Origin of the sequence: Candidatus Mycobacterium wuenschmannii, from assembly GCF_030252325.1 — a bacterium.
GTDB classification, from domain to species: Bacteria; Actinomycetota; Actinomycetes; order Mycobacteriales; family Mycobacteriaceae; genus Mycobacterium; species Mycobacterium wuenschmannii.
Genome location: NZ_CP126981.1, coordinates 2,224,922 through 2,455,607, shown reverse-complemented (window position 1 = coordinate 2,455,607; position 230,686 = coordinate 2,224,922). Strand labels below are relative to the sequence as shown.

The window sequence follows — 230,686 nt, the reverse complement described above, 5'->3', positions numbered from 1 at the left end:
CCGTCCGAGACAGCCACTCCAGATCTCCGCGAGATCGATCGCACGTCGCGCCGGCTCAGTCCCTTCCGTTGTGTCTCTGCGTATTTCGGGCACCATCCGTAAGACAGTGCTGTCGACCTTGCCGTTGGGTTGACGCGGAATGCTGGGGACGTCGATGACCAACGAGGACGGCACGCGCAGGTTGGCGAGGATCAGGCTGATGCGTGCCGCGACGGTGGCGTCCTCGGCGCCCCGACGGGTGTGGTGGGTTTCGAACCAGACCGCCAGCCTGCCGTCGTGCACCTCGACAGCGACGTCGGTGACGTCAGGATCCGCGGAGATATTCCTGATCACCTCGGCGGTGTCGATGCGCTTGCCGGAGACCTTCACCACGGCGTCTTTTCGACCGGCGAACACGAAAAACCCGCGTTCGTCGAGGATTACGCGGTCGGCGGTGGCGAACGCGCGGCTCCGTGAGCCGTCAGGGGTGGCCACCGCGCCGAAGCCGGCGTTGTCGCTGCCGAGGTAGCCGTGGGAGACCAGGTCGCCGACGACGACGACCTCACCGAATGCGATGAACACGGTGCCGGCCACCAGGGGCCGGCCCAGCCTGAGTCTGGCTGCAGCTTCGACCGTCGTCTGCGAGTCGACCAGCGGCAAGTAGGTGACAACCACCGTGGTCTCGGTGGGCCCATAGGTGGAGATGAGCGAGACCTGCTGGGTGCCAATGGCATCGACCCATTTGTCGACGGCGGTAGGACGGACAGGTTCACCACCGATGACGATGTGGCGAAGCCGGGAGCGCCGCACAGCCTCCAGGGCGCTTGCGTCGTCACACAGCAGGTGCCAGATCGCGGTCGGGAGATCGAGGATCGTCGATCCACTGACGGTGAGGTCCCGAACGAGCGCCACCAGGTCACCGGTTCTGGTCGCGGTCGACCGGACGAGACCCGAACCGCACATGGCGGCAACGAAGATCTCCTCGACAGAGATGTCGGACGTCAGCGGCGCGCATTGAAGCACGATGTCATCCGCCGTCCACCCGTACCCTTCCCGCGTCGCCTCGCAGAACAGCGCCAACGATCCGTGCGAGACACGGACCAACTTGGGTTGGCCGGTCGATCCCGAGGTGGGCATCAGATAGGCCGTCATCTCGGCGAGGGTCGGATCGTGCGCGACGCCGTCGATGCGCCGATCGATCGCACGACATGCGTCGTAATCCGGTTCGGCGAGTTCGGTATTCGCGACGTCGACCAGGTACGTCCCGGGGAGGTCGCGGTGGTCGGCAATTGTCTGCGCGCGCGACGACATGCCGGCCGGATCATCGCAGACGCTGTAGCCGCATCCTGCTAGGTGACAGGCGATGAGCAGATCCGTGGTCTTGTCGGTGTTGTCGTCGGCGCACACCACAACCGTGCCCGGTGCGATGCTGCCGCGAACGAGCCAGGCGAGCCACCGGTCCACAAATCGGTGGGTCAGCCGAATCTCGGGTATTCCGCCCGTCGATGCCAGAAACCACGCGGCCGAAGGGGCGGGACAGCGGGTCCCGTCCGTGCCGAGCTCGAACCACTCGTCGACGGTCGCCGCAATTGGCTGATCCCAGCCCGCTGCCATCGACTCTAGAGCCGCGGCGATCCGCTGTGCGATCCCCGCGCCCTGCCGGCTGGCCGGTAGGTCATCGCGATCCCAAATCGACAGCGTCAGTGAACTTTCCCGCTCGTTCAGGACGCTGGCCACCGTCATTCCCTCAATGGGCCCGACATTTGTGGCTACCGGGGTGCCGAGCAGGAAGGGGCGGAGTTCGGGTGCGCATGGTTCGCGAATGAAGTTGAGGGTCAACGTATCGATCTGTGACGTGTGGTTCGTCGCCATGTACATGCGACGGTAGTGCTCTTCGCGGATCCACCGGCGTCGTACGGCTCTGACGTAGCTTCGGTCGAGTGTCCGTAGCAGGTCGTGCACCGACGTGAACGGCGGGAATTGGACTGCGTGTGCGACCGAATTGACCAGGCAGGTAGCCACATTGAGGTCGGGGTCGCCGAAGCGGTTGTCCACCGCATGTACCAGAAGGCATTGGGTGCTCTGTCGCAAACTTGCGTTCACCGCCAGTGCCGCGGCGGCGACCAGGATATTGAAGGGTATGTGATGCGCCTCCGACAGGGCGACCAACGCCTCATAGGACTCACCCTGCAGCGTCACCGATTCCTGCAGGACACCCGTTGCCGCAGCCGCGGGGGAGTTCGAGCCATCGATGTGATGAGACCGGTGCGCGTCGTCGACGAGTTCCCGGCGCACGGTGTCGGCGAGACGCCGTCGCGCATCTTCGACGCGTTCTGCCTCGCGGTGGTGGGCGTTCGCGAGTTTGACGAGACCCGCACGGATACCGGGGGTTTCGTGATCAGCGTCGGATGTGAGAAAGCGGGCGAGGTCGGTTTCGATGATGCCGGTCGCGCCGCCGTCGAGAAGAATGTGATGCGTGTGCACCTCGAGTCCTGATACCGCACCGGCTTGATCGGTTCGGACCGTATAGCGCACAAGGGGCTTGGCCAGGATGCCGGATCGCCACGTGCTCTCGAGACCGTGTTCGACATGGTCGTCGCATTCCGCGACCACCCGTACCACGTCGTCGAACTCCAGCCGGGCAACGAGATTCGGGTACCCACCCGGGTCCGCGCTCGCCTCCAGGACACAGAGTTGAATCGGGCTGGCGAGCGTAGCCGCCTGCAGAGCCGCGAGAAACCTGGGGAGCGCTACCGGGCGAAATTGGTAACTCTTGCCGATCAGGTACCTGGAGGGGTCACCGTCCTGCAGCACTCCGCCGTAGAGATTTTGCTGAGACCTGCTCAGCGGCAGAACTTCTGGACCATCTTCAAGCGTGCGCACGTCGACCTGCCAATTCGGCCATCCAGTCCGCAATCGACAGATTGTCCGCCAACCGGCGCTGCAGCTCGGATCCCTTCTCCACGCCGAGTCGATTCATCAGCAGGACAAACCGAACCGAGTCCAGCCCGAGGTCCCGCAGGTCTGTCGCATCGCCGTCGACGAACTCCGCCTCGTCCACGTAGAGAACTTCGCAAACGGCGTCGACAATCCTCTCGCGGATATCGTCAGGCACGCACGGCTGCTTCGAGCCTGTCGCCGCCCGCAGCGGCCGCGGCCAGCGAAGCGCGCATCACCTTGCCGGACTGGGTCCGCGGGATGTCGGCGACGATGACGATCGTCGCCGGCCGCGCCATCGACTCCGACTCGCGTCGATAGTGCGCGGCGACAGCCTGTTTGAGGCTACGGGCCGAGACCTCGTCGAGGGGCGCCGAGGGAACGACTGCGAGGCCGACGAGCGCTCCGAACTCGGCGTCGGGAATTTCGTAGCAGGCGGCCTCGGCGACCCCGGGCACAATTTCGGCGATCCGGTCGACCTCGTCCGGTGCGATGTTGACCCCACCGGAGATGATCATCTCCGACGACCTGCCCTTGATGTAGAAGAACCCGTCGTCGTGGCACTCCAAAAGATCGCCGGTATTCACCCAGCCATCAACGAGTATTTCCTGAGTGCGCTGAGGACTGTTCCAATAGCCCAACATGTTGGCCGGTGACTTGATCCACAGCGTGCCGAAGGTTGCAGATGGGGGCGCGCCGGGCAGGGTGGGTGCGCCACCGTCGGGGCCGGCCAGGTAGACACCGACGCCGGGATAGGGTCGCCCCACCGCTCCGGCTTCGATTTTCGTGATCGATTCATCATCGGTCGGCAGACACAAAGCCGTGCAACCGGTTTCGCTCAGTCCATACACCTGCGCCGTACGGATTCCCGCAGACTCGATGTAACGCACGTCGGACGCGATGGCCCGCGATCCGCCGTAACCGAGGAGCCGCAAGGACGGGACCGATGCATCACCGGACTTCAGCTCCGCGATCAGCTTGGAAATGAGCATGGGGACAAGGCATGTCGAGGCAACGGCGTTCGTAGTGAGAATTTCCAGCAGCGATGACGTGTGCTCACCTCCGGTGATACACATTCCGCCGTGCATCAAGCAGGTGAGAATCCACCACAGGCCGCCGATGTGGGTCGCAGGCAGTGGCGAATAGGTGGTCTCGCCCTCCACCCAGGTGATCCAGTCCAGACCCGTCTGCTCAAGCGTGTCCGGGATCGCGAAGAACGTGCGGTTGGCCAGCAGCACCGCCTTCGGTTCCCCGGTGGTACCGCTGGTGAAGATCATCGCGAGAGGGTCGTCGGCGCCATGCGCAGGTCTCTCGGCCAGCTGATCGGTGTCTGCCGGTCGACCGTCGACGGTCACAACGATCGTCGGTATCGATTGCAGGGCGTCAGGCAACGACGACGTCTGGACCTTACTGCCTGGTGTGACGAGAACCGCTGTTGGATCAGTGATCTCACCGAAGCGGCCGATCGCCGCCGGCGGCATGTTGCCATCCGCCATGACGGCGATCGCGCCCAGTGCTGCGCAGGCCAGCACCGACAGGTAGGTCTCGGGGCCGTTGTCCGAGATGACGAGCACCCGGGACCCCTCGACCACAGAGTGGCCCGCCAGGTCGGCGGCCAGCCGGTTTGTCTGGACGATGAGGTCGCGATACCGCAGAGCGCTTCGGCCGTCGCAGCGCCGTAAGGCAATTGCCTCGGGTCGCCGCGCGGCCTGCCGCAGAACACGCTCCAGCACGGAAGAAGGCGAGTTGGACATGTGAAGGTCTTTCTTTGAGCGGTCTACGGGATATTGAGCGCCGCGAGTTCGACTTCGCCGTAGGCGGCCCCGCCGATCCCGTCCCAGAACTCGATCGAGCACGGAATCGACAGATAACGTATCGACCGATCGATGACCTGAAAGTCTTTGCACAGCAGTCGCGCTGAAAAACTCTCTGCATTGATCGGTCGTCGGAATCGCTGAGATGCGTTCTTGATCAGCATGCTCGGCAACTGATAGTTGAAGTAGTCCTCGATCGACCAGCCGCGAAGCACGGGAATCTCTTCGTTGAGGATGGCGGGCGCGAAGGCGCAGTACGCGAGTTGGTTGAAGCACAGGATGAGCTCCGCGGCATTGAAATGACCGGTGCTCCGGATGTACGCGGACTCGGTGATGCGAAAATTCGCATACCCGAGCACGGAGGTCTCGGTGGCTTTGTACTCCGCGTCGATCAGGTAACGGCAACCTTTGTAGGAGTACGGCTCAAGGACTTTGACGAGTAGATCTTCGGCGATCGGAGTCGTGTCCGTGGCCCCCGAGTCCGTGTTCGCAGCCAAGTCGATGGTGCTCATGCCGCGTATCCCGGTGTCGCGAGGCCGTCGAGCATGGTCAGCCGATGAGTGGTCAGAGTGCCCGAGGCGGTGCCGTGCTTCGCCCGATGCATCAACACCCGGTTGTCCCACAACACGATGTCGCCTACCTCGTAGTGCTGGGTGTGGATGAACGGAGAGGTGTAACCGGTGTCGAGCTGCCCCGTCGCTGCCATCAGGTCCTGCAGAACGGCCGGATCGACGAGCTCGCCGTCGCTGTCTTCCATCTTGTTGGTGCCCGACGCGCAGATGTAGAGAATCTCCTGCCCGGTCTTGGGGTGCCGAATGACGGTGGGCCACTTGATCGGCGGAGTGGTTTGGGTGATCTCGTCCCAGATCTCGCCAATCGGCTTGTAGACGTCCGCGGGGCGGATCTTGATGTGCCGACGTGGATCGTGGGTGCTCAGAGTGCCGCGGGCCAGATCCTGTTTGGCGGCCGGCAGCGACTCCCAGACCCTGTTCAGGTCGATGAAATACGTTCCGCGATCTGATCCAGGCACGGCGAGAGGCACGACCATGGAGAACGCGAACGGCTCGGGCATGAACATGTAGTCGATGTGCCAGAATGCGCCCGTCTTGGGCACGCCCTGACCTTCTTCGGTCGACGACACGAAGATCTCCGAATGATCCTCGTGGTGGTACATCGGTTCGTAGTAAGGCACGATCTGCCCGAGAATTCGCCCGAGCTGGATGAATTGCGCTGGAGTCGGGTGAACGTCTTTGAGGACTACAAGCTTGTTCTCGTAGACCAGGTTTCGTATCTCGTCGGTGGTGATGTCTTCCAGGTTTGCGGGGTCGATCCCGGTGATCTGCGCACCGAGACCCTCACCCTTGACGTTGAGCGTCATCAGCTGTCTCTTTCATTCGAATCGTTTGTTCTGGCTCGCCAATTCGTGACACGGCTTTTATCTGGACCCCCCGTTCGCCCAGGTGTTCGGAAGGAGCGGCATCCGGGTGCCCGCGTCCTCAGCGAGTCGGGAAAATCCCGACGCTCGGACCCGATGCGCATCGGTGGTGCCGGTGAAGCCGAGCGAACCTGAGCCCTGCTCGCTTGCCTGAGTCGAGCGAGCTTCGGAATCGCCGGTGGGAGTGTCGGATTGGTCGATGGTCGCGTTGGCGTCCAGGAATTCGTCGCGGTGACCATGCTGGCCCGCTGTCATTTTCTTGCGCCTTCTCCGGTGGATCAAACTGACAGCCGGGACTGACGCCGCCGCGGCCCGGCGCGGGCTGTCGGCTACTCCGACGCTGGATGTCGCGCCCGTCCGCGGACTGACGCCCCCGTCCGGTGGTGTCAAGCCGGGTACGGCATAGAGGACCGCCGCTGACGGCGCAGCGCCGGCGGGTGTGGAGGTCGCCGCGCCGGCCGGCGCATTGGTGGCTTGTGCGGTACCGCTCGAAGCGCTGGATGCCGCCGGGGCGGCTGCGCCGGCGATATCCGATGTGGATTGCTGCTCATGGCTTGTCGCAGCCGGCGCCGGGTCCAGGTCGAAGAATCCATCCTCGAGCCAGGGATAGAGCAGGACGAGTGCGCTCAAAGCGCTCAGCGCCGGGGCGAAGAACGGCAGCAACAGAAGTGCGTAGGAGGCGTAGTACGGGTAGAACAGCACGTCGTACAGGAACAACGCGATGACCGCCAACACGGCGGTCTCGACGGGGCCGAGCCCGAGCCGCTGCAAGAATTCGTAGATGTAGGTGTAGGGATCGTCGATGAAGTCGAGGATGTCTTGAGATGGGTCATCCGAACTCGAAGCGGCCGGCTGGGCGTTCTGTTGAGAGTCGGCCTTGAGGATCGGGGGAGCCGGTTGAGTCGCCGGCGTCGCCGCAGTGGCCGCGGCAGAGACGGCCTGATAGGTCGTCATCGTGTTGGCGGCCTGCACCCACATCCGCACGTAGTCGGCTTCGTTGAGGGCGATGGGGATAGTGTTGACGCCAAAGAAGTTGGTGGCCAGCAGAACTCCGTGAGTGACGTGGTTCGCCGAGAGTTCGATGAGCGTCGGCATGGCAGCCAGGGCGCTGGTGTAGGCGGCGGCCGCCGTCTCGTGCTGCGCGGCGGTGACCGAGCTGTCTGCTGCCGCCTGCTCGAGCCAAGCGAGATACGGGCCGTGAGCGGCAACATATTCCGTCGCGGTGGGCCCTTGCCAGCTTCCTGATTCGACCTCGGCCAGCAGCCGGCTCAGGTCATCGGCGGCGATGCCGTACTGGCCACTCAGTTCGCGCCACTGCGCTGCGGCGGCGATCAGGGAGCCGGGTCCCTGGCCGGCACTCAAGAGTGCGGAGTGCACCTCGGGAGGCGCAGCCATCCATACCGGAGCCGTCACACAGCCACACCCCCTTCCCGGGCTGAGCGCGTCGCCCGATGGCACGGGGGCGCTAGCGGAGTAGTCGGGCGAAGCCGGCAAAAAGTTCCACCGCAGATGCGGGCAATTTCTAAGATGTTGGACTTCACACCCGTAAAACTGGACTGACCTGCGGAAAGCCGCCGTGAAGTGATGCACGGCATCGGCGCGCGGTTGGCGCCGCCGCGCCGTGCGACGGCAGCGTGAGTCATCTTGCGAATACTGCGATCTCGTGTATCCCGGCGCGTGCTAGTACAGTCGGCGCCATGTCGGCTGTCGACGCCCGCCATCTCGACGGCGTATCCGAAACCGCGCTCCTCACGCTGCACCAGCGAGCCACCGAGGCCGCCAGGCCCGATGGGATTCTCGACGATCCGATGGCGGTCGTTCTCCGTGACAGCGTCGATTACGACTACCACCACTTCGGTCGCACGCACCAGGCAACGGCGTGGCGGGCCGTCGGATTTGATATCGCGTCACGCGAGTACCTCGACGCGCACCCGCGTACCACAGTCGTCGCGCTCGCCGAAGGTCTGCAGACCAGCTTCTGGCGCCTCGATAACGGCGAACTCAACTGGCTGTCAATCGATTTGGCGCCGGTCATTCGTCTGCGCGAGCGTCTTCTCCCCACCTCGAGCCGGCTTCGTGCCAGCGCTCAGTCCGCGCTGGACCCGTCTTGGATGGACGTCGTCGACGATGCCGACGGCGTGTTGATCACGGCCGAGGGTTTGTTCCAGTATCTGGATCGTGACGAGGTGTTCGGCCTCATCGCCTTGTGCGCCAAGCGCTTTCCTGGCGGCCGCCTGGTGTTCGACAGCGTGCCAAGATATTTGAGTCGGTATTCACAGCGCCGCGGTGTGAAGCTGAGCAAGCACTACACGGCACCGCCGATGCCGTTCTGGTTCACCGCCAAGCAGTACGACGAATTGCGCCAACTCGATGGCGTCCAATCGGTTCAGGAGTTGCCGGCGCCTCCTGCACGGGGCAGACTGCTCCGGCTCGCCACCCGGGTGATGTACGGGTTGCCGCAATTCAGCGGGCTTCGTGCGCCGACGACAGTCGTCGACTTCCGCTGATCGCTCGACGCAGGCGTGCCGGTAAGGCCTTTCGCGCAGCGGTTAGGCCAGATGTCCGAAACTGATCCGGCGCAGTAGGGTCCGCACGGCGGCAGGAGCGCCCGCGAGCGGGCCGTGCTGATCCGGGACGTCGAGGATCGTTCCGCTGGAAGCGGATTCCGCTCGGACCTCGGCGGCATACCCGGCTTGCTCGACGACCTCGCGCAGTGCCGACGCCGAGATGTCACCGTCGACGTCGATGGACGCGACCTTCGTCGAGAACTTGACCGAGGCGCGCACGCCGGGCATCTTGTTCAGCGCATTCTCGACCCGCCTCGCGCACGCCCCGCACGACATTCCCTCGATATCGAGTTCGATTCGCCGAACCTTCGCCGCACCGTTCTCCGGCGTCGCCACATCCGTCACACAACATCCTTGCTGGTCGGGGCAGCCCAGCGCGCCCACGTAATCAAATAGTCGTTCACGAACGGCCGCGAGTTCCAGCACCGGCCCGGATTGTTCGCCGGTGTGACGCACACGGGGGAACATTTCGCCGCCGGTAGGCGACTATAGGAGTATGGACTGCGATGTCGCCCGCGAAGCTCTGTCTGCGCGGCTCGACGGCGAGCGAGAGCCGGTGCCAACCGCACGAGTCGACGAACATCTCGACGGATGTGTTGATTGCCGAGCCTGGTTCTCCCAGGTATCAGAGCAGGCGACGGCATTGCGCAAGCTGGTGCAGTCGAGGGCGGTGATCGCTTCGCTGGGGCCGATCGGCACAGCCCAGTCGCAACCGCGTTTGTCGATGAGCTGGCAGCGGTGGGTCTTGCTGTTGGCCGGGGGTGCGCAGGTCGTGCTCGCGATCGTGCAGGGTCTGGGTGTCGACGTCGGGCTTTCGCACAGTCATCCGCTGAATGGTCATCACCATCTGCTCAACGAATCGACATCGTGGTCCCTGGCGATAGGCGTGGTGATGGTCGGCGCCGCGTTACGCCCACGCGCCGCCGCGGGTCTCGCGGGAGTTCTTGTTGTGTTCGCGGGCGCGCTCACGGCTTACATCACCGTGGACGCGCTGTCGGGAGCGGTCACGGTCGTCCGGATGATCACGCACCTGCCGGTAGTAGTAGGGGCGATCTTCGCGCTGATGGTCTGGCGGGGCGAGTCGGACTCCGGGCCGACTCCCGAGTCTGTAGCGGCTGAACCGGATATTGTTCTGCCCGAGAACGCATCTCGAGGTCGGCGCCGTGGACACTTGCGGCCCACCGACGGGTCTGCCGCGTGAGCGCGGACCGTGCAATCGAGCGAGGGCGGCGTGCGATCGAGCCCATCTACGACGAGTCGTCGTAGACTCGGCGGGTCCCATCGCCTCTGCGAAAGGTCGCGGCACAATGCCGTCGAGCCAGTCATCTACGCCTGAGCCTCCGGCTCGACGCGGGTCGCCGGCCTGGCTGGCCACCGGCTACGCGCTGGCGGCCGCAGGCCTGATCGGTTACGCGGTCTGCGCGAGTGCTCGCACATATTTGGCTGTCGGCGATTCGTACCCCGGGATCGTGACCGCGGTGGCCGAGCGGCTCGGGCTTTTCTCGGCGGCATTGGCGGGCGGGGTGACCGTTGGCGGACTGCTCTACGGCATCGTCGTGGCGTCCCCGGACGGGCGCGGCGTCATCGATGCGCGCGCATACCGGGCCCATGTCGCGGTCGAGCGGTCGTCTGTTGTGTGGGTTCTCATCTCGGCGGCGATGGTCATCGTGCAGGCCGCCGACAACGCCGGCGCGGCGGTGACTCGCCTGCTTGGCAGCCCAGTACTGGCTGACGCCATCCGCGTCTCTGAACTATCCCGCGCGTGGATCGTGGTGACGGTGGCCGCCGCGGTGGTAGCGGCCATCGTTCGCCTCTCGTTGCAGTGGGTGACGCAATGTGCGTTGCTGCTCCCCGGATTCATCGGCGTTGTTGCGGTCCCGGTGAGCGGCAATGCGGGCCAGGGGCCGGATCACGATTACTCGACAAGCGCGATGATCGTCTTTGCCGCCGCGCTCGCGGCGCTGACGGGTCTGAAGATCATGGCAGCGACGAACCCGACCGTCCACGGCTTCGCGCCTCACCTCGCTCGTATCGAAATGGTCTGCGAGACAGCGGCTCTGATCTATGGCGGCCTGCTGATGTCGACGCTGACGACCGCGCGGGACCTGGTGGATACCGGCTACGGGCGGGCGGCCGTCGCGGTCGTGACGGTCTTGACGGCGATCTGGGTCAACGATGTTGCGGCGCTGGTGTCCGCGCGACGTCGGGCGCCGGTCGGGTTCGGCAACTCGGCGCAGGCCGTGGCGATGATCGCGGTTGTGGCTCTGACGACGTCGATGGCGACGCAGACCGCTCCACACCTGCTCTCTCACCGATTCACAACCTGGGACGTCTTCCTCGGCTACGCGTTGCCGCGGCCGCCCACTGTCTCGACGTTGCTGTGCACCTGGCGATTCGACACCCTGATCGGCGCCGGCGCGCTCCTGCTCGCGGTCGTCTACATCGCCGGTGTCATCCGGCTGCGTAGGCGCGGCGACCGTTGGTCGAACGGGGCGCTCGTTGCATGGCTGGCCGGCTGCTTGTGCCTGCTGGTGGCCAGCAGTTCGGGCGTAAAGGCTTACGGGTCAGCGATGTTCAGCGTTCACATGGCCGAGCACATGGTGCTGAACATGTTCATCCCCGTGCTGCTCGTGCTCGGTGGTCCGGTTAGCCTTGCTCTGCGTTCGCTCAGACCGGCCGGCACGGGTGCGCCTCCCGGCCCGCGGGAGTGGCTGCTCTGGATGCTGCATTCCGACCTGAACCGGTTCTTGTCCCACCCCGTCAGCGCTTTCGTCCTCTTCGTCGGCTCGCTCTACGCGGTGTACTTCACTCCGCTGTTCGACACGCTGGTCCGGTATCACTGGGGCCACGAGTTGATGAGCTTCCACTTCCTACTCGTCGGACACTTGTTCTTCTGGGGCATCATCGGTATCGACCCCGGGCCGAGGAGACTGCCCTTCCTGGCCCGCCTTGGATTGCTGTTCGCCGTCATGCCGTTTCACGCTTTTTTCGGCATCGCGGTCATGACGATGACGTCGACAATCGGAGATCGGTTCTACCGCAACGTCGATCTGCCATGGTTGTCCAGCCTGTCGGCGGACCAGCACCTCGGTGGAGCAATCGCCTGGGGGTCGAGCGAATTGCCGGTGATCCTGGTGGTGATAGCACTCGTTGCGCAGTGGGCGCGTGCCGACCGCAGAGCCGCGACACGATCGGATCGGCACGCCGACTCCGACTATGCGGATGACGAACTCGACGCCTACAACGCGATGCTGCGGGAGCTGTCACGCAATCGACGTTGATCGATTCCGTCAATGCCGGCCCCGCGCGAGACCTCTGCGCCTCGGCCGCCAAAGTTCCTGAGTCGCAGGCTGTTTGACACCACGAAGAACGACGAGAACGCCATCGCCGCTCCGGCCACCAGCGGGTTGAGCAGCCCGGCGGCCGCAATAGGTATGGCGGCGATGTTGTAGCCGAACGCCCAGGCCATGTTCACTTTGATGGTCCGCATCGTGGCGGCGGCAAGGTCGAGCGCCAACGGCACGACAGTGAGGTTGTCGCGCACCAGAATGACGTCCGCGGCGCCGATGGCGACGTCGGTACCGCGCCCGATCGCCATTCCGAGATCGGCGCATGCCAGCGCGGGTCCGTCATTGATGCCGTCGCCCACCATCGCCACGGTTCGGCCACGATCGCGCAGTTGCTCGATGACATCGACCTTGCCTTCGGGCAGGACGTCGGCAATCACCTCGTCGATCCCAACTTGGGCGCCCACGGCGGCCGCCGACGCCGGATTGTCGCCGGTCAGTAGAACGGTTCGAAAACCCCTGTCGTGCAGTGTCGCAACGGCCTCGGCGGCGGAGGCTTTGATGGCGTCGGCGACCGCGATCACTCCGCAGAGTTCGCCGTCGACCTCGACAAGGACCGCGGTCTCGCCGCGCGACTCGGCGTCGTACCGTGCCCTCAGCAGGTCCGCCGAGCCCGAGGCGCCGTCGATCCACGACGAATTCCCGACTCGTACTGCCCGATCTCCGACCACACCACTCACTCCTCGGCCGGGCACCGCGCGGAAGTCGACGACATGCTGGGGGGCGGGCACGGCGGCCGAAATCGCCAGCCCGATCGCATGTTCGGACGCTGCCTCCACCGCGGCCGCGAGTTGCAGGACCTCCTGCGTCTGCCAGTCGTCGGCCGCCGTCACCGCGCTCACCGAGAGTTGCCCCTCGGTGAGGGTGCCCGTTTTGTCGAACACCACGGTGTCGACGGCCCGGGTTGCTTCCAACGCGCTATGGCCCTTGACGAAAATGCCCAGCTGGGCACCGCGTCCGGCGGCCACCAGCATCGCGGTCGGCGTCGCCAGCCCCAGCGCACATGGGCACGCTATGACGAGGACGGCAAGGGCGGCCGAGAATGCTTTGGCGAGGTCGCCGCCGACCACCAGCCACCCGATCCCTGTCATCGCCGCTACCGCGAAAACACTGGGAACGAAGACCGACGAGATGCGGTCGGCGATTCGCTGAGCGTCCGCCTTCTCACTCTGCGCTTGCTCGACGAGCCGGACCATGCCGGCGAACTGGGTGTCGGCACCGACCGATGCGGCTTCCACGATCAGACGGCCGTCTAACACCACCGTGCCGCCGATCACCTTCGCGCCGGGCTCGACGTGCGTCGGCGTGGCCTCACCGGTCATGGCGCTCATGTCCACCGCGGCCGACCCGTCGACGACCAGACCATCAGCCGCGATGGTCTGTCCCGGGCGGACCACGAAGGTCTGCTGCTCACTGAGCTCGTCGGCCGCAATGATCAATTCCGACCCGTCTGGCTGCAGGACCGCGACGTCTTTGGCGCTCAGCGCGGCCAGCGCCCGTAATGCCCCGCCGGCCTTGGACTTGGCCCGGGCCTCGAAATAGCGACCTGCCAAAACGAACACCGTGACGCCCGCAGCGACCTCGAAGTAGATGGCATCGCTGCCCATCAGGGCCTGCCAGACACCCCGGTGCTCGACCGACCCGTGATCGCCGAACATCGTGTACAGCGACCAGGTCGTCGCGGCCGCAATTCCGACCGAGATCAAGGTCTCCATCGAGGCGACGCGGTGACGCGCGTTGCGCAGCGCAACCCGATGGAAGGGCCACGCCGCCCACATGACGATGGGAAGGGCCAGTGCGGACAGCACCCATGCCCATCCGGGAAAGCGCGTGCTGGGCACGATCGCGAACATCCCCGAGAGGTCCGCGACCGGAACAAACAGCACCGCCGCTACCGCGAGTCGGATCAGCAGATAACGAGCATGGTCTGCGTCCGGGTCCTTGACGTCCCCGGCGCGGACGGTGCGTGGTTCCGCGGCGTAGCCCGCCCGTTGGACCGCGTTGCAAAGCTCCGACGGTGTGACGTCCGCGTCGGCCTCGATGGTTGCCACCCGGGTGGCGAAATTGACCGAGGCGCGCACGCCCGCCAACTTGTTCAGTTCGGATTCGACCCGGGCAGAGCATGCGGCACAAGACATTCCAGACACCGTGAGCTCGACGCGCTGGACGTCCACAAGGTCCTGGCCGGGTGGCGCGGACGCGATCGACATTGCTGCGTTGCCTCTTTCTGAATCTGTACCTGTCGCACGGAAAGTCGTTTCAACCTATCCGGAAGTTCCCCGGAGCCATGGCTTAGTCTGATGCCCGTGGTGAGCGACGACGACGATCTCGATGACCAAATTACTCGTCTCGCCAAACTTGCCGGGAAAGGCGACCGCGCAGCGCTGTCCCAGTTCATCGAAGCCACCCAGCGCGATGTCTGGCGCCTGGTGGCGCACCTGGTCGATCCGGGCAGCGCGGACGACCTGACGCAGGAGACGTTCCTCCGTGCCATCGGTGCCCTGCCACGGTTTACCGGACGATCGAGCGCGCGGACCTGGCTGCTGTCGATCGCCCGCCGGGTTGTCGTCGATCAGATCCGCTACAAGTCCAGCCGACCGCGGACCACCCAGTTGGCCGACTTGACCGAAACCCATCACAGCCGCCGGGGCAGCCGAATCGAGAACATCGTCGAGATACGCATGCTGCTCGACGCGCTGGAGCCCGAGCGTCGTGAGGCGCTGATCCTCACCCAAGTCATGGGAATGTCGTACGCCGAAGCGGCCGCCGTCTGCGGCTGCCCGATCGGGACGATTCGCTCCCGCGTCGCCCGCGCCCGCGACGATCTGTTGCGCGAGGCAAACGAAGGCGGCTCCGCGGAATCACAGGCCTGACGCAGGTCCTGGTCGGGCGCTCTCGCTCGTCGATGCTCCGTATCCGGAACGCCGGAACTTTAATCTAATGACGGGAACTTCTCAGGGTTCGCGTGCGACTACTGCATCGAGACTGTCACGTAGCCCAGAAGGAGACCGCCTTGCACGCAGGCGTCCGCACCCCTGTCACTATCGGAACCGCACTGCTCGGGGCGGGCATCATCGCTGCCGTGCCGATGGCGGCGCAGCCGCCCACCAGCGTGCACGTGCCGTCCATCAAGCTGGTCGATTCCATCGATCCAAGCGGAGCCTGGCTCGACGCCTTCGACAGCGCGTCGACCAATGCCACCCAGGTGTTCGACTCCCTGTCCGATTCAACCAGCGCCCTCTACCAGAGCCTCGGCGCCACATTCGGCCAGCTCGGCGATATTTCCTCGATAGGTGCGAGCCTCGAAAACGCCTTCAACGCGGCCACATTCGCCGACGTAGATGTCGCGACCCCTGCCGGTAGCGACCTCGCCGCCCAAACGCTCGATTTCAACCACTTGTGGGCCCTGCAATACATCTCGGGTATGGACATGGGCGACTACATGGGCGCTCCGGTGCAGATTCCTGAAATTCAGCCGGCCGCCGACATCCTGACAATGTTGTCGTCGCCGATGAGCGGTGTGATGATCGGGATCATCGGACCGATCGTCAGCCCCGGAGTGGCGTTGCTCAACAGCCTCGAAGCCATTGGGACCGACCTGGGGACCAGCGACCTCACCGGCGCAACGCAGGGCATGTTGGATCTGCCTGCCAATGTGTTCGACGCCTTCTTCAACGGCGCAACCCTCAATCTCGACTCGCTTGCACCGGCGTTGACCGAACTCTTGCAGGTGCCGGCCGGCAACGAGGTCACCGGTATCGAGTTCGCCTTCGGCGGCTTGTTCACTCCCGGGGTCACCGAGGCCGGCAATGTCGGTGGCTCGCTGTTCAATTCGCTCGGTCTCGACCTCATCATGCAGGGAATGGGCATGCCGTACGACGCTCCGGGTGAAGCGATCGGCCCGATCGGTGCCCTGGCGGACCTCGCTCAGATGATCGCCGATGCGCTCGGAGCCTCGGGTGCGGCAGCAGGTTCTTCGTTGGCCGACGCGGCCTTGGCGGCTTTCTGAGCGTTGAGGTGTCGTCCAGCTTGTTGACAGTGACTGCCAACCGGTCATACCGTGCCAACGGTGACCAATCCGGCGAAGTTGCGTGTCATCCAGTGGGCCACCGGAGGCGTCGGTAAGGCCGCCGTCGAATGCGTGCTGAACCATCCGCAACTGGAGTTGGTGGGTTGCTGGGTGCACAGCGCGGACAAGAACGGCCGCGACGTCGGTGACATCCTGAGCATCGGATCCGTCGGCGTCACCGCGACGTCCAGCAAGGACGAAGCGTTGGCCGTCGATGCCGACTGCGTGATGTACAGCCCGCTGATTCCCAGCGACGACGAGGTGATCGCAATCCTGCGGTCCGGCAAGAACATCGTCACGCCGGTCGGGTGGGTGTATCCCGATCCGGCCAACAAGCGGCACCAGGCCGTCGCCGACGCCGCGGTCGAGGCCGGCGTCACGTTACACGGGTCCGGTATCCACCCCGGCGGCATCACCGAACGCTTCCCGCTGATGATCTCGTCGCTGTCCTCGGCCGTCACTCATGTTCGCGCCGAAGAGTTCTCGGACATCCGCACCTACAATGCACCCGACGTGGTGCGCCACATCATGGGCTTCGGTGGCACACCCGAAGAAGCGATGCAGGGGCCGATGGCCGGCCTGCTCGAGGCCGGTTTCAAGCAGTCGGTGCGAATGATCGCCGACCACATGGGTTTTCGCATCGATCCCAATATCCGCACCATCCAGGACGTCGCGGTCGCTACCGCCGAGATCGACTACGCGCCGTTCCCGATCACCAAGGGCAGCGTCGCCGCGCGCCGGTTCCGCTGGCTGGCGACGGTCGACGGCGAACCGGTGATCACCGCCGCGGTCAACTGGCTGATGGGTGAGGAAAACCTGGAGCCCGCCTGGGATTTCGGTGGCATCGGCGAGCGCTTCGAAGTGGAGGTCACCGGTGATCCGCCGGTGAAGCTCACCTTCAAGGGGCTCCAGCCGGAGACCATCGCCGAGGGACTGGTGAAGAATCCTGGTGTGGTGGTGACCGCCAACCACTGTGTCAACGCCATCCCCGACGTCTGCGCCGCGGGACCGGGCATCAAGACCTACCTGGACCTGCCGCTGTTCGCCGGACGACCGGCCTCGCACCTCGCCTCATGAGCTATACCCATCCGGACTCGATGCGCGGCCACGTCGCGATCGTCACGGGCGGAGCGCAAGGCGTCGGAAAGGGCATTGCGACAGCGCTTCTCCAGCGCGGCGCCTCGGTGATGATCGCCGACATCCAAGCCGACAAGCTGGCCGCCACTGCCGGGGAGCTGCGGGCCCTCGGGCGCGTCGAGCAGATCAACGTCGACCTGCGCGACACCGAAGCGGGACAACGCATTGCCGCTGCGGCCGTCGAGGTGTTCGGGACCGTGCACGGGCTGGTCAACAATGCCATCGCCACCAACGAGCCCAAAGCCTTCGTCGACATCACCCTCGAGGACTTCGCCCTCGGTCACGAGGTCGGACCACGGGCCAGCTTCCTGCTGATGCAGGCCGTGCACCCGGTGATGGTGGCGGCCGGCGGCGGCTCGATCGTCAACCTCGGCTCGGGTACCGGCACCGGCGGCGAACCGAAGTGGGGCGGTTACGCCACCGCCAAGGAAGGTATCCGTGGGCTGTCGAAAGTCGCTGCGCTGGAATGGGGCCGGGACAACATCCGGGTGAACGTGGTCTGCCCGTTCGTCGAATCCGACGGCATCAAGTTCTGGCGCGAGTTCGCGCCCGACGACTACGTCAAGGCCGTCAAACGCGTCCCGATGAAACGCATCGGCGACGTGAAAGACGACGCGGGTGCGTTGGTGTCGTTCCTACTCAGTAGCGACGCGGCATTCATCACCGGGCAAACCATTCACGTCGACGGCGGGATCGGCTCGTTCCGATGACGGAGTCCCTGCGCGACCGGCAGCGCGCGCAGATCCGCGCCGACATTCGCCGGGCCGCGTTCCGGCTTTTCGTCGAGCGCGGCTACGACGCCGTGACGACCGAGGAAATCGCCTCGGCCGCAGGGGTTTCGCCGCGCACCTTCTTCCGCTATGTGCCGACCAAAGAGGAACTGCTGCTGGCACCGGTCCGGCATGGCGGTACCGCGATCGTCGCCCTGCTCGAAGACCGGCCCGCCGCAGAATCGCCCGACGTCGCGCTGGTCAACGCGATCATCACCCGGACCCGGTCGTTCGGGGTGGCCGACACCGAGGAGTGGCGGGCCGCCCTGCTGGTCGCGCCGGACCTGCTCGACAAGCTGACCGTGCACCTGCCCGCCGATCGCGAACGGGTGGTCAAGCTGGTCGCCGCGCGGATGGGCGCCAGATCCGACACGGACATCCGGCCCGCGCTGCTTGTCCAACTAGCCTTCGCCGCAGCCGATTTCGCGTTTCAGCGCTGGGTGCGCCAGTCGGCGAGGAAGCCGCGCGCGCTCGACCACTACGTCACCGAGGCACTCGAGGCCGTCAAGAGCCCACACTGGGAGGGACACATTCGATGACTGGGATGAGAAGCAAGGCGCAGTCACTGGTACTGGTCACGCTGGCGTACGTCGTCGCGATCGCGGTCGGCGCGGCCTGGCTGGTGTGGGGCGCGCACACCGCGAATTTGTTGCTGGACACGCTGATCGCCGATCTGTTGGGGACGCTGGTGATCTTCGGATTCAGCCGGGCGTACGGTAACTCGAGCTTCTACGACGCCTATTGGAGCGTCATTCCGCCGGTGCTGCTGTTCTATTGGTGGAGCCAGTCCGGGATCCACCAACTGCGCTGCTGGCTCATCGCGGTCGTGATGATGCTCTGGGCGATCCGCCTGACCGCCAACTGGCTGTACTCCTTTCCCGGTCTGCACCATGAGGATTGGCGCTACCCGATGTTCCGGGAGAAGGCCGGCTCGTGGGAGTTCGTGGTCGACCTGGTCACGATCCACCTCATCCCGACGCTGCTGGTGTTCGCCGGCATGCTGCCGGTGTACGCGACGGTGACCTGGCCGCGCGGCGACATCGCGTGGCTCACCGACGTGGCGTTCGCGGTCGGCCTCGCCGCGGTGGCGCTCGAGCTGGCCGCCGACGTGCAGATGCACCGCTTCGTTCGCACCAAGGCCGAGGGGCAGGCGATGGACCAAGGATTGTGGGCATGGTCGCGACACCCGAACTACTTCGGGGAGTTCAGCTTCTGGGTCTCGCTGGCGCTGTTCGGGGTGGCCGTCTCACCGCACGATGCGTGGTGGCTGTGCCTCGGCGCGCTGGGAATGCTGGGCATGTTCCTCGGCGGCAGCATCCCGATGATGGAGACCCGCAGCCTCGAACGCCGGCCGGAATACCAGGACGTGATCGACCGGGTCTCGAAGTTCGTGCCGCGACCGCCGCGTCGCGCTTAACAGGCGGCGGGGTAGGCCTCGCAGTGCGGCGTGGTCCCCGGGAATTTGTAGCGGTGGTCGACCACCCACTGGTAGACGACATTCTCGAGGGAACGAATACCGGGAATTCGGTAAAATGCCAACGGAATTCGGGTGCCGAGCGCCGTCGACAATGCGGCGTTGACGGCCTCGGCGCCGGAATACACCGTGCCGGCGGAATCGATCCACCGGACCGCATCCAGCAGGTGTTCGGGCGCGACGCCGAGACGCTGCGCGACTCCGGCGCCCTGCAACGGCTCGGTCTGGATCTTGCCGGTGCGGTCGAATCGCATCAGGAAATCCTTGGAGCGCGTGCACATTCCGCATGCTCCGTCGAAAAACAGCGTGCCAGTTGGAGTGCTCATCGCGGCGCCTTCCGCTGCAGTGGTACTACCGAGGCTACGCCGGACGGGCGGCGTGCCCGTAGGCCCGCAACCGCGAACACCAGGCCGGTGCCGATCTCAGCGACCGCGCTGACCCAGGAGAACCAGGTCACGTTGATGCGCGGCCCGGACACGAAGCTGTCTTGGTAGGCCGGAAAATAGCTGGGTAGCAGGTGTGCGTAGGTAAACAGCAGCGCGCTGCCGAAGCCGACGCCCATCGCCCATTCCGGCGCCCGGTCGCGCGCGGTGAGGGCCAACCAGATCGCCACCACGACGAACACGCCCTGAATCATTCCGCCGACCATGATCGCGTGCGGCGACGCCGCCATGCCCCGGCGCAGATGGTCGACGACGTGGACCCCCCAACCGACGCCGAAAAGTATTGCCGCCCAACGAAGATTGCGTTCGGCAGCGGTGGCGGAGTGCGGTAGCTGAGTTGTCATCTCGGATCACCGTCCTGAAGTGCTTGCCCTCCGTTCTACTACTACGCATGGTAGTAATCAAGGGGTTCGGGCGAACCCAATCCGCCGGGCTAGAACACGTTCTAGTCTGGCCGTCATGGGATTCCTCAAACAGGACACTCCGCAGATCGATTTCGAGGAGTGGAGCAAGGGCACCCGGGCGGAGAAGATCATCCCGATGGCCCGGCACTGGGCCGAGGTAGGCTTCGGCACCCCGGCGCTGCTGCACCTCTTCTACGTAGTCAAAATCCTGCTCTACATTCTGGCGGCGTGGCTGTTGGCGCTGACCACGACCGGTATAGACGGCTTCACGAACGTCGCGCATTGGTACGCCGAACCGATCGTGTTCGAGAAGGCCGTGCTCTACACGATGCTCTTCGAAGTGGTCGGCCTCGGCTGCGGATTCGGGCCGCTGAACAACCGCTTCTTTCCCCCGATGGGATCGATCCTGTACTGGCTGCGACCCGGCACCATCAGGCTGCCACCGTGGCCGGGCCGGGTGCCTCTGACGAAGGGGGATAGTCGTACCCCGCTCGACGCGTTGCTCTACGGTGCGTTGCTGGTGCTGCTGACCATCGCGGTCTTCTCCGACGGCACCGGACCGGTGCCCGCCCTCGGGACGACGGTCGGGGTGCTGCCGGCCTGGCAGATCTGGGCCGTGTTGGGTGTGCTGGCCGTGCTCGGACTGCGCGACAAGGTGATCTTCCTGGCGGCCCGCGGCGAGGTGTACGCGTCGTTCACGGTCGCGTTCCTGTTCGCCGGGTACGGCGTCGACATGATCCTGGGCGCCAAGCTGGTGTGCCTGGTGATCTGGCTGGGCGCGGCGACGTCGAAACTGAACAAGCACTTCCCGTTTGTCATCTCGACGATGATGAGCAACAACCCCTTGTTCCGGACGAAGTTGCTCAAACGTCAGTTCTTCGAACACTTTCCGGATGACCTGCGACCAGGTTGGCGGTCACGCTGGCTCGCGCATTTCAGCACGGCAATCGAGGGATTAGTGCCGTTGGTGTTGTTCTTCAGCCACGGCGGCTGGGCAGGTGCGATCGCCGCCTTCGTGATGCTGTGCTTCCACTTCGGCATCCTGTCGTCGATTCCGATGGGCGTTCCGTTGGAGTGGAACGTCTTCATGATGTTCAGCGTGCTCGCGCTGTTCGTCGGCCATGCCTCGGTCGGACTGCAGGACCTGACCACGCCGCTGCCCCTGCTGTTGTTCGCCGCCGTGGCGGGCACGGTCGTGACCGGAAACCTGTTGCCGCGCAAGGTGTCCTTTCTGCCCGGCATGCGGTACTACGCCGGCAACTGGGACACCACGCTGTGGTGCATCAAGCCGTCGGCGGAGGCGAAGATCGCCGCGGGCGTCGTCGCGATCTCGAGCATGCCCGCCGCCCAGTTGGAGAAGTTCTACGGCAGCAAGGAAGCCGCGCAGATTCCGATGTACATGGGATATGCCTTCCGCGCGTTCAACACTCACGGCAGGGCACTCTTCACGTTGGCCCACCGGGTGATGGTGGGTCACAACGAAGACGACTACGTGCTGACCGACGGCGAACGCGTAACCAGCACCGCCATCGGCTGGAATTTCGGCGACGGTCACTTCAGCAACGAGCAGTTGGTTGCCGCGCTACAGCGGCGCTGTCACTTCGAACCGGGCGAGGTCCGGGTGGTGATGCTCGACGCCCAGCCGATCCATCGGCAGACCCAGCAATATCGTCTCGTCGACGCCGCGACCGGAGAGTTCGAGCGCGGTTACGTCCGGGTCGCGGACATGGTGACCCGCCAACCGTGGGCCGACGACGTGCCGGTGCACGTCCATGAAAGTTGACACTTACCGGCGATTGCTGCGTTCGTGGCGCGGCGGCGTTCCCGGCCGTGTGACGGCGGCCTGCGACGATCTCGCCGGCAATCGCGAAACCTGACCAACGTGCCTCTTCAGCGGCGCGTTCTCCCCGCGCCAGACTCATAGTCAGCTAATTAGGAATTCGATTGAAAACTGACAACACAGTGAGTCAACGACTGTTTGCTCAGCGCCTCGAACCTGGCTGACTCTCAGTTGAACCAGCGAACAAGCTGTTCAGACACTCAAATATTTATTGGATGTGTGTCTTGTTTCTTACCTTACTCAAAGGTAATGTTCCGCCACGCCATGTGGTCTACGCCACAGTCAATTGTTAGCAAAGGAGATGCCGTGCAGCTGGTACGTACTACCGGTAACCACGGGGGGAACATCGAATTGCGCTCATCGGGTGCAGCCACCCGGATGCGCGCGTGCCTGGCCGGTGCCGTCGCCGTCGTCGGAGCCGGACTCATCGCCACCAACCCGGCCGCGACGAACGTCGGGCCCGCGGTGGTACATCGCGACGTGCAACTGGTCAACGTCGACGCGATCGCCGACCTGGCGGCCGCGACCGACCCGCTGAGCGAATGGTCCAGCGTCTTCACCGAGGCAGCCGCGAACCTTCAGGCAATCGGCACCGAGATCCAAGCCGATCCGCTGCCGGTGCTGTCCGAAGTGATTGCCAACCAGCTGGCGTTCGGCCAGACGATCGGTTCGAACCTGTCGGATCTGGCCAGCGGCCTGAACACCTTGTTCACCGAGCAGTTGCCCGCGCAATTCCAAGATCTCATCACCGGCATCGGCGCCGGGGACATCAGCGTGTCGGTGAACAATTTCACCGAAGGCCTGCTGATCGACCTGCTTCCCGGTGCGTCGTCGCTGGTGAACATCTCCGAGATTCCCGGCGAGATCGCGCAGAACCTGGCCAACGTGTTGACCAACGATCTGTCCAACGTGGTGCTGACGGGATTGCTGTCTCCGACGGCGGCGCTGCTGGGTACGACGCAGGCTTTCGCCGACAGTGCGCAGTCGATCGTCGACGCATTCGACGCGGGGCAGACCGACGCGGCATTCACCGATCTGCTGAACATCCCGGCGGTTCTCACCGGCGCGTTCCTCAACGGCTACGACGCCACGGACACGCTGGGAATTTCCTACGCCGGGATCCTCTCGACGTTCGAAACCGGCATCAGCCCAGGGCTTCTCGACGAGTTGCTGGTTCAACTCCCGCAGGAGATCGCCCAGACGCTGGCCGGCGACGGGACGCCCGCCACGCTGGCCGCCGACTGGAGTGCGTTGCTGGCCGAGTTCGCACCCAACCTGGCCGCGGACGCGCTGTCGGGCTTCTGACGAAGAAGGCCGGGCGCCGAACGTGAAACTGCTGCGAGGATCGGGCGATTGCCTCGCAGCAGTTTCACTCTCGACGCTGATGTCAGGCGCTGGCGCGGACTTGCTTCGTCGCCTCGACCAGGTTGGCCAGCGACGCGTTCACCTCGTCGGGGTTGCGGGTCTTCAGGCCGCAGTCCGGATTGACCCACAGCCGTTCAGCCGGAACGGCTTTCAGGGCCTCCTGCAGCGACGTGGCGATCTCGTCGGTGCTCGGCACCCGCGGCGAGTGGATGTCGTAGACACCCGGCCCGACGCTGTTGGAGAAGCCGATCGAGTTCAGGTCGTCGAGCACCTCCATGTGCGAGCGGGCCGCCTCGATCGAGGTCACGTCGGCGTCCAGGTCGGCGATCGCCCCGATCACCTCGCCGAACTCCGAGTAGCACAGATGGGTGTGAATCTGCGTCGAGTCCGCCACGCCCGAGGTCGCCAGCCGGAACGCGCCGACGGCCCAGTCCAGGTAGGCCTGCTTGTCAGAGTCGCGCAGCGGCAACAACTCTCGTAGCGCCGGCTCGTCGACCTGGATCACCGCGATACCGGCTTCCTGCAGATCCACCGTCTCGTCGCGGATTGCCAGGGCCACCTGGTTGGCGGTGTCGGCCAGCGGCTGATCGTCGCGAACGAACGACCAGGCCAGGATCGTCACCGGTCCGGTGAGCATGCCCTTCACCGGCTTGTCGGTCAGCGACTGCGCGTACTTGGCCCACTCCACCGTCATCGGGTGCTGACGGGTCACGTCGCCGAAGAGCACCGGCGGACGCACGCAGCGGCTGCCGTAGGACTGCACCCAGCCGAGCTTGGTGGCGAAGAAGCCGTCCAGTTGCTCGGCGAAGTACTGCACCATGTCGTTGCGTTCGGGCTCGCCGTGCACCAGCACGTCCAGGCCGAGCGACTCCTGCAGCCGGATCACGTCGGCGATTTCGGACTTCATCCGCTCGGTGTATTCGGCATCATCGATCTCGCCCGCGACCAAAGCCGCACGCGCCTTACGAATCTCGACGGTCTGCGGGAACGACCCGATGGTCGTCGTCGGCAACGGGGGCAGGTGCAACCGCTCGACCTGTGCCTCCCGGCGCTCGTCCGCTGGACCCCGTTCGGTGCCACCGGATTTCGCGATCGAGTCGAGACGCTCACGCACTTTGCTGTTGTTCAGCCGCGGGTCCTTCTGCCGCGACGCGACCGCGGCGTTCGACTCGGCGATCTCGTCGGCCACCGCCTCGCGGCCGTCCCTGAGTGCCCTCGCCAACGTGGCGACCTCGTGCACCTTTTCGGCGCCGAACGCCAGCCAGCTGCGCAGTGCATCGTCGAGATCGGTCTCCGGCTCGAGCGAGTAAGGCACGTGCAGCGTCGAGCACGACGTAGAAACAGCAACCGCCCCAACCGATCCCAGCAGGCTGGCCAGCTTGCTCAGCGCGGCTTCCAGGTCGGTGCGCCAGATGTTGCGACCGTCGACGATGCCGGCCACCAGCGTCTTGTCGCGCAGCCCCAGAGCCGACGCGATCGGAGCATCGGCGCCGTAGACCAGGTCGACGCCGATCGCTTCGACGGGCGTGCGGGCCAGCGCTGCGAGGGTGTCCCCGGGGTTGCCGAAGTAGGTCGCGACGTGGATCGCCGGCCGCCGGTCCAGCGCGCCCAGGGTGCCGTAGGCCCGCTCGGCGAACGCCGCGGTGTCGGCGGAGATGTCGGTGACCAGGGCCGGTTCGTCGAACTGCACCCAGTCCACGCCCTTGTCGGCGAGCTGACCAAGCAGGTCGCCGTACAGCGGCACCAGCTCGTCAAGCCGGTCGATCGGGGTGCCCGCGCCGTCGACCGCCTTGCTCAACAACAGAAAGGTGATCGGGCCGATGACGACCGGACGGGCCGGAATGCCTTGATCCTGAGCCTCTTTGAGCTCGGCCAGCACCTTCTCGGGGTGCAGCGAGAACTCGGTGTTGGGCCCGATCTCCGGGACGATGTAGTGGTAGTTGGTGTCGAACCACTTGGTCATCTCCAGCGGTGCGATCTCCGCCGTGCCACGGGCCGCAGCGAAGTAGCGGTCCAGATCGTCAGCCACGTCCTCGACGCGAGATGGCAACGCGCCCACCAACACTGCGGTGTCCAGCATCTGGTCGTAATACGAGAAGGTGTTCACCGGCACCGAGTCGAGTCCGGCGGCGGTCAGCTGGGACCAGGTGTCACGTCGCAGCGTGGCGGCGACCTTCTCCAGGTCGGCGCGGCTGGTTTTGCCCTTCCAGTAACTCTCGGTGGCGCGTTTGAGTTCGCGCTTCGGGCCGATGCGCGGCGAGCCGGTCACGGTGGCGGTGAAAGGTGTTGCGGTCACGGGTTTCGTCCTTCAATCGACGGGGTGGTCACCGCCAACGGACGCAAACCGATCCGGCGCAGCGCACACAGCTACTGCAACCGGTACGGCCAGTCGCCCATTCCACGAGGCGGTGAGCCGCCAGGCGCGGCGCGCCCGGCACAATCGGCAGGTCTTCGGACTCACAGGCATGCACCGGGTGGTGCTCCTACTGGCCGTCGCTTCCCGGTCAGGTGACCAGTGCTATTGACGACGTTCGTTCCTGCATACCGCTGCGGGACAGTCCCGGACTCACACCGGGTTCCCTCTATGAAGCACATCTAACATGCTTCATTCGATGCCGGCTCCGTCGCGAACGATGGAACCGGCAGACCGACTGCGAGGTGGATATTACCTGCTCGCGAGTGCTTCGAGTATCGGCACGTCGCCGTTGTTGAAGTCGATGGTCTGCCGGACCGTCGACGGGTCGTGCAGCACGGCGGCCGCCACCAGCGCGACGTCTTCGCGCGAGACCTCACCCTTGCCTTCGCCGATCTCAATCCGGCCGGTCGACGGCTCCAGCGTCAGCCGGCCGGGGCCGAGCACCGTCCAGTCCAGATCGGTGGCCCGCAGATGGGCGTCGGCTGCCGCCTTGGCCTCGGCGTAGGGGAAGAACGAATTATCCTCGGCCACACCGTGATCGGGCCCGGCGCCGAAGTACGAGACCATCACGAACCGCTTGACACCGGCCTGCCCGGCCGCGTCGATCACCCGGATCGCGGCGTCGCGGTCGACGGCGTAGGTGCGGGCCGGGTCGCCGCCACCGGCACCGGCGGAGAACACCACGGCGTCGTAGCCCTTGACGACGTCGGCAAGCGCGGCGGTGTCCAGGTGCTCGACATCCGCGACGACGGGGTGCGCGCCGGTGGCGGTGATGTCGTCGCCGTGATCGGGATTGCGGATGATCGACGCCACCTCATCTCCGCGGTCGGCGAGCATGCGGGCCAGATGCAGGGCGACCTTTCCGTGGCCGCCGACGATGACTATGCGCAACATCCCTCCGACGTTACCCACTGGTAGGGCACCCCGGCCGTGACCCAACTAAGCGGTTGGTCAACAATCGACGGAAGACCTCATGTCAAAGGAGATAGAGCCATGGCTGAAGCCGTCATCGTCGAGGCAGTTCGTTCACCGGTCGGGAAGCGCAACGGGGGCCTGTCCGGTGTCCATGCCGCCGATCTATCCGCGCAGGTTCTCAACGGCCTGGTTCAGAAGGCCGGCGTCGACCCGGCGCTCGTCGACGACGTGATTTGGGGCTGCGTCATGCAGGCCGGCGAGCAGTCGATGGACATCGGTCGCACCGCGTTGCTCGCGGCCGGTTGGCCTGAGACCGTGCCGGGCGTGACCGTCGACCGTCAGTGTGGTTCCAGCCAGCAGTCGATCCACTTCGCCGCCGCCGGTGTGGTCGCCGGGCACTACGACGTCGTCGTCGCCGGCGGTGTCGAGTCGATGTCGCGCACCCCGATGGGCGCCTCGTTGGCCAACGGTGGCAACCCGTTCTCGCCGGGCTTCAAGGCCCGCTACGACCGGACGCCAAACCAGGGCATCGGCGCCGAGATGATCGCCGAGCAGTGGGGCTTCGACCGCACCACGGTCGACCAGTTCTCCCTCGGCTCGCATGACAAGGCCGCTGCCGCACAGGATTCCGGTGCGTTTGACGACCAGATCGTCGGCATCAAGGATCAGGACAACAACGTCGTGCTCAAGGACGAGGGCATCCGCCGCGGCACGCCGATCGAGAAGATGGCTCAGCTGAAGCCCGCCTTCAAGGAAGACGGCGTGATCCACGCCGGTAACTCCAGCCAGATCTCGGACGGCTCGGCGGCACTGCTGATCATGACCGCGGAGAAGGCAAGGGAGTTGGGGCTCAACCCGATTGCCAAGGTGCACACCGCCGTGCTGGCCGGTGCCGACCCGGTGATCATGCTGACCGCACCGATCCCCGCCACCCAGAAGGCGCTGAAGAAGTCCGGTCTGTCGCTGGACGACATCGGCGTGTTCGAGGTCAACGAGGCCTTCGCGCCGGTGCCGCTGGCCTGGCTGAAGGACATCGGCGCCGACGAGAAGAAGCTGAACCCCAACGGCGGTGCGATCGCGCTCGGCCACCCGCTCGGTGGATCCGGCGCCCGGATCATGACCACGATGCTGTACCACATGCGGGACAAGGGAATTCGTTACGGCCTGCAGACCATGTGTGAAGGCGGTGGCCAGGCCAACGCCACCATCGTGGAACTGTTGTGACCGACGCTCCCGCGGTTCTCACCGAGCGCCGCGACGACGTCCTCGTCATCACCATCAACCGGCCGGAGGCGCGGAACTGCGTCAACGGCGCGGTCAGCATCGGTGTGGGTGACGCGCTCGAGCAGGCACAGCAGGACCCCGACATCCGCGCGGTGGTGATCACCGGTGCCGGTGACAAATCCTTCTGTGCCGGAGCCGATCTCAAGGCCGTCGCGCGCCGGGAGAACCTGTATCACCCGGACCACGGCGAGTGGGGTTTCGCGGGCTACGTCCACCACTTCATCGACAAGCCGACGATCGCCGCGGTCAACGGCACCGCGTTGGGTGGTGGCACGGAACTGGCGTTGGCCAGCGATCTGGTGGTGGCCGAGGAGCGGGCACAGTTCGGTCTGCCCGAGGTCAAGGTCGGCCTGATCGCCGGAGCCGGTGGGGTGTTCCGCATCGCGGAGCAGTTGCCGCGCAAGGTGGGCATGCAGATGCTGCTGACCGGTGAGCCGATCAGCGCCGCGGAGGCCGCCGATTGGGGACTGATCAACCAGGTCGTCCCCGACGGCACCGTGCTGGAAGCGGCTCTGGCACTTGCCAAGCGGATCACGGTCAACGCGCCGTTGTCGGTGCAGGCCAGTAAGCGGCTCGCGTGCGGCGCCGAGGACGGTGTGATTCCCCACGAGGAGCCGAGCTGGGCGCGCACGGTCGTCGAGTTCGGTGCTCTGCTGCGCAGCGAGGACGCCAAGGAAGGGCCGACGGCGTTCGCCGAGAAGCGCCCACCGGTCTGGAAGGCACGCTGAGGGCCACGGCGGGTCGCCGTCAGAGGCGACGGCCTACCAGCCGAGCAGTACAAGTTCCGAGCAGAATGCCGGCCCCATCGCGATCATCAGGCCGAACGATCCCGGTCCGGGTGGATCGGCGAGGTTCCTGCTGAGCACGTCCAGCACCGACACCGATGACAGGTTGGCGTTCTCGCGCAACGAGTTTCGGGTGTGGTCCATCGCGTTCGGCGGCAGGTCGAGCGTGTTCTCGATGGCCTCGATGACCTTTGGTCCACCGGGATGGCACACCCAGGTCGCGATGTCGTCGGGCGTCAGTCCGTGCTCTGCGAGGAAGTTGCGCACGTCGTCACCGACGTACTTCTCGGCGACGGTCGCCACCTCGGTGGAAAGTTTGATCTTGAAGCCATTACTGCCGATGTCCCAGCCCATCACGTCTTCGGTGTCGGGGTAGAGCCGGCTGCGGGTGGCCAGCACCCGGGGCCCGGCCGCTGCCCGGGCCGAGCCCATACCGACGACGGCGGCGGCGCCGTCGCCGAACAGGCTGGCGGCCACCAGGTTTGCCACCGAGAGGTCGTCCCGCTGCAGCGTCAAAGAGCACAGTTCGACGGCCAGCAGCACCGCGACCTGGTCCGGGAATGCCAGCAGATAGTCGTGCATGCGGGCGACGCCCGCCGCGCCGGCCACACAGCCGAGGCCGAAGAGCGGCACCCGCTTGACGTCGGGACGCAGGCCGAGGCGCGTCGCCAACCGGGCCTCCAGGGTGGGCACCGCGAGCCCGGTCACCGTCGTCGAGAACACCACGTCGACGTCCTCAGGCCGCACGCCGGCGGCGTCCAGAGCGGCCCGGATCGCCCGCTCGCCGAGGGTCAACGCGACCTCGATGAAAACGTTGTTGGCCTCGGTGAAACTGCCTAGCGTGGCGTAGTCGGCCAACGGCATGGCAATTCGGCGCTTCTCCACGCCCGCGCTCGCGCCGAAGCGCTGGAATTCAGCGCCGCCGAAGCCGGCCAACCCGGACAGCGCCTCGGCCTGATCGACCTGATACGGCGGGAACTCCACCGCGACAGCGGCGACGGACGGAGCCGGTGACATGTTCGCTCTCACCCCTGGCAATTCGGTCACCCCTTGCGATTCGGCGAATACGAGGCATCGTTGCTCCATCGTGGTCACGATCTGACGCCTGCGTTAGTTCAATCCGGATAGTTGGACCCTAACCACAATCACCTGGAATCGCAGCATGTGACGAACCCGCCGGTTTGCCGGAGAGGGGACTCGGCAACAACTGAACTCAACTCCCTCGTCCATCACGATCGATAGGTTGAAAACTGTGCGAATTCTGGTGACCGGCGCGACCGGATATGTGGGATCGCGTTTGGTCACGGCTCTGCTCGAGGCGGGTCACGAGGTCGTGGCCGCCACCAGGGACCCGGCCCGTCTGGTCGACTTCGGCTGGGTCGACGACGTGACGGTGGCGCAGCTGGACGCCTCGGACGCCGATTCGGCGGACGCGGCGCTGGCTGCCGCCGGCCCCATCGATGTCATCTACTACCTCGTGCACGCGATCGGCCAACCCGGCTTTCGTGAGGCCGACCGCGCCGCGGCCCACAACGTGGCGGTCGCCGCGAGGAGTGCCGGCGTGCGTCGCATCGTCTACCTCGGCGGTTTCGTCCCGTCGGACGAAGGGTTGTCGGAGCACTTGACCAGCCGCGCCGAGGTGGCCGAGGCGCTGACCGTCGACGGCGGCGCCGAAGTGGTGTGGCTGGGCGCCGCGGTGATCTTCGGTGCGGGTTCGACGTCGTTCGAGATGCTCCGCTACGTCGCCGACCGGTTCCCGGTGATCCCGATCCCGTCGTGGATGGACAACCCGATCGACCCGATCTCGATCCGCGACGTGCTGCACTATCTCGTCGCGGCCGCGGACCCCGAGCAGGTGCCGGCGGGTTCGTACGACATCGCCGGGCCGGACACCACGTCCTACCGGGAGTTGCTGAAGACCTACGCGCGCATCGCCGGGACGTGGCACACCGGCCTGCCGGTGTGGGGGATCGACACCACGCTGGCGTCGTGGGTGACCGCGCTGGCGCTGCCGGTGCCCGACGGTTTGGCGGCCGACTTGGTCGAGTCGCTGGACTATCCGATGCGGGCCAGCGGTACCGGCCTACGGGATCTGGTCGCCGAACCGCAGGGCGGGCTGCTCTCGATCGAGGATGCGATCGGCCGCTCGCTGTCGCATCACCGGCCGCGCCCGGTGAACGCGCTGGCCGACCCGCACCACCTCGCGGATAGCGATCCGGCCTGGGCCGGTGGCGATGCGCTGCGGTTGCGGCGGCTGGCGTGCATAGTGACTCCAGCGATCGCGCGACCCGGTCTGGGGTTGGTCAACGTCGTGCCCGGTCCGATCGCCGGGGCACTGCGGACCGGGCTCGACATCTTGATCACGCTCACGCCGAAAGTGAGATTGAATGAGTCCCGCTAGCGACGGTGCAGAGCGCTTTGATGAGGAGGAGCAGCGGAGTGAGTGACGTGAGTTCTCAGCCCAGCGCGCTGGAAGAAATCCGTCGCGGCATCGTCAATGTCGCTGTGCCGCACAACGAACCGCCGTCGACCGTGCGCCGCAGGCGGGTGGTGGTGGCGGTGGTGCTGGTGCTCGGCGTCGCATCGCTGGCGTTCGCACTGCGCGAGCGTCCCGGCCAACCCGCGTTCTACTGGTGGTCGCTGGCGCTGTCGGGGGTGTGGGCGCTGGGCGCTTTCGCGTCCGGTCCGCTGCACCTGGGTGGCGCCCGCTGGCGCGGCCGCAATCAGCGCCCGGTGGTCAGCGGCACCACCATCGGGCTGATCGTCGGCGGCGTCTTCATCGTCGGCGGGTTGATCGTCCGGGAGGTCCCCGCGATCGCCGAATACGTCACGAAACTGCTGCACTACACCGATCAGGGATCGTGGCGGCTGACAATGGCTATCGCGCTGTTGGCGGCGATCGCGGAGGAGTTGTTCTACCGCGGCGCGCTCTATACCGCGCTCGGCAACCATCACCCGCTCTTGATCTCGACCGTCATCTACGTGATAGCCACGCTGGCCAGCAGTCAGAACCCGATGCTGGCCTTCGCGGCGATCATCCTCGGCACGGTCTGCGCGCTCGAGCGCCGGGCCACCGGCGGAGTGCTCGCGCCGATCCTGACCCACTTCGTCTGGACCTTGGTCGTACTGCTCGGACTGCCGCCGCTGTTCGGCCTGTAAACCTCAGCTGTCCGTGAACTCCGGATTGCGGCGCTGCTGGAAAGCCCGTGCGCCCTCGCGGAAGTCGTGCGAGTTCAACAGGATTGACTGACCCTCGAGTTCGCGCTGCAGGGTCGGCTCCAGCTCGGTGAGCGTGGCCGCGTTGATCGCCTGCTTGGTCTTGGCGAAGGCCACCGCCGGCCCGGTCAGGAGTTTGGCCACCACCGTGTCCACCTCGGAGCCGAAGTCGTCGGCCGGGTAGACCGCGCTGACCAGTCCGGCGGCCAAGGCGTCCGCCGCGGAGAGTCGCTCGGCGAGCAGGGCCATCCGCATCGCTCCGATCCGGCCGATCGCGGCGGCGATCAGCGCCGAGGCGCCACCGTCCGGCATCAGGCCGATCTTGGTGAACGCGAGCATGAAAAACGCTGTGTCCGAAGCCAATACGAGGTCGCACGCCAATGCGATCGACACCCCGACACCGGCGGCGGCACCGTGCACCACCGCAACGACCGGACGCGGCAGCGCGGTGATCGCGCGGACCACCCGATTGGCCGCCAGGATCAGCTCGTCGCCGGGACCGGCGCCCGCCACGTCGTCGGCGCTCATGCCGGCGCCGGAGCAGAAGCCCCGGCCCGCGCCGCCGAGCCGCACCACCTTCACCCGCGGGTCGTGGGCCGCGTGTTCCATCACGTCGGCGAGCCCCTCGAATACCGGCAGCGTCAACGAGTTCAGGCTGTCCGGGCGGTCGATCGTCACCGACAGCACGCCGTCGGCGAGGCTGACGGCGAGCCCGTCGACGGGTGCGAGGGCGTCGATTCCGGAATCGATAGCGGTCATGGGATCGACTGTAGTTCGGTGGCGACGCGCTGCGCGTGGCTGCGCCGCGCTTGCGATCGCCACCGACCGTAGTTGGGTGGCGACCCGCTGCGCGTGGCTGCGCCGCGCTTGCGATCGCCACGTAAGCCACCGGGGTGCGGGCACGACGAGGCCGACTGTCAAGATGCATTGACAGGTGTCGACCCGCTGCGCCCGGCTTCGCCGCGCTTGCGATCGCCACGAACTGGTATCGACAGAGAGGTCGTGTGCAATGGCGGGTCCGCTGACAGGTTTGCGAGTGATCGAGCTCGCCGGAATCGGGCCGGGCCCGCACGCTGCGATGATCCTCGGTGACTTGGGCGCCGACGTGGTGCGCATCGACCGGCCGGGTGCCAGCGGCAGCGACCCGATGCTGCGCAACCGGCGCTTCGTCATCGCCGACCTCAAATCCGACGAGGGCCGCGAACTGGTGCTCAAACTCGTCGCCAAGGCCGACGTGCTGATCGAGGGCTACCGGCCGGGTGTCACCGAGCGGATGGGCCTGGGCCCGGAGGACTGCGCCAAGGTCAACGAGAAGCTGGTCTACGGCCGGATGACCGGCTGGGGGCAGACCGGCCCGCGCAGCAGACAGGCCGGCCACGACATCAACTACATCTCGCTGAACGGCGTGCTGCACGCCATCGGCCGGGCGGGCGAGAAGCCGGTGCCGCCGCTCAACCTGGTCGGCGACTTCGGCGGCGGGTCGATGTTCCTGTTGCTCGGCATCCTGTCGGCGCTGTTCGAGCGGCAGACCTCCGGCAAGGGCCAGGTCGTCGACGCCGCAATGGTCGACGGTTCCTCGGTGCTGGTGCAGATGATGTGGGGCATGCGGGCGCTGGGCCTGTGGACCGACGAGCGCGGCACCAACATGCTCGACACCGGTGCGCCCTACTACGACACCTACGAATGCGCCGACGGCCGCTACGTCTCGGTGGGCGCCATCGAGCCGCAGTTCTACGCGGCGATGCTGGACGGGATGGGCCTCGACCCCAAGGACTTGCCTGGGCAGAACGACCGCAGCCGCTGGCCCGAGCTGCGCGACACGTTCACCAAGACCTTCGCCGCCAAGGACCGCGACCACTGGGCCAAGGTGTTCGCCGACTCCGATGCGTGCGTGACCCCGGTGCTGGCCTTCGGTGAAGTCGAGACCGAGCCGCACATCACCGAGCGGAACACCTTCTACGAAGCGGGCAAGGGGTTGCAGCCACTGCCCGCGCCGCGGTTCTCCCGGTCGCAGCCGAACCAGCCGACCCCGCCCGGCCAGCCCGGAGCCGACACCGAGGCCGTCCTCGCCGACTGGGTATAGTCCCGGCCAACCAGTAGGTCGGCTCGCCTGGCCGCTTCGAAAGGATGTCTTCGTGCAGATCAACGATGCCGTCGCACTCGTCACCGGCGGGGCGTCCGGGTTGGGCCTGGCCACCACGCGGCGGCTGCTCGACGCCGGCGCCCAGGTGGTCGTGCTCGACCTCAAAGGCGAGGACGTCGTCCGCGAGCTGGGTGACCGGGCGCGCTTCGCGCCGGCCGACGTTACCGACGAGAAGGCGGTGACCGCGGCGTTCGACATCGCCGAGTCGCTGGGGCCGCTGCGCATCGTGATCAACTGCGCCGGTACCGGCAACGCCGTCAAGACCCTGGGCAAGGACGGGCCCTTCCCGCTGGAGGCGTTCCGCAAGGTCGTCGAGATCAACCTGATCGGCACGTTCAACGTGCTGAGGCTGGGCGCCGAGCGGATCGCCCAGCACGACCTGGTCGGCGAGGAGCGCGGCGTCATCGTCAACACCGCTTCGGTCGCCGCTTTCGACGGCCAGATCGGGCAGGCCGCCTACTCGGCATCCAAGGGCGGAGTCGTCGGCATGACGTTGCCGATTGCCCGCGACCTGGCCAGCAAGGGCATTCGGGTCGTCACCATCGCGCCGGGTCTGTTCGACACCCCGCTGCTGGCGGGCCTGCCCGAGCCGGCGCGCGAGTCGCTCGGCAAGCAGGTGCCGCACCCCAGCCGGCTCGGCAACCCGGACGAGTACGGCGCGTTGGCCGTGCACATCATCGAGAACCCGATGCTCAATGGCGAGGTGATCCGCCTCGACGGCGCGATCCGGATGGCCCCGCGGTAGCCGCTGTCACCCCGAACGTCGAGTTGTCGGGCCGTTTCGGCCGTCCGAGCCTCGACAAGTCGACGTTCGCGCAGCTGAGGCCCACAAAAAATGCCCCCGCCGCAGCGGGGGCATTTTTGCTCAATAGGACATTGCCGAAGGTCTAGCTGAGGCTCACGATCGCCTCGACACGGCCACGCTCCTTTCCGGAGCGCGCGTCGCGCGGACTAACTCGCGTCGGCCAGCGGGTGCCAATCCTCGAGTTGCTCCGAGCACTCACCCTCCACCAGGAAGTCCCCGTGGTAGAGGGCCTCGAAATCAACCTTGATTACGTCGGCATTGGAGTCATCGATCCACATGCACGTGAGCGTATGGGCAACGTTTAAGGAATCTTTGAGTCACGATTCGGAAAATCGTGGCAATTGTTACTTTCCGGTAGGTCTGGCGGTAAGGGCTTACTCACCGGACGCCGCGTCCGGATGCTCGGAAGTGACCTATTGGGCAGGCGTTCAACCGCATATGCTCCGCAAATGTCCTGCGTATCGGGCGCCGCATCGAACCATCGCGGGTTTCTGTCCCGTTCCCTCTAAAGAGGTTGCGTCGGTAACTTATCGCTGATAAGTTACCGACGATAACGAATCAGAGGACACCCATGTTGCAGCGAATCGCCCGTCTGGCCATTGCAGGGCCCCGGCGCATCCTTGCTGCTGCGGTCGTGGTCCTCGTCGCGGCTGCCGTGTTCGGCCTGCCGGTCGCCAAGAGTCTGTCCGCCGGCGGCTTTCAGGACCCGGCCTCGGAGTCGGCGCAGGCGACCAAGTTGCTGGGCGAGAAGTTCGGCCAAAGCGATCAGCAACTCGTCCTCGTGGTGACCGCGCCGAGCGGCGCGCAAAGCGAGCTGGCCCGCCGGGTCGGCAGCGAGATCGTCGCGCAGGTCCAAGGGTCGGACGGGGTGTACAACGTCGTCTCGGCCTGGAACGGGCCGGCCAACCTGGTGAGTAAGGACGGCAAGTCCGGACTGATCGTCGCCAACCTCAAGGGCGGCGAGAACAACGCGCAGAAGTACGCCAAGAAGATCGCGGCGAAAGTGGTCCACGACCGCGACGGCGTCACGGTCCGCGCCGGTGGCGCGGCGATGATCTACGACCAGATCAACCACCAGAACGAGCGCGATCTGCTGCTGATGGAGTCGCTCGCGATTCCACTCAGCTTCCTGGTGTTGGTCTGGGTGTTCGGCGGCCTGCTGACCGCGGCCCTGCCGGTGTGCTTGGGCGGGTTGGCCATCGTCGGGTCGATGTCGGTGCTGCGGCTGATCAGTTTCGGCACGGACGTGTCGACCTATGCGCTGAACCTCAGTAGCGCGCTGGGCCTGGCTCTGGCGATCGACTACACGCTGCTGATCATCAGCCGCTACCGCGACGAGTTGGCCGACGGCGCCGAACCGGACGCCGCGTTGATCCGCACGATGGCGACCGCGGGCCGCACGGTGCTGTTCTCGGCGACCACCGTCGCGTTGTCGATGGTCGTGATGGTGCTGTTCCCGATGTACTTCCTGAAGTCCTTCGCCTACGCCGGCGTGGCCACCGTTGCATTCGTCGCGACGGCAGCGATCGTCGTGACGCCCGCGGCGATCGTGTTGCTCGGGCCGCGGTTGGACGCGCTGGACGTACGCAAGCTCGGACGCCGGCTATTCGGCCGGCCAGATCCGGTGCGCAAACCCGTCGAGCAGTTGTTCTGGTACCGCTCAACAACTTTCGTGATGCGACGTGCCATTCCGATCGGATTGGCCGTCGTCGCGCTGCTGCTGATGCTGGGGCTGCCCTTCCTCGGGGTGAAGTGGGGCATGCCCGACGACCGGGTGCTGCCGGCCTCGGCCTCCGCCCACGCAGTCGGTGACCAGTTGCGTCACGATTTCGCCGATGATTCGGCGACCGCGGTGTCTGTTGTCGTCCCGGACGTTCGAGGGGTGCGTCCGGGCGACCTCAGCCGCTACGCCGCCGACTTGTCGCGGGTGGCCGACGTGTCGGCCGTCTCGGCGCCGACCGGCACATTCGTGCACGGCACCCTGGTCGGCCCACCGTCGGCGGCCACCGGAATGTCTTCCGGCAGCGCCTTTTTGACGATCGCCAGCACCGCGCCGCTGTTCTCCAAAGCGTCCGATGCCCAGCTCGACCGGCTGCACGCCGTGCCCGGACCGGCCGGCCAGCCGACCCAGCTGACCGGTCAGGCGCAGATCAATCGCGACAGCGTGGACGCGATCACCGACCGGCTGCCGCTGGTGCTGGGCCTGATCGGTGTCATCACGTTCGTCCTGCTTTTCCTGCTCACCGGTAGCGTGCTGCTGCCGTTGAAAGCGTTGGTGTGCAATGTTTTATCGCTGACCGCGGCGTTCGGCGCACTCGTCTGGATCTTCCAGGACGGGCACCTCGGCGCAATGGGCACCACGTCGAGCGGCACGGTCGTCGCCAATATCCCGGTGCTGTTGTTCTGCGTCGCCTTCGGCCTGTCGATGGATTACGAGGTGTTCCTGGTCTCCCGGATCCGCGAATACTGGTTGAGCGCGCTCGCGTCGCATCCGGTCCCTCCGGACAACCGAACCAAGCGCGCTGACAACGACAGGAGCGTCGCGCTCGGGCTGGCCCGCACCGGCCGGGTCGTGACCGCGGCCGCGCTGGTGATGTCGATTTCGTTCGCCGCGTTGATCGCCGCCCAGGTCTCGTTCATGCGGATGTTCGGTACCGGGCTGACGTTGGCCGTGCTGGCCGATGCGACGCTGGTGCGGATGGTGCTGGTGCCGGCGTTCATGCATGTGCTGGGCCACTGGAGTTGGTGGGCGCCCAAGCCGCTGGTGTGGCTGCATGAGCGGTTCGGCATCAGCGAGTCGGGCTCGGAGCCCGAGCCGTTGCTGGTCGATGCGGCCGTATCCGCCGTTCCCGCTGCCGCTGCCGCACGTACTGCAACGACGGTGGTAGATGGTCGCTGATCCGTCCACCGAAACTCTTCGCCGGCGGCGCGCGCCGCGCGGGTCTGGTGACCTGCTGCGCGACGAAATCCTCGATGCCGCAACCGAACTCCTGCTCGACATTGGGCATGCCAAGGCGGTCTCGATCCGTTCGGTCGCAGAACGCGTCGGCGTCACGCCGCCGTCGATCTATCTGCACTTCCAGGACAAGGACGCCTTGCTGGATGCGGTGTGCGCGCGCTACTTCGAGAAGCTCGACGACGAGATGCAGCGGGTCGCCTCGGTGCAGCCGAGCACCGTGGAGGTGCTGCGCGCGCAGGGCTTGGCCTACGTCCGGTTCGCGGTCGAAAACCCCGAGCTGTATCGGATCGCGACGATGGGCGAATGGAAATCGAACAGCAATGTCGATGCCGCCCTTGCCAGTTCGGCCTTCGAGCACATGTGCGCCTCCGTCAAGACATTGATGGCCGAGGGCGTGTTCCCTGCCGGAGACGCCACCGCGGTCGCCCTGGAACTGTGGAGCGCCGCGCACGGCGTGGCCGCGTTGCTGATCGCCAAGCCGCATCTGCCGTTCGGCGATGCCGATGCGTTCACCGACCGGGTGCTGCGCGCCGTCTTCTCCGGGAATATGGTGACCGGATTGGTCGGCGCCGACGCGACACCGCAGCAGGTGGTGGAGAAGCTCACGGCGCTGGGGTCGAAAGGCTGACAGGCATGGCGTCACCGACGGCGGAGACCGTCCACCATCCGTTCTTCGCACGCGTCTGGACCAGGATCGCTGCGCACGAGACCGAGCAGATGCGCGAAACTCGCCGAGAGAATCTCGCCGGCTTGTCGGGGCGCGTCCTCGAGGTGGGCGCCGGGACCGGCAGCAACTTTGCGTTCTACCCCGACACCGTTGAGCAGGTCGTCGCGATCGAACCCGAGCAGCAGTTGGTCGGCCTGGCCCGGGAGGCCGCCGCCACCGCGCCCGTCCCGGTCGAGGTGACCAACCGGACCGTGGAGAGCTTCTCCGCCGAAGCGCCGTTCGACGCGGTGGTGTTCTCGCTGGTGCTGTGCTCGGTCGGTGAACCGGATTCGGTTCTGCGACAAGCGCTTTCGCTGATGAAGCCGGGCGGCGAGCTGCGTTATCTGGAGCACGTGGCCAGCAAGGGATTGCGGGGCGGGTTCCAGAAGTTCGTCGACGCGACGACGCTGTGGCCCCGGCTGGCCGGCAACTGTCACGCGCATCGCCATACCGAGCAGTCGATTCGCTCAGCGGGCTTCGAGGTCGAGCGCTCCCGGACTGAGTTCCTGTTCCCGGCGTGGGTGCCGGTCCCGACGTCGGAATTCGTCATCGGCCGGGCGCACCGTCCCGCCTAGTTCAGCAGGGCTACTTCAGCAGGGCCGGCAGCCGCTGTAGCAGTGTCGGGAGCGCGGTGCTGGCCGATTCGCGCACGGTGATCGTGGCGCTGTCGGACAGCGGTGTGGGTTCCGGATTGACTTCGACGACGACGATTCCGCGGGCCAGCGCCGCCTCGGGCAGGCTGGCGGCGGGGTAGACGATGCTCGACGTTCCGACCACGACCAGCACGTCGGCGTTCGTCGTCGCCTCGACCGCGTGCTGCCAAGGCTCCTGGGGGAGCGGCTCGCCGAACCAGACGATGTCCGGCCGGATCAGGCCACCGCAGTGGCACGTCGGTGGTTCGACCTCCAGTGCGGGCTTGGTCATCTCAGGTAGGTCGCCGGTGTAGGGCGAATCGCATGTCGCGCAACGAAACTCGAAGAGGCTGCCGTGCAGATGGTGCACCGGCGAGCTGCCCGCGCGCTCGTGCAGATCGTCGACGTTCTGGGTGACGACGCTGACCTCGGCGTGGTCCTGCCACGCGGCGACGGCGCGGTGCCCGGGGTTCGGCTCGACGGTGCCGCACAAGTAGTGCCGCCACAGATACCAGCCCCATACCCGTTCCGGGTTGCGTTCCCAGCCTTGGACGCTGGACAACTCGTAGGGGTCGAACTTGGCCCACAGGCCGTTCTTGTCGTCGCGGAACGTCGGCACGCCGCTCTCCGCGGAGATCCCCGCGCCGGACAGCACCGTGATTCGCACCTCACCAAGATAGCCCGGCGACGATGCAGAGCGCGTAGCGCGATGAGGAGGAGCTGGGCAGTGGATTTAGCCCGGCGATGAGGAGGAGCTGGGCAGTGAAACCAGCGGTGCTGCGGGATACTGGGCGGGTGGAGTGGGGCGAATGGCTGCGGTTGGACGGGCAGGCGGATCGACCGCTGTTCGATCAGCTGCGCAACCAGATCATCGATGCGATCCGGGCCGGCACCCTAGCGCCCGGCACGCGGTTGCCGACGGTCCGCGAGCTGGCCGGCGAACTGAACCTGGCCGTCAATACCGTCGCTCGGGCTTACCGCGAACTCGAAACTGCCGGCATCGTCGAAACCCGCGGTCGCTTCGGCACTTTCGTCGCCCGGGCGGACCCCGCGGACACCGCGATGGCCGCGGCGGCCGGCGCGTTCCTCGACGTGGCGCGCGGGCTGGGCCTCGGCAAGGCCGACGCGCTGCGCTACCTGCAGGACTACGTCGACGACTGAGCGGCCACGACTTTGGCCAGCGTGCGCAGATTGCGGGTGGTGGTCGACGACTTGTATTTCTTCTTGCCCATCGTCTTGCCGATGGTGCTGTCCAGTGTCTTGCCCTTGGCGACCTGCCAATAGATTACACCGGCGGATTTGGAACCACGCTTGATCTTTTCGTCGGCGCCGGCATCCTTGGTCAGCCCCGTGAGCTCGTCGAGCACGTCGGCGTCGCTGACAAAGGTGACATAGGACTGGTATCCGTCGACCTCGGCGTCGAATGGATAGCCGTCGACGATCGACGCCAGCTTGGTGCGTGGATAGACCAGCACCCAGGCGTCGTAGCCGAACGCCTTGCGCAGCGCCTGCTCGGCGGCCTCCCGCACGGCGTCGGCGCCCTTGGGCGACGTCAGTGTCACGTTGCCGGTCGCCAGGATGGTGCGGACGTCGGCGAGTCCGGCATCGGTCAACGCCGTTGCGACATCGGCCATTTTCAGGTTGACGCCACCGACATTGACGCCCCGCAGGAATGCCGCGTACTCGGTCATGAGCGTGATGGTAGCCAGCCGATCAGGTCGGCCCGTAGGCTTTCGACATGGGGCGCGATGTTTTCGACGACAAGCTGTTGGCCGTGATCGCGGACAATTCTCTCGGGGTGCTGGCCACGCTCAAACGGGACGGCCGACCTCAGTTGTCCAACGTCTCCTATTACTTCGACGTCCGCAGTCTTGCCATCCAGGTGTCGGTCACCGAGCCGCGCGCCAAAACCCGCAACCTGCGTCGCGACCCGCGGGCGTCGCTGCTCGTCAGTTCGGACGACGGCTGGTCGTATGCCGTCGCCGAGGGCACCGCGACGCTGACGCCGCCGGCGGCCGCTCCCGGGGACGACACGGTCGAGGCGCTGATTGCGTTGTACCGCAACATCGCTGGCGAACACTCAGACTGGGACGAATACCGCGAGGCGATGGTCACCGATCGCCGCGTGGTGCTGACGCTGCCGGTCGCACATCTCTACGGCATGCCGCCCGGCCTGCGTTAGGCTGCGGCTATGGCTGGATCGAAGTCCGGGGACACACCGCCCGAGGACGACAACAAGCGCAAATTCCGTGAGGCGCTGGAGCGCAAGAACGCGAAGTCCTCCGGCGGGGCCGATCACAAGGACGGCGGCGCCAAGGGGACTCGGGCGCACGGCGCGGCCGGAAACCATCGAGAGTTCCGCCGCAAGAGCGGCTAGCGCGCCAGCTCCTTCTCGTCGGCCGTCGCTATCCCCAGCTCGGTCATTCCGAAAAATGCTGCGGGAACGACGAATTCGACCGCTGTCAACACCTCCTGGAACCAGTGCGGCCGGCCGTTGGCGACCAGCGAGATCACCCGTCCCACCGCGCTGACCAGCATCAGCCCAGCCAGTAGGCGAATCTCGGTGGCGCGGATCGGGGACCGGCGGGCGGCGCCCAGCCACGCGACGCCGTAGCCGGCGAAATAGGCGGAGTAGAAGCGCTCGCGCGAGTCGACCGTCGCGTTGGCGCCCGTCGCGCCCGGCACCGACGAGACGCCCAACAGGAAGTGGTAGATCCCGATCGCGATGCAGGACAGGCCGGTGAAACCGGCCAGGTTCTTCAGGTGACGTGCGGTGGGCTGAGCCATCTCGCCACGGTAACCGTCAGCCCCGCCACTCATTGCCGCAACCACCCGGCGGCGCGTCCTGCAGGATCAACCCCGAGTGCAGCTTGCAGCGGGTGGTCTCCTCGAAGTGCTCGGCGCCGGTGAAGCCGGCCGCGTGCCAGAAACTGCCATCGGGATAGTCGACCCCGTCGCAGTAACCGCGCGCTCCCGCGGCGCCGGTTCCGCCGCCGGGACACCAATTCTCGTCGTAGTTGGGGTGGTACCGATCGTGCGGCGAGTCGGCGTGGGCAGGCACGGCGACGAGCATCGCCGCCGATACCGCAACGGCGAACGACCACCTTGCGCGAAGCGAAAAGTGAGCGGGCCGGCTCATCGCTTCATTGAAACTCGTGACGGGCGAGATTTCTGCGAAACAGCGGGGTTAGGATCGCGATCATGGGTGTCGACCGTTGACGATCAAGCTGTGCCTGGCCCAGGATCCCGAGGCCGACCAACTGCTGGCTGACGATCCGCTGGCGTTGGTGATCGGGATGGTTCTCGATCAACAGGTCACCTTCGAGACGGCATTCGCCGGGCCGAAGAAGATCGCCGACCGGATGGGCAGTTTCGACGTCGCCGAGATCGCGGACTGCAACCCGGACAAGTTCGCCGCGTTGTGTTCGGAAAAGCCTGCAATTCATCGCTTTCCGGGTTCGATGGCCAAGCGGATCCAGACGTTGGCGCAGATCATCGTCGACCGCTACGACGGCGACACCGCCGGCTTGTGGACCGCCGGCGACCCCGACGGAGCCGAGTTGCTGAAACGGCTCAAGGGCCTGCCGGGGTTCGGGGAGCAGAAGGCGCAGATCTTTCTGGCGCTCCTCGGCAAGCAGTACGCGGTGACGCCTAAGGGCTGGCGCGCCGCGGCAGGCGACTTCGGCAAGGCCGGCAGCCACGTATCGGTCGCCGACATCGCCGACGCGAAGTCGATGGAAAAGGTCCGTTCGTACAAGAAACAGATGAAGGCAGCCAAGAAGGCAGCAACCGGAAAGGCGACACCATGAAGACGCATCTGAACTGTCCGTGTGGCGAGGCGATCACCGGCAAGGACGAAGACGAGCTGGTCGACCTGACGCAGGAGCATTTGGCCAGCGCGCACCCCGGCCTGGAATACGACCGGGACGCGATTCTCTTCATGGCCTATTAGGGCCATGAACGACTAGCACGGCATGGCCTATTAGGGCCATGACCGACTGACGCAAAATCCGCCGGAGCCTATGTGCCCCGGCGGATTTCGTCGTCTCTAGATCAAGGCACCACCGTCGAGCCGATGGTGGGCATGAACTGGCACTGCTTGTCTTTGGTGCTGACCTGTCCGAAGACGGTCGACATGATGCTGCCCGAACCGGTGTCGACGACGGCGGTCAGCGTGGTCGGTCCCTGCGGGTTGATGTCGGCGTTCGGCTTGAGTGTCGCGCTGCCCGACTTGCCGCTGGTCAGGTTCACCCAGGTGACGTTCAGCGGGAGCTTCTGCACGTCGGCGGGGCCCGAGGTGCCCACCGCGGTGAACACGTAGGCGGTCTGGCCCGCGGCGGGGCCGGGCGTCGGGATCTTCGCCGGTCCGGCGACCGACAGCACCGGCGCCATCACCGTGCCGCCGTCGCCGCCACAGTTGTTGCTGATCGACGGGTACATGAAGTCCTGGGTGGGCGGTGCGTCCGGGCTGAAGGTCGGCGTCGCTGCCTCGGGCGCGGGTGCCGGGGCGGCAGCCTGAGGCGCGGGGGCGGCGGCCGGAGCCGGCGGGGTCGCTGCCACCGGAACGGCATTGGCCGCGGCGGGTGCGGCGGCCGGTGCGGCTGCTGCTGCTGCGGGGCCGGCGGCATGCTCCGGGTCGATGCCGGTGGGCAGGTGGGCCTGCGCGCCGGGTTCCACGCCAGGCGGGACGACGTGCGCGGTTGATGCGGCTTCGGGTGCCTGGGCGAATTGATTCACCGATGCCGCAACGTTTTTCGCTTCTTCCGGCGCCGACGGGTTCTTGCTGAACGCCTGCGCGGCGGCCATCAACAGCTGGGTGGCCTGCTCGGGGTTGCCGGCGGCCTGCTGGATGATCGGGCTCAGCTCGGTCAGCGCGGGCAGGCCGGGCATGCCGGGGATGGCCGGCGCCTGCTGGGCGGGGATCGGCGCGGGCGGCGCCGGGTCGGCGGCAGCGGTGGGGGACAGTGCCACGGCGCTGGCGGCAATGGCCGCGGTGGCGAAGGTGCTGATCAGGTTTCGGGTGATGTACATGGTGTCCTCCCAGTCGTCGAAGTTGTTGGTGGCCGGCTAGCGCGCGTTGGCGCTAGCCGGCCAAGGGCTCGGTCAGGGCAGGGCGGAGACCGGGAACAGCGCTGCACCGGCGGTCGACGGCAGCACCGGAGCGGTCGCCAACGGCGCCGCCGTCAGCGGCAACGTCGCCGCCGGGGCGGCGGTCAGCGGCAGGGTCGCCGCGGGAGCCGCAGCGGACGGGATGCCGGCCGCCGACGCGAGGCCACTGGTCAGCGGCGAGCCGCCGATCAGCGAGGTCAGGTCACCGGGCAGCGACACCTGCTGCGGCAGCGGGAAGGGCATCCCGGGGATCTGCGGCAGGTTGAGCTGAGCCTGCGGCAGCATGCTCGTCGGGCTGGCCGCCGCCGGCGCGGCCGCAGCCGGAACGGAGGGAGTCAGGCCCGGGAGGCTGAGCCCCGGCGTCGACGTGGCGGCCGGAGTCGGCGCGCTGAGGCCCGGAATGCCCAGGCCCGGAGTTGAACTCGCGGCGGGGGCCGGCGACGCCAGACCCGGAAGCAGCGACGAGCCCGTGGTCGGGGCCGCCTGCTGCGGCATCTTGATCGCCGCGCTGGCCAGCGGCGGCGGCGTGGCGGGCTGGCCGCCCAGTGCGCCGGCGACGTTCTGCAGCAGCTGCGGCGCCTGAGCCGCGGTGCCGACGAGTTGCTGGCTGATGTCGGGCGTGGGCACCGGTGCGATCGGGTCGGCGTGGGCTGTGCCCATCAGGCCGCCCAAGAGCAACGCTGCCGACGAGCCCGCCACGATGGCCGTGGCGCGAACGAAGGTTCCGATAGTTGACATGACTCCCCTTGAATCTCGATGACAGGTCCTCGCCGGAGACGATCCGTCAGGAGGCGGGAGTGACTCAAGTGACACGTGTGGCATTTATCCGACCGTTACTGAACCGAGTGACGGCGGTGACCGAGCGGCGCGCCGATAGAGTCGTGCAGATCGACACCTCCTCGGCCGCTCCGGCGGCAATCGCCAACCGCCGCCCCGCGATCTCGGTGGACACCATCGGGCCGGTGGTCCTGCTGGTCAGCGTGCTGGCGCGGCTGGCCTGGACCTACCTGGCGCCCAACGGCGCGAACTTCGTCGACCTGCACGTCTACGTCGGCGGGTCGGCGATGATCGACCACCCGGGCAGCCTCTACCACTACGTCTACGCAGATCAGACACCGGATTTCCCGCTGCCCTTCACCTATCCGCCGTTCGCGGCGGTGGTGTTCTACCCGTTGCACTTCCTGCCGTTCGGCCTGGTCGCGTTCTGCTGGACGGTCGGGACGATGGCCGCGCTCTACGGCGTGATCCGGCTCAGTCAGCGACTGCTGGGTGTCGCCGCGGGCGAGGGCCACCGGTGGGCGATGTTGTGGACGGGCATCGCGATCTGGCTCGAACCGCTGCGCAGCACCTTCGACTACGGGCAGATCAACGTGGTGCTGGCGTTGGCGACGCTGGGCGCGGTGTACAGCGCGCGCTGGTGGCTGTCCGGCCTGTTGCTGGGCACGGCCGCCGGGGTGAAGTTGACGCCCGCGATCGGCGGCTTGTACTTCGCCGGCACGCGACGGTGGGCGACGGCGGTGTTCTCCGGCGTCGTGTTCGCGGCCACCATCGGGTTGTCGGCACTGGTCGTCGGGGACCAAACCCGTTACTACTTCACCGATCTGATCTTCAAGACTGACCGCGTCGGCCCGATCTGCACCATCTTCAACCAGTCGTGGCGCGGCGCGGTCTGCCGGATCTACGGCTACGACGCCGGCTACAGCCCGGCCGTGCTGATCGGAATCGCCGTCACCGCACTACTTTCCGTATTCGCTTGGCGGGCAATGAGTGATCGGCTGGGCCGACTGCTGGTGGTCGAGATGTTCGGGCTGTTGCTGTCCCCGATTTCCTGGACGCACCACTGGGTCTGGTTGGTGCCGTTGCTGATCTGGTTGTTCCACGGTCCGCTGGCCGAGCGCTCGGGCGCGCGAATCCTTGGCTGGACGTGGTTGGCACTGCTCGTCGTCGGCGTGCCGTGGCTGCTGAGTTTCGCGCAGCCGAGCATCTGGCAGAACGGGCGGCCCTGGTACCAGGCGTGGGGCGGCCTGGTCTACATCGTGGCGACGCTGGCCACGCTGGCCTGGGTTGCCGCTAGTTCCCGACGATCCGATTGATGTCGCGGGCCATCGCCACGTCCTTGTCGGTGATGCCGCCCTCGGAGTGCGTCACCAACGCGAAAGTCACCGTCCGCCAACGAATATCGATGTCGGGGTGATGATCCTCGGCTTCGGCGTGTTCGCCGACCCGTCGCACCGCGTCGATGCCGGCGAGAAACTCCGGAAACTTGACCTCGCGCCGTAGGGCGCCGTCCTCGCGTTCCCACCCGTCCAACTCAGGCAGTGCGGCGTCCACTTGTTCATCCGTTAACACAGCCATATTTCGACGGTATACCGTCAGCCGCGATGGTCAACCAGATCGTGGTCGCCGGAGCGATCGTCGTGGGGTCGAGGGTGCTGATCGCGCAGCGTGTCCGGCCGCCGGAACTGGCCGGCCGCTGGGAGTTGCCGGGCGGCAAGGTCGCCGCGGGGGAGACGGAGCCCGAGGCGCTGGCCCGCGAACTAGCCGAGGAACTCGGCGTCGAGGTCGCCGTGGGTGACCACCTCGCCGACGTCGCGCTCAGCGACACGATGACGCTGCGGGCCTACGCCGCGTCGCTGCTCAGCGGCGAACCCCAGGCGCATGACCATGCCGCGCTGCGCTGGGTGTCCGCCGCGGAGTTGGACGCGGTCGACTGGGTGCCGGCCGACCGCGCCTTCCTGCCCGCGCTCCGCCGCCTGCTTTAGAAGAGCGCGACCAGGGAAGCCCAGTCGGCTTCCAGCGCTGAGGTGAAGGCTCCGGGTTCCAGCGCCGTGGCCAGGTCGACCGCGGCCGCTGACGTCGGGGAGACCGGGACCTCGAACGCGGCGGCATCGAACGTCGTCGGGATGTCGAAGGCGCCAAACGGGGTGATCAGCTCATCGGTGATCTTGTTGGCGCCGTCCGTGCCCTGACCGACGAGGTCGACGTAGATGTTTTCAAAGCCTTCGCCGAATTTCCACAGATCGACGACCGAGTTGGTCGGAACATTGACGAGGCCGTCACCACTCATGCCCCCGGTCGTCACCACGAGGTCGTCGTTGGTCGAACCCATCATCTCGGTGACTTGGAGAAGGCCAGTGATGCCTGGTCCCTCCCCGCCACCGTCGGGGTATTCGGGAAAGTAGATGGGGGCGAAACCGCCCTGCTCCAGGACGGTTTGAGAAAACGGCGGAAATCCGCTCTCCGAAAGAATTGTGGCTGGTTCCGTCGGCTGGATGGCCCACAAGTACTCATCGGCGCCGGCGGCGGCCATCGACAGCGACGCCGCGGCGAGCACACCTCCGGTGGCAGCGGTCAGGGCAAGCGAGAAACGGCGGACGTGCGGCGGCATGAAGATCCTTCGGCTCGGGACACAGCTGAAAATCATCTGAGTTCTGAATGAAAATCATCTGTGAGCGAGCGGCGTTTGATCAATAAGGGGTTTTACTACACTTTGAGTTCGTGCCCCGGCGCTCTCAATGTTGCTGCAGGTCCTGGGCACACGCTCGAACATCCTCGTCACGGCATTCTCTGAGCCCGATCCGGACTGGTCGAAAGTTTGCCCACCACGGCGCGCCTACCGCTACCCTGTCCGGCCATGGGAATCCTCAGGTTCATCTGGCGCGGAGTCCTCGCGTTCGACCGGATCGGGTCCCGCATTCCGCAGATCGTCCAGATGTGGCTCATCGAACTGTTCTTCATGATGCCGGTGACGTTCTTCATCAGCTCGATCATCGACGCGCACGGCGCGTGCGGCGTGCCGGGCACCGGCGAGCACCTCGACGGCGGCGACTGGACCGCCCTGGCCGTCGGCCTGTTGGCCGGCTTCTTCTTCGTCAAGAGCCTGGTCAAGCCGCGGGTGAAGACGGACACCTGGACGCCCACCGTGCACGCCGACATCGGCGACTCCACGGTGTACGGAGGCAACCGATCATGGGCGGTGGAGTACACCTACCTGACCAGCCACCCGTCCTACATCCTGCTCGGCCTGCTGACCGCTCCGATTCCCGTTGTCATGTTGTGGGCCAACGAGAATCACGGCGGCAATTCGTTCTACTTCCGGGTCGCGGGCACGGTGGGCCTGTGTGTGTTGGCGTTCATCGCGCTGGCCAGGTTGCTGTCCTGGTACGTGTTCCGTTTGGGCAGAAGAGAGTTGGCGGTGCAGGCCGGCGATCTGGAGATGTCCGAGCGCCGGCTCGGTTGGGAGGTTGCCTGGAAGCCGGTGCTGATGCTGCTGATCATGATCTATGCGATCGGCGGAATCCCGATCGGCTACATGTGGTGGGACGAGTTACGCAAGATCGACCGGCTACCCGTGTTGACCGCCGCGGACGCCGTCGATCACGACGGTCAGTACTTCCGCATTCGCGGCACGCTGAGCGGCAAGCCGGTGTGGTGGCCGCACGGTGGCGGCGGACGTGGGGGCGACAACTACTCCGGTGCCGGCGTGCTGGTCAACCTCGAAACCGGCGGTGAGGCAGTGCTTCTGGCGGAATCACTCTCGGTGCCGGACCTCATCGGCGTACTGAAGAAGGTCCACGACGGCCACATCGACGCCCACGGTCGTGTGGTCGACGAGATCACCGCCAACCAGCGGCGCTACTACGGGTTCAGGCTCAAGGACTTTCCCGACGCGAGTCCCGACGGGCGGGTCCTGGTGTTGCTCGAGTATCCATGATCCGGTTCATCTGGCAGGGCGTACTGGCGTTTGATCGCCTCGGATCCCGTATCCCACAACTGATTCAGATCTGGCTGATCGAGTTCTTCTTCGTCATGTCGCTGGCGTTCTTCATCGGCAAGATCGTGGACATCCGTGGCGCATTCGGCGTGCCCGGCGTGGGCGGCAGCATCCCGATGGTGTTCTGGGGCGCTCTCGTGCTGGCCGTGATCACGGGATTCTTCGTGCTGCGCACTATGATTCGACCCCGGTTGGTCGAGGGAGAATGGGTGCCCGCGGTGGGTGTTCCAATCGGTGACGGCATCGACGCCGTCGTACCGAACCGACGGGCTACGGTGCGCTACGAGTACCTGACGAGCCATCCTTCGTATGCGCTGCTGCTGTTGCTGACGCTGCCCCTGCCATTGTCGATGTGGTACTTCAGCCTCGACGAGGGCGACGACGTCTTCTTCTCGCGCGTCACCGGCATAGTCGGCATGATGATCCTCGGCGCCCTGGCCGTCATGCGCGTATTGGCTTGGTATGCCTTGCGTTTCAAGCGAGGCGCACTGTCACCATCGACCGCGCGGATCGGTTGGGAGATCGCCTGGAAGCCCGTGCTGATGCTGGTCGTGGTCTGCTACGCGGTGGTCTGCATCCCGCTGGCGGTGATGTTCGCCCAGGACGCGCACCGGGTCGCGGGCTGGCCCGAGGTGACGGCCGGCGCCACCCCAGGCCAACTCGTCCGGGTCCGCGGCTCGATCGCCCAACGTCCGGTGTACTGGGCGCCGCACGGGACCGGTCGTGGCGGCAACAACTATGCCGGGGCCGGCGTCGTTCTCGACCTGCCGACCGGTGGCCAGGCACTGCTGCTCGCGGAGTCGATGACGGTGTCGGATTTCGTCGCCGCGCTGCGTGGGGCGCACGGCGGCCCGGTCGCGACGCAGGGTCAGGTCATCGGTGAGATAACCGCGGACCAGCGCAGGTACTACGGCTTCGATGCCGCGGACTTCGGCGATCCACCGCCCGGCCCACGCGTGCTGGTGCTGCTGAAGACGCCGTGACATGCGGCACACCCGTTCGACGGAGCTGGTGCGACGCCTGAACCCGGTGAGAGCGGATCCGAGGATCGACGCACCCGACAACACCGCCACGGCCGATGTCGTGGCCGGCTGATCCCGCCGGCGGTCCGACGTCGCAGCTCACCGCGCCTTTCGGGCGCGCTTGAACACCTTGTCCAACTCCTTGCCATGGATCCCGCTCGCCTCGGCCTTACTGACCTTGTGCAGCACCAATGGACAGCGCTTACAGCGTGGTGTGGAGCGGCAGCACTTCTTCTTCGCCTTGGCCATCGCGTACTTCTGTACACGTCGCGTTTTCGCGATTGGTCACCTCCGCTGCGACAATTCTCGACGTGGATTTTCGTAACGTAGCCATCGTCGCGCACGTCGACCATGGGAAGACGACCCTGGTCGACGCGATGCTGCGGCAGTCGGGGGCGTTGACCCACCGCGGCGACGACGCGATCGAACGCCTGATGGACTCCGGTGACCTGGAGAAGGAAAAGGGCATCACGATCCTGGCGAAGAACACGGCCGTGCACCGGCAGCACGCGGACGGCTCGATGACCGTCATCAACGTGATCGACACCCCGGGCCACGCCGACTTCGGCGGCGAGGTGGAGCGCGGGCTGTCGATGGTCGACGGCGTGCTGCTGCTCGTCGACGCGTCCGAGGGCCCGCTGCCGCAGACCCGCTTCGTGCTGCGCAAGGCGCTGGCCGCGCACCTGCCGGTGATCCTCGTCGTCAACAAGACCGACCGGCCGGACGCCCGCATTGCCGAGGTCGTCGAGGAGAGCCATGACCTGCTCCTCGACGTCGCCTCCGATCTCGACGAGGAAGCTCAGGCCGCCGCGGAGAAGGCGCTCGACCTGCCCACGCTGTATGCCTCGGGCCGCGCCGGAATCGCCAGCACCACCGAGCCGGTCAACGGCGAGAACCCCGACGGCGAGAACCTCGACCCGCTGTTCGACGTCCTGCTCAAGCACATACCGCCGCCGCAGGGTGATCCCGAGGCGCCGCTGCAGGCCCTGGTGACCAACCTCGACGCGTCGGCCTTCCTCGGCCGGCTCGCGCTGATCCGCATCTACAAGGGCCGCATCAAGAAGGGCCAGCAGGTGGCCTGGATGCGTGAGGTCGAGGGCCACCCCGTCATCACCAACGCCAAGATCACCGAGCTGCTGGTCACTGAGGGCGTCGAGCGCACACCGACCGAGGAGGCCATCGCCGGCGACATCGTCGCGGTCGCGGGCATCCCGGAGATCATGATCGGCGACACCCTCGCCGACATCGAGCACGCGCACGCGCTGCCCCGCATCACCGTCGACGAGCCCGCCATCTCGGTGACCATCGGCACCAACACGTCGCCGCTGGCCGGCAAGGTCTCCGGTCACAAGCTCACCGCGCGAATGGTCAAGTCGCGCTTGGACTCCGAGCTCGTCGGAAACGTGTCGATCAAGGTCGTCGAGATCGACCGGCCGGACGCCTGGGAGGTCCAGGGCCGTGGCGAGCTGGCGCTGGCAGTGCTCGTCGAGCAGATGCGCCGGGAAGGCTTCGAGCTGACCGTCGGCAAGCCGCAGGTGGTCACCCAGATGGTCGACGGCAAGCTGCACGAGCCGTTCGAGGCGATGACCATCGACTGTCCCGAGGAGTTCGTCGGCGCGATCACCCAGTTGATGGCCGCCCGCAAGGGCCGCATGGAGGAGATGACGAACCACGCCGCGGGCTGGGTGCGGATGGACTTCATCGTGCCGAGCCGCGGCCTGATCGGCTTCCGCACCGACTTCCTGACGCTGACCCGCGGCACCGGGATCGCCAACGCGGTCTTCGACGGCTACCGGCCCTGGGCGGGCGAGATCAAGGCGCGGCACACCGGCTCGCTGGTCTCCGACCGCAGTGGCTCGATCACCCCGTTCGCGATGATCCAGCTGGCCGACCGCGGGCAGTTCTTTGTCGAGCCCGGCGAGGACACCTACGAGGGCCAGGTCGTGGGCATCAACCCGCGCGCCGAGGACCTCGACGTCAACGTGACGCGGGAGAAGAAGCTGACCAACATGCGGTCGTCGACGGCCGACGTGATGGAGACGCTGGCCCGTCCGCTGGAGCTGGGGTTGGAGCAGGCGATGGAGTTCTGCGCCGAGGACGAGTGCGTCGAGGTGACGCCCGAGGTGGTGCGGGTGCGCAAGGTCGAGCTCACCGCGACGCTGCGGGCGCGGGCGAAGGCTCGGGCCAAGGCCCGCGGCTGACGAATAGCGACCCCGATACATTGTCAGGCGTGCCGACACGAGCCCGCCGCGTCTCCCTGACCGCAGGCATGCTGGTTTCGCTGTTGGCCTTCGGCGGCTGCGCCGTCAGCCCGCCGCCGGCACCGCAGAGCACCGAGACGTCGCGCAGCGCGGCCCCGCCGCCGCAGCGCAAGACGCAGATCATCATGGGCATCGACTCGATCGGCGCCGGCTTCAATCCCCATCTGCTGTCCGATCTTTCGGCGGTCAACGCCGCGGTGAGCGCGCTGGTGTTGCCGAGCGCGTTCCGTCCGGTGGCTGACCCGAACACCCCGACGGGATCGCGCTGGGAGATGGACCCGACGCTGCTCAAGTCCGCGGAGGTGACCAACGAGAACCCGTTCACGGTCACCTACAAGATCCGGCCGGAGGCGCAGTGGACCGACAACGCGCCGATCGCCGCCGACGACTTCTGGTACCTGTGGCGCCAGATGGTGGGCCAGCCCGGGGTGGTCGACCCCGCCGGGTATGACCTGATCACCGGGGTGCAGTCGATCGACGGCGGCAAGCAGGCCGTCGTCACCTTCGCCCGGCCCTACCCTGCGTGGCGCGAGTTGTTCAGCAACATCCTGCCCGCCCACATCGTCAAGGACGTGCCGGGCGGCTTCCCGGCCGGTCTGGCTCGCGCGCTGCCGGTCACCGGTGGGCAGTTCCGGGTCGAGTCGATCGACCCGCAGCGCGACGAACTCCTGCTGGCCCGCAACGACCGCTACTGGGGCCCGCCGGCCAAGCCCGATCTGGTGCTGTTCCGCCGTGCCGGGGCACCCGCCGCGCTGGCCGACTCCGTCCGCAACGGCGACACCCAGGTGGCCCAAGTACACGGTGGCTCAGCGGCTTTCGCGCAGTTGTCGGCGATTCCCGACGTGCGTACCGCCCGGATCATGACGCCTCGGGTGATGCAGCTGACCCTGCGGGCCAACGTGGCCAAGCTGGCCGACGGGCAGGTGCGCAAGGCGATCCTAGGGTTGCTCGACGTCGACCTGCTCGCCGCCGTCGGCGCGGGCAGCGACAACACCGTCAGCCTGGACCAGGCGCAGATCCGTTCGCCCAGCGACCCCGGCTACGTACCTACCGCCCCGCCGGCGATGAACCGGACCGCGGCGCTCGGGCTGCTGGAAGCGGCGGGCTACCAGATTGACAACGACAACTCGTCGCCGGACAGCACCCACGGCCACGTCACCAAGGACGGCAAGGAGCTGTCGCTGGTCCTCGGGGTCGCGGCCAACGACCCGACCTCGCAGGCCGTCGCGAACACCGCCGCCGACCAGTTGCGCAACGTCGGCATCGACGCGACCGTGTTGGCGCTCGACCCGGTCGCGCTGTACCGCGAGGCGCTGGTGAACAACCGCGTCGACGCGCTGGTCGGATGGAGCGAGGCCGGCGGAAACCTGGCCACGCTGTTGGCATCTCGCTTCAGCTGCCCGGCGCTGGAAGCCACCGCGGTGTCGACGGCCGCGGCGCCGGCCTCGTCGGGCTCGACCGCCAAGCCGGCCCCCGCCACCACGCCGACCGCAGCCACCTCCGCGCCGCCGTCGCACGCGCAGGAGCCCGGCGCGTTGGTGCAGGCGCCGTCGAACCTGACCGGCATCTGCGACCACAGCATCCAGGGCGACATCGACGCCGCCCTCGGCGGCACCAAGGACATCAACGACGTCATCAACGCCGTCGAACCGCGGCTGTGGGAGATGGCGACCGTGCTGCCGATCCTGCAGGACACCACGATTGTGGGGGCAGGTCCGAGCGTTCAGAACGTGAGTCTGACCGGAGCGGTACCGGTCGGCATCGTCGGTGACGCCGGACAATGGGTGAAGACGGCCCGCTGAAATATCTCGTGACCTGCGGTCTGTAACGATTCGGTCTCTGTTGGACAGAAGTTAGTGATTCGCCGTCACTAAGGTTGCCCTCAGGTAGCGTTCGACCTACCGGTTCAGCCAATAGCCGGGGGCATGCACTAGAACTACGAGGCCGCGCGGCATTTCCGCAGCAGGTTGTTCCGACCACCGTCTCGCTTCGTGCACACCCCATACGCCAAAGGCGGACCGACCAGGGGGCGGCCCGCCTTTGGCCCATTGTGCGGCAACGTTTTTCAGTGACGGTTCGGCAGCACCGTGTCGACGATCTGGGCCAGCTGACGCTTGCTCGGCGGGGCGCCGGTCAGCAGCATCTGCTGGTTCACCAACGCGGTGCCGACGCGGGCCGTGTAGGGCGTCATGGTGTCGGCGTCGATCTCGCCGTGGTCGGCGCCGGCCTGCAGGATCGTCTCGGTGATCCGCAGCCGGGGCCCAACCACGGCGTCGGCGAAGATCGCTCGCAGTTCCGGCTCGTGCAGCAGTTGCTGCATGCTGTCCAACCCGGGAAATGCCGTCTTGCCCGAGACGACGTCGCAGTGCGCGCTGAGGACCGCCAACAAGTTCTCCCGCGCCGACCGGTCCGCGCGTGGCTCCGGCAGCGGGGGCAGCGCGTAGAGCAACGCGGCCTGCACCAGGTCATGCTTGCTGGACCAACGCCGGTACAGCGCGGCCTTCCCGGTGCGGGCCCGGGCGGCAATGCCCTCCATGGTCAGTCCGCCGTAGCCGACCGCGGCCAATTCGGCCAGCGTCGCGTCATACAGGGCGTCTTCGAGTTGCTTGCCCCGCCGCCGGGTGCGGACCGCCGCCGTCTGCTGTCCCATCCGACGATAGTAGCCAGCTTCGTGCCTTTCGTCGGGACCGGGCTTTGCCAATCCGTCGACTGTCTTTGCAGCTCAGGCGGTCTGCTCGCGAAATCCTTTGCCGCGCAGCGCAGCGGTAGTGTTCGAGCCATGCAGGAGACTCCCCGGCTGTTGTTCGTGCATGCCCATCCCGACGACGAAACGATCACCAACGGCGTCACCATCGCTCACTACGTGGGGCGCGGCGCACAGGTCAAAGTCGTCACCTGCACCCTCGGCGAAGAGGGCGAGGTCATCGGCGACCAGTGGGCCCAGCTCGCGGTGGATCACGCCGACCAACTCGGCGGCTACCGCATCCTCGAACTCACCACGGCTTTGCGGGCCCTCGGCCTCGACGGGCCGGTCTACCTGGGCGGGCCGGGCCGCTGGCGCGATTCGGGCATGGCCGGTAGCGAAGCCCGCGGCCAGCGGCGCTTCAGCGACGCCGACCAGCACGAGGCTGTCGGCGCGCTTGTCGAGATCATCCGCGAGATGCGGCCGCACGTCGTGGTGACCTACGACCCCAACGGCGGTTACGGGCATCCCGACCACATTCAGACCCACGTCGTCACCACCGCGGCGGTCGACGCCGCCGGCAGCACGAACGAGTACCCGGGCACCCCGTGGACCGTGCCGAAGTTCTACTGGACCGTGATCTCCCGCAGCGCGTTCATCGCGGGCTGGGCGGCGCTCGGCCCCGATGACACCCGCGACGACTGGATCGTCCCGCCGCCGGACGGCGAATTCGGCGAGATGGGCTTCCCCGACGACGAGATCGACGCCGTCATCGACGACCCGGCCGCACTGCCGGCGAAGATCGCCGCAATGCGCGCCCACGCCACCCAACTCACCGTCGGGCCGACCGGGCGCACCCTCGCGCTGTCGAACAACATTGCGCTGCCGGTGATCGCGCAGGAGCACTACATCCTGGCCGGCGGTACGGCCGGCGAACGCGGCGACCACGGCTGGGAGAGCGACCTGCTCGCCGGACTCGACCTCGCCGGGGCCGACTCGCGGTAGGCTGCCGACATGGATCCGGATCTGGATTACAACCAGCAGCACTGGCAGGACCGACTGGACAGCTTCCAGTGGACGGTCATGTCCATCGTCTCGCAGTTGGACAGCGTCCCCACCTGATCGCCGCTCGCGTCGCCATCCTGGCGCTACTGGCGATCGACGGTGTGTTGTCGGCGGTCGGCGGCGCCCTTCTTTTGCCGTCCTACATCGGCTCGTTTCCCTTCCCGATCAGCGCGCTGATCAGTGGCTTAGTCAACGCCGCGCTGGTGTGGGCCGCCGGGCGGTGGACCGACTCGACCCGGCTGGCCGCGCTCCCGCTGTGGGCCTGGCTGCTGACCGTCCTGGTGATGTGCCTGCCCGGTCCCGGTGACGACGTCATTTTTGCCGGCCGCGGACTCTTCGCCTACAGCCCATTGCTGCTGCTCGCGGTCGGTTTACTGCCACCGGTCTGGGTGCTGATGAGGCGCGCGCCCGCCCGCTGAGGGCAGGCACGCCCCGGCGCACCGCCGGAGGCTACTGTTGTCGCTCAGGGCACGCGTCGGGTCGCGGATAGTAGGGACGTGCGGATGAACTTGCGGATGAATTGGCGTTGGCCGGGAGTTACACAAACGTGCCGTTGACTCCGGACGAAGAGCCGACCCTGCTGCCCAGCCCGTCGGTCCCACAGCAACATCGCAAACCCGGCGGTTCCGCGATGCGCCGGGTACTGCGGCGGGCCCGTGACGGGGTGGCGCTCAACGTCGACGAGGCCGCGATCGCGCTGAGCGCCCGCGGCGACGACCTGGCCGATCTGTGTCGCAGCGCGGCACGGGTGCGCGATGCCGGGCTGGAATCGGCCGGGCGACGCGGCGGTACCGGACGCCTGCCGGTGAGCTACTCCCGCAAGGTCTTCATTCCGGTCACGCATCTGTGCCGGGACTCCTGTCACTACTGCACCTTCGTCACGGTGCCCGGCAAGCTGCGCGCCCAGGGCATGGGCATGTACCTCGAGCCCGACGAAATCCTCGACATCGCCCGCCGTGGAGCCGAACTCGGTTGCAAGGAAGCCCTTTTCACTCTCGGCGACCGACCGGAAGAGCGGTGGCCCGAGGCCCGCGCGTGGCTGGAGGAGCGCGGCTACGACTCGACGCTGTCCTACCTGCGGGCCATGGCGATCCGGGTGCTGGAGGAGACCGGCCTGCTGCCGCACCTGAACCCCGGCGTGATGAGCTGGTCGGAGCTGTCGCGACTCAAGCCGGTCGCGCCGTCGATGGGCATGATGCTGGAGACGACGTCGCGGCGACTGTTCGAGACGAAAGGCCTTGCGCACTACGGGAGTCCGGACAAGGACCCCGAGGTGCGGCTGCGCACGCTGACCGACGCGGGCCGGCTGTCCATTCCGTTCACCACCGGGCTGTTGGTCGGTATCGGCGAGACGCTGGTCGAGCGGGCCGAGACGCTGCACGCGATTCGCAAGTCGCACAAGGAGTTCGGCCACGTCCAAGAAGTGATCGTGCAGAACTTTCGGGCCAAGGAGCACACCGCGATGGCGTCGACGCCGGACGCCGGTATCGACGACTTCCTGGCCACCATCGCCGTGTCGCGACTGGTCCTCGGCCCGACGATGCGCATCCAGGCGCCGCCGAACCTGGTGTCGGAAGAGGAATGCCTCGCGCTGATCGCCGCCGGCGTCGACGACTGGGGTGGCGTCTCGCCGCTGACCCCCGACCATGTCAACCCGGAGCGGCCGTGGCCCGCGCTGGACCGGCTGGCCGAGGTCACCGCCGCGGCGGGCTACGACCTGGTCGAGCGGTTGACCGCGCAGCCCAAGTACGTGCAGGCCGGTGCAGCGTGGATCGACCCGCGGGTGCGCGGACACGTTGTCGCACTGGCTGATCCAGACACCGGGCTGGCCCGCGACGTCATTCCGGTGGGCATGCCGTGGCAGGAGCCTGACGACGTCGCCTCCGCCGGTCGGGTCGACCTGAACGCGGCGATCGACACCGAAGGCCGCAACACCGAGACCCGCAGCGACCTCGACAGCGCGTTCGGCGACTGGGAGTCGATCCGGGCGAAAGTGCATGACCTGGCCGCCCGCACGCCCGAACGTATCGACACCGACGTGTTGGCCGCACTGCGCGCCGCCGAGCGTAACCCCGCCGCATGCTCCGACGCCGAATACCTGGCCCTGGCGACGGCCGACGGCCCTGCATTGGAAGCCGTTGCCGCGCTGGCGGATTCACTGCGTCGCGACACCGTCGGCGACGACGTGACGTTCGTGGTGAACCGCAACATCAACTTCACCAACATCTGCTACACCGGCTGCCGGTTCTGTGCCTTCGCCCAGCGGAAGGACGACGCCGACGCGTTTTCGCTGTCGGCCGACGAGGTCGCGCAGCGGGCTTGGGAGGCGCATGTCGCCGGCGCCACCGAGGTCTGCATGCAGGGCGGCATCGACCCCGAATTGCCGGTCACCGGCTACGCCGATCTGGTACGTGCGGTCAAGGCGCGGGTGCCGTCGATGCACGTGCACGCCTTCTCGCCGATGGAAATCGCCAACGGCGTCACCCGGAGCGGAGTGAGCGCCCGCGAGTGGCTGACCAGCCTGCGCGAGGCCGGACTGGACACCATTCCCGGCACGGCCGCGGAGATCTTGGACGACGAGGTCCGCTGGGTGCTGACCAAGGGCAAGCTGCCCACCTCGGAGTGGATCGATATCGTGACGACCGCGCACGAGGTCGGCCTGCGGTCGTCGTCGACCATGATGTACGGCCACGTCGACGACCCGAAGCACTGGGTGGGCCACCTCAATGTGCTGCGCTCGATCCAGGACCGCACCGGTGGCTTCACCGAATTCGTCCCGCTGCCGTTCGTGCACCAGAATTCGCCGCTGTACCTGGCCGGCGCCGCGCGCCCCGGGCCCACGCATCGCGATAACCGGGCCGTCCACGCGTTGGCACGAATCATGTTGCACGGCCGCATTTCTCAGATCCAGACCAGCTGGGTCAAGCTCGGCACCGAGCGCACCCAGGTGATGCTCAATGGTGGCGCCAACGATCTGGGCGGCACGCTGATGGAGGAGACCATCTCGCGGATGGCCGGCTCGGAGTTCGGCTCGGCCAAGACCGTCGCCGAGTTGACCGCGATCGCCGAGGGTATCGGCCGGCCGGCCCGGCAGCGCACCACCGACTACAACCCGCTGGCGGCGTAGTTCGCTTCACTCGGCGCATCGCTAGAGCCGGGCGGCCAATTCGGTGCCCTGCCGGATCGCCCGCTTGGCGTCCAATTCCGCAGCCACCGCGGCGCCGCCGATGATGTGCAGGCTGACTCCGTCACGGCGCAACTCGTCCTCGAGATCGCGGACCGGCTCCTGGCCGGCGCAGACCACGACGTTGTCCACCTCGAGCAGTTGCGGGCGTTCCCGCTTCGGGCCGAAGCTGATGAGCAGGCCCTCGTCGCTCACCCGTTCGTAGTTGACTCCGGAAAGCTGTTGCACGCCCTTGGCTTTCAGCGACGCGCGATGCACCCAGCCGCTGGTCTTGCCGAGCTTGCGGCCTTGGGCGCCGCTGGAGCGCTGCAGCAGGTAGACCTCGCGGGCCGGTGGTGCGGGGAGCGGAGTGATCAGCGCACCCGGCGCCTCCCAAGGGTCGGCGGCGCCCCATTCGGTCTTCCAGTCTTTGAGGTTCAGCGTCGGCGAGACATCGGTGACCAGGAATTCGCTGACGTCGAAACCGATTCCGCCGGCACCGATCACCGCGACACTTTTCCCGAGCGGTTTGACCCCGGTGATGGCCTCGCCGTAGGTCAGCACCATCGGATGGTCGATGCCCGGGATGTCCGGGATGCGCGGCGCCACCCCGGTGGCCAGCACGACGTGGTCGTAACCGGCCAGATCGGCCGCCGACACCCGGGTGCCGAGGCGCACGTCGACACCGTTGGTCGCGAGCATCGTCGTGAAATACCGGATGGTCTCGTTGAATTCCTCTTTGCCCGGGATGCGACGGGCCATGTCGAACTGGCCGCCGATGTGCTCGTTGGCCTCGAACAGGGTCACCCGATGGCCGCGTCCCGCGGCGTTCACCGCGGCGGCCAGACCGGCCGGCCCGGCCCCGACGACCGCGATCGACCGGGTGCGCCGGGTGGGGGACAGCACCAGTTCTGTTTCGTGGCCGGCCCGCGGGTTGAGCAGACACGACACCGTCTTGTGCACGAACGCATGGTCCAGGCAGGCCTGATTGCAGGCGATGCAGGTGTTGATCTCGTCGTCACGGTCGGCCTGCGCCTTGAGCACCCATTCCGGGTCGGCCAGCAGCGGGCGTGCCATCGAGACCAGCTGCACGTGCGTGTCGGCCAGGATCTGCTCGGCGGCCTGGGGCATGTTGATCCGATTCGACGCCACCACCGGGATATTCACGTGACCCGCGACGGCGTGACTGATGTCGACGAAGGCATTGTTGGGCACCGAGGTGACGATCGTAGGCACCCGCGCCTCGTGCCAGCCGAAGCCCGAGTTGATCATCGTCGCGCCGGCGGCCTCGACTTCGGTTGCGAGAGCGAGGACGTCGTCCCAACTCTGGCCGCCCTCGACGAAGTCGGCCATCGACATCCGGTAGCAGATGATGAAGTCGGATCCGGTGGCGGCGCGGGCCCGTCGCACGATCTCGACGGGAAAGCGCCGGCGCTTCTCGGCGGACCCACCCCAGCCGTCCTTGCGCTTGTTGGTGCGCTCGGCGAGGAATTGGTTGAGCAGATAGCCTTCGCTGCCCATGATCTCGACGCCGTCATAGCCGGCCTCGCGGGCCAGTTGCGCGCAACGGGCGAAGTCGTCGATGGTGCTCTGCACGCCGCCCGACGACAGCTTGCGTGGTCGAAATGGATTGATGGGGGCCTTGATTGACGACGCACTCACCGACAGCGGATGGTAGGCGTAGCGGCCGGCGTGCAGGATCTGCAGCAGGATTTTGCCGCCACCATCGTGCACCGCCGTGGTGATCGAGCGGTGTCTGCGGACCTGGGCCGACGAGGTCAGGTCGGAGGCGAACGGCAGCAGCCATCCGGTCCGGTTGGGCGCGTAGCCACCGGTGATGATCAGCCCGACGCCGCCGTGCGCGCGCTCGGCGAAATACTCGGCGAGCCGTCCGGTATTACGGGCGCGATCCTCCAGTCCGGTGTGCATCGAGCCCATGATCACCCGGTTGCGCAGCGTGGTGAACCCGAGATCCAACGGCGACAACAGGTTTGGATAAGTCATCGGTTTACCTCCAGGGCTGAGGCGACTTCGTCGAGCCAATCGATGGTGCCTTCTTCGGTGCGAATTCCGCCGCGCAGCACCAAATACTGGTCTAAGGCGCTGTCCCGCAACGCCTTCGGGTCGGGAAATTGCGTCTTCTCGAATCCCCGGTAGGTGTCCAGGACGGCGGCGCGCTCGGCGCGGAAGGCGACGACCTGCTCGAGCAGCGCCGCGCGATCGCTGTAGGCCGCGCCGCGCAGCTTGACGGCGAGCTCGCGTGTGCTCGGGTTGGTCAGGGGTGCCGCGATCCAGCGGGCCAGCTCGGCGCGCCCGGCGGTGGAGACCGTGTAGACCTTCTTGTCCGGGCGGCCCCGTTGCGCCACCACCGTGGCCGACACCCAGCCGTCGCCCTCCATGGCCCGCAGCGTGCGGTAGATCTGCTGGTGGGTGGCGCTCCAGAAGTAGCCGATCGAGCGGTCGAACCGGCGCGTCAGCTCGTAGCCGGACCCGGATTGTTCGCAGAGCGAGACCAGGATCGCGTGGGGGAGTGCCACCGGCGCAGCATAGGTAGTCGCGACCACCCTATGCAACTAGGTGCAGTGCAGCGACGCGCATAGTGACCTGGTGCTTGCGTTGTATATGCAACGTCTAGTATCAGTAACCAAGACATTTCACCGCCGGGAAGTCAGCAGCACCTACCGGCGCACCCAGCCAGCCACTGGAGACCGTGAGGAGACGTCTGTGACGTACACGATCGCCCAACCCTGCGTCGACCTGAAAGACAAGGCATGTATCGAAGAATGCCCGGTTGACTGCATCTATGAGGGCGCTCGGATGTTGTTCATCCACCCCGACGAATGCGTCGACTGCGGTGCCTGCGAGCCGGTCTGCCCGGTCGAGGCGATCTACTACGAGGACGATGTCCCCGAGCAGTGGAGCCAGTACACCCAGATCAACGCGGACTTCTTCGCCGAACTCGGATCTCCCGGTGGCGCAGCGAAAGTCGGCCAGACCGACAACGACCCGCAGCCGGTCAAGGATCTTGCGCCGCAGGAGCATGACTGACCCCGCTGACTGATCGCCGGCGCGTGTCGGCGTTATTGCCGGAGTTCCCGTGGGACACCCTGGCCGACGTGACCGCGCTGGCCAGGTCGCACCCCGGCGGCATCGTCGACCTCTCGGTCGGCACGCCGGTCGACCCGGTGGCCCCGCTGATCCGCGACGCGCTCGCCTCGGCCAGCGCCGAGCCGGGCTACCCGACCACCGCGGGCACCCTCGAACTGCGTGAGTCGGCAGTCGCCGCGCTGGATCGCCGCTACGGCATCACCGGGCTGGCCGAATCGGCCGTGCTGCCGGTGATCGGCACCAAGGAGCTGATCGCCTGGCTGCCGACGCTGCTGGGCCTGGGCTCCGCGGATTTGGTCGTGGTGCCCGAGCTGGCCTACCCGACGTACGACGTCGGGGCCCGGCTGGCCGGGGCGCAGGTGCTGGTCGCCGACTCGCTCACCCAGATCGGCCCGCAGTCGCCGGCGCTGCTGTTCGTGAACTCGCCGGGTAACCCGACCGGGCAGGTGCTGGGCGTCGACCATCTGCGCAAGCTGGTCGGCTGGGCGCGCGAACGCGGCGTCGTCGTGGCCTCCGACGAGTGTTACCTGGGGCTGGCCTGGGACGCCGAGCCGTTGTCGGTGCTGCATCCGTCGGTGTCCGACGGCGACCACACCGGTCTGCTGGCCGTGCACTCGCTGTCCAAGAGTTCCTCGCTGGCCGGCTACCGCGCCGGCTTCGTCGCGGGCGACCCCGCCTTGGTCGGCGAGCTCCTGGCGGTCCGCAAGCACGCCGGGATGATGGTGTCGCGGCCCGTGCAGGCGGCGATGGTCGCCGCGCTCGACGACGACGACCACGAGCGCGAGCAGCGCGACCGCTATCGGCGGCGCCGCGACGTCCTGCTTCCGGCGTTCCGCGCGGCCGGGTTCACCGTCGACCACTCCGAGGCCGGCCTCTATCTGTGGGTGACGCGCGGCGAACCGTGTCGCGACACCGTCGGCTGGCTCGCGCAGCGCGGCATCCTGGCGGCGCCCGGCGAGTTCTACGGGTCCCGCGGCGCCCACCACGTCCGGGTGGCGCTGACGGCCACCGACGAGCGCATTGCCGCCGCGGCCGAGCGGTTGCAATGAGCCGGTACGCCGAAGAGCAGGTCGACCAGCTGCCGTTCAGCACTCCGGAGAAGTCGGAGCGCTACCGGACCGAGAACTACCGCGGCGCCGTCGGCCGCAACTGGTACCTGAGCGATCCCACCCTGCAGCGGACGGTGGCCTACTACTTGACGCCCGACGAGTTGGCCGTCGCCGAGCCGCATCTGGACGGGATCGGCGCGCTGATGGGCGGTCCGGTGGCCCGGTGGGCCGAGCAGACCGACCGCAACCCGGCGCACCTCGAGCGCTACGACCGCTGGGGCCACGACGTCAGCGAGGTGGTCCAGCCGCCGTCGTTCGTCGAGTCCAAGCGCGCGGTGCTGGCCGCGCAGCAGGCGCTCAAGGACGACGCGCGGCAGGCCGGTTTCCGGTCGTCGATGCCGCTGTTCGCCGCGAACTACCTGCTGGATCAGGCCGATATCGGCCTGGGCTGCGCGCTGGGAACCGGCGGCGGAATGGTCAAGTCACTGGTTGCTGCCTACGCTCCGGCCGACGTTCGGGAGCACGTGCTGGACAAGTTCGCCAGCGGCGAGTGGGAGGGCGAGACCGCGCAGCTGCTGACCGAGCGGGCCGGTGGCTCCGACCTCGGGGCGCTCGAAACCACCGCCACCCGAGACGGAGATGCCTGGCGGCTCAACGGTTTCAAGTGGTTCGCGTCCAACTGCGACGGCCAGGTGTTCGTGGTGTTGGCCAAGCCCGAGGGCGCTCCCGACTCCAGCCGCGGGGCGGCGAGCTTCCTGGTGTTGCGCAATCGACGCGACGGCTCCCGCAACGGGATCCGGATCCGACGGCTCAAGGACAAGCTGGGCACCCGGTCGGTGGCCTCCGGCGAGATCGAGCTCGTCGACGCCGAGGCTTTCCTACTGTCCGGCGAGCCAACCGCCGAGTCCGAATCGCAGGCCTCCGACGGCAAGGGTCTGGGCCGGATGATGGAGCTGACCAACGCCGCCCGGCTGGGCATCGCCCTGTTCGCGCTGGGTAATTCGCGGCGCGCGCTGGTCGAATCGCTCTGTTACGCAAGGCAGCGAGAGGCCTTCGGTGGCCGGCTGATCGGTAAGCCGCTGATGCGCCGCAAGCTCGCCGAGATGATCGTCGACGTCGAGGCGGCGCAGGCGATGGTGTTCGACGGCGTCGGATTACCGAACCACCGCCAACCCCGGCCGATCCGCCAGCGCATCGCGGTGCCGGTCACCAAACTCAAGGTGTGCCGGCTCGGCATCACGATGGCCTCTGACGCCATCGAGATCCACGGCGGCAACGGGTATATCGAAACCTGGCCGGTGGCAAGGCTTTTGCGCGATGCTCAGGTCAACACGATCTGGGAGGGTGCCGACAACATCCTCTGCCTGGACGTGCGGCGTGGCATCGAGCGCATCGGCGCCCACGAGCCGCTGCTGGAACGGCTGCACGACGCGATCTCGGTGTCCGACGACGACGAGACCACCCGGCTGGTGCGGCGGCGCGTCGAGGACCTCGAGGCGGCCATCGCCGCCTGGGCCAAACTGCCCGCCGACGTGGCGGAGGCACGACTCTTTCCGCTGTCGGCGTTCATGGGCGATGTCTATGCGGGCGCCCTGTTGACCGAACAGGCGGCCTGGGAGCAGGCGACCGGCGGCACCGACCGCAAGGCCTTGGTGGCGCGACTCTATGCCCGCCGCCACCTCATGGAGGCGGGCCCGCTGCGCGGTATCGACCACGACGTCGACGAGGGACTCGAGCGCTTCGACGAGCTTGCTGACGGAGCATTCACTGCGGACTCTCCACAGGCTCCGGCCGCGCCGACTGGCTAGCCGGCGCCGTTCGGCGTCAGGATTCCGTTAAGAACGGTAAAAGACCAGCTGGATACGCGGTTTCCGACGGGCGTTTATCAGCTGAAACTCGTAGGCTTTGCCGGGGTCCAAGCCCGTTTTCAGTGAAATCCCGGAATTTGCGTGAGGTGTTTGCTATGTCACAACTGGCCGGCGAGCTACGGATATCGCCGTCGTTTTCCGACCGGTGTAAGCGGGTCTTCCTCGGAAGGCCGATGATCAACGATCAGCTCCAGCACGAGCGGCTGTCGAACCCCGTCGCGCTCGGCGTGCTGTCGCCCGACGCCATCTCCTCGACCGCCTACGGTCCCGAGCAGATCATGATCGAACTGCTGCCGGCGGCCGGCCTGGCTGCGTTCACGCTGCTGATCCCGGTGACCGGCGTCATCCTGTTGATCCTGGTCCTGGTGGCGGCGTCGTACCGGCAGGTGGTGATGGCCTACACCCGTTCCGGTGGCTCGTACGTCGTCGCGCGGGAGAACTTCGGGCCGAAGGTCGCGCAGATCGCCGCGGCCTCCCTGCTCATCGACTACGTCGTCACCGTCGCGGTGCAGTGCGCGGCCGGCACTGTCGCCGTGGTGTCGGCGATTCCCGCGCTCGGGCCCTACAGCCTGGAAATGACCGTCGGGATCGTGCTCATCATGTGTTACGCGAATTTGCGCGGATTACGCGAAGCCGGCGCTCCTTTCGCGGCACCGACTTACTTTTTCACCGGAATGGTTTCGCTGACAATTATCGTCGGAGTTACTCGGGAATTGCTGGGAGGATTGCCGCTCTACGACCCTGAGCACACCGCCGGCGCGATCCCGGTACACCAGGGCAACGGCCTCATCATGGGCGCCACCCTGCTGATCGTGCTGCGGGCCTTCGCCAACGGCGGTTCGTCGCTGACCGGCGTCGAGGCCATTTCCAACACGGTCAACGCTTTCCGGCCGCCCGAGAGCAACAACGCTCGCAAGGTGCTTACCGTCATGGCGTGCCTGCTCGGATTCCTGTTGGGTGGGGTGGCCTGGCTGGCCCACGCCACCCACGCCTTCCCCTACGCCGACGGGTATCCGTCGATGCTGTCCGAGATCGCCCGCGCGGTGTTCGGCGCCGGGACCGTTGGCAACATTTTCTACTTCCTGGTGCAGGCCGCGACCGCTTTGATCCTCTACACAGGCGGTAACACCAGCTTCAACGGCTTTCCCGCCCTGGCGAGCTTCGTCGCGGAGGACAGCTTCCTGCCCCGCCCGTTGATGAAACGTGGTCAGCGGCTGGTGTTTTCGAACGGAATCATCACGCTGACCGTGCTGGCGGTGGGCCTGCTGATTGCCACCGGCGGTTCGGTGAACGCGCTGGTGCCGTTCTACGCGATCGGGGTGTTCACCGGCTTCTCGATGGCCGGCTACGGGATGACCAAACATCACCTCCGGCTTCGCGAGCCCGGATGGCGGTACAAGCTGGTGATCAACCTGTCCGCCGGCATCCTGTCGACGATCGTGGTGCTGATCTTCGCGATAGCGAAGTTCACCGAGGGCGCCTGGCTGGTGGTCGTGGTCTTCCCCATCCTGGTGTTCGCGCTGATGCGGCTCAACAAGCAGTACCGAGCCGAGGCGTCGGTGCTGGAGACGTCTGCGCTCGACCCGCCCGCACTGGTCGAGTACGACCGGCACCGGGTGCTGATCTTCGTGGATTCGGTCGACCTGGCCGAGGTGGAAGCGGTGCGCTACGCCAAGGGCCTCAGGGCCGACGATCTGAGCTGCGTGCACTTCGTGCTGGATTCCGCGCACGCGGAACGGCTCCAGTACGAATGGGAACACTTCGGGCACGTCACCGATTTGCGGCTGATCGACTGTTACGACCGCAATCTCGGCCGCGCCGCCCAGGAGCTGGTCGAACAGATCATGGCCGAACATGCGGAGACCAAGGTCACGGTGCTGCTGCCGCGCCGGGAGTACTCGCAGCTCCTGGGCCGGTTCCTGCACGACCGCACCGCCGACCAGATTGCCAAGGTCGTGAGCCGGATTCCGGGTGCCAGCGCACAGATCGTGGCCTACGACGTCAAAACCCGGATCCAGCAGGCGAGTGCTGCACAGGCCGAGACCGCGAGTTCAGCAGACCAGCAGGTTGATCCGTTACAGTTGCCCCGGACCGCAGCCGACCTACGTGGATGACTTGTCTCCGCAGGTCGTCGACTCCGGAGGAAAGTGATTCGTGGTAACAGCAACACAGCGCAATTCGAGTATCCCGCCGTCGTTCAGTGACGGCTGGAAGCGGATCTTTCTCGGCAAGCCCTTGACGAGCGAGCAGCTGGAATCGGAGCGCTTGTCTAATCCGGTTGCGCTGGGAGCGATTGCGCCCGACGCGATCTCCTCGACGGCCTTCGGTCCCGAGCAGGTCATGGTGGAGTTGTTGCCGCGGGCGGGCATGGCGGCATTCACACTGCTGCTCCCGATCATGGGTGTCGTGTTGTTCATCCTGTTGCTGGTGTCGGCGTCCTACCGCGGCGTTGTCATGGCGTACACCCGCACCGGTGGCGCGTACATGGTGGCCCGCGACAACTTCGGACCGCGGATCGCCCAGATCGCGGCCGCCGCGCTGCTGATCGACTACGTCGTCACGGCCGCCGTGCAGCCCGCCGCCGGAACGGTCGCGGTGGTGTCGGCGATCCCGGTCTTACGGCCGTACCACCTGGAACTCACGATCGCCGTGTTGGTTCTGATCTGCATCGCGAACCTGCGCGGGCTGCGGCAGTCCGGCCGGATCTTCGCGGTCACCACCTACTGGTTCGTCGGCATGATCGTGCTGACCATCGTGACCGGCCTTATCCGCGAAGTCATGTGGGGCCTGCCGAAGTATGACTCGGCGCACATCGACGGCGCCGTCCCGGTGCACCAGGGCGGCGGGCTGGTGATGGGCGCGACGGTGCTGGTGGTGCTGCGGGCGTTCGCCAACGGCGGTACGTCGCTGACCGGTGTCGAGGCAATCTCCAACACCGTCAACGTCTTTCGTGAACCGCAGGGCAGCAACGCCCGCAAGGTGCTGACCTTGATGGCCTTCATCCTGGCGGTCCTGCTGGCCGGCGTGGCCTGGCTGGCTCACGTCACGCACGCGACCCCGTACATCGATGAATACCCGTCGATGCTGTCGGAGATCGCGCGCACCGTGTTCGGTCACGGTGCATTCGGCAATGTGCTCTACTTCTCCGTCCAGGCATCCAGCGCCGCAATCCTTTTCGCCGGTGCCAACACCGGGTTCAACGGATTCCCGGCGCTGGCGAGCTTCGTCGCCGAGGACCGCTTCCTGCCGCGTCCGCTGACCAAACGCGGCCACCGGCTGGTGTTCTCGAACGGCATCATCACGCTGACCGCCCTCGCGGTGGCCCTGCTGCTGGTGACGCGCGCGAAGCTGAATGCGCTGGTGCCGTTCTTCGCGATCGGTGTGTTCACCGCATTCGCGATGGCTGGCTTCGGGATGGCCAAGCACCACTACACCCGTCGCGGCCCGGGCTGGCGCCGCAAGGTCGCGGTCAACTTCTCCGCGGGCCTGATGTCGACGATCGTGGTCGGCATCTTCGTGGTGGCCAAGTTCACCGAGGGCGCCTGGCTGGTGGTGATCGTGTTCCCGATCCTGGTGTACGCCTTGATTCGACTGAACAAGCAATACCGGGCCGAGGCTTCGGTTCTGGAGATGTCGCGCACCGAGCGGCCCGAGTTGGCCAAGTACGCACGGCTGCGGGTGTTCGTCTTCGTCGACTCGGTCGACCTGGCCGAGGTCGAGGCGCTGCGCTACGGCAAGGGCCTGCACGCCGACGAGTTGCTCGCGGTCCACTTCGTGGTCGACGCCGAGCATTCCGGCAAGTTGCAGGAACGCTGGCAGCACTTCGAGCACGACACCCAGCTTCGGGTGATCGACTGTCCGGACCGCAACTTGAGCCGCGCCGCACAGGAATTCGTGCTGCAGGTCAAGCGCAACCACCCGGAGACCAAGGTGACGGTGCTGCTGCCGCGCCGGACGTACTCCGCGATGCTGGGCCGCTTGCTGCACGACCGCACGGCGGACAAGATGGCCCGGGCGGTCAGTCGCATCCCTGGTGCGACCGCGATCATCGTCCCCTACGACGTCGAATCGCGCATCGCACGAGTCGATCCCGACGCCTTGGCCCCGGCCGGTCACGCGTAGAACCGGCCGGCGGTCGTGACGGCGTCAGACGACGAAAAGGAAGTACCCCCGTCTTTCTCCGACGTCTGTAAACGCGTCTTCCTGGGCAAGCCGCTCATCACTCAGGAGCTGTCCAACGAACGGCTGTCCAATTCTGTTGCGTTGGGCGCGCTTTCACCGGACGCCATCTCATCCACGGCGTACGGCCCCGAGCAGATCCTGACCGAGTTGCTGCCGCACGCCGGGCTGGCCGCGTTCATCCTGCTGTTGCCCATCATGGGCGTGATCCTGCTGATCCTGTTGCTGGTGACCGCGTCCTACCGGCAGGTGGTGATGGCCTACACGAAGGCCGGCGGTTCCTACATCGTGGCGCGGGAGAACTTCGGGCCCAAGGTCGCTCAGGTCGCGGCCGCCGCGCTGCTGATCGACTATGTCGTGACGGTGGCGGTGCAGTCGGCCGCGGGCACGGTCGCGGTGGCCTCGGCGATACCCGCGCTGGGGCCGTACAGCCTGGGGATCACCGTCACCGTCGTCCTGCTGATCTGCTATGCGAACCTGCGCGGATTGCGAGAAGCCGGAAAGCCTTTCGCGTTCGCCACCTACGCCTTCGTGGTGATGGTCGTGGTGATGATCGTGACCGGTGTGGTGCGTCACCTGATCTGGGGCCTGCCGCAGTACGACCCGGGCCATGCCGCCGGGGCGGTGCCCGTGCATCAGGGCGGCGGCGGACTGGTGATGGGCGCGACGGTGCTGGTGCTACTTCGCGCGTTTGCCAACGGCGGTTCGTCGCTGACCGGTGTCGAGGCTATTTCGAACACGGTCAACGTCTTTCGAAAGCCGCAGAGCGAGAACGCCCGGCGCGTGCTCACCACGATGGCGTGCATCCTCGGCCTGCTGCTGGCCGGCGTCGGCTATCTCGCATACGCCACTCATGCCGCGCCGTATCTGAGCGAGTACCCGTCGGTGCTCTCGCAGATCGCCCGCGCGGTGTTCGGCAACGGGATCGTCGGCAACGCGATGTTCGTGATGGTCCAGGTGTCGACCGCGGCAATCCTCTACACCGGCGCCAACACCAGCTTCAACGGCTTCCCGGCGCTGGCGAGTTTCGTTGCCGAGGACCGCTTTCTGCCGCGCCAGTTGATGCAGCGCGGGTATCGGTTGGTGTTCTCCAACGGCATTCTCACGCTCGCGACGCTGTCGGTGGCGCTGCTGGTGTTCACCGGCGGATCGGTCAACGCGTTGGTGCCGTTCTACGCGATCGGGGTGTTCACCGGCTTCTCGATGGCCGGCTACGGAATGTCGAAACATCACCTGACCGAACGCGAGCGGGGCTGGCAGTACCGGTTCGCGATCAACTTCTCCGCGGCGGTGCTGTCGACGATCGTGGTCGGGATCTTCGCGGTGGCCAAGTTCACCGAGGGCGCCTGGCTGGTCGTGGTCGTCTTCCCGGTACTGGTGTTCGGCCTGATTCGGCTCAACCGCGAATACCGCGCCGAGTCAGCGATTCTCGAGGGGTTCCGCACCGATCGCCCGAAGATGACCAAGTACGCCCGGCACCGCGTGTTCGTCTGCGTCAACTCGCTGGACCTCGCGGTGCTCGAGGCGCTGCGCTATGGCAAGGGCCTGCGCGCCGACGACTTGATCGCGGTGCATTTCATGATCGACTCGGACCACGGCGCCGCACTCCGAAAGCGTTGGGACGACTTCGAACTCGATATCGGGCTGCGGGTGATCGACTGTCCGGACCGCCAGATCGTCCGTGCCGTGCAACGGCTGGTGGTCAAGGTCCGCAACGAACACCGCGACACCCACGTCACGGTGCTGCTGCCGCGCCGGACGTACGCGCCACTGCTGGGGCGGCTACTGCACGACCGGACGGCGGACAAGATCTCCCGCGCGGTCAGCCGCATCCCGGATGCCGCGGCCACCATCGTTCCCTACGACGTCCAGTCCCGGATTCGCCAGGCATTCCCCGACATCCTGGAACAGCGCATCGCCTCCAAGATCGAGGAGATCGAGATGCGGATCTGGCGGGGCGAAGAGGAGCCTGCCGACGACTACGAGCACCCGGAGAAGTCGCCGACGGTGATCGACGTGGACAGCCTCGTCCCCGGGCGCCGCGCGACCGTCGAGGGGCGGGTCAGCCAGGTCGAGGACATCACCAAGCGGGGCAAGACGTTTCGGTGGATCGTCGTCGGTGACGACAGCGGTGAAGTCCGCGTCACGTTCGGACCCGGCAACGGCGACGACATCCAGCCCGGCCAACTGCTGCGCGTGACCGGCAAGGCCAGTCAGAGCGGCAACAAGCAGGTGGCGATGGAGGATCCGCGGTACGCGGTGATCGAGACACCCGAAGAGTCGTAGGCGATCGTGCGCGTCCACCCCGAGGTTGCCGACGCGTTGGCCGCCGAGCGCCCGGTGGTGGCGTTGGAGAGCACCATCATCAGCCACGGCCTGCCTCGGCCGGACAACCTGCGGGTGGCCCGCGAGATCGAGGCCGCCGCGCGCGCAGGTGGCGCGGTGCCGGCCACGATCGCGATCCTCGACGGTGAGCCCCACATCGGCTTGGACGACGCGGCGCTGCGGCACATCGCCGAGAGCGACGGCGTGGTGAAGGCGAGCGTGCGCGACGTCGCGGTGGTCGCGGGGTTGCGCGGTGACGGCGCGACCACCGTCGCGTCGACCGCGCATCTGGCTGCGGCAGCAGGTATTTCGGTGTTTGCCACCGGCGGTCTGGGCGGGGTGCATCGCGGTGCGCGGGACAACTGGGACGAGTCCGCGGATCTGGTGACGCTGTCGCGGACCGGGGTGCTGGTGGTCTGCGCCGGGGTCAAGTCGGTCCTCGATGTTGGAGCGACGCTGGAGCGATTGGAGTCGCTGAATGTCGGGGTGATCGGTTATCGGACCGATCGTTTACCGGCGTTCTATCTGGCCGACTCCGGCCACCCGGTGAGTTGGCGGGTAGAGACGCCCGGTCAGGTCGCCGACGTACTGCGGGCTCGCCGACGCTTGGGCACCGACGGTTATGGTCTGGTGCTGGCGAATCCGATTGCGGCAGAGGATGAGATGGACCGCGCACTGCACGATCGGGTACTGGCCGACGCGCTGGCCGCGGCCTCGTCCGAGGGTGTGCGGGGCAAGGATGTCACGCCGTTTCTGCTCGACTTCTTCCACCGCGAGACGCATGGTGCGTCCTTGGCGGCGAACGTCGCTCTGGTGCTGTCGAATGCGCGACTGGCGGGGAAGTGGCCCGCTCGTTCAGCGGCTGAGGATGTAGTCGGCGTCGTTGGGTTCGGAGAGCATGCGGGTCAACCGCTTTCGATCGAATGGCCACAGGTCGATCTGGTTGTCGTCGGCGAAGTACCAGGAGTTGCAGCCGGTGTTCCACACCGTCGGGACCATTCCGTCGGCGATGTCGTCGGCGAACCGGTCGGTTGCCTCCTCGGTGACCTCGACGGCGGTGATCTCACCGTCGCGAAAGCGGTTGAGCCACTTGGTGATATAGCGGGCCGTCAGTTCGGCGGTGTGCTGCAGCGAGATGGATCCGGTCGGCGAGTTGGGGCCCAGCACCATGAACAGGTTGGGGAAGCCGGGGATCGCGGTCATGCCCCACGCGCGCGGGCCCTTGGCCCAGGCGTCGTCGATCGATACGCCGTCGCGTCCGCGCAGTTTCATCGGCCGCATGTAGTTGTGGGCCTCGAATCCGGTGGCGAGCACGATCGCGTCGAGATCGTGCTGGACGCCATCGGTGGTCGTCAGGCCGGTCTCGTTGACCTCCGCGATCGGTTCGCTGACGAAGCTGGCGTTCGGCTTGCCGATCCGGCGGTAGTAGTCACCGGAGAGCACCTGACGCTTGCAGAAGGGTTGGTAGTCCGGGGTCAACCTGGCGCGAAGTTCTTTGTCCCGCACCAGGGCTCGCAGACAGATGCGGCCGTATCGCTGGGCGGCGCGTCTGCGCCACGTCGGGCGGATGACGAGGTCGACCAGGTAGTCGGAGCCGATGAACTGCGAGAGCCGGACGGTCTTGTCCTGTCGGGGCAGCCGACGCAGGATCCGGCCGACGAAGCGTGGTTGGGACAGTCGCATCGGCATCCACATCACCCACTGCGGTGTGCGGACGAAGTGGGTGATGTGGGCGGCATCGGGCTGAAGTGCCGAAAAGACCTGAACACCAGTCGAACCCGCTCCGATCACCCCGACCCGTTTGCCGCTGGGCTCGATGTCGGACCACCGCGCGGTGTGGACTACCGGACCGGCGAACGAGTCCAGACCGGGAATGTCGGGGATGAACGGATGATGCAGTACGCCGGTGGCGGCAATGACGAAGTCGGCCTCGATCCGGTCCCCGTTCGCGGTGCTGATGCGCCAGCCGTCGCCGCCGAACACCGCCTCGGCGACTTCACAATTCAGCCGTAGATGAGATTTCAGCTGTAGGTCGTCGACCAAGTCGCGGTGATAGCGCTGGATCTCGTCGCCCGTCGCCCAGATGTGGCTCCAGTCCGGCTTGGGGGCGAACGCGAATTGGTAACCGTACGAGGGCACGTCGCAGCGCAGGCCGGGGTAACGGTTCCAGTGCCAGACGCCGCCTACGTCCGAGCCCTTCTCCAGGATGGTGAAGTTCTTGAAGCCGGCCTGGCGCAGCACATGAGCAGCGGCGATGCCCGACATGCCGGCGCCGATGATGACGATCCGTGGATCCCGCCGCTGGGTCATACCGGGCACGCTATGCCCTACGGTCCCTCGTCGTCTTCGTCTCGGAGAAGCTTTTCGGGGTGGTGGTAGGTGTTGGTGCGTGGTTGGCCGTGGTCGAGGTGGGCTGGTGGGATCCATTCGGTTTCATACCGGTGGTTTTTGCGGGTGGTCCAGCCTTTTTCGGTCATGTCGTGGTTGGGGTGGCAGGTCAGGGTGAGGGTGTTGACGTCGGTGACGGGGTTGTTTCGGTAGGGGTCGTCGTGGTGGACCTCGCACCGGTCGGCGGGCGTAGGGCAGCCGGGGAAGGTGCAGCCGCGGTCTCGGGCGTGGAGGACGAGGCGTTGTGCCGGGGTGGCCAGGCGTTTGGTGTGATACAGCGCCAGCGCTTTGCCGTTGTGGAAGATCGCCAGGTAGTGATGCGCGTGGGAGGCCAGCCGGATCACACCTGACATGGGAAGCAAGGTGCCGCCGCTCGTGAGGCCCTGCCCGGCGCCTTTCTCCAACTCGGCCAGTGTGGTGGTGACGATGATGCTGGTGGGTAGGCCGTTGTGGTGGCCGAGGTCGCCGGAGGCGAGCAGGGCGCGGGCGGCGGTGAGCAGTGCGTCGTGGGTGCGTTGGGCGGCGGTGCGGGTGTCGCCCTGAATCTGCGCCTCGGAGGGCGTGCCACTGACACAGGGGGTGTCGTCGTCGGGGTTGCACATGCCGGGGGCGGCGAGTTTGGCGAAGACGGCATCGATGGTGGCGCGGGCTTCGGGGGTGAGCCAGCCGGTGATTGGTGACATCCCGTCGATGTCCTGCTTACCGATCGTGACGCCGCGCCGTTTGGCGCGGTCGACGTCGGTGAAGTCGCCGTCAGGGTTGAGGCAGTCCATCAACTTGTCGGCGAGCTTGGCCAACTCGTCGGGCCGGTGCTGCAGGCTCAGTCCAGCCAGCTTGGCTTCGGCGATGCCGCGGGTCTCGACGTCGACGAACTGCGGCATCCGGTTCCAGAACGAGCGGATCACCGCGACATGCCCGGCACCCACGTGCCCGTTGCGCTGCGCGGCCGCGGTGGCCTCCAATACCGGCGGTAGCGGCTCGCCGTTCAGCGCCCGCCGCTCGCCCAGATCCTCGGCTTCGTGCATCCGACGGGAGGCCTCGGCACGGGTGATGCGTAGCCGATCCGCCAACACCGGCGCGAGTTTGCCGCCCAACACCGCGGGCTCGACCCGGGCCAACTCGGTGACGAGTGCGTGTTCGATCGCGGGCTGCATCCGGCGGAACGTCTCGAAGCGTTCCAGCACCGCGAGGCGTTCCGGTGTGGTGAGTGCATCGAAGCTCAGGTCGAGGGCGGCTTTGTAGCCGGCTTCCAGGGCGTCGAGGACCCCGACGACTTCTTCACGACTACTCGAACGCATGTTCGAATTATAGCGACGGGGTCCGACAAATCCCTGTGGTTAAGTGGGGGCCGTGAAGAAACTGACCGCCGCGCTCGCCTCCCTGGCCGGCCTCGCGATCACGGCCGACGGGTATCAACCGCTGAGCAGGCGGGGCTACCTCTCCATGTACGCCTTCGCGTTCGGCGTATTCGCCTCCGAGTTGCCGCTGCAGTTGATCGCCGGCCAGTTCGCACTGCTCGCCGCGGTCACCCGCAGACTCCCGAAGGGAACGCGCCGGTTCAGTTGGTTCGTGTCGGTGCTGTCCTGGCTCGGCCTGGTCGGCATGAACCGGATCGGGCACCAGGCAGACGAGCCGCTCAAAGCGGCGCTCGATGCGGCGCTGGGCCCCGACCGCCGCACCGGCGGCGCGGACCTGTGGAAGCGGCCGGACGGCGCGGGCTTGGCGAAAACCCCGGGCCTCGTCCGGATGGCCCGCATCTACGGTGACTACGCGCACGACACCGACATCGCGTACGGCGACCACGGCAAGCGCAACCATCTCGACATCTGGCGTCGGCCCGACCTAGATCGCGGCGGCAAAGCGCCTGTGCTGCTGCAGGTTCCGGGTGGCGCCTGGATGGTGGGAAGCAAACGCCAGCAGGCCTATCCGTTGATGAGTCACCTGGCCGAGCTGGGCTGGGTGTGCGTCGCCGTCAACTATCGACTCAGCCCGCGGTCTACATGGCCGGACCAAATCGTCGACGTCAAGCGGGCTTTGGCGTGGACCAAGGAACACATCGCCGAATACGGGGGTGACCCGGACTGGGTCGCGATCACCGGCGGATCGGCCGGCGGGCACCTGAGCTCACTGGCCGCGCTCACGGCCAACGACCCGCAGTTTCAGCCCGGCTTCGAGGACGCCGACACCAGCGTGCAGGCCGCGGTTCCGTTTTACGGCCTCTACGACTTCAACCAGCAGGACGCGGTCCATCCGCTGATGGCGCCGATGCTGGGCAAGTATGTGTTCAAGCAGGGACGTCGCGACATCGTCGAGGCATTCCGGGCCGCGTCGTCGATCAATTACGTATCACCCGATGCGCCACCGTTTTTCGTCTTGCACGGCCGTAACGACTCGCTGATACCGGTCGAACAGGGCCGCACGTTCAGCAAGCGACTGCGCGAGGTCAGTCGTCAACCGGTGGCCTACGCCGAATTGCCCTTCGCGCAGCACGCTTTCGACATCTTCGGGTCGGTGCGGGCCGCCCACGCCGCAGTGGCCGTCGAGCAGTTTCTCGCCGAGATCTACGCGAAGCGCCAGGTCCGAAGCTAGTCCGACGGTCGGGGGCTGCGCTTGTCGAGCAGCGCGATCACCTGCGCCGCCAGTTCGTCGGTGTCTGCGCCGGCCGTGTCGAGCACCAGGTCCGCGTCTTCGGGTTCCTCGTAAGGGGCGTCGACGCCGGTCAGGCCCTTCAGTTCGCCGCTGCGGGCACGCTTGTACAGGCCCTTGGGGTCCCGCTTTTCGCATTCGGCGAGTGGCGTGGCGACATGCACCTCGATGAACGGCAGTCCGGCCGCGTCGTTCAGGGCGCGCGCGGTCTCGCGGTCCGACTTTAGGGGTGACACCAGCGATGCCAGCGCGACCACCCCCGCGTCGGCCAGCAGCCGCGTCAAATGCCCTACCCGCCTGATGTTTTCGGTGCGATCGCCGGGGGAGAAGCCCAGATCGTCGGACAGCCCGTGCCGAAGGTTGTCGCCGTCGAGCAGGTAGGCGGTCCGGCCCGACTCGACCAGCGCGCGCTCCACCGCGACCGCGATGGTCGACTTGCCGGAGGCGGGCAGGCCGGTGAACCAGATCGTCGCGCCGGCCTGACCGGTGGCCTGCCAGCGGTGTTCGCGGTCCAAAGCCGATGGGTGCCAACGGATATCGGTGCGCGAGTGGGTCCCCGGCTTGATCTCGCGGGCCTCGATGATGGTGCCCGCGCCGATGGTGTCGTTGGTGGTCTCGTCGATCAGGATGAACGCGCCGCTGTCCCGATTCTCGGTGTACGGGTCGGCGATGACGATCGAGCTGGTGCGCAGTGTGACCGTACCGATGTCGTTGAGCGCCAACTCGACCGGCTGGTCGACCTCGTCGAGGGTTTCGGGATCCAGCCGCGAGTGCAGCTCCTGCACGGTGGCCCGCACCGCGGTACTGGTCTGCTTGAGCGCCAACCGATCTCCGGCCCGCAGCGGGTAGTCGACAAACCAGCACACCGTCGCGTGCAGTTCGCGGGCCAGCACCGGCAGTTCCGCCTCGTCGGCGCCGCTGACGAACACGTCGCCGCGTCCCACGTCGATGTCGTCGGCGAGCTCGAGCGAAACGGACAGCGGCGCAACGCCGGTGGCGCGGTCATCGTCCAGGGTGTCCAGCGCGGTCACCGTCGATCGGGTACCGGCCGGCAGGGAGATCACCGGGTCGCCGATGCTCAGCGTGCCGGCGGCCAGGCGACCGGTGTAGCGGCGACGCTGGTCGTCGGTCGGACGCGACACCCACTGCACGGGCAGCCGCAGGCGCGACGCCTCGGCCTGCGGCGCGGCCAACTCGATGCTCTCCAGGTAGTCCAGCAACGTCGGGCCGTCGTACCACGGAGTGTTGCCCGATGCGTGCACGACGTTGTCGCCGAGCTTGGCCGCGATCGGGATGACGGTGATCTCGATGTTGCCCAGCCTGGCGGCCAGTTTCTGCAGCTCCGCCTCGACCTCGTTGAACCGCTTCTGCTCGAAGTCGACAAGGTCGATCTTGTTCACGGTGGCGACAAAGTGCTTGATGCCCAACAACTTCGCGATGCGCGCGTGCCGACGGGTCTGCCGGAGCACACCGGCGCGCGCATCGACCAGCAGGATCGCGACGTGGGCGTTGGAGGCGCCGGTGAACATGTTGCGGGTGTAGCGCTCGTGGCCCGGAGTGTCGGCCAGGATGTAGCTGCGGCTCTCGGTGGAAAAGAAACGGTAGGCGACATCGATGGTGATGCCCTGCTCGCGTTCGGCGCGCAGACCGTCGGACAGCGCGGCGAGGTCGGCGACGCCCTCGGCGTCTTTGACGGCTTCGAGGTGGTCGAGCGGCAGGCTGTCGGTGTCGTGTAGCAGACGCCCGATCAGCGTGCTCTTGCCGTCGTCGACGGAACCCGCGGTGGCGATGCGCAGCAGCTGCCTGGTCATCAGAAGTAACCCTCTCGCTTGCGGTCTTCCATCGCGGCGACCGACGTGCGGTCGTCGGCGCGGGTTTCGCCGCGCTCGGACACCGTCGCGGCCGAGATCTCGTCGATGACCCCGGCGATGCCGGTAGCCCGGGAGCGGACCGCGCCGGTGATGGTCAGGTCGCCCACCGTGCGGTAGCGGACCCATTCGGTCGAGGCCTGCTCGTCTTCTTCCGGGCTGGTGTACTCCGACACCGCCAGCAGGATGCCGTCGCGCTCGAACACCTCGCGCTCGTGCGCGTAGTAAATCGACGGTATTTCAAGGTTTTCCAGCTCGATGTAGCGCCAGACGTCGAGTTCGGTCCAGTTGCTCAACGGGAATACCCGGACCTGTTCGCCCTTCTTGATCCGGCCGTTGTACAGCGACCACGGCTCGGGGCGTTGCGCACGCGGGTCCCACTGGCCGAACTCGTCGCGGAAGCTCAGGATCCGCTCCTTGGCGCGGGCGCGTTCCTCGTCGCGGCGGGCACCGCCGAATGCCGCGTCGAATCCACCGGCTTCGAGGGCGTCGAGCAGCGTGCGGGTCTGCGCCCGGTTGCGTGATGCTCGCGGTCCCGGGTCGGGCACCCGTCCCTTGTCGATCGATTCCTGAACCGAGGCGACGATCAGCTTGTGTCCTTGGTCGGCGACCCGGCGGTCGCGGAACTCGATCACCTCGGGGAAGTTGTGTCCGGTGTCGACGTGCATCACCGGAAACGGCAGCGCCAGTGGTCGGAAAGCCTTCTCCGCCAATCGAAGTAGGACAATGGAGTCCTTGCCGGCCGAGAACAGCAGAACGGGCCGCTCCAGTTCGGCGACAACCTCGCGGATGATGTGCACCGCTTCGGCTTCCAGCAGACGCAGTTCGTCGACGTGTGTGGTCTCAACAGATGCGGTCACAGCGGCAGTCCCTCCCTTTCGGCATCCTCGCGATAACGATCTACCCATTCGTCGGATCGCTTGTCGGCCTGGCGTTCCAGCACCGGGTCGGGGGCCAATCCCCGGTCGAGGCCCAACGATTCGAGGATGTCGCCGACGACCTGAGTCAGGTTGCGCCACAACACCGGATACGGAATCTCCAACGGCGCCACGTTCTCCTCGGCGAACCACTTCCGCCAGCCGTCTTCCTGGCCGCGCAGCATGGTGATGACGTGCGCGATGGCGCCGGCGTGATACGTCGCTCGGGCGTCGCGGCCGGGGTCGGGGCGGCCGCGCCACACCCGGGTCTGCACGGCCCGCCAGAACGACACCGCTTGCGAGACCACGTCGGGTCGGTAGACGTACACCAGCAGCGGGTCCTGGCCGACGACGTCGCGGATCGCGGACAGCAACCCCTCGCCGGAGCGATCGGGCAACCCGGCGGCACGATCCAGCAGAAGCGGCGTCTGGTTCCACATCAACTTGCCGCCCCACACGCCGTTCGGCGTCCGGCCGACGGTGCGGATGTAGTCGCGCCAGATCTCCGGCGGCGCGAGATCGGGCTTACCCGCGTCGAGCGGATCGAGCAGGCTCAGGATCGACTCGTCATCGACGCCGGCGAACCACTCGCGCGGTTGCGGCGACTGGCTGGTGTTCGGCAGGTACTGAAAGAACTCCTGCGGCTCACCCGCCACACCGGTCGCGCGCAGCGACTCGACGAGAAGCGTGCTGCCACTTCGCTGGGAGGCCAGCACCAAGTAGGCCGACGGGCGATCTGTCACCTGCGCAGCTTAGCTGACGGAAAAATGTTGCCACTCTTCCAATTACCGTCAGGCTGAACATAACTGTTGCGCGAATCGGGGCTCGGTTAACCGATCCGTTCGGTGGCCCGCAGTCCCAGCGAAAGTAGCAGCCGGACATCGGGATCGGCCAACGATGTTGTGAGGATCGTCTCTATTCGGCGGACACGGTAGCGCACCGTGTTGGGGTGCACGTGCAGTCGCGCCGCGGCGGCTGCGACGTCGCCGAACTCGTCCAGGTAGACCCGCAACGTGTGGGCCAGCGCCGGGTCTCTGGTCTGGAGTTCGCGCACCCGGGGGTCGACCAATCGCTCGTCCGCGCCGACCATTTCCACGATCTCGTCGAGCAGAACCGTTGTCCGCGCTTCGGCCAACGACGTCACCGCCGCGAACGAATCCGGATGGCGCTCAGCACTATCCAAGACGCGGTCGACGTCCGCTCGCACGGTGGACAGGCCGGTCAGCCCGGCCAGCGGCGCCGCGACCACCGCCCGCAGCTGTAGTCCCAACTCGTTGTGCAATCCGGCGATAGTGCCGCGAATCCATGACTGCAGCGACGACCGTTTGGTGGTCTGCGGAAACAACACGTACACCCGCGAACCGCGTGAGGCCACCTGGGCGTCGGTACGAAAAGCGTTGGCGCTCAGCGCCAGAACGTCGGCCAGCCGGTCGTGCCGGCCGTCGAAGGCAACGAGAGCGGCCTGCCCGTCGGCCACCACCCCCAACTCCCGCGCGACGCCGTCCGCCTCGACCGGCCCACCGTCACCGAGCCCGAGGAGTTGGTGCACCCGCAGCGCATGCGCCGACGGCCGGGTCGTCAGCCGGGACATGATCCGGGCGGCCAGCACCGCGGCGCCGCGCAGCACGTCCTCGGCGTCGTCGGCCAGCGGCCGGGAGCCCTGCTGCACCCAGATGGACCCGGCGAACGTGTGGCGGGCGCCCATTCGGTGCACACCGACCGCGAGCCGGGGCCGCAGCCCCAACTCCGGTCGCTCGGCGACACGGACGACGTCGCCGCCGATCCGCAGCGCGTCGAAGATGCCCCACTGCCCGATCCACCGCAGATGCTCGGGCGGCCCCGCGCGACCGAGGATCGACAGCCGGCGAAGCTCGTCGGCTTCGGCATTGGACGCCGAATAGGCCAGCACGTGCGACTGCTCGTCCTCGATGCTGACCATCCCGTGGATCCGGTCGGCCAGCGACTGGGCCAGGCCGAACAGGTCCGTGTCCGAATCCTGCGGGGCGCTGCCGTGGTGTTCCAGCACGTGGTCGACCAGCCGGTACAGCCGCTCCCAACGCGCCCGCGGATCGACGGCCACCACCGAAGTCCCGCTCGCGACGGCCCGGCTGACCAGCTCGTCGGAGGGCCGCTTGGCAAAGATGGCCACCGGCGCGGGCCCGGTTGTCAGCCACTGCAGCGCCTCGGTATCGGAGACGCCGAGCAGGAAGAACATGTCCACCGAGTCCGCGCCCCGGCCCACCCCGAGGCGTACGTCGTCGGAGTCGATCAGCGCCACCGAGGCGACGACCAGGTCGAGTCCGCGCGGGGCTTCGACCAGCCGCGCCATCGTCGTGTCCAGGGCCAACAGCAATTGGCCGAGCCCCACGCCCATGTTGTCCGATTTTACTAGACCGACGACAAAAGCCTGTCCAATCAGCCAACACCGAGGGGTGCCGTCGCTGAGACCCTGAGACATGGACGCCGTCACCGATGTACCGCTCCCCGTCAACGAGCCCATCCACGATTACGCGCCGCATTCGCCCGAACGGGCCAGGCTGCAGGCCGCTCTCGCCGACCATGCCGACCACCCGATCGACCTGCCGAACGTCATCGGCGGCACCCACCGGATGGGCGACGGCGTCACGATCGACGTTGCCGCGCCCCATCGACACGCGCTGAAACTGGGCACGCTGACCAACGCGCAGCACCGCGACGCCGCGGCAGCGGTGCAGACCGCGTCGCTGGCCCGAACCGACTGGGCGGCAATGCCGTTCGATGACCGCGCGGCGATCTTCCTGCGCGCCGCCGACCTGCTTTCTGGGCCGTGGCGGGAGAAGATCGCGGCGGCGACGATGCTGGGACAGTCGAAGACCGCCTATCAGGCCGAGATCGACTCGTCGTGCGAGATGGCGGACTTCTGGCGCTTCAACGTCGACTTCGCCCGCCGGATCCTCGCCCAGCAACCGTCGAACGTCCCTGGTGAATGGAATCGCACCGACTATCGACCGCTAGACGGATTCGTCTACGCGATAACACCTTTCAATTTCACCGCTATTGCTGCGAACCTTCCGACCGCGCCCGCGCTGATGGGCAACACGGTCGTGTGGAAGCCGTCGGTGACCCAGACGCTGTCGGCCTATTTGACGATGCAGCTGCTCGAGGCGGCCGGGTTGCCGCCCGGTGTGATCAACATGGTGACCGGTGACGGCTACGCGGTATCGGAAGTGGCCCTGGCCGATCCGCGACTGGCCGGCATCCACTTCACCGGGTCGACGCCCACCTTCCAGCACCTCTGGCAGCAGGTCGGCGCCAACATCGGCCATTACCACTGCTATCCGCGACTGGTGGGGGAGACCGGCGGCAAAGACTTTGTGCTGGCGCACAGTTCGGCTGACCCGGACGTGCTGCGCACCGCGCTGATTCGGGGCGCCTTCGATTACCAGGGACAGAAGTGCTCTGCGGCGTCCCGGGCCTTCATAGCGCACTCGGTGTGGCACCGGATGGGCGACGACTTCCTGGCCGCCACCGCCGAACTGCCGTACGGCGACGTCGCCGATCTGACCAACTTCGGCGGCGCACTGATCGACGAGCGCGCCTTCGCGAAGAACGTCGCCGCCATCGAGCGCGCCGAGAGCGCCCCGGGGGTGACCATCGCCGTGGGTGGCGAATACGACGACAGCGAAGGATATTTCGTCCGTCCGACGGTGCTGCTGTCGGACGATCCGACCGACGAATCGTTCGCCACCGAGTACTTCGGGCCGCTGCTGTCGGTCTACGTCTATCCCGACGGTGAGTTCGACCGCGTGCTCGACGTCATCGACGCCGGGTCGCGGTACGCGCTGACCGGGGCGGTGATCGCCGACGACCGCACCGCCGTTCGCGCCGCGCAGAATCGGCTACGGTTCGCCGCCGGAAACTTCTACGTCAACGACAAGCCGACCGGAGCGGTGGTGGGCCGGCAACCGTTCGGCGGATCGCGTGGCTCCGGTACCAACGACAAGGCCGGGTCGGCACAGAATCTGTTGCGCTGGACGTCCGCCCGGTCGATCAAGGAGACCTTCGTGCCAGCCACCGACCACCGCTACCCGCACCAGGCGGTATGAGCATGAGCGGCTTGTTCGGCAAGACGTTACGGCCCGCGATCCTGGCCGCCAGTCGATCACACGGGCTGCAGCACACCGCCGAGCGGCTGGCGGTCACCCGCCGGGTGGTCGACCGGTTCGTGCCGGGCGCGACGCTGGATCGGGTGCTGGAAAGTACTGCGGCGCTGCGCGGTTCGGGACGAATGATCAGTATCGATTATCTGGGTGAGCAGGTCGCCGATGCCGGGGGCGCGAGTGCCACTGTGAACGCCTACCTTCGACTGCTCGAGGAACTCGGCCGACGGGCGGACGCTGCACACGACGGTGTGCGACCGCTGGAGGTGTCGCTGAAACTCTCCGCGCTGGGGCAGGCGCTGACACGCGATGGCGAGCGGATCGCGCTCTGGCACGCCCACCGGATCTGCGAGCGGGCCGAGCAGGTGGGGGCGTGGGTGACGCTGGACGCCGAGGACCACACGACCACCGACTCGACGTTGTCGATCGCCGCCCAACTGCGCACCGAGTTTCCGTGGCTGGGCGTCGTCGTGCAGGCCTACCTGCGCCGGGCCGCGGGCGACTGCGAACAACTCGCGGCCTCGGGGGTCCGGGTGCGGCTGTGCAAGGGCGCCTACGACGAACCGGCGTCGGTGGCTCACCGCGACCCCGGCGCGGTGACCGCCGCCTACCTGCGCTGCCTTCGGGTGCTGATGGCCGGGCCGGGGTACCCGATGGTCGCTTCGCATGACCCCGTGATCATCGACGCCGTGTCCGCGATGGTCCGCGAGACTGGCCGGGCCACAGACGATTTCGAGTATCAAATGCTGTACGGGGTCCGCGATTCCGAGCAGCGGCGCCTGGCGGCCGACGGTAACCGGGTGCGCGTCTACGTGCCCTTCGGCACGCAGTGGTACGGCTACTTCATGCGACGGCTGGCCGAGCGGCCCGCGAATCTCACCTTCTTGATGCGGGCCCTCGCCCGGCCGTAACCCGCGGCGTTTCGGCCACTGTCAGGCGGGTACGACCTGAAGATGAAAGCTGTCACGTGGCACGGCAAGCGCGACGTTCGCGTCGAGTCGGTGCCCGACCCCAAGATCCAAGAACCCACCGACGCCATCATCGAGGTGACGTCGACCAACATCTGCGGCTCGGACCTGCACCTGTACGAGGTGCTCGGGCCGTTCATGAAACCCGGCGACATCCTCGGTCACGAACCGATGGGCATCGTTCGCGAAGTCGGCACCATGGCCGGCGATCTGCGGCCCGGCGACCGGGTGGTGATCCCGTTCCAGATCTCCTGCGGAAGCTGTTGGACCTGCGACCGGCAGCTCTACACCCAGTGCGAGACCACCCAGGTACGCGACCAGGGCATGGGCGCGGCGTTGTTCGGCTATTCGGAGCTCTACGGCGAAGTGCCCGGCGGTCAGGCTGAGTTGCTGCGCGTTCCGCAGGCCCAGTTCACGCACATCAAAGTGCCGGTCGGGCCGCCTGATTCGCGCTTCGTCTACCTCTCCGATGTGCTTCCCACCGCGTGGCAATCGGTGGCGTACGCCGACATCCCCGACGGCGGGTCGGTGACCGTCCTGGGCCTCGGCCCGATCGGTGACATGGCGGCCCGGATCGCCGATCACCTCGGCTACCGCGTGATCGCCGTCGACCTGGTGCCCGAACGGCTGGCCCGGATCGCCGAGCGTGGCATTCAGACCATCGATCTCAGCGCCATCGACGGCCCGGTCGGCGATGTCATACGTGACCTCACCGACGGTCGCGGCACCGACGCCGTGATCGACGCCGTGGGCATGGAGGCGCATGGTTCACCGGCCACCAAGGTGGCGCAGCAGGTGACGGGCCTGTTGCCGGACGCGCTGAGCAAACGACTCATGCAGACCGCCGGCGTCGACCGCCTCGGCGCGCTGTATTCGGCGATCGACATCGTGCGCCGTGGCGGGACGATCTCGCTGATCGGCGTTTACGGCGGGATGGCCGACCCGCTGCCGATGCTGACTTTGTTCGACAAGCAAATCACGCTGCGGATGGGGCAGGCCAACGTCAAGCGCTGGTCGGACGACATCATGCCGCTGCTGACGGACGACGACCCGCTGGGCGTCGACAACTTCGCCAGCCACGTCTTGCCGCTCGACGACGCGCCGCATGCGTACGACATCTTTCAGAAGAAGGAAGACGGCGCGGTGAAGGTGATACTGCGGCCCTAATGCCCCGGCATTGCGGAGCAACTATCGCGATCTGGTAATTTTCCCGCCACCAAAGTTTAAAGTTTGGTGACCCGAAAAATCAGCCAGAGGGGCGGTGGATGTCCTCACCGGTATGGATGGCCTCGCCGCCCGAAGTGCATTCGGCCCTGCTGAGCAGCGGTCCCGGCGCGGGTCCCACGCTTGCGGCGGCGTCGGCGTGGCAGTCGCTGAGCGCCGAGTATCTGGAGGCCGCCGACGAGATCGACCAACTGCTGGCCGGGATCGCGGCGGGTGTCTGGGAGGGCGCCGCGGCCGAATCGTATGTAGCCGCCCATGCGCCGTACGTGGCATGGCTGTCGCACGCCGCCGCCGACAGTGCCGCGCGGGCGGCTCAGCTCGACGTGACGGCCGCCGCTTACGACGTCGCGCTCGGGGCGATGCCGACCCTGGGCGAGTTGGCCGCGAATCACGTGGTCCACGGCACCTTGGTGGCGACGAACTTCTTTGGCATCAATACCATTCCGATTACGGTCAACGAGGCCGACTACCTTCGGATGTGGGTCCAGGCGGCCGCGACCATGACCGGCTACCAAGCGGCGTCGGCCGCCGCGGTTGCGGCGACGCCGCCCACGGCGCCCGCGCCGGCGATCGTGAAATCCGCTGCGTCGCAACCGCCGCAGTTCAACAATCCACTGCAGCCCCTGCTGGACCAGCTCGCGCCGTGGCTGAAGAGCCTCGGCATCGAAGACGGCGTCACCGCCCACGACCCGATGATCTCGAACGAACTCACCACGTTCGTGTCGCAGATCCTGCAGAACTTCGGCGTGAATTGGGACCCCGGCGCGGGCATCCTCAATGGCCACGTGTACGACTTCTATGCCGATGCGAGCCAACCGATCTGGTACCTCGCCCGGTCGCTGGAACTCTTCGAGGACTTTCTGAACATCTCCCAGAATCCGGGCCAGGCGCTCCAGGCATTCCAGTACATCGCCGCGCTGGCGCTGTTCGACTGGCCCACCCATATCGCCCAATTGGCAAGCACCGTCAGTCAATCCCCGGCACTGCTGGCGGTGGCGGCCGGTGCGATCGTCGCACCCGTCGGGGCCGCGGGCGGGCTCGCAGGTCTGGCCGGACTCGCGGTTCCTGTGCACGCCGCGCCGCCCGCGTTCGTCGCCGCCCCCACCGCTCCCGGCGTCTGGCCGGCCTCCACGACGGGCACCGCGTTCGGATCGCCCGGCACGGCGCCCAGTTCGGCGCCCGCGCCGGCCTCCACCGCGGGCACTGTCGCCGGGTCGCCGCCCCCGCCGACGCCCCCATCGGCGGGCGCAACGGGATTCGTGGCCCCCTACGCGGTGGGTCCCCCCGGCATCGGCTTCGGCTCCGGGCTGGGTATCGGCGCCGCCGCCTCGGACAAGCGCCGCGCACCCGAACCGGATGCCACGGCGACCGCGGCCGCGGCCCGCTCCGCGACGCCGACCAAGCGACGGGCCCGCCGTCGGCAACGAGAAGCGTTGCGGGAGTACGGTAATGAATTCATGGACGCCACCGACGAGGCGCCGGCCGACCGGGTGGAGTCGTCGACGCACGGGTCCGGGCCGCTGGGCTTCGCGGGTACCGTGGCGACCCACACGTCCGACGCGGCGGGACTGAGCACGTTGGCCGGCGACGCTTTCGGCGACGACCCCGTCGTGCCGATGCTGCCGACCAGTTGGGGTGCGGGCTAGCCGCGCCTCGGCCGCGAGCGGTCGTTGGCGAAGCCGTGCACTACATGCGCGCGCACGAAATCGGCGACCACGTCGGGATCGTCCATATCGAGTGTCGACGACGGAGTGCTGAACAGCGAGAACAGGATTCGGGCGAACCATTCGCCGCCGGCCTGGACGTCGAGGTCCTTACGCACTTCGCCGGTGAGCTTGGCTGCGACCAGGTGCGGAGCCAGGAAGTCGACACATTCCCGCAGCAGCACGGCCGCGTCCTTGGTCAGCAACAGGCTGACCGCGTCTTCGTCAAAGTACTTCTCCGAGGCGATGACTCGACGCGCCTGGGTGACGAACACCGCCGCCCGGGCAAGCTTGTCCGCCAGGGACTCGCCCCGGGCCATCGCGATCGACATCTCGCGGTAAAACCGCTCGGAGGCGTTCTCCGCGCACGCCTCCAGAATCGCCGCCTTGTCGCGGAAGTACTCGTAGATCGTGCTCCGGGAGACGTTGGCCGCGCGGGCGATATCGACGATCGTCGCCCGCTGCAGCCCCTGTCGGCCGAAGCAGGCGTACGCGGCCTCGATGATGGTCTCGCGGGTGTCGGCAGCGGTCGCCTGTGTCATGGTCAGCCCGTCGCGAGAATCAGCCCGCTGGTCGGCACCCCGGTGCCCGAGGTGACGAGGACGTGCTCGACATTGTCCACCTGGTTGTGGGACGTGCCGCGAACCTGGCGCACGCCTTCGGTGATGCCGTTCATGCCGTGGATGTAGGCCTCGCCCAACAGGCCGCCGTTGGTGTTGATCGGTAACTCGCCGCCCAGCGACAGCCGCTCGACGGTGGCGAAGTCCTTGGCCTCGCCGCGCCCGCAGAAGCCGAGTTCCTCGAACTGGGTGAACACGAACGGCGTGAAATGGTCGTAGATGAAGGCGGTTTGGATGTCGCTCGGCTTCAGTCCGGAGTCGCGCCACAGCTTGTTGGCCACCACACCCATCTCGGGCAGGCCGGTGATGTCGTCGCGGTAGTAGCTGGTCATCATCTCGCCGTTGGACGCGGCGCCCTGCGCCGCCGCGGAGATGATCGCGGGCGGCTGCTTCAGGTCACGCGCCCGCTCGGCGCTGGTGACGACCAACGCGACCCCGCCGTCACTCTCCTGGCAGCAATCCAGCAGTCGCAGAACGGGTTCGATGATCCAGCGCGATTTCTGGTGATCCTCCAGCGTGATCGGTCGCTCGTAGAACCAGGCGTCGGGGTTCGTGGCGGCGTGCTTGCGGTCCACCACCGCGATGCGACCGAAGTCCTCGTTGGTAACTCCATACGTCGACATGTAGCGCTGCGCGTGCAGGGCGACCCACGCCGCCGGCGTGAGTAAACCGAACGGCGCGTAATGCGCCATGAACAACGGTGTTTCGGCGCTGGTGCGCCCGCTCCCGCCGAACCGGAAGCCCGACCGCTCGTTGAAGGCGCGCCAGCAGACCACCACGTCGGCCTCGCCCGCCGCCACCGCCATCGCCGCGTGCGCGACGGTGCCGGCGGCCGCTCCGCCCCCGTGTGGGACGCGGGAGAAGAACGTCAGATCGCCGATGCCGACATTGCGGGCGACCTCGATCTCGTCGCTGGAGTCCATCGTGAAGGTGACCATGCCGTCGACGTCGCCGGGTGACAGGCCCGCGTCGTTGAGTGCGGCGCTGACCGACTCGCACGCCAATTGCAGTTCGCTGCGGCCGGATTCCTTGGAGAACTCGGTCTGGCCGATGCCGGCGATGGCGGTGGTGCCGGCCAATTTCGACTCCGTCATGCGCCGCCACCGTCCAGCAGGCTCACCACAGCGGTGCCGGAGACGTGGTTGCCGAGGCTGTTGGCCGCCTTGAAGGTGACCTCGATCAAACCTTCACGGTCCCGCCCCTCGCCCCTTTCGGTCTTGCCGGTGACCTCGCCGGTGAAGCGCAGCGGGTCGTCCGGAAACGACGGCACGCCAAGGCGAATCGCGAGCTTGGTGATCATCGCCTCCGGGCCGGCCCAGTCGGTGAGAAACCGGACGCAGTACCCGTTCGACGTCAGGATGTTCATGAACAGGTTGGGCGAGCCCTGCTGTTTGGCGTAGACCGCGTCGTGGTGCACCGGCATGAAGTCGCGGGACGCGATCGCGCCGGCCACGATCATCGTGGTGGTCACCGGAACCTCCAGCGGCGTCACCTCGTCGCCGACGTTGATATCGGCCCACTTCAAGGTCTCGGTGCGTGCTTTGGCGGTCGTCATGGCCGTCCTTTCGAGTATGTGCTGCCGAGGTGGACCAGCTGCTGCGTGGCTGACCCCAAGGTGAGTTCGTTGTGCTTGGCCCACAGGAAATATCGATGCAGGGGATAGGTGACGTCGATACCGATCCCGCCGTGCACGTGTTGGGCGGTGGCGGCGATCCGCGCTCCGGCCTCGGCGGCCCAGAACTTGGCGATGTGCGCCGCGCGGTCGGCCGGGCGGCCTTCTGCGATCAGCCAGGCCGCGTGCCAGGTGGTCCACCGGATCGCTTCGAGGTCGATGAAGGCATCAGCCATCCGTTGCTGCACGGCCTGGAAGCTGCCGATCGGACGGCCGAATTGCTCACGGCCGCTGGTGTATTCGGCGGCCATCCGCAGTGCCCGGTCTGCGACGCCGACCTGGACCGCGCACAACCCGATCAGCGCGCGGGTGTACAGCGACTCGACCAGCCGGTCGCCGTCGAGTCGATCGGTCGCGACGGCGCCGTCGAGGAACACGTCGGCGTGCGGCTCGCGGTTGGTGGTCGCCACCGGGCGGATCTCGACACCGGGCGCGTCGACCGGCAGCAGGAACAGCGCCGCCCGGTCGTCGACCGTCGCGGGAATCAGCAGGGTGTCGGCGAGTTGTCCGTAGGACACCAGTTCCTTGACCCCGTCCAGCCGCCAGGCGTCGCCGTCGCGGCGGGCGGTGGTGGCCGGTGCGGTCGGGTCGGTGCGGCCGGGCTCGTGCAGACCCGCGGTCAGGATGCGGCTGCCGTCGATGACACCGGGCAGAAAGCGTTGCTGCTGTCCGGAATTCCCGTACCGGGCGATCGGGTCGGCCCCGAGTAGCAGCGTCGGGTAGGCGGGCACCGCCGCCACCGTCGACCCGACCTCGGCCAGGAGAACGCCGAGTTCGACGAAGCCACCGCCGTTGCCGCCCAACGACTCCGGTAGCGCGGTGCCGAGCAGATCGACCCCGGCCAATTCCTTCCACAACGACGCGTCGTAGCGCAGGTCGCCGGCTTCGAGTTCGGTCAGCCGCTCCGGCGTGGCGCGGCGCTCCAGCACGTCGCGGGCGAGCTTACTGATCGTCTCCTGCTCTTCGGTGAAGGTGAAGTCCATGTCACCCCGCCGGCCGGAACTGGTGCAGCACAAGGTCGTCGAACTCTCCGAAGTACACCTCGACCGGCATGCCGACCTGCACGTCGCCCGGGTCGATGCCGGTCAGGTTCGACACGATCCGCACACCCTCGTCGAGTTCGATCAACGCGACGATGTAGGGATAGTCGAAGAACGGGAACTTCGGCTCGTGTGGCATCACGAAGCTGTAGACGGTGCCGCGGCCGGACGACTCGATCGGAGTCCAGTCCAGCGATCGGCACTTCGGGCACATCGGCTGCGGTGGGTTGCGTACCGTCTGACATCCGTTGCAGCGTTGGATCAACAGCTTGTGGTCCCGCAGCCCGTTCCAGAAGAACTCGGTGTCCGGGCTGACGGCGGGCGGGAGTCGCGTCGCCATCAGTTGGCCGGCTTGAATCGCAGGACCCGAAAGCGTTGCTTGCCAAGCACTTCGCCGTGTTGGTCCGAGTAGGTCAGCACCCAGGTGACGAAGAAGCCGGTGCCCAGCGCCGTGGTCTTCTCGTCGGAGACCTCCTCGTACACCGAGGTCGCGCTGATCTCGTCGCCCAGCTTGGGGTAACGGTTGATCTCGAATTCCGAGTTGGTCGCGACGATGCTGGTGTAGCCGGCCTCGTCGAGAAACGCGGTGGGGTTGTTGGTGATTTCGACGGGGGAGCCGCCGCGCTCGCCGATGCCCTCGAGCTTCGGAGCCGGCATCGTCCAGGTCTGCAGCATCACCGGTGGCGAGACGATGCCGCCGAACCGCGACTTCTCCGCGAACTCCGGGTCCAGGTAGACCGGGTTCATGTCGTCGAGTGCATACGCCCAGTGCCGGATCATCGGCTGGTTCACCGGATCCGGCGCCACCGACGGCTTTGCGGCGCCACCGGTGTGCTTGCCGACGAGGGCCTTCAGTTTGTCGTGCAGGTCGGTGTCGGTCACTGAGAGGATCCTCCTGATTTCTCGGTTGCTCGCAGGTCGCGTGGAGCGCGCGGCATGCCCAGTCCGGCCATCGCGATGATGTCGCGCTGAATTTCGTTGGCCCCACCGCCGAAGGTGCTGATCACCGCGACGCGGTAGGCCGACTCCAGCGCGCCGCGCAGCGGGGCGTCGGCGCCGCGGCGTAACCCGTTGTGGTCCAACACTTCCAGCAGCTGACGGGCGACGGTCGGCGCCAGCTCGGTGCCGAACACCTTCGCGGCCGACGCCTCACCCATTTCAAGCCCGATGTTCTTCCCACCCTTGGTCATCGCGGCGTTGACATGCAGGTTGATCAGCTTGTAGGCCGCGACCTCGGCCTCGACGCGGGCCAGCGCCTGCTGCACCCACGGTTGGTCGATCACCCGGCCGCCGTCGAGTTCGGTCTCCTGCGCCCACTCCAGCGTCTGCTCGAACAACGGCTCGAGGGCGCCGAGGTTGCCCAGTGCGGCGCGTTCGAAATTCAGCTGGGTGGTGATCAACTGCCAGCCCTGGTTCTCGCCCGCCACGATCGCGCTGGCCGGCACTCGCACGTTGTCGTAGAAAGTGTAAAAGGTCGAGACGCCGGGCATGGTGTGCAGCGGCTGCCACGAGAACCCGGGCGACGAGGTGGGAACGATGAAGATCGAAATACCCTTGTGCTTCTTGGCAGCTGGATCGGTTCGGGCGGCCAGCCAGATGTAGTCGGCGTAGCCGGCGCCGCTGGTGAACATCTTCTGGCCGTTGATGATGTAGTCGTCACCGTCGCGAACGGCGTTGGTGCGCAACGACGCGAGGTCGCTGCCCGCGCCGGGCTCGGAGTAGCCGATCGCGAACTCGACGCTGCCGTCCAGGATCGCGGGCAGGAACTGCTGCTTCTGCTCCTCGGTGCCGTAGTGCATCAGCGTCGGCCCGACGGTGTTCAGCGTCACCAGCGGGATCGGCGCGTTCACCCGTCGCGCCTCTTCGGCGAAGATGAACTGCTCGATCGCTGAAAAGCCGCGTCCACCAAACTCTTTCGGCCAGCCCACGCCGAGCAGGTCGGCCTTCGCCAGAGCCTGCACGCATTCGCGGACGGCGGGGCCGCCCTCCATCCGTTCGCTCACCGCGGCCTGACGCTCCGGCGTCATCACGGTCTGCACGGTCGCGCGGATCTCGTCGCGAAGCTGCTCCTGCTCGGGGGTGTACTCGAGTCGCATCGTCTCAGACCCCGAGCCTGACCGGCATCCGCTTGACGCCGGGCACCATAGTGGCCCGCATCCGGTCGACCTGGCCGACCAGTTCGAGGCGTGGGAAGCGGCGCAGCAGCTCCTCGAACATCACGGTTGCCTCCAGGCGCGCCAATTGTGCTCCGATGCAGGAGTGTTCGCCGCAGCCGAACGCGATGTGCGGGTTGGGGTTGCGGGTGAGGTCGAACGCCTCGGAGTCGGGGCCGAAGACGTCCTCGTCGCGGTTGGCCGAGCCGTACAGCATCACCACGACTTCGCCCTCGGCGATGCGCTGGCCGCGGATCTCGGTGTCGACCGTCGCGGCGCGGGCCATGTGCACCACCGGGCTGTTCCAGCGCAGCATCTCCTCGATGGCGGCGGGAATCCGCGACGGGTCGTCGACCAGCAGCCGCTGCTGATCGGGATGCGTCATCAGCGCCATCGTGCCGAGCGCGATCAGGTTGCGGGTCGTCTCATTGCCGGCCACCAGCAGCAGGAAGGCGAAGTTCAGCAGGTCCTCGTCGGTGAGCCGGTCGCCGTCGATCTCCGCTCCGGCCAATACCGACAGCAGGTCGTCGCGTGGCTCGACGCGTCGTTCGCCGATCAGCTTCTGGAAGTACTCGAACAGCTGCCCCGCGGCGACCATCGGGTCGAGTTCGATCTCCGGGTCGGCGGTCCCGGTGGCGGCGTCGGACCAGGCGCGGAACTGCTCCCAATCGTCGGGCGGCGCGCCGATCAGCTCGGCGATCAGCCGGGTGGGCAGCGGGGCGGCGATCGTCTCGGCGAACTCGTGCACCGAATTCGGCTCCAGGCCGTCCAGGATGCCGCGGACCAGCTCGCGGATCTTGGGTTCCAGCACCGAGACGCGGCGTCGAGTGAAGCCGGAGTTGATCAGCTTGCGCATCTGCCGGTGCCGCGGCGGGTCGGTGAAGATCAGGCCGCCCGGCTGCACCGGGCTCGGCAGCGCCGGGTCCGGGATGGTGATGCCCTGCGTCGAGGTGAAGATCGCCGGGTTGCTGGACACATACCGAACGTCCTCGTATTTGAGCAGCGCCCAGAAGTTGGTGACGTCGTTCCAGACCACCGGCGCCGTCGCGCGCAGTTCGCGGTAGGCGGGATAGGGATCGCCTGCGTAGAAGTCCGGGGAGTGCAGCGGAATCGTCGAGCTGGACTTGACCTGCACCCACGCCTCCTCGACGAAGCTGATCGGACATATCGGTTCGATCTGTCCGGTTGACTCTGTCTACTCCGGCCGTCCCGGCGATGTCAATATGCTTGCCGTTGAACTGAAATGCCCGCAGAGTTCGTCAGAGCATTGACGACACCCATCCGACAGGTGTAGACCAAACGTTGATCCGCCGGAAGGAATCGACATGTCTTTGATCGACACCTACGCGGTTTACATCGACGGCCAGTGGGTGGACCCGGAAAGCGGGCGCTACGACGACGTCAACCCGGCCACCGAGGCCGCGTTCGCGTCGGTCCCCGACCCCAGCCAGGCGCAGGTCGGCAGCGCGGTCGCCGCGGCCCGGGCGGCCTTCGACTCCGGCCCGTGGGCCGACACGAGCCCCGAGGACCGGGCTCGGTTTCTCAACCAACTAGGCGAGGCGTTGCTCGCGCACGCCGACGACTTTTACGCGCTGGCGCAACAGGAGTGGGGCTGCACGTCCAACGAGCGCGTGATCCACGTCGAGGGGCCGGCGTTCGCCGCGCTGAACGCGGCCGAGTTGGCGACCCATCCGGTCGAGGAGCCGATCGACGCCTTCGGCGCGGCGGGCAAAACCCTGCTGCGCTACGAACCGCTCGGTGTGGTGTCGATCCTGACGCCGTGGAACTTCCCGCACACCCTCAACGTGATGAAGGTCTGCGCCGCGCTTGCCGCGGGCAACACCGTCGTGCTCAAGCCGTCGCCGCTGGCACCGCTGGCCGGTCTCGCGCTCGCCCGAATCATCGACGAGCACACCGACATTCCCGCGGGTGTGGTCAACGTCGTGACCCCGACCGATATCGAATCCAGCAAGCTGCTGACCGTCGACCCCCGGATCGACATGGTCAGCTTCACCGGCAGTTCGGTGGTCGGCCGCGAGGTGATGACCGCGGCCGGGCCGGGCATGAAGCGGTTGCTACTCGAACTCGGCGGCAAGTCGGCCAGCATCGTGCTCGACGACGCCACGCTGGACGACGCGACATTGCAGCGAATGTTGTTCGAATCGTGCTCCTTTCACGCCGGCCAGGCGTGCATCCTGCACAGCCGGCTGCTGCTGCCGGACGCGATCCACGACGAGGTAGTCGACCGGCTGGTCGCGCTGGCGCGGGCGGTCAAGGTCGGCGACCCCACCGACCCGGACGTCACGATGGGACCGCTGATCAGCGATGCCCAGGTCAAACGCGTTCAGGCGCACGTGAATACGGCGCTGGACGACGGGGCCAAGGTGGTCACCGGCGGCGGCCGGCCCGCAGGCGCGGACAAGGGCTTCTACTTCGAGCCGACGATTCTCACCGGAGTGACCCCGGATTCGACGATCGCGCAGGAGGAGGTGTTCGGCCCGGTGCTGTCGGTCCTGCGCTACAGCGGCGATGACGAGGCGGTGCGGATCGCCAACAACTCGCAGTACGGATTGTCCGGTGCGGTGTGGGGCGGCGACGTCGACCGGGCGCTGGCCGTCGCCCGCAAGGTGCGCACCGGGCAGATCGCCGTCAACGGATTCGGCCCGGGCGGTGCGCCGTTCGGCGGATTCAAGCAGAGCGGGGTCGGCCGGGAGAGTGGCGGCATCGTCGGGATTCGTCAGTACATGGAGCCGAAGGCCATGGGACTGCCGGCGTGACAGGTGCTCTGCAAGGGGTGCGCGTCGTCGAACTCGCCGACGAGATCTCGGGCCCGTACTGCGGCAAGTTGCTCGCCGATCTCGGCGCCGACGTCACGAAAATCGAACCACCGCAGGGTGATCCGCTGCGGCGCTGGGGACCGTTTCCCGGCGACCGGCCGGACCCCGATCGGGCCGGGTTGTTCGAGTACCTCAACGGCAACAAACGCAGCGCGCCGGCGGGTGATGCCGGCGCATTGATCGCCGAGGCGGATATTCTCGTCGACGGGCACGGAGCCGTTGTCCCGCACACGAATTCGCGCCTGGTGGTGGTGCGGATATCCGACTTCGGGCAGCACGGGCCGCTGCGCGACCGGGCGGCGTCGCCGCTGACCATGCAGGCGATCTCCGGGTGGATCAACGCCCGTGACCCCGACCGGCCGCCGGTGCAGGCCGGCGCGCGGATCGCCGAGTACGTCGCCGGTGGGTACGCGGCCCTCGGCGCGCTGACCGCCCTGCGGATCGCGCCGCCCGGACAGGTGACCGAGGTCGACGTCTCGGTGCTGGAGTCGCTGCTGTCCACGCTGCCCTATCCGATGATGACCCATCAGCGGATGCGGGCGCTCGGCCTGCCCACGAACATCCGCCAGGCGCCGATGCTCGGCGTGGTCCGCGCCGCCGACGGCTGGGTCGGGATCAACTGCCTGACCGGGCAGCACTGGCTCGACGTGTGCGACATGCTCGAGTTGCCCGAGTACGGCGAGCAGCAGTTCGCGATCCTGATGGGCGGCCCGGAGCGCGCGGCGTTCTATGCCGCCGCCCAGCCCTGGCTCGATCAGCGGTCCGTCGACGACATCGTGGAACTCTGTCAGGCCATGCGGATTCCGGCGGCGCCGGTCGCCGACGGCGCTGCGGCACTGGACAATCCGCAGTACCGCGCGCGCGGCTTCTTCGTCGAGAGCGGCGGCAAGGACTGGTCGTTCCGACAGCCCGGCCCGCCGGTTCGGCTGTCCAAGACGCCCCCCGGAGTTGCCCACGGACATGAGGCGCGGCCGCCCGCCGCGCCGGTCGCGGAACCGTCGTCGCCGTTCGCCGGGCTCAAAGTGCTTGACCTGAGCACCTTTTGGGCGGGCGGCTATCTCACCTGCTATCTCGGCGCGTTCGGCGCCGACGTGGTCAAGGTGGAGTCAATCCAGCGGCCGGACGGGTTTCGCTACTCGGGTGCCCAACCCTTCGAGGGCGAGGACTGGTACGAACGCAGCCCGCTGTGGCAGGCCACCAACCTCAACAAGCGCGACATCACGCTGGACCTCGGCTCGCCGCGCGGCCGCGAGATCGCCCGCCGCCTCGCCGCCCGGGCCGACGTGGTGGTGGAGAACTATTCGCCGCGGGTCGTGGAGCAGTTCGGGCTGGACTACGACTCGCTGGCAGCGTTGCGCCCCGACGTGATCGCCGTCCGGATGCCGGGTTTCGGCCTCGACGGGCCGTGGCGCGACTACGTCGGCTGGGCGCTGAACATCGAGCAGGTCTCCGGCATGACGGCCGTCACCGGCTATGCCGACGGCCCGCCGTGCAACGTGCAGGGTCCGGCCGACCCGATCGTCGGCGTGCACGCGGGCGTGGCTTTGCTTGCGGCACTGGAACATCGGCGCCGCACCGGGGAGGGCCAGCTGATCGAGGTCGCGCAGATCGAGGTCGGCGCCGCCGTCACCGCCGAACCGGTGATCGACTACTCGATGAACGGCGTCGTCCGGCCCCGGGAGGGCAACCGCAGGCGCGGCGTCCGCCAGGGCGTCTACCCGACCGCCGACGACGCGTGGGTGGCGCTCACCGTGCGCGATTACGACGACGCGGCCCGCCTGGCCGGCGCGATGGGGTGCGACGACCTGCCGGGCGACCACGACGCGTTCGACGCGGCGGTCGCGGCGTGGACGCAGACCCTCGATTCCGCGAAAATCGTTGCGGCCCTGCTTGATATACCGGTGGAGACCGTGACCACGGCCGAGCACATGTACGACCTGCCCGGCCTCGACGAGCGCGGCTTCTACGAAGAGTTCGAGCATCCGGTCACCGGCCGCCTGCGCTACCCGGGCTGGCCGCTGCGCATCGCCCCGGGCCCGGACCGGCATCACCGCTTCGTCGCGCCCACTCTCGGTCAGCACAACGACGAGATCCTCGGCGCCCTCGGACTGACCGGCGCCGACCTCGACGCCCTGCGTCACGACCGGGTGATCGGCGAGAGGCCGATGGGCTAGCCTGCTGACGTGCTGCTCACCTCGCTCGATCCCTCCGTTGTCGCAGGTGGCCGCGATCTCGAGGCCGCCGTCCGGTTCGGTGACACCGCGCTCAGCCGCAGCGACGTGGTCGGCGCCGCCAACTCGGTCGCCGAGCGGATCCGCGGCGCCGGGGTGATCGCCGTGCTGGCCACGCCCACCGCACCGACCGCGCTGGCGATCGCCGGCTGCCTGATCGCCGGGGTGCCGGTGGTGCCGGTGCCGGCCGACGTCGGGCAGGCCGAGCGGCGCCACATCCTCACCGACTCCGGCGCCCAGGCCTGGCTTGGACCGCTGCCGGACGAACCCGAGGGGCTGCCGCACATTCCGGTCCGGATGGGCGCGCGGTCGTGGCATCAGCAGCCCGAACCGTCGCCGCGGGACACCGCGCTGATCATCTACACCTCGGGCACCACCGGTCCGCCGAAAGGGGTGCAGCTCAGCGGCCAGGCGCTCGCTGCCGACCTGGATGCCCTCGCCGAAGCGTGGCAGTGGACGGCCGATGACACGCTCGTGCACGGCCTGCCGCTGTTCCACGTGCACGGCCTGGTGCTCGGCCTGCTCGGTTCGCTGCGGGTCGGAAATCGCTTCGTGCACACCGGAAAACCAACACCCGAGGCATACGCGGCGGCCCAGGGGTCGCTGTATTTCGGCGTGCCGACCGTGTGGTCACGGGTGGTGGCCGACCCGGCGGCGGCCGAGGCGCTGCGTTCGGCGCGGCTGCTGGTGTCGGGCAGCGCCGGCCTGCCGGTGCCGGTGTTCGACAAGCTGGTCGAACTGACGGGGCACGCACCGCTGGAGCGCTACGGCTCGACCGAGTCGCTGATCACGCTGTCCACCCGAGTCGACGGCGAGCGCCGGCCCGGCTGGGTGGGCCTGCCGCTGGCCGGCATCGAGACGCGGCTGGTCGACGACAACGACAACCCGGTGCCGCACGACGCGGAAACCATTGGGCGACTGCAGGTTCGGGGTGCGACGTTGTTCAACGGCTACCTGAACCGGCCGGACGCAACCGCGGAGGCGTTCGACGCCGACGGCTGGTACCGCACCGGCGACGCGGCCGTCATCGACGGCGACGGTATGCACCGCATCGTCGGCCGCGAGTCGGTCGACCTCATCAAATCCGGCGGCTACCGCGTTGGGGCCGGCGAGATCGAGACCGTGCTGCTCGGGCATCCCGGTGTCGCCGAGGCGGCGGTGGTCGGCCTGCCCGACGACGACCTGGGCCAGCGCATTGTCGCTTTCATCGTCGGCGACGCCCAGCCGCAGGAGCTGATCGACTATGTGGCCCAGCAGCTTTCGGTGCACAAGAGGCCGCGCGAGGTGCGGATCGTCGCCGAGTTACCGCGAAACGCCATGGGCAAGGTGTTGAAGAAGCAACTCCTGACTCAGGGCTGATCGCGCGCGGCAGGTGTGACAGCGGCGCCGGTTTCTCCTACCGTCGTAGCCGTGACGACCTCTGGCACCTCCATGCGGCGCATCGCCGCCGCGTGCCTCGTCGGCTCCGCCATCGAGTTCTACGACTTCCTGATCTACGGCACCGCCGCCGCGCTGGTGTTCCCGACGGTGTTCTTTCCCGACCTCAGCCCGACCATGGCGACCGTCGCCTCGCTGGGCACGTTCGCCAGCGCCTTCATCTCCCGCCCGATCGGCGGAGCGACCTTCGGGTACTTCGGCGACCGGCTCGGGCGCAAGCGGACCCTGATCGCGACGTTGCTGCTGATGGCCGTCGCCACGGTCGGGGTCGGCCTGGTCCCGACCACGGCGTCCATCGGGGTGGCGGCGCCGCTGATCCTGATCGCGCTGCGACTGTTGCAAGGCTTCGCGGCGGGCGGCGAGTGGGCCGGGTCGGTGCTGCTGAGCGCCGAATACGCGCCGGCCGACCAGCGCGGGCGGTACGGCAAGTTCACGACGCTGGGCGGGGCAATGGCGACGATGATGACCTGCCTGACGTTCCTGGGCGTCAACGTCAGCATCGGCGAGGGCAGCTGGGCATTTCTGCAGTGGGGCTGGCGGATCCCGTTTCTGATCAGCGCGGTGCTGATCGGCATCGCGCTCTATGTGCGGCTGCGGATCGACGAGACGCCGGTGTTCGTCGAGGAGAAGAAGCGCAACCTGGTTCCCGACGCGCCCATCACGGAATTGCTGCGCCTGCAACGGCGCGAGATCGTGCTGGCCGGAGGCAGCATCCTGAGCGGGATGTGCTTCGTCTACATGGCCAACACGTTCCTGCCGCTGTACGCGCACTCCCACCTCGATTACAGCCGCACCTTCGTCTGGTCGGTCGGCGCGCTGGGTGGGTTGGCCGGCCTGGTGTCCATCACGGTCTCGGCGAATCTGAGCGACCGGGTCGGCCGCCGCCGGATGATGCTGTGCGGCTGGTCGGGTTGCGTGCTCTGGTCGTTCGTCGTGATGCCGTTACTGGACACCGGAAAACCGTTGTTCTACGGCGTCGCGGTGGTGGGCATGTTCGCGATCACCGGGATCGGGTCCGGGCCGACTGGCGCGTTCGTGCCCGAGTTGTTCGCCACCCGCTACCGCTACAGCGGATCGGCGCTGGCGGTGAACCTCGCCGGCATCCTCGGTGCGGCCCTGCCACCGCTGATCGCCGGCACCCTGCAGGCCAGCTACGGCAGCTGGGCGGTCGGCCCGCTGTTGACGGTCATGGCGCTGGCCAGCGCCGTCTGCACCTACGTGCTCCCGGAGACCATGGGCACCGCTCTGCGGTCGCCGGCCGGAGTCAGACCAGGACTCGAGTCGGCATCACCGTCGGCTTGACGCCGTACCGCGGCGTCGCGACGCTGTAGCCGCCGCGGCCGGTGGTCGCCGCCGCGGGCATGCCGGTTGCCACGTTCGTCACGCTGCCCTCGTCGACGTCGGCGGTCCAGGCCGCCGCCGTCACCGTCTCGGTGGTCGGCTCCGGTGCCGCCGCCGTCCACGCCGCGGGCACCGACATCCGGCCGACCGTCGCCGCCTGGCCCGCGCCGGCCAGCACCGGCGTCGCGGACGGTGCGACCGATCCGGCCAGCGCCGGGGTCAGTGCCGCGGGCGCGAGCGCCGCGGCAGCGGGGGCGGTCGACGCCGCGTTGCCGGTCACACCGGTCGCGATCGCCTCGAACACGTTCCACGCGACGGCGTTGGAACCCGCGCCGATGAGCGCGACCCCGCTGTTGTAAATGCCGATGTTGCTGCCTGAGCTGAACAGGTCGTTGAGGAAACCCTCGGAGGTTGTGGCGTCGGCAGGCGCGGCGAGCTGCTGCATCGCGCTCGGCAGGGTCGACACCAGCTGGTTGAGCTGGCCCTGCGTACCGGCGGTCGAGACCGCGGCGCCCTGGGCGGCGGTGCCGCCTGGGTTGGTGGTCGATGCCGGGGCCTTCAACGGCGTCAGCTGACCGGCGCTGGCTGACGCCGCCGCATAGCCGTACAGCGCGGCGGCGTCCTGGGCCCACATGGCCGCGTACTGCGCCTCGTTGGCGAGTATCGCCGGGGTGTTCTGACCCAGGATGTTGGTGGCGATCAGGGTCGCCAGCTGCGCGCGGTTGGCCGCGATCAGGGGCGGTGGCACCGTCATCGCGTACGCGTTCTGGTAGGCGACGGCCGACGCGGTGGCCTGCGCCGCGGCGCGTTCGGCCGCTGCGGCGGTGGTGTTCATCCACTGCACGTACGGTTCGACCGACGCGGCCATCGCCAGTGAGGCCGGGCCCAGCCACTCGCCGCCGGCCAATTCGGAGATCACCGACTCGTAAGACGCTGCGGCCGTGCTCAATTCGGCGGCCAGGTTGTTCCAGCCCGCCGCGGCGGCCATCATCGGAGCGGCTCCCGGGCCGGCGTAGATCAGCGCGGAGTTGATCTCAGGCGGGCGGGATGCGAAGTCAAAAGGCATGTCTCGTGGTCCTGTTCAGTAGTGAGCGGCGGGGTCAGACGACGGTCGGGCGGGGCATGACCCTGGGTTTGATGCCGTAGCGCGGCGCCCCCAGGCCGGAGGTTCTGCCACCGGTCGCGACGGAGGGCACTCCGCCGGGCACGGTCGACACCTGTGGGGTGTGCGGTGCGGGCGCGGTCCACCCGGCGCCGGTCAACTTCAGCGGGGTCGTGCTCGGCGGAGCCCCGCCGCCGGCCCAGCTCGGCGGCACCGACAAGCCGCCGACGGTCGGCGACTGGCTCATGCTCGCCAGCACGGGCGCAGTGGGTGCGGCGGCCGCGCCGACGGCAGGCGTCGGTGCCGGCGGCGCGGGGTCGCCGACAAGTGTCGTGCCACCACCGCTGGACTGGTTGGCCAGTGGAATGAAGTCGGATGCCGCGGCGCCGAAATTCTGTCCGCCCGCGATCACGCCTAATCCGGTGTTGGTGAGCAAGCCCGGAACGAAGCCGAATTGGCCGAACTGGGTTAGCTGACCGAACAGGTCGAAACCGCCCGGATCGGCTGCACCGGTGGCGGCGGAGTTAGCGGCCTCGGTCACGCCGTAGGAACCCGCGCTGGTCCCGAGCATCTGCACGAAGGCCTGATGGATAGCCGTGGCCTGCTCGCTGACCTGTTGGTAGAGGTTGCCGTAGGCGCTGAATTGTGTTGCCTGCAAAGCCGAAACCTCGTCGGCGGCGGCGGGGGCGACGGTCGCGGTCGAGGCTGCGGATGCGGCGTTCTGGGCGGCCAGCGCCGTCCCGATGCCCTCCAATTTGCCCGCCGCGAATTCCAGCGCCTCGGGGTTAGTGGTCACATACGACATGCGTCATGCTCCTCCGGTAGTCCACTTAGGTTGACCTCTGTCCATTTCAGCAGACTAGCGATGCCAGCCGGTGGACATCCGGCGCGAGTTTGCTGACCGGAAACGAGCGTGGCCGCACACCCGAAGGTGCGCGGCCACGTCAGCGGCGGAGCCTCGGTTGTGGTTACACGAGAACGGATTTCGGCATCACGGTCGGCTTGATCCCGTAGCGCGGCGTGCTGAAGCCGTAGCCGCCGCGACCGGCCGACGCGACCGCCGGCATGCCGGCCGCCACGTTCGTCGTACCCATGCCCTCTTCGGTCGGGGCCGTCCACCCCGAGCCGGCCAGCAGCGAGTTGCCGGCCTCCGGCGTCGCCGCCGACCAGCCGGCCGGCACCGACAAGCCGCCCACCGTCGACGACGAGGCCATGCCCGCGAGCACCGGTGTCGACGCCAGGCCGGCGATCGGTGCAGCGGCCACGGCGGGAACCGCGGTACTCGACAACCCGGCGGCTACACCGCCCGCGGCCGCCGCGCCGGCGGTCGCGTCGCCCACCGTCTTCGCGTACAGCACCGCCGACGGGATGGCGGCGAACATCTGCCATGCCGCGACGTTGAAACCACCGTTCGTGAGATTCGATATCAGGCTGTTGGAGAGGAAGTCGTCGATCGGGTTGTCGGCCGCCGCTGCGGCCAGCGGCGTCGCCATGGCCTGCATGGCGTTGGGTGCACTGCCCACCAGACTGTTGAGTCCGGCGGACTGCGCGTTGTTCGCCGCACCTCCGGCGACCGCGGCCGATTGTGCCCCCTGCCCGGCCAGGTTGGTGGTCTGCGGTGGCTCGGTCAGCGGGCTGAGCACCGCGGCGCTGGCCGATGACGCGGAGTAGCCGTACATCGCGGCGGCGTCCTGAGCCCACATCTCGGCGTAGAGCGCTTCGGTGGCCAGGATCGCCGGGGTGTTCAAGCCCAGAAAGTTGGTCGCCACCAGTGCGGCCAGTTGGGTGCGGTTGGCGGCGATCGCCGGGGGCGGCACCGTCATCGCGAAGGCGGCCTCGTAGGCGGCCGCCGACGCCATCGCCTGGCTGGCCGCCTGGGCGAGTTCGCCCGCGGTGGTCTCCATCCATTCGATGTAGGGCTGCACGGCGCTGGCCATCGCCAGCGACGACGGACCCAGCCACTCGCCGCCGGCCAGCTCCGTGATCACCGACTGGGCGCCGGCCGCCGTCGTGCTCAGATCGGCGGCGGTGCTGTTCCAGGCTGCCGCGGCCGCCATCATTGGGCCCGATCCGGGGCCGGTGTACATGAGTGCGGAGTTGATCTCGGGAGGCATTGCTGCGAAGTCGAAAACCATGTCAGTGCACCTGTTCTTTCGTTGCTTTGTGGATTAGACGACGGTCGGCTTGGGCATCACGGTGTGCTTGACGCCGTAACGGGGCGCGCCGACGCCGAGGCCGCTGCGTCCACCCGAGGCCACCGACGGAACACCGGCCGGCATCGTGTTGACCTGCCCGGCATGTGGCGCGGGGCTGGTCCAGCCGGCCGCCGGCGACGTCGTGGGCACCGGGCTGGCCGCACCCACCTCGCTGACGGTCCAGGCCGGCGGCACCGACAGCTTGCCGATCGACGAGGCCTGACCCACACCGGCGGTCACCGGCAGCGCGCCCAGGCCCGCGCCGCCCATCGGGGTCACCGCCCCGGCCGTCCCGGTTGTTGCCGGCACTGCGACTGCAGCTCCACCGCCCGCCAAGCCCGAGGAGTCGGCCGCGGCCTGCGCCTCCGGGGCGTACTGACCCTGTGAAAGGTCGAACATGTCCGAGGAGGCGGCGCCGAAGTTCTGCAACCCGTTGAAGGCAGTCGCGAGACCCGCACCGCTGCTCGAAGAGATACCGGTGTCTCCTGGCGCCGCCGGAGAAGCACCTCCGGTCAACGAATTCAGCAGGCCGGTCAGCGAATTGGACCCGGTGGTGGCCTGGTTGGTCGCCTCGGTGTCGCCGTACGCGCCGGCGTTGGAGCCGAGGGTGTTCACCAGCATCTGGTGCACGGCCTCGGCCTGCTGGCTGACCTGTTGGTACCAGGTGCCGTAGGCCGAGAACTGCAGTGCCTGAAGGGCCGAGACCCCGTCGGCGGCCGCGGGAGCGACGTTGGTGGTGGGCGCGGCCATGGCCGTGTTCTGGGCGGCCATGGCGGTGCCAAGGTGTTGCAGCTTGGTCGCCGCAGCCGTCAACGCCGGCGACTGCGCGGTTACGAAGGACACGAGTTTTCTCCTTTGTGATTTCGACGGTGAGAGACAGAGGTTGCGAGCGTGGGTCTCAGCCGGCCTCCTGACACGTTGCGCGAGAGCAGCTTTGAGGCGATCCGCGCGTCGGACCGGAAATCGGCGCAAAGCGGCGCGGCCCAAGTACAACGTCCACATTGCCCGATCGCGCGCCCGGGATACGCGCTGTGCAGATCCTTGACGGGTTCTTAACGGCGGGCCGATTGGCGGCCGCCATCGTGGGCATGCCGGCTCAACAGTCTTTTCGTGGTGGTGGCGCGACCCGGACGTCGTCGAACCACGCCACTTTGGCCAGCCAGGACCGCGCGGAGCCGTAGGCGAAACCGACGGCGCCCAGGCAGGCGCACAACCAGACCGGCAGCGTGATGTCGATGCCGGCCTCTGCCGTCGTCACCTGAATCACGGTGGCCGCCAACCCAAATGCGGCCGATATCAGATACAGGGTGGCGGTCACGGTAGACCGGGGATCCTTGCGCACGATCAGCATGACCCTGGCCGCATAGCCGAACAGGTACACCAGTAGAACGCCCAGCACAATCCAGTAGGCGGCGAACCATGCGGTGCTGACATGCGCGGGAAACAGGTCGGAATGGTAGGTCTCATTGGCCGCGAAGAACACCGCCACTAATACCGGAACACCAAGCCACAGCGGAACTTCGATGTGCCGACGGAAGATTCGGCGCCACTCGAGATTGTCTCCGAGTCGGGCCAGTCCGTGCTCGACGATCGCCGCGGCGGCGAACATCAGGCAGATGTGCCCGACGAGATCCTCGACGTTCCAGCGTCCGAAGAGGTCGTGCAGCGGCGGACCGAGCGTCTCCGACGCCCAGGGCGACATCAGCAGCACGGCGCATCCTTGCAGCGCGATGTTGAGACTCGCGTCCACTTCCCAGCGGGAACGCCAGGTATGCCGACGGATCCACAGGCTGCAGAAGACGACGACCAGGGTTGCGATGATGAGTGCGGACATCATTGTCGCGAGCGACTCCTCTGCTGCGATCAGACCGGCGGTTTGCCCGGGTCGGGGCGCAGGTCGCGCAGTTTGGGCGCGGCGCGCGCCGACGCCAGGTATTCGGTGACCGTCTCGTGCTGGATGAGCCCGAACCGGACGAGCAGGTCGATCGGGTTCAGCCGGAGATATTTCGCCGCTTTGAGCAGGCTGTCGGCCGTGACCAACCGGCCTTCGCGGACCGCCTTGTAGTACGCGGACTTGCGATAGCCGAACGCCTCGTAGACCTCGGTGGCGGCGAGGGGGCGGCCCACGAGGTACGGCAGCACAACAGCCGGATCCTTATCGGAGTCGTCCATCAGTAGACAATAACCCGGATCCGTAGACGCTCAGCAACATTACAGGACCCGTGGTCCTATTTCGCTACCTTTGTCTACTTTAGTGCACTAATGTCCGTCACTGGACCGGGTTGGTAAGGGCCCGCCGAATGGTGGCGAAGGGGGCGACAGTGCAGTCATACGCGCGTCGGGCGGCGATCGGGGCCGCGGCGATACTGGCGATCGTCGGATCGACCGGCGTCTCGCCCCGGGCGACCGCGGAGGGGCCGGACTGCGTGCCCGACGCCACCGTCCAGTGCGCCCAGCAGGCTCAGGAGGTCCGGCCGGACCCGCACGCCGGCAAGCACCTCACGCTCACCTGTTCGCCCGCGATGACGGGGGCGCACTGCACCCAGCGATGGGTGCCCTGACCGGATCGCCGTTCAGTTGGCGTGCAGGTCCTCGTTCAGGGCGATGCCCCGGCCGTCGCGGGAGACGACCTCGACCGCCCCGCTCACCGAGTTGCGGCGGAACAACAGGTTGCTGCTGCCGGCGAGTTCGCGCGCCTTGACCGAATTGCCATCCGGCAGAGCGACTTTCGTGCCCGCTGTGACGTACAGGCCGGCCTCGACGACGCAGTCGTCGCCCAGCGGGATGCCGAGCCCGGAGTTTGCGCCCAGCAGGCAGTGCTTGCCGATCGAAATCACTTCCGTGCCACCGCCGGACAGCGTGCCCATGATCGACGCGCCGCCACCGACGTCTGAGCCGTCGCCGACCACCACGCCCGCCGAGATGCGACCTTCGACCATCGACGCGCCCAGCGTGCCGGCGTTGAAGTTGACGAAGCCCTCGTGCATCACCGTCGTGCCGGACGCCAGATGCGCGCCCAGGCGGACGCGGTCGGCGTCGGCGATCCGCACGCCGCTCGGCACGACGTAGTCGACCATCCGCGGGAATTTGTCGACGCCGTAGACCGCGACCGGTCCGCGGCGCCGCAGCCGCGCCCGGGTCAGCTCGAAACCGTCTACGGCGCAGGGACCGTGGCTGGTCCACACCACGTTGGTCAACACCCCGAACAACCCGTCGGCGTTGAGTCCGTGCGGCGCGACCAGTCGGTGCGAGAGCAGGTGCAGCCGCAGGTAGCCGTCGTAGGCGTCGACGGCCTTGTCGTCCAGCGAGCCGATCACGGTGCGCACCACCACGACCTCGACGTCGCGCTCCTCGTCGGGGCCGGCCAGCGCGGCGAGTTCGTCGGGGACCTCGGCCACCGACAACCGCGTCGTCCCGGTCTCGCCCGACTCGATGAGTTCCGGTGCGGGGAACCAGGTGTCGAGAACCGATCCATTGGCGGCGATCGTCGCCAGCCCAATACCCGAAGCTGCAGTCACGGGACCCACGCTACCCACCCACTACGCTGGGACCGTGCTGGACCTACGCGGTGACCCGATCGAGCTGACGGCGGCTCTGGTCGACATCCCCAGCGAGTCGCGGCACGAGGAGCGCATCGCCGACGAGGTCGAGGCCGCGCTGCGGGCGCAGACGAGCGGCTTCGAGGTGATCCGCAACGGCAACGCGGTGCTGGCCCGCACCTCGCGGGGCCTGTCCAGCCGGGTGTTGTTGGCCGGGCATCTCGACACCGTGCCGGCGGCGGGGAATCTGCCGAGCCGCCGCGACGCCGAGTCGTTGCATGGTTGCGGCACGACCGACATGAAGGCCGGTGACGCGGTGTTCTTGCATCTGGCCGCGACCGTCGCCGCACCCGCCCACGATCTGACGCTGGTGTTCTACGACTGCGAGGAAATCGATTCCGCCGCAAACGGTTTGGGCCGCATCGAGCGCGAGTTGCCGGACTGGCTGGACGCCGACGTGGCGATCCTGGGGGAGCCGACCGGCGGCTTCATCGAGGCGGGTTGTCAGGGCACGCTGCGGGTGGTGATCCGCGCCAACGGAACCCGTGCGCATTCCGCGCGATCGTGGTTGGGCGACAACGCGATTCACAAGCTGGGCGCTGTCCTTGACCGGCTCACGGACTACCAGCCCCGCACCGTCGACATCGACGGCTGCGTTTATCGGGAGGGCCTGTCGGCGGTGCGCATCGACGGCGGCGTGGCCGGCAACGTGATCCCCGACGCGGCGTCGGTGACGGTCAACTTCCGCTTCGCGCCGGATCGATCGGCCGACGCCGCGCTGCGGCACGTCCACGACGTCTTCGACGGCCTCGACGTGACGATCGAGTCGACCGACTCCGCGGCCGGGGCACTGCCTGGTCTGTCGGCGCCGGCGGCCAGGGCCCTCGTCGACGCGGCCGGGGGGCAGGTGCGGGCGAAGTACGGCTGGACCGACGTGGCGCGGTTCTCCGCCCGCGGGATCGCCGCGGTCAACTACGGACCCGGCGACCCCAACCTCGCGCACACTCGCGAGGAGTTGGTGCCACTGCATCGGATCACCGACGCGGTGACGATGCTGCGGGCCTACCTGAGCGGTTAGAGGCGTCGCTTACGGTGCGCCTAGAACGGCGGCGGGGGTGGCCCCCACGGACCGGGCCCGCCCCACGGCGGCGGAGGTCCCCACGGGCCTGGGCCGGGCGGACCCCACGGTCCGGGCGGACCCCATGGTCCGGGACCGGGCGGACCCCATCCCGCGGGTCCGGGGCCGGGAGGTCCCCACGGTCCGGGACCAGGTCCCCAGCCGCCGGGTCCGGGGCCAGGCCCGCCCGGGCCCGGACCAGGACCCCAACCGCCGGGGTGAGCGGGATGACCGACATGAGCCGATCCGGCCGATGCCGGTGCGGGGTTGGGCGCCGCGTTCGCCACCGAGGTGGCGCTGGCCAGTAGTGCGCCCGCGAGGGCACTCGTGCCGACCGCACTTACTGCGAAGCGGCGGACTGATGCCAATGAGATGGCCATTGTCTCAGCTCCTCGAATTACTAGGTACGAATGTAAATGACGTTATTCGCGGACACTTAGCAAAACTTATAAATGCGCGGCAATTCTCCTGAGAAATTTGAAACCGCGAAATGCGACACAAGCCATCGATCCACCACTGGCTCCGGGCGCACAGCGGTAAATACCTAGCTCATCGCCCATATACTGATTTAAGGACACACGGAAATCCGTGCATCATGAAGGACATCTTTCAGTAGAGGAGGAAATCCGTAACGCGGGCTACGGATAAACAGTCAGCAAATACTATAGGCGCTCGGCCTGGGCTTTCGCGTCGGCGGCCGCGGGATGCAGCCCGCGATCGGCCAGGTCGGTGGCGACCTCGGCCAGCGCTGCTACGTCGCCGGCGGTCAGGGCCCGGGCGTGCGCCAGTGTCAAGCGACCGAGCACGCAGTTCACCTCGCCGGCCAGACGTCCGGCCCGCTGCGCGGCCCGGAGGTCGCCGAGTCGCGCGCAGTCCTGCAGCGCGCGCAGCGCGACGGCCGACTGCCCGCCGCGCTCGGCGGTCTGCACGGCCTCGCGGGCGGCCTCGATCGCGCCGGTGGTGTCGCCGTGGGCCGCCCTCGACCAGGCCCTCGCCAGCGCCAACTCCGGTGCGAACAGCGCCGACTTCAGCCCGTGCAGTTGCTCGGCGCGGCTCAACACCTTGCCGGCATGCAGTTGCTCGCCCTGCTGGCCGAGCGCCTGGGACAGCAGCATCAGTGACAGCGGCCCCCACGAGTAGCCGGTGCGGGCCAGCGGTTCGGTCGCCCGGCTCAGCAGCGTCACGGCGTCCTCGAAGTCGCCCTGGGCGATCGCGACGTAGCCGACCAGCGTCTCGCCGATCGCCCGGCCGGGCTGCTGCAGTTCGGCGAAGTCGGTGTAGCGCTGGGCCAGCGTCCGGGCCTCGGTCAGCCGGCCCGCCATCAGCAGCGCGGTGATCCGGCCGAAGCCGCTGGTGAACCGCAGCAGGCCGGGATGATCGGCGGCGGTGGCGCGCCGGGCCAGGGCCTCCACGTCCTCGAACCGCCCGGTGCGGGCCGAGCTGAGCGCCGCCGCCGAGGAGGCCCAACCGACCGCCACCGCGTCGGCGTGCGGTGATGCCAGCACCTCCTCGGCGATCCGCAACGTGCGCAGCGGGGTGCCGGCGTTCATCGCGAACGTCGCGGAGAGGGCGTCGAGGGTGGCCTGCGCGCCCGGCGAATCGACCCGGCTGCGGGTGGTCTGCAGGAACGCGGTGGCCTGCGCCGGCTCGCTGAGCATCCAGAACTGGTTGGCCGCCCGCGGCAGCGCCCACGCCATCACCTCCGGCGGAGACAGTCGTTCGGGATCGACCTCGGCCAGCACAGCGTCGGCTTGCAGCCCGCGGCCCTGCCAGGCCAGCGCGTAGCCCAGCGCCAGCCGCGCGGCCAGGCCCTCGGCGCGATCCAGTGCCGCGCGGGCCAGCCGTTCGGCCAGGGTCAGCTCGCCGAACCGCAGAGCCTGCTGCGCCGCGGTCACCAGGTGGTCGCTCGGAGCGTCTGCGTCGACCGCCAGCGAGGCCAGGCGCAGCTGGTCGCCGACCCATCCACTCGGCGTCTCCGAAAGCCGCTCGGCCAGCGCCAGCCGCAGCGCTCGTGCGGTGTCCGGTGGCTGTGCCGCGCCCGCCCGGGCGGCGTAAAGCGGGTGCGCCGCATAGGCGTATCCGTCGGCGTCCACGGTGACCGCGTCGGCGGCCTCGGCCTGCGCGACCGCGTCGGCACCGGCCAGCGCCGCAAGGTCGTCACGCCGCAGCGGCTCGGCCAGCGCCAGGTAGTCCAGCGTCGCGCGGGCGGCCTCCGGAAGGCCGGCCAGGAAGTCGTCGACCGTCGCCGGCAGCGAGGCGGCCGTGTCCGGCGTCGCGACCTCGACCCGGGCCAGCAACCCGTCGTCCCAGAGCGCCCGCACGGCCTCTGGCAGCTCCGCGCCGGAGCGGACCGTCACGATGAGCGTCGCCGAACCGGTCAGGGCCAACTGGTAGACCAGCGTCGCGGACATCCGGTCGAGGTGGTGCGCGTCGTCGACGACGAAGTGACCCGAGCCGGCCAGCTGGTCCTGTGCGGACCGCAGCAGCTGGGCGGGCCGATCGTCGTCGCCGATCTCGAGGTCGGCCAGCAGCGCGCGGAACGCGCCGAACGGGATCGACCGCTCGGTCGCGGTTCCCCGGACCCAGTGCGCGTCGGCCGGGGCGGCGCCGCGGGCCAGCGTCGTCTTGCCCACCCCGTCAGCGCCGGCGATCGCCACGCCGGAATGCTGCGCATCCTCCAACCCGGCCGCGATCGCACGCAGCGCGGCCTCCGGTGGCGCGGCAACCCAGGGACTCGGCACCGCCGGATTTTATGGCCCGGGCACCGCGGCGTATGCGGTTAGGCCCAAATGCGCTCGGCGACAACGGTGGTCTACGTTTCGTCTGTGCACGCGATCTGCGTCTATTGCGCGTCCGGACCCACTGACCCGGCGTTGCTGGCGCTGGCCGCCGAACTCGGCGAGGCGATCGCCGAGCGCGGCTGGACTTTGGTCTGGGGAGGCGGCAACGTCTCGGCGATGGGCGCGCTGGCGACCGCGGCTCGGGCCCGGGGCGGCTGGACCGTCGGCGTCATCCCGAAGATGCTGGTAAGCCGCGAGGTCGCCGACCATGACGCCGACGAGCTGATCGTCACCGACACCATGCGCGAGCGCAAACAGATCATGGAAGACCGCGCCGACGCATTCATCGCACTGCCGGGCGGCATCGGCACCCTCGAGGAGTTCTTCGAGGCCTGGACCGGCGGATACTTAGGCGCACACGACAAGCCGGTGGTGCTACTGGATCCGAACGGCCACTACGACGGGCTGCGGACGTGGCTGTCGGGGCTGGTGGACGGTGGATATGTCGCGCAGGTGGCGATGGACCGACTGGTGATCGTCGACGAGATCGAGGCGGCGATTGCGGCGTGCGCACCCCGCTGAGCGCCTTTGCTGGCCGTCGATAGGCTGGCCGCCATGTCCGACAAGAAATCCGGTGACCACACTTCGATCGGTCTGATCGATATCGCGACCCGGGCACCCAAACTGCTGGCCGACCTCCCGGTGATCGCCCGCGGGATGCTCACATTGGCCCGGGCGCAGCCGAACTTCAAGATCTCGATCGGCAAGGTCTTCCAAGACCGGGCCGAACGCTACGGCGACCGGGTCTTCATCCGCTTCGGCGACCAGCAACTGACCTACCGCGAAGCCAACGCCGCCGCTAACCGGTACGCGGCGGTGCTGGCCGCCCGCGGGGTCGGCCACGGCGACGTCGTCGGGATCATGCTGCGCAACTCACCCAACGCGGTGCTGATGATGCTGGCCGCGGTCAAGTGCGGCGCGGTCGCCGGGATGCTCAACTACAACCAGCGCGGCGACGTGCTGTCACACAGCATCGGCCTGCTGGACGCGAAGGCGTTGGTGGTGGAGTCCGACTTCGTCGATCCGATCGCCGATTGCGGGGGCGCCCCCATCGAGCCGACCACCATCGAGGAGATGGAGCGGCTGGGGGCCACGGCGCCGACCACCAACCCGCCGTCGGCATCGACGGTGCTGGCCAAGGACACCGCGTTCTACATCTTCACCTCCGGTACCACCGGGCACCCCAAGGCCAGCGTGATGACCCACAAGCGATGGCTGTCCGCGCTGGCGGTGTTCGGCGGACTTGGCTTGCGGCTCAAGGGTTCTGACACGTTGTACAGCTGCCTGCCGCTGTATCACAACAACGCGCTGACCGTCGCGGTCGGATCGGTGATCAATTCGGGAGCGACGCTGGCGCTGGGCAAGTCGTTCTCGGCGTCGAGGTTCTGGGACGAGGTAATCGCCAGCGACGCAACGGCTTTCATCTATATCGGCGAGATCTGCCGCTACCTGCTGAACCAGCCCGAGAAGAGGACCGACCAGGCCCACAAAGTGCGCATGATTGCCGGCAACGGCCTGCGCCCGGAGATCTGGGACGAGTTCACCGCGCGGTTCAACATCCCGCGGGTCTGCGAGTTCTACGCGGCCAGCGAGGGAAACACCGCGTTCATCAACGTTTTCAACGTGCCGCGGTCGGCGGGCTGGGCGGCGATGCCGGTGGCCTACGTCGCCTACGACGCCGACACCGGCGAACCACAGCGCGGCGAGGACGGCAAGGTGCAGCGGGTGCCCGCCGGCGAACCGGGTCTGCTGCTCAGCCCGGTCAGCAAGCTGCAGCCCTTCGACGGCTACACCGACAAAAAGGCGAGCGAAAAGAAGTTGGTGCGCAACGTTTTCCGCAAGGGCGACGTCTACTTCAACACCGGAGACGTGATGAGCCCGCAGGGCATGGGCCACGCCGCCTTTGTGGACCGGCTCGGTGACACCTTCCGCTGGAAGGGTGAGAACGTCGCCACCACGCAGGTGGAGCGCGCGCTGGGTGCCGACAAGGCCGTCGAGGAGTGCACGGTCTTCGGGGTGGAGGTGCCCAACACCGGCGGCCGGGCGGGCATGGCCGCGGTGAAGCTGCGCGACGGCGCCGAGTTCGACGGCAAGTCCGTCGCTCAAACGGTCTACGACAAGTTGCCGGCCTACGCGCTGCCGCTGTTCGTCCGCTTGGTCGAGTCGCTCGAAGCGACCAGCACGTTCAAGAGCCGCAAGGTCGACCTGCGCGACCAGGCCTACGACTCCGAGATCGAGGACCCGGTCTACGTGCTGGCCGGGCGCGACGAGGGGTACGTGCCGTTCTACGACGACTATCCCGAGGAAGTTGCCAGCGGCAAGCGGCCGCAGGGCTAGACCCCACGCGTCACATCAGTACCGGCTCTCGGGTGGCTCTCTTTTTTGGAATCGTGACCACATGCGATATCACTCCGGTGGGTGATATCGCCGGCGGTCACGACACGAAAAGTGGATGCCCACCGACTCAGTGACGGATGTTGCTGGTGAGATTGGACCACCCTCAGCTCCGCATAGTGCCGGCACCAGGCACCATGGTCTGGTGTCGTCCACCCTGTGCGGTCGCTCGGTGAGCGATGATCGCGCACTGATCATGGCGATCGTCAACCGCACCCCGGACTCGTTCTACGACCGCGGCGCGAACTTCGCCGACGACGCCGCCCGGGCCGCCGTGCACCGGCTGATCGCCGAGGGCGCCGATGTGATCGACGTCGGCGGCGTCAAGGCGGGCCCGGGGGAGACCATCGACACGGCAGCCGAGATCGACCGCGTGGTGCCGTTCATCGAGTGGCTGCGCGGCGCGTATCCCGACCAGTTGATCAGCATCGACACCTGGCGTTCGGAGGTGGCGAGGCTGGCGTGCCGGGCGGGCGCGGATCTGATCAATGACAGCTGGGGCGGCTATGATCCCGCGATGCCCGAGGTAGCGGCCGAATTCGGCGCCGGCCTGGTGTGTTCGCACACCGGCGGCGCCCAGCCGCGCACCCGCCCGTTCCGGGTCAGCTACGGCACCAGCACCCGCGGCGTCGTCGACGATGTCGTCGCCGAACTCACCGCTTCCGCGGACCGGGCGGTCGCCGCCGGCGTGGCCCGCGATCGTGTCGTGATCGACCCGACGCACGATTTCGGCAAGAACACTTTCCACGGGTTGGCGCTGTTGCGGCACATGGAAGATCTTGTAAACACCGGATGGCCGATTTTGATGGCGTTGAGCAACAAGGATTTCGTCGGGGAGACTCTTGGAGTGAACCTGACCGAACGTCTCGAGGGAACCCTGGCCGCCACCGCGCTGGCGGCCGCGGCGGGCGCCCGGATGTTCCGGGTTCACGAAGTCGGGCCGACCCGGCGGGTGTTGGAGATGGTGGCGTCGATCAGTGGGCAACGCCCGCCGGCGCGCACGGTGAGAGGACTGGCATGACGGCTTCTGAGCTGGTCGATCTCGTCGCCGAGGGGGCGCTGGCCGCCTCGCCCGGCGACGTCTGGCTGGCCGACCGCAGCTGGACCCGTCCGCAGTGGACGGTCGAGGAACTCGTCGCGGCCAAGGCGGGCCGAACGATCTCGGTGGTGCTGCCCGCTCTCAACGAGGAAGACACCGTCGAATCGGTGATCGAGAGCATCTCGCCGCTGGTCGGCGGCCTGGTCGACGAGCTGATCGTGCTCGATTCGGGCTCCACCGACGACACCGAGATCCGGGCGATCGCCGCCGGCGCCAAGGTCGTCACCCGTGAGCAGGCGCTGCCGGAGGTCGCGCCGCGGCCGGGCAAGGGCGAGGTGCTGTGGCGCTCGCTGGCGGCCACCAGCGGCGATTTTGTGGTCTTCGTCGACTCGGATCTGATCGAGCCGCACCCGATGTTCGTGCCGCGACTGCTCGGCCCGCTGCTCACCGAGGACGGCATTCACCTCGTCAAGAGCTTTTATCGACGACCGCTCAACGCCCACGACGCCAGCGGACGCGAGGGCGCCACCGGCGGCGGGCGGGTCACCGAGCTGGTGGCCCGGCCCCTGCTCGCCGCGCTGCGGCCGGAGCTGGGCTGCGTGCTGCAGCCGCTGGGTGGCGAATACGCGGCCTCCCGCGAGCTGCTGACCTCGGTGCCGTTCGCGCCCGGCTACGGGGTCGAGATCGGCCTGCTCGTCGATACCTACGATCGGCTGGGCCTCGACGGGATCGCCCAGGTGAATCTCGGGGTGCGGGCGCACCGCAACCGCCCGCTTGCCGAGCTGGGCCCGATGAGCCGCCAGGTGGTCGCGACGCTGCTGTCGCGCTGCGGCATCCCGGACTCCGGTGTGGGCCTGACGCAGTTCTTCGTCGACGGTGACGGCTACACGCCGCGCACATCGACGGTGTCGCTGGCCGACCGGCCGCCGATGAAGGCGATCCGGCCGCGCCACTAACAGGCCTGCACACCCTCGTCGGACCGATAGGGCAATATCGGTGCCGTGGCATTGGTGTTGCTCTACGTGGTGGTGTTGGTCCTGGTAGCGATCGTGCTGTTCGGGGTGGCCAGTCTGCTGTTCGGCCGCGGGGAGTCCCTACCGCCGCTGCCTCGTGGCACCACGCCGACGGTCCTCCCGGCCTCGGGCGTGACGCGCGGCGATGTCGACGCGGTCAAGTTCACCCAGACGCTGCGCGGCTACAAGACCAGCGAAGTCGACTGGGTGCTGGACCGGCTCGGCCAGGAACTCGACCTGCTGCGCGGCCAGCTGTCGTCGGTGCACGCCGCGGTCGCGGTCGACGAGCCGACGGACGATGCGGCTGAGGAGGTGCCCGATGGCCACGCCTGACGACGGTCTGGTCCGCTGCGACTGGGCGGTCGGCAAGCCGGGCAGCGCCGATTTCGACCTCTACCGCGACTACCACGACACCGAATGGGGCCAGCCGCTGCGCGGCGCGGTCGCGCTGTTCGAGCGGATGAGCCTGGAAGCCTTCCAGAGCGGCCTGTCCTGGCTGATCATCCTGCGCAAACGGGACAACTTCCGGAAGGCGTTCAAGGGTTTCAATCCCGAGAACGTCGCCCGCTTCGCCGATAAGGACGTAGCCCGCCTGCTGGCCGACGAGGGCATCGTCCGCAACCGGGCGAAGATCGAGGCGACGATCGCCAACGCACGGGCCGTCGCCGACCTCGACGTCGACCTCTCCGAGCTGTTGTGGTCGTTCGCGCCGGCTACCCGGACGCGGCCGGCGACCCTGTCCGACGTGCCCGCCATCACCCCGGAATCCACCGCCATGGCACGCGAATTGAAGCGCCGGGGGTTCCGCTTCGTCGGCCCGACGACGGCCTACGCGCTGATGCAGGCGACCGGGATGGTCGACGATCACCTGGCCGCGTGCTGGGTGCCGCGGACGGCCGCCTGAGGGGCCGCCGGAAACGCCGAGCCGGAGGTCATGTGCACCTATTCGCGCGGATAGGGAACAATGGTCTGGTGAATGTGCAGTTGACGGGCCAGCTCGACTCTGGAGGGAGCGCTCGATGGCGGCGATGAAGCCCCGGACCGGTGACGGTCCACTGGAAGCGACGAAGGAGGGGCGCGGCATCGTGATGCGGGTACCGCTGGAAGGCGGTGGCCGACTCGTCGTCGAGCTGACACCGGACGAAGCCGCTGCACTGGGCGACGAGCTCAAGGGCGTCACGAGCTAAGCTCCGCGCCTTACGCGCACACTTTGCGGTAGATCTCCAGCGTCTGCTGCGCGATCTGCGCCCAGGAGAACTCCGCGATGCAGCGCTGCCGTCCCGCGGCGCCGTACCGTTCTGCACGCTGTGGGTCGGCGACCAACGCGTTGACCCCCTCGGCGATCCGCTTCTGGTAGCCCGCCGCGTCGTCCGCGTCGTAGTGCACTAGCGACCCGGTCACGCCGTCGTCGACCACCTCGGGGATTCCGCCGACATCGGAGGCCACCACCGCCGTCCCGCAGGCCATCGCCTCGAGGTTGACGATCCCCAACGGCTCGTACACCGACGGGCATACGAAAGCCGTTGCTGCCGAGAGTATTTCGCGAATCTTGCCGGTCGGCAACATGTCCCGGACCCAGAACACCCCACTGCGCGCGGCGGCCAGTTCGGCCACCCCGGCACTCACCTCGGCGGCGATCTCCGGGGTGTCGGGCGCCCCGGCGCACAACACCAACTGGACATCGGGTGCGAATTCGTGGGCAGCGGCCAGCAGATGCGAGACGCCCTTCTGCCGGGTGATCCGGCCGACGAACGCGACGATCGGACGAGTGACGTCGACTCCGAGGTCGGCCAGCACCGACTCGCCCGGCACCGGCGCGGCGGGATGCCAGACCTCGGTGTCGATTCCGTTGCGCACGACGTGGACTCGGTTGGGGTCGACGGTCGGATACACCCGTAGGACGTCCTCACGCATCCCGGCACTGACGGCAATGACGGCGTCGGCGGCATTCACCGCGGTGTGTTCGACCCAGGACGAGATCCGGTACCCGCCGCCGAGCTGCTCGGCTTTCCAGGGCCGTAACGGCTCCAGCGAGTGCGCGGTCAGCACGTGCGGCACGCCGTGCAGCAGCGACGCCAGGTGTCCGGCCATCCCCGCGTACCAGGTGTGCGAGTGCACGACGTCGGCCGCCGCGGCGGCACCCGCCATCACCAGATCGGTGGACAGCGTCGACAACGCCGGGTTGGCGCCGCGCAGTTGGGTGTCGGGCTGATAGGCGAACGCGCCGTCGCGGGGCGCGCCCTGACAGTGCACATCCACCTCGCACAGGCTGCGCAATTGCGCGACGAGTTCGGTCACATGCACGCCGGCCCCGCCGTAGACCTCCGGCGGATACTCCCGAGTCATCATCGCCACGCGCATACCCGGCACCGTAGTAGCCGTCGCCGGACCCTGCAGGGGGCGACCCCTCACCGACATGTGACCGTCGTCTCGTCGTGATGGAGGGTCCCACGACGTGGGTATAGCTGGTTTGATCTGGCAGGGGTTCACGACGGCCGTTAGGTTTGTTGCATGAGGGAAGCACCGCACGTGCTGGGCATCGTGCTGGCCGGAGGTGAGGGCAAGCGGTTGTATCCGTTGACCGCCGACCGCGCCAAGCCCGCGGTTCCCTTCGGCGGCGCCTACCGCCTGATCGACTTCGTCCTGTCCAATCTGGTCAATGCCCGATATCTGCGCATCTGCGTTCTCACGCAGTACAAGTCGCATTCGCTCGACCGCCACATTTCGCAGAACTGGCGGCTGTCGGGCCTGGCCGGCGAGTACATCACCCCGGTGCCGGCGCAGCAGCGTCTCGGCCCGCGCTGGTACACCGGATCGGCCGACGCGATCTACCAATCGCTCAACCTGATTTATGACGAGGATCCGGACTACATCGTGGTTTTTGGCGCCGACCACGTCTACCGGATGGACCCCGAGCAGATGCTGCGGTTCCACGTCGAGAGCGGCGCGGGCGCGACGGTGGCGGGCATCCGGGTGCCGCGGGCCGAGGCGAGCGCGTTCGGGTGCATCGACGCCGACGAGTACGGCCGCATCCGCGGCTTCGTTGAGAAGCCGACCGACCCGCCGGGCACCCCCGACGATCCGGACGCCACCTTCGTGTCGATGGGTAACTACATCTTCACCACGAAGGTGTTGCTCGACGCGATCCGTGCCGACGCCGACGAGGACCACTCCGATCACGACATGGGCGGCGACATCATTCCGCGCCTGGTGGCCGACGGCCGGGCCGCGGTCTACGACTTCGACGACAACGACGTCCCCGGCGCCACCGAACGCGACCGGGGCTACTGGCGCGACGTCGGGACGCTCGACGCGTTCTACGAGGCCCACATGGACCTGGTGTCGGTGCATCCGGTGTTCAACCTCTACAACCGGCGCTGGCCGATCCTCGGGGCGGCGGAGAACCTGGCACCGGCGAAGTTCGTCTACGGCGGCTCCGCTCAGGAGTCCGTCGTCGGCGCGGGCAGCATCATCTCGGCTGCGTCCGTGCGCAATTCGGTGATCTCGTCCAACGTCGTGATCGACGACGGCGCGATCGTCGAGGGCAGCGTGCTCATGCCGGGGGCCCGCGTCGGCCGCGGCGCGGTGGTGCGCCACGCGATCCTGGACAAGAACGTCGTCATCGGGCCGGGCGAGATGGTCGGGGTCGACCTGGAAAAGGACCGCGAGCGGTTCTCCATCAGCGCCGGCGGTGTGGTCGCCGTGGGTAAGGGCGTCTGGATCTAACCGGCTCGGCTTTTGTCGCGAAACCGAAGCCAGGGCCGTGAATTCGGCCGAACTACGACCGTGGCTTCAGTTTCGCGGCGAAAATCACCACACGTAGGGCAGCAGCCGGTAGCCCACCCGCCCGGTGTACTCGCGATACCCGCTGAGGTCCTGCGTCAGCAGTTCCTCTTCGTCGCGAATCCGCAGGACCAGCACCAGCATTCCGGGGACGAGCAGCAACAGGCCCCAGTACGAGCCGAGCGCCAGCGGGATGCCCGCCATCAGCAGCACGTTGCCGGTGTACATCGGGTGGCGCACCAGCCCGTACAACCCGGTCGAGACCAGGGTCTGGCCGTCCTCGACGCGCACATTGGCCGCGGCGTAACTGTTTTGGATGATCACCAGCATGGCCACGCCGAGACCGGCGGCGACCAGCACGTCGCCGGCGACACACAGGGCAACGGGCACCTGCGACCACCCGTAGCGCCAGTCGAGCGCGCAGACGATGAAGGTGGCCGGAAACGCGAGGAAGATGACGGTGATGAGAATCTTTTGCAGCGGCCGGGTTTCGGCCTTCGGCCCGGCCTGCATGCGACGCTCCAGGGCGGCGGGGTTGGTCCGCATCAGGTAGACGGTGGGGATCCACGTCGACAGCGCGAACACCGTGAGGAACGCCCAACCCTGCCAGTAGTGCGTCGTGCCCGCCGGGACGAACACCAGTAATCCGAATGCCACCAGGCCGAGAACGGCCGAGAGTGAGCCTTTGACAAGGGTATTCATCAGAGACAGACCTCCTTATGCCTGCACATCGCGGCGGCGGAAGGCCGCCAGGCCGAGCGTGATCAACGCGGCGTCGATCGCGAGCAGCGCCAGCAATGGGACGAGCGTGAAAGTGTCGTGGGCGACAAGCGGAATGTGTGCGAAGGGCTCCAGGTCGAGCACCCACTGCGGGAAGCCGGACAGTTCGCCGATCAGGTAGAGCGATACGAATCCGACCAGTACGCCCCACGCCACCGGGCTGAAGCGCGGCGCCAGCCCGAACAGTGCCACCGCCGCGGCGGCGGGCAACCACACCGCGGGCAGTTGCACCAGCGCGGTGTCGACGACCATCGCCGTCTTGCCACCGACGTCGTGGGCGGCGACGCCGTAGGTCAGCCCCGCGACCAAGCCGCCGAGCACGATCGCCAGGGCCGAGCCGACGACGGCCAGCACCAGATGCCCGGCCAGCCAACGACTTCGGCTCACCGATCCGCTGAGCAGCGTTTCGGCGTGCTGGCCGGTCTCCTCCTGGTGCAGCCGCAGGATCAGCGAGACGGCGAACGCGGCCGCCATCATGCCCAGCATGGTGAACGCGGCGGCGACGAACGCCTGCTCGAGCACCCTGCTGCCACCCATCCGGACGACGATGTCGCGCGCGGCGTCGCCGCCGAGCTCGTCGCCGATCCCGGGCACTATGCTGCCGATCAGCATCCCGTACAGGCAGAGCCCGACCGTCCACAGCACGAGTGCGCCACGGTCCAGCCGCCAGGCCAACCCGAAGGCGTTGCGCAACAACGGTGTTGCGGTGCCGGGCCCGGGGCGCTCGGCGATCAGCCCGGAGCCGACGTCGCGGCGCCCGAGCAACAGGTAGGCCACCGCCGTCAGTGCCGCCGTCAACGCCAGATGCAGCAGCAGCACCCACCAGCGGTCGCCGGCGTACGGGCGGACCTGCAGCGACCAGCCCAGGGGAGACAGCCACGACAGCGCGGGCGATCCGGCGTCGCCGGCGGCTCGCAGCGTGAAAGCCGTTGCCAGCGCTGCAAATGCGGCCCCACGGGCGAATCGTGCGCTGGTGGACAACTGGGCTGTCACCGCGGCGACCGCGGTGAAGACCAGGCCCGAGCAGGCCAGCGCCGCGCCGAATGCCAGCGACCCCGCGGCCGGAACGTTGGTGGCCAGCAGCCCGGCCGCCCCGATCACACCGGTGAGCACCGAACCGCCGAACGACAACAGCAGCGCCGCAGTGAGATTCGCGTAGCGACCGACGGCCGTCGAGTCGAGCAGTTCGGCGCGGCCGGTCTCTTCGTCGGCGCGGGTGTGCCGGATCACGGTGAGAATCACCGCGACGCCGATCAGCAGATGGAACATGCCGGCCTTCCAGATGCCGGTCGCGCCGAGGCTGTCGTTGTAGATGTTGCCGTACAGCGCCCGCTGTGCGGGGCTGGCCATGATCGTTGCGGCGAAGCCGGTGCGGGCCGCCTGGTCGGGGTAGACCTTCTCGATGCCGCCGATGTACACGCTGGCCAGCGGGGTCGACAGCAGTAAGACCCAGAGCGGCAACACGATTCGGTCGCGGCGCAGGTAGAGCCGCAGCATGCCGAGCGTCCCGGTGAAGGCGGATGCGTGCGCGACCGGGGCCGGCCGCTCCAGCACCGCGGTCATGATCGCACCAACTCAGACCCGTAGTGCCGCATGAAGAGCTCCTCCAGCGTCGGCGGCTGGCTGACCAGGCTGCGCACCCCGGTGTCACCGAGCACCCGGATCAGCTCGCCGAGTCCTTCGCTGTCGACATGGGCGTGCAGCACGGTGCCCTCGTAGCTGACGTCCTCGACGCCGCGGATGTGGGTCAGGTCGCCCGGGTCGCGCAGCAGGTCGGCGGTGATCGTCGTGCGGCTGAGGTGGCGCATCGATTCCAGCGTCCCGCTCTCGACGGTGCGTCCGGCGCGGATGATCGTCACCCGCTGACACAGGCGCTCGGTCTCGGCGAGGATGTGGCTGGACAGCAGGACGGTGGCGCCGCGATCGCGGGCCTCGGCCACGCACTGCTGAAAGATGTTTTCCATCAACGGGTCCAGGCCGCTACTCGGCTCGTCCAGCAGCAGCAGCCGGGCCCGTGACGAGAAGGCGGAGATCAGCGACACCTTCTGCCGGTTGCCCTTGGAGTAGGTGCGGGCCTTCTTGTGCGGGTCGAGTTCGAAGCGCTCGATCAGCTCGGCGCGCCGTTGCTCGTCGATGCCGCCGCGCATGCGGGCCAGAGGTCGATGGTCTCGCCGCCGGTGAGGTTCGGCCAGAGCGTGACATCGCCTGGCACATAGGCGATCTGCCGGTGCAGCTCCACCGCGTTGGTCCAGGGGTCGCCACCGAGCAGGCGCACGGTGCCGCTGTCGGCCTTCACCACGCCCAGCAGGACCCGGATCGTCGTCGACTTGCCGGCGCCATTGGGGCCGAGGAAGCCGTGCACCTCGCTCTCGCCGACGGTCAGGTCCAGGCCGTCGAGCGCCCGTGCCTTACCGAAAGCCTTTGTCAGGCCGTGAATCTCAATGGGATGCATCGCCATCTTCTCCTTCTGCTTGAGCCAAAAACGCGTCGTACATGTGGCTGTCGGTCATCAGGCCGTCGGTGTAGATCTCCAGCGCGGGCAACACCATGTCGTCGGCGTAGTCGCGCAGCACGGCCCGCAAATCGGTTGGGGTGTCGTGCATCTGGATGTAGAGCAGAAATCCGCCGCCGCCGGTGACGGCCAGGTACTTGGCCCGGGCCGCGGGGTCGCGGCTGGGTTTGAGGATGCCGCTGCGAACGCCCTCGTCGAGGTAGCTCGCGGCGTTGTCCATCATCGTGCGCCAGAACGTCTTCGCCAGGTCGCCGCCGGCCTGCATGCTGCGCACCAGGTAGGCCATCATCGGCGCGTACTCCTCGATTTCGGCCATCGCGGCGAACCAGGTGGCCGGGTCGCTGGAGTTCATCGCCTCGGACTTGCCGGTGCGGATCTCTTCGGCGACGTGGTCGTCGCAGGCCTTGCGCAATCCGTCCTTCGAGCCGAAGTGGTGGATCACCAGTGCCGCGCTCACCCCGGCCGCCTCGGCGATCGACCGCAACCCGACGCCGAAGCCCTTGTCGCCGAACTGGGCGATCGCCGCGTCGCGGATGCGGGCCGCGGCGGTGAGATCGTCGACTGAACGCATGTTCAAGACACTAAACACTCGTTCAGTGCGACGTCAAGCCTCTAGCCCGAAGCGAACCTGAACGGCGAGGACGACTCTCCCAGTGCCCGGCCGGGCGGGCGTCGGGCCCCGAGCGCCCGACCCGCCGGGCGGCCGACGGGGCCGAAAGGCATGAATTCAGTCGCGGACGGCGGCCAGCAGGCCGTCGCCGAGCGGCACCAGAGCGGGCGTGAGCAGCTCGTTTTCCGCGATCAGCCGGGCCGCCTCGCGCACCGCGGCCACCTCGGCGTCATGCGCCGCGGGATCGCCGGCCCGGCCACCCGCCGCAGCGCCGTGCACCACGATGACGCCGCCGGAGCGCAGCAGCCGCACGCCCTCGACCACGTAGTCGGGCTGGTCGAGAGGATCGGCGTCGATGAACACCAGGTCGTAGGAGTCGTCGGCCAGCCGGGTCAGCACTTCCTGCGCGCGGCCGCTGATCAGCCGGGTCCGCGACGGGCCGATGCTTGCATCGGAGAACGCCTCCTTGGCGATGCGCTGATGCTCGGGCTCGATGTCGATCGTCGTCAGCACGCCGTCGGCGCTCATCCCGGACAGCAGCCACAAGCTGCTCACGCCGGCGCCGGTGCCCACCTCGACGACGGCCTTGCCGCCGCTGAGTTTGGTCAGCAGGCTCAGCAGCGCGCCGACCGCCGGGGTGACCGCGCCGGCGCCGATGTCGTTGGCCCGCTCGCGGGCGGCCAGCAGCACCGAGTCTTCGGAAATCGACCCCTCGGCGTGCGCCGAGAGGGACTCGGCCCGACTCTTTGCTGGTTGCCCCATGGCGTGAGCGTAGGTGCAACGCCCGTCCGGCGTGGTCAGGCGGGTCTGCGACACGCTCAACGAATCGGCGTGATCGAAATGTGATGTTGAGTGTTTAGCCAGCTCAAGGGGTAGATCGGGGCCGTTCTCAGTCAAAGCTCAGTGCGGTCACATACCGCACATACGCCGATAGACGACGGTATCTCCCATGGAGCGTGGAGGCCGCTGGTCCGGGAATACATCCCGCATTCTTCGCGTTGCGCGCGGTGATGAATTGCCCAGCATCGATGGCAATCTGAATCCGGAGGATCTGAACATCACCACACTGATGAGCCCGTCGAGCATGTCGCACCCCGAGCAGTACCGCGACGCCGACTGGGTCGAGCCCGCCGACGAGCCGTACGGCACCGCGGTGTTCGACGCGACCGGTGACAAGACGGCGATGCCGTCCTGGGACGAACTGGTTCGCCAGCACGCCGACCGGGTCTACCGGCTGGCCTACCGCCTCTCCGGTAACCAGCAGGACGCCGAGGACCTCACCCAGGAGACCTTCATCCGGGTGTTCCGGTCGGTGCAGAACTACCAGCCGGGCACCTTCGAGGGCTGGTTGCACCGCATCACCACGAACCTGTTCCTGGACATGGTGCGTCGTCGCACCAAGATCCGGATGGAAGCGCTGCCCGACGACTACGACCGGGTGCCGGCCGACGAGCCCAACCCCGAAGAGATCTACCACGACGCGCATCTGGGTCCTGACCTGCAGGCGGCGCTGGATTCGCTGCCGCCGGAGTTCCGCGCCGCGGTGGTCCTGTGTGACATTGAAGGTCTGTCCTACGAGGAAATCGGTGCCACGCTGGGCGTCAAGCTCGGGACCGTCCGCAGCCGTATCCACCGTGGACGGCAGGCCCTGCGCGACTATCTGGCCGCGCACTCCGAGGACGCCAGCGCCGTCCAGGGCTGACGAGACACGCCGGTTGATCGGCTGTTGAACGGTGTTCGGTATGAGTCAGCGCGCTACATTCGAGATAGTGCCGCGACGCCTGACGCGATACCGAAGGGAGTTGGTGATGGTCGAGCGGGGACATGTGTTCCGCCGGGCCTTCTCCTGGCTCCCCACCCAGTTCGCCTCGCAGAGTGATGCGCCGGTCGGCGCTCCGCGGCAGTTCGGCTCCACCGAGCACCTCTCCATCGAGGCGATTTCGGCCTTCGTCGACGGCGAACTGCGGATGAACGCCCACCTGCGCGCCGCCCACCACATCTCGCTGTGCCCGGACTGCGCCGCGGAGGTCGACGGCCACCGCCGGGCCCGCGCGGCGTTGCGGGACTCCCAGCCGATCCGGGTGCCCAGCACCCTCCTGGGCCTGTTGTCGCAGATTCCGCACTGCCCGCCCGACGACGAGGAAGACATCCCGGGCGCGCCGCAACCGCCCGAGCCCCGCCGACCGCAGACGATGCGCGATCGGTTCTCCGACGGCAGCAGGCGCAACCGCCCCGAGCCTCGGTAGGGTGGTTGTCAGTTTGGCCAAGCCGGTGCGCGGCGCCGTGCTCGAATCCATAGCGCGTGTTTGGTAGCGCTCGGAAGAGGATGACGTGAGCTCCGATCAAGACAACAACGGCGCCCCCCGGCTGGCGCCGCGTCCCGTGTCCCGTCCGCCGGTCGACGCGGCAACCGGTCAGGCCTTCGGGCGGCCCGACGGCGTGCACGGCTCGTTCGTCGCCGAGCGGGTGCGGCCGTCTAAGTATCGCGACACCGGCGAGTTCACCCCGAGCGCCGAGCCGAAGGATCCGGTGCTGACCGAAGCCTTCGGTCGTCCGTTCCCCGGGGCTGACTCCCTGCAGCGCCACCCCGCCGATGCGGGCGCGCTCGACGACGACAAGCTCAAGGACGACGAGGATCCCGAAGACCCGTGGCGCGATCCGGGTGCCGCCGCCGCGCTGGGCGAACCCGCGGTGGTGCGCGACGGCGCGCAGGGCCCGGAGGTGTCTCACGACAGACTCGGCGTGCGCGACGTGCTGTTCGGCGGACGGGTGTCCTACTGGGCGCTGGCGGTGCTTGCCGTGCTGTCGCTGCTGATCGGCGTGGTCGGCGGTGTGGTGGGCCGCAAGACGGCCGAGGTGGTCGAGGCGTTCACCACCTCGAAGGTGACCCTGTCGACGAACGGCAACACCGAGTCCCCGGCGGGCCGGTTCGCGAAAGTGGCTGCGGCGGTTGCTGATTCGGTGGTCACGATTCAGTCGGTCAGCGACCAGGAGGGCATGCAGGGCTCCGGCTTCGTGGTCGACGGCCGTGGCTACATCGTCACCAACAACCACGTCATCTCCGAAGCGGCGAACAACCCGAGCCAGTTCAAGACCACCGTGGTGTTCAACGACGGTAAGGAAGTTCCCGCCCACCTGGTCGGCCGCGACCCCAAGACCGACCTGGCCGTGCTCAAGGTCGACAACGTCAACAACCTCTCGGTCGCCAAGCTCGGCGACTCGGACAAGGTTCGCGTCGGCGACGAGGTGCTGGCCGCCGGTGCGCCGCTGGGCCTGCGCAGCACCGTCACGCACGGCATCATCAGCGCGCTGCACCGCCCGATTCCGTTGTCGGGTGAGGGATCTGACACCGACACCGTGATCGACGGTGTGCAGACCGATGCCTCGATCAACCACGGAAACTCCGGTGGCCCGCTGATCGACATGGACTCTCAGGTCATCGGCATCAACACCGCCGGCAAGTCGCTGTCCGACAGTGCCAGCGGCCTCGGCTTCGCGATTCCGGTCAACGAGGCCAAAGTCGTTGCGCAGACGCTGATCAAGGACGGCAAGATCGTGCACCCGACGCTGGGACTGAGCGCACGCTCGGTGAGCAACGCCGTCGCGCAGGGCGCACAGGTCGCCAACGTCAAGGCCGGCGGCCCCGCCGAAAAGGGCGGCATCAAGGAGAACGACGTGGTGGTCAAGGTCGGCAACCGCGGCGTGGCCGATGCCGACGAGTTCGTTGTCGCGGTGCGGCAGTTGACCGTTGGGCAACCCGCGCCGGTCGAGGTGGTCCGCGACGGCCGGCACGTCACGCTGACGGTGACCCCGGGGCCGGACGGCGGCTAGTGTTCGCCAACGTCGGCTGGGGCGAGATCCTGGTTCTGATCGTGGTCGGCCTGGTCGTCCTGGGACCCGAACGCCTGCCCGGCGCGATCCGCTGGACGTCGACGTCCCTGCGGCAGGCCCGCGACTACCTGAGCGGCATGACGACGCAACTGCGCGAGGACATGGGCCCGGAGTTCGACAACCTGCGCGAGCCGCTGTCGGAGTTGCAGAAGCTGCGCGGCATGACGCCGCGGGCCGCACTCACCAAGCATCTGCTCGACGGCGACGACTCGCTGTTTCGCAGTTTCGAGCAACCGCCCATGACGCCGCTGGCACCCGAAGCGCCTGCGCCGCAACCGATGATGACGCCGCAGAAGATTCAGCCCGCGGCGGGCCCGGCGCCGTTCGACACCGACGCCACCTAGTCCGGCGACGATGCAGAGCGCAGCGATGAGGAGGAGTCGGACAAAGTCGCCTAGTCTGGCGAGCTCAGCGGCGGCTGGTGTCCAATCCCAGTGACATGCCGGCCAATCCACGCCGCCGCGCCGACAGCGTATCGGCGACCTTGCCCAGTTCCTTGCCGACGGGGGAGTCGGGGGCGCTGAGCACCACCGGCACCCCGGCGTCGCCGGCGGCGACCAGTGCCGGGTCCAATGGGATCTGCCCGAGCAGCGGGACGTCGGCACCCATTGTGCGAGTGAGCCTTTCGGCGACCTGAGCACCGCCGCCCGCGCCGAACACCTGCATCGTCGACCCGTCCGGCAGCAGCAGCCCGGACATGTTCTCCACCACGCCGATCACGCGTTGCTTGGTCTGCAAAGCGATGCTGCCGGCTCGCTCGGCGACCTCGGCCGCGGCGAGTTGTGGCGTTGTGACGACGATGATTTCGGCGTTCGGGATCAGCTGGGCAACCGAGATCGCGATGTCGCCGGTGCCCGGCGGCAGGTCGAGCAGCAGCACGTCCAGGTCGCCCCAATAGACATCGGCCAGGAACTGTTGCAGCGCCCGGTGCAGCATCGGCCCGCGCCACACGACCGGGGTGTTCTCCTGGGTGAACTGGGCGATCGAGATGACCTTCACCTCGTGCGCGATCGGCGGCAGGATCATCGACTCGACCTGGGTGGGCCGGTCGGTGGTGCCCATCATGCGCGGGATGGAGTGGCCGTGGATGTCGGCGTCGAGCAGGCCGACCGACACCCCGCGCGCGGCCATCGCCGCCGCCAGGTTGACCGTCACGGTCGATTTGCCGACGCCGCCCTTGCCGGAGGCGATCGCGTAGACCCGGGTCAGCGAACCCGGCTGGGCGAACGGGATGACCGGCTCGCGGGAGTCGCCGCGCAACTGCTTGCGCAGTTCGGTGCGCTGCTCGTCGTTCATCACGTCGAGGCTGACCTTGACGGCCGCGGTGCCCGGCACGTCGGCGACGGCCTGGCGCACCCGCTCGCTGATCTCGTCCTTCTTCGGGCACGCGCCGGTGGTCAGGTAGATCTCGACATGCACGTCGCCGCCGTCGCCCACCTCGATTCCCTTGACCATTCCGAGTTCGGTGATGGGACGGCGCAGTTCGGGATCGATCACCTTGGCCAGCGCGGCGCGAATGTTCGTAGTCGGATCAGACATCAGCGCCGAGTCTAATGCGGCGCCGGTGGGAGGGTGAAACGGCAGGTCAGGCAGTTGCCTAGGGGCCGTTACCGGGGGCGGGCACGACCGGCGCGGCCGGCGGCACCGCGGCGGCCGGCGCCGGAGCCGCAGCAACGGCGGGAACGGGGCCGACGGGCAGCGCCGCGGCGGGCGGCGGAACCTGTTGCGGCGGAAGGAAAGCCGGGGCGCCGAACGGCGGCGGCATCAACCCGATCGGGGCCTGCGGCGCCAAGGCGTCCGGCACCGGCGCGTTGATCTGGGCGGGACCCGGCGCCTGCTGGCCGATGCAGATCACCGTGCAGGACGGGCCGAGACCGGCCGGGCCTTGCGCCGACCACGGCTGGCCGTTACCGGGGTTGCCGCTCAGGTCGATCAACGGCATTCGCGACATCGGGTCCGCCGTAGACAGTCCGTGCATGTTCAGCGGCAGGTTGGGGCCGAGGCCCTCGGCGGCGTGCTCGAGGTGGGCGTCGCCCAGCGGCGGCGGCGCCCCGGTCAGCGGCGGCAGGTCGACCGGCACCACCCCGGTGGCGTAGGCCGCGGCCCAGCCCAGCACGTTCTGCGCATACGGCATCGAGTTGTTGTAGCGCAGGATCGCCGAGAGCACCTGCTGCTGGTCGCGCAGATTCAGGCCGCCGCTGCACAGATAGCGGGCCGCCGCGAGCGTCGCGTCGTACAGGTTCTGCGGGTCGGCGGTGCCGTCGCCGTCGCCGTCGGAGGCGTAGTGCGCCCACGTGCCCGGCAGGAACTGCATCGGGCCCATCGCGCGGGCGTAAGACACCCGGCCGGGGGCGCTGCTCTGCACGATCACCTCGTTGCCGGGCAGCGTCCCGTCCAGCGACGGCCCGTAGATCGGCCGGACCGCAGTGCCCTTGGCGTCGGTGGCGCCGCCGTTGGCGTGGCTCGACTCGATGCGGCCGATGCCGGCCAGCAGGTTCCAGCTGATGCCGCAGTTCGGGTCGGAGGTGGCCATCATCCGCTCGGCGTTGCGGTACGCGGTTAGGGCCATGTTCGGAATGCCGAGCGTGCCCGGCGTGCTCACGACGAGGCTCGGCGGCGGCGCCGACAGGGCCGACTCGGCGATGTGGAAGCCGGTCTTCGGGTGCAGGGCCGCGATCACCAGCGGGCCGGTCGGGTCGGTGGAGGCCCGCGCGACCGCGGCGACCGGGGTGACGGCGGCGTCCCGGACGGTCGCCTTGGTCAGCGGGAAGGGCGGCGCGCCGGCGCCGTCGACGCTCACGTAGACCAGGCAGGCGATCATTGCGACGCCGAAGGCGGGCGACTTCGCGCCGCGGCTCAGGGTTTGCTGGACAGCCGTGGTGGCGGTCTCCGCGGCGTCGGCAAGGATGTCGTAGGCGTCCAGGATGCGCATCGCGTCAGCCGCGTTGTACACCGCGTCGCCGATTGCGGTAGCCGTATTGCCCACTGCCGCAGGCAGTTTCGGGGCCTTCGGCAAATGCGGGGCACGCGGCTGCAGCTTTGCAAGGGCCGAGCGTAAGCCCATGCGTCCCCCTACTCGGACTCGGCGTGCCTGGGCTCGAAAGCCTAGTGAACTAGGTCACCATACATAACACCGGTGACTGCAGTGACAACAATGGCGGACTCACTGCCTGTGAAAACGCCGTGTTCGGACGGCCGTGTCAATTAGACGACGCGGCCCGTCGCTCGGCCTCGTCCCCGGCGTCGTCCGGGGTGCCGTGCCGCTGCTCCAGCAGCAGCTCGCGCAGGTCTTCCAGCTCGCGGCGCAGCGACTCTCGGGTCTTTGCCACGTCGCCGATCGCCAGTCGCAGCGCGGCCAGCTCGCGGGCCAGATATTCGGTGTCGGCCTTGGTTTCCTCGGCGCGTCGGCGGTCCTGCTCCAAGGCCACCCGGTCGCGGTTCTCCTGCCGGTTCTGGGCCAACAGGATCAGCGGGGCGGCGTAGGCGGCCTGGGTGGAGAAGGCCAAGTTGAGCAGGATGAACGGGTAAGGGTCCCACTGCATGCTGACCGCGAAGACGTTCAGCAGGATCCATGCGATCACCACGATGGTCTGGATCAGCAGATAGCTGCCGGTGCCGAAGAAGCGGGCGATCGACTCGGTGAAGTTGCCGACGGCCTCGGCGTCCAGCCGCGGCGCCGACAGCCGCGAGATGCGTGGGGTGTACAGCCGTGACCGCGGCGCGGACGACTTGCTCATGCCGAGCCTCCCGCCGCGTCGAGCGCCGGCTCCTCGGTGGTGTCGCGCCAGTCATGCGGCAGCAGGTGATCGAGCACGTCGTCAACCGTGACCGCGCCCAGCAGGTGGTGCTGGGCGTCCACCACCGGGCCGCAGACCAGGTTGTACGCGGCGAAGTACCGGGTCAGCATCGGCAGCGACGTGTCGGGCTCCAGCCACGGCAGGTCGGCGTCGACGATCCCGCCGACCAGCATCGACGGCGGTTCGCGCAGTAGCCGCTGCAGCGCCACACAGCCCAGGTACTGCCCGGTCGGGGTGGCCGTCGGCGGGCGGACCACCAGCACCAGCGACGACAGCGCCGGCGTCAGGTCGGGGTCGCGGACCCGGGCCAGCGCCTCGGCGACCGAGGTGTCCGGCGTCAACACCACCGGTTCGGGCGTCATCAACCCGCCGGCGGTGTCGGGCGAGTGCTTCAGCAGCCGTCGCACCGGGTCGGACTCCTCGGGGTCCATCTGCCGCAGCAGCCGCTCGGCCAGCGTCGGCGTCATCGTGCCCAGCAGGTCGGCGGCGTCGTCGGGGTCCATCTCCTCGAGCACGTCGGCTGCCCGCTCGTCGCCCAGTTGCATCAGCAACTCGGCCTGCTCCTCCTCGGGCAGCTCCTGCAGGATGTCGGCCAGCCGGTCGTTGTCGAGCGCCGAGACCACCTCGTGCCGCCGCTTGGGCGGCAGCTCGCGCACCGCGTCGGCCACCTCGATCGGCCGCCACTTCTCGAACTGATGCAGCAGTTGCGCGACGCCCTGGCCGGGCATCGCCAGCGCCGACGGGGTCAGACCCTGGACGTTGCGCCAGCCGACGATGTGGGTGCTGCTGCGCCGGCCGAGCCGACGCGGCACCCGCACCGAGACCCGGGTGGCCATCCAGTCCCGGGTCCGGGTCTGCTCCAAGCCGAGGTCGGTGACGACGACGTCGGTGTCGGCGAGCTCGGGGAGTTCGGGGTCGTTGACCCGCACCTTGGTGTCGATGATCTGGCCCAGCACCAGCACCTCGCCGGGCCGCTGCTGGAAGCGCAGCATCGAGACGTTGTTGGTGATCAGCGTCACCGCGTTCGGCTCGATCGCGGACACTCGCAGGATCGGCACGAAAATTCTTCGGCGCGAAGCCATTTCGACGACGAGTCCCAACACCCGCGGTTGCTGGCGCACGATGCTGATGCTGACGACGACGTCGCGAACCCGACCGAGGGCCTCGCCCATCGGGCCCAGCACCTGCATTCGCGCCAGGCGCGCGGCGTACACCCTGTTGATCGAGGCCATAGGTCAAAGGGTAGGAGTGAAGCGTGACGAACGCGTACCGCCCCCGCCGCACGTGCCTGTCCGTGCCGGGGAGTAGCCAGAAGATGATCGACAAGTCCAAAGGTCTTCCGGCCGACGAGGTCTTTCTCGATCTGGAGGACGCCGTCGCCGCCGACGCCAAGGCGGAGGCCCGCGGCCGGGTAGCCGCCGCGCTCGCCGCGCCCGGGTGGGCCGGGCAGCTGCGCGGGGTGCGGGTCAACGACTGGACGACGCCGTGGACGCACGCCGACATCATCGAGGTGGTCTCCGCCGTCGGCGCCGCGCCCGACGCCCGGCTCGACGTGGTGGTGCTGCCGAAAGTGTCTGACGTGTCGCATGTTCACGCGCTCGACCTGCTGCTCACCCAGTTGGAGACGACCCACGGGTTGCCGGTCGGCGAGATCGGCATCGACGCGCAGATCGAGGACGCCCAGGGGCTGATGAACATCAACGCGATCGCCGCGGTGCCGCGGGTGCATGCCCTGGTGCTCGGGCCGGCCGACCTGATGGCCAGCCTGAACACCCGCACGCTGGTGGTCGGCGAGCAGCCCGAGGGCTATACCGAGGGCGACGCCTACCACCACGTGTTGATGACGATCCTGGTCGCGGCGCGGGCGCACGGAAAGGCGGCCGTCGACGGCCCTTACCTGAAAGTGCGTGACACCGAAGCCTTCCGGCGGGTGGCGGGCCGCTCGGCGGCGCTGGGCTACGACGGCAAGTGGGTGCTGCACCCCGACCAGATCGCGGCGGGCAACGAGATCTTCAGCCCGCGGCAGGCCGATTACGATCACGCCGAGCTGATCCTCGAGGCCTACGAGTGGCACACCTCGGCGGCCGGGGGCAATCGCGGAGCGGTGATGCTCGGCGACGAGATGCTCGACGAGGCCAGTCGCAAGATGGCGTTGGTGATCGCCGCCAAGGGCCGCGCCGCGGGTATGCAGCGCCAGGGCGAGACGTTCCAGCCGCCGAGCTAGACGACCCCGAACATCGGCGCGTGCATCATCGCCGCCGCGTACATCACCATGAAGAACAGCAGCAGCGCCGCGGTGCCGGCGCCGATCACGATCCCGGCGATCGCGAGCCCGCGACCTTGCTGGCCGGTGCGCTTGATCTGGTTGAGCGCGACGCCGCCCAGGACTGCGCCGACCACCGGGATCACCCAGCCGATGTAGCAGAAGATGGCCAGCGGGATGCCGAACACGACGCCGAGGATCGACGTGATCAGCGAGGCGATCGCCATCCCATTGGTTTGCGGCGGATAGGGCTGATACGGGTTGTACGGGTTCGAATACATCGGCGGCGTCGGGGGATAGCCGTATGGCGGCGGCTGTCCGGGTGGTGGGCCGGGGTAGTACTCGGGATAGTTGACCGGCTCCCGCGGATCGACCGGCGGGTGCTGGTACTGCTGCCATGGGCCCGGCTGATCGCGGTAGGGGTCGCCGCCACCCGGAGCTGTCATGCGTTCAACCTAGTCGCGGATCGCGTTGATCCTGCACATACGGCGTCGGCCACTCGCACTTCTGCGCCCCGGACGCAGACTCGATCGCCTGAATCGCCCCCGACGGAGCAGAATGGGCAAACATGAGCAGCCCTTTTCAGCCTGGACAGCTTCCCGGTGCCGCGCCCGGCGCCCCGGCCGGGAGCCGGCGCGCTCCCGGCCTGCCGACGCCGCCGAAAGGCTGGCCGGTCGGGTCGTATCCCACCTACGCGGAGGCGCAGCGCGCCGTCGACTATTTGTCTGACCAGCAGTTCCCGGTCCAGCAAGTCACCATCGTGGGCGTCGACCTGATGCAGGTCGAGCGGGTGACGGGCCGGCTGACCTGGCCGAAGGTGCTGGGCGGCGGTGTGATCAGCGGCGCGTGGCTGGGCCTGTTCATCGGCCTGATGCTCACCCTGCTGTTCTCCAACCCGCACCCCTTGGAGGCGCTGACGACGGGCCTGGTCGCCGGGGTGTTCTTCGGCCTGATCACCTCCGCGATCCCGTACTCGCTGGCCCGCGGCACCCGCGACTTCAGCTCAACGCAGCAGCTGGTGGCCGGCCGCTACGACGTGCTCTGCGACCCCCAGAACGCCGAACAGGCCCGGGATCTGCTGGCCCGGTTGGCCATCTAGGTCGTGCGTCGCAGGCTGGGCGCACTCGCGCTGGCGGCGTCGATGGCCGCGTCGTTGACATCGGGCTGCGCCGCGAGCGGCGAGGGGCTGGTGATCAGCCTCTACACCCCGGCCGGCGACGGTGCGACGTTCAGCGCGCTGGCCAAGCGCTGCAGCGACGAATTTCACGACCGGTTCGTGGTGCGGCAATTCAGCCTGCCCCGCGCCACCGACGACCAGCGCATCCAGCTCGCCCGCCGGCTCAGCGCGCACGACCGCACCGTCGACATCATCGCGATGGACGTGATCTGGACGGCCGAGTTCGCCGAAGCGGGCTGGGTCGTGCCGCTGGTCGACGATCCCGCGCGTCGCGCCGAGACTGACGCCACCACCGACACGCTGCCGGGACCGCTGGCGACCGCGACGTGGCGGCACCGGCTGTTCGGTGCGCCCGTCACGACGAACACCCAATTACTCTGGTACCGGCCGGATTTGATGAGCGAGCCGCCGACGACCTGGGACGCCATGATCGGCGAGGCCACCCGGCTGCACGCCGGCGGCGGGCCGAGCTGGATCGGCGTGCAGGCCAACCAGAACGAGTCCGTTGTGGTGTGGTTCAACACCCTGCTGGAAAGTGCTGGGGGACAGGTGCTTTCCGATGACAGCCGAACCGTCACACTCACCGACACCCCCGAACACCGGGCCGCGACCGTCCGGGCACTGCGGATCATGAAGTCGGTGGCCGACGCGCCGGGCGCCGACCCGTCGGTGACCCGCAGCGACGCGGGCTCCGCGCGGTTGGCGTTCGAACAGGGCAAATCCGCCCTCGAGGTCAACTGGCCCTACGCGCTGGCCTCGATGCTGGAGAACGCGGTGAAAGGCGGCGTGCCGTTCCTGCCGCTGAACCGCCGTCCGGACCTGGCGGGCAGTGTCGACAACGTCGGCTCGTTCGCCCCCACCGAGCAGCAGTTCCGCGACGCATATGACGCCAGCAGAAGGGTTTTCGGCTTCGCGCCGTATCCGCGGGTGCAGCCGGGCCAACCGGCCAAGGTGACGATCGGCGGGCTCAACCTCGCGGTGTCGTCGACCAGCCGGCACCGGGCCGAGGCGTTCGAGGCGATCCGGTGCCTGCGCAGCCCGGCGGGCGAGAAGTTCGTCTCGCTGCACGGAGGGCTGCCCGCCGTCCGCGCGTCGCTGTACGCCGACCCGCAGTTCCAAGCGAAATACCCGATGTACGAGATCATCCGACAGCAACTCTCCGACCCAGCGGTCCGGCTCGCGACGCCGGCCTACCAGTCGGTGTCGACGCGGATCGCCGCGACGCTGGCCCCGATCACCCGGATCGATCCGGAGCGGACGGCCGACGAGTTGGCCGTCCAGGTGCGAAAGGCCATCGACGGCAAGGGTTTACTGCCGTGAAAACCGAACGAAGATTGGCGTTCGTCCTCGTCGCGCCCGCGGCGTTGCTGATGCTGGCCGTCACCGCGTATCCGATCGGCTACGCGGTCTGGCTGAGCCTGCAGCACAACAACCTCGCCACCCCGAACGAGACGCGCTTCATCGGCCTGGCCAACTACCAGACGATCCTCACCGACCGCTATTGGTGGACGGCCCTGGCGGTGACGCTCGCGATCACGGTGGCGTCGGTGACCATCGAGTTCGTGCTCGGTCTGGCGCTGGCACTGGCGATGCACCGCACGCTGATCGGCAAGGGTTTGGTGCGCACGGCGGTACTGATTCCCTACGGCATCGTGACGGTGGTCGCGTCCTACAGCTGGTTCTACGCGTGGACGCCGGGCACCGGATACCTGGCCAACCTGTTACCACAGGGCAGTGCGCCTCTGACACATCAGGTTTCGTCGCTGGGTGTGGTGGTGATCGCCGAGGTGTGGAAGACAACGCCGTTCATGTCGCTGCTGTTGCTGGCCGGGCTGGCCATCGTGCCGGCTGATCTGCTGAGGGCCGCCGAGGTGGACGGCGCCGGCGCGTGGCGGCGGCTCACCAAAGTCACGCTGCCGCTGATCAAGCCGGCGATCCTGGTGGCGTTGCTGTTTCGCACGCTGGACGCGTTCCGGATCTTCGACAACATCTACGTGCTGACCGGCGGCACCGGCAACACCGGATCGGTGTCGGTGCTGGGCTACGACAATCTGTTCAAGGGGTTCAATGTCGGCCTCGGCTCGGCGATTTCGGTGCTGATCTTCTGCTGCGTCACGCTGATCGCGCTGGTGTTCGTCAAGGTGTTCGGCGCGGCGGCACCGGGTGGTGGCGATGGGCGCTAGGCGGGCCGCTGGCTGGGTGATCGTCGACGCGTTGGTGCTGACCTACGCGCTGGTTCCGGTGCTGTGGATATTCAGCCTCTCGCTCAAGCCGACGTCAATGGTCAAGGACGGCAGGCTGATTCCGGCGCGGGTGACGTTCGACAACTATCGCGGCATCTTTCGCGGCAACTACTTCAGCTCGGCGCTGGTCAACTCGGTCGGCATCGGCGTGCTCACCACGGTGATCGCCGTCGTGATCGGGGCGATGGCGGCCTACGCGGTGGCGCGGCTGGACTTCCCCGGCAAGCGGGCGTTGATCGGTGCGGTGCTGCTGATCTCGATGTTCCCGGCGATCTCGTTGGTTACCCCGCTGTTCAACATCGAGCGCCGCATCGGGCTGTTCGACACCTGGCCCGGGCTGATCATCCCGTACATCACCTTCGCGCTGCCGCTGTCGATCTACACGCTGTCGGCGTTCTTCCGGGAGATCCCGTGGGACCTCGAGCGGGCCGCGAAGATGGACGGCGCGCCGCCGGCCCAGGCGTTCCGCAGGGTGATCGCGCCGCTAGCCGCGCCCGGCATCGTGACGACGGCGATCCTGGTCTTCATCTTCGCCTGGAACGACCTGTTGTTGGCCTTGTCGCTGACCGCCACCAAAGCCGCGGTCACCGCGCCGGTGGCGATCGCGAACTTCACCGGCAGTTCGCAATTCGAGGAGCCGACCGGCTCGATCGCGGCGGGCGCCATGGTGATCACGGTGCCGATTATCGTGTTTGTTCTAGTCTTCCAACGACGGATCGTCGCGGGATTGACGTCCGGTGCGGTGAAGGGATAGCGCGATGGCCGAGATCGTCTTGGACCGGGTGACCAAGAGTTACCCCGACGGCGCGCTGGCCGTGCAGGAGTTCAGCCTCACCATCGCCGACGGCGAGTTCATCATCCTGGTCGGCCCGTCCGGCTGCGGAAAGTCGACGACGCTGAATATGATTGCCGGTCTTGAGGATATCTCGTCGGGGGAGCTGCGCATCGGCGGTGACCGGGTCAACGACAAGGCCCCCAAGGACCGTGACATCGCGATGGTGTTCCAGTCGTATGCGCTCTACCCGCACATGACGGTCCGCCAGAACATCGCCTTCCCGCTCACCCTGGCGAAGATGAAGAAGGCCGACATCGCCAAGAAGGTCGAGGACACCGCGAAGATCCTCGACCTGACCGAGGTGCTGGATCGCAAACCCGCGCAGCTGTCCGGCGGGCAGCGTCAGCGCGTCGCGATGGGGCGTGCGATTGTGCGGCAGCCCAAGGCTTTTCTGATGGACGAGCCGCTGTCCAACCTCGACGCGAAACTGCGTGTGCAGATGCGCGGCGAGATTGCCCGACTGCAGCGCCGGCTCGGCACCACCACCGTCTACGTCACCCACGACCAGACCGAGGCCATGACGCTGGGCGACCGCGTCGTGGTGATGCGCGGCGGCGTGGTGCAGCAGATCGGCACGCCCGACGAGTTGTACGAACGTCCCGCGAACCTGTTCGTCGCGGGCTTCATCGGCTCGCCGGCGATGAACTTCTTTCCCGCGACGACGACCTCCACCGGCCTGCGCCTGCCCTTCGGCGAGGTGACACTGACCCAACCCGTCCTCGACACGCTCGCCGAGGCGCCGGAGAACGTCATCGTCGGCGTGCGCCCGGAACACTTGCACGACGCGGCGTTGATCGACGGTTACCAGCGCATCAGCGCGCTGACCTTCGAGGTCAAGGTCGACATGGTCGAGTCGCTGGGCGCGGACAAGTACGTCTACTTCACCACCGACGGCGCGGCGGTACACGCCGAGCAACTGTCCGACCTGGAGGACGAATCCGGTTCGGGAGAGCATGAATTCGTCGCCCGTGTGCCGTCCGCGTCGAAAGCCGCGAAGGGCGCGACGCTGGAATTGGCGTTCGACACCGCCCAGCTCGCCGTCTTCGATCCCGACACCGGGGTGAATCTGACGGTCGCCACGTGAGCCCCTCGGTCCGGGAGCATCTCGATACGCACTTCGGCAGCGAGCCGGACATCGCCAGCGTGACGTTCCTGGGTGCCGAGCCGATCGACGTACTGCGCTACCGGCCGGGCGCCGATGGGGTCGTGAGTTACGTGTCGCTGGGCTGCTCACGGCACCCGATGGTCGACCCGACCGCGATGATCGCCGACCCCGAACTCGGCCCGTGCGCCGAAGTCGTTCTGCGACTGCGCAATACCGAGGCCATCACCGGGCTGGCCCGCAGCCTGGCGATCGTCGCGGCGTCGCCCGCGGTCGAGGGCGTGGTGTTGATGCCCGACGGGCTGGTTGATCTCAGCGGGCCGCTGTGGTCGCATCCCACGGCCCGCGTGCCGTTCACGGCGGTGTTGTTGGGCGACAGCGAGATTGCCGAGTTGCCGCTGGACCCGCCGCGTGACCCGGTGCGCTTTCTGGCCGCCACGCCGATCACCGCGACGGAAGCGGCCTGGGTCCGGCTCAAGGGCGCCGACGCGATGCGCGAGGCATGGCGGGCCGACGGTGTCGACGTGCTCGACCCGAATCGCCCGGCCGCCCAGCCGAATTAGCTCTCGGGGCCGATCTGGTAATCCCGGCTCGACAGCGCCGTGCGGATGCGCTCGGCGGTGATGTCGGGGGTGTCCGCCGTCGTGTCGATCACGTTCCGCTCATAGGCGCCTAGGTCTGCGAACTGCGCGTACATCGACCCAATCGGAACCGGGTCAGTGAGGGCGTCGTCGCCGCGCGCCAGCGCACGCCGCACAGTGGTCTCCTCGTCTGGGCGCAGGACCAGATAGTCAACTGCGAGATTCGCTTCGGCGCAGAATGTCTCGATGAACCACGGGCCGATCACACCGTCCACGATCACGGAGTAGCCGCCCGCGGCGTAGGTGGCCGCGGCCCGCGCCAGCGCGGTGACGACGACGCGATTCTGCTCATGTGCCTCCGCGCGATACGGGGGGATGGCGCCCCGGCGCAAGAAGTGCCAGAAGTCGTCCGCGTGCAGATGCACTGACGGCGAGTAGCTTTCGGCCAGAATTGCGGCGACCGTCGACTTGCCGGCGCCGGGCGGACCGGTCAGCACGACCATCCGGCCATCAACGCCCGTCATCCGTCCAGCTCCTTCCTGCAGAAACCCCGCTACGTCAGGCCCGCCGCGTCAGCACCCGCGCGCCGACCGACTACCGAGTTGCCCGCCTTCGAGCGAAATCCGCCACCAAATTCGCTGTGAGGTGGGCACTTCGGTGGTCGAAATTTTCGACAGCCAACGGCGCCAAAAACTACAGCCAGTCCCGCCGACGGAAGTTGCGGTGCAGTAGGAAGCAGATCAGCGCCGTCCCGAGCACGGTCGTCGGATAGCCCCAGTGCCACTTGAGCCCAGGCATGTACTCGAAGTTCATCCCGTAGATACCGGCGACCATCGTCGGGATCGCCAGCAAGGCGGCCCACGCCGACATCTTGCGCATGTCGGTGTTCTGCTGCATCTCCACCCGCGCCAGCGCCGCCTGCACCAGCGAACTCAGGTTCTCGTCGTAGCTGGCGATCTGGTCGGCCGCATGGGTGTGGTGGTCGCCGACGTCGCGCAGGTAGCGCCGGACCTCTTTGGAGATCAGGTCCTTGTGCTCGCTCTGCAACCGCGCGAACGGCACCTGCAGCGGGTTCACCGACCGGCGAAGCTCCACCACCTCGCGCTTGATCTGGTAGATCGGCTCGATCTGCGTCCGGTGGTCGGGCGCGAACGCCTCTTCCTCGATGGCGTCGATGTCGCTTTCCATCGACTCGGTGACCTCGAGATAATGGTCGACCACGGCGTCGGCGATCGCGTGCATCACCGCGAACGGGCCGAGCCGCAGGTGCTCAGGATCGGAGTCCATCCGCTTGCGCACATCCGACAGCCGGCCGTGGTCACCGTGCCGGACCGTCACCACGAAGTCCCGGTTGACGAACACCATGATCTCGCCGGTCTCGACGATCTCGCGGGCCAGCAGGGTCGACTCGTGCGGTACGTAGTTCAGCGTCTTGAGCACCAGGAACAGCGACTCGTCGTAGCGCTCCAGCTTGGGTCGCTGGTGTGCGCAGACGGCGTCCTCGATGGCCAGTTCGTGCATGCCGAACGCGTCGCCGACCTCCTGCATCTGATGCTCGGTCGGCGCGTGCAGACCGATCCAGGCGTAGGCGTTCTGGCCGCTCAGTTGCAGGTCGGTCACCTTGGCCCGGGCCTCGGCGTAGCTGAAGGTGCCCGGCAGTCGCTCGCCGTCGACGTAGATGCCGCAATCCACCACGGCCTGATCGGCGGGCGGGTCGATCGGCAGCGGACTGGGGGGCTCGTCCCGCTCAGGTCGTGCCAGAGGACGCAGCGTTTCCGGGATATCGCGAAACGAAGGCATCCCTCACCTCCCGTCGCTGCTCGGATCGGACAAAGCCTCGGTCATGCTACGCGCGTTCAATGGCAATCGCCTGCGAGAAGTAAGCGTCCGATCGGAGCTCAGTGCGCGCCGGCCAGCAGCGGACTCAGGTGTGCGTGCCGCTCGGCGCTGGTGTCGTTCATGCCGACGATCGAGACCGTTTTCCCTTTGGACTCGTATTTGCGCGTGATGGCGTCGAGCGTGGCCACGCTGGAGGCGTCCCAGATGTGGGCATCGCTCATGTCGATCACGATATTGTCCGGGTCCTCGGCGTAGTCGAACTGGTAGGGGAGGTCGTTGCTCGAGGCGAAGAACAGCTCGCCCTTGACCGCGTAGACGCGGGTGTCGTCGTCGGGATGCGCGACGTCCACGACGTCGGTCACGTGCGCGACCCGGCGGGCGAACAGGACCATTTCGGCCAGCGTGCCGACCGCCACGCCGTACGCCAGGTTGTCGGTCGCCACCGTCGCGGCCACCGTGGCCAGCATGACGAAGGTCTCGCTTCTGGGCATGCGTCGCAACGTCTTTGGGTTCACGCTGTGCCAGTCCATGGTGGCCACCGACACCATGATCATCACCGCGACCAGAGCGGCCATCGGAATCTTGGCGACCAGATCGCCCAGGCCGACCACCAGGGCCAGCAACAACGAGCCGGCCAGGAACGTCGAGATCCGGGTGCGGGCCCCGCTGATCTTCACGTTGATCATGGTCTGGCCGATCATCGCGCAACCGCCCATGCCGCCGAAGAATCCGGTGACGATGTTGGCCACGCCCTGCCCGACCGCCTCCCGCGACTTGTCGGAGTGGGTGTCGGTGATGTCGTCGACCAACTTGGCGGTCATCAGCGATTCCAGCAGGCCGACCAACGCCATCGCCAGCGCGTAGGGGGCGATGACGGACAGCGTGTGCGCCGTGAACGGGACGTGCGGTAACAGCAGCTGCGGCAGGCTCGTCGGCAACTGGCCCTGGTCTCCAACGTTCGGCACCGACCAGCCCAACCCCACCGCGGCCGCGGTCAGCACCACGATGGCCACCAGCGGCGCGGGCACGACCGTCGTCAGCCTCGGCAGCAGCACGATCATCGCGATGCCCGCCACCACCATCGGATACACCAGCCACGGCACCCCACGCAGGTGCGGCATCTGGGACAGGAAGATGAGGATGGCCAGCGCGTTGACGAAGCCCACCATCACGCTGCGCGGCACGAAGCGCATCAGCCTGGCCACTCCCAACGCGCCGAGGACAAGCTGGAACACCCCGGCCAGAATCACCGTCGCCACCAGGTAATCCACGCCGTAGCGCCGGGTCAGGGGCGCCACCACCAGAGCGACGGCGCCGGTGGCGGCCGAGATCATCGCGGGGCGTCCGCCGACGATCGCGATCGTGACGGCCATGGTGAACGCCGCGAACAACCCGACGCGCGGGTCGACCCCGGCGATGATCGAGAACGCGATCGCCTCGGGGATCAACGCCAGGGCAACCACCAACCCGGCCAGTACCTCCCGGCGCAGTCGGCGCGGCGAGCGCAGAGCCCCTAATACCGACTGGTCGTCGGTCGGCGAGACGGGCACGGTCGTCATCTCAACTCCGTTTCATACGGGCGCGCGTCACCGCGCGACTTCAGGTCAATTTCCAGCAGAATCGCTGCACTGTGCACGAGAAGCGTTGCCGCCGAGCGCCTTTGCCTCGGCCGCGAATGAATAACGCCTACCCGATCCGATCGGATCCGGGCCAAACTCGGCTATTGCAAACATTACCCATGCGAAAGGGTTCGCCCGCAAACGCAGCGGCGGCAATGTGGTCAAGCGCACAGCCGCGCGGAAGTAAGATGGCGCAGCTCACACCGGGGTGGGGTAGGGATTTTCCGGGTACGCCGGTGCACTAGTTTGGACCCGACGCCCCAATCCAGGCCTGCCCATACCTCCACTAAGGAGCGAATGACCGTGAGCACTGCCCCCCTGAAGGTCGCCGTCACCGGCGCCGCCGGCCAGATCGGCTACAGCCTGCTGTTTCGCCTGGCCAGTGGCTCGCTGCTGGGTCCCGACCGCCCAATCGAGCTGCGGCTGCTGGAGATCGAGCCCGCGCTGAAGACGCTCGAGGGTGTGGTGATGGAGCTCGACGACGGCGCCTTCCCGCTGCTGTCCGGTGTCGAGATCGGCGCCGACCCGAACAAGATCTTCGACGGCGTGAACCTGGCGCTGCTCGTCGGCGCCCGCCCGCGCGGCCCGGGCATGGAACGTGGCGACCTGCTGGAGGCCAACGGCGCGATCTTCACCGCGCAGGGCAAGGCGCTGAACTCCGTCGCCGCCAGCGATGTCCGCATCGGTGTCACCGGTAACCCGGCCAACACCAACGCGCTGATCGCGCTCAACAACGCCCCCGACATCCCCAAGGAGCGGTTCTCGGCGCTGACCCGTCTGGACCACAACCGGGCCATCTCGCAGCTGGCCAAGAAGACCGGCGCCAAGGTCACCGACATCAAGAAGGTGACCATCTGGGGCAACCACTCGGCCACCCAGTACCCGGACATCTTCCACGCCGAGATCGCCGGCAAGAACGCCGCCGAGGTCGTCAACGACGAGAAGTGGATCGCCGACGACTTCATCCCGACCGTCGCCAAGCGTGGCGCGGCGATCATCGACGCTCGCGGCAGCTCCTCGGCCGCGTCGGCCGCGTCGGCCACCGTCGACGCCGCCCGCGACTGGCTGCTGGGCAGCCCGAAGGACGACTGGGTGTCGATGGCCGTGGTGTCCGACGGCTCCTACGGCGTGCCAGAGGGTCTGATCTCGTCGTTCCCGGTGACCACCAAGGGTGGCGACTGGAGCATCGTGCAGGGTCTGGACATCAACGACTTCTCCCGCACCCGGATCGACAAGTCGACCGCCGAGCTCGCCGACGAGCGTAAAGCGGTCACCGACCTGGGCCTCATCTGACACACAGCGTCAAGCCGTCGATTAGGGCTACTAATGGGTAGTCAGTACGCTTGGCCGTGTGTCTGAGTTGATTGAATCGATACAGACCCGCATGGAAGAAAACGCGATCACCGATGCGGAGATTTTCGAAGCGCATTCCGGTGGCAAGCTCTCGGTCGGCCTGACGACCGCGCTGGACAGCCAGCGTTCGTTGTCGATCGCCTACACCCCGGGCGTGGCCCAGGTGAGTCGGGCGATCGCGGGCGACCACACGCTGGCATCGCGCTACACCTGGTCGGGCCGCCTGGTCGCCGTCGTGAGCGACGGCAGCGCGGTGCTCGGCCTCGGTGACATCGGCCCGGCGGCGTCGCTGCCGGTGATGGAAGGCAAGTGCGGGCTGTTCAAGGAGTTCGCCGGTCTGGATGCCATCCCGATCGTGCTCGACACCAAGGATCCCGACGAGATCGTCGAGACGCTGGTCCGGTTGCGCCCGACATTCGGCGCGGTGAACCTCGAGGACATCGCCGCCCCGCGGTGCTTTGAGATCGAGCGTCGCGTCATCGAGGCCCTCGACATCCCGGTCATGCACGACGACCAGCACGGCACCGCGATCGTGGTGCTGGCCGCGCTGATGGGCGCGGCGACGACGCTGGGCCGCGACATGGCGACGCTGCGCGTCGTGGTCTCCGGTGCCGGGGCCGCCGGCGTCGCGTGCGCCAATCTGCTTCAGGCCAAGGGCATTTCGGACATCACCGTGCTCGACTCGCAAGGCATCCTGCACCGCGACCGGGCCGGGATGAACGGCGTCAAGGCCGAGCTGGCCGGCCGCACCAACCCGTTGGATCGCACCGGTGGCATGGTCGAGGCGCTCGAGGGTGCCGACGTCTTCGTCGGGGTGTCCGGCGGTGTGGTACCCGAGGAACTCATCGCGACCATGGCGCCCAAGAGCATCGTGTTCGCCCTGTCGAACCCCGACCCGGAGGTGCATCCGGACGTGGCGGCCCGCCACGCCGCGATCGTCGCGACCGGACGCAGCGACTTCCCGAACCAGATCAACAACGTGCTGGCCTTCCCCGGTGTGTTCCGCGGCGCGCTGGACGCCGGCGCCCGCCGGATCACCGAAGAGATGAAAATGGCTGCGGCCGAGGCGATTTACTCGATCGCCGCCGACGATCTGGCGCACGACAGGATCGTTCCGAGCCCGTTGGACCCCCGGGTCGAACCGGCCGTCGCCGCCGCGGTGGCCGCCGCCGCAGACCCCACGGAGTGACCAGAGCCCGCTTCGGCGCGCTGGCGCTGAGCGCCGTGTTGGCGACGGCGGGGTGCGGTCACAGTGCCCACGGCCCCGCCGAGTTGGTGGTCGGTTCGCGCGCCGGTGTCGAGGCGACGCTGCTGGCCGACGTGTACACCGGCGCGCTGCGCTCGTACGGCTTTCCGGCCCGCACTGAGCAGGCGCCGAACCCGTTGTCCGAGTTGGACTCCGGGGCCTTCGTGGTAGTGCCCACCCTGACCGGCCGGGTGTTGCAGGCTTACCAGCCGGGGGCCGACGCGCGCGCCGACGCGCAGGTCTACAAGGCGATGATCGGCGCGCTGCCGGAGGGCATCGCCGCCGGCGACTACGCGACCGCGGCCGAGGACAAGCCCGCGCTCGCGGTGGCTGCGGCGACGTCAAAAGACTGGGGCGCAACCGATCTCGGCGTGCTGACCAAGCATTGCGAGGGCCTGATCGTGGGCTCGATCGCCGGCGCGGTGGTGCCGATGCAAGTCGGCAGCTGCCGGCTACCCGGGCCGCGCGAATTTCCCGACGACGCAGCGCTTTTCGCGGCAGTGAAGGCAGGCGAGGTCACGGCGGCCTGGACCACCACCGCCGACCCCAACGTGCCGACCGACCTGGTGGTGCTGACCGACGGCAAGCCGGCGCTGGTGCAGGCCGAGAACGTGGTGCCGCTGTATCGCCGCAACGAGTTGTCGACCCGGCAGCTGCAGGCCGTCAACGAGGTGGCCGGCGTGCTCGACACCGCGGCGCTGGTCGACATGCGACGCCAGGTCACTACCGGGGCCGATCCGCAGGCGGTAGCCGACGCGTGGCTCAACGAGCACCCGTTAGGCCGCTGAGGAGATCCCGCGGCTAGCGCGACGGCGGCTTGAGTCGGGCGATGACCGGGGCGAACAGCCGCTGGTAGCTGGGGCCGCTGAGCCGCACCAGCGCATCGAGGACGACCGCGTCCGGCCCGACCAGCACCCGCACCTTCTTCTGGCGGACACCGTCCAGGATGATTTCGGCCGCCCTTCGCGTGGTGGTGTTGGCCAGTCGCCGGTCGAACAGCTTGGCCACCTTCTCGGGGTTGACCCCGTCGGCGGCCAGGCTGTTGCGGGCGATCGCGGTCTTGATGCCGCCGGGATGCACCGAGGTGACCCGCACCGGGTGACCGTTGTGCACCATCTCCTGCGCCAGCGATTCGGTGAACCCGCGCACGGCGAATTTGGCGGCGTTGTAGGCGGCCTGGCCCGGCATGGCCATCAACCCGAAGAGGCTGGAGATGTTGATGACGTGGCCGTCGCCGGAGTCGATGAGGTGCGGCAGAAAAGCCTTGGTGCCGTTGACAACTCCCCAGAAGTCGACGTCCATCACCTTTTCGATTTCCTTGAACTGAGTGACTTCGACGTCGCCGGTGAAGGCGATGCCGGCGTTGTTGTAGATCTGGTTGACCTTGCCGTAGTGCTCTTTGATGTGGTCGGCGTAGACCTGGAAAGCCTCACGCTCGGTGACGTCGAGCCGGTCGGAGCGGACGGGTACCGAGATGGCCTTGAGTTGCTCCTCGGTGTCGGCCAGGCCTTCGAGGTCGACGTCGCTGATCGCCAGCGAGGCGCCCGAGCGGCCGAGCTCGAGGGCCAGGGCCTGGCCGATTCCCGATCCGGCGCCGGTCACGACGGCAACTTTTCCGGCAAAGCCTTCCATGGACGCTTCCTTGTCGCGGGGGTGTTGTTCAGGCTAGCCGGTACCGGCGGTATCGCCCGCGCGCGGGGTAACGCTGACGGCCCAAAAGCTGTGGCCCGCACACCTTGGGTGTGCGGGCCACAAGTGGTCGTGCGGGGTGTCAGGCCCAGCTGGACCCAACGGCGGAGTCGGTGCTCGACATGTTGTTGCCGGCGCTCTGCACCTTCTGGCCGTGGCTGTTCGCCTGTTCGTAGATGACCTGGAAGTTGCGACCCAACTGGGTGATGAACTCCTGGCAGGCGACCGAACCCGAGCCGCCCCAGAAGTCGCCGGCAGCCAGCACATCGCGGACGATGGCCTGGTGCTCGGCTTCCAGGGAAGCGGCCTGGGCGCGGATCAGGGCGCCGTGGGCATCCACGTCACCGAACTGGTAACTGATCGACATGACTGTTCTCCTAAGTAGTTTCGGTGATCGACTAGCTGGACAGGATCTGCTGCGAGGCCTGCTCTTGGCTCTCGTAGTGGTTGGCGTCGCGGATCAGTCCGTCACGGACCCCGTGCAGCATGTTCACGATGTTGCGGAAGGCCGTGTTCATCTGGCCCATGGTGTCGTAGGACGTGGCCTGAGCGGTACCGCTCCAGCCGGCGCCGGCGATGTTGGTGCTCGACGCCCACATCTTGCGGGCCTCGTCCTCAACGGTCTGGGCGTGGACGTCGAAACGGCCTGCCATGGCCCGCATCTCGTGCGGGTCGGTCATAAAGCGAGTGGGCATGTCTTTCTCCTATCGTGGGCGTTTGTCAGTGGGGCGTGGTGGTGCGATAACGAATTTTATCCGCCGGCCGGCGAACGGGGCATGACCTTGGCGGCGACACGCGAACCCATCGCGCTCATACCGCGTCCGGCCAATGCGCCCATCAGGCCCTGCGAGAACGGGCTGCTGGGCAGGCCGGTCGACATGCTCGGCGAGGCAACGCTGTTGCCCGGCAGCAGCGGGGCGGCGCGATCCATGCCCGCACCGGCACCGGTGTGCCAGGAGTGCGGCACGGACAGTCCGCCCGCGTGCATGGCGTTGGACATCTGGGCCTGGATCCCGGCTTGGATGCCGGCACCCCACTTGCCCAGCTGGCCGCTCACGCCTTCCATGACGGTCCCGGCCTTGCTGTCGATCAGCTTGCCGACGTTGTCCAGCAGCGAGTCCTTCATGCCGACCAGCGTGTCGCTGCTGATACCGGCACCGGAGCCGCTGCCACCGCCGCTCATGAACATACGAGCGGGCGTGCTGCCCAGCATGCCCATGTAGTACGTCGCCTGGACGGGCAGCAGGGCGGCCGACGGGTTAGCAGCAAGCGCCGTACCCAGTGCTGGCAGATAGGTCGACAGGCCAGTCAGCGAGGTCAGCGGGGCCACACTCGTACCCCCGAACAGGTTGCCGATGCCCTGGATCGCTCCCACGATTATCGACTCGAGACCGTTCGAGGCGACGTCAGCCGGCGCAGCCGCGGCAGCAGCTGCGGTGGCGTCCGACCCGCTCGTCACCAATGGTGCCGCCACGTGCTCGGGCAGCGTCGACGATGCCGTCGAGGCCTGGCTGTAGGTGTCCATGCCCAACGCGTCCTGGATCCACATCTCCAGGTACTCCGCCTCGTTCTGGGCGATCGCCCCGGTGTTCTGACCGAGGAAGTTGTTGGACACCAGCGTGGTGAGCATGGCGCGGTTGGCCTCGATCACCGGCGGCGGAACCATCGACGTGTACGCCGTCTGGTACGCGGCGGCCGCGGCCTTGGCCTGAGCGCCGGTCTGGGCGGCCGTCGCGGCGGTGCCCTGCATCCAAGCGATGTACGGCTCGGCGGCCGAGGCCATGTGAGCCGATGACGGCCCGAGCCACGGCCCGGTCGTCAGGTTGGTGACCGCGGTTTGGTACTGGGTCGCGGTCGCCTCGAGATCGGCGGCCAACTCGTCCCAGGCCGTCGCGGCCTCCAACAACGGACCAGACCCCGCGCCGGAATACATCAGCGCGGAGTTGATCTCCGGTGGTATCAGCGAAAAGCTCATCGACCTACGTCCTACCTAGCCGGCCGTCGCGGCGTTGGCCGCTTCGGTCAACGCGTAGGCGCCGGCGCCCGAGCGCAGCGCCTGCACGAGTGCCTCGTGCACCTCGGCGGCCTGAGCGGCGATCTGCTGATACAGCGCGCCATGCTGGCCGAACTGAGCCGCCGTCATCGCGGACACCAGGTCCGACGCCGCCGGCGCCAGGCTTGTCGTCGGCGCGGCCGCGGCGGAGTTGCGCGCAACCATCGCGTCCCCGATACCGGACAGCGTGCCTGCAGCCCCCTGCAACACGTCTGGTTGAGTAGTAACGAACATCTTCTAACCCTTTCCCACGACCCCGGCACGCACTGCCTGCGGACAGTACTCGAACCTGAGCGTTTGGATAGACCTCCCCTAGAGCGATTGCCACACGTGGTGGCGGGGAAATCGTAAGGCTTTTTTGCGATCCGCGATAGATGAATCGCGAAACCGCATCTCTCGAAAAAGGCTCAGTTATTTCTTGGCTTTTTCACAGGTTTTCAATTGATTAACTGAACGCCGTTAAGTCCGAGTGGTTCGGGCCGGCCCCGCCGCGCCCTTCCCGGCCACACATCGTGGGGACTGTATCGTTGCCGCGTGACTGGGCAGCCACCAAAGCTTTTCATCTTTCCGCACGCCGGGGGATCGGCCGAGTTTTACGTTCCCTTCGCCAAAGCCTTTGCCAGCGATATCAAACGCGTCGCCGTTCGGTATCCGGGACGCGGCGGTAATCACGACCTCGGGTCGTTCACCACGATCGGCGATCTGGCCGACAAGGTTTGCCAGATGATCAAGCCCCCGCAGGACCCGGAGGAGAAGTACGCCTTCTTCGGCCACAGCATGGGCGGCCTGCTGGCGTTCGAGGTGGCCCGCCGGTTCGAGCAGGCGGGCAGTCCGATTGCCGCACTGTTCGTCTCGGCCGTCGCGGCGCCCGGCCACGTCGGCTACGAACACATCCCCGAGTCGGACCGCGGCCTGCTGGACGCGGTGAGTGAGATGACGGGTGTCAATCCCGAGTTCCTCGAGAACGAAGAGTTCGCGGCGAGCATCTTGCCGACGCTGCGTGGCCTCAAGGCGATCTCTAAATACGACTGTCCGCCGGGTGAGAAGTTGTCCTGCCCAATCTCGGCGTTCCTGGGCTCCGACGACGAAGTGGCAACCCCGGAGAAGGTGCAGCCGTGGGTGGATCGCACATCTTCTGAGTTCACTATGAAAGCTTTTCCCGGACATCATTTTTATCTGACCGACCACATCGCTGAGTTGGTAAGCGAGATCGAGCCGAAGATCTTGTCCTCTTGTAGAGGTTGAGCCGCTGTAAAAAATGGCGATTGTCGGCAATAAAAAGCTGACGCAATCGTCAATCGAAAAGCTTTCGTGCATTGTTCCCAAACAATAGTTTATCGCCAATAACTTGGATATAACGACCGATAACTTGGACGGCTCGGCTGCCCCGTACCGGTTCGGGGTACCGCGCTTGGCCACCGACCGCGTTCAACTGGGGATTCTGAGAAAAAGTGAATAACGCCACATCAGCGCGTCGGCGTGGCGAAACCCAGCAAACCCCCTCGTTGGCGGAGGTTTCACGCTCGGCACAGGGGTCACACGGGCCCATCCCGACCGCAGGTGGCCGGCCCGCGCCGCGTCAGAACGACCTACACCCCCGCCACCACGCAAAAGGGGCGGCAAGTCTTTTCTTTATTAATAATTGGGCGATCGAACTGACCGTCCGGTAAGGTGGAGCCGCTGTGCCCGGCGAGTGGACATCTCCGGAAGCGGCGCGTATAGCAAACCTATGGTCCCAGCAATGACGCTGGCCGGAGCGGGTCTTATGTTTGGCGCAGGCATTAAGTTCTTGGGTTTTTGGTCCGAGATGCGCGAGGCCCCTGTTAATCTCCTGCATCACAAGCGCCCGTCTAGTTGGTGTCCGGGGCTCTAGATCTAAGGGGTGGTGGTCCCGATGGCAGTAACCGACGCATCGATTGCCGCAGTTCTACGTGAATGGGCCCGGCAGCAGCCGGAAGCACCGGCTTACACGTACCTCGACTTCGACGTCGACCCGGCCGGGTATCGCCAGACGCTCAACTGGGGCGAGCTCTACGGCCGTGTGCAGACGCTGGCCGCCGAGATCTCCCGGGTCGGCGCCCCTGGCGACCGCGCCGCGATCCTCGCCAACCAAGGCCTGGACTACGTCGTCGCCTTCTACGGCGCGCTGGAAGCCGGTCTGGTGGCGGTCCCGCTGCCGGTGCCGCAGTTCGGCGCCCACGACGAGCGGGCGACGGCGGCACTCCAGGACTGCGCTCCGACCGTGCTGCTGACCACCTCCGCTGTCGTCGACGACGTCGTGGGCTGCGCCCGGTCGTTGCCCGGCAAGGCGCCGGCGCTGATCGAGGTCGACAGCCTCGACCTGACCGCGGAGCCCGACTTCAACGTCCCGCCCGCGCCGCGGACCAAGACCGCCCTGCTGCAGTACACCTCCGGCTCCACCCGCACGCCCAAGGGCGTCGTGGTCACGCACAAGAACATCCTGGCCAACTGCCAGCAGGTGCGCGACGACTACTTCGAGGCCGAGGGTGCGGTGCCGCCGTCGGACACCACGCTGGTGTCCTGGCTGCCCGTCTACCACGACATGGGCCTGCTGCTGGGCATCACCGGCGCGCTGACCATGGGTCTGCACTCGGTGCTGATGAGCCCGATGGCCTTTCTGCAGCGGCCGGCCCGCTGGGTCCAGGAGATGGCGACCAACACCCGCGTCTTCACCGCAGTGCCGAACTTCGCGTTCGAGCTGGCGGCCCGCCGGACCACCGACGAGGACATGGAAGGTCTCGACCTGTCCGGCGTGCACACCATCCTGTCCGGCAGCGAGCGGGTGCACTCCGCGACCATCAAGCGCTTCACCGACCGCTTCTCTCAGTTCGGCTTCCCGGCCAGCTCGCTGAAGCCGTCCTACGGCCTGGCCGAGGCGATGGTCTACGTCAACTCCTCGGGCCCGAACAAGCCGCCGACCGTCGCGACGTTCGACTACGAGAAGCTGTCCGCCGGCCACGCCGAGGCCTGCGACACCGATAACGGGGTCGAGCTGGTCGGCGTCGGAACGCCGCGCGCGTCCACCATTCGCATCGTCGACCCGGAGACCCGGGTGGAGAACCCGGCGGGCATGGTCGGCGAGATCTGGCTGCACGGCGACAACATCGCCGCCGGCTACTGGCGCAAGCCGCAGGAGACGCAGAAGGCCTTCGGTGGTCAGCTGGTCGACCCGACGAGCGGAACCCCGCTGGGTCCGTGGCTGCGCACCGGTGACCTGGGCACGATCCACGAGGGCGAGCTGTACATCATCGGCCGCATCAAGGACCTGCTGATCGTCGACGGGCGGAACCACTACCCCGACGACATCGAGGCCACTACGCAGGAGATCAGTGGCGGTCGCGTCGCGGCCATCTCCATCGAGGACGGTCGTACCGAGCGTCTGATCGTGATCGCCGAGCTCAAGGACAAGGGCAACACGAAGGAGATGCAGGACCGTCTCCGCGACGTGAGAGCGCAAGTCACGTCAGCCATTTCGCAGTCGCACGGACTGCGGGTGGCCGACCTCGTCCTGGTTCCGCCCGGCTCGATTCCGATCACCACGAGTGGGAAGATCCGCCGTTCATCGTGTGTTGAGGTCTACCAACAGGACGACTTCAGCCGTTTGGATTCCACCGCTTAGTGGAGTCCCGACGGCTTTGCACCGCAGCGGGAGTAAAGCCAGTGTCTTCGTACAGTTTTTCAGTGTCCGCTGTGCAGGGGGGGTACCTTCGGCAACAGCCGTGTGGCGGTAACATCAGTCACTTCGGCTGGGTAGAACGTTGTGGGCGCGACGAGGCGAACCGACTGGACACGCCCGGATGACATCGGTGGGCGAGGCCGCGGTTCTCGCACACGGTGTACGACGACTACAACTTTCCGACAGACCGGGGGGAGCGCGATGACTGCTGCACCGTCGGACCGTCGGGCCATCATCACCGAGGCGTTGCGCAAGATCGACGATCTGACCGCGCGGCTGGAGATCGCGGAAAAAGGTGACACCGAACCGATCGCGGTGATCGGCATCGGCTGCCGGCTGCCCGGCGGCGCGAACACCCCCGACCAGTTCTGGCAGTTGCTGCAGGACGGCCGCAGCGGCATCGTGCAGGTTCCGCCGGAGCGCTGGGACGCCGACGCCTTCTTCGCCGACGACCACTCCATCCCGGGCACGATCGTCAGCAAGGACGGTGGATTCCTCACCTCTTGGCAGCCCGACGAGTTCGATGCCGAGTTCTTCGGGATCTCGCCGCGGGAGGCCGCGGCGATGGATCCACAGCAGCGGCTGCTGCTCGAAGTCACTTGGGAGGCACTGGAAAACGCGGGCATCACCGCGCCGATGATCCGCGGCAGCCAGACCTCCGTCTTCGTCGGAACGACGACGCACGACTACGGGCTGAGCCTGTCCGGCAAGCTGCCGCCGGAAGAGGTCGACCCGCACGTGCCATTCGGCAACGCGGCGAACTTCGCGGCCGGTCGGCTGTCCTACTTCCTGGGCGCGCATGGTCCCGCGGTCGCGCTGGACACCGCCTGCTCGTCTTCGCTGGTCACCGTCCACCTGGCCTGCCAGAGTCTGCGCCGCCGCGAAAGCGATCAGGCGCTGGCCGCCGGCGTGAACCTGATGCTCAGCCCGGAGAACAGCATCGCCACCTCCCGCTGGGGGATGCTCGCTCCCGACGGCCGCTGCAAGACGTTCGACGCCGACGCCGACGGCTACGTGCGCAGCGAAGGGTGCGGCGTCGTGGTGCTCAAGCGACTGAGTGACGCTGTGCGCGACGGGGATTCGGTGCTCGCCGTGGTCCGCGGGTCGGCGGTCAACCAGGACGGGCCGAGTAGCGGGCAGACCGTGCCGAGTGGTCCGGCCCAGCAGGCCGTCCTCCGTGCGGCGCTCGCCGCGGCGCGCCTCGAGCCGTCGGAGATCGACTACATCGAGGCCCACGGCACCGGCACCGCACTGGGCGATCCGATCGAATTGGGCGCTCTGCACCAGGTTTTCGGCGATCGGGCCGGTTCGGCACCGCTGGTGCTCGGGTCGGTCAAGACCAATGTCGGCCACCTCGAGTCGGCCGCCGGCATCGCCGGATTCATCAAGACCGTGCTCACCGTGCAGCACGGCGAGATTCCGCGGCACCTGCACTTCACCCAATTGACGCCCAACGCGGTCGAGGGGGCGGCGCAGTTCACCATCGCAGCCGACGGCATGGACTGGCCGGCCGTCGACCGCGCGCGCCGGGCCGGGGTGTCGTCGTTCGGTGTCAGCGGCACCAACGCCCACGTGATCATCGAGCAGGCGCCGGCCGCCGAAGTGGTTGCGCCACAACCGGAACCGACGATCACCACGCTGGTGGTCTCGGGTAAGACACCGGCGCGCATCGCCTCGACGGCGGCCACGCTGGCGGACTGGATGATCGGCGCGGGCGCCGCGGTGCCACTGGTCGACATCGCCCACACGCTCAACCACCACCGCACGCAGCACAAGTCGTTCGCGACGCTGGCCGTGCGCGACCGCGCCAATGCGGTCGCCGGCCTGCAGGCGCTGGCGGCCGGCCAGACCGCGATCGGGCTTGTCGAACCGCACGAGGGATTGTGTAAGCCCGGAACGGTTTTCGTGTACTCCGGTCAGGGTTCGCAGTGGGCCGGCATGGGTCGGCAACTGCTCCTCGACGAGCCGGTGTTCGCCGCGGCCGTCGAGGAATTGGAGCCGCTGTTCGTCGAGCACATGCGGTTCTCGCTGCACCAGATACTCGCCGAGGGGCAGCGAGTGACCGGCGACGCCCGCGTGCAACCCGTGCTGATGGGTCTGCAGCTGGCACTGACCGCGCTGTGGCGCTCCTACGGCGTGGAACCCGATGCGGTGATTGGACATTCGATGGGGGAGGTGACCGCGGCCGTGGTGGCCGGGGCGCTCACCCCGGACGAGGGCCTGCGGGTCATCGGAATCCGGTCGCGGCTGATGTCGCGGCTGGCGGGCCAGGGCGCGGTCGGCCTGCTCGAGATGGACGCCGACGCGGCGACGGCGTTCCTCGCCGACTACCCCGAGGTGAGCATCGCGGGATTGCTGTCGCCGCGCCAGACGGTGATCGCCGGCGCGGTGCCACAGGTCGACGCCGCGATCGAGGCGGCCAGTGCGCAGGAGCGCTTCGCGCGCCGGGTGAACATGGAAGTCGCCTCGCACACGTCGCTGATGGACCCGATCCTCGCCGAATTGCGTTCGGAGCTGGCCGATTTGAAGCCTCAGGCGCCGACCATCCCGTTCATCTCCACCGTCGCCGACCCGAACACCGCGCCGACGCTGGACGCCGACTACTGGGCCGACAACGTGCGCCAGCCGGTGAAGCTGCACCAGGCCGTCACCGTCGCCGCCGCGCAGCACGCCACCTTCGTCGAGGTCAGCCCGCACCCCACGCTGGCCCACGCGATCACCGAGACCCTGGAGTCATCGCACCACCACAGCGTTGGGACGTTGTCGCGCAAGGGCGATGACACCGTCAGCTTCCACACCAACCTCAACAGCACACACGTCCTGCGCCCGCCGACGCAGCCGCACCCGCCCGAGCCGCACCCGGTGCTGCCGAGTGCGCCGTGGCACCACGCGAAGCACTGGATCAGCCCCGACGAGTTCGTGAAGACCGCCGAGACTGCGCCGCAGCGCGGAACCCTGCTGGGCCAGCACATCCCGGTGGCCGCGTCGCCGCCCACGCACCTGTGGCAGGCCCGGCTGGCGTCCAGCACCAAGCCGTACCCGGGCGCGCACCACAACAACGGCGTCGAGATCATCCCGATTTCGGTTCTGCTGCAGACCCTTTCGACCGCGGCCAGCGAGTACGACGCCGCCGCGCTGTCCGACATCCGCTTCGACTACCCGATCGTGGTCGGCGAGTCACGGGCCGTCCAGGTCGTCGCCGACGGGGGATCCGTCACGGTGTCCTCGAGCGCCTCGGGGTCGGGCTGGATCCGGCACGCCACCGCGCGCATCGCCCGCGACGTCCCGGCCACCGGCCCGGCAGACGCCGTCGCCGCCGCGGGTGCGGTTGACGGCGAGTTCTCCGACGACGAGGTGACCTCGTTCTGGCAGACCTGGGGCAGCGAGGGCCGCCCCTTCGGCTGGTCGATCGGCTCGTGCGCAGCCAAGGCCGGCGAACTGCACGCCGACGTCGAACTCACGCAGGCATCGTCAGTTGCATTGCTGGACGCCGCAATTCACGTCGCCCGGCTGCTGGACAGCGATAATCCCCGCCTGATGGTTCCGGCCGCGATCGCCAGTGTGCGATTCGCCGACGCACTCGCCGACTCGCGCGGTCGCGTCGAGGTGCGCCGTCGCGGCGGCAACGACGACGAACTCGTCGTCGACATCACCGCCACCGCACCGGACGGGGGGACCGTCCTCGAAGTGCGCGGACTGCGCTACGCCGCGGTCGACGCGGCCGCCGCCGGCCGCAGCGACGACCCGACCGCGATGGTGCACGCCATCGACTGGCAGCCGTTCACTCCCGACGACGGCGAGCATGTCGCCGGCGCGAGCACCCTTGCGGTGTTGGGCGACAACGAGATTGCCGGCGGACTGCGCGACGGGCTGGCGGGCGGCGGCTACCAGACGGCCGCCATCGCCGACGCGCGCTACGTGCTCTACGTCGCCGAATCCCGTTCCGGCGAAAGCCATGTCGACGGCGCCGTGCGGATGTCTATGGAGCTGGTGGAGCTGGTTCGCACGCTGGCCGAGCGCGACGAGAGCCACCCGGCCACGCTGTGGATCGTCACCCGCGGGGTGCGCGAGGGCAGCTCGGACGCCGCCGTCGCGCAGAGCCCGCTGTGGGGCACCGCCGGCGTCATCCGCGCCGAGCAGCCGCAGCTGTGGGGTGGTCTGGTCGACCTGCCGGAGGACGCCGCGATCGGTGCCCTGATTCCGGCACTGGCCCCGATGCTGCGCACCCCGGCCAAGTCGATCCTGTCGCTGCGCGACGGCGAATTCACCGCGCCCGGTCTCAAGACCGTGACCGGTGAGCCGGCGCGCGAGCCACTGCGCTGCCGCCCGGACGCGGCCTACTTGGTCACCGGTGGACTGGGTGCGCTCGGCCTGCTGACCGCGGGGTGGCTCGCGGACCGCGGTGCCCGGCGACTGATCCTGGCCGGCCGCACCGCACTGCCGCGGCGTCGCGACTGGGACAGCGACGGCAACGACTCCGCCACGCGGGAGAAGATCAGCGCGATCCGGGCGCTCGAGGCCCGCGGCGTGGTCGTCGAAGCCGTCGCCCTCGACATCGGCTCGGTCGAGGCCGTGCAGGCCCTGCTGGCCAAGCGCGACGAGGAAGGCGCGGCACCGATCCGCGGCGTCGTGCACGGCGCCGGCATCACCGACGCCGAGCTGTTCACCGAGCTGGAAGAGGGCCGGCTGCGCCGCACCGTCTGGCCGAAGATCGCGGGTGCACAGGTGCTGCACGAGACCTTCCCGCCGGGCACCCTCGACTTCCTGTTCCTGACGGCCGCGGCCGGCGCGGTGTTCGGCGTTCCGGGCCAGGGCGCCTACGCGGCGGCCAACGCTTACCTCGACGGCCTGGCGCAGGCCCGGCACCGCCAGGGCGACTTCACCGTCAGCCAGGACTGGGTGGCCTGGCGCGGGCTCGGCTTCGGTGCCGAGGCGCAGATCGCGCTGGCCGAACTCGAGCGGCTCGGATCCCGCGCGATCACGGCCGAGGAGGCGTTCGCGGCCTGGGACCACCTGGCCCGCTACGACGTCGCGCAGGCGGTCATGGCGCCGATGGCTTCGGCCGACGCAGAATCCGGTGCCGACGAGCCGCGCGCGGCGACCCCGGCCTGGTCGGAGATGGACCCCGAGGACGTTCGCGAGCAGTTGCAGATTGGTCTGCGCGCGATCCTGGCCCGCGAGCTGCACCTGGCCGAGGCCGACCTCGACCTGGACCGGCCGTTCGCCGAATACGGGCTCAACTCGGTGATGGCGATGTCGGTCCGGCGGGACACGGAATTGTTTGTCGGGATCGAGCTATCCGCGACCATGCTGTTCAACTATCCGACTATCGTTGCGCTCGCGGAACACCTTGCGAAAAAGGTGGCACCACAGCCGGAATCGGATAACGACATCGACATTTTGGGCGATTCGGACGGCGGCATATTGGGCGAGCTGTTCGACAGCGTGGAGTCGGCACCGGCTGGCAGTGAAAGGGGCATCTGATGACGTCCTCGTATGACGAGGAAGCGCTACGGCACTGGCTGGCCGACTACCTGGTGACCACCGTGGGTTGCAGCCCCTACGACATCGACTTCGACGCCCCGATGAGCGATCTGGGACTGGGCTCACGGGACGCCGTGGTGCTCTCCGGCGAACTGACCGAGCTGCTCGGCCGCAAGGTCTCGCCGGTGGAGTTCTGGCAGCACCCGACGATCGCCGATCTGGCCCGGTTCCTCACCGGCACCGAGGCCTTCGGTGCTGAGGACGAGCTCGAGGTGAACCGCGGTCATCTGGACGAGCCGATCGCCATCGTCGGTCTGGGCTGCCGCCTCCCCGGCGGCATCACCGGGCCCGAGGAGTACTGGCAGTTCCTGTCCGAGGGCGGGAACGCGGTCACCGAGGTGCCCGCCGAGCGCTGGGCGCCGTTCGACGACGGCACGCCCGAGGTCGCGGCGGCGCTGGCGCACACCACCCGCCACGGCGGCTACATGGACAACCTCGACGACTTCGATGCCGAGTTCTTCGACATCTCCAGCCGTGAAGCCGTCAAGATGGATCCGCAGCAGCGCATGTTGCTCGAAGTCGCCTGGGAGGCACTGGAACACGCGGGCATCCCGCCGAGTTCGCTGCGCCGCTCGCAGACCGGTGTGTTCGCCGGCGCCTGCTACACCGACTACGGCTATGTCGCCGGCATCGACCTGACCAACGTCGACGCATGGACCAATTCCGGTGGTGCGCTGAGCATTATCGCCAACCGGCTGTCGTACTTCCTCGACTTCCGCGGGCCGTCGGTCACCGTCGACACCGCGTGCTCGTCGTCGATCGTCGCGCTGCACCTGGCCTGCCAGAGCCTGCGCATCGGCGACTCGGACGTCGCGCTGGCCGCCGGCGTCAACCTGATGCTGGCGCCCTCGGTGGTGCGCGCCTTCGACCAGACCGGCGCGCTGTCGCCCACCGGCGCCTGCCACGCGTTCGACGCCGACGCCGACGGCTTCATCCGCGGCGAGGGCTGCGGCGTCGTGGTGCTCAAGCGTCTCGGCGACGCGGTGCGCGACGGCGACCGGGTGCTCGCCGTGGTCCGCGGGTCGGCGGTCAACCAGGACGGCCGCTCGAACGGCCTGCTGGCCCCCAACCCCGCGGCCCAAATGGCCGTGCTGCGTTCGGCTTACGCGAATGCGGGCCTACAACCGCACGACGTCGACTACGTCGAGGCGCACGGCACCGGCACGCCGCTCGGCGACCCGATCGAGGCGCGCGCGCTGGGCACGGTGCTCGGTCGCGGCCGCGCCGAAGACGCGCCGCTGCTGATCGGTACCGCCAAGACCAACCTCGGCCACCTCGAGGCCGCCGCCGGCATCGCCGGTCTGATCAAGACCGTGCTGTCGGTTTACCAGGGCAGCATCCCGCCGAACCTGCACTTCAACAACCCGAACCCGCACATCCCATTCGACCAGTTGCGGCTGAAAGTCGTTGCCGAGCAGACGGATTGGCCGGAGACCGGCCAGCCACGCCGTGCCGGTATCTCGTCGTTCGGATTCGGTGGCACCAACGCGCACGCGGTGATCGAGCAGGCCCCGCCCGCCGTCCCGGTGATCCGGGAGGCCGACCCGGTCGTGACGACGCTGGTGCTGTCGGGCAAGTCGCCGGAACGGATCGCCGCCCAGGCCGCCTCCTTGGCCGAGTGGTTGCAGGGCGCCGGCGCCGAGGTGCGCCTGCCCGATATCGCCCACACCCTGAGCTACCACCGCGAGCGGCACGCCCAGTTCGCCACCGTGTGTGTCCGCGACCGCGAGCAGGCGGCGGCGAGCCTGCAGGCGCTGGCCGAGGGCCGCAGCGCCGACGGCGTCGTCGGTGCGCACGACGGACCCTGCAGTCCCGGAACGGTGTTCGTGTTCTCCGGGCAGGGGTCGCACTGGGCCGGCATGGGCAAGCAGTTGCTGGCCGACGAGCCGGTGTTCGCCGAGGCGATCGCCGAGCTCGATCCGATTTTCGTTGAGCAGGTTGGCTTTTCGCTGCAGGACATCATCGAGAACAGCAAGCCGATCAGCGGTGACGCGCAGGTGCAGCCGGTGTTGATGGGTCTGCAGTTGGCGCTCACCGAGCTGTGGCGCTCCTACGGCGTGCACCCCGACGCGGTGATCGGCCACTCGATGGGCGAGGTCACCGCGGCCGTCGTGGCCGGCGCGCTCAGCGTGGTCGACGGCCTGAGGGTGATCGCGAATCGCTCGAAGCTGATGTCGAGGATGGCCGGTCAGGGCGCGGTGGCGCTGCTCAAGCTCGACCCCGAGGCTACCGAGGCGTTGATCGCCGACTACCCGGAAGTCAGTGTGGCGGGCTACATCTCGCCGCGTGAGACGGTGATCGCCGGGCCGGTGGCCCCGGTCGACGAGGTCGTCGCCGCGGTCAGTGCGCAGAACAAGTTCGCCCGCCGGGTCAACATGGAGGTGGCCTCGCACACCGCGTTCATGGATCCGATCCTCGGCGAATTGCGCACGGCGCTGGCCGATCTGACGCCCGAGATCCCGACCATCCCGTTCTACTCGACGGTGATGGAGGGCTTCCAGTCGCCGATGCTGGACGCCGACTACTGGGTGGCGAACGTGCGTCAGCCCGCGCGGCTGAGCCAGGCCGTCGCCGCCGCCGCGGAGGAGCACGGCACCTTCATCGAGATCAGCGCGCACCCGATCCTGACCAATGCGGTGGGCGACACCGTCGAGTCCGGCAGCCACCACCACAGCGTCGGCACGCTGTGGCGCGACGGCGACGACACGCTGCGGTTCCACACCAACCTCAACACCGTGCACACCAGCCACCCGCCGCAGACCACCCACCCGGTCGAGCCGCACCCGGTGCTGCCGACCACGCCGTGGCACCACAGCAAGTATTGGGTGACCACACGGCCGATCACACCGATCAGAAGCGTTGCGAGCGGCGCTGATTCGGGCTCGGCAGCCGGATCTGCCGACGGGCCGATCCCCGCGGAGTGGTACCTGAAGCTGGCCTGGCCGGCCCGCGAACTGGCCGGCGCGGCCGCTCAGACCGACGCCACCGATGCCTCGTGGCTGGTCGTCACCGACACCGGTGTGGGCGAGGAGATCGGCCGGGTGCTCGGCGACGAGTTCGCCGCGACCGTCGAGCCGACCTCGCTGCTGGCCGAGGGCGCCGACGCATCGGCGATCACCGACGCGCTGGCCGGGGTCACCCACGTGCTGTACGCGCCGCAGGTCTCCGGCGGCCAGTTCGACTTCGAGGACGGCTATGCGCTGTTCAACGCCGCGCGCCGGCTCAGCGCGGCGATCGCCGAAATGGGCGTCGCGCCAAAGCTTTACCTGCTGACCCGCAACGCGCAGCCGGTGAGCGACGGCGACCGCGCCGTCGCGTCGCAGGCCGTGCTGTGGGGCCTGGGCCGCACGCTGGCGCTGGAGCACCCGGAGTTCTGGGGCCGCGTCATCGACCTCGACGAGTCGGTGCCGGACAGTGTGGCCGCCCGGTACGTGGTCGACGAGGCGCAGGCCGCCGACGACGAGGACCAGGTGGTCTACCGCGCCGGCTCGCGCCGGGTTCCGCGTCTGCAGCAGGCCTTCCCGCCGTCGACGCTGCCGGCCGAATTGTCGGCCGACAGCGCCTATCTCGTGATCGGCGCAACCGGAAACATCGGTCCGCACCTGGTCCAGCAACTGGCCGACTCGGGCGCGGGCACCGTGGTCGCGGTGTCCCGCAACCCCGGTTCGAAGCTCGACGACCTCGCGGCGCGGCTGAAGCCGTCGGGCACCACGCTGGTGACCGCCGCCGCCGATGCCGCCGACGAGGCCGCGATGAGCGCCGTATTCGACCGCTTCGGCAAGGATTTGCCGCCACTGGCCGGCATCTACGTGGCGGCTTTCGCCGGCGGCCCGACCGAGTTGCTGCAGATGACCGAAGAAGACGTCACCGCGATGTTCCGGCCCAAGCTGGACGTGGTGTCGGTGCTGCACCGACTGTCGTTGTCGCACAAGGTCGATCAGTTCGTGCTGTTCTCGTCGATCTCCGGCCTGACCGGGTCGCGCTGGCTGGCGCACTACACCGCGACGACGACGTTCCTGGACACCTTCGCGCTGGCCCGCCGGGCCGCCGGGCTACCGGCCACCGCGGTCAACTGGGGTCTGTGGAAGTCGTTGTCCGACGGGCAATCCGAGGAGGAGCGTCAGGTCACCTTGGCCTCCGGCCTGGAGCCGATGGCCGACGACGTCGCGATCAGGGCGCTGCCGCTGCTCACGGGACCGGGCGCCGGGTCGCGGCCGACCGTCGTCGCCGCGGACTGGCCGCTGCTCGCCGCGGCATACCGGACCCGGGCCGCGTTGCGCATCGTCGACGACCTGCTGAACACCGACGCGGCCGGCGCCGAGGGTGCCGCCGCCCGCAGCACCGAGTTCCGGGATGCGTTGCGCGAGGCCGACCCGACGCGGCGCCGCGGCCTGCTGGTCGATCACGTCACCGCGCAGGTGGTCGGGGCGATGGGCCTCGCCTCGGCGCAGTTGCTGGACCCCACCGCGGGCTTCTTCCAGTCCGGCATGGACTCGCTGATGAGCGTGACGCTGCAGCGGGCGCTGTCGGACAGCCTGGGCGAGACCCTGCCCGCGTCGGTGGTGTTCGACTATCCGACCGTCGAGGCGCTCTCGGAGTACCTCGCCACGCTGCTGCCGGAGGTGGCCGAGGCCGCCGAGGACGACAGCGCCGACGACTACGACGACTTCAGCGACGACGAGCTTCTGAAACAGCTGTCGGAAAGGCTTGGTTAGGCGATGACAGCGCCAGACCGTCGGGCGATCATCACCGAGGCGCTCCGCAAGATCGATGACCTGACAGCCCGGCTCGAGATCGCCGAGAAGGCCGACCTCGAACCGATTGCCGTGGTGGGCATGGCCTGCCGGTTGCCGGGTGGTGTCGACACTCCCGCCGATTACTGGCAGCTGCTCGAGGAGGGGCGCAGCGGCATCGTCCGGGTTCCCGCGGATCGCTGGGACGCCGACGCCTATTTCTCCGAGGACCACACCCGCCCGGGCACCATCTGCAACCGGGAGGGCGGCTTCCTCACCTCATGGCAGCCCGACCAGTTCGACGCGGAGTTCTTCGGGATCTCGCCGCGCGAGGCGGTCGCGATGGACCCGCAGCAGCGGCTGCTGCTCGAAGTCGCCTGGGAGGCACTCGAAAACGCCGGTGTCACACCGAAATCCGTGCGCAACAGCCAGACCGGCATCTACGTCGGCTTGACCACCTACGACTATGCGCTGATGGCGGCCGACGGTCCGGCGAACGAGATGGACCCCTACATCCCGTTCGGCAGCGCCTCGAACTTCGCCGCGGGCCGGTTGTCCTACTTCCTCGGGGTGCACGGGCCTGCCGTGGTGGTCGACACCGCGTGCTCGTCGTCGCTCGTCGCGATCCATCTGGCCTGCCAGAGCCTGCGGCGCCGCGAGTCGGACCAGGCGCTCGCCGCCGGTACAAACCTGATTCTGACGCCGCACAACAGCTTTGCCTGTTCGCGGTGGGGGATGCTCGCTCCGGACGGTCAGTGCAAGACCTTCGACGCGGCCGCCAACGGCTACACCCGCAGCGAAGGCTGCGGCGTGGTCGTGCTCAAGCGACTCAGTGATGCTGAGCGCGACGGGGATACGGTGCTGGCCCTGGTGCGCGGTTCGGCCGTCAACCAGGACGGCCCGAGCAGCGGGCAGACGGTGCCCAGCGGTCCCGCCCAGCAGGCGGTCATGCGCGCGGCCCTGGCGTCGGCGCGGTTGCAGCCCTCCGAGATCGACTATGTCGAGGCGCACGGCACCGGCACGGCGCTGGGCGACCCGATCGAACTCGACGCGCTCAGTGCGGTTTTCGGTGAGCGCGACGATTCGGCGCCGCTGGTGCTCGGCTCGGTGAAGACGAACCTGGGCCACCTGGAGAACTCGGCCGGCATCGCCGGCTTCATCAAGACCGTGCTCAGCATGAACCACGGTCAGATTCCACCGCATCTGCATTTCACCGAACTCACCCCGAACGCCGGTGCGGGGGCGTCGAAATTCACCATCGCCGCCGACGGAATGGCGTGGCCCGATGTCGCTCGTCCGCGCCGCGCGGGCGTCTCGTCGTTCGGTGTCAGCGGCACCAACGCCCACGTGGTCATCGAGCAGGCGCCCGCCCTGGAAAAGGTTGCGGCGCAACCGGAGCCGAGTGTCAGCACGCTCGTCATCTCCGGCAAGACCTCCGCCCGTATCGCACCGATCGCCGGGATGCTCGCCGATTGGATGTCCAGCGTCGGCGCCGACGTGCCGCTGTCCGACATCGCGCACACCGTGAACAACCACCGAGGCCGCTACCGCAGCTTCGCCGCCGTCGCGGCGCGCAGCCACGAGCAGGCTATCGCCGGTCTGCGGGCGCTGGCCGCGGGTGAACCCGCCACCGGCGTCGTCGAACCGATGGAGAAGCCGCACGGTTCCGGCACGGTGTTCCTGTACTCGGGTCAGGGTTCGCAGTGGGCGGGCATGGGCAAGCAGTTGCTGGCCGACGAGCCGGCGTTTGCTGCGGCGGTTGCCGAGCTGGAGCCCGACTTCGTCGCACAGGTGGGCTTTTCGCTGCGGGATGTGTTGCTGTCTGGTGAGCCGGTGGTCGGCATCGACCGGATTCAGCCGGTGCTGGTCGGCATGCAGTTGGCGTTGACGGCGTTGTGGCGCTCCTACGGGGTCGAGCCGGATGCGGTGATCGGTCACTCGATGGGTGAGGTCACCGCGGCCGTCGTGTCCGGTGCGCTGAGCCCGGCCGACGGGCTGAAAGTCATTGCGACGCGGTCGAAGCTGATGAAGCGGTTGTCCGGCCAGGGCGCGATGGCACTCGTCGAACTCGACGCCGCGGAGGCCGAGAAGCTGGTCGGGCAGTATCCCGACGTGACCGTCGCGGTGTATGCCGCGCCGCAGCAGACCGTGATCGCGGGCCCGCCCGAGCAGATCGACGCCGCGATCGCCGCGGTCGACGCGCAAGGCCTGCTGGCCCGTCGCGTCGAGGTGGACGTCGCGTCGCACCACCCGACCGTCGACCCGATCCTGGCCGACCTCAAGGTCGCGCTGGAGGACCTCAAGCCGCAGAAGCCGCGAATCCCGTTGATCAGCACGGTGGGTCAGTCCGCTGACACGGCCGCACCGGCCTTTGACGCCGAGTACTGGGTGGTGAACCTGCGCAACCCGGTGCGGTTCAAGCAGGCCGTCGCGAAAGCTGCCGAAACGCACACCACGTTCGTCGAAATCAGCCCGCACCCGCTGCTCACGCACGGCATCGGCGAGACGCTGGCCTCGGTGTCGTCCCGCGACCAGTTCAGCGTCACCGCGGCGATGAAGCGTGGCGACGACGAAACCCTTTCCGTCCATGAGCAACTCGCGACGATCGGGGTGACCGGCGAGCCGGCCGAGGGCCGTCGTCGCATCGAGATCCCGGCCTCGCCGTGGCTGCACGCCAGCTACTGGCAGGAGAAGAAGCCATCCGGTCACCGGCGCAGCGACGGGCACCCGCTGCTGGGTTCACACGTCGACCTGCCGTCGGGCCGAGAGCATGTGTGGCAGACCGACATCGGCGTCGCCACGCTGCCGTGGTTGGCCGCCCACACGGTGCACGGCCAGGCCGTGGTTCCCGCCGCCGGTTTCGCCGAGATGGCGCTGGCCGCCGCGGTCCAGGCGCTCGGCGACGGCGTCGCGGTGAGCAAGTTGACCATCGAGCGGCCGCTGATCCTCGACGCGCAGACCCGGGTCAGCACCCAACTCTCGTTGAACCCCGACGTGAATCGCGTGGAGATCCAGGCCCGTTCGGCGGGCGGCAGCTGGACCCGGTACGCGGTGGCCGACGTGATCACCCAAACCGGACCGACCGGCGCGGCACCCGGGGAGGGTGTCGAGATCGCCCTGCCGGAGGACGTCGCCGACCACGCCGAGTACCGCGTTCACCCGGTGCTGCTCGACGCCGCGCTGCAGCGGCTCGCGGCCGGCATCGAGTCCGAGGACGCCAACTACCAACCGGTTTCGGTCGAGTCGATCCAGCTGTTCGCTCCGGTCCGCGGCCGGGCGCGGGTGCACACCGAGCTGGCCGACGAGCGCGGCCGTGTCGTGCTCACCGACGATGCCGGAGTCGTCCTCGCCGAACTGACCGGCATCGAACTCAAGCCCGTCGACCTGGCCAGCGTGCCGCTGTCGCTGGAGCAGAAGATCTTCGACGCCGCGTGGGTGCAGAGCCCGGCGCCGCAGGGCGGCTCCGTGGCCGACGGCACCTGGGTGGTGCTGGCCGAAAAAGATTCCGAGACAGCCGATCTCGCGGCACGGGCGACCGACGCGCTCACCTCGTCGACCCGCCGCGCGATCAGCGCCCCGCTGGGTGACGAGGCCGCGCTGGCCGAGGCGTTCGCCAAGACCGCCGACGCGAACCCGGTCGGCATCGTCGTGCTGCTCGCCAACTCGCCCTTCGACATCGAAGCCACCGACGCCGCCCTGCACCGGGCCCAGCAACTGGTCGTCGACATCACCGCGGCGGCGCACGCGGCCGTCGACGGCTGGACGGGCACCTCGCCGCGGCTGTGGCTGGTCACCCGCGACGGGCTGTCGGTGCACGACGACGAACCGGGCGACCCGGCGATCGGCGCCCTCAAGGGTCTGATCCGCAACTGGCGGTTCCCCGGCGAGGCGGCCCGCGTGCTGGCCGGCGAACCGGACCTCGGCGCCACCCTGCTCGACGTCGGCAATGCGAACGTCATCGACACACTGACCGCCGAACTCGCCGCCGCGACCGGTGACGACGTGGTGGCCCTGCGCGAAGACGGCCGGTTCGTCGAGCGCCTGGTTCGCGCCACCGTGGACGGCGGCCCGCACGAGGCGGTGGTCCGCGACGACGGCTCCTACCTCATCACCGGTGGTCTGGGTGGCCTGGGCACCGTCGTCACCCGCTGGCTCGTCGACCGGGGCGCGGGCCGCATCGTGCTCAGCGGCCGCAGCGAGCCGTCGGACGAGCAGCGCGCCTACCTGGACGGGCTCGGCACCGAGGTCGTCTACGTCGCCGGCGACATCGCCACCGCGGGCGTCGCGGAACGGCTGGTGGCCGCGGCCGAGGAGACCGGCAAGCCGCTGCGCGGCCTCGTGCACGGCGCCGGCGTCACCGGCGACGGCCTGGTGAGCGCCCTGACCCAGGAGGGCCTGGAACGCGTCTGGACGCCCAAGGTCGCCGGCGCGCTGCGGCTGAACGCCGCGACCGCCGACAAGGACATGGACTGGTGGGTCGGCTTCTCGTCGATGGCCACCATGCTCGGCCTGCCCGGCCAGCTGGCCTACGCCGCCGGCAACGCCTGGCTCGACGCGCTGATGACCTGGCGTCGCGCCACCGGCCGGCCGGCCACCGCGATCAACTGGGGACAGTGGTCCGCCGTCGGCATGAGCAGCAAGCTGACCTACAGCGTGCTCGACCCGATCACGCCCGACGAGGGCGTCGAGGCGCTGCAGGCCCTGGTCGGCGGCCCGCTCAACCGCGTCGGTGTCGGACGGCTGCGGCTCGACCGCGCGGTCGCGGCGACCCCGGAGTTCCGCGAACTCGCCTACTTCGAGCGGATCGCCTCCGAGTTCGAGGCAGGCGTCGAGGTCATCGACCAGCGGCCGGACGCCGAGGAGATGGCCGCCGCGGTGGCCGAGGCCCCGGACTGGTCGACGCTGTCCACCGACGAGCGGCTCAGTGAACTGCAGAGCCGGTTGCAGGCCATCCTGGGTCGCGAGCTGCGGATGTCGCCGTCGTCGATCAACCTCGACGCGCCGTTCCCGGAGCTGGGCCTGGACTCGATGATGGCCATGACGGTGCTCAAGGAGACCAAGAAACTGGTCGGCCTGGACGTGTCGGCGAACATGTTGTTCAACCACCCGACGATCGCCTCGCTGGCCACCTACGTCGCCGGCCTGCTTGCACCGCCGGACACGCCGGAGGAAGATACCGCCGAGCTAGCGGCCGACTCGGCGAGCAGCGTGTTGGATGAATTGTTTGACAGCGTGGAGTCGGCTTCGGCGGGCAGTGAGAGCGGTATTTTTTGATGGCGACGATTTACGACAGAGTTTCGGCGATGCCCGGCGACAAGCGGGACGCGCTGACGCAGCAGTTCGACAAGGCGTCGCGGATCGCGTCTGCCGAGCCGATCGCGGTCGTGGGGATGGGCTGCCGCTTTCCCGGTGACGCCAACGGCCCGGAGGGCTACTGGGACTTCCTGACCAAGGGTGGCGACGGGATCAGCGAGATCCCGGCCGACCGGTGGAACGCCGACGAGTTCTACGACGCCGACCAGTTCGCGCCCGGCCGGATGCAGTCCAAGTGGGGCGGCTTCCTGTCCGACGTGTCCGGTTTCGACGCCGACTACTTCGGCATCTCGCCGCGCGAGGCCGAGGCGATGGACCCCCAGCAGCGGCTGATGCTGGAGGTGGCCTACGAGGCGCTCGAGCACGCCGGCATCGCCACCGAGGACCTGTCCGGTGTGCGCGCCGCGGTGCTGATGGGCGTGTATTACGGGGAGTACCAGACGATTTCGGCGGCCAACCCGGACGCCATCGACGCCTACTCCGCGACCGGCAACGCCCACGCCGTCGCGGTCGGGCGCATCGCGTACCTGCTGGGACTACGCGGCCCGGCGGTCGCGATCGACTCCGCGTGCTCGTCGTCGTTGGTGACGATCCACCTGGCCTGCCAGAGCCTGCGGCTGCGGGAGAGCGACCTGGCCCTGGCCGGCGGGGTCAGCCTGATCCTGCGTCCCGAGACGCAGATCGCGATGGCCAAGTGGGGCATGCTGTCGCCGAATGGCCGTTGCTACTCCTTCGATTCGCGCGCCGACGGCTTCGTCCGCGGCGAGGGCTGCGGTGTCGTGGTGCTCAAGCGCCTCACCGATGCGGTGCGCGACGGCGACCGGGTGCTGGCCGTCGTGCGGGGTTCGGCGGTCAACCAGGACGGCCGCTCCAACGGCCTGACCGCGCCGAACACCATCGCGCAGCAGGACGTCATCCGGGCCGCGCTGCGCAGCGCCGACGTCACCGCGGGCTCGGTGAACTACATCGAGGCTCACGGCACCGGCACCGGCCTGGGCGACCCGATCGAGTTCGAGGCGCTGGCCGATCAGTACGGCCGCGGCGAGGGCGAATGTGCCCTGGGCGCAGTCAAATCCAACTTCGGCCACCTGGAGGCGGCGGCGGGCATCGCCGGCTTCATCAAGGCCGCGCTGTCGGTGCAGCGGGCGCAGATCCCGCCGAACCTCAACTTCGCGCAATGGAACCCGGCGATCGACCACAAGTCGACCCGGATGTTCGTCCCCACCGAGCTGCGGGACTGGCCGCTCGAGGAGGGGCCGCGCCGCGCCGCGATCTCGTCGTTCGGGATCGGCGGCACCAACGCCCACGTCGTGATCGAGCAAGGCCCCGAACCGGTTTCGCTCGCCGGCGCCGACGCCGCTCCACCGGTGACGACCCTGGTGATCTCCGGCAAGAACGAGCAGCGCATCGCCTCCTGGGCCACCGCGCTCGCCGACTGGATGGGCGAGCAGGGGGCGCAGGTGCCGCTGGCCGACATCGCGCACACCGTCAACCTGTATCGCAGCCGCCACAGCAAGATCGCCACCGTGTCGGCGCGCGACCGCGCCGAGGTCATCGCCGGCCTGCGGGCGCTGGCCGCCGGCCAACCGACGCCGGGAGTCGTTGCCGCGCACGACGTTCCGCGCGGCAAGGGCACCGTCTTCCTGTACTCGGGTCAGGGTTCGCAGTGGGCCGGCATGGGCAAGCAGCTGCTGGCCGACGAGCCGGCGTTCGCCGCGGCCGTGAACGAGCTGGAGTCGGACTTCGTTGCGCAGGTGGGCTTTTCGCTGCGGGATGTGTTGCTGTCTGGTGAGCCGGTGGTCGGCATCGACCGGATTCAGCCGGTGCTGGTCGGCATGCAGTTGGCGTTGACGGCGTTGTGGCGCTCCTACGGGGTCGAGCCGGATGCCGTGATCGGTCACTCGATGGGTGAGGTCACCGCGGCTGTCGTCTCGGGCGCGCTGAGCCCGGCCGACGGGCTGAAAGTCATTGCGACGCGGTCGAAGCTGATGAAGCAGTTGTCCGGCCAGGGTGCGATGGCGCTGCTGGAGTTGGGCGCCGCCGAAGCCGAGAAGCTGGTCGGGGAATACCCCGACATCACCGTCGCGGTGTATGCCGCGCCGCAGCAGACCGTGATCGCCGGCCCGCCCGACCAGGTCGACGCGGCCATCGCGGTCGTCGACAGGCAGGGCAAGCTGGCACGTCGCGTCGAGGTGGACGTCGCGTCGCACCACCCGACCGTCGACCCGATCCTGGCCGACCTGAAGACCGCGCTGGCCGACCTGAAGCCGCAGACCCCGCGAATCCCGTTGATCAGCACCGTCGGTCAGTCCGACGAGGCCGCACCCGCGTTCGACGCGGACTACTGGGTGGTCAACCTGCGAAACCCGGTGCGGTTCAGCCAGGCCGTCGCAACCGCGGCCGAGAGCCACGCGAATTTCGTCGAAGTCAGCCCACACCCGCTGCTCAGCCACGCCATCAACGGCACGCTGGAATCGGCCAAGCCGCGGGGCGGCGCGCTGGTGTCGGGAACGCTGACCCGGGACAACCCCGAGACGCTGACGTTCCACACCTCACTGGCCACCGTCCGGCCGCCGTCGATCGCGGCCGCGCAGAGCGCCACTGGCACAAAGACACTCATCGACCTGCCGCCGACACCGTGGCACCACGTCCGCTACTGGGCCGCGCCGACCGCGACCAACCGGCAACCGGCCAGCGCCCACCCCTTGCTCGGCACGCACGTCGAGTTGCCGTCCGGCCGCGAGCACATCTTCACCGCCGACGTCGGCACCGACCTGGTGCCCTACATGCTCGACCACAAGGTGCACGGCCAGCCGGTCATGCCCGGCACCGGCTTCGGTGAGATCGCACTGGCCGCCGCCAGCGAGGCGCTCGGCCTGCCCGCCACGTCGGTGTCCGTGGGCGTCGAGGTCGAGCAGATGCTGCCGCTGGCCGAGTCGACCCAGCTCACCACCCAACTCACCCGCGGCGAGAAGGATGGCGACGAGATTCGCGTCGAGATCCACTCGCGTTCGGCCACTGGGGCATGGATCCGGCACGCCGTCGGGAAAGTCACTGTGACACAGGGGGATACAGGGGGACAGTCGGATCCGCCCAGCGTGCCCGCCGCGTCGTCGGAGCCGGGCACCGCGCTCTCGCCCGCGGACCTGTACTCGGCGCTGCGCGCCACCGGTCTGCACCACGCGGAGGCGTTCGCCGCCCTGACCCGCATCGTCCGCCGGCCCAACGGCACCTCGGAGACCGAGATCGTGTTGCCGGACAAGGCGACCGGGCACCGCGGCTACCGCATCCACCCGGTGCTGCTCGACGCCGCGCTGCAGGGCCTGGCCGCCGCGCTGTCCAGCGAAGCGCTGGCCGACGCCGACGAGGCCACCTACCTGCCGGTGTCGTTCGAGAAGATCCGGGTCTTCGGCGAGGTCGGCCGGCGCGCCCGCTGCCGCGCCGAGTTGGTCAGCACCGACGGAGCCGGCATCAACGGCCGCGTGCTCATCAGCGACGAGACGGGCACTCCGACCGCCGAGATCAGCGGCATCTACCTGCAGCGCGTGCAGCGCCGCAGTGTGCCGTTGCCGTTGGAGCAGAAGATCTTCGACACCGAGTGGGTCGAGACCCCGGTCGACGCCGCGGCCACCGCGCCGGACGGCAGCTGGCTGGTGCTCACCGATGGAGCCGAATCCGAGTCCGCCGCCAAGGAATTCGCCGCCGCGTTCGCCGCGCCCACCCGGCGGGTGCTGACCGCCGACCTGGGCAGCGAATCCGCTGTCCTGGAGGCATTCTCGCAGGCCGCCGGCGACGCCGAGTTGCCGCCCGTCGGCGTGGTGGTCTTCGCGGGCCGCCAGTCTTTCGACGGCTCCGAGTCCGGCGACGCGCCGGGCCGCGGCCGCGACCTGACGTGGGGCGTCGCGTCGACCGTGCGCACGATCCTCACCGGCTGGCACGGCAAACCGCCGCGGCTGTGGGTGGTGTCCCGCGACGGTCTTGCCGTCGAGGACGGCGAGGCCGGCGATCCGTCGATCAGCGCGCTGGCCGGCCTGATCCGCGTGCTGGCCTACGAGCACCCTGACCTGCGCACCACGCTGGTCGACCTCGCGGGTGCCGACATCGCCTCGCTCACTGGGGAATTCGGCCTCACCGGAGACGACGTCATCGCCCGGCGCGGCGAGAAGCGTTACGCCAAGCGACTTTCCCGTGCGACGCTGTCAGCGGGCAAGGGCGGTAACGCCGTTCGGTCCGACGGCGCCTACGTCATCACCGGTGGCCTGCGCGGTCTCGGCCTCGCGATGGCCCGCTGGCTGGTCGACAGCGGCGCCGGCCGCGTCGTGCTCAACGGGCGATCCGACCCGTCCGACGAGGCGCAGACGCTGGTCGAGGAACTGCAGCAGCGCGCCCAGATCGCCGTCGTGCTCGGCGACATCGCCGCGCCCGGAGTCGCCGAAAAGCTGGTCGCCTCCGCCGAGGAGACCGGTCTGACGCTGCGCGGCGTGATGCACAGCGCCGTCGTACTCGACGACCAGATCGTCGCCGGCCTCAGCCAGGACAGCCTGGAGCGGGTCTGGGCGCCGAAAGCCCATGGCGCGCTGCGCCTGCACGTAGCAACCGTCGGCAAGGACCTCGACTGGTGGCTCGGCTTCTCGTCGACCTCGTCGCTGCTCGGCGCGCCCGGTCAGGGTGCCTACGCGGCGGCCAGCGCCTGGCTCGACGGCCTGGTCGACTGGCGACGGGCTTCGGGGCTGCCCGCCACCACCATCAACTGGGGCCAGTGGGCTGACATCGGCGTGGCCCGTGCGCTGACTTTCAGTGCGCTGGACCCGATCTCGCCCGCCGAGGGCATCGAGGCGCTGGAGGCCATCCTTGCCGCCCACCCCACCAACATCGGGGTGGCGCGGCTGCGGCTGGACCGGGCCGCGGCCGCGTTCCCGGAGATCCAGCAGCTCGGCTTCTTCTCGAAGCTGGCCGCCGAACTCGACATCGACGACGAGGACGACGACTGGGCCGGCCCCGACGCGCTGCGCGAGCTGGATCCCGCCGAGGCGAGCCGGGTGATCATCGGGCGCTTGGGCGCTCGCATCCTGGCGATCATGGGCTACCCGAAGGGCAGCACCCTCGACGCCGACCAGCCGCTCACCGAGTTGGGCATGGATTCGCTTATGGCGGTGCGAATCCGCAACACTGTGCGTGGCGACTTCGGGGTGGAACCGCCGGTGGCCCTGCTGCTCCAGGGCGCCTCGTTGACCGCATTGACAACCGACTTGATCCGCCAGCTGGGCCTGGAAGAAGCAGACAAGGCCGACAGCGGTGGCGGTGTTCGTGACCGAGCCAACAAGCGTGCCGCAGCCCGGCAGCGTGCGGCGGCTCGGCGAAAGGTAGGAGATCGAGTGTGACCAGCAACAGCGAATTGCCGCCCAACGCAATCGCGGTGGTCGGCATGGCGGCCCGCTTGCCCGGCGCCAACACGCTGTCGGCATTCTGGGACAACCTGCGCCGCGGCGAGGAGTCGATCGTCACGCTGGCCGAAGACGACCTGCTGGCCGAGGGCATTCCCGAGAAGACGCTCTCGAACCACGCGTATGTGCGGCGGGCCGCGTTGATGGACGGTATCGACGAATTCGACGCCGACTTCTTCGGTTTCACCCCGCAGGCGGCGCGCTCGACCGATCCGCAGCACCGGCTGTTCCTGCAGACCGCGTTCCACGCCATCGAGGACGCGGGCTACGACCCCGCCGAGATCGAGGGCACGGTGGGGGTTTACGCGACCAGCACCACCAGCGGCTACCTGTTGCACAACATCATGTCCAACCGCGACCCGAATGTCGTGATGGGACAAGGCATCACGTTCGACATGGTCGAGCTGTCGATGCAGAACGACAAGGACTACCTGGCCACCAAGGTCGCGTACGCGCTGAACCTACGCGGCCCCGCGCTGTCGGTGCAGACCGCCTGCTCCTCGGCGCTGGTCGCCGTGCACCTGGCCTGCCAGAGCATCCTCAACGGCGAGTGCGAGCTGGCGCTGGCCGGCGGTGCGTCGCTGCGCATCCCGCACCACGTCGGGTACTGGTACGCCCCGGGCTCGATGGTGTCGCCGACCGGCCACTGTCGGCCGTTCGACGCGCGCTCGGACGGCACCATCTTCGGCAGCGGCGTCGGGGTCGTGGTACTCAAGGCGCTGCAGGACGCCGTCGACGACGGCGACCGCATCCACGCGGTGATCCGCGGATCGGCGCTGAACAACGACGGCTCGACCAAGATGACCTACGCCGCCCCGACCGCGGCCGGTCAGGCCGACGTCATCGCCGAGGCGCACGCGATCGCCGAAGTCGACGCCTCGGAGATCAGCTACATCGAGACGCATGGCACCGGCACCCCGCTGGGTGACCCCATCGAAATCGAAGGCCTGCGACAGGCTTTCGAGGTGTCCGAGGAGCCCCGCTCCGGCCCCTGCTACGTCGGCTCGGTGAAATCCAACATCGGTCACCTGGAGTCGGCCGCCGGAATCGCCAGCCTGATCAAGGCGATCCTGTGCCTCAAGCACCGGGCCATCCCGGCGACGCTGCACTACACCAGCCCCAACCCCGAATTGCATTTGGACCGTGGACCTTTCAAGGTTCGTAGCGAATACGGCCCCTGGGAGTGGGACGGCGTGTTGCGCGCCGGCGTCAGCTCTTTCGGTGTCGGTGGCACCAACGCGCACCTGGTGATCGAAGAGGCGCCGCGCGTCGCCGCCAGCTCACCCGTGAGCGGCCCGCAGGTGCTGCTGATGTCGGCGCGCAGCACCGACGCGCTCGAGCAGTCACGCAAGTCGCTGGCCGCAGAACTCGCCAAAGGTGAGGCCAACCTGGCCGACGTCGCCTACACGCTGACCCGCCGCCGCAAGGACGACGTCCGGCTGGCCGCCGTGGTCAAGGACACCCAGGACGCGATCGCCGTGCTGGAGGCCGGCGAACACGACAACGTGTTCATCGGTGAATCCGCGCCCAACGCAAAGGGTTCCGACCGGGTCGCGTTCCTGTTCCCGGGGCAGGGCGCGCAGCACATCGGCATGGCCCGCGGCCTCTACGACCACGAGCCGGTATTCGCCGAGCACTTCGACCAGTGCGCCACCGGCTTCGGCGACGAACTCGGCATCGACCTGCGCGCCGAGATCTTCGAAGGCACCGCCCGCAACCTGGAGCGCACCGACCGCACCCAGCCGGCGCTGTTCGCCGTCGAATACGCGCTGGCCAAGCTGATCGAGAGCTACGGCGTCCAGCCCGCGGCGCTGGCCGGACACAGCATCGGTGAATACGTCGCCGGCACCATCGCCGGTGTCTTCGACATCGAGACCGCCATCAAGGTGGTGTCGATGCGCGCCCGCCTGATGCACGCCGCACCGCGCGGCGTGATGGTCGCGGTGGCGCTCAGCCCCGAAGCGGTCGCCGAGTATCTCAACGGCGACGTCGATATCGCCACCATCAACGAGCCGGGCGGCTGCGTGGTCGCGGGCTCCGAGGACGGCATCCGCCAGTTCAGCGACCGCCTCACCGAGAAGGGCATCGTGGCGCGGCGGGTCCGCACCTCGCACGCGTTCCACTCGCGCCTGATGGACTCGATGATCCCGGAGTTCACCGGCTTCCTCTCCCGTCAGACGTTGCGCGAACCGCAGATTCCGTTGCTGTCCAACGTGACCGGGACGTGGCTGGCCGCCAGCGAGGCCACCAACCCGCAGACCTGGGCACGCCAGGTGCGCGCCACCGTTCGCTTCTCTGACGAGGTCGACGTGCTGCTCGGCGACCCGAACCGCGTCCTGATCGAGGTGGGCCCCGGCGGAACGCTCACGTCGAGCGCCAGCCGGCACCACCGCTGGGGCGCCGGGCATCGCGCGGTGCGGTTGATGCGTCACCACGCACAGAACCGCGACGACCGCGACGCGTTCCTGCTCGCGCTCGGCCAACTCTGGTCGGCCGGCGTCGAGGTGGACTGGTCGCCGCTGCGCGGTGGGCAGTCCGGGCAGCTGATCACGTTGCCGGGTTATCCCTTCGAGCGGCAACGGCATTGGATCGAGCACCGCAACAACGTGTGGACCGGCGGCGACGCGGCGAGCAACGCGACCGCCGCCGTAGGCACTTCGGAGACGCCCCAGGCCGCCAAGAACGGTCAGTCGCCGATGGAGGCCACGCTGCAGCGCATCTGGGGGCAGTGCCTGGGCCTGGGCACGGTCGACCGCAAGGCCAACTTCTTTGAGCTGGGCGGTGATTCGCTGGTCGCGATCAGCGTCGCGATGACCGCCGGCAACGAGGGCCTCGACCTGACGCCGCAGGACCTCTACGAGAACCAGACGGTGGCCGAGCTCGCCAAGGCTCTGACCGCCCGGTACGCGGCCGGGGGACTGGCCCGCCAATCACTCAGCGATGTCGCCCATCCACCCGTCCCGCCCAACATCTCGTACTTCCTCGAGCACGGTTTGCGGGAGCAGGAACAATGGCGTATCCCGCTGATTCTGCACTTGCGGTCCGATGTCGAGGTCGACGACGTGTGCGCCGTGTTGACCGCGGTGCGTAATCACCACGAGGCGCTGAGGCTGCGGCTCGTGGAGCGCGCCGGCACCTGGGAGCAGGTCATCGGTGAGCCGGGCGACTTCGCCGACTTGGCCACCCGGGCGCTGCCGGAAGACATCAAGCCGGGCACGCCTCAGGAGCGCGACGCGCTGCTTGCGACCCTGATTGATGTTGTGCGGCAACAAGATCCGGCGAATCCTCTGATCGCGACCTATGTGCGGGGCGTTCCGGACGGCCCGTGCTACCTGGCGGTGAGTGTGCGCGCGATCGTGGCCGACAATGCGACCCGCGACATCCTGTTGACCGACATCTTCACCGCGTTCGGGCAGCAGCTTGCCGGCGAGGAGATCGCGTTGCAGCCGGTGCCGACGCCGTGGACTGAGTGGTCGCAGCGCTGCGCGGCGCTGGCCGTCCACCCGGCGGTGATCGAGAGCCGGGACTACTGGCTGTCGGCAGCGACCGCGTCCACGCTGAAGGTGGTGGGCGAGCGGGCCGACGGTGCACCCGGCCTCGCGGAGGTGGCCCGCATCGCGTCGTCGTTGACGGTGGCCGAGACCACCGAAATCGATGATGCCCGACGGCGACTGCGGGTACCGATCGACGAGATGCTGCTGGCCGCGCTGGGCCGGGCGATCGCGGAACTGGTCGGCGACGGTGTGGTCTCGGTCGACCTGAGTGGGGAGGGTCGCTCGGTACTCAAGCCCGACGTCGACTTGCGCCGTACCGTCGGCTGGTTCGACACCGTCTATCCGGTCGCACTCAACTGCTCGAAAAACGACGACGCCAAGACGCTGCTCGACGACGTGCACGCCAGGCTGACCGCGGTGCCGCATTACGGTCTGGGCTACGGGCTGCTGCGCTACCTCTACGCGCCGACGGCGCGTCAGCTCGGCGGGTCGGGCGTGGCCGACATCTTCTTCTCGTATATCGGCACGATCCCGGATCTGCCGCCGCTGGGCGAGGATATCGCGGTCCGCTTCGACTCCGACACCGCTCTTCCTGTGCGGGAGGCGCTTCCGGGCTTGGGCCACGGTATCGAGTTGCGCGTCTTCCGCACCGCCGGTGTGCTGCATCTGGATTGGTGGTACGACACCCGTCGGATCGACGGCAAGACGGTGCAGGCACTGGCCGAGGGATACTCCCGCACCTTGCTCGAGCTGATTCGAGAGGTTCTCGCCGCGGACGAGATGGACTCCGGCAGTGACGAAATGGAACTCGTCGACCTGTCTTAAGGCTTGGCTAGAAAGGCACCTGTGTTTCCCTCGTCGGTCATTCGCAAGCTGGCGCTCAGTGAAGAGATGCTCGCTGAGACGCACAACTTCGTGGGTCTGTCCGCGCACCTTGACGGTCCGATCGACGTCGACGCGTTGACGGATGCCTTCGATCTGCTGTTGGAGGCACACCCGGTGCTCACCGCGCGGTTGGAGCGCGGCGCCGACGGACGCCACGACCTGGTGGCCGACGACCTGATGCACGCCGGCCTCGAGGTGATCGAGGTCGACCCGGCCCAAACCGAAAACCCGCCACCGCATTTCGACCAGGGCGAGGCACTGGTGCACCTGCGGCTGTTCCTGCGGGACGGGAAGGCGAACCCGACGCTCTACGTGCACCACGCGCTGGCCGACGGCCACCACATGTACGGCCTGATCGAGGAATTGCTGTCGTTCTACACCGATCTCGTCACGAACGGCAAGACCGGCCCGGTGACCCCGCAACCAGCACCGGAGTCGATCGAGACGGTGCTCGCCGACCGGGGCATCCAGAAGGGATCGCGTTCGGGCATCGAACGATTCATGCCGGCGCTGTTCGCCTACGACCTGCCGCCGTCGCGGCGCGGCGACACCGGCGCGACACCCGCGTCGCCCGTGCGGGTTCCGATGGTGTCGTGCCGGCTCGACGAGACCCAGACGCACGCGATCGTCGAACTGTGCCGCGCCGAGAAGATCGGCCTGCACTCGGTGTTGTCCGCGGCGATCCTGATCGCGGAGTGGCAGGTGCGTGGCCGGCTGAACATCCCGGTGCCGTTCATCTACACCGTCGACCTGCGTTACTTTCTGTCACCGCCGGTGTCGGCGACCGGGTGCACGAACCCGGTCGGGCTGGGCACCTATCTGGCCGAGATCAACCAGAAGACCTCGGTCGTCGAGTTGGCCCGCGGCATCGCGGCGACCTTCAAGGGCGACCTCGACGAGGGCGTGATCCAGCAGTCGCGGCTGCACTTCAGCCCGCAGTACGTCGGCAACGCGCCGGGCATGCCCGACGTTGTCCTGTTGTCCGACAACGGTTTGGTGCCGCCGGTGCGCACACCACCGGGTGTCGAGGTGACCGCGACCCACGGCGAGCTCTACTTCCAGGTGAGCGCCGGCATCGAGATCTACTTCACCCAGATCTACGCCGAACAGCTCAACGTCGAGTACCACTCGCACGGGCCGGAACCGGAGAAGTCGATCGAGGCGATCCGCGCGCTACTGGTCGAGGTCGCCGAGCAGCGCGCGGCCGTCAGCTGACCGGGCCGTAGGCGTAGCGGTGATATTGGAAGGTGCGGCGCAGCGGCGGCAGGGGCCGGACCAACGGCCGCAGCAACCGGACGAGCCCCCGCGCGCGGCCGAAGGTGCTGGCGTCGAAAAAGGTTACGCCGCTGACCAATCGGGCTCCCGACAGCCGGTCGAGAACTTCCGATGGCTTGTTGACGGCCCAGTACAGCGTCGAGCCCGACTGCCGCTGCAGGCGATGCGTCTTCTGCGACCGCACGACGAGCCGGCTGTAGTAGTCGATGTTGATCTCGCCGGTCTTGAAGCGGTCGATCACGTGCTGCAGCAGCGCAATTCCGTCGTCCTCGGCCAGGTACATGCTGATGCCCTCGGCCAGCAGCAGCGTCGGCTTGTCGGCCGGGATCGCGTCCAGCCAGGACGGGTCCGTCGCGGGCGTGGCCACCAGGTGGTAGTTCGGACGGCCCGGAAAGACCTTCTCGCGCAACGAGATAACGGCCGGAAAGTCGACGTCGTACCATTGCACGCCCGGGCCGGGGTCCATCCGGAACACCCGGCTGTCCAGGCCGCAGCCGACATGGATCACCGTGGCCTCGGGGTGCGCGGCCAGGAACTCCCGCGTCCATTCGTCGAACTGCGCGGTGCGGACCGTCACCAGCGGCGTCCAGCGGTCGGCGACCTTGAGTTCGGCCCAGTTGTAGTCGATTCGGTCGACCGCGGCCTTGGCGAAGTTGTCGCCCAGAATCGGCCGGTCCCAGTCGGCGTCCAGCGCCTTGCAGTACAGCGTGGTCAGCATCGTCTGCGAAGGGCCGCTGAGGTCGATGGAAACTTTGTCGGTCACGGGGCTTAACCCTAGTAGGTGACTACTGTGCGAGATTTGGAGATGGAGGAGTCATGACGGATACGACCAGTAGTGGCGCACGGCCGCCGCGGGTGCTGCTGCTGTACTACTCGTACACGGGGCAGGCGCAGAAAGTCCTCACCGCCGCGGGAGACGTGTTCCGCGAGCGCGGATGCGACGTCAGCGAAGCCAGGATCACATTCACCGACCCCAAATACTCGGAGAAGTTCTCCCGGTTTCCGATGCGTCGGGTCTGGCCCGACATGCTCAGCGTGCTGAACGCCCAGAAGCGCAACGAGACCGGCGAAATCGAAACCCCGGACACCGTCCGCGACGGCGACTACGACCTGATCCTGATCGGATCGCCGACCTGGTGGGACAACGTCAGCATGCCGCTGCGGTCCTTTCTGAAATCCGACGAGGCTCGTAAGTTGTTGTCCGGCAAACCGTTTGCGGTGTTCGTCGTGTGCCGCACGTTCTGGCAGGCGAACCTCGAAGGAGTGCAGGAGCTGGCTCAGGAGGCCGGCGGCCGCTACGTCGACGAGATCCACTTCACCTATCCCGGCGACAACCTGCGCTCGATGCTGGCGTTGACCAGCTATCTCGGCACGGGGGAGTACCGCAAGAAATCTCTGGGCCTCAAACTCCCGCCGACCAACGTTCAGCCCGACCAGATCGAGCAGACCAAGACGTTCGCCGGCCGCCTCGCGGATCGGCTGCTGGCCAGGAGCTCGGCGCTGCCCGGCCAGGAACCGGTATAGGACGGACATGCCACGCCCCTTTGACGTATCGGTCGAATCGCCCGTCAGCGTCGACCAGGTCCACACCGCGTTCAGCAGCGAGGACTACTGGCTGGCCCGGCTGGGGAACATGAGCGGCGGCACCACGCTGGAGTCCCTGGACGTCGACGACGACCGGACCGTGCGGGTGACCATCACCCAGGACCTCGGTCGCGACCTGTTGCCCGGGATCGTCTCCAAGTTCTATCGACGCGACATCAAAGTCCGAAGCACCGAGACCTGGGCGCCCTCGGGTGACGGGTTGCGCGGGGAGATCACCGTCGCCGTCACCGGTGCGCCGGGTTCCGGCTCGGCCGCCGCCACGGTGGCGCCCACCGCGAACGGCTCGGTGCTGACCTTGAACGGCGAGGTGGAGTTCAAGGTCCCGCTGGTCGGTGGGACGGTGGAGAGCTTCATCGCGCGCGAATTCGCCAACGGCATCCCGGATGTCCAGGACTTCACCGCCCGCTGGGTCACCGAGCACGCCTGACCGATGACCGACACGCCGAGCCCCTACGCCGACTCCTTCCGGTTCGCGCCGGCCACGTCCGACGCGCTCGACGGCCTCAACATGCCGCTGCAGGACGCGATGCTGACGCAGCGCGCGGTGCGCCGGGTGTACTCCGAGCCGGTCGACGACGCCGTGGTGCTCAAGTGCATCGAGTTGGCGCTGCGCGCGCCGACCGGAGCCAACGGGCAGAACTGGGAGTTCATCGTCGTCAAGGACCGCCGGGTGATCAAGAAACTGGCCGGCCGGTACCGCAAGGGCTGGAAGTTCTCCTACGGCGGGCTGCTCAGCAGCGCCGGCGACGACGATCCGTCGCTGGCCAAGGTCATCCGCGCGGCGCAGTGGCAGGTCGACCACTTCACCGAGGTACCGGTTCTGGTGGTGGCCTGTCTGCGGCTCACCGTCCGCGAAGGCCGGACGCCCTATTCGTTGATGCCCCATGCCGCGGTGTCCGGCTATTGGGGCTCTATTTATCCGAGCGTGCAAAACCTGCTATTGGCGGCCCGTGCAATAGGGCTGGGTGCCTCGTTGATCACGCTGCCGCTGTGGGGAGTGACGCGGGCGCGCAAGATTCTCGGGCTGCCTCGGTCGGTGACGCCGTGCTGCGTGGTGGCCCTCGGTTGGCCGCGCGGGCGCTACGGCCCGACGACGCGGGTGCCGGTCGAGCAGGTCGCGCACCTCGACACTTACGGCAACCGCGCCTGGCTCAAGGACTGACCTCCTTCAGGCTGAGGGCTTCTTCCAACTCGCTCGCGATCACATCCGACGCTGCTGCCCGACGGGGCGAGTGTGAGCGCTGGGGGCGGCGTGTCCCGAAAAATTCATTAATTGCTCATATGTCAATTAACACTCAAATGGAATGAAAAAGGCCTTGGACACGAAATATGAGTTTCGAATGAGCCCCCAAACGAAGGCGACATCTGAGGGTTTCTGAGTTTATCGTCAGCAACTGTTCAGTTAGTCGTTTATGGAGGGGGAAACGCGTGAAACAGGTTGCTGCGCGTCCATATGTCTTGGCAGCCGCCGCGCTAGCGGCTACCAGTCTGGTCGCCGTCACACCGACGGCCTCGCGGGTCGCGTCAGGGTCTGCACAGCGCGCTGTCCACAGCATCGAGACCAGCCTGGTCGATTCGTCGATCTTCAACATCCCGTTCAACCTGCTTCAAGAGATCGTCAACATCCCGAACAGCGAGATCGGCGCGATCGACTACCTGTCGCAGTCACTGTTCAACAGCGGCCCGTGGTTCGTGGTCAGCGCGACCAACCTGTGGGGTGTCGACCCCGGCGACCCGAGCAAGTTCATCGGCGGACTGGGCGTCCTGCTGCCGTTCCCGGGTCTGAACGGCATCAACGAAGGCATGACCGACTTCAACGCGGGTCTGGGCCAGCAGTATTGGGGGCTGGTGGCGACCACGCTGCCGACCAGCGGCGGTTGCGACGCGACGGACTGCCTGCCCTACACGCCGACCAGCCCTGTGACCGGCATCAACGGCATCGACTCGTTCATTCGCCTGAACGACATCCTGACCGGTCGTCAAGAGTTCCCGTTGTTCGACAACTGGTTCAAGACCGGCCTCGACGACATCTTCCCGTCGGAGGGCGGCGGGCCCAGCGACTTCGTCTTCCCAGACGAGTGGACAACGGCCCCCAGTGGCCAGGTCTACGAGATTTTCCCCAACCTGCCGGGCACGACGCTGGATCCCGAAACCGGCGAGTACATGTATCCGTGGGCGGGCGACAACTTCACGTTCCAGCCGTGGGTGCCGTTCCAGAACTGGATCGAAGGCCTGATGGAGGACCCGGACTACACCGGTGGTGGCTTCGAGTTCCCATCGTTCGATGAAATCGGCCGGACGCTGCAGTCGTTCACCGCGTCGTTGGCGATGTTCACCCCGTTCACGCCGGGCAGCCCGTTCTGCCCTGGTGAATGCGAGTTCGTCACCGACAACAACCTCGACTACCCCGACCTGATCCGTTACATCGACCAGGCGTGGCCGGGCAACGACAACATCACCACCTGGCTGGAGGCCTACGACAACGGCGTGGCCAACGTGCCGACCGAGGAGCAGATCGAGAATTCGATCAGGCTCCTGCAGCAGGGCTTCTGGAGTTTCGGCAACCCGCAGCCGCCGGCGGGATCCGGCCCGGATTACACCCAGACCGTCGCCGATTTCCGGGCGTTCTGGGAGTCGCTGGGCTTCGATCCGGACAACAACCCGGCACCGGGCGACTTCGCCGGCCAGTTCGCGGCATTCGCCAACGCCTTCAGTCCAGAGCAGTTGACCGAGAACTGGGAGAACCTGGCCGCCGCGTTCACTCCGGAAGCACTGACCGAGAGTTATCAGAACCTGATAGAGGCTTTCAGCCCCGAGGCGCTCGCCGACCTCTGGGCGCCGCTGCTGGAGGCGTTCAACCCGGCCGAGGTCGCCGCCGATGCGGGCGCCGCGATGGACTGGACGGCCCTGCTGGCTGGATTCGGCCTGTAAGAACCGTCGCGACCAAAATCAGCCCCCGAGCCACGGCTCGGGGGCTGACTTATTTCGCGGGCGATGAAATAGGTACCTGCGCCATTCATTTATGTGCGCAAAACAATTCGCTATTTTGTCGACCATTTACTCGGACGTTGAATCCAATAAGTTGGACCTAACGTCCGAAATGGGCGGTGAGCGTTATTCACAATGTGAGGTGAGTCACGCGCGGGTTGATTAGTGATTGGTATGTACTTAGAAATCCTTAGTGTAAGTTCAGCTAGCGCCGCGTTCATGTAATCGTCTGGGAAGGAGGGCGCAGTGCAGGCTGTGAAGCGTCCATACGTCATGGCAGCTGCCGCGCTCGCGGCCACGGGTTTGGTCTCCGCCACCCCGATGGCTACCCAGATGACTCGTCAGGCCGTGGACCGCGCCGTCCGCAGCGTCGAGACGAACCTCGTCGACGCCTCGATCTTCAACATCCCGTTCAACCTGTTCCAAGAAATTGTGAACATCCCCGCCAGTGAGATCGACGCGGTGAATTACGCGTCGGAATCGCTGTTCAACAGCGGTCCGTGGTTCGTGGTGAGCGCGACAAACCTGTGGGGTGTCGACCAGGGCGACCCGAGCCACTTCATGTCGGTGATGAACTTCCTGGTGCCGTTCGAGGGTCTGAGCGGAATCAATGCCCCCGAAACGGACTTCGACGGCGGTCTGGGCCAGCAGCTGTGGGGCCTGGTGGCCACCACGCTGCCCACCAACGGTGCCTGCGACGCGATGGACTGCCTTCCGGTGTCGCCGACCAGCCCGATCACCGGGATCGGCGGCGTCGACTGGTTCCTGCATCTGAATGACATCCTGGACGGCAAGCAGCCGTTCCCGCTGCTGGAGAACTGGTTCCAAACGCCGCTGGATCAGCTGTGGCCCGGCGCCGAGGGCTACACCTGGCTGCCCGGCGCCGAGGGGGCCTACGACCCCAGCGGTCCGGCCTACACGATTTTCGACAACATTCCCGGGACGGGCGCCGGTGACGCGTACCCGTGGGAGGGGTTGACGTATCACCTGGAGCCGTGGGTGCCGTTCCAGAACTGGATCAACGACCTGATGGCCGATCCGGACTACTCGAACTTCCAGATTCCCAGTTTTGATGAGGTCGGTCGGGCCTTCCAGTCGCTGCTGGCGGCCTCGGCGGTCTTTACGCCGTTCACGCCGGGCAGCCCGTTCTGCCCCGGTGATTGCTCGTTCATCACCGACAACCACCTCGACTACCCCGACCTGATCAAGGACATCAACAACCTCTGGCCGGGGAACGAGACGATCCAGACGTGGGTTGACGCTTACGACAGCGGCATGGCCAATGTGCCGACCGAAGACCAGATCCAGAACTCGATCAACATCCTGCAGCAGGGCTTCTGGGACTTCAACAACCCGAGCCCGACCGACGGCCCGGATTACAGCGCCACGATCGCCGAGTGGCAAACATTCTGGACCTCGCTGGGCTTCGACACGACCAACAACGTCGCGCCCGGTGACTTCGCGGGGCAGTTCGCGGCGCTGGCCAACTCCTTCAGCCCGGAGCAATTGACCGACAACTTCACCGCGCTGGCCAACGCCTTCAGCCCGGAGCAGTTGACCGCGGACTTCGGCGCGCTGGCGACCGCGTTCAGCCCGGAGCAGTTGACCGCCGACCTGACGGCGTTGCTGGGGACCTTCGACACGGGCGCCCTGGCGGGTGCCGCGATCGATCCAGGCGTCTTCGCAAATGTTCTGGACCCCGCCGCTCTGACGGCGGATTGGACCGCGCTGCTGGCCGGCATCGGTCTGTAACCGAGTAATTATCGAATTAGCCCCCGAGCCACGGCCCGGGGGCTAATTCGTTTCGTGGACCGCCGTCGCATCCCCGTCCGTGAAAACTGCCGCCTGCCAACGGAACTCGTGCCAGTCGGTACAGCGATCTCGCGAAATCCGTTTGTTGGACACGCGTCGTATTTCGTTGCCGATCGAGACGTAATCAAACCGTAAAGATTTCTACGCATTTCGTATGAACTTAGAAAATCTTAGTGTAGGTTCAGCATGAACTTAGTTCACGGATCCGGAGGGGGAGACGGCATGCAGGGTGTATCGCGTCCATACGCAATGGCAGTTGCTGCGCTGGCGGCGACGAGTTTGGTGGCGGTTACACCGCTGGCGTCTGAGGCGGCCAACGAGGTGGCTCGCGCTCCGATGCGCAGCATCGCGACGAAGCTCGTGGACTTCGACCTTGCGGGTCTGGCGAACATCCCGCTGAACCTGTTTTACGACCTGGTCAACATCCCGGCCAACGAGATCTACGCGACGCAGTTCTTTACCGACAACCTGTTCATGGCCGGACCCTGGTTCGTGGTCGGCCCGACCAACCTGTGGGGCGTCGACCCAGGTGACCCGACGCACTTCATGTCGGTGACCAACTTCCTGTTCCCGTTCACCGACATCAGCGGCATGAACTCGTCTGAACTCGACTTCAGCGCGGGGCTCGGCCAGCAGATCTGGGGGTTGGTCGCCTCGGAGCTGCCGACCAATGCCTCCTGTGACGAATTCGCATGCATGCCGTTCGAGCTTGCGAGCCCGGTGACGGGAATCTCCGGCGCCGACTTCTTCGTGTGGCTGAACTCGATCTTGAGCGGCCAGACCTCGTTCGGGTTGTTCGACAACTGGTTCAACGCCGACTACAACCCGGACGGCTCCTTCCACTTCGACCCCACCGCCCCCGGCAGCATCGAGCCGGTGAACGACACGACGACCGGCAACGTCAGCGGATTCCTCGGGTGGTCTCAATTCGGCACTTCTGGCCAGCTTGACGGCTCCGGCGGCCTGCTGGGCGGCGAGGGAATTCCGGGTACGGTGACCGGCGCCGATGGCGCGCAACTGATGCCGTGGGCCGGAAGCGATTACCAGTTCGAGCCATGGCAGCCGTTCATCAACTTCTTCAACCACCTGACCGATGCGCCGTCCACCGATGGCCTCTTCGGCACCGGCATCGACCCGATCTACGGTGACTTCACCGAGATCACCCAGACGTTCCAGTCGTTCCTGGCCGGCCTGATGATGTTCGACCCAATCACCCCCGGAAGCCCGTTCTGCCCCGGCGACTGCAGCTTCATCGTCGACAACCACCTGGACTACCCGGACCTGATCAAGGACATCAACAGCTGGACACCTGGCGGCAACCCGGTGATCAACGAATGGCTGGAGGCCTACGCCAACGGCGCGGCCGGTGGACCGGCTGGAGACACTGGCGCCAACGTGCCGACTATGGCCGGCATTCTGCGGTCCATCGAACTGCTGCAGAACCACGACTACTGGGACTTCGACCACCCGGGCTACCCGGACATGAACACCCCGGGCAACCCCGACTTGGCCGATCTCGCACCGCAGTTCGAGCAATTCTGGACCTCGCTCGGCTTCAACGTCCACGACAACACGCCGGCACTCGAGCAGTTCACCAACCTGTTCAGTCCCGAGGCGCTGCAAGACAGTTGGGCGGCGTTGGCGGCCGGCTTCAGCCCGGAGCAGCTCGCGGCAGACTGGGCGGCGCTGGGAGCGGCGTTCGATCCAACCCAGATCACTGCGGACTTCACCGCGCTGCTGGCCTCGATCGGCCTGTAGACCGAGCAGAAAACAGTCGGCCCCCGAATCCTCGGGGGCCGACTGCTTTTCGGCTACTTCTTCATTCCGGCGTTCATGACCCGGTTCCACATGCGGTCGGTCAGCAACGCGCGGGCGAGCACCGAGCCCTTGCCGGAAAGACCGACGACGTAGCGGGGTTTGGGGTTTCGCATCTCGGCGGTGCGAACGGCGAGGCGCGCGACGGTGTCGGCGTCGACCATGAGCCCACGCGCCTGGGCCAGGCCGTGGGTGGTCGCGGTGTAACGTCGCTTGAACTCGGCGTACGGGTCGTCGGCGGCATAGCTCGCTGGCGCCGAATCAAGTTGCGACTGAACGAATTTGGTGCGCGTTCCGGTGGGGTCGATGAGTACCACCCGAACGCCGAACGGTGCCACCTCGGCGCCTAGCGACAGCGACAGCGCCTCGACGCCGTACTTGACGGTGTGGTACGCGCCTGCGCCGGGACTGGTGAATCGACCCCCGGTGCTGCCGATGATGATGATGCGACCGGTGCCGCGCTCCCGCATGCCGGGCAGGACGAGCTGTGACAGATGCAGTGTCGCAACAACATTGGTCTCGAACAGCCTGCGAAGGTCATCCCGCTCCACCTGCTCCAGGGGGCAGGGGAGTGGATACCCGGCGCTGTTCACCACGACATCGACGCCCCCGTGCGCGGCGCGGATCTCTTCGACGAGTTCGGCCACCGCACTCTCGTCGGTGACGTCAAGAGAGCGGGCCTGCAAGCCTTTTGACCGCAGCGCGTCCAATGCCTGCGGGGTGCGGCCGGCCGCGTACACGACGTAGCCCCGGTCGTGCAGCCGATGCGCGGTGGCCTCGCCGATGCCGCTCGTCGCTCCGGTCACCAGGGCAATCGGCGTTCTTGTCATCGGAACAGCCTAGCGAAGCGGCGTCGGCGTGCCCCGATGCGGCAGCGGCTCAGATGCCCAGGAAGTCCAGCGGGCTCGACAGCAGGTCGGGGCTGAACAGCGCGGCGAAGTCCGCAACGGCGTCGGCACCAAACAGCGACGTCAAACCGTTTGTCGCCCAAGTGCTTACGTCACCGAGGAAGGCGGCCCAACTGGCGTCGCCGAAGTCGACGGCGCTCGCCGTCGCCGCATCCGGCGTCGTCGAGCCGATCAGGCCCGGAATATCGGGCAGGTATGGGTACATATCCGGCAGGTCTGACTGCGGGCGCAACCCGAGATCGACCATCGCGGCGACCATCCCCTGCTGCCAGCCGAGCTGCATCTGGGCGGACACCTCGGCCCAGTCGATGTCGGGCATCGACGTCCAGTCCGCGGGTGTGACCAGATCGGCCGGCCCGGACCGGTCGTAGCCCAGATCGATCAGGACCCGCATGGCGGGCTGGATCAGGTCGGCGGACGGCTTTCCGATGAAGGGAACGGCCCGCAGGAGATCCAGGATCGGCAGGTTCTGGGTGGGGATCAGAAAGTAGTCGGTGTTGAGGTCGTCGACGGACGTCGGCAGCTCCACGGCACCCGCGATGGACGAGGGATCGAACGTCGTCGGCCAGCCCGGAAGGAAGGCGGTGTGCAGATTGAGGAAGCCGGCCATGGCGTTGGCGGTCGCCAGCAGATTCAGCGGGTACTGAGGAAAGTCGGAGCTCCCGCTGTACTCGATCGAGTAGATCGCCGTGTCGTACGGGGTGTCGGCGGGCGTGGCCGGAAACGGTATGCCTGCCAACTCCGGGAATCGCTCGAGGAAGCCGCCGTTGGGATTGTTCAGGTTCTCGAAGAGGATGAAGCTCAGCTGGTCGTCACCCGGCCGTTCACCGACGGGCAGCTGGCCGAGGTTGATCATCTCCTGGGTGGCGATGCTGCTGCTCTCGGAATACCCGAACACCACCACGTGGTCGTCCGGACTCATCAGGTGGTCACGGATGCCCTGGTCGAGCTGGCTGACGCCCTCGGTCAGCACCAGCTGATAGTTCGCGCCGAGCTCGACTGGTTGAACTTCGGGCGTATACCCCGGGTAGGTCGGCTGCCCGTCGAACAGGGGCGGGTTGGGGTTCACGAACAGCCTCATGATGTCTGTGACATATGACGGCAGCGGGTTGGGCGTCGCGGCGTAGCCCATCAGCAGCGCGGTGTCATCCGCTGCGCTCAGCGCCGGATTGACCAGCGACGACGCCTCCAGGAGTCCGGCGCCGGTAGTGGCCAGCAGACCGGCGCCGAGCCAGCGCAAACCGCGTCGTTTCATGAGTTCCCCAGTTTTCAATGAATCCGGCCGCAATTCACGACGCGGCAACGACTCTCGTTCAGAGCGATGGCAAGAAATTACCGAATAGGCCGGCAAGATCGTTGGCAAAACCAGGTAAGAATGTCAAAAGAGTCGACGCCAGCGGATTGTCCGATGCGGTAAGGGCGTCGACGAGCGCGTTGGCGGACGCCGTGGCGTCTGCCGTCGCCAGGGCGACAGAGGCCGGGTCGTGGGACGACAGCGCGCCATCGAACAAGCTCTGGACGTCCGGAACGTACGGATACAGATCCAACAGGTCCGATTTCTGCAGAACACCCACATCGACCAAGGCGGCCATGATGCCCTGATTGGCCCCCGCAAGCAGGTAGGCGTCGACGGCGGTCGTGTCGAAGTCCGGGGTGCCCATGCTCGCCGCGGTGACGACGTCCGCGTTGCCCGTGTAGTCGTAACCCAGGTCGATCAGAACCCGCATGTCCGGCTGGATCAGATCGGCGAATGTGTTGCCGCCCAAGTCGCGACCGAAATCGAGCAGCGGCAGATTCTGGGTGGGAATCAGGTAGTAGTCGGTGGTGAGGTTCGGGTTGGATACCGGTTCCAGAACGGCGTTGCCGAGGGACGAGAAATCGAAACTCGAGGGATAACCGGGGAGCAGCAACGGGTGCAGGTTGACGAAGCCGGCCATGGCGTTCTCGTCGGCGAGCAGGTTTGACGAGAACTGAGGGAAGTCGGAGCTGCCGCTGTATTGAACGGAATAGATGGCGACGTCGTACGGCGTGCTTGCCGGCGTTGCCGGAAACGGGGTGCCGGCCAAATCCGGAAAGCGTTCCAGGAAGCCACCATTGGGATTGTTGAGATCCTCGAGCAGGACGAATTGCAGTTGGTCCGGATTGAACTTGCCGGCGTCCCCCAGATTGACCAATTCCTGCGTCGCGATGGCGCTGCTCTCGGAGTAGCCCCAAACGACGACATGGTCGTCCGGACCGGTGAGAGCCTTGCCGATCGCCGCGTCCAGCTGCGCCGAGCCCGCGGCCATGACCTGCTGGTAGTCCGCGCCCTCTTCGGTGGTGACCACGAGCGGCGAATATCCGTCGTAGGTGGGCTGTCCGTCGAACAGCGGCTTGCTCGGGTCGATGAACAGGCTCATCACTTGATCCACATACGACTGCATCGGAGTCGGTGTCTCGGCGTAACCCATGATCAGAGCGGTGTCATCCGCAAAACTGACCGCCGGGTTCATCGTCGACGGAATCTCCAGCAAGCCGACGCCGGCCAGCAGACCGGCGCTGAGCCAGCGCGCACCACGTCCAGTCATGACGTCCCCCGGTTATGAAAAATATGAAAGCGCGAAGCGATGACCAGAGCGCTCAAATGTGATGCCTATCTTGCCTTCGTATGCGCTGCGGCGGAGTAATTTTCGCGAATTGGCGTGTCGCGTATTCACCGTCCGAAACACCCGCACATTCCGTCGCAGCGGGGCAATTGTTTGCCGGCGCCGGGCAGCACGCGGCGTCGCGGTGGCCGCCGCCCGAAATTGACGACGGCCGTTGTCCAAGCATCGCCGCGGCAGTCCGGTTAAGGTCGGGTACGTGGGGATTCCGGTACCGTCCGACGACCGCGTGGCTCTGGTCACCGGCGCGTCGTCCGGCATCGGTGAGGCCATCGCCATCGAGCTCGCGCTGCGGGGCCACCAGCTGGTGCTCGTCGCGCGGCGCGCCGACCGCATGCACGCGCTGGCCAGCAGGCTGAGCCAGAAGGCGCACGTGTTGCCGGCCGACCTGTCCAAGAGCTCCGAGCGCGCCGCGCTCCCGGACCGTGTCGCCGAACTGGGTCTCGAACCCGACATCCTGGTCAACAACGCCGGCCTGTCGGTGGGCGCCCCGATCGCGAAATCGCTTCCCGAGCAACAACTTAACTTGGTCGAGGTGGACGTCGCAGCCGTGGTCGACCTGTGCAGCAGGTTCCTCCCGGGAATGATCGAGCGCGACTGCGGCGCGATCCTGAACGTGTCATCGCTGGCCGGGTTCATGCCGGTGCCGGGGCAGGCCGCCTACGCCGCAGCCAAGGCGTTCGTGCTGTCGTACACCGAGGGACTGCGCAATGAGTTGCGTGGAACCGGCGTCACCGCGACGGCGCTGTGCCCAGGTCCGGTGGATACCGGATTCGACGACGCCGCCGGATTCGGCGTTGGGGAGCGGGCGGCCGTGTTGCCCGGGTTCATGTGGAAGTCGGCCGACGCCGTCGCGCGCGCCGGCCTCGACGGACTCGCCGCGGACAAGTGCCTCGTTGTCCCCGGCCGGATCAACCGGATCGTCGCCACGTGCAGTCGATTGGCGCCGCACGATCGGTTGCTACCACTGCTCGCCCGACGGGCGCTGGCAAAGAAAAACCCCTGACGTGACACCTAACACGCAGGACATACGGATTGTTGGACACCGTGGGGTTCCAGCCGATCGGAAAGATAGGCTAACGCGGTGCTAGAGGTGATCGAAAAGGGCGGCACCAGCGAAGCGCATCCGGTGCCGCTGCTGTTCGTCCACGGTGCCTGGCATGCCGCGTGGTGCTGGGACGAGAACTTCCTCAGCTACTTCGGCGACAAAGGGTACTGCGCCGTCGCGCTCAGCTTTCGCGGGCACGGCGAGAGCCCGAGCGACAAGCCGTTGCGCGCCTGCTCGGTCGCCGACTACGTCGACGACATCCGTTCGGTCGCCAAGCATCTGCCGACCCCGCCGGTGATCATCGGCCATTCCATGGGCGGCCTCATCGTGCAGAAATATCTGGAGAAATACAGCGCCCCCGCTGCCGTCCTGATGTCCTCCATCCCGCCCCGCGGAAACCTCGGAAATGCGTTGCGCTGGTTGCGGCAACGGCCGTCGGACTTCGTCAAGATGACGGTCACCGGTAAGGCGTTGCCCTACATCAATCCGCCGGAGCTGGCGCGGGAGCGATTCTTCTCGGTGCATACGCCGGAGGCCGACGTTCGCAAGTACGCGGCACGCATGCAGGAGGACAGCTCGCGCATCGGCATCGACGGCCTAGTGCTGCGGCTGCCGCGACCCAAGCGGGTGTCGGCGCCGGTCCTGGTGCTGGGCGCCGACGAGGACGGCGCGCACAGCCGCGAGGAGGTCGAAGCGACCGCCCGCGCCTACGGCACCCAGGCGGAGTTCTTCCCCAATATGGGGCACAACATGATGCTCGAACCCGGCTGGCAGAACGTCGCCGATCGCATCGACTCCTGGCTCGGTTCGCGCGGCCTCTGAGCTACGCGCTTTTGTCCGGGATCAGTTCCAGCGGAAGGTGTTCCAGCCCGCGCATGGTCGGGTTGTCGAGGTAGCGGTACTGCCCGGCCAGCCGAATCTCCGCGACGCGGGGCAGCAGCTGGGAGAACACCCTGGCGCCCTCCAGGCGGGTCAGCGGCACACCGAGGCAGTAGTGCACGCCGCCGCCGAAGGCCAGGTGATCGGTCGGATTCCGGTCCAGGTCGAAGGTGTCGGGGTCGGGGTATTTGCGTGGGTCCCGGTTGGCGGCGGCGAACAGCAGCAGCACTTTCGCCCCGGCCGGAATCGTCTGTGCCCCAACGGTGTAATCCCGCGTTGCGGTCCGGTAGAAGCCCTGTACCGGTGAGCCCATCCGCAGCTGCTCCTCGACCGCGGCGGGGATCAGCTCCGGATGCGCGCGCAGCCGCTGGTACAGCTCGGGCCGCTGCGCCAGCGTCAGCAGCAGGCCGGACAGCATGTTGGTCGTCGTCTCGCTGCCGGCGCCGATCAACATCGCGGCGCTCCAGAAGATTTCGTCGTCGGTGAGCACGTCGTCGGCGTCGGCCGGCGTCATCATCGAGATCAGGTCGTCGCCGGGAGTGATCCGTCGCTGCGCGATCAGCGGATCGAGGCTGCGGTGCATCGCCGCGGTCGCAGTGGCCGACTTCGCGGACAGCCGCATGCCGTGCGGCGTCAACGGTGCGAAGGCGCCGGCGACCATGTCGTCGGACCACGCCACGAACTGGGGCTGATCCTGCGGCGGGATGCCCAGCATCCGGGCGATCAGCCGCGTCGGCAGCGGCTTGGCGAGCTCGGTGACCGCCTCGGCGTGGCCTTGCGCGATCACGGTGTCGACGAGTTCGTCGGCGACCTCGTTGATGTTGGTCTGCCAGGCTGCCATCGCCCGTGCGGTGAACGCGCGGGAGACGAACTTACGCAGTCGGGTATGGGCCGGCGGGTCGGCGGCGTTCATCGACGGCAGGGACACGCGGAACCTGCTCTGGCTCTGCGCGGACGACAGTTCCTCGTTGTCGCGCAACGCCTTTCGCACGTCGTCGTAACCGGCGATGATCCAAATGGCGCGCTTGCGGCAGTACCAGACGTTCGGCACGTCGTTGCCGGTCAGCAACGACTGGTATCCCGGAAAGGGGTCGCGCATGACGGCCGCCGAAAACGGGTCGAACTTGGTGACGGGCGCCGTCTTTCGGCGGGTCAGCGCGTAGCCGTAGGAGGTCGCCTTATCCCGCGCCACCCCGCGTGCCCCGTCGACACCAACCTTCATCAGGCTGGCGCGAAATCGCAGCCTGCGCGTCAGCGACATGCGGACAAACCCCTCCGTGAAGACCTACCGACGCATGGGCGATCGCCCGGAAGGACTCAGTCTTTGGTGAGATGGTATGCGCGGTAGTCGATTTCGCCACGCTCGAGGTCGTTGTAGAACCAGGATCCGTCGACCACGGCGAACTCGCGACCGAACTTGCGCAGGAACGCCGGCAGCCGGGTGTTGATGATCTCGTTCGAGCGGGCCGAGTTCTTCTTCAGGCCGCGCAGCACCTCGTCGTTGATCACCCGGTGCGACACCTCGCGCAGGCCCGAGTTGGCCATGTCCGACTCCCAGCCGGCGAAGTTGTCCCGGTTGCGGAAGTCGACGTGCAGGAAGTGCCCGCCCGGCCGCAGCACGCGCTTGACCTCGCTGAGGAAGCGGTCGAAGTGCGGGTAGATGTGCGACGCCTCGACGTTGACGACCGCGTCGAATGACTCGTCCGGGAACGGCAGGTTCTCGGCGTCACCGTGTACGAAGCTCAGGCCCGGCACCTTGTGCCGCTCGTTGCAGAATTTGACGCCGGCCGCGTTGAAGTCCAGGCCGGTGTAGGAGGCCGGCTTCAGCGTGCGCGACAGGTAGGAGGCGCCGCCGCCGTGGCCGGAGCTGCACTCCAGGACCTTCTTGCCGGCCAGGTCGACGCCGTCCTGCGTCGCGGTCTGGTGGTAGAGCTGAATGCTGTATCGGTTGGGCTCGTCGGCGTCGTCGAGGGGGAGGCCGAGGGGCGGCTCCTCCTCGTAGCCCCAGTTCAGGAACTGAACGTCATCCTGGTTGTTGAGCCGCTTGGTCATCAAGGGGTACCAGTAGCGGAAGAGTTTCTTGTACGTCGCAGTCGAACCGATGCGGTAGACCAGACTTGCGCCGACGTTGTCCAATGAAGGGCTACGAACCATGCAGGAAGTATCGCACAGTGTCGGGTGTGCTTGTTGTGGCATGCCTTTTTCGGGTTTACCGCGTTCAACTGGGGAAAGCAGCACAGTCGAAATGTGGGTCAGGTCAGGCAAAGACGACCGCGTGCTGCGTTGATGCGTTGTGCGACAGCGGAATTAAGCAGCCGCGGCCGGGCTGGACACGTTGCCGCGCTGCGGTTCGCCGCGGTAGCGGGACGGCTCACCGTCGATCTTGCACATCCGCCACACAAACTGCGAGACCGGGTTCATCAGACCGACGTCCTCGCACAGCATTCGCACGTCGCCGTACATGTCCCGCAGCGCCTGACGGGATTCCGGGGCATCGAAGAACACGTCCTTGCGCACCGACCGTGGAATGTCGAACTTCCAGAAAAACCGGCGCGACGGCACGACGATCGCCTGGCACAGCACCCGCATGACGATCGGCACGTACAGCGACAGCGTGAACCGGCTCCGTCGCACCATCCGCGGAACCCGCTTGGCCAGGAACTGATCGGCGAAGGAGATGTGTCGCGCCTCCTCGGCGACGTGGATCGCCATCACCTTCTCCATGATCGGGTGCGGCGCCCAGTCTTCCCGCAGCATGCCCTTCTGCATGTGGTGGATCGGCAGCTCGCCGGCCAGCACCCCGAAGAAGAAAGTGCCCGGCAGCGGCCCGGCGTACAGCGGAACCACCGGCGAGATCCAGCGTAGGTACCACGGCATGCCCGGCGCGTTGACGCCGATCCGGTTCACCAGCTCCTGGAACATCATCGCGTGGTTGCACTCTTCGATGGATTCGTGCACGCAGTAGCGGTATTCGGGGGAGCCGTTCGGCACCCAGAAGGTGTAGTGCATGAGGCCGCGGATGAGGATGCTCTCCAATTGCAGAGAGACCTTGGCGGTGTTGGCTTGGTGCCAGAGGCCGATCTCGATCTGCTTGTCCAGCGGCTGAGCCTGGTACCAGGCATGGCCGCCCAGCGGGTCGCTCGCGGGCAGCACCCAGCGCGCATCGTCTTTACGGACGCGGTATTCCGGCGAGTCCCAGTCGATGTCGGTGTAGGGATTGAAATGACGACGGACCGACGCCTCGGACAGCGTCGTCAGCGCCGCGCAGTATTCGGGGTCATCGGTGACGTCCATGTTGCGCCGCCACCGCGCGAGCATGCGAGTCCACGCGAGGAAGAGCAACAGGTTCGCCAGTACGACAGCACCCAGCACGAGTGTGACCGGCAAACCGAGGCCTCCCTCCGGCTCAGCTTGGCATGCGACGTTTCTGCACATGCGCTCCACGGGCACAGATGGGAGTGACCCTACCGGGTGAGAGTGAAAGACCAAGTACGGAATGGCCTCATTCTCGTGTCTATCTTGTAAGCCCGGTGGTCCCCACCACGAGTTCGGTGTGCGCCCCTCGAACAGCCAAATCCCATTAGACCCTACACATGCACGGTCCGCCGGGTGACCCTCCGGCGTCATAGGCTACGGGATCAGGGTCATGAAATTCAGCAGGGTGCCCTCGATCGCGTTGCCGATCGGGCCCAGGCCCAGGAACAGCGAGAACGGGATCAGGGCGACGTCTGCGGCGATCGGATCACCGATCGCGGCGAGTAAATTGCCGGCCTCGAGCTGATCCACGAAAATGCTGAGGTCGAACTCCGGCAGGGTGGTCGTCAGCGCCGTGATCGTGTCGGCGATCGGCAGCAGCGCCGCGAAGTCGGCCGACAGGGTCGCGCTGATGTCGTTGAGGATGTCGGGCAGCGGCGACAGCAGCGTCACGTCGGAGAGCGGGAAGGTGCCGCCCAACAGCGCCTGGGTGAGTTCCAGCGTCGTCGGCTGCAAGGTGTCGATCAGACCCGAAGTGTAGGCCGCGTCGACCAGGGCGGCGATCGTAGGACTGTCCAGCAGCGACGGGATCTCGTAGTTGGCCGGATTCGCCAGGTCGGCGAGGGCGGCCTGAATGCCCTGTGGCACGCCGTTGATCAGGGCGGTGGCAACGTCGTGCCACTCGATGTCCGTGGGAAACAGCTCGAACGGGGTCAAGACGTTGGCCGGCCCCTGGCTCCAGCCCTCGCTGACGCTGCCGTAGCCGAGGTCGACCAGGACCTTCAGATCGGGTTGCAGCAGGTCGGCGAGCGGATTGCCGACCACGGGGATGAGCCGCAGCGGTTCCAGCAGCGGCAGATCGTCGACGGGAATCATGTAGTAGTTGGTCAGCGTGTCGCCCACGGTGTCCAACGGCACGGCGTTCTGGATCTGATCTTCGCCGACGGTCAGGTAGGTCAAGTGCTCGTAGATCATGCCCGCGAAGGCGTTCAGGTCGGCCAGCGGATTCAGCGGGTACTGCGGGAAGTCGGCGAAGCCGTCGTATTCGAGCGTGTAGATGTCGGTCGGGTAGAGGTCGCTCGGGGTCGGGTCGCCGAAGGTGATGCCGAAGCTGGGAACCGAGAAGTCGTGGCCGAGCAGGTCGAAGCGCTCCAGCAGGCCCCCGTTGGGCGCGGCGGTATCGCCGACCAGGACGAAGTGGACGTCGGTGGTGGGCACGCCCTGGCTCTGCAACTGCTCCATGGTCATGGTCGAGAACGCGGCGCTCTGCGAGTAGCCGAACACCACGACCGGGTTCTCGGCGTCGACGTCGCCGCGGGCGATCTCGCCGAGGATCGCGCCGTCCAGGATCTTCGCGCCCTGCGCCTCCGAGACGTCGGCGGTCAGGCTGTGCACTCCGGTGGTGGGATAGAAGCCCTCCGGCGTGTACAGCGCCTGCGCCGATCCCGTGAAGCCGTGCGGCTGCAGGTACAGGGCGTTGGCGGCGTCGACGTACCGCTCCGGCGGCAAGGGGATGCTGCTGCCACCGATGACCAGGGCCGTGCCGTCGCCGAGCGGCGAATCCGCGGAGTCGACGAGCCGCACGTCGCGGGTCTGGACAGCAGGTGCGGGCGGGGCCGCCGCCGGCGCCGGGACGAGGGCGACGGCGACCAGCGCGACGCCGGTGCTGACGGAGAAACAACTACGGGCGCAACGCATTTCGATCCTTCGGCCTGTGCGATGTGCGATCGGACAGTACTCGCTGGGTCCGAATCCTGTTGGACATTGCTCCAATTGACGTCGATCGGCGTCGTGTTCGGCCGTGCGACTACATGCGTTGTCGTTTTATCGTTCGCGCAGCAGAAGCTACCCTTTGTGCTTATGGGCGAGCAGCAGTTCGATGTCATCATCGTGGGGGCGGGATTCGGCGGAATCGGCGCCGCGATCCAGCTGAGCAGCCTGGGCTACGAGAACATCCTGATCGTCGACCGGGAAGACGACCTCGGGGGAACGTGGCACGTCAACCATTACCCGGGCCTCGCGGTCGACCAGCCGTCGCCCACCTTCTCCTACCGTTTCGAGCCGAACCCGTACTGGTCGCGGATGTACGCGCCGGGCGCCGAACTCAAGAGCTACGCGGTCAACGTCGCCGAGAAGTACGACGTGCGGCGCTTCATGCGGTTCAACACCACCGTCGAAGGGGCCCGCTGGGACGAGGACGCCCAGCTCTGGCGCTTGGCGCTGGCCGGCGGCGACACGCTGAGCACGCAGTACCTGATCGTGGCGACCGGCTTCCTGTGTCAGCCGAAGATGCCGGACATTCCGGGCATCGAGACGTTCGGCGGTCGCATCGTCCACACCGCGATCTGGGATGACGACTTCTCGGCCACCGGCCGCCGCGCCGCGGTGATCGGTACCGGCTCGACCGGCGTGCAGGTGGTCCCGGAGTTGGCGAAAGAGGTCGCCGAACTCACCGTGTATCAGCGCACCCCGATCTGGGTGCTGCCGAAATTCGACATGAAGTTCTTCCCATTGCTGCAAGGGCTGTTCGCCAAGTTCCCCGCGACGCAACGGGCGCTGCGCTGGTATACCGACGCGATCCTCGAAGTCTCCATGGTGCTGACCATGTGGAAGTTCCGCTACTTCAAGCCCTTCAACAAGGCCATCTCACAGTTCTCCCGGCTGTACCGACTGCTGCTGGTGCGCAACCGGGAGCTGTCGCGAAAGCTGGACCCGGACTTCGACTTCGGCTGCAAGCGCCCCACCATCTCCAACGACTTCTATCGGGCGTTCACCAAGAAGCATGTGCACCTGGAGACCAACGGGATCGACCACATCGAGCCCGATGGCATCGTCGGCAACGACGGCACCAAGCGCGTGATCGACACCTTGGTGCTGGCAACCGGTTTCGACGTCTGGGAGGCCAACCTGCCCGCGATCGAGGTGATCGGGCGCGACGGCAAGAACCTTGGAAAGTGGTGGCGCGAAACCCAATTCCAGGCCTACCAGGGTATTTCGATGCCCGGCTTCCCGAACTTCCTGTCGATGGCCAGCCCGTACGCCTGGGTGGGCCTGTCGTGGTTCAACACCGTCGAATACCAGATGAAGCACATGGAACGGCTTTTCGGCGAGATGCAGCAGCGCGACGCCCGCACCTTCGAGGTCACCGAAGAGGCCAACGCCCAGTTCCTGGCGCGGATGACCGAGCTCATGAAGGACTCCGCGTTCGAACTCGCCAACTGCGTCGGCTCGCGGTCCTATTGGTTCCGCAACCACACCGGCAAGGGCGAGGCACCGCTGTTCCGTCCGACCTCGGTGCGCAGCGCCGTCAAGGAGCAGGAGACGTTCCCGATCTCCGACTACGCGATCGCCTGACCGGCGGTCAGTCCTTGATGAACTGGTAGATGCGGTATTCCGCGTCGCCGCTCTCGATCACGTTGTAGATCCCGGTGCCCGGCACACCCGCGAAGTGGCGGCCGAACGGGCGGAACCACTTCGGCAGTTGAGCGCTGATCAAGTCGAGCTTCTGCTGTGCGCTGGCGTCCAACGAGCGGATCACGCCGTCGTTGATGACGCGCATGGACACCTGTCGCAGCGGCATCGCATCGAGAGCGCCTTCCCAGGCCGGGAATTCGGGGCGGCCACGGAAGTCGGCGTAGAGCAGGCTGCCGCCCGGCTTCAGCACGCGGTTGACCTCGGATAGGAACTTGTCCAGATTCGGGTAGGCGTGCGAGGCCTCGACATTCACAATCGCGTCAAAGCTGTTGTCCGGGAACGGCAAATCCTCGGCGTTGCCGTGCACGAAGCTCAGGCCGGGCACCTTGTGGTGCGCGTTGCAGTAGGCAACGCCGTCCGGGTTGTAGTCCAGCCCGATGTACTCGGCAGGCTTGAAGGTGCGCGTGATGTACGCGCCGCCGCCGCCGTGGCCGCAACTGCACTCCAGCACCTTCTTGCCGGCCAGGTCGATTTGCGAGGCCACCTGGTTGTACAGGTTGGTCGAGTACCGGCTGGCCGCGTCGGCGTCGTCCAGCGGAAGGTTCAGCGGCGGGTCGCCCTCGTAGCCATAGTTGAGGAAGGTGACGTCCTGGGTGTTGAGCCGACGGGTGAGGAACGGGTACCAGACCTTGTTCATGAAGGCCTTGTAGCCCCGGTAGCCGATGTCGGTAACGCGGTCCTTGGTCGTTGGCATGCCGGGAAGTATGCCAGGTCAGGGTTCGGGTCAGCTGCTGTGGTCGGCGACCGACACCGAGTCGCGATCGCGCGACGGTGAGTCGACGCGGCGGTAGACCACAGCGCGTGCACCCTTGCCCGGCGCGATCGCGACGCCGCGGAAATTACGGGCCTCGGCGGGCGCATCGGTGGCGGTGAACCGGAATTCGCGGAACAGCGTCCGGAGCGTCACGTCCATCTCCATATGCGCGAAAGCGGCTCCCACGCAACGGTTTATGCCACCACCGAACGGCACCCACCGGAACGACGGCGGGGGGCCTCCGAGGAAGCGGTCCGGATTGAAGGCTTCCGGATCGGTGTAGTTGGTGTCCGACTCGTGGGCGAGTTGGAAGTCGATCATCACGGCGGTGTCGGCGGGCAGCACCCACTCGTCGATCCGGACGCGGGTCTTCGTCGTGCGCAGTGAGGCCGCGATCGTCGGCCGGACGCGCTGAATCTCGTAGATCGTCGCCTGCCTGAGGTCGGATCCGCCGGCGTCGACTTCCTCGGTGAGCCGGCGCATCACGTCGGGGTTGCGGCGCAATCTTTCGACAGCCCAAGCCAATTGGGAGGCGGTGGTTTCGTGGCCGGCCGCCACCAGCGTGAGCAGTTCGTCGGCGATGTGGCGATCGGAGATCGGTGAGCCGTCCTCGTAGCGGGCCTGCATCAGCAGCGCCAGCATGTCGCTGCGGTCGGCCAGTGACGAGTCGGCGCGCGCCTCGGCGAGGAGTTCGTCGATCACCGCGTCGAAGCGGCGCCGGAAGGCGGCCAGTTTGCTGCCCGGGCTCCAGGATCCGTATTCGCGTCGCACGAACGGCGGCATCCGTTGCATCAGCGAGCCCAGCGTGATCAACGACGGGATAACGGCCTTGAGCTCGTCCAGCGCGTCGGCCCGTTCGCCGAAGGTGGCCCGCATGATCGCGTTGAGCGTCAGCCGTGTCATCGATTCGAGGGTTTCGAACTCCTGGCCCTCCGGCCAGCTCGCGGTCTCGCTCAGCACCTCGTCTTCGACGAGCTGCTCGTAGTTCTTCACCTTCTTGCCGGAGAAGTTGGGCAGCACCAACTTTCGGCGCTCCGAGTGCTCCTTGCCGATCAGGCTGAAGGTCGAGCCGGGTCCGAACGCCTGCCCGAGCACCTTGGTCGGCCGCTCGATCAGGTCGAAGCTGGCGCTGTAGACCTCTTTGACGATGTCACGGTCGTGGATGACGATCGTCTTACCGAAGATCGGCAGGTTGATCGTGAACGGCCCGCCGTACCGGCGGCTCAGCCACGGAGCGACGGAGTACTGCAGCGAGGTGAGAAACAGAACGCTCGTGACGAGCTTGGGCAGCCGCAGCGTGGGCGGCAGCCGCACGGGATCGGTCGTAGCCGTTGCCATGTTGCCCCCGTTTTACTTCTCTACCAACAGATTTCAGCGAACGACGCGGTGTCAGTCCTTGGTGAACAAGTACACGCGATAGGTGTACTCGCCCTCACGCAGCGCGCCGTTGAAGGCCCAGTCGGTCATGTCGCTGGCGTAGCGGGCGAAGGCGCGGCTGACCGCCGAGCCCTGGTGCTGGCTGATCCGCTCCTGCTTGCGCGGGCCGTTCTTCTCGTTGCCGCGCAACACGTTCTGGTCGATGATCGACTCGGAGATTCGGCGCAGACCTGAGTTCGCCATGTCCGACTCCCACTTCGCGACCTCGGAGCGCGGCCGGAAATCGGTGTAGAGGAAGTGGCCGCCCGGCTTGAGCACGCGCTTGACTTCACTGAAGAATTTCGGCACGTCGGGGTAGAGGTGCGAGGCCTCGACGTTGAGCAGTGCATCGAACGAGTCGTCGGCGAACGGCAGTGCCAGGGCGTTGCCCTCGACGAAGTCGAGGTTGTCCAGGTGGTGGCGGTTCTTGGCGAATTCGACGCCGGCCGGGTTCAGGTCCAGCCCCGTGTAGGAGGCCGGGTGCTGGGTGCGCACCAGATATGAGGCCCCGCCGCCGTGGCCGGAGCTGCACTCGAGCACCTTCTTGCCGGCGAGGTCCACCTGGGTCGCGGTGCGGTGATACAGCTGGATGAAGAATCGGTGTGGCTCGTCGCCCGCGTCGAGCGGAATGCCCATCGCCGGGTCTTCTTCGTATCCGTAGTTGAAGAACAACCAGTCGTCGCCGCCGAGCAGCTTGGTCTGGGTGGCGAACCGGTCCTTGGCGTTCGACTGGAAAATCAACCGAAACATAAAGGGGTTGATCACCAGTCGATGCACGAAAGGACGACGGGTCAGGCGGTTCGCGGTGGCCATCGCGGAAGTATGACAGACAGGCGCGGGCCACGAACAATGCGGCTGTCGTCGTCAACGGTCTGTGTTCGCGGAAACCGCAGGTCTATCCCACACGCGGTCGATGGCGTGCAACTGGGCGCGCCGAGGCGTCAACGTTTACATCTCGTCGCACGAGCGGCAATGCGGACGAATTGACGGCGTTTTCCGAATTCGAGGCAGGGGTAAATGCAATTGCCAGAAAATTGGCATCGTTAACGCCATCACCGCAGCTAGACGGCCTCATGTCGGTCCGGCGAATTCTTAGCCAAAGCATGGAGAAATCCCCTGACGCCGTGCCGCGACAGCGTGATTTACTCGTCCCACGGGTCGCTTGCGTATCGAAGCGCCACAGGCGTTCGGGACGGGGCAACAGGATGGCGGTCGCGGAGGTGCTCAAGCGGGCATGGATACCGCTGGTGGTACTTGCGGTCGTAGGCGGTGGCGGATTCTCGGTGTCGCGGGTGCGCGCCGCCTCGACCATGGACAAGCCTTCGGCGTATGGAAAACAAGAGGCCACGGGTGTCGGACAGCTCGCTCAGAAGTCGGTGATGTACGAGGTCTTCGGCCCGACGGGCGCCGTCGCGGACATCAGCTATTTTGATGTGAACTCCGACCCACAGCTCGTCGATAGGGCACGATTACCGTGGTCTATACGACTCACGACAAACAGCCCAGCCGTCGTGGGGAATGTGGTGGCCCAGGGTGACAGCAACAGCATTGGCTGCCGGATCGTCGTGGACGGTCAGGTCAAGGCCGAGAGGATCTCGAACGAAGTGAGCGCGTTCACGTACTGCCGGATCAAGGCATGACGAGCCATCACCTGCGGCACGAGCATGCCGCGGCGACGTTCGTCGCGCGCCTGGTCCGGCAGCTGTCGGTGCCGATCATCCTGGGGTGGTTGGCGATCACCGTGATCGTCAGTCTCGCGATCCCGTCGCTGGAGCAGGTCGCGCGCGACCATGCCGTGTCACTGGGCACCAAGGACGCGCCGTCGGTCCGGGCCGCCGCGCGCATCGGCAAAGTGTTCAAGGAATCCGACTCCGACGCGATGGCGATGATCGTCATCGAGGGCGACCAGCAACTCGGCGACGACGCTCACCACTACTACGAGCAGATCATCAACCGGCTCAAGGCCGACCCGAAGGACGTCCAGCACATCCAGGACTTCTGGGGCGACCCGCTGACCGCGGCCGGAGCCCAGAGTCCCGACGGCAAGGCCGCCTACGTCCAGCTGAATCTTGTTGGCAATCAAGGCGAGACGTCGTCGAACACCTCGGTGGCCAACGTCCGCAAGATCGTCGACAGCGTGCCCGCGCCCAAGGGCGTAAAGGCATACCTGACCGGCTCGGCCGCGATCGCTGCGGACGGCAACACCAGCGGCGACAAGACGATCGTGAAGATCATGGTCACCACGGTCGCGGTGATCTTCGTGATGCTGCTGTTCGTCTACCGGTCCTTCATCACGGTGGGCCTGCTGCTGGTGATGGTCGGCATCGAATTGGCAGCGGCCCGAGGCATAGTCGCGTTCCTCGCGCTGCACGACGTCATCAAGCTCTCCACCTTCGCCACCAACATGTTGGTGTCGCTGGCGATCGCGGCGGGCACCGACTACGGCATCTTCTTCATCGGCCGCTATCACGAGGCGCGGCACGCCGGCGAGGACCGCAAGACCGCCTACTTCACCGCGTATCGCGGTGTCGCACATGTGGTGTTGGCGTCCGGCCTGACGATCGCCGGCGCGACGTACTGCCTCAGCTTCGCCCGGCTGCCGGTCTTCCAGACCCTTGGCGCGCCCTGCGCGGTCGGCATGCTGGTCGCCGTCGCGGTGGCGCTGACCCTGATCCCCGCGGTGATCACGGTGGGCAGCCGATTCGGTCTGCTGGAGCCCAAGCGCCTGCACAGTGTCCGCGGCTGGCGCCGGGTCGGTGCCGCCGTGGTCCGTTGGCCCGCACCGATTTTCGCCGCCACCTGCGCGGTCACCATGGTCGGGTTGCTGGCGCTGCCGGGTTACAAGGTCAGCTACATCGACCGCGACTACATCCCGAAGGACACCCCCGGCAACATCGGCATGGCCGCCGCGGAACGGCATTTCTCCCAGGCCCGGATGATGCCCGAAGTCCTGATGATCGAGTCCGACCACGACATGCGCAACTCCGCGGACTTCCTGGTGCTGGACCGACTGGCCAAGCGGATCTTCGGGGTCGAAGGAATCGCCCGGGTGCAGAGCGTCACCCGCCCGCAGGGCACTCCGCTGGAGCACACCTCGATCCCTTTCCTGCTCAGCATGCAGAACGCCGGACAGCTGCAGAATCTGCAGGTGGCCAAGGGCCGGCTGGACGACATGCAGAAGCTGGCCGACCAACTCGGCGGGACGATCAAGTCGTTGGAGAAGGTCAACGTCTTGATGAACCAGATGGTCGGCACCACGCACCACATCGCCGGCCTCACCAAGGACACGTTGGCCATCACCAACGAAGTGCGGGACAACATCGCCGATTTCGACGACACGTTCCGGCCGCTGCGCAGCTACTTCTACGCCGAGCAGCACTGCTTCAACATTCCGTTGTGCTGGGGCATCCGGTCGGCCTACAACGCCACCGACGGGGTGGACAAGCTCAGCCAGAAGCTGGAGGAGCTGACCAAGGACGTCGACAGCGTCGACGCCGTGGTGCCGCAACTGGTCGCGCTGCTGCCGGCGCAGATCGAAACCATGCGCAGCCTGCGGACCATGGTGCTGACGCTGCACAGCACCGCGTCCGGGATGTTCGATCAGGCGAACGAACTCAGCGAAGACGCCACCGCAATGGGCAAGGACTTCGACGCCGCGAAGACCGGTGACTCGTTCTATCTGCCGCACGAGGTCTTCGCCAATCCGGACTTCCAGCGGGTCGAGAAGCTGTTCCTGTCACCTGACGGCAAGGCCGCTCGGTTCATCATCTCGCACAAGGGCGATCCCGCGACCAACGAAGGCATGTCGCGGATCGACGTCATCAAGACTGCGGCCTACGAGTCACTCAAGGGCACCGCGCTGGAGGACGCCAAGGTCTACATCTCCGGCACCGCAGCCACTTTCAAGGATCTGAAGGAAGCGTCCAACTACGACTTCATGATCGCCGGCATCTCGTCGCTGTGCATGATCTTCATCATCATGCTGCTGATCACCCGCAGCCTGGTGGCCGCGTTGGTGATCGTGGGCACGGTCGCGCTGTCGCTGGGCGCTTCGTTCGGTATGTCGGTGCTGTTGTGGCAGTACATCATTGGGGTCAAGCTGCACTGGCTGACGATGGTGATGTCGGTGATCATCCTGTTGGCCGTCGGATCTGATTACAACCTGTTGCTGGTCGCCCGCTTCAAGGAGGAGATCGGCGCCGGCCTCAAGACCGGCATCATCCGCGCGATGGGTGGTACCGGTCGGGTCGTGACGGCCGCCGGGCTGGTGTTCGCCTTCACGATGGCCTCGATGATGGTCAGCGACAACCGTGCGGTGGGTCAGGTGGGCACGACCATCGGCCTGGGTCTGCTGTTCGACACGCTGATCGTCCGGTCGTTCCTGATGCCGTCGATCGCGGCCATGCTGGGCCGCTGGTTCTGGTGGCCGATGAACGTCGCGTCGCGGCCGCCACGAATCCCGCGCCGCTCGGTGCCGACGTACCGGGAGCCCCTCGACAACGACGCCACCGGGCCGCTGCCGACGGCGGGCCACCGGGCGTCGAGCGGCATCAACGCCATGTACGAGCGGGCGACGCGCCGCTAACCCTTCCGCGCAGCGGCGGCCCGCCGAAAAGACGGGCCGCCGTGCGTAATTGGTGCTACAGGCTGCCGAACAGCGAAGTGACCAGGTCCGCGAACGACGTCGGGTCGATCAGCGACGCGCTGTCGACGAGCGTGCTGGCGGCCGTGTCCGTTGCCGAGATGCCGAGCGAGTTGGCGATTTCCGTCGGAATGGTCACGAAGAAGTACTCCAGCGCGCCACTGTTGAGATCGAGCAGACCCGGGAAGGCTTCGGTGGTCGGCACGCCGTCGACAACTGGGACGAAGCCGTTGAGCAACGCTCCGATGTAGCCGGACGGAATGTTCTGGATTTCCGCGAGTGCTTCGGTGTAGTCGCCGCTGGCGAACGAGGCCTCGATCGCATCGAAGTTGTTCGCCAACTCGAACGTCGCGGTGATTTCCGGCGTCAGCAGCGCCTTGCTCAGCTCGAAGGCGCCGCCCGTGGTGAACACCGAGTTGAATGCGTTCGTTGCATCTTGGGCAAGGGTCCCCAGGATGCCGAGCTCGGTGATCTCACCGGTGCCGCGTGCGGTGGTGTTCAGCAGATCGAACAGCGGCTTGCCGATATCTTCAAGGCTGTTCAGCCCCGTCGTGTCCAGCGTGACGAACGCGTCGGTGAACTTGCCCGCGGCGAGGTCCGTCGACACCGACTGCAGTGTGTCCGGTAGCGAATCGGCGAACGTCTGGAACGCCGTCGCCGAGCTTTGCAGGTCCGCAGTCAGCTCGGTCGAGAAGCCGCCGAACAGAGTCTCCAGATCGGACTGCAGCGGGACCGCGGCGATATCCGCCTGCAGTGCAGTCAGATTGGCCTGGGCGTCGGTGAACACCGTGCCCCAGTCGGTCAGGACGAAGTCCGACGCGGCGTCAATGAGCTTTACCTCGCGCTGCTGCAGGTTTGGCGTGACACCGGACAGGGTGGGCGCCGATTGGCCGATGGCGGCAAGGGCGGCGCCGGCCAGTGCGATGCCGGCCAGCGTCAGCCCGCCGAGTGCAGGAGTGGGACGGGAAATCGAGTGCACAGAATCTCCTTGGTACTCAGTAGAGGGGAGCGTTCCTTAATGGAACGCATGAAAACTATCTGAGTTTTCCCTGAGCAACAAGAGGTATGCCTACCCTAATTTAGGGTGACCTAACTCACGTGGGGTTATCCCCACGAAAGGGCTTTGACGTTCAGTTATCCGTGCTTGCGGGGCGGTTGTCCGGAATCCGGAACGTCGGCTCAGCGATGTGGCCGGCTCGACGCCATGACGACGACTGTGCAGAGACTGAGCGCCTCTCAGGCTGTTTGAGCGCCTACAACCCGCACACTCGGCGCTTCGCGACCTCAGTCGATCAGCGGAACGCCTCGTCGATGATCTCCTGCTGCTCGACGGCGTGCACCTTCGACGAACCCGACGAGGGTGCCGACATCGCGCGGCGCGAAATCCGTTTGATGCCAACGAGTTTCTCCGGGAACAGCTCGGGCAGCTCGAGGCCGAACCGCGGCCACGCGCCCTGGTTGGCCGGCTCCTCCTGAACCCAGGAGTACTGGTTGGCGTTCGGGTAGTGCTCCAACGTCTCCTTGAGCCGGTGGAACGGCAGCGGAGCAAGCTGCTCGATGCGCACGATCCCGATGTCGTCGCGGTTGTCCTTGGCCTTACGGGCGGCCAGTTCGTAGTAGATCTTGCCGCTAGTCAACAGGATTCGGGTGACCTTGTTGCGGTCGCCGATGCCCTCGGTGTAGGTGGGCTCCTCGAGCACCGAGTGGAATCGGTCCTCGGTGAACTCCTTGATGTCGCTGACCGCAGCCTTGTTGCGCAGCATCGACTTCGGCGTGAAAACGATCAGCGGACGCTGCACGCCGTCGAGGGCGTGCCGGCGCAGCAGGTGGAAGTAGTTCGCCGGCGTCGAGGGCACCGCGATGGTCATCGAACCCTCGGCCCACAGTTGCAGGAAGCGCTCGATGCGACCGGAGGTGTGGTCGGGTCCCTGACCTTCGTGCCCGTGCGGCAGCAGCAGCACGACACTGGACAGCTGGCCCCACTTGGCTTCACCGGAGCTGATGAACTCGTCGATGATGGACTGGGCGCCGTTGACGAAGTCGCCGAACTGGCCCTCCCACAACACCAATGCATCCGGGTTGCCGACCGTGTAGCCGTATTCGAAGCCGACCGCGGCGTACTCCGACAGCGGCGAGTCGAACACCAGGAACTTGCCGCCGGTCGGGTTGCCGTCCTTGTCGATGGTGAGCAACTGCAGCGGGGTGAACTCCGCACCGGTCTGGCGGTCGATGATCACCGAGTGCCGCTGCGAGAACGTGCCGCGGCGGGTGTCCTGGCCGGACAGCCGAATCAACTTGCCCTCGGCCACCAGCGAACCCAACGCGAGCAGCTCGCCGAAGGCCCAGTCGATCTTGCCCTCGTAGGCCATCTCGCGGCGCTTCTCCAGCACCGGCATCACCCGGGGGTGGGCGGCGAATTCCTCTGGCAGGGCGAGGAATGCGTCGCCGATGCGGGCCAGCAGTGCCTTGTCCACCGCGGTGTCCAGGCCGGCCGCCAGCATCTGGTTGGACTCCACCGACATGCTGGCCTGCACGCCGTGCTTCTCCACTTCGCGGACGTCGTTGAACACCTGCTCGAGTTGGCCCTGGTAGTCGCGCAGGGCGTCCTCGGCTTCTTTCATCGAGATATCGCCACGGCCGATCAGCGCTTCGGTGTAGGTCTTGCGGACGCCGCGCTTCACGTCGACGACGTCATACATGTACGGGTTGGTCATCGACGGGTCGTCGCCCTCGTTGTGCCCGCGGCGGCGGTAGCACAGCATGTCGATGACGACGTCCTTCTTGAACTTCTGCCGGAAGTCGACGGCCAGCTTGGCCACCCAGACGCACGCCTCGGGGTCGTCGCCGTTGACGTGGAAGATCGGTGCGCCAATCATTTTCGCGACGTCGGTGCAGTATTCGCTGGACCGCGAGTATTCCGGCGCGGTGGTGAAGCCGATCTGGTTGTTGACGATGATGTGGATCGTGCCGCCGACCCGGTAACCGGGCAGCTTGGCCAGGTTCAGCGTCTCGGCGACCACGCCCTGACCGGCGAATGCGGCGTCGCCGTGCAGCATCATCGGCACCACCGAGTTGCCGCGCTCGCCCTCGCCCTTGTCGAGCAGGTCCTGCTTGGCGCGCACCAGGCCTTCCAGTACCGGGTCGACGGCCTCCAGGTGCGACGGGTTGGCGGTCAGCGAGACCTGAATGTCGTTGTCGCCGAACATCTGCAGGTACACACCGGTAGCGCCGAGGTGGTACTTCACGTCACCGGAGCCGTGCGCCTGGGCGGGGTTGAGGTTGCCCTCGAACTCGCTGAAGATCTGCGAGTAGGGCTTGCCGACGATGTTGGCCAGCACGTTGAGCCGGCCGCGGTGCGGCATGCCGATGACCACCTCGTCGAGGCCGTGCTCGGCGCACTGGTCGATGGCGGCATCCATCAGCGGGATGGTGCTTTCGGCGCCCTCGAGCGAGAACCGCTTCTGCCCAACGTATTTGGTCTGTAGAAAGGTTTCGAACGCCTCCGCGGCGTTGAGCTTGCTCAGGATGTACTTCTGTTGGGCCACAGTCGGTTTGACGTGCTTGGTCTCGACGCGCTCCTCGAGCCAGGCGAGTTGCTCGGGGTCGAGGATATGGGTGTACTCGACACCGATGTGCCGGCAGTAGGCGTCGCGCAGCAGGCCGAGGATGTCGCGCAGCCTGCGGTACTCCCAGCCGCCGAACCCGTTGACCTTGAACACCCGGTCGAGGTCCCACAGCGTCAGCCCGTGAGTGACCACCTCGAGGTCGGGGTGGCTGCGAAACCTGGTGTTGTCCAATCGAAGTGGGTCGATGTCGGCCATCAGGTGCCCGCGGTTGCGGTAGGCCGCGATCAACTCCATCACGCGGGCGTTCTTGTCCACGATCGAGTCGGGGTTGTCGGTGCTCCACCGGATCGGCAGGTAGGGCACACCCATCTCGCGGAACAGTTCGTCCCAGAAACCGTCGGAGAGCAGCAGTTCGTGGATGGTGCGCAGGAAGTCGCCCGACTCCGCGCCCTGGATGATGCGGTGGTCGTAGGTCGAGGTGAGCGTGATCAGCTTGCCGATGCCCAACTCGGCGATGCGTTCCTCGCTGGCGCCCTGGAATTCGGCCGGGTACTCCATGGCGCCCACGCCGATGATCGCACCCTGGCCGGTCATCAGTCGCGGCACCGAGTGCACGGTGCCGATGGTGCCCGGGTTGGTCAGCGAAATCGTCACGCCGGCAAAGTCTTCGGCGGTCAGCTTGCCGTCGCGGGCGCGCCGGACGATGTCCTCGTAGGCCGCGACGAATTGGCCGAAACTCATGGTCTCGCAACCCTTGATGCCCGCGACGACCAGCGACCTCTTGCCGTCCTTGCCCTGCAGGTCGATGGCCAGACCCAGGTTGATGTGCGCGGGCGTCACCGAGTTCGGCTTGCCGTCGATCTCGGCGTAGTGCCGGTTCATGTTCGGGAAGCTCTTGAGCGCCTGCACCAGGGCGTAGCCCAGGATGTGGGTGAACGAGACCTTGCCGCCGCGGGTGCGTTTCAGTTGGTTGTTGATCACCACGCGGTTGTCGATCATCAGCTTGGCCGGAATGGCCCGGACGCTGGTCGCCGTCGGGAGGTCGAGCGACTGCGACATGTTGCGGACGACGGCCGCGGCCGCGCCGCGCAGCACCTGAAGCTCATCGCCCTCGGCGGGCGGCGGACCGGCGGGCTTGGGCGCCGGGGTCTGGGCGGCCGGCTGCGGGGTGGTGGGCGCGCCGTTGCCGGACGCGGCGGGCACGGGTGCGGCCTGCGGGGGCGTGACCGCGGGCGGGGGAGTCGGTGCCGCTTGCTGTGCGGGCTGGGCGGGAGCCGGCGTCACCTCAGCCGGGGCATCGCCGGCCGGGTCGGGGTTGTAGTCGACCAAGAACTCGTGCCAGCTCGGATCCACCGAGGAGGGGTCGTCGCGGAACTTGCGGTACATCTCCTCGACCAGCCATTCGTTCTGACCGAATGGTGAACTCGTGCTGCTCACAGCCGCTGCTCGCCTCGATTCCTCTGTCCGGGCAGGGCTCTGCCGCGCCTGCCGCTACGCCCCATAAAGGCTAACCCTTTGCCGCCGATCCGCCATGTGAGTTCGGTCGGAGGATCCTGCGGTGACGTGGCGCTCAGCGGACGTCGGACACCGTCGGCAACAGGTGCAGGGTGACCGGCCACTTCGCCGGCGGCGTGCCGAAGGCCTTGCGCGCGTTTTTCACGATCTGCTTGCCCGCCAACCGGTTGCCGACAGCGCCGATTCCGGCGCCGATGCCGACCGGCAGGACTTTGCCGAACAGCAGCGCGCTGCGGCGCAGCGTGAACCGTCGCACCGCCCGCTTGAGCAGTCGTGAGTTCAGTTGCGACAGCGCCGGCATCGGCAGCGACGCCATGCCCTCCGACAGCCAGGCCCCGCTGGTGCGGCCGCCGCCGATCAGCTCGGACATGGCGTGCTTGCTGTCGTCGCCCACCAACACCGATAGCACCAGCGTGCGGCGGCGCTCCCGCTCGTCGGTCGGGATGCCGTACACCGACGCGACGGCCAGCGCGAAAAACGCCGTCGCCTCCAAGAAGACCGCGGTCTCGCCGGCCGACGCCGACAGCGCGGCCAGCGTGCCCAGGCCCGGGAGCACCGCCGTCGAACCAACGGCGGCACCGCTTGCCGTCACGGCGGTGACGTAGTGCTTCTCGAGCTTCGCCACGATGGTGGCCGGCCCGGCGTCAGGATCGTTGCGCCGCAACCGCTCCACGTAGGCGGTCGCCAGCGGCCCCTGGATCCGGGAGCTGCGCTCGATGACGCTGGCCAGCGCGCGCGCCGACCTTTTCGGCTTGCCCTCGGGGGTGGCGGTCCGCGAGTCGGCCGAGGACCGGGTGCGCCAGGCGCTCATGGGATGCCTCCGGGTGGGATGGCCCGGCTCCGTCCGGGCTGCGACATTGCTTTCAGGCTAGCGGTGGCTCCCGCAAACGTGGGGTCAGGCGTGCATGCGATTAGTCCGTTCGGAATAATCCGCGACGGAAGCGACCGATCACCGACGACGACGGACACTCGATGGCCTACCTACTGAACTCGCTGGGTATCTCGGTGCTGTCGCTGCTCCGGGCCCGCCCGATGCACGGCTACGAGATGGTCCAAACCCTGGTCGAGCGGCATGCCGACCGCATCGTGAAGGTCCGGCCGGGCTCGCTCTACCACGCCGTCGACCGGCTGACCGAGGAGAAGCTGATCCGCCGAGCCGGGACGGCGCGTGACGGCAAGCGGCCCGAGCGGGCCATCTACGAGATCACCGACGCCGGTGTCGAGGCACTCGCCGATCGCGTCGGTCAGCTGATCGCGGAGCCGACGCACGAATTTCCGCAGTTCGCCGTCGCCCTGGCGGAGATCGATACTCTGGATGCCGACGCTGCGGCGAATGCCGTCGACGAACGAGTCGGGGCGCTGGAGGCGCGGGCCGCCGAAATCGTGGCGCTGCACGATGCCAGCGTCACGCCCGCCGGATATCTGGTGGCATTCGATTACCTGCTGGCAACGACGCGGGCCGAACTGGCCTGGCTGCGAGCTTTCGCCGGCTCGAGGCGATCGGGGCACTTGCGGCGGCGACCGATGGACGAGGTGAAGAGATGACAACGGCGAGCGCACGACGGCGACCGGGCGGCGGTCCGGCGACGACGCGCGTCGACGACCCGAACCCGTGGCACGCGCTGTGGGCGATGATGGTCGGCTTCTTCATGATCCTGCTGGACTCGACGATCGTCGCGGTCGCCAATCCGAGCATCATGGTCAAGCTCGGCACCGGCTACGACACCGTCATCTGGGTGACCAGCGCCTACCTGCTGGCCTACGCCGTCCCGCTGTTGGTGGCCGGCCGGCTCGGCGACCGGTACGGCCCGAAGAACCTGTATCTGATCGGCCTGGCGATCTTCACCGCGGCCTCGCTGTGGTGCGGCCTGTCGGGCACCATCGGAATGCTGATCACCGCGCGGGTGGCGCAGGGCATCGGCGCCGCGGTGATGAGCCCGCAGACCCTGTCGTTGATTTCGCGGATCTTCCCGGTCGAGGGACGCGGGGTGGCGATGAGCGTCTGGGGTGCCACCGCGGGGGTGGCCACGCTGGTCGGACCGCTGGCCGGCGGCGTGCTGGTGGACGCGATGGGGTGGGCGTGGATCTTCTTCGTCAACGTCCCGATCGGTCTCGTCGGCCTCGGCCTGGCGTATTGGAAGATCCCCGAACTACCGACCCACAAGCACCGGTTCGACGTGGTCGGGGTGGCACTGTCCGGCATCGGCATGTTCCTGATTGTCTTCTCGCTGCAGGAAGGGCAGTCGCACAATTGGGCGCCCTGGATCTGGGCGGTGTTGGTTGCCGGTGTGGGGTTCATGTCGGCGTTCGTCTACTGGCAATCGATCAGCAGGCACGAGCCGTTGATTCCGCTGGACATCTTCCGCGACCGGGACTTCAGCCTGTGCAACGCCGCCGCGGTGGTCATCGCCTTCGCGGCCACCGGGATGATCTTGCCGCTGATGTTCTATGCGCAAGCGGTGTGCGGCCTGTCGCCGACCCGGTCGGCCCTGCTGACTGCGCCGATGGCGATCACCAGCGGGGTATTGGCGCCCGTCGCGGGTCGCCTCGTCGACCGGGTACACCCGCGTCCGGTGGTCGGATTCGGATTCTCCTGCCTGACGGTCGGCCTGACCTGGCTGTCGATCGCGATCACCCCGACCACGCCGATCTGGGCGCTGGTGCTGCCGTTCTTCGTGCTGGGCTCGGCGATGGCCTTCATCTGGGCGCCGATCACCGCGACTGCGACGCGCAACCTGCCGCCGGAGTTCGCGGGCGCGAGTTCCGGTGTGTTCAACGCGACCCGCCAGGTCGGCGCCGTGCTGGGCAGCGCCGGCATGGCGTCGTTCATGACATCGCGCATCGCAAACGCGTTGGGGCCGATGCCCGATGGCGGAGCGGGCCCGCCGGGCGCGGCGGGCGCCTCGCTGGAAATGCCGGATTTCCTGCACCGGCCGTTCGCCGACGCGATGTCGCAGTCGATGCTGTTGCCGGCTTTCGTCGCGCTGTTGGGAGTGGTCGCAGCCATCTTCCTGGTCGGGTCCGACGGGTCGGCGGCCGAGTCTCGCCGCGGCGTGGCGGCCGCAGACGGCGCGGGTGCTCCGGGCCGTCGGGTGCGCGTACGACCAAGCACCCCAGAGGGTTTCGCGAGCGACTTCGATGGTTACCGTGACGGCTTCGACGACGACGATGACTACGTCGAGTACACGTTGCCGCCCGCACCCGGACGTCAGCGCCCCGACCCGTCGACCCGTCCCACCCCTCCGAGGCCGGTAGATCCGATGACCGAGCCGTTCACCGCGCACCAGGAGCCGCCGCGCGCCAGGCTGCTCGGCGACGACGTCACCGCGACCACCGAGATCGAGCCAATTCGGGATTCGCCCAACGGGTTTCGCGGCGTGGAATTCCCGCCGTTGGAACGGCGCCGCGGTCAGCCCGACGAGCCGTCGTTCGACGACATCCTCGACACCTACGGCGGCTCGAGCACCCACGACACCGGGCGCAACGGCCATCACCCGCCGCCCCGGCGACGCCGGATCGACCCCGGCGAGGGCCCGCGCCGGCGCTAGGCCGGGCCGTCTGCCGTCAGCGCCAGGAACGCCCCGAGTTCGACCAGTCCGGTCGGCGCGGCCGGCAGGTATTCGGTCAACGCATCCGCGCGGACGATCACCGCCGCGTATTGGGCCCGGCTGATCGCCACATTCAGTCGATTCCGGTTGAGCAGGAACGGAATTCCGCGCGGGATGTCGTCGACTGACGAGGCGGTCATGGAGACGATGGCCACCGGTGCCTCGGCGCCCTGGAACTTGTCGACGGTCCCGACCCGGACATCGCCGAGCCCGGCTTCGGCCAGGTGTTCGCGCAGCAGCAGCACCTGCGCGTTGTAGGGGGCGAGCACCAGGATGTCGGCGGAAGCCAGTGGCCGCGTGCCCTTTTCGCTTGTCCAAGTGCGCCCGACCAGCGTGCGGATGAGCTCTGCGATGGCTTGCGCTTCCTCGGGACTCTCGGTCGCGTTGCCCTCGTGGTGGACGCGAAGCACCTGCAGCCCAGGTGGATACCCTGCCAGTCGGCGCGCCGCGGTGATGTCGGAGTAGGGCTGCAACCGGCCCTCGTAGGCCAGCGTCGATACCGGCGCGCAGACCGCGGGATGCATGCGGCGCGACCGGTCGAGGAAGTAGCCGCGCTCAGCGGGCAGCGTCCGTTGGCCCTCCACCAGCCAGCCCAGCGCGGACCCGTCGACGGGTTCGGGGTGGGTGCCCTGGCTGACTTGCGGCAACTGTTGCGGGTCGCCGAGCAGCAACAGGTTGGCGGCCGATGCGGCCACCGCGATCGTGTTGGCCAGGCAGAATTGGCCCGCCTCGTCGATCACCAACAGGTCCAGGCTTCCCGGTGGGACGCGGCCGGGGTTGGCGAAATCCCATGCGGTGCCACCGATCACGCAGCCCCCTGAACCGCCGGTACCGCCGATGAATGCGGCGTATTCGCCGTCGCCGATCTGTTGCCAGTCGACGTCGCCGCGTTCACCCTTCTTCTTCGCGACCCGCGCCGGGTCGATGCCCGCGTTGATCGTGCCCTGCAGCAGGTTCTCCACCACGTTGTGTGACTGCGCGACAACGCCTATGCGCCAAACAGATTCGTTGACCAGTCGGGTGATCACATGGGCGCCGGTGTACGTCTTGCCTGTTCCAGGCGGCCCGTGCACGGCGACGTAGGACGAGTCGAGGTCGAGCAATGCGACGGTGATGTCGTCGATGTAGTCGCCGCTGCGGGGGAGGTCCGCGCCGCTGCGCGTCCTCGGCGGATTGCGCAGCAGTATGTCGGTGACGGCATTGCGGGGGAGGGTCGGCAGGCTGGCGGCTAGGTCTGCGGCCGCCGCTTCGATCGCGTCGCGCAGCGGCTTGGTGTTGATCGGCCCGCCCGGGGTCAGCGCGAACGGCAGTTCGGGAAAGGTGTTGCCGTCGGGCGGAGTTCGCTCGCAGATGATGACCGCGGTCGGCACGGTCGGGTCGTCGACCTCGACCACGTCGGCGCGACCGGCCGCGCGCCGGTCGGGGTTGTCGATCAGCCCCGACGGGGCCGGCGGGTCGTAGAGCGCGAAGACTTCGGAGTTGAGCGCGCCGCGGGCCAACTCGCCGGTCAGCCGGGCACGCCGCTGCAGCTTGCGGGCCTTGGGCGGCTTGTTCCAGTCGACGTCCACCTCGGCCTCGTTGACGATGAAAACGTCGGTCTGGTCAGACCATTCGTCGACCGGATAGTTCAGCCGGTCGAAGTGCGCCCACCAGAACGGCTTGTCCTCGCGGCGGTGATACCCGCGGGCGGCCGACACCAGCGCCACCGCGGTCTGTTCGGTGGTGCGGTCACCGGTCGCGGCGTCGCCGCTGAACTTCTGCAGCTTCGCGGCGAGCGCATCGACCTCCTCGATCGCTCCGCCGTCCGGAACCGGCTGTGCGCCGATTGGAGTCACCCCGCCTTCGAGCGCCCGCAGCAGCAGCCAGTTGCGCAGTTCGCGCGTCGACGTGCAGTCGTAGTGGTTGTAGTCCTCGATCTCCTTGAGCACGGTCGCGGCTTCGTCGAGTTCCCCGTTGCCGCGCAGTTCGCTGTATCGCGCGTACTGCGTGATCGAGTCGGCGGCGTTGGTGACATCGCCGGACCGCAACTGCGACCCCATGTACAGCGGCTCCAGCGCCTTCAGGCTCAGCGACTCGGCGCCGGTCCGAATGCTCTTGCGCACAATCGGATACAGGTCGACCAGCGTCCCGCTACGCAGCAGATCGTCGACCTCGTCTTCGCCGACACCATGGCGCCCGGCCAGCCGCAGCAGCGCCGTCTTCTCGTAGGCGGCGTAGTGGTAGACATGCATGTTCGGAAACCGCTTGCGGCGCTTGGCCACCAGCTTGAGGAAGTCGATCAGGGCCTGACGTTCCTCCGGTCGGTCGTGCGCCCACAGCGGGTGGAAAGCGCCGGTCTTGCCGCCTTCGAGGACGCCGAACAGATACTCCAAGCCCCAGTCGACCCCGTCGGCGGTCCACAGCGGGTCGCCCTCGAAGTCGAAGAACAGGTCGCCGTCGTCGGGATTGGGCAGCAGCGTCAGCGGCTGCGGATCGGCCACCTCGAATTGCGGTGTCCCGCTCTCACGTTGGCTGATCTGCAGCTTGGCCTGGGCGACCATCGCCGCCAGCGGCCGCGCGGCCAGGCTGGTCACCGGGCCGCTGTGTTCGGCCAACTCGGTGATTGTCGTGATGCCCGCGTCGAGCAGCTTCGCGCGCTGAGTCACCCGCATGCCCGCGACCAGCAGCAGGTCGTCGGCCGCACGCACCTGCTCTTCGCACGCCGGGCACCGGAAGCAAGCGCGGACGCCCTCGTCGTCCCAACGTACCGGCGCACCGTGGGTGTAATGCGCGTCGAGCACACGCTGCAACCGGGCGCGCTGCTCGCGATACACCGGGATGAGCTCCTCCACCTGATAGGTGACCGCGGTGCCGTTGCCGAGAACCAATTCGGCCTCCGGGTGCACCTCGACCCCGGCCCGGCTCAATGTGTCGGCATAGGCGGCGATTTGAAGCAGGGCCGTGACTTTCGCCGACCGCGCCAGCTTGGTGTCGGCCACCTGATACCGCCCGTCGCGGCGCACCAGAAAGTCGGCGAATCCGACGAAGCGGCCGTCGAACATCGCGGCCTGATAGACCACCGCCGCGCCGCGGTCGATGGCCCGCCGGGTCTGGTCTGCCGCCGCGGTGACGTTCTCGACGGTGAACGGGACCGGACGGCCGATGACGGCGACGTCGCCGTACTCGTCGCGAAGCTGTTCGAGCCGGCGCTGCTCGTGCTCGTCACCGAGAGTCGCGGTGCGGTCGAGCAAATCGTCGACCACCGTGACACGTTGCCCCCGGCCGAGTTTCGCGTCGAATTCGCGCAGCAGGGCGTATTCGCAGCGCGCCGCGGATGCGAGATCCGACGCGCTGTAGATGACGCTGTCGCCTGCCATGAACACACCGCCACTGTAGGCGGCGGCACCGACAATCAGCGGCCGGCGTTGGCCACCAATTCGACTCCGTTGCCGTTCCAGCGGAACTTGACGATGCTCGGCAGGCCGATGCCGCCGGAATACACCAGCGCGACCGTGTCGCCGGTGCACTGGGAGGCGTCGATGCCGTTGAAGCCGTAGGTCTCGGGCACGTTCTGCGGCGGGATCAGCTTGCCGAGATGAAACAGCACCGCGCGGGTGTTCGGGCTCTCGGCGTTGGTGTTGGCCTTGACGATCACCGCGGACAACTGCGCGCACTGGTTGAAGTTGCCGGCCAGCGGCTCGGCGTTCCACGGCTGGTGGCTGCGCGGATCCTGCGGAAGCTCGGACACCCCGCGCGCGATGGCGGGGTCGGCGAGGTTCACCGCGCACGGATCGACGGGCCCGGGGCTGGTCGGGGCAGCGGTCGCGGACGGCTGCTGCGGCGCCGCCGAGTGGGGTGTCGCGGTCGCCTGGGTGGTGGGTTCAGGTGTCTTCGCGACGGTCGAATCCCCTGATCCGCAGCCGCTCAGCGCCGCGGTGAGCAGGGCGGCAGCGGCCAGGCCGGCCAGGGGGCGACGGTCGCCGCTGCTGCGCTGTCGTGTCCACACAACGCCGCACCGTACCTTGACCAGCCGCATCGACGTGGCAGGCGTGGCCGAGCAACGGCGCACGACGCCGTAAACTTTTGCCTCGAGATGAGCGCCCCGCATGATGACACCGTGACCTTCGCCGACCTGCAGATTCACCCTTCGGTGCTGCAGGCCCTGTCCGAGGTCGGCTACGAGTCGCCGTCGGCGATCCAGGCGGCCACGATTCCGGCCCTGATGGAGGGCTCGGATGTGGTCGGGCTGGCCCAGACGGGAACGGGGAAGACCGCCGCGTTCGCGGTGCCCATCCTGTCCAAGATCGACACCGGCAGCAAGGCCACCCAGGCGCTGGTGCTGGCTCCGACGCGGGAACTGGCGCTGCAGGTGGCCGAGGCGTTCAGCCGCTACGGTGCCCACCTGCCGCAGATCAACGTGTTGCCGATCTACGGCGGATCGTCGTACGGGGTGCAGCTGGCCGGGCTGAAGCGCGGTGCGCAGGTCGTGGTCGGTACGCCGGGCCGGGTGATCGATCACCTCGAGCGCGGGACGTTGGATCTGTCTCACGTCGACTACCTGGTGCTCGACGAGGCCGACGAGATGTTGACGATGGGCTTCGCCGAAGAGGTCGAGCGGATCCTGGCCGAGACGCCGGAATACAAGCAGGTGGCGTTGTTCTCCGCGACGATGCCGCCGGCGATCCGCAAGCTCAGCGCCAAGTATCTGCACGATCCGACCGAGGTCAAGGTCGAGGCGAAAACCGCGACCGCCGAGAACATTTCGCAGCGCTACATCCAGGTCGAGGGGCGGCGCAAGATGGACGCGCTGACGCGGGTCCTGGAAGTCGAGCCGTTCGAGGCGATGATCGTATTCGTCCGCACCAAGCAGGCCACCGAGGAAGTCGCCGAAAAGCTACGCGCCCGAGGGTTTTCCGCGTCCGCGATCAACGGCGACATCCCGCAGGCGGTGCGGGAGCGGACCATCGCGGCCCTGAAAGAGGGCGGCGCCAAGGGCATCGACATCCTGGTCGCCACCGACGTCGCCGCCCGCGGCCTGGACGTCGAGCGCATCTCGCACGTGCTGAACTACGACATCCCGCACGACACCGAGTCCTATGTGCACCGGATCGGGCGGACCGGCCGGGCGGGCCGGTCGGGTTCGGCGCTGCTGTTCGTCTCGCCGCGAGAACGCCACCTGCTCAAGGCAATCGAGAAGGCGACCCGCCAGAAGCTGACCGAGGCCCAACTGCCCAGCGTCGACGACGTCAACGCCCAGCGGGTTGCCAAATTCGCCGACTCGATCACCGACAGCCTGGGTTCACCGGGTCTGGACCTGTTCCGCCGCCTGGTCGCGGATTACGAACGCGATCACGACGTTCCGATGGCCGACATCGCGGCGGCGCTGGCATTGCAATCGCGGGACGGCGAGGCTTTTCTGCTGGCACCCGAACCGCCGCCCGAGCGCCGGACCCGGGAGTATCAGGACCGGCCGGCCAGGGGTCCGCGCGGCGCCGGCGAGGGCCCGAAGAAGGGATTCGCCACCTATCGCATCGCGGTCGGCAAGCGGCACAAGGTCGGCCCGGGGTCCATTGTCGGCGCGATCGCCAACGAGGGTGGTTTGCACAGAAGCGATTTCGGCCACATCACCATCAAACCGGACTTCTCCCTGGTCGAGTTGCCGGCAAAATTGTCCCGCGAGACCGTGAAAAAGCTTGAGAAGACCCGTATTTCCGGCGTTCTGATCAATCTCCAGCAGGATCGCGCTCCGGACAAGAACCGGCGCGGCGGCCCTGGCAAGCCGCGCCGGGACCATAAAGGATGACCCAGGCCGACACGTCGGCCCAGGGCGGGCTAGAACAGGTGGCCGGCCCCGATCGCGTCGCGTCGCTGACCGGTATTCGTGCCGTCGCAGCGCTTCTCGTGGTGGGCACTCACGCGGCCTACACCACAGGTAAGTACATCGAGGGCTACTTCGGGCTGTTCGTGTCGCGGATGGAGATGGGCGTCCCGATCTTCTTCGTGCTGTCCGGATTCCTGCTGTTTCGACCGTGGGTGAAATCGGCGGCGACGGGTGGTCCGGATCCGTCGGTCAAGCGTTACGCCCGGCACCGGGTGCGGCGCATCATGCCGGCGTACGTCATCACGGTGCTGATCGCCTACGTCATCTACCACTTCCGCCATGCCGGACCGAATTTCGGCCACACCTGGTTCGGGCTCTTACGCAATCTGACGCTGACCCAGATTTACACGTTCAACTACATGCGAGGCTATCTGCATCAGGGCCTGACCCAGATGTGGAGCCTGGCCGTGGAGGCGTCGTTCTACGTGTTGTTGCCGTTGCTGGCTTACCTGCTGTTGGTGGTCTTGTGTCGACGGCAGTGGCGCCCAAAGCTTTTGCTGCTCGGCATCGCGGGCCTGGCTCTGATTTCGCCGGCATGGTTGGTGGGAGTGCACCTCACCACCTCGATTCCCAACGGCGCCCGGCTGTGGCTGCCCACCTACCTGATCTGGTTTCTCACCGGCATGGCGCTGACGGTGCTGCAGCGAATGGGTGTGCGCTGCTACGCGTTTATGGCCTTGCCGCTCGCCGCGATCTGCTACGTGATCGCGTCCACCCCGATCGCGGGGGACCCCACCACGTCGCCACTCGGGATGTCGCAAGCGCTGTATAAGGCGGTGTTCTACGCGGCGATCTCCGGCCTGGCGGTGGCGCCGCTGGCGTTGGGCAACGAGGGTCTGTACGCGCGTCTACTGGCGAGCAGGCCGATGGTGTGGCTCGGCGAGATCTCCTACGAGATCTTCTTGATCCATTTGGTGACAATGGAATTCGCGATGGTCTACATCATGCAGGACCACGTCTACACCGGCTCGATGGCGGGTCTGTTCGTGGCGACGATGGTGATCACCATCCCGCCGGCGTGGTTGCTGCACCGGTTCACCCGAGTGCGCGACTGATCTCATCGGCCGGCACCACGACCGGGGCGACGAACTCTGCGAGCATCGCCCGCTCGTCGGCTTCGTCGTGGCCCGGGAAGATCAGCAGCGAGGTGATCACCCGAACCAGCCAGCGTCCACGGCCGACCACATTCGCCGGGTGATCGTCGCCCAGCGACGTGACGAACGCCGAGGCCAATCCGCTGATCACGTCGGACTGTTCCGCCAGCTCGGCGCCGAGTGGGCCCGCGCTCGTCGCGAACCACGCCGACAATGCGGGGCTTTCGCGAACCAGGCGCAACGTGGTGATGATGCCGGTGACCAGACGCTCCTGTGGGTCCTTGATGTGGTCGACGTCGATCGATTCGGACAGTCGGTGGGTCTCTCGGGCCACGTAGGCGGCGCGCAGTGCCTCGCGATTTTCGAAGTAGCGGTACAGCGTCGCGCGGGAACATCCTGCCGCTCTGGCGATTTCGTTCATGCCGACCGAACCGGGATCCTGTCGGGTGAACAGTGCTTCGGCCGCGTCGAGGATGCGGTCGGCGGCCACCTCGGTGCGACGCTCGGCGAGCCAGTCGCTGGCCGGCATCTACGTGACCCGGAACGGCACCGCCAGCGGACGGCGCACGTAGCTGCCGCCGGCCCAGACGATACCCGACTCGTCGACCTCGAAATCCGGGCAGCGCGTGAGCAATTCATCTAGCGCCACCCGGGACTGCATGCGGGCGGCGGCGGCGCCGAGGCAGTGGTGCGCGCCGTGGCTGAACGTCACCAGGTTGCGTGGTTGCCGTTCGACATCGAGTTCGCCTGCATTCGAGCCGAAGTGGCGCTCGTCCCGGTTGCCGGAGCCGTAGACCAGCAACACCCGTCGCCCCTCGGGAATGGTGGTGTCGCCGACGGTCACGTCCCGGGTCACCGTGCGGGCCAATGCCTGAGCGGGGGAGGTCAGCCGAAGGAACTCGTCGACTGAGGCCGGGATCAGGTCGAGGTTGTCGGCCAGCAGGCGTCGCTGATCCGGCCGCTGGTGCAGCAGTTGCACTGCGCCGCCCAGCATTCCGGTGGTGGTGTCGTTTCCGCCGGTGATCATCGTGAAGACGAACGCCAGAATCGACAGCGTGCCGGCGATGTCGCCGTCCGCGCCGACGCCCGCGGCGACCAGGTGCGAGATGGTGTCGTCGCCGGGCTCTTTGCGCCGGCGTTCGACCAGCTCACCGAAGTAGGCCATCATCGACCCGACCGCCTCGCCGACACTTTCCAGCGCGGAGGCGATGCCACCGTCGGCGGTGTTGGCCGCGACGATTGCCTCGGTCCAGCCGTCGAACTGGCCGCGGTCCTCTTCGGGAACGCCGAGGTAGTGCGCCACCACCATCGACGGCAACGGCTTGAACAGGTCCGCGACGATGTCGCCGCCGCCGTCAGCGATCAGCCGATCGAGGCGCTCCACGACGAACTCGCGAACTTTGGGCTCGACCGCCTCGACCTGCCGCGGGGTGAAACCGCGCGCCACCAGCTTGCGAAACTCGGTGTGCACGGGCGGATCCTGCATCACCATGGGCGGATTGTCCGCCAGTCCAATCATTTCCAGGTCGCCGTAGTTGATGGTCAGACCCTTGGCCGAGGAGAAGGTTTCGTGGTCCTTGGCTGCGGCCCAGATGTCGGCGTGCCGGGTCAGTACGTAGTAGTCGTCCTCGGGCTTACTCACCGGAACGACACGGTGCACCGGGTCGTGATCGCGCAGCGCGCGGTACATCGGCCAGGGGTTCGCCCACGTTTCGGCGGTGGCAAGCTCGAACCTCGGTGCGTAAGACAAAGTGGCTGTCATGTCTTATTGCTACGACATATCGCGACATATGTCAACGATTGACGGAAGGCCGACCGACTTCTGACATCCACGACTCGGCGCCGGCGAGCACGGCGGCGTGGACCGCCCGCGCGATGCGGGCGCCGAACGTCGAACGCGGCCCACCGAACGCTTCCGCGGAACCGCCGGTCGGACAGTGCACGACGATCGCGTCCGATGCGGTCCCCGTCGCCAGTAACCCCGCCTCGTGCAGCGCTTGCACCTTCGCTTCCGTCGCGGTGGCGGCGGCGTTGACCAGGGCCGCCGGAGACAGCTGGACCGGTGCCGCCACCACGATGTTGATCGTCCCCACTGGGAATGCGCCAGAGGGCAATTCGCGACGGAAGTGTCCGTCTGGCGCGGCCGCCCAAGTCGGACTGGACAGGCCGACGGTGGCCGATGCACACACGCCGCCGTCGGAGGCGTGGTGGTGCCGCGATACATCGACCGCCGTGAGCAGGCCGCAACCGGAGCCCGAAAGGTCGAGCCGGGCGGCGATCTCCATCAGGTGCCGGTCGGGATCGGTCCGTTGGTAATCGAGTGGGACCGTCGCATTGATCGCCCAATCCCGGAGCCCGATACCGCCGCCGAGCGGGCCCGACGAGATGCACAGTCGAGGCTCGGCGAATCGCCAGAGCAGGACGGGCGTTGGCCGGCCGTGCTCCATCCGGTCGGTCAGGCTGGGGCGCATCGTTGCATCCTCCCAGCAAGGCGATTACCTGCCTCCTGCCTGAGCGCCGGCATCACGTGCTCGGCGAACAACCGCATCGTGCGGTGCGCGTCCGCGCTGCTGCGCCCGACCCGGGTCTGGCGACGGCGATTAGCTTTTCCAGACCACCTTGTCGGTGCCGCCGGCGTCGCGGTAGACGACGCTGTCGGGGTTGGTTCCGTTGCGAACGTTGAAGTAGAGCTTGCCCTTGACCGGCGTGCCCAGCGGCAGCGGTCCCTCGGGCAGACCGTCGACCTCGTTGCCCTTCATGACCGCGAACGTCGAACTGTTGGCCGCCCGGGCATTGAAGTCGGCGATATTCGGGGTGGCGTTGCCGCTGACCCCGACCGCCGTGATGTCGGAGTACCAGACGCCGTCGTTGTGGCCGCTGGGCTGCAAGTCACCCACGGTGTAGTTGATAGTGCCGCCCATGCTGGAAATCTCGGCCTGCTGTCCGAATGCAAGCGCTTCCGGGTCGGCGAGAGCGGGGGCAGCCGAAAGAACTCCGGCCGCCGCAATACCGATTGCAGTCGTCGCCGTCTTGTGCGCGAATGAAGAAAATCGCATTTCATACTCCCTTAACATGCGGATACTGCCCATGTCGGCAGCAATGTTCGAATGTGGTGGGTATCCAAACGCGATCTTTTCAAACCCTGCGATTGCGGTTCGCCTATCCGCTCGACGACAGAGTATTTAAGGAAGTACGCACATTTCCATTAGCGTGACGGAGATTGCGTCGAGTCGGGCCGTGCCGGCCCGCGCCCCGATCGGTGGCGTAGACGGTGAATGCCGCGCAGGCCAGCGTGACCAAATTGTGTGTCGGCCGCTTGTCGCGGACGGCGGCGGCGATGTCTGCCAGACTCAGTAATAGCGTCGGGCTCAGGGTCGAGTCTATGGCCGGCGTCGTACCGGCCAGAGCGCAATTCAGCGACTCGGTGAAGTCGGCGAGCATTTCTTCGTAGGAGGCTGAGCCGGTCTGAATCATGAGTTGCCCTTTTCCCACCCGGGGCGCATTACCGAGAGAACCTTGATGTGCCGCATCGGCGGCTCGAATTATTGTCGCCATTACCCGGCGGTCGGCGGAGCGAAACGAATTCTCTCGAATGTTGTCAATTGCGCCCCGCGGCGGATCCGCATCGCTACCATCACGCGTTCGTTGCCCGCCGTGAGTGGTTGATACCACAGAAGCCGGCGGCATAACCGGGGCACGAATCGGGTAGTAACCGTGGATGTCTGCCGTAGTGGTGAGCCGTAGCCACAGCGGGCCTGCGGACGGTGAAACCGTCGCGCACATGCGAAATCGGGTCCGCGACTGGCTGAGCTGCACGGTCGACGTCGACGCCCAGCGGGTGTGCGACATCGTATTGGCGGTCGGCGAAGCGCTGGCTAACTCCGCGGAACACGCGTATCGGGACCACGCCGTAACCGGCACCATGACGCTGACGATCGTCTACGACTCGGGGCGCGCGGCCGTCGAACTCATCGTCGGCGATGACGGCACCTGGATCGAGCCCAGCGACAGCGCCTCGGTAAGCAGCTTTCGAGGACGAGGCCTGCGGTTGATCCGAGCGTTGAGTGACGACTGCCGCGTGCAGGGTCACCCTGGCGGCACGACCGTGCGTATGCAATTCCTGCAGTGCCCACCCCGCGACGAGTCGGCCACCAAGGCCAGCTGACGCCGTCGGGCGGTTTGGCCGCCCCTTCCATCGTCGTGCGGTACCCGCCGGGGTGAATAGACGGCGGGCCCCGAGATTGCAAGACTCTCCGCCGTGACCTGTGGACAACGGCCATCACCCGAGGTCGGGGATCGGATGGTCATCCCGTCGCGACAGCACACATCGGACAAATTTGTGCATCTGCCGTCTGAGGTCACAGCGGATAATTGCGTGGACCGAGCGCGCCGGCGCCGGAATGTCTGAAAGAGGTTTCAGTGACTGACTCGACTGGTGGCGGCGGATACGGCGGCCCGAATCCGCTCGGCCCGGGCGGTCCAACGCAGCCGCCGCCGGCGCCCGGGCCCGGACCCGCGCCGTGGTCGGCGCCGCCGCAGCAGCCGCAGCCCTGGCAACCCAACCCCGCGGGTCCCGGGCCGGGTATGCCGGCAGGACCTCCGCCCGGCCCCGGGCCCGGCGGCCCACCGGGGTCGTTCGGGCCGCCGGAGCCGTTCCGGTTCCCGCCGCCGCAGCAGCGCAACCGCAAGCCGTTGTTCATCACCCTCGGCGCCGGCGCGGCGGTGCTCGTCGTCATCATCATCGTGCTGGTGATCACTTTGGCCGGCGGAAACTCCGGTGGCGGTGCGGGATCCGCCGCGGATGCGGTCAAGGGTTATCTGTCGGCGCTGGCCCGCGGCGACGCCGAAGCTGCTCTGGCCTACAGCGACGACCAGCCCGCTTCGAAGGACTTCCTGACCAACGACGTGCTGAAGAAGCAGATCGCCAAGTGGCCGATCACCAACATCCGGATCCTCAACGACGACTCCAGTGCGGCCAGTATCGGCATGGGGCAGGTGCACGTGGCCGCCAACTTCGGAGACAAGGTCTCCGATGGCACCATTCGGACCAAGCGCACCAAGCAACGCTGGTATTTGGAGTCCGCGGCGATCAAGCTCAAGCCCGGTCCGGGATCGTCGGTCAACGGCGCCGAAAAGACGCTGACGCTGTTCGGCAAGCCGTTCAGCGGTGACACCTCCTACGTGTTCCCCGGCTTCGTCGACATCGGCAGCAGCAGTCCGTATATCGGCGTGAAAGCCCAACCGCTGCTTCTGGATTCGCTCAACTCCTACTCACCGTGGGTGCAGGCCGAATACTCGCTCAACGACGCCGGCACCAAGGCCGTCAACGAAGCACTGAGCAAGGCCTTTGCCTCCTGCCAGAACTCGAACCTGCTCAAGCCGCCGCCGCCGTGCCCGATGGGTGGACTCGACGACTACCGGTACGTCGAGGGAACCGCCCGGTGGGGTAGCTCCGACCTGAGCAAGGTCAAGATATCGGTCTTCGACCAGTACCACCTCAACGTCATGTTCAGCGGCGAGGTCACCACCCCGGTCAGCGTGCAGGCCAAGTTCGGCCGCAGCGGCGACGGCACCACCGAGACATTTCTCAGCGGAACCGCCGACATCTCCAAAGTTCCACCGGTACTGAGCTACCGGTAATCGACGACGAATCTCTTTGCGTCGCTGACAGAAAGGCGTCCATGACCACGACCCGGGTGCAGCAACAGCAGCCCGACCCTCAGCAGATGCAGACGGCCCAGCGCATCGTGGGCGCGGTTTCACAGGTGTTCGCCGACAAAGTGGTCGGTCAGGACAACCTTCGCGAAACATTGCTGATCGGTCTGCTCGCCGGTGGGCACGTCCTGCTGGAAAGCGTTCCGGGGCTTGCCAAGACGACAGCAGCACGCGTGATCGCCGAGGCGGTCGACGGCGGGTTCAACCGTATCCAGTGCACCCCGGATCTATTGCCCAGCGACATCATCGGAACCCAGATCTACGACGCGGCGCGAAATTCCTTCGTCACGCAACTGGGTCCCGTGCATACCAACATCTGCCTGCTCGACGAGATCAACCGGAGCAGCGCCAAGACGCAGAGCGCGATGCTGGAGGCGATGGAGGAACGGCAGACGACCATTGCGGGTACCAATTACCCGATCCCCGAACCGTTTCTGGTCATCGCCACCCAGAACCCGGTCGACCAGGAGGGCACCTACCCGCTGTCCGAAGCCCAGACCGATCGGTTCCTACTCAAGGAGATCTTGCGTTACCCCTCCCCGCAGGAGGAGGTCGAGGTGATGTTCAGAATCGACTCCGGCGTCTACGACAAGAATCGCCCGGCGCGTCATGTCGTTGGGCTGGAGGACATTCGGCATCTGCAACGCGTGGTCGCGGCCGTGCACATGGACCAGGGGCTGATGCACTATGCCAGTCAGCTCGTCGGCGTCACCCGCAACCCACAGCAGTTTCTGCCGCCGCAGCTCGCGCGGGTGGTCGAGTACGGCGCCAGTCCCCGCGCCACGATCGCGTTCTGTAAAGCCGCGCGCGCCCACGCCGTGCTGCGTGGCCGCAATTACGTCGTCCCCGACGATGTCGCCAAGGTGGCGCACCGGGTCCTGCGGCACCGGCTCATCCTCGGATTCGAGGCCGCCGCAGCCAACATCACGCCCGAGACCGTGATCGACGCCGTCCTGCAGAGCGTGCGCGTCCCGTAGCCGGCATGGGCAAGCATCTCAACCGCGCGAAACAATACTTCGGCACCGACAACCGTGGGCTGCTCGAGGGCGGCCGCTACGCGCTATTGCACACCCGCAGTCTGGAATTCGACGACCTGCGGCCTTATGTGGCCGGAGACGACGTGCGCGACATTGACTGGAAAGCCTCGGCGCGCTCCGGCTCGGTGCTGATCAAACGCTTCGTCTCGGAGAAGCATCACAAGATCCTGGTGATCGCCGACGCGGGTCGCAATATGAATGCCCTCGCGCCCAGCGGGGAATTCAAACGTGACATCGCCACCAACATCATCGGTGCGATCGGGCTGATCACCCTGGGCAGGTCCGACGAAATCGGTTTGGTCTATGGCGATTCGCGCGGATCGGTGAATACCCGCAACCGTCGCGGCGAGACACACATCGAATCGCTGCTCGACCGCTTTTACGGCCACACCGTGAGCGAGCCGGGCACCAGTGACATCGTCACCCAATTGCTCTACGCCGCAACCGGTTATCGACGGCGCATGCTGATCGTCGTCGTGTCCGACGAACCCGATACCGACGGGCGCCTGTCCGACGCCTTGCAGCAGCTGGCCGGGCGCCACGAGCTGATGTGGGCGATGGTGTCGGATATGGCCGCCGTCGGCTCATCGGAGACCGAGGCCGAC

186 protein-coding genes, 4 pseudogenes and 1 riboswitch (2 of these 191 cut by a window edge) are annotated in these 230,686 nt (G+C 67.4%); of the genes and pseudogenes, 101 read left to right on the top strand and 89 right to left on the bottom strand.

Features of this window, described 5'->3' with window-relative positions; translation table 11 throughout:
- The 6 genes in view from PT015_RS11545 to PT015_RS11520 are tightly spaced (at most 57 nt apart) and all read right to left on the bottom strand, a layout consistent with a single transcriptional unit that may run on beyond the window.
- On the bottom strand, positions 1-2,862 hold the 5' portion of the coding sequence (locus PT015_RS11545) for an AMP-binding protein (protein WP_285190747.1). The gene continues 1,320 nt to the left of window position 1, outside the view; the window shows 2,862 of its 4,182 coding nt (coding positions 1-2,862); the start codon lies at positions 2,860-2,862; its stop codon lies off the left edge, out of view.
- Complete coding sequence (locus PT015_RS11540) at positions 2,849-3,082, bottom strand: acyl carrier protein (RefSeq protein ID WP_285191063.1); 234 nt, start codon at positions 3,080-3,082, stop codon at positions 2,849-2,851. The genes PT015_RS11545 and PT015_RS11540 overlap by 14 nt, the downstream gene beginning before the upstream one ends.
- Positions 3,083-3,086: 4 nt before the next feature.
- Positions 3,087-4,670 carry a fatty acid--CoA ligase FadD10 gene (gene fadD10 / locus PT015_RS11535; protein WP_285190746.1) on the bottom strand — a complete coding sequence of 528 codons (1,584 nt, stop codon included), beginning with the start codon at positions 4,668-4,670 and terminating at the stop codon, positions 3,087-3,089.
- Positions 4,671-4,693: 23 nt separating this feature from the next.
- The gene (locus PT015_RS11530; protein WP_285190745.1) at positions 4,694-5,242 is read right to left on the bottom strand and encodes an FcoT family thioesterase; all 549 of its coding nucleotides are present in this window, start codon (positions 5,240-5,242) and stop codon (positions 4,694-4,696) included.
- Complete coding sequence (gene scoE / locus PT015_RS11525) at positions 5,239-6,108, bottom strand: (3R)-3-[(carboxymethyl)amino]fatty acid oxygenase/decarboxylase (protein WP_285190744.1); 870 nt, start codon at positions 6,106-6,108, stop codon at positions 5,239-5,241. Before scoE ends, PT015_RS11530 begins: the two co-directional genes overlap by 4 nt.
- Before the next feature lie 57 nt (positions 6,109-6,165).
- On the bottom strand, positions 6,166-7,560 hold the full coding sequence (locus PT015_RS11520; protein WP_390888017.1) for a PPE domain-containing protein: 1,395 nt from the start codon (positions 7,558-7,560) through the stop codon (positions 6,166-6,168).
- Positions 7,561-7,862: 302 nt separating this feature from the next.
- Between PT015_RS11520 and PT015_RS11515 the strand changes: the two genes are divergently transcribed.
- Positions 7,863-8,672, top strand: coding sequence for a class I SAM-dependent methyltransferase (locus PT015_RS11515; RefSeq protein ID WP_285190742.1), 810 nt, complete (start codon positions 7,863-7,865; stop codon positions 8,670-8,672).
- Positions 8,673-8,714: 42 nt separating this feature from the next.
- Here PT015_RS11515 and PT015_RS24685 read toward each other — a convergent pair whose 3' ends face one another.
- Complete coding sequence (locus PT015_RS24685) at positions 8,715-9,077, bottom strand: heavy-metal-associated domain-containing protein (protein WP_390887972.1); 363 nt, start codon at positions 9,075-9,077, stop codon at positions 8,715-8,717.
- A 151-nt stretch (positions 9,078-9,228) separates the two neighbouring features.
- Between PT015_RS24685 and PT015_RS11505 the strand changes: the two genes are divergently transcribed.
- Positions 9,229-9,933, top strand: coding sequence for a zf-HC2 domain-containing protein (locus PT015_RS11505; protein ID WP_285190741.1), 705 nt, complete (start codon positions 9,229-9,231; stop codon positions 9,931-9,933).
- 106 nt (positions 9,934-10,039) lie between these two features.
- Positions 10,040-12,013 (top strand): cytochrome c oxidase assembly protein, encoded by a 1,974-nt coding sequence (locus tag PT015_RS11500; protein WP_285190740.1) that lies wholly within the window; start codon positions 10,040-10,042, stop codon positions 12,011-12,013.
- Here PT015_RS11500 and PT015_RS11495 read toward each other — a convergent pair.
- A complete protein-coding gene (locus PT015_RS11495; RefSeq protein ID WP_285190739.1) occupies positions 11,971-14,289 on the bottom strand; it encodes a heavy metal translocating P-type ATPase in 2,319 nt (772 codons plus the stop codon). The two genes, PT015_RS11500 and PT015_RS11495, sit on opposite strands and share 43 nt — an antisense overlap.
- Positions 14,290-14,388: 99 nt before the next feature.
- Here PT015_RS11495 and sigC point away from each other — a divergent pair, with 99 nt between their 5' ends.
- The 6 genes from sigC to PT015_RS11465 all read left to right on the top strand — a co-directional run bounded on the left by sigC (position 14,389) and on the right by PT015_RS11465 (position 19,472).
- Positions 14,389-14,952 (top strand): RNA polymerase sigma factor SigC, encoded by a 564-nt coding sequence (sigC, locus tag PT015_RS11490; RefSeq protein WP_285190738.1) that lies wholly within the window; start codon positions 14,389-14,391, stop codon positions 14,950-14,952.
- 140 nt (positions 14,953-15,092) lie between these two features.
- Complete coding sequence (gene gjpA, locus PT015_RS11485) at positions 15,093-16,088, top strand: outer membrane porin GjpA (RefSeq protein ID WP_285190737.1); 996 nt, start codon at positions 15,093-15,095, stop codon at positions 16,086-16,088.
- Positions 16,089-16,148: 60 nt separating this feature from the next.
- A complete protein-coding gene (locus tag PT015_RS11480) occupies positions 16,149-17,225 on the top strand; it encodes an NAD(P)H-dependent amine dehydrogenase family protein (protein WP_285190736.1) in 1,077 nt (358 codons plus the stop codon).
- Positions 17,222-17,995: an SDR family NAD(P)-dependent oxidoreductase gene (locus tag PT015_RS11475; RefSeq protein WP_285190735.1), complete on the top strand. Its 774-nt coding sequence runs from the start codon at positions 17,222-17,224 to the stop codon at positions 17,993-17,995. The genes PT015_RS11480 and PT015_RS11475 overlap by 4 nt, the downstream gene beginning before the upstream one ends.
- On the top strand, positions 17,992-18,594 hold the full coding sequence (locus tag PT015_RS11470; RefSeq protein ID WP_285190734.1) for a TetR family transcriptional regulator: 603 nt from the start codon (positions 17,992-17,994) through the stop codon (positions 18,592-18,594). The genes PT015_RS11475 and PT015_RS11470 overlap by 4 nt, the downstream gene beginning before the upstream one ends.
- A gap of 5 nt (positions 18,595-18,599) precedes the next feature.
- The gene (locus PT015_RS11465; RefSeq protein WP_390887971.1) at positions 18,600-19,472 is read left to right on the top strand and encodes a DUF1295 domain-containing protein; all 873 of its coding nucleotides are present in this window, start codon (positions 18,600-18,602) and stop codon (positions 19,470-19,472) included.
- Here the strand turns inward: PT015_RS11465 and PT015_RS11460 are convergent.
- Both PT015_RS11460 and PT015_RS11455 read right to left on the bottom strand, forming a co-directional pair.
- Positions 19,469-19,855 carry a thiol-disulfide oxidoreductase DCC family protein gene (locus PT015_RS11460; protein WP_285190732.1) on the bottom strand — a complete coding sequence of 129 codons (387 nt, stop codon included), beginning with the start codon at positions 19,853-19,855 and terminating at the stop codon, positions 19,469-19,471. The genes PT015_RS11465 and PT015_RS11460 overlap by 4 nt on opposite strands.
- Positions 19,852-20,316, bottom strand: coding sequence for a hypothetical protein (locus tag PT015_RS11455; RefSeq protein ID WP_285190731.1), 465 nt, complete (start codon positions 20,314-20,316; stop codon positions 19,852-19,854). The genes PT015_RS11460 and PT015_RS11455 overlap by 4 nt, the downstream gene beginning before the upstream one ends.
- Positions 20,317-20,431: 115 nt before the next feature.
- Here PT015_RS11455 and PT015_RS11450 point away from each other — a divergent pair, with 115 nt between their 5' ends.
- Together PT015_RS11450 and PT015_RS11445 are read left to right on the top strand one after the other, a co-directional pair.
- Positions 20,432-22,159: a DUF3556 domain-containing protein gene (locus PT015_RS11450; protein WP_285190730.1), complete on the top strand. Its 1,728-nt coding sequence runs from the start codon at positions 20,432-20,434 to the stop codon at positions 22,157-22,159.
- A 363-nt stretch (positions 22,160-22,522) separates the two neighbouring features.
- Positions 22,523-23,521, top strand: a complete 999-nt coding sequence (locus PT015_RS11445) for a hypothetical protein (RefSeq protein ID WP_285190729.1) — start codon at positions 22,523-22,525, stop codon at positions 23,519-23,521.
- Between the two features lie 82 nt (positions 23,522-23,603).
- Here PT015_RS11445 and metE read toward each other — a convergent pair whose 3' ends face one another.
- The gene (metE, locus tag PT015_RS11440) at positions 23,604-25,877 is read right to left on the bottom strand and encodes a 5-methyltetrahydropteroyltriglutamate--homocysteine S-methyltransferase (RefSeq protein ID WP_285190728.1); all 2,274 of its coding nucleotides are present in this window, start codon (positions 25,875-25,877) and stop codon (positions 23,604-23,606) included.
- Positions 25,878-26,006: 129 nt separating this feature from the next.
- Positions 26,007-26,216: riboswitch (cobalamin riboswitch) on the bottom strand.
- Between the two features lie 30 nt (positions 26,217-26,246).
- On the bottom strand, positions 26,247-26,891 hold the full coding sequence (locus PT015_RS11435; RefSeq protein WP_285190727.1) for an SDR family oxidoreductase: 645 nt from the start codon (positions 26,889-26,891) through the stop codon (positions 26,247-26,249).
- Positions 26,892-26,990: 99 nt separating this feature from the next.
- Between PT015_RS11435 and PT015_RS11430 the strand changes: the two genes are divergently transcribed.
- Positions 26,991-28,136: a thiolase family protein gene (locus tag PT015_RS11430; protein WP_285190726.1), complete on the top strand. Its 1,146-nt coding sequence runs from the start codon at positions 26,991-26,993 to the stop codon at positions 28,134-28,136.
- Positions 28,133-28,924 (top strand): crotonase/enoyl-CoA hydratase family protein, encoded by a 792-nt coding sequence (locus tag PT015_RS11425; protein ID WP_285190725.1) that lies wholly within the window; start codon positions 28,133-28,135, stop codon positions 28,922-28,924. The genes PT015_RS11430 and PT015_RS11425 overlap by 4 nt, the downstream gene beginning before the upstream one ends.
- A 33-nt stretch (positions 28,925-28,957) precedes the next feature.
- Here PT015_RS11425 and PT015_RS11420 read toward each other — a convergent pair whose 3' ends face one another.
- Positions 28,958-29,998, bottom strand: a complete 1,041-nt coding sequence (locus tag PT015_RS11420; RefSeq protein WP_285190724.1) for a type III polyketide synthase — start codon at positions 29,996-29,998, stop codon at positions 28,958-28,960.
- A 235-nt stretch (positions 29,999-30,233) separates the two neighbouring features.
- Here PT015_RS11420 and PT015_RS11415 point away from each other — a divergent pair, with 235 nt between their 5' ends.
- Positions 30,234-31,382, top strand: coding sequence for an NAD(P)H-binding protein (locus PT015_RS11415; protein WP_285190723.1), 1,149 nt, complete (start codon positions 30,234-30,236; stop codon positions 31,380-31,382).
- A gap of 20 nt (positions 31,383-31,402) precedes the next feature.
- Positions 31,403-32,140, top strand: a complete 738-nt coding sequence (locus PT015_RS11410; RefSeq protein WP_285190722.1) for a CPBP family intramembrane glutamic endopeptidase — start codon at positions 31,403-31,405, stop codon at positions 32,138-32,140.
- 3 nt (positions 32,141-32,143) lie between these two features.
- Here the strand turns inward: PT015_RS11410 and PT015_RS11405 are convergent, their stop codons facing one another.
- Positions 32,144-32,956, bottom strand: coding sequence for an enoyl-CoA hydratase (locus PT015_RS11405; RefSeq protein WP_285190721.1), 813 nt, complete (start codon positions 32,954-32,956; stop codon positions 32,144-32,146).
- Positions 32,957-33,206: 250 nt separating this feature from the next.
- On the opposite strand from PT015_RS11405, the gene PT015_RS11400 reads away from it, so the two are divergent.
- Both PT015_RS11400 and PT015_RS11395 read left to right on the top strand, forming a co-directional pair.
- Positions 33,207-34,280, top strand: a complete 1,074-nt coding sequence (locus PT015_RS11400) for a CaiB/BaiF CoA transferase family protein (protein WP_285190720.1) — start codon at positions 33,207-33,209, stop codon at positions 34,278-34,280.
- A 52-nt stretch (positions 34,281-34,332) separates the two neighbouring features.
- Positions 34,333-35,085, top strand: coding sequence for a 3-hydroxyacyl-CoA dehydrogenase (locus PT015_RS11395; RefSeq protein WP_285190719.1), 753 nt, complete (start codon positions 34,333-34,335; stop codon positions 35,083-35,085).
- A 206-nt stretch (positions 35,086-35,291) separates the two neighbouring features.
- Here PT015_RS11395 and PT015_RS11390 read toward each other — a convergent pair whose 3' ends face one another.
- Complete coding sequence (locus PT015_RS11390; RefSeq protein WP_285190718.1) at positions 35,292-35,423, bottom strand: hypothetical protein; 132 nt, start codon at positions 35,421-35,423, stop codon at positions 35,292-35,294.
- 293 nt (positions 35,424-35,716) lie between these two features.
- Between PT015_RS11390 and PT015_RS11385 the strand changes: the two genes are divergently transcribed.
- Genes PT015_RS11385 through PT015_RS11375 form a run of 3 tightly spaced genes read left to right on the top strand, consistent with a single transcriptional unit; the run spans position 35,717 to position 39,385 of the window.
- Positions 35,717-38,044: an MMPL family transporter gene (locus PT015_RS11385; protein ID WP_285190717.1), complete on the top strand. Its 2,328-nt coding sequence runs from the start codon at positions 35,717-35,719 to the stop codon at positions 38,042-38,044.
- Positions 38,034-38,732: a TetR/AcrR family transcriptional regulator gene (locus PT015_RS11380; protein WP_285190716.1), complete on the top strand. Its 699-nt coding sequence runs from the start codon at positions 38,034-38,036 to the stop codon at positions 38,730-38,732. The genes PT015_RS11385 and PT015_RS11380 overlap by 11 nt, the downstream gene beginning before the upstream one ends.
- On the top strand, positions 38,729-39,385 hold the full coding sequence (locus PT015_RS11375) for a class I SAM-dependent methyltransferase (protein ID WP_285191062.1): 657 nt from the start codon (positions 38,729-38,731) through the stop codon (positions 39,383-39,385). Before PT015_RS11380 ends, PT015_RS11375 begins: the two co-directional genes overlap by 4 nt.
- A 10-nt stretch (positions 39,386-39,395) precedes the next feature.
- Here PT015_RS11375 and PT015_RS11370 read toward each other — a convergent pair whose 3' ends face one another.
- Positions 39,396-40,109 carry an NAD-dependent deacylase gene (locus PT015_RS11370; RefSeq protein WP_285190715.1) on the bottom strand — a complete coding sequence of 238 codons (714 nt, stop codon included), beginning with the start codon at positions 40,107-40,109 and terminating at the stop codon, positions 39,396-39,398.
- 128 nt (positions 40,110-40,237) lie between these two features.
- On the opposite strand from PT015_RS11370, the gene PT015_RS11365 reads away from it, so the two are divergent.
- Positions 40,238-40,603 carry a GntR family transcriptional regulator gene (locus tag PT015_RS11365; RefSeq protein ID WP_285191061.1) on the top strand — a complete coding sequence of 122 codons (366 nt, stop codon included), beginning with the start codon at positions 40,238-40,240 and terminating at the stop codon, positions 40,601-40,603.
- Here PT015_RS11365 and PT015_RS11360 read toward each other — a convergent pair.
- Positions 40,588-41,133: a DUF1697 domain-containing protein gene (locus PT015_RS11360; protein ID WP_285190714.1), complete on the bottom strand. Its 546-nt coding sequence runs from the start codon at positions 41,131-41,133 to the stop codon at positions 40,588-40,590. The genes PT015_RS11365 and PT015_RS11360 overlap by 16 nt on opposite strands.
- A gap of 47 nt (positions 41,134-41,180) precedes the next feature.
- Between PT015_RS11360 and PT015_RS11355 the strand changes: the two genes are divergently transcribed.
- Complete coding sequence (locus PT015_RS11355; RefSeq protein WP_285190713.1) at positions 41,181-41,624, top strand: PPOX class F420-dependent oxidoreductase; 444 nt, start codon at positions 41,181-41,183, stop codon at positions 41,622-41,624.
- A 9-nt stretch (positions 41,625-41,633) separates the two neighbouring features.
- Positions 41,634-41,819, top strand: coding sequence for a DUF5302 domain-containing protein (locus tag PT015_RS11350; protein WP_285190712.1), 186 nt, complete (start codon positions 41,634-41,636; stop codon positions 41,817-41,819).
- Here the strand turns inward: PT015_RS11350 and PT015_RS11345 are convergent.
- On the bottom strand, positions 41,816-42,229 hold the full coding sequence (locus PT015_RS11345) for a DUF4345 domain-containing protein (RefSeq protein ID WP_285190711.1): 414 nt from the start codon (positions 42,227-42,229) through the stop codon (positions 41,816-41,818). The two genes, PT015_RS11350 and PT015_RS11345, sit on opposite strands and share 4 nt — an antisense overlap.
- Positions 42,230-42,245: 16 nt before the next feature.
- Complete coding sequence (locus PT015_RS11340) at positions 42,246-42,581, bottom strand: hypothetical protein (protein WP_285190710.1); 336 nt, start codon at positions 42,579-42,581, stop codon at positions 42,246-42,248.
- An 82-nt stretch (positions 42,582-42,663) separates the two neighbouring features.
- Between PT015_RS11340 and PT015_RS11335 the strand changes: the two genes are divergently transcribed.
- Both PT015_RS11335 and PT015_RS11330 read left to right on the top strand, forming a co-directional pair.
- Complete coding sequence (locus tag PT015_RS11335; RefSeq protein WP_285191060.1) at positions 42,664-43,251, top strand: HhH-GPD-type base excision DNA repair protein; 588 nt, start codon at positions 42,664-42,666, stop codon at positions 43,249-43,251.
- Positions 43,248-43,394, top strand: coding sequence for a DUF1059 domain-containing protein (locus PT015_RS11330; RefSeq protein ID WP_285190709.1), 147 nt, complete (start codon positions 43,248-43,250; stop codon positions 43,392-43,394). Before PT015_RS11335 ends, PT015_RS11330 begins: the two co-directional genes overlap by 4 nt.
- A 101-nt stretch (positions 43,395-43,495) precedes the next feature.
- Here PT015_RS11330 and PT015_RS11325 read toward each other — a convergent pair whose 3' ends face one another.
- Positions 43,496-44,473 carry an Rv1157c family protein gene (locus PT015_RS11325; RefSeq protein WP_285190708.1) on the bottom strand — a complete coding sequence of 326 codons (978 nt, stop codon included), beginning with the start codon at positions 44,471-44,473 and terminating at the stop codon, positions 43,496-43,498.
- A gap of 72 nt (positions 44,474-44,545) precedes the next feature.
- On the bottom strand, positions 44,546-45,289 hold the full coding sequence (locus tag PT015_RS11320) for a hypothetical protein (RefSeq protein ID WP_285190707.1): 744 nt from the start codon (positions 45,287-45,289) through the stop codon (positions 44,546-44,548).
- 107 nt (positions 45,290-45,396) lie between these two features.
- On the opposite strand from PT015_RS11320, the gene PT015_RS11315 reads away from it, so the two are divergent.
- Positions 45,397-46,644: a mannosyltransferase gene (locus PT015_RS11315; protein WP_285190706.1), complete on the top strand. Its 1,248-nt coding sequence runs from the start codon at positions 45,397-45,399 to the stop codon at positions 46,642-46,644.
- On the opposite strand, the gene PT015_RS11310 is transcribed toward PT015_RS11315, so the two are convergent.
- On the bottom strand, positions 46,622-46,906 hold the full coding sequence (locus PT015_RS11310) for a 4a-hydroxytetrahydrobiopterin dehydratase (RefSeq protein WP_285190705.1): 285 nt from the start codon (positions 46,904-46,906) through the stop codon (positions 46,622-46,624). The two genes, PT015_RS11315 and PT015_RS11310, sit on opposite strands and share 23 nt — an antisense overlap.
- 26 nt (positions 46,907-46,932) lie before the next feature.
- Here PT015_RS11310 and PT015_RS11305 point away from each other — a divergent pair, with 26 nt between their 5' ends.
- Positions 46,933-47,313 (top strand): (deoxy)nucleoside triphosphate pyrophosphohydrolase, encoded by a 381-nt coding sequence (locus tag PT015_RS11305; RefSeq protein ID WP_285190704.1) that lies wholly within the window; start codon positions 46,933-46,935, stop codon positions 47,311-47,313.
- Here the strand turns inward: PT015_RS11305 and PT015_RS11300 are convergent.
- A complete protein-coding gene (locus PT015_RS11300; RefSeq protein ID WP_285190703.1) occupies positions 47,310-47,939 on the bottom strand; it encodes a hypothetical protein in 630 nt (209 codons plus the stop codon). The genes PT015_RS11305 and PT015_RS11300 overlap by 4 nt on opposite strands.
- A gap of 246 nt (positions 47,940-48,185) precedes the next feature.
- Here PT015_RS11300 and PT015_RS11295 point away from each other — a divergent pair, with 246 nt between their 5' ends.
- Together PT015_RS11295 and PT015_RS11290 are read left to right on the top strand one after the other, a co-directional pair.
- Positions 48,186-49,265 carry a hypothetical protein gene (locus PT015_RS11295; RefSeq protein ID WP_285190702.1) on the top strand — a complete coding sequence of 360 codons (1,080 nt, stop codon included), beginning with the start codon at positions 48,186-48,188 and terminating at the stop codon, positions 49,263-49,265.
- Positions 49,262-50,308: a hypothetical protein gene (locus PT015_RS11290; protein WP_285190701.1), complete on the top strand. Its 1,047-nt coding sequence runs from the start codon at positions 49,262-49,264 to the stop codon at positions 50,306-50,308. The genes PT015_RS11295 and PT015_RS11290 overlap by 4 nt, the downstream gene beginning before the upstream one ends.
- Before the next feature lie 138 nt (positions 50,309-50,446).
- Here the strand turns inward: PT015_RS11290 and PT015_RS11285 are convergent, their stop codons facing one another.
- Positions 50,447-50,596 (bottom strand): hypothetical protein, encoded by a 150-nt coding sequence (locus PT015_RS11285; RefSeq protein WP_285190700.1) that lies wholly within the window; start codon positions 50,594-50,596, stop codon positions 50,447-50,449.
- Positions 50,597-50,658: 62 nt separating this feature from the next.
- On the opposite strand from PT015_RS11285, the gene typA reads away from it, so the two are divergent.
- Together typA and PT015_RS11275 are read left to right on the top strand one after the other, a co-directional pair.
- Positions 50,659-52,548, top strand: a complete 1,890-nt coding sequence (typA, locus tag PT015_RS11280; RefSeq protein WP_285190699.1) for a translational GTPase TypA — start codon at positions 50,659-50,661, stop codon at positions 52,546-52,548.
- Between the two features lie 68 nt (positions 52,549-52,616).
- Positions 52,617-54,410: an ABC transporter family substrate-binding protein gene (locus PT015_RS11275; RefSeq protein ID WP_285191059.1), complete on the top strand. Its 1,794-nt coding sequence runs from the start codon at positions 52,617-52,619 to the stop codon at positions 54,408-54,410.
- Positions 54,411-54,673: 263 nt separating this feature from the next.
- Here the strand turns inward: PT015_RS11275 and PT015_RS11270 are convergent, their stop codons facing one another.
- Positions 54,674-55,258, bottom strand: coding sequence for a TetR/AcrR family transcriptional regulator (locus tag PT015_RS11270; RefSeq protein ID WP_285190698.1), 585 nt, complete (start codon positions 55,256-55,258; stop codon positions 54,674-54,676).
- Between the two features lie 129 nt (positions 55,259-55,387).
- Between PT015_RS11270 and mshB the strand changes: the two genes are divergently transcribed.
- From mshB to PT015_RS11255, 3 genes are all read left to right on the top strand, one after another.
- Positions 55,388-56,296 (top strand): N-acetyl-1-D-myo-inositol-2-amino-2-deoxy-alpha-D-glucopyranoside deacetylase, encoded by a 909-nt coding sequence (mshB, locus tag PT015_RS11265; RefSeq protein ID WP_285190697.1) that lies wholly within the window; start codon positions 55,388-55,390, stop codon positions 56,294-56,296.
- 68 nt (positions 56,297-56,364) lie between these two features.
- Positions 56,365-56,775, top strand: a complete 411-nt coding sequence (locus PT015_RS11260) for a hypothetical protein (RefSeq protein WP_390887970.1) — start codon at positions 56,365-56,367, stop codon at positions 56,773-56,775.
- Positions 56,776-56,903: 128 nt separating this feature from the next.
- A complete protein-coding gene (locus tag PT015_RS11255; protein ID WP_390887969.1) occupies positions 56,904-59,483 on the top strand; it encodes a bifunctional FO biosynthesis protein CofGH in 2,580 nt (859 codons plus the stop codon).
- 21 nt (positions 59,484-59,504) lie between these two features.
- On the opposite strand, the gene PT015_RS11250 is transcribed toward PT015_RS11255, so the two are convergent.
- Both PT015_RS11250 and PT015_RS11245 read right to left on the bottom strand, forming a co-directional pair.
- Positions 59,505-61,523, bottom strand: a complete 2,019-nt coding sequence (locus PT015_RS11250; RefSeq protein WP_285190696.1) for an NADPH-dependent 2,4-dienoyl-CoA reductase — start codon at positions 61,521-61,523, stop codon at positions 59,505-59,507.
- Entirely contained in the window at positions 61,520-62,056 is a 537-nt protein-coding gene (locus PT015_RS11245) for a PadR family transcriptional regulator (RefSeq protein ID WP_285190695.1), read from the bottom strand. The genes PT015_RS11250 and PT015_RS11245 overlap by 4 nt, the downstream gene beginning before the upstream one ends.
- Positions 62,057-62,243: 187 nt before the next feature.
- On the opposite strand from PT015_RS11245, the gene fdxA reads away from it, so the two are divergent.
- From fdxA to PT015_RS11210, 7 genes and pseudogenes are all read left to right on the top strand, one after another.
- The gene (fdxA, locus tag PT015_RS11240) at positions 62,244-62,567 is read left to right on the top strand and encodes a ferredoxin (RefSeq protein WP_285190694.1); all 324 of its coding nucleotides are present in this window, start codon (positions 62,244-62,246) and stop codon (positions 62,565-62,567) included.
- A gap of 23 nt (positions 62,568-62,590) precedes the next feature.
- Entirely contained in the window at positions 62,591-63,676 is a 1,086-nt protein-coding gene (gene dapC / locus PT015_RS11235) for a succinyldiaminopimelate transaminase (protein WP_285190693.1), read from the top strand.
- A complete protein-coding gene (locus PT015_RS11230) occupies positions 63,673-65,484 on the top strand; it encodes an acyl-CoA dehydrogenase family protein (protein ID WP_285190692.1) in 1,812 nt (603 codons plus the stop codon). Before dapC ends, PT015_RS11230 begins: the two co-directional genes overlap by 4 nt.
- 155 nt (positions 65,485-65,639) lie before the next feature.
- Positions 65,640-67,568, top strand: a pseudogene (locus PT015_RS11225) (APC family permease); the annotation flags it as partial.
- A 130-nt stretch (positions 67,569-67,698) separates the two neighbouring features.
- Positions 67,699-69,639, top strand: a pseudogene (locus PT015_RS11220) (APC family permease); the annotation flags it as partial.
- Between the two features lie 42 nt (positions 69,640-69,681).
- Positions 69,682-72,009 carry an APC family permease gene (locus PT015_RS11215; RefSeq protein ID WP_285190690.1) on the top strand — a complete coding sequence of 776 codons (2,328 nt, stop codon included), beginning with the start codon at positions 69,682-69,684 and terminating at the stop codon, positions 72,007-72,009.
- 6 nt (positions 72,010-72,015) lie between these two features.
- A pseudogene (locus PT015_RS11210) lies at positions 72,016-72,831 on the top strand (pseudouridine-5'-phosphate glycosidase); the annotation flags it as partial.
- A 72-nt stretch (positions 72,832-72,903) separates the two neighbouring features.
- Here PT015_RS11210 and PT015_RS11205 read toward each other — a convergent pair.
- A complete protein-coding gene (locus tag PT015_RS11205) occupies positions 72,904-74,358 on the bottom strand; it encodes a flavin-containing monooxygenase (RefSeq protein WP_285190689.1) in 1,455 nt (484 codons plus the stop codon).
- Between the two features lie 17 nt (positions 74,359-74,375).
- A complete protein-coding gene (locus PT015_RS11200) occupies positions 74,376-75,734 on the bottom strand; it encodes an HNH endonuclease signature motif containing protein (RefSeq protein WP_285190688.1) in 1,359 nt (452 codons plus the stop codon).
- 43 nt (positions 75,735-75,777) lie between these two features.
- Here PT015_RS11200 and PT015_RS11195 point away from each other — a divergent pair, with 43 nt between their 5' ends.
- Positions 75,778-77,025, top strand: coding sequence for an alpha/beta hydrolase fold domain-containing protein (locus tag PT015_RS11195; protein ID WP_390887968.1), 1,248 nt, complete (start codon positions 75,778-75,780; stop codon positions 77,023-77,025).
- Here PT015_RS11195 and cysC read toward each other — a convergent pair.
- From cysC to PT015_RS11175, 4 genes are all read right to left on the bottom strand, one after another.
- On the bottom strand, positions 77,022-78,893 hold the full coding sequence (gene cysC / locus PT015_RS11190; RefSeq protein ID WP_285190686.1) for an adenylyl-sulfate kinase: 1,872 nt from the start codon (positions 78,891-78,893) through the stop codon (positions 77,022-77,024). The two genes, PT015_RS11195 and cysC, sit on opposite strands and share 4 nt — an antisense overlap.
- Entirely contained in the window at positions 78,893-79,810 is a 918-nt protein-coding gene (gene cysD, locus PT015_RS11185; protein WP_285190685.1) for a sulfate adenylyltransferase subunit CysD, read from the bottom strand. Before cysD ends, cysC begins: the two co-directional genes overlap by 1 nt.
- Entirely contained in the window at positions 79,807-80,610 is an 804-nt protein-coding gene (gene stf0, locus PT015_RS11180) for a trehalose 2-sulfotransferase (protein ID WP_285190684.1), read from the bottom strand. Before stf0 ends, cysD begins: the two co-directional genes overlap by 4 nt.
- An 86-nt stretch (positions 80,611-80,696) precedes the next feature.
- Positions 80,697-82,241, bottom strand: a complete 1,545-nt coding sequence (locus PT015_RS11175; RefSeq protein ID WP_285190683.1) for a PucR family transcriptional regulator — start codon at positions 82,239-82,241, stop codon at positions 80,697-80,699.
- An 82-nt stretch (positions 82,242-82,323) separates the two neighbouring features.
- Between PT015_RS11175 and pruA the strand changes: the two genes are divergently transcribed.
- From pruA to PT015_RS11155, 4 genes are all read left to right on the top strand, one after another.
- Entirely contained in the window at positions 82,324-83,952 is a 1,629-nt protein-coding gene (gene pruA, locus PT015_RS11170) for an L-glutamate gamma-semialdehyde dehydrogenase (RefSeq protein ID WP_285190682.1), read from the top strand.
- A gap of 2 nt (positions 83,953-83,954) precedes the next feature.
- A complete protein-coding gene (locus PT015_RS11165; protein ID WP_285190681.1) occupies positions 83,955-84,917 on the top strand; it encodes a proline dehydrogenase family protein in 963 nt (320 codons plus the stop codon).
- A gap of 42 nt (positions 84,918-84,959) precedes the next feature.
- Entirely contained in the window at positions 84,960-86,141 is a 1,182-nt protein-coding gene (locus PT015_RS11160) for a zinc-dependent alcohol dehydrogenase (RefSeq protein WP_285190680.1), read from the top strand.
- 98 nt (positions 86,142-86,239) lie between these two features.
- The gene (locus tag PT015_RS11155) at positions 86,240-87,844 is read left to right on the top strand and encodes a PPE family protein (protein ID WP_285190679.1); all 1,605 of its coding nucleotides are present in this window, start codon (positions 86,240-86,242) and stop codon (positions 87,842-87,844) included.
- Here the strand turns inward: PT015_RS11155 and PT015_RS11150 are convergent.
- The 8 genes from PT015_RS11150 to PT015_RS11115 are packed head-to-tail and all read right to left on the bottom strand — an operon-like array spanning position 87,841 to position 94,491.
- Positions 87,841-88,443: a TetR/AcrR family transcriptional regulator gene (locus PT015_RS11150; RefSeq protein WP_285190678.1), complete on the bottom strand. Its 603-nt coding sequence runs from the start codon at positions 88,441-88,443 to the stop codon at positions 87,841-87,843. The two genes, PT015_RS11155 and PT015_RS11150, sit on opposite strands and share 4 nt — an antisense overlap.
- A gap of 2 nt (positions 88,444-88,445) precedes the next feature.
- Entirely contained in the window at positions 88,446-89,615 is a 1,170-nt protein-coding gene (locus PT015_RS11145; RefSeq protein ID WP_285190676.1) for a lipid-transfer protein, read from the bottom strand.
- Positions 89,612-90,076, bottom strand: coding sequence for a MaoC family dehydratase (locus PT015_RS11140; RefSeq protein WP_285190675.1), 465 nt, complete (start codon positions 90,074-90,076; stop codon positions 89,612-89,614). The genes PT015_RS11145 and PT015_RS11140 overlap by 4 nt, the downstream gene beginning before the upstream one ends.
- The gene (locus tag PT015_RS11135) at positions 90,073-91,176 is read right to left on the bottom strand and encodes an acyl-CoA dehydrogenase family protein (protein ID WP_285190673.1); all 1,104 of its coding nucleotides are present in this window, start codon (positions 91,174-91,176) and stop codon (positions 90,073-90,075) included. The genes PT015_RS11140 and PT015_RS11135 overlap by 4 nt, the downstream gene beginning before the upstream one ends.
- A 1-nt stretch (position 91,177) precedes the next feature.
- Positions 91,178-91,573 (bottom strand): Zn-ribbon domain-containing OB-fold protein, encoded by a 396-nt coding sequence (locus tag PT015_RS11130; RefSeq protein ID WP_285190672.1) that lies wholly within the window; start codon positions 91,571-91,573, stop codon positions 91,178-91,180.
- Entirely contained in the window at positions 91,573-92,124 is a 552-nt protein-coding gene (locus PT015_RS11125) for an FAS1-like dehydratase domain-containing protein (RefSeq protein WP_390888016.1), read from the bottom strand. The genes PT015_RS11130 and PT015_RS11125 overlap by 1 nt, the downstream gene beginning before the upstream one ends.
- Positions 92,112-93,329, bottom strand: coding sequence for an acyl-CoA dehydrogenase family protein (locus tag PT015_RS11120; RefSeq protein ID WP_285190670.1), 1,218 nt, complete (start codon positions 93,327-93,329; stop codon positions 92,112-92,114). The genes PT015_RS11125 and PT015_RS11120 overlap by 13 nt, the downstream gene beginning before the upstream one ends.
- A 4-nt stretch (positions 93,330-93,333) precedes the next feature.
- The gene (locus PT015_RS11115) at positions 93,334-94,491 is read right to left on the bottom strand and encodes a cytochrome P450 (RefSeq protein ID WP_285191056.1); all 1,158 of its coding nucleotides are present in this window, start codon (positions 94,489-94,491) and stop codon (positions 93,334-93,336) included.
- Between the two features lie 220 nt (positions 94,492-94,711).
- Between PT015_RS11115 and PT015_RS11110 the strand changes: the two genes are divergently transcribed.
- From PT015_RS11110 to PT015_RS11095, 4 genes are all read left to right on the top strand, one after another.
- Entirely contained in the window at positions 94,712-96,163 is a 1,452-nt protein-coding gene (locus PT015_RS11110) for an aldehyde dehydrogenase family protein (protein WP_285190669.1), read from the top strand.
- Positions 96,160-98,397 (top strand): CaiB/BaiF CoA transferase family protein, encoded by a 2,238-nt coding sequence (locus PT015_RS11105; protein WP_285190668.1) that lies wholly within the window; start codon positions 96,160-96,162, stop codon positions 98,395-98,397. The genes PT015_RS11110 and PT015_RS11105 overlap by 4 nt, the downstream gene beginning before the upstream one ends.
- A 9-nt stretch (positions 98,398-98,406) precedes the next feature.
- Complete coding sequence (locus tag PT015_RS11100; RefSeq protein WP_285190666.1) at positions 98,407-99,813, top strand: acyl-CoA synthetase; 1,407 nt, start codon at positions 98,407-98,409, stop codon at positions 99,811-99,813.
- A gap of 72 nt (positions 99,814-99,885) precedes the next feature.
- Positions 99,886-101,193: an MFS transporter gene (locus PT015_RS11095; RefSeq protein ID WP_285191055.1), complete on the top strand. Its 1,308-nt coding sequence runs from the start codon at positions 99,886-99,888 to the stop codon at positions 101,191-101,193.
- On the opposite strand, the gene PT015_RS11090 is transcribed toward PT015_RS11095, so the two are convergent.
- The 6 genes from PT015_RS11090 to PT015_RS11065 all read right to left on the bottom strand — a co-directional run bounded on the left by PT015_RS11090 (position 101,156) and on the right by PT015_RS11065 (position 106,701).
- The gene (locus tag PT015_RS11090; protein ID WP_285190664.1) at positions 101,156-102,298 is read right to left on the bottom strand and encodes a PPE family protein; all 1,143 of its coding nucleotides are present in this window, start codon (positions 102,296-102,298) and stop codon (positions 101,156-101,158) included. The two genes, PT015_RS11095 and PT015_RS11090, sit on opposite strands and share 38 nt — an antisense overlap.
- Before the next feature lie 34 nt (positions 102,299-102,332).
- Entirely contained in the window at positions 102,333-103,139 is an 807-nt protein-coding gene (locus tag PT015_RS11085; RefSeq protein ID WP_285190663.1) for a PPE family protein, SVP subgroup, read from the bottom strand.
- A gap of 163 nt (positions 103,140-103,302) precedes the next feature.
- Positions 103,303-104,469, bottom strand: a complete 1,167-nt coding sequence (locus PT015_RS11080) for a PPE family protein (protein WP_285190662.1) — start codon at positions 104,467-104,469, stop codon at positions 103,303-103,305.
- A 33-nt stretch (positions 104,470-104,502) separates the two neighbouring features.
- Entirely contained in the window at positions 104,503-105,372 is an 870-nt protein-coding gene (locus PT015_RS11075) for a PPE family protein, SVP subgroup (RefSeq protein ID WP_285190661.1), read from the bottom strand.
- 253 nt (positions 105,373-105,625) lie between these two features.
- Positions 105,626-106,366: a hypothetical protein gene (locus PT015_RS11070; RefSeq protein WP_285190660.1), complete on the bottom strand. Its 741-nt coding sequence runs from the start codon at positions 106,364-106,366 to the stop codon at positions 105,626-105,628.
- 26 nt (positions 106,367-106,392) lie between these two features.
- On the bottom strand, positions 106,393-106,701 hold the full coding sequence (locus tag PT015_RS11065) for a hypothetical protein (protein WP_285190659.1): 309 nt from the start codon (positions 106,699-106,701) through the stop codon (positions 106,393-106,395).
- Positions 106,702-106,850: 149 nt separating this feature from the next.
- Here PT015_RS11065 and PT015_RS11060 point away from each other — a divergent pair, with 149 nt between their 5' ends.
- Complete coding sequence (locus PT015_RS11060; protein WP_285190658.1) at positions 106,851-107,090, top strand: hypothetical protein; 240 nt, start codon at positions 106,851-106,853, stop codon at positions 107,088-107,090.
- A 12-nt stretch (positions 107,091-107,102) separates the two neighbouring features.
- Here PT015_RS11060 and dapD read toward each other — a convergent pair whose 3' ends face one another.
- On the bottom strand, positions 107,103-108,056 hold the full coding sequence (gene dapD / locus PT015_RS11055; RefSeq protein WP_285190657.1) for a 2,3,4,5-tetrahydropyridine-2,6-dicarboxylate N-succinyltransferase: 954 nt from the start codon (positions 108,054-108,056) through the stop codon (positions 107,103-107,105).
- 25 nt (positions 108,057-108,081) lie between these two features.
- Here dapD and dapE point away from each other — a divergent pair, with 25 nt between their 5' ends.
- A complete protein-coding gene (dapE, locus tag PT015_RS11050) occupies positions 108,082-109,146 on the top strand; it encodes a succinyl-diaminopimelate desuccinylase (RefSeq protein ID WP_285190656.1) in 1,065 nt (354 codons plus the stop codon).
- Between the two features lie 701 nt (positions 109,147-109,847).
- On the opposite strand, the gene PT015_RS11045 is transcribed toward dapE, so the two are convergent.
- Positions 109,848-111,926 carry an AAA family ATPase gene (locus PT015_RS11045; protein WP_285190654.1) on the bottom strand — a complete coding sequence of 693 codons (2,079 nt, stop codon included), beginning with the start codon at positions 111,924-111,926 and terminating at the stop codon, positions 109,848-109,850.
- Between the two features lie 48 nt (positions 111,927-111,974).
- Between PT015_RS11045 and PT015_RS11040 the strand changes: the two genes are divergently transcribed.
- The 7 genes from PT015_RS11040 to PT015_RS11010 all read left to right on the top strand — a co-directional run bounded on the left by PT015_RS11040 (position 111,975) and on the right by PT015_RS11010 (position 117,658).
- Positions 111,975-112,547: a TIGR00730 family Rossman fold protein gene (locus tag PT015_RS11040; protein WP_285190653.1), complete on the top strand. Its 573-nt coding sequence runs from the start codon at positions 111,975-111,977 to the stop codon at positions 112,545-112,547.
- Between the two features lie 33 nt (positions 112,548-112,580).
- A complete protein-coding gene (gene fadD6 / locus PT015_RS11035) occupies positions 112,581-114,362 on the top strand; it encodes a long-chain-acyl-CoA synthetase FadD6 (RefSeq protein ID WP_285190651.1) in 1,782 nt (593 codons plus the stop codon).
- Between the two features lie 115 nt (positions 114,363-114,477).
- The gene (folP, locus tag PT015_RS11030; RefSeq protein WP_390887967.1) at positions 114,478-115,440 is read left to right on the top strand and encodes a dihydropteroate synthase; all 963 of its coding nucleotides are present in this window, start codon (positions 114,478-114,480) and stop codon (positions 115,438-115,440) included.
- Entirely contained in the window at positions 115,437-116,414 is a 978-nt protein-coding gene (locus PT015_RS11025) for a glucosyl-3-phosphoglycerate synthase (protein ID WP_285190650.1), read from the top strand. The genes folP and PT015_RS11025 overlap by 4 nt, the downstream gene beginning before the upstream one ends.
- 45 nt (positions 116,415-116,459) lie before the next feature.
- Positions 116,460-116,804 (top strand): DivIVA domain-containing protein, encoded by a 345-nt coding sequence (locus PT015_RS11020; protein WP_285190649.1) that lies wholly within the window; start codon positions 116,460-116,462, stop codon positions 116,802-116,804.
- Entirely contained in the window at positions 116,791-117,375 is a 585-nt protein-coding gene (locus tag PT015_RS11015) for a DNA-3-methyladenine glycosylase I (protein ID WP_285190648.1), read from the top strand. Before PT015_RS11020 ends, PT015_RS11015 begins: the two co-directional genes overlap by 14 nt.
- 115 nt (positions 117,376-117,490) lie before the next feature.
- On the top strand, positions 117,491-117,658 hold the full coding sequence (locus PT015_RS11010; RefSeq protein ID WP_003406247.1) for a DUF3117 domain-containing protein: 168 nt from the start codon (positions 117,491-117,493) through the stop codon (positions 117,656-117,658).
- Between the two features lie 10 nt (positions 117,659-117,668).
- Here PT015_RS11010 and glgA read toward each other — a convergent pair whose 3' ends face one another.
- The gene (gene glgA, locus PT015_RS11005) at positions 117,669-118,832 is read right to left on the bottom strand and encodes a glycogen synthase (protein ID WP_285190647.1); all 1,164 of its coding nucleotides are present in this window, start codon (positions 118,830-118,832) and stop codon (positions 117,669-117,671) included.
- A 150-nt stretch (positions 118,833-118,982) separates the two neighbouring features.
- Here glgA and glgC point away from each other — a divergent pair, with 150 nt between their 5' ends.
- Positions 118,983-120,197: a glucose-1-phosphate adenylyltransferase gene (gene glgC, locus PT015_RS11000; RefSeq protein WP_285190646.1), complete on the top strand. Its 1,215-nt coding sequence runs from the start codon at positions 118,983-118,985 to the stop codon at positions 120,195-120,197.
- An 84-nt stretch (positions 120,198-120,281) separates the two neighbouring features.
- Here glgC and PT015_RS10995 read toward each other — a convergent pair whose 3' ends face one another.
- From PT015_RS10995 to PT015_RS10975, 5 genes and pseudogenes are all read right to left on the bottom strand, one after another.
- The gene (locus PT015_RS10995; protein ID WP_285190645.1) at positions 120,282-120,956 is read right to left on the bottom strand and encodes a methyltransferase family protein; all 675 of its coding nucleotides are present in this window, start codon (positions 120,954-120,956) and stop codon (positions 120,282-120,284) included.
- Between the two features lie 15 nt (positions 120,957-120,971).
- Complete coding sequence (locus PT015_RS10990; RefSeq protein WP_285190643.1) at positions 120,972-122,597, bottom strand: ABC transporter permease; 1,626 nt, start codon at positions 122,595-122,597, stop codon at positions 120,972-120,974.
- A pseudogene (locus PT015_RS10985) lies at positions 122,594-123,492 on the bottom strand (ATP-binding cassette domain-containing protein). The gene PT015_RS10990 and the pseudogene PT015_RS10985 overlap by 4 nt, the downstream one beginning before the upstream one ends.
- Positions 123,473-124,117, bottom strand: coding sequence for a TetR/AcrR family transcriptional regulator (locus tag PT015_RS10980; RefSeq protein ID WP_285190642.1), 645 nt, complete (start codon positions 124,115-124,117; stop codon positions 123,473-123,475). The pseudogene PT015_RS10985 and the gene PT015_RS10980 overlap by 20 nt, the downstream one beginning before the upstream one ends.
- A 156-nt stretch (positions 124,118-124,273) precedes the next feature.
- The gene (locus tag PT015_RS10975) at positions 124,274-124,918 is read right to left on the bottom strand and encodes an O-methyltransferase (protein WP_285190641.1); all 645 of its coding nucleotides are present in this window, start codon (positions 124,916-124,918) and stop codon (positions 124,274-124,276) included.
- 187 nt (positions 124,919-125,105) lie between these two features.
- Here PT015_RS10975 and sigE point away from each other — a divergent pair, with 187 nt between their 5' ends.
- The 4 genes from sigE (at position 125,106) to tatB (ending at position 128,391) form a co-directional block, all read left to right on the top strand.
- Positions 125,106-125,858: an RNA polymerase sigma factor SigE gene (gene sigE / locus PT015_RS10970; RefSeq protein WP_285190639.1), complete on the top strand. Its 753-nt coding sequence runs from the start codon at positions 125,106-125,108 to the stop codon at positions 125,856-125,858.
- Between the two features lie 106 nt (positions 125,859-125,964).
- Positions 125,965-126,402, top strand: coding sequence for an anti-sigma E factor RseA (rseA, locus tag PT015_RS10965; RefSeq protein ID WP_285191053.1), 438 nt, complete (start codon positions 125,965-125,967; stop codon positions 126,400-126,402).
- Between the two features lie 85 nt (positions 126,403-126,487).
- The gene (gene htrA / locus PT015_RS10960) at positions 126,488-127,987 is read left to right on the top strand and encodes a serine protease HtrA (RefSeq protein ID WP_285190638.1); all 1,500 of its coding nucleotides are present in this window, start codon (positions 126,488-126,490) and stop codon (positions 127,985-127,987) included.
- The gene (gene tatB, locus PT015_RS10955; RefSeq protein ID WP_285190637.1) at positions 127,987-128,391 is read left to right on the top strand and encodes a Sec-independent protein translocase protein TatB; all 405 of its coding nucleotides are present in this window, start codon (positions 127,987-127,989) and stop codon (positions 128,389-128,391) included. The genes htrA and tatB overlap by 1 nt, the downstream gene beginning before the upstream one ends.
- A gap of 64 nt (positions 128,392-128,455) precedes the next feature.
- Here the strand turns inward: tatB and PT015_RS10950 are convergent, their stop codons facing one another.
- The 4 genes from PT015_RS10950 to PT015_RS10935 all read right to left on the bottom strand — a co-directional run bounded on the left by PT015_RS10950 (position 128,456) and on the right by PT015_RS10935 (position 133,076).
- Complete coding sequence (locus PT015_RS10950; RefSeq protein WP_285190636.1) at positions 128,456-129,586, bottom strand: Mrp/NBP35 family ATP-binding protein; 1,131 nt, start codon at positions 129,584-129,586, stop codon at positions 128,456-128,458.
- Between the two features lie 58 nt (positions 129,587-129,644).
- The gene (locus PT015_RS10945; protein ID WP_285191052.1) at positions 129,645-130,979 is read right to left on the bottom strand and encodes a lytic transglycosylase domain-containing protein; all 1,335 of its coding nucleotides are present in this window, start codon (positions 130,977-130,979) and stop codon (positions 129,645-129,647) included.
- Between the two features lie 268 nt (positions 130,980-131,247).
- Positions 131,248-131,784, bottom strand: a complete 537-nt coding sequence (locus PT015_RS10940; RefSeq protein ID WP_285190634.1) for a DUF1003 domain-containing protein — start codon at positions 131,782-131,784, stop codon at positions 131,248-131,250.
- Positions 131,781-133,076, bottom strand: coding sequence for a magnesium transporter MgtE N-terminal domain-containing protein (locus PT015_RS10935; protein WP_285190633.1), 1,296 nt, complete (start codon positions 133,074-133,076; stop codon positions 131,781-131,783). Before PT015_RS10935 ends, PT015_RS10940 begins: the two co-directional genes overlap by 4 nt.
- A 23-nt stretch (positions 133,077-133,099) precedes the next feature.
- Between PT015_RS10935 and PT015_RS10930 the strand changes: the two genes are divergently transcribed.
- A complete protein-coding gene (locus tag PT015_RS10930; RefSeq protein ID WP_285190632.1) occupies positions 133,100-134,068 on the top strand; it encodes an HpcH/HpaI aldolase/citrate lyase family protein in 969 nt (322 codons plus the stop codon).
- On the opposite strand, the gene PT015_RS10925 is transcribed toward PT015_RS10930, so the two are convergent.
- The gene (locus PT015_RS10925; RefSeq protein ID WP_285190631.1) at positions 134,065-134,553 is read right to left on the bottom strand and encodes a DUF4190 domain-containing protein; all 489 of its coding nucleotides are present in this window, start codon (positions 134,551-134,553) and stop codon (positions 134,065-134,067) included. The genes PT015_RS10930 and PT015_RS10925 overlap by 4 nt on opposite strands.
- A gap of 122 nt (positions 134,554-134,675) precedes the next feature.
- Between PT015_RS10925 and PT015_RS10920 the strand changes: the two genes are divergently transcribed.
- The 6 genes from PT015_RS10920 to PT015_RS10895 are packed head-to-tail and all read left to right on the top strand — an operon-like array spanning position 134,676 to position 140,027.
- A complete protein-coding gene (locus tag PT015_RS10920; RefSeq protein ID WP_285190630.1) occupies positions 134,676-135,206 on the top strand; it encodes a general stress protein in 531 nt (176 codons plus the stop codon).
- Positions 135,207-135,248: 42 nt separating this feature from the next.
- Positions 135,249-136,604, top strand: coding sequence for an extracellular solute-binding protein (locus PT015_RS10915; protein ID WP_285191051.1), 1,356 nt, complete (start codon positions 135,249-135,251; stop codon positions 136,602-136,604).
- Positions 136,601-137,467: a carbohydrate ABC transporter permease gene (locus tag PT015_RS10910; protein WP_285190629.1), complete on the top strand. Its 867-nt coding sequence runs from the start codon at positions 136,601-136,603 to the stop codon at positions 137,465-137,467. The genes PT015_RS10915 and PT015_RS10910 overlap by 4 nt, the downstream gene beginning before the upstream one ends.
- On the top strand, positions 137,457-138,281 hold the full coding sequence (locus PT015_RS10905; protein ID WP_285190628.1) for a carbohydrate ABC transporter permease: 825 nt from the start codon (positions 137,457-137,459) through the stop codon (positions 138,279-138,281). The genes PT015_RS10910 and PT015_RS10905 overlap by 11 nt, the downstream gene beginning before the upstream one ends.
- Positions 138,282-138,285: 4 nt before the next feature.
- Positions 138,286-139,446 (top strand): ABC transporter ATP-binding protein, encoded by a 1,161-nt coding sequence (locus PT015_RS10900; protein ID WP_285190627.1) that lies wholly within the window; start codon positions 138,286-138,288, stop codon positions 139,444-139,446.
- Complete coding sequence (locus tag PT015_RS10895; RefSeq protein WP_285190626.1) at positions 139,443-140,027, top strand: suppressor of fused domain protein; 585 nt, start codon at positions 139,443-139,445, stop codon at positions 140,025-140,027. Before PT015_RS10900 ends, PT015_RS10895 begins: the two co-directional genes overlap by 4 nt.
- Here PT015_RS10895 and PT015_RS10890 read toward each other — a convergent pair.
- From PT015_RS10890 to PT015_RS10880, 3 genes are all read right to left on the bottom strand, one after another.
- A complete protein-coding gene (locus PT015_RS10890; RefSeq protein ID WP_285190625.1) occupies positions 140,024-140,569 on the bottom strand; it encodes an AAA family ATPase in 546 nt (181 codons plus the stop codon). The two genes, PT015_RS10895 and PT015_RS10890, sit on opposite strands and share 4 nt — an antisense overlap.
- 169 nt (positions 140,570-140,738) lie before the next feature.
- Positions 140,739-141,845, bottom strand: coding sequence for a magnesium/cobalt transporter CorA (gene corA, locus PT015_RS10885; protein WP_285190624.1), 1,107 nt, complete (start codon positions 141,843-141,845; stop codon positions 140,739-140,741).
- Between the two features lie 98 nt (positions 141,846-141,943).
- Positions 141,944-143,443: a SulP family inorganic anion transporter gene (locus PT015_RS10880; protein WP_285190623.1), complete on the bottom strand. Its 1,500-nt coding sequence runs from the start codon at positions 143,441-143,443 to the stop codon at positions 141,944-141,946.
- A 363-nt stretch (positions 143,444-143,806) separates the two neighbouring features.
- Here PT015_RS10880 and PT015_RS10875 point away from each other — a divergent pair, with 363 nt between their 5' ends.
- Genes PT015_RS10875 through PT015_RS10865 form a run of 3 tightly spaced genes read left to right on the top strand, consistent with a single transcriptional unit; the run spans position 143,807 to position 146,890 of the window.
- Positions 143,807-144,796 carry a malate dehydrogenase gene (locus tag PT015_RS10875; RefSeq protein WP_285190622.1) on the top strand — a complete coding sequence of 330 codons (990 nt, stop codon included), beginning with the start codon at positions 143,807-143,809 and terminating at the stop codon, positions 144,794-144,796.
- Positions 144,797-144,854: 58 nt separating this feature from the next.
- Entirely contained in the window at positions 144,855-146,045 is a 1,191-nt protein-coding gene (locus PT015_RS10870; RefSeq protein ID WP_285190621.1) for an NAD(P)-dependent malic enzyme, read from the top strand.
- Positions 146,042-146,890, top strand: a complete 849-nt coding sequence (locus tag PT015_RS10865; RefSeq protein ID WP_390887966.1) for a glycine betaine ABC transporter substrate-binding protein — start codon at positions 146,042-146,044, stop codon at positions 146,888-146,890. The genes PT015_RS10870 and PT015_RS10865 overlap by 4 nt, the downstream gene beginning before the upstream one ends.
- A gap of 13 nt (positions 146,891-146,903) precedes the next feature.
- On the opposite strand, the gene PT015_RS10860 is transcribed toward PT015_RS10865, so the two are convergent.
- From PT015_RS10860 to PT015_RS10840, 5 genes are all read right to left on the bottom strand, one after another.
- Entirely contained in the window at positions 146,904-147,734 is an 831-nt protein-coding gene (locus PT015_RS10860) for an SDR family NAD(P)-dependent oxidoreductase (protein WP_285190620.1), read from the bottom strand.
- Positions 147,735-147,873: 139 nt separating this feature from the next.
- Complete coding sequence (locus PT015_RS10855) at positions 147,874-148,158, bottom strand: WXG100 family type VII secretion target (RefSeq protein WP_285188788.1); 285 nt, start codon at positions 148,156-148,158, stop codon at positions 147,874-147,876.
- A 31-nt stretch (positions 148,159-148,189) separates the two neighbouring features.
- Positions 148,190-148,486 (bottom strand): WXG100 family type VII secretion target, encoded by a 297-nt coding sequence (locus tag PT015_RS10850; RefSeq protein ID WP_285188787.1) that lies wholly within the window; start codon positions 148,484-148,486, stop codon positions 148,190-148,192.
- A 56-nt stretch (positions 148,487-148,542) separates the two neighbouring features.
- Positions 148,543-149,766 carry a PPE family protein gene (locus tag PT015_RS10845; RefSeq protein WP_285190619.1) on the bottom strand — a complete coding sequence of 408 codons (1,224 nt, stop codon included), beginning with the start codon at positions 149,764-149,766 and terminating at the stop codon, positions 148,543-148,545.
- A 15-nt stretch (positions 149,767-149,781) separates the two neighbouring features.
- Positions 149,782-150,078, bottom strand: a complete 297-nt coding sequence (locus tag PT015_RS10840) for a PE family protein (RefSeq protein WP_285190618.1) — start codon at positions 150,076-150,078, stop codon at positions 149,782-149,784.
- Positions 150,079-150,378: 300 nt separating this feature from the next.
- On the opposite strand from PT015_RS10840, the gene PT015_RS10835 reads away from it, so the two are divergent.
- From PT015_RS10835 to PT015_RS10800, 8 genes are all read left to right on the top strand, one after another.
- On the top strand, positions 150,379-151,089 hold the full coding sequence (locus tag PT015_RS10835; protein ID WP_285190617.1) for a thioesterase II family protein: 711 nt from the start codon (positions 150,379-150,381) through the stop codon (positions 151,087-151,089).
- Between the two features lie 649 nt (positions 151,090-151,738).
- Entirely contained in the window at positions 151,739-153,484 is a 1,746-nt protein-coding gene (locus tag PT015_RS10830) for an AMP-binding protein (RefSeq protein ID WP_285190615.1), read from the top strand.
- A gap of 258 nt (positions 153,485-153,742) precedes the next feature.
- Positions 153,743-159,025 (top strand): type I polyketide synthase, encoded by a 5,283-nt coding sequence (locus PT015_RS10825; RefSeq protein WP_285190613.1) that lies wholly within the window; start codon positions 153,743-153,745, stop codon positions 159,023-159,025.
- Positions 159,025-163,800 (top strand): type I polyketide synthase, encoded by a 4,776-nt coding sequence (locus tag PT015_RS10820; RefSeq protein WP_285190612.1) that lies wholly within the window; start codon positions 159,025-159,027, stop codon positions 163,798-163,800. Before PT015_RS10825 ends, PT015_RS10820 begins: the two co-directional genes overlap by 1 nt.
- Positions 163,801-163,803: 3 nt before the next feature.
- The gene (locus tag PT015_RS10815; protein ID WP_285190610.1) at positions 163,804-169,092 is read left to right on the top strand and encodes a type I polyketide synthase; all 5,289 of its coding nucleotides are present in this window, start codon (positions 163,804-163,806) and stop codon (positions 169,090-169,092) included.
- The gene (locus PT015_RS10810) at positions 169,092-174,512 is read left to right on the top strand and encodes a type I polyketide synthase (RefSeq protein WP_285190609.1); all 5,421 of its coding nucleotides are present in this window, start codon (positions 169,092-169,094) and stop codon (positions 174,510-174,512) included. The genes PT015_RS10815 and PT015_RS10810 overlap by 1 nt, the downstream gene beginning before the upstream one ends.
- A 44-nt stretch (positions 174,513-174,556) precedes the next feature.
- Positions 174,557-178,894, top strand: a complete 4,338-nt coding sequence (locus tag PT015_RS10805; protein ID WP_285191049.1) for a type I polyketide synthase — start codon at positions 174,557-174,559, stop codon at positions 178,892-178,894.
- Positions 178,895-178,915: 21 nt separating this feature from the next.
- Positions 178,916-180,169, top strand: a complete 1,254-nt coding sequence (locus tag PT015_RS10800) for a phthiocerol/phthiodiolone dimycocerosyl transferase family protein (RefSeq protein ID WP_285190608.1) — start codon at positions 178,916-178,918, stop codon at positions 180,167-180,169.
- Here PT015_RS10800 and PT015_RS10795 read toward each other — a convergent pair.
- Entirely contained in the window at positions 180,162-180,992 is an 831-nt protein-coding gene (locus tag PT015_RS10795) for a class I SAM-dependent methyltransferase (protein WP_285190607.1), read from the bottom strand. The genes PT015_RS10800 and PT015_RS10795 overlap by 8 nt on opposite strands.
- 53 nt (positions 180,993-181,045) lie before the next feature.
- On the opposite strand from PT015_RS10795, the gene PT015_RS10790 reads away from it, so the two are divergent.
- From PT015_RS10790 to PT015_RS10765, 6 genes are all read left to right on the top strand, one after another.
- Positions 181,046-181,753: a flavodoxin family protein gene (locus PT015_RS10790; RefSeq protein ID WP_285190606.1), complete on the top strand. Its 708-nt coding sequence runs from the start codon at positions 181,046-181,048 to the stop codon at positions 181,751-181,753.
- 7 nt (positions 181,754-181,760) lie between these two features.
- Positions 181,761-182,261 (top strand): DUF2505 domain-containing protein, encoded by a 501-nt coding sequence (locus tag PT015_RS10785; protein ID WP_285190605.1) that lies wholly within the window; start codon positions 181,761-181,763, stop codon positions 182,259-182,261.
- 3 nt (positions 182,262-182,264) lie between these two features.
- Entirely contained in the window at positions 182,265-182,996 is a 732-nt protein-coding gene (locus tag PT015_RS10780) for a nitroreductase family protein (RefSeq protein WP_285190603.1), read from the top strand.
- Between the two features lie 266 nt (positions 182,997-183,262).
- Complete coding sequence (locus PT015_RS10775) at positions 183,263-184,765, top strand: hypothetical protein (protein WP_285190602.1); 1,503 nt, start codon at positions 183,263-183,265, stop codon at positions 184,763-184,765.
- Between the two features lie 303 nt (positions 184,766-185,068).
- Positions 185,069-186,574 (top strand): hypothetical protein, encoded by a 1,506-nt coding sequence (locus PT015_RS10770; RefSeq protein WP_285190601.1) that lies wholly within the window; start codon positions 185,069-185,071, stop codon positions 186,572-186,574.
- A 282-nt stretch (positions 186,575-186,856) separates the two neighbouring features.
- Positions 186,857-188,392, top strand: coding sequence for a hypothetical protein (locus PT015_RS10765; RefSeq protein ID WP_285190600.1), 1,536 nt, complete (start codon positions 186,857-186,859; stop codon positions 188,390-188,392).
- A gap of 53 nt (positions 188,393-188,445) precedes the next feature.
- Here PT015_RS10765 and PT015_RS10760 read toward each other — a convergent pair whose 3' ends face one another.
- Genes PT015_RS10760 through PT015_RS10750 form a run of 3 tightly spaced genes read right to left on the bottom strand, consistent with a single transcriptional unit; the run spans position 188,446 to position 191,924 of the window.
- Complete coding sequence (locus tag PT015_RS10760) at positions 188,446-189,279, bottom strand: SDR family NAD(P)-dependent oxidoreductase (protein ID WP_285190599.1); 834 nt, start codon at positions 189,277-189,279, stop codon at positions 188,446-188,448.
- 49 nt (positions 189,280-189,328) lie between these two features.
- The gene (locus PT015_RS10755) at positions 189,329-190,612 is read right to left on the bottom strand and encodes a PE-PPE domain-containing protein (RefSeq protein ID WP_285190598.1); all 1,284 of its coding nucleotides are present in this window, start codon (positions 190,610-190,612) and stop codon (positions 189,329-189,331) included.
- Between the two features lie 58 nt (positions 190,613-190,670).
- On the bottom strand, positions 190,671-191,924 hold the full coding sequence (locus PT015_RS10750; RefSeq protein ID WP_285190597.1) for a PE-PPE domain-containing protein: 1,254 nt from the start codon (positions 191,922-191,924) through the stop codon (positions 190,671-190,673).
- A gap of 274 nt (positions 191,925-192,198) precedes the next feature.
- Here PT015_RS10750 and PT015_RS10745 point away from each other — a divergent pair, with 274 nt between their 5' ends.
- Together PT015_RS10745 and PT015_RS10740 are read left to right on the top strand one after the other, a co-directional pair.
- Positions 192,199-193,005: an SDR family NAD(P)-dependent oxidoreductase gene (locus PT015_RS10745; protein WP_285190596.1), complete on the top strand. Its 807-nt coding sequence runs from the start codon at positions 192,199-192,201 to the stop codon at positions 193,003-193,005.
- Positions 193,006-193,083: 78 nt separating this feature from the next.
- A complete protein-coding gene (locus tag PT015_RS10740; protein ID WP_285190595.1) occupies positions 193,084-193,869 on the top strand; it encodes an alpha/beta hydrolase in 786 nt (261 codons plus the stop codon).
- A gap of 1 nt (position 193,870) precedes the next feature.
- Here PT015_RS10740 and PT015_RS10735 read toward each other — a convergent pair whose 3' ends face one another.
- From PT015_RS10735 to PT015_RS10720, 4 genes are all read right to left on the bottom strand, one after another.
- Positions 193,871-195,187 (bottom strand): cytochrome P450, encoded by a 1,317-nt coding sequence (locus PT015_RS10735; RefSeq protein WP_285190594.1) that lies wholly within the window; start codon positions 195,185-195,187, stop codon positions 193,871-193,873.
- A gap of 56 nt (positions 195,188-195,243) precedes the next feature.
- Positions 195,244-196,080 carry a phthiotriol/phenolphthiotriol dimycocerosates methyltransferase gene (locus PT015_RS10730; RefSeq protein WP_285190593.1) on the bottom strand — a complete coding sequence of 279 codons (837 nt, stop codon included), beginning with the start codon at positions 196,078-196,080 and terminating at the stop codon, positions 195,244-195,246.
- A 153-nt stretch (positions 196,081-196,233) separates the two neighbouring features.
- Entirely contained in the window at positions 196,234-197,244 is a 1,011-nt protein-coding gene (locus tag PT015_RS10725) for an AurF N-oxygenase family protein (protein WP_285191048.1), read from the bottom strand.
- 312 nt (positions 197,245-197,556) lie between these two features.
- Positions 197,557-199,098 carry a PE-PPE domain-containing protein gene (locus PT015_RS10720; RefSeq protein ID WP_285190592.1) on the bottom strand — a complete coding sequence of 514 codons (1,542 nt, stop codon included), beginning with the start codon at positions 199,096-199,098 and terminating at the stop codon, positions 197,557-197,559.
- Positions 199,099-199,260: 162 nt separating this feature from the next.
- Between PT015_RS10720 and PT015_RS10715 the strand changes: the two genes are divergently transcribed.
- On the top strand, positions 199,261-200,754 hold the full coding sequence (locus PT015_RS10715) for a flavin-containing monooxygenase (protein WP_285190591.1): 1,494 nt from the start codon (positions 199,261-199,263) through the stop codon (positions 200,752-200,754).
- Positions 200,755-200,761: 7 nt separating this feature from the next.
- Here the strand turns inward: PT015_RS10715 and PT015_RS10710 are convergent, their stop codons facing one another.
- The 3 genes from PT015_RS10710 to PT015_RS10700 are packed head-to-tail and all read right to left on the bottom strand — an operon-like array spanning position 200,762 to position 203,857.
- Positions 200,762-201,568: a phthiotriol/phenolphthiotriol dimycocerosates methyltransferase gene (locus PT015_RS10710; RefSeq protein ID WP_285190590.1), complete on the bottom strand. Its 807-nt coding sequence runs from the start codon at positions 201,566-201,568 to the stop codon at positions 200,762-200,764.
- 30 nt (positions 201,569-201,598) lie between these two features.
- Positions 201,599-202,966, bottom strand: coding sequence for a cytochrome P450 (locus PT015_RS10705; RefSeq protein ID WP_285190589.1), 1,368 nt, complete (start codon positions 202,964-202,966; stop codon positions 201,599-201,601).
- Between the two features lie 51 nt (positions 202,967-203,017).
- Positions 203,018-203,857 carry a phthiotriol/phenolphthiotriol dimycocerosates methyltransferase gene (locus tag PT015_RS10700; protein ID WP_390887965.1) on the bottom strand — a complete coding sequence of 280 codons (840 nt, stop codon included), beginning with the start codon at positions 203,855-203,857 and terminating at the stop codon, positions 203,018-203,020.
- Positions 203,858-204,249: 392 nt separating this feature from the next.
- On the opposite strand from PT015_RS10700, the gene PT015_RS10695 reads away from it, so the two are divergent.
- Together PT015_RS10695 and PT015_RS10690 are read left to right on the top strand one after the other, a co-directional pair.
- A complete protein-coding gene (locus tag PT015_RS10695; RefSeq protein WP_285190588.1) occupies positions 204,250-204,684 on the top strand; it encodes an MmpS family transport accessory protein in 435 nt (144 codons plus the stop codon).
- Positions 204,681-207,629 carry an MMPL/RND family transporter gene (locus PT015_RS10690; RefSeq protein WP_285190587.1) on the top strand — a complete coding sequence of 983 codons (2,949 nt, stop codon included), beginning with the start codon at positions 204,681-204,683 and terminating at the stop codon, positions 207,627-207,629. Before PT015_RS10695 ends, PT015_RS10690 begins: the two co-directional genes overlap by 4 nt.
- A 55-nt stretch (positions 207,630-207,684) precedes the next feature.
- On the opposite strand, the gene PT015_RS10685 is transcribed toward PT015_RS10690, so the two are convergent.
- From PT015_RS10685 to PT015_RS10675, 3 genes are all read right to left on the bottom strand, one after another.
- Positions 207,685-208,665 carry a hypothetical protein gene (locus PT015_RS10685; RefSeq protein ID WP_285190586.1) on the bottom strand — a complete coding sequence of 327 codons (981 nt, stop codon included), beginning with the start codon at positions 208,663-208,665 and terminating at the stop codon, positions 207,685-207,687.
- Between the two features lie 313 nt (positions 208,666-208,978).
- Entirely contained in the window at positions 208,979-212,689 is a 3,711-nt protein-coding gene (locus tag PT015_RS10680; RefSeq protein ID WP_285190585.1) for a multifunctional oxoglutarate decarboxylase/oxoglutarate dehydrogenase thiamine pyrophosphate-binding subunit/dihydrolipoyllysine-residue succinyltransferase subunit, read from the bottom strand.
- Between the two features lie 133 nt (positions 212,690-212,822).
- Positions 212,823-213,578, bottom strand: a complete 756-nt coding sequence (locus PT015_RS10675; protein WP_285190584.1) for a hypothetical protein — start codon at positions 213,576-213,578, stop codon at positions 212,823-212,825.
- Between the two features lie 161 nt (positions 213,579-213,739).
- On the opposite strand from PT015_RS10675, the gene PT015_RS10670 reads away from it, so the two are divergent.
- Together PT015_RS10670 and PT015_RS10665 are read left to right on the top strand one after the other, a co-directional pair.
- Positions 213,740-214,312: a PadR family transcriptional regulator gene (locus PT015_RS10670; RefSeq protein ID WP_285190583.1), complete on the top strand. Its 573-nt coding sequence runs from the start codon at positions 213,740-213,742 to the stop codon at positions 214,310-214,312.
- Positions 214,309-216,315 carry an MFS transporter gene (locus PT015_RS10665; RefSeq protein ID WP_390887964.1) on the top strand — a complete coding sequence of 669 codons (2,007 nt, stop codon included), beginning with the start codon at positions 214,309-214,311 and terminating at the stop codon, positions 216,313-216,315. Before PT015_RS10670 ends, PT015_RS10665 begins: the two co-directional genes overlap by 4 nt.
- On the opposite strand, the gene PT015_RS10660 is transcribed toward PT015_RS10665, so the two are convergent.
- On the bottom strand, positions 216,312-219,737 hold the full coding sequence (locus PT015_RS10660; RefSeq protein WP_285190582.1) for a TM0106 family RecB-like putative nuclease: 3,426 nt from the start codon (positions 219,735-219,737) through the stop codon (positions 216,312-216,314). The two genes, PT015_RS10665 and PT015_RS10660, sit on opposite strands and share 4 nt — an antisense overlap.
- A 29-nt stretch (positions 219,738-219,766) precedes the next feature.
- Positions 219,767-220,360, bottom strand: coding sequence for an LppP/LprE family lipoprotein (locus tag PT015_RS10655; protein ID WP_390887963.1), 594 nt, complete (start codon positions 220,358-220,360; stop codon positions 219,767-219,769).
- An 87-nt stretch (positions 220,361-220,447) separates the two neighbouring features.
- On the opposite strand from PT015_RS10655, the gene PT015_RS10650 reads away from it, so the two are divergent.
- The gene (locus PT015_RS10650) at positions 220,448-222,157 is read left to right on the top strand and encodes a DEAD/DEAH box helicase (RefSeq protein ID WP_285190581.1); all 1,710 of its coding nucleotides are present in this window, start codon (positions 220,448-220,450) and stop codon (positions 222,155-222,157) included.
- Positions 222,154-223,290: an acyltransferase family protein gene (locus PT015_RS10645; protein WP_285190580.1), complete on the top strand. Its 1,137-nt coding sequence runs from the start codon at positions 222,154-222,156 to the stop codon at positions 223,288-223,290. Before PT015_RS10650 ends, PT015_RS10645 begins: the two co-directional genes overlap by 4 nt.
- On the opposite strand, the gene PT015_RS10640 is transcribed toward PT015_RS10645, so the two are convergent.
- The 5 genes from PT015_RS10640 to PT015_RS10620 all read right to left on the bottom strand — a co-directional run bounded on the left by PT015_RS10640 (position 223,271) and on the right by PT015_RS10620 (position 226,803).
- Positions 223,271-223,858 carry a TetR/AcrR family transcriptional regulator gene (locus PT015_RS10640; protein WP_285190579.1) on the bottom strand — a complete coding sequence of 196 codons (588 nt, stop codon included), beginning with the start codon at positions 223,856-223,858 and terminating at the stop codon, positions 223,271-223,273. The two genes, PT015_RS10645 and PT015_RS10640, sit on opposite strands and share 20 nt — an antisense overlap.
- Positions 223,859-225,091, bottom strand: coding sequence for a cytochrome P450 (locus PT015_RS10635; protein ID WP_285190578.1), 1,233 nt, complete (start codon positions 225,089-225,091; stop codon positions 223,859-223,861).
- Positions 225,092-225,122: 31 nt separating this feature from the next.
- Positions 225,123-225,776 carry an adenosylcobinamide amidohydrolase gene (locus PT015_RS10630; protein ID WP_390888015.1) on the bottom strand — a complete coding sequence of 218 codons (654 nt, stop codon included), beginning with the start codon at positions 225,774-225,776 and terminating at the stop codon, positions 225,123-225,125.
- Positions 225,777-225,929: 153 nt separating this feature from the next.
- Complete coding sequence (locus PT015_RS10625) at positions 225,930-226,385, bottom strand: DUF1942 domain-containing protein (protein ID WP_285190576.1); 456 nt, start codon at positions 226,383-226,385, stop codon at positions 225,930-225,932.
- 103 nt (positions 226,386-226,488) lie between these two features.
- Positions 226,489-226,803 (bottom strand): hypothetical protein, encoded by a 315-nt coding sequence (locus PT015_RS10620; RefSeq protein ID WP_285190575.1) that lies wholly within the window; start codon positions 226,801-226,803, stop codon positions 226,489-226,491.
- A 244-nt stretch (positions 226,804-227,047) separates the two neighbouring features.
- Here PT015_RS10620 and PT015_RS10615 point away from each other — a divergent pair, with 244 nt between their 5' ends.
- From PT015_RS10615 to PT015_RS10600, 4 genes are all read left to right on the top strand, one after another.
- Positions 227,048-227,494: an ATP-binding protein gene (locus PT015_RS10615; protein WP_285190574.1), complete on the top strand. Its 447-nt coding sequence runs from the start codon at positions 227,048-227,050 to the stop codon at positions 227,492-227,494.
- Positions 227,495-227,748: 254 nt separating this feature from the next.
- Positions 227,749-228,969: a hypothetical protein gene (locus PT015_RS10610; protein ID WP_285190573.1), complete on the top strand. Its 1,221-nt coding sequence runs from the start codon at positions 227,749-227,751 to the stop codon at positions 228,967-228,969.
- 41 nt (positions 228,970-229,010) lie between these two features.
- Positions 229,011-230,021 (top strand): AAA family ATPase, encoded by a 1,011-nt coding sequence (locus PT015_RS10605; protein ID WP_285190572.1) that lies wholly within the window; start codon positions 229,011-229,013, stop codon positions 230,019-230,021.
- Between the two features lie 5 nt (positions 230,022-230,026).
- Positions 230,027-230,686, top strand: partial view of a DUF58 domain-containing protein gene (locus PT015_RS10600; protein ID WP_285190571.1) — the 5' portion only. The gene runs 213 nt beyond the window's last position; 660 of the gene's 873 nt are visible here — the first part of the coding sequence; it begins with the start codon at positions 230,027-230,029; its stop codon lies off the right edge, out of view.

What these genes read in the sequence shown, in the direction of transcription:
- PT015_RS10630 (WP_390888015.1), bottom strand. Translation starts at nt 225,776, where the DNA reads ATGGAGCACGGCCGGCCAACGCCCGTCCTGCTCTGGCGATTCGCCGAG.
- PT015_RS11450 (WP_285190730.1), top strand. Translation starts at nt 20,432, where the DNA reads ATGGGATTCCTCAAACAGGACACTCCGCAGATCGATTTCGAGGAGTGG.
- PT015_RS11455 (WP_285190731.1), bottom strand. Translation starts at nt 20,316, where the DNA reads ATGACAACTCAGCTACCGCACTCCGCCACCGCTGCCGAACGCAATCTT.
- PT015_RS11135 (WP_285190673.1), bottom strand. Translation starts at nt 91,176, where the DNA reads ATGGACTTCACCTTCACCGAAGAGCAGGAGACGATCAGTAAGCTCGCC.
- PT015_RS11065 (WP_285190659.1), bottom strand. Translation starts at nt 106,701, where the DNA reads ATGGACGACTCCGATAAGGATCCGGCTGTTGTGCTGCCGTACCTCGTG.
- PT015_RS10625 (WP_285190576.1), bottom strand. Translation starts at nt 226,385, where the DNA reads ATGCGATTTTCTTCATTCGCGCACAAGACGGCGACGACTGCAATCGGT.
- PT015_RS10725 (WP_285191048.1), bottom strand. Translation starts at nt 197,244, where the DNA reads ATGCTCGCGCGGTGGCGGCGCAACATGGACGTCACCGATGACCCCGAA.
- PT015_RS10615 (WP_285190574.1), top strand. Translation starts at nt 227,048, where the DNA reads ATGTCTGCCGTAGTGGTGAGCCGTAGCCACAGCGGGCCTGCGGACGGT.
- PT015_RS10755 (WP_285190598.1), bottom strand. Translation starts at nt 190,612, where the DNA reads ATGAAACGACGCGGTTTGCGCTGGCTCGGCGCCGGTCTGCTGGCCACT.
- PT015_RS10920 (WP_285190630.1), top strand. Translation starts at nt 134,676, where the DNA reads ATGAGCAGCCCTTTTCAGCCTGGACAGCTTCCCGGTGCCGCGCCCGGC.
- PT015_RS11305 (WP_285190704.1), top strand. Translation starts at nt 46,933, where the DNA reads ATGGTCAACCAGATCGTGGTCGCCGGAGCGATCGTCGTGGGGTCGAGG.
- PT015_RS11410 (WP_285190722.1), top strand. Translation starts at nt 31,403, where the DNA reads ATGAGGAGGAGCAGCGGAGTGAGTGACGTGAGTTCTCAGCCCAGCGCG.
- PT015_RS11175 (WP_285190683.1), bottom strand. Translation starts at nt 82,241, where the DNA reads ATGGGCGTGGGGCTCGGCCAATTGCTGTTGGCCCTGGACACGACGATG.
- folP (WP_390887967.1), top strand. Translation starts at nt 114,478, where the DNA reads ATGCCCACCGACTCAGTGACGGATGTTGCTGGTGAGATTGGACCACCC.
- PT015_RS10995 (WP_285190645.1), bottom strand. Translation starts at nt 120,956, where the DNA reads ATGAATACCCTTGTCAAAGGCTCACTCTCGGCCGTTCTCGGCCTGGTG.
- PT015_RS10935 (WP_285190633.1), bottom strand. Translation starts at nt 133,076, where the DNA reads ATGGCCTCGATCAACAGGGTGTACGCCGCGCGCCTGGCGCGAATGCAG.
- PT015_RS10750 (WP_285190597.1), bottom strand. Translation starts at nt 191,924, where the DNA reads ATGACTGGACGTGGTGCGCGCTGGCTCAGCGCCGGTCTGCTGGCCGGC.
- corA (WP_285190624.1), bottom strand. Translation starts at nt 141,845, where the DNA reads ATGCCTTCGTTTCGCGATATCCCGGAAACGCTGCGTCCTCTGGCACGA.
- PT015_RS10715 (WP_285190591.1), top strand. Translation starts at nt 199,261, where the DNA reads ATGGGCGAGCAGCAGTTCGATGTCATCATCGTGGGGGCGGGATTCGGC.
- glgA (WP_285190647.1), bottom strand. Translation starts at nt 118,832, where the DNA reads ATGCGCGTGGCGATGATGACTCGGGAGTATCCGCCGGAGGTCTACGGC.
- PT015_RS10805 (WP_285191049.1), top strand. Translation starts at nt 174,557, where the DNA reads ATGGCGGCCCGCTTGCCCGGCGCCAACACGCTGTCGGCATTCTGGGAC.
- PT015_RS11145 (WP_285190676.1), bottom strand. Translation starts at nt 89,615, where the DNA reads ATGACGGAGTCGAAATTGGCCGGCACCACCGCCATCGCCGGCATCGGC.
- PT015_RS11120 (WP_285190670.1), bottom strand. Translation starts at nt 93,329, where the DNA reads ATGCGACTCGAGTACACCCCCGAGCAGGAGCAGCTTCGCGACGAGATC.
- PT015_RS11085 (WP_285190663.1), bottom strand. Translation starts at nt 103,139, where the DNA reads ATGTCGTATGTGACCACTAACCCCGAGGCGCTGGAATTCGCGGCGGGC.
- PT015_RS10720 (WP_285190592.1), bottom strand. Translation starts at nt 199,098, where the DNA reads ATGCGTTGCGCCCGTAGTTGTTTCTCCGTCAGCACCGGCGTCGCGCTG.
- PT015_RS11200 (WP_285190688.1), bottom strand. Translation starts at nt 75,734, where the DNA reads ATGCGTTCGAGTAGTCGTGAAGAAGTCGTCGGGGTCCTCGACGCCCTG.
- rseA (WP_285191053.1), top strand. Translation starts at nt 125,965, where the DNA reads ATGGTCGAGCGGGGACATGTGTTCCGCCGGGCCTTCTCCTGGCTCCCC.
- PT015_RS10765 (WP_285190600.1), top strand. Translation starts at nt 186,857, where the DNA reads ATGCAGGGTGTATCGCGTCCATACGCAATGGCAGTTGCTGCGCTGGCG.
- PT015_RS10890 (WP_285190625.1), bottom strand. Translation starts at nt 140,569, where the DNA reads ATGACGGGCGTTGATGGCCGGATGGTCGTGCTGACCGGTCCGCCCGGC.
- PT015_RS11040 (WP_285190653.1), top strand. Translation starts at nt 111,975, where the DNA reads ATGCGCTCGGCGACAACGGTGGTCTACGTTTCGTCTGTGCACGCGATC.
- PT015_RS11250 (WP_285190696.1), bottom strand. Translation starts at nt 61,523, where the DNA reads ATGACTTATCCAAACCTGTTGTCGCCGTTGGATCTCGGGTTCACCACG.
- PT015_RS10620 (WP_285190575.1), bottom strand. Translation starts at nt 226,803, where the DNA reads ATGATTCAGACCGGCTCAGCCTCCTACGAAGAAATGCTCGCCGACTTC.
- PT015_RS11330 (WP_285190709.1), top strand. Translation starts at nt 43,248, where the DNA reads ATGAAGACGCATCTGAACTGTCCGTGTGGCGAGGCGATCACCGGCAAG.
- PT015_RS11345 (WP_285190711.1), bottom strand. Translation starts at nt 42,229, where the DNA reads ATGGCTCAGCCCACCGCACGTCACCTGAAGAACCTGGCCGGTTTCACC.
- PT015_RS11300 (WP_285190703.1), bottom strand. Translation starts at nt 47,939, where the DNA reads ATGCCGCCGCACGTCCGCCGTTTCTCGCTTGCCCTGACCGCTGCCACC.
- PT015_RS11530 (WP_285190745.1), bottom strand. Translation starts at nt 5,242, where the DNA reads ATGAGCACCATCGACTTGGCTGCGAACACGGACTCGGGGGCCACGGAC.
- PT015_RS11400 (WP_285190720.1), top strand. Translation starts at nt 33,207, where the DNA reads ATGGCGGGTCCGCTGACAGGTTTGCGAGTGATCGAGCTCGCCGGAATC.
- PT015_RS10675 (WP_285190584.1), bottom strand. Translation starts at nt 213,578, where the DNA reads ATGAGCGCCTGGCGCACCCGGTCCTCGGCCGACTCGCGGACCGCCACC.
- PT015_RS11465 (WP_390887971.1), top strand. Translation starts at nt 18,600, where the DNA reads ATGAGAAGCAAGGCGCAGTCACTGGTACTGGTCACGCTGGCGTACGTC.
- PT015_RS10825 (WP_285190613.1), top strand. Translation starts at nt 153,743, where the DNA reads ATGACTGCTGCACCGTCGGACCGTCGGGCCATCATCACCGAGGCGTTG.
- PT015_RS10635 (WP_285190578.1), bottom strand. Translation starts at nt 225,091, where the DNA reads ATGACAGCCACTTTGTCTTACGCACCGAGGTTCGAGCTTGCCACCGCC.
- PT015_RS11010 (WP_003406247.1), top strand. Translation starts at nt 117,491, where the DNA reads ATGGCGGCGATGAAGCCCCGGACCGGTGACGGTCCACTGGAAGCGACG.
- PT015_RS10665 (WP_390887964.1), top strand. Translation starts at nt 214,309, where the DNA reads ATGACAACGGCGAGCGCACGACGGCGACCGGGCGGCGGTCCGGCGACG.
- PT015_RS10690 (WP_285190587.1), top strand. Translation starts at nt 204,681, where the DNA reads ATGACGAGCCATCACCTGCGGCACGAGCATGCCGCGGCGACGTTCGTC.
- PT015_RS10760 (WP_285190599.1), bottom strand. Translation starts at nt 189,279, where the DNA reads ATGACAAGAACGCCGATTGCCCTGGTGACCGGAGCGACGAGCGGCATC.
- sigE (WP_285190639.1), top strand. Translation starts at nt 125,106, where the DNA reads ATGGAGCGTGGAGGCCGCTGGTCCGGGAATACATCCCGCATTCTTCGC.
- PT015_RS10880 (WP_285190623.1), bottom strand. Translation starts at nt 143,443, where the DNA reads ATGACGACCGTGCCCGTCTCGCCGACCGACGACCAGTCGGTATTAGGG.
- PT015_RS11095 (WP_285191055.1), top strand. Translation starts at nt 99,886, where the DNA reads ATGCGGCGCATCGCCGCCGCGTGCCTCGTCGGCTCCGCCATCGAGTTC.
- PT015_RS11110 (WP_285190669.1), top strand. Translation starts at nt 94,712, where the DNA reads ATGTCTTTGATCGACACCTACGCGGTTTACATCGACGGCCAGTGGGTG.
- PT015_RS11165 (WP_285190681.1), top strand. Translation starts at nt 83,955, where the DNA reads ATGAGCGGCTTGTTCGGCAAGACGTTACGGCCCGCGATCCTGGCCGCC.
- PT015_RS10980 (WP_285190642.1), bottom strand. Translation starts at nt 124,117, where the DNA reads ATGCGTTCAGTCGACGATCTCACCGCCGCGGCCCGCATCCGCGACGCG.
- PT015_RS11140 (WP_285190675.1), bottom strand. Translation starts at nt 90,076, where the DNA reads ATGACGACCGCCAAAGCACGCACCGAGACCTTGAAGTGGGCCGATATC.
- PT015_RS11070 (WP_285190660.1), bottom strand. Translation starts at nt 106,366, where the DNA reads ATGATGTCCGCACTCATCATCGCAACCCTGGTCGTCGTCTTCTGCAGC.
- PT015_RS11230 (WP_285190692.1), top strand. Translation starts at nt 63,673, where the DNA reads ATGAGCCGGTACGCCGAAGAGCAGGTCGACCAGCTGCCGTTCAGCACT.
- PT015_RS10950 (WP_285190636.1), bottom strand. Translation starts at nt 129,586, where the DNA reads ATGTCTGATCCGACTACGAACATTCGCGCCGCGCTGGCCAAGGTGATC.
- PT015_RS11350 (WP_285190712.1), top strand. Translation starts at nt 41,634, where the DNA reads ATGGCTGGATCGAAGTCCGGGGACACACCGCCCGAGGACGACAACAAG.
- PT015_RS11505 (WP_285190741.1), top strand. Translation starts at nt 9,229, where the DNA reads ATGGACTGCGATGTCGCCCGCGAAGCTCTGTCTGCGCGGCTCGACGGC.
- PT015_RS10820 (WP_285190612.1), top strand. Translation starts at nt 159,025, where the DNA reads ATGACGTCCTCGTATGACGAGGAAGCGCTACGGCACTGGCTGGCCGAC.
- pruA (WP_285190682.1), top strand. Translation starts at nt 82,324, where the DNA reads ATGGACGCCGTCACCGATGTACCGCTCCCCGTCAACGAGCCCATCCAC.
- PT015_RS10705 (WP_285190589.1), bottom strand. Translation starts at nt 202,966, where the DNA reads ATGGCAACGGCTACGACCGATCCCGTGCGGCTGCCGCCCACGCTGCGG.
- PT015_RS11495 (WP_285190739.1), bottom strand. Translation starts at nt 14,289, where the DNA reads ATGTCGATCGCGTCCGCGCCACCCGGCCAGGACCTTGTGGACGTCCAG.
- PT015_RS11470 (WP_285190734.1), top strand. Translation starts at nt 17,992, where the DNA reads ATGACGGAGTCCCTGCGCGACCGGCAGCGCGCGCAGATCCGCGCCGAC.
- PT015_RS10650 (WP_285190581.1), top strand. Translation starts at nt 220,448, where the DNA reads ATGAGCGCCCCGCATGATGACACCGTGACCTTCGCCGACCTGCAGATT.
- PT015_RS10830 (WP_285190615.1), top strand. Translation starts at nt 151,739, where the DNA reads ATGGCAGTAACCGACGCATCGATTGCCGCAGTTCTACGTGAATGGGCC.
- PT015_RS11320 (WP_285190707.1), bottom strand. Translation starts at nt 45,289, where the DNA reads ATGTCAACTATCGGAACCTTCGTTCGCGCCACGGCCATCGTGGCGGGC.
- PT015_RS10990 (WP_285190643.1), bottom strand. Translation starts at nt 122,597, where the DNA reads ATGACCGCGGTGCTGGAGCGGCCGGCCCCGGTCGCGCACGCATCCGCC.
- PT015_RS10780 (WP_285190603.1), top strand. Translation starts at nt 182,265, where the DNA reads ATGACCGACACGCCGAGCCCCTACGCCGACTCCTTCCGGTTCGCGCCG.
- PT015_RS11390 (WP_285190718.1), bottom strand. Translation starts at nt 35,423, where the DNA reads ATGTGGATCGATGACTCCAATGCCGACGTAATCAAGGTTGATTTCGAG.
- PT015_RS11500 (WP_285190740.1), top strand. Translation starts at nt 10,040, where the DNA reads ATGCCGTCGAGCCAGTCATCTACGCCTGAGCCTCCGGCTCGACGCGGG.
- PT015_RS11325 (WP_285190708.1), bottom strand. Translation starts at nt 44,473, where the DNA reads ATGTACATCACCCGAAACCTGATCAGCACCTTCGCCACCGCGGCCATT.
- PT015_RS10905 (WP_285190628.1), top strand. Translation starts at nt 137,457, where the DNA reads ATGGGCGCTAGGCGGGCCGCTGGCTGGGTGATCGTCGACGCGTTGGTG.
- PT015_RS11515 (WP_285190742.1), top strand. Translation starts at nt 7,863, where the DNA reads ATGTCGGCTGTCGACGCCCGCCATCTCGACGGCGTATCCGAAACCGCG.
- PT015_RS11435 (WP_285190727.1), bottom strand. Translation starts at nt 26,891, where the DNA reads ATGTTGCGCATAGTCATCGTCGGCGGCCACGGAAAGGTCGCCCTGCAT.
- PT015_RS10975 (WP_285190641.1), bottom strand. Translation starts at nt 124,918, where the DNA reads ATGGGGCAACCAGCAAAGAGTCGGGCCGAGTCCCTCTCGGCGCACGCC.
- fadD10 (WP_285190746.1), bottom strand. Translation starts at nt 4,670, where the DNA reads ATGTCCAACTCGCCTTCTTCCGTGCTGGAGCGTGTTCTGCGGCAGGCC.
- PT015_RS10605 (WP_285190572.1), top strand. Translation starts at nt 229,011, where the DNA reads ATGACCACGACCCGGGTGCAGCAACAGCAGCCCGACCCTCAGCAGATG.
- PT015_RS11090 (WP_285190664.1), bottom strand. Translation starts at nt 102,298, where the DNA reads ATGCCTTTTGACTTCGCATCCCGCCCGCCTGAGATCAACTCCGCGCTG.
- PT015_RS11405 (WP_285190721.1), bottom strand. Translation starts at nt 32,956, where the DNA reads ATGACCGCTATCGATTCCGGAATCGACGCCCTCGCACCCGTCGACGGG.
- PT015_RS10645 (WP_285190580.1), top strand. Translation starts at nt 222,154, where the DNA reads ATGACCCAGGCCGACACGTCGGCCCAGGGCGGGCTAGAACAGGTGGCC.
- PT015_RS11355 (WP_285190713.1), top strand. Translation starts at nt 41,181, where the DNA reads ATGGGGCGCGATGTTTTCGACGACAAGCTGTTGGCCGTGATCGCGGAC.
- PT015_RS10790 (WP_285190606.1), top strand. Translation starts at nt 181,046, where the DNA reads ATGACGGATACGACCAGTAGTGGCGCACGGCCGCCGCGGGTGCTGCTG.
- PT015_RS11290 (WP_285190701.1), top strand. Translation starts at nt 49,262, where the DNA reads ATGATCCGGTTCATCTGGCAGGGCGTACTGGCGTTTGATCGCCTCGGA.
- PT015_RS11025 (WP_285190650.1), top strand. Translation starts at nt 115,437, where the DNA reads ATGACGGCTTCTGAGCTGGTCGATCTCGTCGCCGAGGGGGCGCTGGCC.
- PT015_RS11295 (WP_285190702.1), top strand. Translation starts at nt 48,186, where the DNA reads ATGGGAATCCTCAGGTTCATCTGGCGCGGAGTCCTCGCGTTCGACCGG.
- PT015_RS10730 (WP_285190593.1), bottom strand. Translation starts at nt 196,080, where the DNA reads ATGGTTCGTAGCCCTTCATTGGACAACGTCGGCGCAAGTCTGGTCTAC.
- PT015_RS10840 (WP_285190618.1), bottom strand. Translation starts at nt 150,078, where the DNA reads ATGTTCGTTACTACTCAACCAGACGTGTTGCAGGGGGCTGCAGGCACG.
- PT015_RS10640 (WP_285190579.1), bottom strand. Translation starts at nt 223,858, where the DNA reads ATGCCGGCCAGCGACTGGCTCGCCGAGCGTCGCACCGAGGTGGCCGCC.
- PT015_RS11080 (WP_285190662.1), bottom strand. Translation starts at nt 104,469, where the DNA reads ATGGTTTTCGACTTCGCAGCAATGCCTCCCGAGATCAACTCCGCACTC.
- PT015_RS11015 (WP_285190648.1), top strand. Translation starts at nt 116,791, where the DNA reads ATGGCCACGCCTGACGACGGTCTGGTCCGCTGCGACTGGGCGGTCGGC.
- PT015_RS11340 (WP_285190710.1), bottom strand. Translation starts at nt 42,581, where the DNA reads ATGAGCCGGCCCGCTCACTTTTCGCTTCGCGCAAGGTGGTCGTTCGCC.
- fadD6 (WP_285190651.1), top strand. Translation starts at nt 112,581, where the DNA reads ATGTCCGACAAGAAATCCGGTGACCACACTTCGATCGGTCTGATCGAT.
- PT015_RS10785 (WP_285190605.1), top strand. Translation starts at nt 181,761, where the DNA reads ATGCCACGCCCCTTTGACGTATCGGTCGAATCGCCCGTCAGCGTCGAC.
- PT015_RS10815 (WP_285190610.1), top strand. Translation starts at nt 163,804, where the DNA reads ATGACAGCGCCAGACCGTCGGGCGATCATCACCGAGGCGCTCCGCAAG.
- PT015_RS10850 (WP_285188787.1), bottom strand. Translation starts at nt 148,486, where the DNA reads ATGCCCACTCGCTTTATGACCGACCCGCACGAGATGCGGGCCATGGCA.
- PT015_RS10855 (WP_285188788.1), bottom strand. Translation starts at nt 148,158, where the DNA reads ATGTCGATCAGTTACCAGTTCGGTGACGTGGATGCCCACGGCGCCCTG.
- PT015_RS11285 (WP_285190700.1), bottom strand. Translation starts at nt 50,596, where the DNA reads ATGGCCAAGGCGAAGAAGAAGTGCTGCCGCTCCACACCACGCTGTAAG.
- PT015_RS11270 (WP_285190698.1), bottom strand. Translation starts at nt 55,258, where the DNA reads ATGGGACAGCAGACGGCGGCGGTCCGCACCCGGCGGCGGGGCAAGCAA.
- PT015_RS11520 (WP_390888017.1), bottom strand. Translation starts at nt 7,560, where the DNA reads ATGGCTGCGCCTCCCGAGGTGCACTCCGCACTCTTGAGTGCCGGCCAG.
- PT015_RS11130 (WP_285190672.1), bottom strand. Translation starts at nt 91,573, where the DNA reads ATGGCGACGCGACTCCCGCCCGCCGTCAGCCCGGACACCGAGTTCTTC.
- PT015_RS10900 (WP_285190627.1), top strand. Translation starts at nt 138,286, where the DNA reads ATGGCCGAGATCGTCTTGGACCGGGTGACCAAGAGTTACCCCGACGGC.
- PT015_RS11155 (WP_285190679.1), top strand. Translation starts at nt 86,240, where the DNA reads ATGTCCTCACCGGTATGGATGGCCTCGCCGCCCGAAGTGCATTCGGCC.
- PT015_RS11310 (WP_285190705.1), bottom strand. Translation starts at nt 46,906, where the DNA reads ATGGCTGTGTTAACGGATGAACAAGTGGACGCCGCACTGCCTGAGTTG.
- scoE (WP_285190744.1), bottom strand. Translation starts at nt 6,108, where the DNA reads ATGACGCTCAACGTCAAGGGTGAGGGTCTCGGTGCGCAGATCACCGGG.
- glgC (WP_285190646.1), top strand. Translation starts at nt 118,983, where the DNA reads ATGAGGGAAGCACCGCACGTGCTGGGCATCGTGCTGGCCGGAGGTGAG.
- PT015_RS10945 (WP_285191052.1), bottom strand. Translation starts at nt 130,979, where the DNA reads ATGCGCATCCTGGACGCCTACGACATCCTTGCCGACGCCGCGGAGACC.
- PT015_RS10860 (WP_285190620.1), bottom strand. Translation starts at nt 147,734, where the DNA reads ATGGAAGGCTTTGCCGGAAAAGTTGCCGTCGTGACCGGCGCCGGATCG.
- PT015_RS11160 (WP_285190680.1), top strand. Translation starts at nt 84,960, where the DNA reads ATGAAAGCTGTCACGTGGCACGGCAAGCGCGACGTTCGCGTCGAGTCG.
- PT015_RS10845 (WP_285190619.1), bottom strand. Translation starts at nt 149,766, where the DNA reads ATGAGCTTTTCGCTGATACCACCGGAGATCAACTCCGCGCTGATGTAT.
- PT015_RS11205 (WP_285190689.1), bottom strand. Translation starts at nt 74,358, where the DNA reads ATGACCCAGCGGCGGGATCCACGGATCGTCATCATCGGCGCCGGCATG.
- PT015_RS10925 (WP_285190631.1), bottom strand. Translation starts at nt 134,553, where the DNA reads ATGACAGCTCCGGGTGGCGGCGACCCCTACCGCGATCAGCCGGGCCCA.
- PT015_RS10670 (WP_285190583.1), top strand. Translation starts at nt 213,740, where the DNA reads ATGGCCTACCTACTGAACTCGCTGGGTATCTCGGTGCTGTCGCTGCTC.
- PT015_RS11360 (WP_285190714.1), bottom strand. Translation starts at nt 41,133, where the DNA reads ATGACCGAGTACGCGGCATTCCTGCGGGGCGTCAATGTCGGTGGCGTC.
- PT015_RS10710 (WP_285190590.1), bottom strand. Translation starts at nt 201,568, where the DNA reads ATGCCAACGACCAAGGACCGCGTTACCGACATCGGCTACCGGGGCTAC.
- PT015_RS11475 (WP_285190735.1), top strand. Translation starts at nt 17,222, where the DNA reads ATGAGCTATACCCATCCGGACTCGATGCGCGGCCACGTCGCGATCGTC.
- PT015_RS10940 (WP_285190634.1), bottom strand. Translation starts at nt 131,784, where the DNA reads ATGAGCAAGTCGTCCGCGCCGCGGTCACGGCTGTACACCCCACGCATC.
- PT015_RS11460 (WP_285190732.1), bottom strand. Translation starts at nt 19,855, where the DNA reads ATGAGCACTCCAACTGGCACGCTGTTTTTCGACGGAGCATGCGGAATG.
- mshB (WP_285190697.1), top strand. Translation starts at nt 55,388, where the DNA reads ATGCAGGAGACTCCCCGGCTGTTGTTCGTGCATGCCCATCCCGACGAC.
- PT015_RS10735 (WP_285190594.1), bottom strand. Translation starts at nt 195,187, where the DNA reads ATGTCGCTGACGCGCAGGCTGCGATTTCGCGCCAGCCTGATGAAGGTT.
- PT015_RS11385 (WP_285190717.1), top strand. Translation starts at nt 35,717, where the DNA reads ATGTTGCAGCGAATCGCCCGTCTGGCCATTGCAGGGCCCCGGCGCATC.
- cysC (WP_285190686.1), bottom strand. Translation starts at nt 78,893, where the DNA reads ATGACCAGGCAGCTGCTGCGCATCGCCACCGCGGGTTCCGTCGACGAC.
- PT015_RS10700 (WP_390887965.1), bottom strand. Translation starts at nt 203,857, where the DNA reads ATGGCCACCGCGAACCGCCTGACCCGTCGTCCTTTCGTGCATCGACTG.
- PT015_RS11380 (WP_285190716.1), top strand. Translation starts at nt 38,034, where the DNA reads ATGGTCGCTGATCCGTCCACCGAAACTCTTCGCCGGCGGCGCGCGCCG.
- PT015_RS10915 (WP_285191051.1), top strand. Translation starts at nt 135,249, where the DNA reads ATGGCCGCGTCGTTGACATCGGGCTGCGCCGCGAGCGGCGAGGGGCTG.
- PT015_RS10695 (WP_285190588.1), top strand. Translation starts at nt 204,250, where the DNA reads ATGGCGGTCGCGGAGGTGCTCAAGCGGGCATGGATACCGCTGGTGGTA.
- PT015_RS10810 (WP_285190609.1), top strand. Translation starts at nt 169,092, where the DNA reads ATGGCGACGATTTACGACAGAGTTTCGGCGATGCCCGGCGACAAGCGG.
- PT015_RS11275 (WP_285191059.1), top strand. Translation starts at nt 52,617, where the DNA reads ATGCTGGTTTCGCTGTTGGCCTTCGGCGGCTGCGCCGTCAGCCCGCCG.
- PT015_RS11420 (WP_285190724.1), bottom strand. Translation starts at nt 29,998, where the DNA reads ATGTCACCGGCTCCGTCCGTCGCCGCTGTCGCGGTGGAGTTCCCGCCG.
- PT015_RS11150 (WP_285190678.1), bottom strand. Translation starts at nt 88,443, where the DNA reads ATGACACAGGCGACCGCTGCCGACACCCGCGAGACCATCATCGAGGCC.
- PT015_RS11430 (WP_285190726.1), top strand. Translation starts at nt 26,991, where the DNA reads ATGGCTGAAGCCGTCATCGTCGAGGCAGTTCGTTCACCGGTCGGGAAG.